This is a genomic window from Archangium sp., assembly GCF_036277355.1.
Taxonomy (GTDB): Bacteria; Myxococcota; Myxococcia; order Myxococcales; family Myxococcaceae; genus Archangium.
In genome coordinates, this window is record NZ_DASUNC010000017.1 from 1 (window position 1) to 230,686 (window position 230,686).

Genomic DNA, 230,686 nt, shown 5'->3' on the forward strand with positions numbered 1-230,686 from the left:
GCTCCTCTCCTCCTTCAACCTCCTGCTCTCTCGCTACTCCGGCCAGTCCGACATCACCGTCGGCTCTCCCATCGCTGGCCGCTCCCGCTCCGAGCTCGAAGGCCTCATCGGCTTCTTCGTCAACACCCTCGTCCTCCGCTCTTCTGTCGCTCCGTCTTCCTCCTTCCTCCAGCTCCTCGCCCACGTCCGCTCCCTCACCCTGGCGGCCTACTCCCACCAGGACGTGCCCTTCGAGAAGCTCGTCGAGGAGCTCCAGCCCTCCCGCGATCTCAGCCGCAATCCCCTCTTCCAGGTGGTCTTCAACCTCCAGAACACGCCGCAGCCGGAGCTCGCGGTGCCGGGTCTGAAGTTGCGGCACGTGGAGGTGGAGATCCCGATCTCCAAGTTCGATCTGAGCCTCGCGCTGGCGGAGACGGCGGAGGGGCTCGAGGGAAGCCTCGAATACAACACCGACCTCTTCGAGCCCGCGACGGCCGCCCGCATGGCCGAGCACTTCCGCGTGCTGCTCGAGGGCATCGTCGCGCACCCGGAGCAGCGCCTGAGCGAGCTGCCCCTGCTCACCGAGGCCGAACGGCACCAGTTGCTCGTGGAGTGGAACCCGCGCACGGACGTCCCGCGCGAGGACTGCATCCACCACCTCGTGGAAGCCCGGGTGAAGCAGTCACCGGACGCCCTGGCGGTCAGCTACGAGGACCAGCACCTCACCTACGGAGAGCTCAACCGGCGGGCCAACCGGCTCGCGCACCACCTGCGCGCGTTGGGGGTCGGCCCCGAGACGAAGGTGGGGCTCGCGGTGGAGCGTTCGCTGGAGATGGTCGTGGCCATCCTCGGCGTGCTCAAGGCCGGCGGCGCCTATGTCCCGTTGGATCCCGCCTACCCGAAGGAGCGCCTGGCCTTCATGCTCCAGGACAGCCGCGTCCCGGTGCTGCTCACCCAGGCCCGGTTGCGCGAGGCCTTCCCGCCGTCGGACGCCGAGGTCATCTGCCTCGACGTGCCGGATCCGGTGCTCCACTCGCGGAGCGAGGAGGATCCGCCGCCACTCGCGGCGCCGGCCAACCTCGCGTACGTCATCTACACGTCCGGCTCCACCGGCAAGCCCAAGGGCGCGCAGCTCAGCCACGCCGAGGTGGTGCGGCTGTTCCGTGCCACGGAGCACTGGTTCCACTTCGACGCGCGGGACGTCTGGACGCTGTTCCACTCGTACGCGTTCGACTTCTCCGTCTGGGAGCTCTGGGGTGCGCTGCTCTACGGTGGGCGGTTGGTGGTGGTGCCCTACGAGGTGAGCCGTTCGCCCGAGCACTTCCACGAGCTGCTGCGCCGCGAGCAGGTGACGGTGCTCAACCAGACGCCGTCCGCGTTCCGGCAGCTCATCCAGTACGAGGAGTCCTCGGGCCGCTCCGAGGGGCTGGCGCTGCGCTACGTGGTGTTCGGCGGTGAGGCGCTGGAGTTCGGCGCCCTGCGGCCCTGGTTCGAGCGTCACGGCGATGCACGGCCGCGACTGGTCAACATGTACGGCATCACCGAGACGACGGTGCACGTCACCTACCGGCCGCTGAGCACCGCGGATGCGGAGGGCGCACCGGGCAGCAACGTCGGCGTGCCCATCCCGGACCTCCAGACGTACGTGCTCGACAGCCACCTGCACCCCGTGCCCATCGGCGTGACGGGCGAGCTGTTCGTGGGAGGCGCGGGCCTGGCGCGCGGCTATCTGGACCGGCCGGAGCTGACGGCCGAGCGCTTCATCCCCAACCCGTTCGCCACGACGCCGGGCGAGCGGCTCTACCGCAGCGGCGATCTGGCCCGGTACCGGCCGGACGGGACGCTCGAGTACCTGGGCCGGATCGATCACCAGGTGAAGGTGCGCGGCTTCCGGGTGGAGCTGGGGGAGATCGAGGCGGCGCTGCTCGAGCACCCGGATCTGCGCGAGGCGGTGGTGCTGGCGCGGGAGGACGTGCCAGGAGACAAGCGGCTGGTGGCCTACATCGTGGCGGCCAGCAACCGCCACGCGCCGGGGGCCGCCGAGCTGCGGGACCGGCTCAAGGCGCGGCTGCCCGAGTACATGGTGCCCTCGGCCTTCGTGCCGCTGCCGGTGTTGCCGCTCACGTCGCACGGCAAGGTGGATCGCCGCGCCCTGCCCGTGCCCGGTACGGTGCGCACGGAGGCCTCGCGGGCGCTCGTCGCGCCCCGGAGCCCGCTGGAGCTGCAGCTCGTCCGCATCTGGGAGGACGTGCTGGGGGTGTCGCCCCTGGGCATCCGCGACGACTTCTTCGAGCTGGGCGGGCACTCCATGCTCGCGGTGCAGCTCGTGGAGCGGATCCGCGAGGAGACGGGCCGCGACTTCCCGCTGGTGTCGCTCTTCAAGGGCGCCACGGTGGAGAAGATGGCCACGCTGCTCGAGCAACAGGACGCCCGGCCGTGGTCCCCGTTGGTGCCGCTCAAGCCCCACGGCACGCGGGCGCCGCTGTTCTGCATCCACCCCATGGGTGGCAACGTGTTGTGCTACGTGGAGCTGGCGCGCCTGCTGGACGCGGAGCAGCCCTGCTACGGCATCCAGGCGCGCGGCGTGGAGGGGGGCGAGCCCTGCTCGAGCATCGAGGAGATGGCGGCGCTCTACATCGAGGCGCTGCGCTCGGTACAGCCCTCGGGCCCCTACCACCTCGCGGGCTGGTCGCTGGGCGGCATCGTCGTGCTGGAGATGGCCCGGCAGCTCACCGCGCGGGGCGAGCAGGTGGGGCTGGCGGCCATCATCGACGCCTACCCGCTGAGCACGATGCGCGAGGGCGTGGCGAGCGACGCGGAGCTGCTGGAGGACATGCTGACGCAGGAGCTGGCGTCGATGCTGCTGCCGCTGACGGGAGAGGAGCCGGCGGCGCTGAAGGAGCGCCTCGCGCGGATGCCGCGGGAGGAGCGGCTGCGGCACTTCTACGAGGAGCACCAGAAGGCCAACAGCCCGCTGGCGCAGGTGGGCTTCGAGCGGGTGAGCAACCTCTACCGCGTGTTCGAGTACACCGCGCGGGCGTGGGTGGGTTACCGGCCACAGCCGTACACGGGCCGGCTCACCCTGCTCCGGGCCACCGAGGACATGGCGGGCAAGCCCGTCCAGGCCGGGCACGGCTGGGAGCCGCTCGCCGCGGGAGGCCTGGACATCCGCGAGGTGTCCGGCAACCACATGTCCATCATGCGCCGGCCCCGCCTCGGCGAGCTGGTGCGCCTGCTGGAGGAGTTGATGGGCGCGGGGCGGTAGCGCGGGCTACGGCTGCTTGCCCTGCTCGCGCTCCTTGCGCCGGAGCTCCCGGATGGCCTTCACCTCGGTGGACTCGCGCTCCAACCCGCACCCCTGCTCCAGCCAGTCGCGCAGGGGCTCCACCTGGGTGCGGGCGTAGAAGGGCTTCGGCGTCCCCGTGGGCGGAGGGGCCTCGGTGCAGGTGAAGGCGGCGTTCAGGGGCTGCCCCTGGCGCAGGCACGCGAAGACGGCGCTGGCGCGGGTGTCGGCCTCGCGCCACGTCTCCTCGTCGAGGATGCCGGAGCGGTAGAGCTGGAGCAGCACCCGGTGCTGCACGCCCTCGGCCCGCTCCAGGTTGGAGCCCGTCAGCGGGTGCCGGGGCGCCGCCGTCAGCGCGGAGAGGAACGTGGCCTCGAAGGCATCCAGCTCCGCCGGGGACTTGCCGAAGTAGTGTTTCGCGGCGGGCCCGGCGCCCCACGTTCCATCGCCCCACTCGATGACGTTCAGATACAGCTCGAGGATGCGGCGCTTGGACAGCGTCCGCTCCAGCTCCTTCGCGATGAACAGCTCGCGGAGCTTCCGCCCCAGCGACTGCTCCGGCCCCAGGAAGACATTGCGCGCGAGCTGCTGGGTGATGGTGCTCGCGCCCGACAAGGTGAAGCGCGTGAAGATCTGGGACAGGAGCTGGCCCCAGTTGAAGCCTCCGTGGCGGAAGAAGACGAGGTCCTCCGACTTGACGATCGCGCAGGCCAGCACCGGGTTGGGGGGAAGCACCTCGGCGGGCTCGAGCCGGAACGTGTCCTCCGCCTTGTTCAGCTCCCCGGCCCTCACCCGCATGTAGCTCGTCCGCTCCGGCGTCTGCGCCACCAGGGGCGAGACGTCCGGGACCGTCCGCGAGAGGATGAAGACGTAGACGGCGAAGCCCCCCAGGACGCAGAGGCTCGCGGTGGAGAAGGGACGGCGGATTCGAGCGGACATGGGCACCCAGGATAGCGCGGCCCTGGTGTCTCGTGGCCCGGCGATTGGGGCCGGCCCGGGCTCAGCGGTAGCGCGAGGCCTGGAGCTCGTACATCGTCGCGTAGCGCCCCCCGCGCGCGAGGAGCGCCTCGTGAGCCCCCTCCTCGACGATCTTCCCGCCCGTCAGCACAAGGATGCGATCCGCCATCCTCACCGTCGAGAAACGATGGGAGATGAGGACGGCCATCTTGCCCGTGGCCAGCTCCCCGAAGCGCTCGAACACCTCGAGCTCGGCCTGGGCGTCGAGCGCCGCGGTCGGCTCGTCCAGGATGAGCAGCTGCGCATCCCGCATGTAGGCGCGCGCCAGGGCGATCTTCTGCCACTCCCCACCCGACAGCTCCACGCCCCCGTCGAAGCGCCGGCCGAGCACCTGGTCATACCCTCGCGGCAGACGATCAATCACCGGATGGGCGAGGCTCTTGCGCGCCGCCTCCGTGATGAGCGCCCGATCCTCGAGCTGTTCAATCTGGCCGATGGCGATGTTGGTCGACGCCGACATGTCGTAGCGGCCGAAGTCCTGGAAGACGACGCCCATCTGACGGGCCAGGTCCTCGATGTCGTACTCCCGCAGGTCCACGCCATCGAGCAGGATCTGCCCGGACGTCGGATCATAGAGCCGCATCATCAGCTTCACGATGGTGGTCTTGCCCTGCCCGTTCTCGCCGATGAGGGCGAGCCGCTCGCCCGGGGCCAGCCGGAAGCTCACCCCCTGGAGCACGGGCTCGGAGCGCCCCGGGTAGCAGAAGGTGACGTCGCGGAACTCGAAGCCCTGGCGGATCGGACGGGGGACCTCGAGGGCCTTCGTGCCCGAGCGGACGGTGGGCTCCATGGCGAAGAAGGCGAGCACATCGCTGATGTAGAGCGACTGCTCGGCCACGCTCACCGCGGTCCCGAGGAGATCCTGGAACGTGCGGTTCGCGCTGGCGATCGCGCCGGCCAGGAACGTGAGCCCGCCCACGCTCACCTCGCCGCGCGTGGCCTTGTACACGACGAACGCGTACGCGCCGTAGTAGCCGAGCGCGCCCACCACCGACAGCAGCGACAGGCCGGGGAACGAGCGGCGCCACAGCCGCACCACGTCGTCGAGGATCTCCCCGGAGACCAGCTCGTAGCGGCGCATGAGGAAGGGGCTCAGGCCGAACATCTTGAGCTCCTTCGCGCTCTCCTTGCTGGCCCCCAGTTGGCGCAGGTAGTCCAGCTCGCGCCGCCTGGGCGTGTTGCGGAAGTTCAAGGCATACAGCCTGGCGCCGAAGCGCGCCTGGGCCACCGCCGCCGGCACCAGGCAGAGGATGATGTTCAGGAGGATCCACGGGGAGAACACGAGGATTCCAGCGCACAGGCCCAGCGCCGTGACGAGCTGCTGCAGGAAGCGGGCAATGCCCTCGATCATGGCGAGCCGATCGGTGGCCTGCACGCGCGCCCGCTCCAGGCGATCATGGAAGGCGGGATCCTCGTACGTTCCGAGGTCGAGCCGCGAGGCATGCTTCATCAGCCGGAGGCTGATGTGGCGGGTGTACTTCTCGGCGAGCACGGCGTTGAAGTACTGGAGGGCGCGGGTGAGGATGCCGCCCGCCGCGGCGAGCGAGAACTCCAGCCCGACGAGCATCCAGAGCCGCCGGGACATGCCCTGCTGGATCGCCGATTCGGTCACCACGCAGTCGATGATCCGGCCCGCGACGCCCAGCAGGAGCACGGGGATCAGCGCCGCGATGATCCGCAGCGTGAGATTGGCCAGCACCGCCGAGGGCGAGGCCTCCCAGACGATGCGCAGCAGGGGCGGGATGTTCTTGAGTGCCGCGCTCCTGCGTTGCGGCTTCGGCTTGTTGTCGGACGCTTCCATCACGCTCCCTCGCGCCATGAGTATCAGATCAGCCCGCGGCCTCCCATCCCGGTCATGGCGCCAGCATGACGCGCCGCGGCCGGCCGGGCGCCAGAAGCGCGACGGGCCCTCTCGCCAGATGGCGCGGGCTCTGGCACATTTCCCGCCTCCCTGTTGCAACAGCAACCCCGATTCCGCGAGCCGAACCCATGACGTCACAGCCCCTGTACCGACTGGCCGACCCGGCCTTCGCCGAACCCCTCGTGAATGGCTGGGCGGCGTGGTGGCTGAACGTGGCCCCCGTTCCCGCCTGCCTCCATGTCCACGGGTACCAGATTCCCCTCCTCCGGGCGTATCTGCAGAGCCCCGACTTCCACTTCAAGGCGGCGAGGGATCGCGCCCTGAGCGGCAGCTCCTTCGTGGACGTGCCGCCCGCTCGCGCCGGTGAGGTGAAGGCGCTGCTGCAGAAGATGCAGGCGGATCAGGCGGACTGCATCAAGCTGGCCGAGGCCCATGAGGAGTTCCAGGGCTGGTTGCTGACGGAGGCCCGGGGCCAGTCGCTGGAGCCGTTGTACGAAAAGCTGCCCGAGCCGCTCAAGGGACGGGTGGAGCTGCTCTACGACTACAACAACCGGCCCTTCGTGCGCTTCATGGAGGGGATGTTCTACCGGAGCCGCTACTACAAGCGGGAGCTCCAATCGCTGCGCCTGGGCCTGCTGCCCTCGGACTCGGCGCGCTCCACCTTCCTCACCACGCCGCGGCTGCCGGAGCCGGGGCAGCTCGACTGGCAGGTGCCCTTCGACGACGAGCGTCTGGACAAGCTCTTCCAGATGGACCTGGAGCCCCGGCCGCTGGGCTACGTGCGCGATCTGCTCGGCCCCGCGGCGAAGAGCGACGAGGAGGTGCTGCCATTGCTCTCCGGCGCGCCGCTTCCGCCTCCCGCCGCCCCGTGGGAGGGCCCCAAGCCCCGCGTGCGCTACCTGGGCCATGCCAGCGTGCTCATCGAGTGGAAGGGCGTCTCCATCCTGGTGGATCCGGTGATCAGCTCCCGCCCCATCGCCGAGGGCCCGCCGCGCGTCACCTTCCAGCAGTTGCCGCCGCGCATCGACTACGTGCTCATCACCCACAACCACCCGGATCACCTGGACTTCGAGACGCTGCTGCGGTTGCGGCACCGGATCGGCCATCTGGTGATGCCGCGCGCCAGCGGCCTGCTGGTGGGCGACTTCAACCCCCGCTTCCTGGGCCTCGCGCTCGGCATCCGGAGCGTGCACGCGCTCGACACCTATGAGTCGCTGCCCCTGCCGGACGGGGAGATCCTCGCCACGCCCTTCCTCGGCGAGCACGGAGACCTGGGCCACTCCAAGTCCAGCTGGCTCATCCGGGCGGGCCAGGAGAAGCTCCTCCTCGTCGCCGACTCCATGTGCGTGGATGACACCCTCTACCGTCACCTGCGCCAGGACCTTGGAGACATCCAGACGGTCTTCATGAACACGGAGATCGAGGGGGCTCCGCACACCTGGACGATGGAGGCGCTCTTCCCGAAGAAGCGGGACCGCAAGATGGAGAAGAACCGGCGCTGCCGTGGCAGTACGCGCGCCGAGGGGCTGCGGTTGCTGGAGCTGGTGGGCGCCCGGAGGCTCTACAACTACGCCATGGGCCTGGAGCCCTGGATGGAGCGCATCATCGGCCCCGCCGCCACGGCGGAGACGCCCCGCATGAAGGAGTCCGACCTGTTGCTGGCCGAGTTCCGCTCACGCGGGGGGACCGCCGAGCGGCTGTACGGTGCCACCGAGCTCCAGCTCGGCGGCTGAGTCAGACCATCCTTCCCCGGTAACGCCGGGCCGCTCCCCGGGATGCCTCGGGCTCCAGGGAGCGGTCACCAGGCAGCCGTCCGAGCCCTGGCCACTGCCCGTGTGTCTGGCATCCACTCCAGGGTCGTACGTAGGGCCCCAGGCGCGTTCCGGCCAGGTGGGGACTACTTTGCCATTCCGCTGATGTCTCAGTGGAACGGGGCTTGTGGCCCAGGCCCGGGGGAGGAAATACGGAGTGAACCTCGAGACACATCGGTCCACGAGCCCACCTGCCTCCCTGGCGGACCTGTTGGATTCCCGGCGGGAGGAGATCACCCGCCAGTGGCTCGAGCGGCTGCACGCCGGCCCGTCCCCCGGGCTCCCGAGCCGGGCCGCCCTGGAGGACCACATCGGGGACTACCTCCGGCAGTTGGCCACGGTGTTGCGCCGCACCGGAGGCAGTGAAGCCGCCGCCGTACCGGACCAGAGCGCCGAGGCCCGGGTCCACGGTGGCCAGCGCCTGAGTCAGGGGTTCGAGCTCCCCGCGGTGGTGCGGGAGTATGGCGTCCTGCAGGACTGCATCCTCGAGCAGGCGAGACAGGCGGGCGTCCCCTTCTCCTTCACCGAAGTGCAGCACCTGGTCTCCTTCATCGTCACCGGCATCGCCGAGGCGGTGGACGCGTACACCGTCCAGCGCGACGAGCTGCAGCGGCAGAACGAGCGCACCGCGCAAAAGGAGGAGGAGGCCACGCGCGCCCGGCTGCTGAGGGAGTCCGAGGCGCAGCGCGAGCGCCTGGCGGCCCTCTTCCAGGAAGCGCCCGCGCTCATCTTCGTGCTGGAGGGCCCCGAGCACATCCTCACCCTGGCCAATCCGCGCCTCCAGCAGGCCATCGGCGTGCGGGAGATATTGGGCAAGCCCCTGCGCGAGGCCCTGCCGGAGCTGGAGGATCAGGGCTTCCGCGTGCTGCTCGACAACGTCTACCGCACGGGCGAGCCGGCCGTGGGCCACGAGGTGCGTGTCTGGGTCTACCGCAACGGCGGCCCCCCGGTGGAGTGCTTCTTCAACTTCGTCTACGCGCCCAACCGGGGCGCGGATGGGCGGGTGGAAGGCGTCTTCGTGCACGCGGTGGAGGTGACGGAGCTGGTGCGCGAGCGCCAGAAGACGGAGGAGGCCCTGGCGCTGCTGGACACCCTGCTCACCACCGCGCCGGTGGGGCTGTCCTTCATGGATCGCGATCTGCGCTACGTGCGCGTCAACCAGATGCTGGCGGACATCATCGGCGCTCCCATCGAGAACGTCCTGGGCCACGGGGTGAAGGAGGTCGTCCCCGGACTGGCCACCCAGCTCGGGCCCATGCGCCGCCAGGTGCTGGAGACGGGACAGGCGGTGCTCGGCCAGGAGGTGACGGGCACCACCCCCGCGACGGGCGGGGAGATCCACCACTGGCTCATCAACCACGCCCCGGTGCGCAACCGCGCCGGCGAGGTCTTCCTCGTGGCCAGCGCGGTGCTGGACATCACCGAGCGCAAGCGCGCCGAGAGCGCCACCGAGGAGCGCTTCCGCCTGCTGGTGGAGGGCGTGGAGGACTACGCCATCTTCATGTTGGATCCCGAGGGCCGGGTGGCCAGCTGGAATCCGGGCGCCGAGCGCATCAAGGGCTGGAAGGCGGAGGAGGTGATCGGCCATCCCATCTCCCTCTTCTACCTGCCCGGGGACGTCATGGCCGGGGTGCCCGAGGAGTCGCTGCGCATCGCCGCCTCCGAGGGGCAGTACCGCACGGAGGCCGTGCTCGTGCGCAAGGACGGCACCCGCTTCTGGGCGGACGTGCTCATCAGCGCCCTGCGGGACGAGCGCGGCGGCCTGCGCGGGTTCGCGAAGATCACCCGCGACATCTCGCCGCGGCGGCAGGCCGAGGAGGTGCTGCGCGCGACGACGCGGCGGCTCGAGGCGATCCTCGAGACGGCGGTGGACGGCATCCTCACCATCGACGAGCAGGGCGCCATCCAGAGCGTCAACCCGGCCACGGTGCGCATCTTCGGCTACGCGCCCGAGGAGCTGATCGGCCGGGACATGCGCCACCTGGTGCCCGAGCCCCAGCAGCGCAGGAACCTCGGCACGGGGGTGCGCAAGCTCATCGGCATCGGGCGCGAGGTGTACGGCCGGCGCAAGGACGGGCTCGTCTTCCCGCTGGAGCTCTCCGTCAGCGAGACGCTGCTGCCCCAGGGGCGCTTCTTCACCTGCATCGTGCGCGACATCACCGCCCGCAAGCGCGCCGAGGAGGCCCAGGCCCTGTTCGTCGAGATGGGCACCCTGCTGTCCCAGTCCCTCGACGTGCACACCACCCTGAAGAGCCTCGCCTCGCTGGTGGTGTCACACCTGGCGGACTACTGCATGGTGGATCTGCTGAGCGAGGACGGACAGCTGCTCCGGTTGGAGCTGACGGCCCGGGACGCGGATCGTCAGGCCCTGCTGCACCACACGATGATGTACCCGCCCCACCTGGGACATGGGGGCGTCATGCAGCAGCTGCTCAACACCGGCGTGCCCCTGGCCGAGCCGGACGTCACCCCCGAGTGGTTGGACTCCGTCGCCCGCAGCGAGGAGCACCGGGCCCTGCTGGAGGCGCTCTCGCTCAAGTCGGTGATCCTCGTGCCCCTGGTGGCGAGGGACCGGAAGCTCGGCATCATCTCCTTCGCGTGGAACCGGTTCCGCCCCACGTGCACCTCGACGGACCTGGAGGTGGCCCGGGGCGTGGCCGATCGCGCGGCCATGGCGCTCGACAACGCGCGGCTCTACCAGCAGGCGCAGGCGGCCATCCAGGAGCGCGAGGATCTGGTGGCCATCGTCAGTCACGATCTGCGCACGCCGCTCAACGCCATCGCCCTGTCCGCCACCACGCTGCTCAAACGCGAGGACGTGGACGAGCGCACCTCGAAGGCGGCGCAGCGCATCCACAGCTCGGCGGACCGGGCCAGCCGGATGATCCGGGATCTGCTCGACTTCAACCAGGCGCGGATGCGGGGCATCCCCGTGCACCGCGAGCCGCTGAACCTCCACGAGCACGTCCGGCGGGTGGTGACGGAGGTGCGGCTGGCCTGGCCCAACCGGCGCATCTCCTTCCAGGCCAGTGGAGACGGCTGGGGTGAGTGGGATGGGGATCGGCTGGCCCAGGTGGTCACCAACCTGGTGGGCAACGCGCTCCAGCACAGCCCCCGGGACACGCCCGTGCGGGTGTCCACCCGGAGCGAGGGCGAGGACGTGCTGCTCGAGGTCCACAACGAGGGGAATCCGATCTCCCCCGAGGTGCTCCCGGGACTCTTCGAGCCCTACCAGCGGGGACCGGAGGCGGGGGCGCGCCAGGGGAGCCTGGGACTGGGCCTCTTCATCACCCGGCAGATCGTCCTGGGCCACGGAGGCACCATCGACGTGAGCTCCACGGACGAGGAAGGCACCACCTTCACCGTGCGCCTGCCGAGGCGCCTGGCGGTTCAGGACCAGTTGATGTCGTAGTCCACGTCGAGCGGGGAGATGCGGTGGCCGCGCACCTGGACACCGGAGACGCCGGAGCGCTCCACGACGGCGGTGAGGGTGCCCTCGATGTAGTTCATGGGCAGGAAGTCACGGCGCGCGAGCATGCGCGCCTGCTTGTCGCCGAGCCGCTCGACGGTGCGCTCGCCATAGCTCAGCGCGGCGCGGCAGGCGTTGGGGAAGGCGGAGAGGAGCCGGTGCGGATCATTGCCGGCGAGGGCCACCATGGTCTTGCCCACGGTGGAGTTGAGGAAGTCCTCGGTGGCGCGGCGGCCGAGCCGGCGGAGGACGGCATCCCTGCCGCCCAGCCTGGGGCCGAGCACGTCCGCGGCGGTGTAGATGGCCTTGAGCAGATCGCCGACCGGGTAGCTGCGGAAGTCGACGTACTTCTTCTCGCCGGCGGCCGTGATGCACTTCGCGCGGGCCTCCTCGCCGCCCAGAGCGCGCGCCGCATCGAACAGGCCGTTGAAGAACATGCCGCGGGCGGTATCCGCGGGGGTGGCCAGCGAGAGCAGATGTTCCAGTCCGGGGGCGGGAATGGAGGTAGTAGGCAGGGGCACGGTGGGGGGACTCCAGGAACTTGTCCGGCGGCGCCCATTAGAGCGCAAAACGCGGCGCTGACCACCTATCGCGTCGTCAGACCCGCTCAGGACCCATCACTCCACCTTCACGCCGCCTGAATTCCGGGATTTCGCGGCGGCGCTACAGCGCTGTAGCGCGCCCACCGGGCCGATGGGGGCACCGGTGGGCGCGGATCAGGCGCGAGTGGGAGGAGCGCTTACGGCAGTTCCTCGGCCAGCAGGAGGTTCTGCCCGCGGTTCCAGCCGAAGTAGTTCGAGCCGCAGGTGCTTCCGTCCCCATGCAGTGTGGTCGACCAGATGGAGAACGTGTGGAAGCCGGGCGTCAGATTCGGAATGATGCACGTCAGGTTCGCCGGATGGTGATGGTCCTGCACGGCACCCGCATTCCACACGTACTGGCCGTTGATGCACCCGGTGGGCTGGTAATCGACGTACAGCTGGAATTGGCCCATGCGCCCATTACAGCCGGCGACCGCGCGGAACGTGTCCGAGTACGTGACCTTCACCGTCTTTCCGGGAGCGCTGACGTAATGAACGATCTGTCGCGCACCGACGCCGGCCCATACACCAGAGATTTCGCCACTGGCGAAGCCCATGTTCGAGTAGGTGAGCCCCGTGTTCGGGAGTTCCTCGACGAGGAGGAGCGGACTGCTCCGCTCCCAGCCAAGGGACGCTTGACCGCCCGAGTTCGCTGAAAGGGCAACATCCAACGTGTGCTGAGCAGCGGAGACGTTCGGCAGGATGCAGGTCATCACGAATGGATTGTGAAGATCACCGCCTGTTCCTTGGGCGTCATACTTACCCGTGTAGCAGTTGGTGTTGACCCCATCGAGCCGCACCATCACCGTGCCGTGCCCGCCGTTCTGGTTGTAGCCCACACGTAGAGTATCCGCGAGCGTCACCTTGAGCAGCGTGGACGCGGACTGCTTGAGGAACGTGACTTCACGCCCGCTCATCTTTGAGTATGACGGGACGGCCGTACCGCTCCACCCCCCCGCCTTGGAAAAGGCGTAGGGCTTTGAGCCATCGAGTTCTTCGGCGAGAAGCAACGCACTGCCGGACGTTACATGACCGATGTAGCTGGTTCCTCCGCTCGCCATCGTCCACACGTCGAATTCGTACAGCCCCTTCGGGAGCTGATCGGTGAGGCAGACGTTGGCGAAAGGCAGGTGATAGTTCTGGTTCCAGCCAGCCGTGTTCGCGTTGTACTGCCGGGCGTCGCAGTTGATCGAACTGCCGTTCATGCGCACCGAGTAATAACCACTCCCTCCGTTGAGGTTGAAACCAACCCGGAAATTGTCGGAGACAGTGAGCTTGATACGCGACGTATCGCTGCTCTTGTAGATCCAGACCCGGCGCGACACGGGGACCCACAGGTTGGTGATCTCACCGGATTCGTAGCTTCCCGGCTGGTTGTTCGCCCACTTCGTCCGGAAGAAATTGGCCGCGCTGCACACGAGCTGGGTCGTCGTGACCTCGGAATCGCTCAGCGTTCCGTCGCCATTCGAGTCGAAACCCGTCTTCACGGCCGTGCCGCCGTACGCGCAGTTGGCGCCCGCGGGCTCGGAATCGAGCCGTACGAGGGCCTCGCCCCGGTTCGGGTCCAGCGTCGCGGTGAGCCCGTTGCACACGAACGTGGTGTTCGTCACCTCACCGGTGCCGAGCGTTCCGTCACCATTCGCATCGAAGCCGCTCTTCACGGCAGTGCCACCCTGGCCGCAGTTCGCACTGGCCGGCGCGGCATCGAGCCTGACGAGCGCCTCGGTACCACTCACGCCCGCCGATCCGGTGCAGACGTACTGCGTCGTCGTCACCTCGGTGCTCTCGAGCTGCCCGTTGACGTTCACGTCGATACCACCGAGGACGGCCGTTCCGCCCTGGGGGCAGTTCGAGCCGGCGGCCTCGGACAGCATCTTCATCAGGTACGCATTGCCCTTCTTCTCGCCCTGCCCATTGCAGAGGAACTGCGTGTGGGTGACCTCGGAGTCCCCCTGCAGCCCGTCGGCGTTCGTGTCGCGCCCGGACAGGACGGCGGTGCCACCGGAGGCACACCGCGCACCCGGCGCCTCGGGCATCAGCTTCACGAGCGACATGCCGCCAGCCTGGGGGCCGCTGCCGTTGCACACGTACGAGGTCTGCTCCACCTCGTCGTCGCTCAGCGAGCCATCCCCGTTGTGATCGAGGCCCGTCTGGAGCGCGGTGCCACCCTGGGGGCAGCGGGCGCCCGGTGCCTCCGGAATCAGCCGGACGGCCGCGTTCTTGCCGTTGCTGCTGGAAGTACCGCCCTGCCCGTCCGCGCCCGGAACCTCCGAGGGCGAAGAACACGCGGTGATCGCGAAGACGAAACCGGCCACGACAGACGGACGCCAACTCCACTGCTGGGACATTCAACCTCTCCTGGATTGCAGAAGCGTGGGACACGCCGCATCGCGGTCCGTTCACGCATCAGTGCGCGGAAGAGAACTGTGTTTGCCCTATCACCGTCAAGACACCGGACCCGCACCAGCGAGGCGCCAGGAATAACGGCCGATCAGCAGGCAAACATGCTTGATTCATATCATGTAAGAAATTGGTTCAAGCTCGCCATGGGCAGGCTGCTCGGACAGTGCGGCATGCGGCAGACCCGTCTGAGGAGCAGGCAGGCCCGAGTCCTCCCATTTCCCACTTTGTTGATTTGAGGACAAAATTTTCTTCACCCATGCTCATCAGTCCCGCTCCCGCCCCGCGCACAGAGCCCCTCCTCTCCTCGCCCGCGCTGGAACAACTGCTGACCTGTTACCCGAGGACCCCCGAGGCGGAGGAGCGGCTGCGCGAGCTGCATGCGCTGCTGACATCGGCCCGGCCCCAGGAGCCGCTCGCGGCCCGCCTGACGTGGCTGGAGGAGCTGGTCCGCTGGCTCCAGGCTCGTGGTGCCACGCCCTCGCGGCGCGGACGGCTGGCGCCGGTGGAGTCCCCGGGCTCGGCGCGCCTGCGGCTGCTGGTGGAGGTCCTCGGCGAGGCACCCGCGTGGTGCGAGTCCCTGCGCGATGTCCTCGCGTCGGTGCTCGCCGAGACGTCCGCGCTGAGGTTGTTCACCGAGCCGGGCCTGTCCGCCGCACGAGGCCTCCTGGGGGATGCCGTGGCGCGGCTCGGACAGCGGCTGGTGCCCCCGGCGCCGGACGAACGGGACCTCTCTCCATTCGTATGGCGCCTGTTCCCCGGGAAGGAGGGACAGGCCTGGCTGGATGAGTTGTCCGAGGAGCTGGTGGTGGCCTTCTGTGCCCTGCTGCGAGCGCCCTCCTTCGCCCCGTTGACGGAGGCGGTGGAGGACGCGGTGCTCGTACTCGCCGCGCGCGCGAGTGCCCTCGGTCTGGCGAGTGACGTGCTGGCGCGGCTGCCTCCGGGGCCACTCGAGCACTCCCCGTTCGTCCGCCTGCCGCGCGCGTGCGAGGCATTGCGATGGGAGGTGCGAACGGGCGCGCAGGGCTCCACCGTGGAGCGGCGGCGAAAGGTCTGCGCCGAGGCCATCGCCGGTTGCCGCGCCGCCACGCAGCGCGTGCTGCGCCACATGGATGCACACGCCGTGGGGACGGATCTCGTCTACCGGCTCGAGCAGCTCGGCCACGCCCTGGATCGGCTGGAGTCACTGCTGTGGTTGCTCGCCCCGGACCGCGTCCACGCCACCCCTGGCGCCGCCCTCCGGCTGTTGTCCTCGCTGGTGGATGCGCACGCGCGGGAGCGCAGCGTGGCCGCGCTCTTCCGCAGCAGCGTGCGGTGCATCTCGCGGCGCATCTTCGAGCACACCGGCGAGGTGGGCCGCCACTACATCGCCACCACCCAGGACGAGTACCACCGGATGGTGAGCGCGGCGGCCGGCGGCGGGCTGCTCACCGCGGGCACCGCGGCGCTCAAGCTGGCCATCACCTTCGCGGCGCTCCCCCTCTTCTTCGAGGGGCTCGCGGCCGCCACCAACTATGCCCTCGGCTTCCTGCTCATCCAGCTGCTCGGCTTCACCCTTGCCACCAAGCAGCCCTCCATGACGGGCGCGGCCCTGGCGGCCTCGATGGACGTGAAGGCCGGTGACAAGGGGATGCACAGCCTGGTGCGACAACTGGCCTGCATCACCCGCTCGCAGCTGGCCTCGGTCTTCGGCAACCTCGGAGCGGTGGTGGCCACCGTCACCGTCGTGGGACTCGTCCTCCAGGCGCTCCGGGGCCAGCCACTGCTGGAGCCGAGCGAGGCGGAGTACGTGGTGCGCTCGCTCCACCCACTGAAGAGCGGCACCCTGCTCTTCGCAGCCCTCACCGGCGTGCTGCTGTGGTGCTCGAGCGTCTTCGGCGGCTGGCTGGAGAACTGGGTGCACTACCAGCGCCTGCCCGAGGCGCTCGCGCGTCACCCCGGCCTGCGCTGTCTGCTCGGTGAGGCCCGGGCGAAGTGGCTGGGCGAGGCCCTCGCGCGTCATGCGTGCGGCCTGGGCGCCAATGTCAGCCTCGGATTGCTGCTGGGCATGACGCCCGCGGTGTGCCGCTTCTTCGGTCTGCCCATGGACGTGCGGCACGTCACCCTCAGTGCCGGCACCCTCGCCTTCGCCGGCACGGCGCTGGGGCCCGAGCGGCTCGTGGAGCCGGCCTTCCTCTGGGCCGTGGTGGGTATCCTCTGCGTGGGGGTGATCAACCTGGCCGTGAGCTTCTCGCTGGGGCTCTCCGCGGCGGTGCGGGCCCGGGGCCTGGAGCCGGTGGGCTTCCTGCGCCTGGCGGGCGCGGTGCTCGCGGGCGGCCTGCGCTCCCTGTCCGAGTTCGTCCTTCCCCCCGTGACCCTGCTGCCAGCGCCCCCACCCTCGTCGCGCTACGGCGTGCGATCGGCGGCGCGCCCGCGCGCTTCCACCCGAGGTGGAGAGGGCTTCCACGGAATGCCTCTCGCTCCGAGTAGAACCCCTCCCAGTACTCCACATCAGAGCAGGTGAAGCGCCCGGGCTCGGCCCGGTAGACTGCGTCTCCGTCGCCACTCCCTCCCGAGCACGACCATGACCGCCGCCCAGACCGCCAAGACCCTCCTCACCCGCCTCCACGAGGCCCACCCGGGTGCCCGCTACGAGCTCAACTGGAGCACCCCCTTCGAGCTGCTCGTCGCCACCATCCTGGCCGCGCAGTGCACGGACGAGCGCGTCAACCGCGTGACCGCCACCCTCTTCAAGAAGTACCCCGGCCCCCAGGCCTTCGCCGAGGCCGACACCGCCGCGCTCGAGGAGGACCTCAAGCCCACCGGCTTCTTCAAGCAGAAGACGAAGTCCGTGCAGGCCATGAGCCGCGAGCTGCTCGCGAGCTTCGGCGGCACGGTGCCCCAGACGATCGACGAGCTCATCACCCTGCCCGGCGTGGCCCGCAAGACGGCCAACGTCGTGCTCAACACCGCCTTCAACCTCCCCTCGGGCGTCATCGTCGACACCCACGTGGCCCGCGTCAGCCAGCGAATGGGCCTCTCCAAGAAGGAGAAGCCCGAGGAGATCGAGAAGGATCTGATGAAGCTCGTCCCCCAGGACCAGTGGACCTTCTTCGGGCCCGCGACCGTGCTGCACGGCCGCTACACCTGCACGGCTCGCAAGCCCAGGTGCGAGGCCTGCCCCATGAGCGACATCTGCCCGAAGATCGGCATCGAGGAGTAGGACGCCCCGCCCCACCCGGTGCTCACCGGGCGGCGCGAGCCACCCGCGCGAAGTGGTGGGCGAGCCGCTCGAGCAGCTCCCGGTTCTCGGCCTCGGCCGTGCGGAGCTTGGGGAGCTGGGAGCGCAGCTCGTCCACGTCCTTCTCGTACAGCTCGACGAGCTCCTCGGCACCCTGGGTGAACCAGCGGTCGAGCTCGTCCGCGGTGAGCTCCAGGTGGAACTGGAAGCCATACGAGTCGCCGAGCCGGAAGGCCTGCTGGGTGTAGCGATCCGTGGAGGCCAGGAGCGTGGCGCCGGGCACGGCCTTGAAGGTGTCCTGGTGCCAGTGGGCCACCGGGGTGCGCGGGCGCACGCCGGCAATGACGGGATCGGCGAGTGCCTCCTTCGTCCAGCGCACGGGGGCCACGCCCACCTCGAGGCCGTTCTTCCCGACGAAGACCTCGGAGCCGGCCGCGGCCGCCAGCAGCTGCGCGCCCAGGCACAGGCCCAGCACCGGGAGCCCCAGGGCGAGCCGCTCGGTCACCAGGGCCAGCTCCTCGCCGAGGAAGGGATGGCGATCCGCCTCGTAGACGCCCATGGGGCCGCCGAGCACCACCACCAGCTCCGCGTTCAGGTCCTCGCGCTTGACGGTGCGGAAGCGCTTCACCAGCGTGAAGCCCGCCGCCTCCAGCGCCGGACCGAGCAACCCTGGCCCCTCGTGCTCCTCGTGCTGCATCACCACCGCGCGCATGGCGCCTCCTGGATGGGAGTCCGGGCACCGTAACGGCAAAGGCCCCACCCGGGAAGCCCGGATGAGGCCTTCATCGCCGCGGAGCCGGAGCTCCGAGCCCTTACGGGCAGGGAGAGGTGCAGACCAGCTCGCCCGTGATCGGGTGCTTGTAGCAATACGGCGCGCAGGTATCGGCCGCCTGCACGGGGGCGGAAGCGAGGCCCAGGCCCAGGGCGATGGCGGCGACGGCGACGAAGAGAACGCGCTTCATGGGGTGCTCCTTGGGGGGTTTGAAGTGCAGCGCGGTGACGATAGGGGATTGCCTCAGAGCCGGATAGCTTTTCCTGTTCTCCCGGATATTTCCCGTTTCGGCGCACGAGGGCTCCTGGGGAGTGTGCGCGCCATGCGCCGCACCGCCTCGGCGAGCTCGGACTCATCGGCAATGCGAGCGAAGCCCAGCCGCACCGCGGGTACGGGGCGGCCATCCCCGAGGCCGATAAATCTCCCCACCGAGGAAGGATATAAACCCACACGATCGGCTTGATTCGGGAATATTCGCCGAATATCCATCTCGATCATGGGAAGGATATCGGGAGCCCGGAACCGCAATCATGACGAGACGCGCTCGCGGCTCCTGGCGAGCGTAGCGCAGCAGATGCTGATGTCGGGCGGCTCGCACCCGAGCATGCGCGTGCTCGCGGAGGGCGCCGGGGTGGATCCCGGGACGCTGAGGCACTACTTCGGTGATCGCCACGGCGTGGTGCAGGCCGCCTTCGATTACCTGTTGAAGTTCGGACAGGAGCGCCAGGCCTGGGCGAAGTCCCTGGCGGAGCTGCCCGCGAGAGAGGCCTTCACCCAGCTGCTGGGGCAGATCGCCGCCGCGTGGTCGGGAGCCCTGGGCGGCATGCACGCCGCGGGCTTCGCCGAGGGCATGGCGGACTCGGAGCTCGGGCAGATCTACGTCTCGTCGATCCTCGAGCCCACGCTGGTTTCCGTCGAGGAGCTGCTGATTGTCTTCCACACGCGAGGAGAGCTGTCCGTGCCGGATGCGCGGGTGGCCGCGCTCGCGTTGATGTCACCGCTGCTGCTGGGGCTCTTCCACCAGCATCAGTTGCAGGGCCGCCGTTGCCGTCCGCTCGTCCTGGAGCGCTTCATCGAGCAGCACCTGGACGGCTTCTTGAAGGGTTACGCGAAGAGCTAGTTCCACGCTTCATTCCAACAGGGGAGTTGTCCATGCTTTCACCGCGTCTATCGACGGTGCTGGTCGTGTTGTTGCTCGTGGCGGGCTGTCAGTGTGGCGGAGGGGGTGAAGTCCCCACCGTCCCGGAGAAGGTGGTGGGCCACTGCGTCTACACGAACCGGTTCAGCAGCATGGAGGAGTGCCGCGACTACGTCGGTGAGTGGACCGACGAGGCCGCGGTGGAGGACTGCAAGGATCAGGGCTCGACGGCGGTGCTGGGCTCGGCGTGCAACCTGCCGGAGCGGCTGGGCTACTGCTTCCTGGGGGGCGAGAACGAGCGGTGGACGCGCATCAGCTTCCCCGGAGTGGACGCGCAGCAGTGTGGCTCCATGCAGCGCGGGTGCGAGCTGTTCGGCGGTGGCGTGTTCGACCCGGCGCCCGTGTGCGGCGGGCAGGTGGAGGACAGCGGTGGAGGGACGGGGCTGCCCACGTTCCAGCAGCCGGTGCTCAACTGTGTGGATCCCAAGCCGGGCGAGCCCGCCGGGATGTCGCCGGGCGGAAAGGTCTGCACGTGGGAGATGATCTCCGGAGCCACCGAGCCGGGCCGCAGCTTCATGGACTACGCGAGCTGCGATCGCGTGCGCACGCAGCGTCCGTACTACCCGGTGCCGCCGGCGGAGAACGCGGAGCGCGAGGACGCGCGCATGCAGGATCCGGCGTACGTGGCGGAGGCCAACTGGGTGAGGTCGCAGATCGAGTCGACGGCGTGTGTCTGCTGCCACTCGACGCGTGCGCCGAAGGGCCCGTCGAACTGGTACGTCGAGTCGCCGGGCAACTTCCTCAACTCCTTCCATCCGCGAGGCCTGGCCATGGGCGCCGGGTGGATCAACACGGTGGGCTTCGGCGCGTACCCGCGTGAGCAGAACAACGGCTTCTCGCGAGCGGGCCCCGAGAACCCGCACGACTCCATCTTCGTGACGACGGATCCGGTGCGGATGATGAGCTTCTTCGAGGCCGAGCTCTTCCACCGGGGCTACAAGCGCGAGGACTTCGCGGGCCAGACGTACGGCGCGGGTCCGCTGGACGATCAGCGCTTCTTCCGGCCCTCGCTCTGTGAGAACGGAGAGGGTGTCGCCGCGGACGGGACGCTCACCTGGAGGGGCGGCAAGGCGCGGTATGTGTACGTGCTCGAGGCCAGCGCCACGTCGCCGACGGTGCCGCCGAACCTGGATCTGCCCACGGGCACGCTCTGGCGCATCGACGTGCCGGTGGATGGAACCCCCGTGTCGAGCGGGACGGTGCGGTACGGCGTGGTCCCCACGGGCCTGTCGCAGCGCTTCCCGGCGTCCGGCCAGCCCGACGCGCTGGTGAGTGGCAGGACGTACTACCTGTACGTGCTGGCGGACATCATCATCCCCGTCACCCGCTGCCTGTTCACCATGCCGTAGTCCTCCACGATTTCTGCACGAACATTCCTCGGGGGGTGCACGGGGCGTCCATTCCCGTTGCACCCCCCTGTCCCACTCTGGGCCCATGAGCCCAGACACCCTTCCTCCCACGCCCTCACCGCGTCCACCGGACTCGCCGGTCCGGCGCGCGTTCAGGTGGCTCGTCCGCCACCACGTCTTCGGCAGCCTCCTCATCGTCGTCTTCGCCACGGCGGTCATCGCCGGCCAGGTGGCGGATCGGACGGACTTCGCCAGCTCGGAGCTGGCCCGGGACGTGGAGGAGCGCTGGGGCGCCCCCGTCGTCCAGCCCGCGCCCTCGCTGCGCTACGTGCAGAGCGGCACCATCTTCACCGAGCTCAAGCCCCTGCCCTTCGACAAGCAGCACGTGCAGGTGCAGTCCCGGATGAACTACCGCAAGCGGGGCCTGCGCTACTTCTCCGGCTTCGACTTCACGATCTCCGCCGACTACGCCGTCCTCAACCGCGAGGGCCACGACATCGACGTGGCCTTCATCTTCCCCATCGAGGTGGACAAGTCCCAGGTGCTCCTCTCGGAGCTGCAGTTCCTCGTCAACGGCGCCGAGTCGGACCTGGACCTCGGCGAGTCCGGCAACCGGCTCGTCTGGACGGGCCGCATCTCCCAGGGCGCCACCAACACCTTCTCCATCCGCTACCGCGCCCGGGGGCTCGACTCGTTCATCTACAAGCTGGATCCCGCCCTGCCGGCCCGTGACGTGCGGCTGCACATGGCCGTCGAGGGGGGCGAGAACTTCGACTATCCGCCCCAGGTGCTCTCGGCCAGCCGGGTGGAGACCGGGCGCGGCACGGTGGCGCTCGACTGGGCCTTCCAGTCGCTCGAGTCGGGCGTGAGCCTCGGTGTCATCCTCCCCTCGGTGGAGGCGTATGATCTCGTCATCTCCACCATGGCGGGCCGCGCCTGGGTGCCCTTCCTCGCCCTGCTGGCCCTGATGGCCGCCTTCAGCATCCGCCACCGCCGGCCGCTCGCCTTCTACGAGTCCTACCTGCTGGCCTCCGCGTACGGCTTCTTCTTCGTGCTGCTGGCCTACCTCGCGGCCTTCATGAACTTCTACGTGGCCTATGCGGTGGCCACGCTCGGCCTCGGCGCGGCGGTGGTCGTCTACGCGAAGCGCCTCTATCCCCAGGAGAAGAGCGCGCACCTGGCGGGCGTCTGGGCGGCCACGCTCGTGGTGCCCACCACCGCCGTCATCCTCCAGGGCTACACCGGCCTCATCTACACGCTGGAGATCCTCGCGGCGCTGCTCGGCCTGATGGCCCTCTCCACCCGCGCGAGTGTGCGGGCCCTGCTCTCGGATCTCCCCCCCGGCGGTGAACCGCCGCACGCCCCCATCGCCCAGGAAGCGAGGTGAACCATGTGGACTTCTTCTCTCGTACTCGGATTGCTGCTGACCGCTTCGGCCAGCTCCCCTTTTGCCCCGGCCACCGTCTCGGGCTCCGCGACCATTCCCCTCGAGGAGCTGCTCCCGTTGTACGCGAAGCGCCCGGAGCAGGCCCCGCCCGCCCCGCCCACGGATGCGCTGGTGGTGAAGAGCCAGCTCGAGGGACGCCTCACCGCGGACGCCCTGCTGGTGGACGCGCACTTCGAGGTGGAGGTGCTCGCCAGCGAGCGCTGGACCCAGGTGCGGCTGCTGCGGCTCGACGCGGACACGTACCTGACGGCGCTCCCCACGTTGGACAAGGCCACCGTGGGCGCGCTGGAGGACCAGCTCACCCTGGTGACGCGCGAGCCCGGCCGCTACAGCTTCGACGTCAGCCTCGTGCTGCGGCCCACGGGCAGCGGCTCCGATCGCCAGGTGCAGCTGCGCTTCGGCTCCCACGTCACGCCGGTGCCGCTGCGGCTGAAGGCGGATGCCACGGCCTTCACCGTGACCGAGCCCGCCACCTCCTGGGGTGAGGACTCCGAGGTGTACCCGCGACAGGGGGTGCTGCGGCTCGGCTGGCGCACGGCGGTGGCGCCGAAGGTGGCCCGCCAGGTGGTGCGTCCGCCGCTGGAGCCGAGCATCCCCGAGGCCCACGCCTCCTGGGTGTCCACGCTGGAGGGCAAGGCCGCGGTGCGCGTGCGTTACGCGCTGCGGTTGGATCGCGAGCAGGAACTGGAGCTGGAGCTGCCCGAGGGCCACCGGCTCGAGCGGGTGCTGCTCGACTCGGTGCCGCTGGTGCCCGCCGAGAAGGACGGCAAGCTGAAGCTGAAGGTGGCTCCGGCGCGGTTCGGGGAGACGGAGGCCTCGCTGGAGGTGGTGCTGGCGAGGGACCTGGGCGTCTTCCACCTGTCCGGCCGGCTGAAGCTGGCGCTGCCCCGGGTGTCCTGGCCGGTGGCCACGGTGCGGGCCCGGGCGCACTTCCCGGCCGTCTTCAACTACCGGCGCGACGGCGGCAGCATGGAGCAGTACGAGGAGACGGAGGCGAGCAACGGACTGGAGACGCAGACGCCGCTGCCCGGCAAGGTGCTCCACTTCCGCCAGTACCTCGTGGCGGCCTCCGCGCCCACGCTGGAGCTGGGCTACTCGGTGGACATCTCCCAGAGCTACTTCCGGTGAGGTGCTGACTCAGCGCCGTGAGAAGCGCACGAGGAGGCCATCGCGCGGGAGCGGGATGGGGAAGGGAATGGGGCTCAGATCCTGGCCGGGGACGAGCTCCCACTGGTAGCCGCGCACCAGCAGGGCGGCGACCACGGCCATCTCCACCATGGCGAAGTGCTGCCCGACGCACACCCGCGGGCCACCGCCGAAGGGAATGTAGGTCCCCGGTGGCTTCTGCTCGTTGCGCTCGGGGCCCATGCGATCCGGATCGAACCGCTCGGGGGAGGTCCACGTGGCGCCGTGGTGCGTGCCGCGGATGCCCAGCGAGACCTGCCACCCCTTGGGGATGCGATAGCCACCGTAGGCCACGTCCTGCGTCGTCACCCGGAAGGCGCCCGCGACGGGCGGGATGAGGCGCATCACCTCCTGGATGACCTGGTGCAGGTAGGGCATGGCCCGGAGCGACTCCAGCGTCAGCGGCCCCTTCTCCGCCACCTGCTGCTGCTCCTGGCGGCACCGCTCCAGTACCTCCGGGTGCCGGCCCAGCAGCATCATCAGGTTGGAGGTGGCCGTCACCGTGGTGTCATGACCGGCGAAGAGCAGGAGCTGGAGCTCGTCGAGCACGGTCTCGCGAGGCAGCGGCCGGCCCTGCTCGTCCCGCGCCGAGAGCAGGGAGCCGAGGGTGTCGGGGGGCTGCTCGGCCAGCTTCTCGCGCTCGGCCACCAGCGGGGTGAGGTACGCGCGCATCTCCTTCTCGGCGGCGACTCCCCGGCCGAAGGTGGTGAAGGGGATGTCCAGCGACACGGCGGCGAAGAGCCCCGCCGCCCATCGCTTGAACAAGCGGCTCATGTAGGCCGCGTCCACCCGGCTCTCGCCCACCAGGAGAACGATGGCCACCTCGAACACGAGCGCGCGCACGGCGTCCACGGCCCTGAAGGGCTGCGGCGCCGAGAGCCACTGCTCGCAGTGCTGGTGGACGAGCGCCTCGATGCGCGGCACGAAGTGGCGCATGGCGGCGTAGGTGAAGTGGGGAGCGAGCAGGCGGCGGCGCTCCAGGTGGGCGCCGCCGTTGATCATGGCGACGGACTGCTGGCCCAGCAGCTTCCGGGCGCTCAGGTGCCAGCGGTTGCGCAGGTACTTGTTCTCCCCGGCGAAGATCCACCGGTTGGCCTCGGGGCCGAGCATGAAGACGATGGGATCTCCCAGCACATGGGAGCGGAAGACATCCCCGTGGAGGCGGCGGCGCTCCTCGAGGAACTTCCCACCGTCCCGCACGAAGGCGAGCGTCTCGCCCAGGAGGGGAAGCCCCGAGCTGCCAGGCGGCAACGGCAGGCGGGAGACATCCACGGAGGAGCCAGGCGAGTTCTCGGGAGAGGCCAGTGTTTCCATGGTCAGTCCGTATGCCATGGGCGCCGCGCTGTGTTAAAGTCCCGACGCTTCTGGAGCCCCGACATCCACCCACACACTCCCATGGGAGAGGCGGCTCCACAGGGGGGTAGACATGACCGAGACGTACGATGCCCTGGTCATTGGAACCGGCTTCGGTGGCGCGGTGGCGGCCTGCCGGCTGGCGCAGGCGGGCCTGTCCGTGCGTGTGCTGGAGCGTGGCCGGCGCTACCCCAAGGGGGGCTTCCCCCGGGACTGGGACAATCCGCTCAACGGCTGGCTGTGGAAGTACAACCAGGGCCTGCTCGACGTGAAGCTGCTGTCGGGCATGAGCGTGGTGCAGTCGGCCGGCTACGGGGGTGGCTCGCTCATCTACGCCAACGTGCACCTGCGCCCGCCCGAGGAGACCTTCGCCAACGGCTGGCCCGCGGGCTACGGCCGGGCGATGTTGGATCCGTACTACGACCTGGTCGCGTACATGCTGGACGTGCAGCCCATCACCACGTCCGCGCGGGGGCTGCCCACCAAGACGAAGCGCATGCGCGAGGTGGCGCGGAAGCTCGGGCGCGAGGCGCAGTTCTTCCACCCGGATCTGGCCGTGCGCTTCACCCCCGCCGGCGAGGCGCTGCCCAACAAGTTCGGCGTGCCGCAGGAGGGCTGCAACTACTGCGGCGAGTGCGACATCGGCTGCAACGTCCGGGCGAAGAACACGCTGGATCTCAACTACCTGGCCGTCGCCGAGCAGCGCGGCGCGCAGGTGACCACCCAGGCCGAGGCCATCAACATCGAGCCGCTCTCGCCGGGCTACCGCGTCACCTACAAGGATCACGCGGCGGACGGAGTGGAGCGCAAGGTGGACGCGCGGCGCGTCTTCCTGTGCGCGGGCGCGGTGAACACCACGGAGCTGCTGCTGCGCTGCCGGGACGACTCGGGCACGCTGCACGAGCTCAGTGACACGCTCGGCTACCGCTACTCGGCGAACGGGGATCTGCTCGCCTTCGCCTTCGACACGCGCGAGCCGTGGGATCCGGCGGTGGGCCCCACCATCACCACCAGCATCGTGGTGGACGAGGGCCAGGGTCCGGACAAGCGGTGGTTCCTCTTCCAGGAGGGCGGTCACCCGGCCCAGGTGGCGGCGGCCCTCCAGGTGCTCAACCCGGCCCAGAGCCTGGCGCGGATCCCCACGGACCTGATGCAGCGCGAGCTGGTGAAGGTGTTCCGCCAGCGTGCGAAGGAGATGTCCTCCATCGACGGCGAGCGCGGGCGCTTCCAGTCGGTGTTCCTGGCCATGGGCCGGGACAAGGCGAACGGGAAGCTGGCGCTGGTGCCCCTCACGCGCGAGCTGCAGGCGAAGTGGGACGTGCCCTCGAACCTGCCGCTGTACCGCACGCAGGAGCAGCTCTGTCAGGACATCGCGAAGGCGCTGGGCGCGCAGGTGGCCTACAACCCGCTGTGGGAGCGGCTCCACGTGCCGGTGTCCGTGCACAACCTCGGCGGCTGCGTCATGGCCGAGGACGAGGCCTACGGCGTCACCGACCCCAACGGGGAGGTGCACGGCTACCCCGGGCTGTACGTGCTGGACGGCGCCGCCCTGCCCTCCAGCACCGGCGTCAACCCCGCGTCCACCATCGCCGCCGTGGCCGAGCGCAACGTGGAGAAGGCCATCCGCGGCATCCTCGGCCACCCGGACTGGAAGGCGCCGGAGCGGGCCCTGGCGACGCCCCGCGAGGACCTGGTGGGCAAGGTGACCATCCCCGTGGGCGGCACGGTGGCCTCGACCCAGCCGGTGGTGGGCATGCGCTTCACCGAGCGGATGACGGGCTTCCACTCGCCGGGCCACACGCCCGCCGAGGACTACGCGGGCGCGGAGAAGGCGGGACAGAACGCGAACCGCGTGGCGGAGTTCACCGTCACCATCACCCTGGCCAACCTGGATCGCTTCCTGGCCGAGCCGGCCCACGGCGGCATCGCCCAGGGCGTGGTCCACGTCGCCGGCCTCACCCCGCCCGAGGGCGCCCGGGTGGAGAACGGCGTCTTCAACCTCTTCGTGGACACCGACAGCTTCTACGAGCGGCGGATGATCTACCTGCTGCCCTTCATCGGCCAGGACGGCCAGCCCTACCTGCTCGACGGGTACAAGGAAGTGAAGGACCAGGGCGACTTCGACGTGTGGGGGGCGACCGCTACGCTCTACACGGTGATCCGCCAGGGCAAGGACAAGAACGGGCCGGTGGTGTCCAGCGGCATCATCCGTCTGAACAAGAAGGACTTCGCCGAGCAACTCACCACCTTCGAGGTGCTCGGCACCACTTCGACGCAGGCGAAGGCGGACGCGTACTGGCGCTTCGGCTCGATGTTCCTGGGCACGCTGTGGGACGTGTTCGTCCGCCCGCGACTGGAAAAATAGGAGAGACACATGGCTGCGATGGCGAACCGGTATGACGTGGTGGTGGTGGGCTCCGGCTTTGGAGGCTCCATCTCCGCCTTGAGGCTGGCGCAGGCCGGCAAGTCGGTGGCGGTGCTCGAGCGCGGCCGGCGCTACACCCCCGGGCAGTTCCCCCGGGACGTGACGCGCACGAACGAGCTGCTCTGGCGCCACGCCTCCCGCGAGCAGGCCCAGGGTCTGTACGATCTGCGTTTCCTCTCCGGCATCGGCACGGCGGTGGCCAGCGGTGTGGGAGGTGGCTCGCTCGTCTACGCCAACATCCACGTGCGGCCGGACGCCGTCGTCTTCGAGGATCCGCGCTGGCCCAGGAGCTACACGCGCGCCGCGCTGGAGCCCTACTACGACAAGGTGGCCAGCGAGCTGAAGCTGACGCCGATGCCCGAGTCGATCAACCTGCGCAAGCGCAACGTGCTGCGCGCCGCCGCCCAGCGCATGGGCCGGGAGGTGTTCGATCCGCCCGAGGCCGTGGCGTGGACGGAGTCTCCCGGTCCGGGCCGCAAGCCGTGCCAGCTGTGCGCCGAGTGCGAGTTCGGCTGTCAGTACGGCGCCAAGCAGACGATGGATCAGACGTACCTGGCCCGGGCCGAGGCGCTCGGGGCCACGGTGTGGCCGCGCATGCAGGTGTCCCACGTGGAGCCGGCGCCGGGCGGCGGCTACCGGGTGCACTTCCAGGACCTGGCCACCGGGGAGAAGCGCTTCGTGGAGGGCGCCCGCGTGGTGCTCTCCGCCGGAACGCTGGGCACGGTGGAGATCCTCCTGCGCAGCCGCGACCAGACGCGCACCCTGCCCAGGCTCAGCGCGCGGCTGGGCCATGGCTACTCGGGCAACGGTGACTTCCTCGGCTCGGTGTTCAACAGCCGGGAGGACCTGGAGCCCTGGAAGGGCCCGGACGTCTCCACGGTGATGCGCTTCTTCGACGCCGAGCCCTCCTTCACCATGGCGGCCCCCACCTTCAACAAGCCCGTCATGGAGGTGCTGACGGGCCTGGGGCAGCCGAACATCGGCGCTCCCTTCCAGGGCCTCGGCGCGCCGCTGTGGCCCCTGCTGGGTCCGGCGCTCGACCTGGCCTTCCGCAAGGGGCTGCTCAGCAAGCCGGCCCGCACCTCGGCGGACCCGGCGCGGACGACGAACCTCTTCGGCATCGGACGGGACAACGCCAACGGGCGCATGCTGATGAAGGGCGGCAAGCTGGACATCGAATGGGACTTCGCCGGGGAGAACAAGGCGCTCATCGATCGGATGGGGAAGGCCATGCAGGAGCTGGCCTCCCAGTACGGCGGCACCTACGCGCCGCTCGTCACCTGGCAGCTCTTCAAGAAGGTGATCACCGTACACTCCCTGGGCGGGGCGCACCTGTCCGAGTCCCCCGAGCGCGGCGTGGTGTCCACCGAGGGCGAGGTGTTCAACTACCCCGGCCTCTACGTGGCGGACGGCTCGGTGATTCCCACCTCCATCGGCTTCCACCCGGTGATGACGATCAGCGCGGTGTCCGAGCGCATCGCCGAGGCCGCGGCGCGCGGCTTCTGACAACCCGGGCGGCCCGCGCGGGGCCGCCCCCCGTGAACGAGGAGGACTCCATGAGGCTCATGGACACGCTACCGGCCGCCGAGCGGCACGAGGTGATCGCGGGAGACGGCGTCCCGCTGCGGCTCACCCGCTACCCGGGCGGCACGAAGGGCCCGGTGTTGCTGGTGCACGGGGCCGGGGTGTGGAGCGGCATGTTCAAGCTGCCCACCATCTCGGAGAACTTCGTGCAGTACCTGGTGCGCCACGGCTACGACACGTGGCTGCTGGACTGGCGCGCCAGCACGCAGCTGCCGCTGCGTCAGTTCTCCCTGGACGAGGCCGCCGAGTACGACATGCCCGCCGCCGTGCGCAAGGTGCGCGAGGTGACGAAGGCGGACAGCGTGCAGGCGGTGGTGCACTGCGCCGGCTCGGTGACGTTCTTCATGTCGCTGGCGGCGGGGTACCTGCCGGACGTGCGCGGCGTGGTGGCCTCGCAGGTGGCGCTGCACCACCGCGTGCCGCGCTCCACGCTGCTCAAGTCCCGCATGCGGCTGCCGGACATCCTGGACGTGGCCGTCAACTACATGTCCCCGGGCGAGGGCACGCAGAACCCGAGGCTCCAGGCCGCCTTCGGCAAGATGGTGGACCTGGTGTACCGGGAGTGCGACAGCACGGTGTGCCACCGGCTCTCCTTCCTGTACGGGCGGCTGTACCGGCACGCGCGGCTCAACACGCAGACGCACGAGCGGCTGCACGAGCAGTTCGGCCGCTGCAACATGCAGACGTTCCGCCACCTGGCGCAGATGGCCCGGGCGGGACACGCGGTGCGCTACGACTACGGCAAGGAGGAGAACCTCCGGCGCTACGGCACCGTGAAGCCGCCCGACTACCTGGACCCCAAGCACCTCGAGCTCCCCATCACCTTCGTGGTGGGCGATCACAACCAGACGTACCTGCCCGCCTCCTCGGAGCAGACGTACGAGTGGTTGCGGGAGGCTCACGGCGCCGCGCTCTACGAGCGCAAGGTGCTCCCGGGGTACGGGCACCTGGACACCTTCATGGGCAGCACCGCCTCGCGCGACACCTACCCGGTGATCCTCCAGGCGCTGGACGCCCGGGCCTGACTCACCCGGGGACTCAACCGGTGAGGGTGATGCGGCGGCGGCCCAGCACCCCGCCGTCCATCTCCACCACGTCCCCGGCCTTCAGGATGCGCGGGTTGGAGGCGTGGGTGCGCAGCGCGGCGGACAGCCTCGTGGTGGAACCCGGCAGCAGCGCCGCCAGCTTGCGCTTCCACGCGGGCACCGTGAAGGCCACACCCGAGGGCGTCCCGGTGAGCACGGCGTCGCCCTTCTCCAGCAGCCCCGAGGGCACCGCGCGCGCCGCCAGCCGCAGCAGCTCGCGCGGCGAGGCGATGAGCTCCATCGTCCGGCCCCGCTGCCGCACCTCCCCATTCACCGTGAGGGTGAGCGTCACGTCGAGGCACACGTCGGCCCGGGGCGCGTCCGGCACCCACAGGACGGGCCCGGGCACGAGGAAGCCCGGGAAGCTCTTGGCGGCGCCCCAGAAGGCCATCCGGTCCGGCCGGCCCTCGCCGAGCACCTGCACCGTGCGCGCCGTCACGTCATTGGCGAGGAAGTAGCCCACCGGCGGCGCGAAGTCCGGGCGCTCCAGCGCGTCCGCGCGCACGTCCTCCAGCAGCACCAGGCCCAGCTCCACCTCGTAGTCCAGCAGGGGCGGCAGCTCCGGGAAGCGCGAGGCCACCCGCGAGGACAGCGCCGCGTCCAGCTTCGCCACCGCCGCCAGCATCGCGTCGCGCGAGGGGCTCGTCACCGCGTCCCCCTGCCCCAACAGCGACGCGGCGTCCTTGGCGAAGACGGCCGGGCCGCCCGCGTCGCTGCCCGTCTCGTTGATGTGGGCCGCGTAGGTGAGGCCGAGCGCGTGCACCCGCTTCGGCGACAGCACCAGCGGCTGCGTACGCCCGGGGGTCCGGTCCGGATCCAACGCGGTCATCGAGGCCGGGACGGCGCGCGTCACGTGCCCTCCGCCGCCTTGAGGGGCGCCTCCGGGTCCGGCAGCACGGTGTCGTCCCACCCGACGTAGCGCACGCCGGGGATCCGCTCGTGCCCGTGGAACTCCAGGGCGCCCACGGCGGAGGTGAGCTTCCTCCCGTCCGGCTTCCAGGCCGCGTACGGGTGGGAGCGCGTGAAGAACTCCAGCTCGCAGTTGGCCACGTCGCTCTGGGCCACGTGCACGTCCCAGCCCTGCGGATCCCTGTACGCGTAGCCCACCAGCGTCCGCGGATCGCACCAGGCGCGCCCCTTCACGGACACGGTGGCCGAGGTCGCCTGGAAGAGCAGCTCGCCGTGGCGCGGCGTCTCCATCTTCGTGAACAGCAGGCCGGGCACCTCGTGGAAGGCGTGCTTCTCCTTCGAGGTGCGCAGGTAGATGGGCGTGAGGCGCGGGCCCCGATCACGCCGTTGGCGGACGGTGAGGGCCTCCAGGCGGGCCTCCGGATCCTCGCGGAAGGTCGGGCAGTACAGCCACGTCAGCTCCTCGATGCGCCGGTGCCCCCACAGGTGCTTCTGCATCCCCGGAGCCCCGCGCACCTCGAACTGCTTGCCATCCACCGTGACGGTGCCGCTGAAGGTGATCTCGTCGTGCGCGTGGTTGACGTGCGTGACCAGCGGCAGCATCCCCACGCCCCGCGGCGTCCGCCGGACGGCCTCGCCGGACTCGGGGGTGTAGCGCAGATCCCACGCGATGGAATGCCCGCCCGAGGCGACACGGCCATGGCACTTGCCCGGCGCCAGCTCCGCGTCCCCGATGCGGATGCCGAAACGGCCCGGCGTCCCTGGATCGAAGGCGGAGATGGGATGGATGGCCTTCACCGCCACCGCGGGCGCGTCGGGCGACGCGCAGTCGAAGGCCGCGGCCCACAGCGTGGCCCGGGGCTCACCTGGAGCGCCCGGAGCCGGGGTGAAGAGCGTGTACCGCAACCACCAGGCGCGCTCGCCACCCGGGTCGAGCACACACAGGAACCAGATCTCGAAGAACCCCGCCTGCTTCTTCCAGCGTGGCAGGTTGGCTTGCTCGCTCGTCGGCATACCGGCACCCCCCTATAACCTGAACCCTCGCAGAGGCGGCGTGGCCCGGCAAGAACCGGTCGCGTCACGCGGCGTCAGGGCTTTGTTTCCGTCCAGGTGATGCGGAAGGTTACGCCCTCATCGTCAAAGTGGCGCAGCACCGCCCGCATGTTCAGATCGCCCGCGCCGCGCGCCGAGCCCTGGACGATTCCATGCTTGAAGTGGCGCAGCAGACCGCGCTCGTTCAACCACAGGTCCACCTCGGTGGGCCCCAGATCCGTGATGAGGGCCTCCTGGTAGTTGTTGCCCGCGCGGAAGTTCTGCCGCACGCGCGACAGTCTGCGCTTGGGATTCATCAGCCGCAGCACGCCGAAGATGGCGCGGCCCAGCATCGTCTCGCTGTACCCCTCGATGTGCCGCTCGCCGAGCAGCCGGAAGCCCTCGGCTTCCGACTTCTCCGGGTGCAACGTCTTCGCCGCCAGGCCCACGCACCGCTCCCACACCTCGACCGGGTAGGCCGGCAACAGCCGCTTGTCCAGGTCCAGCCCCGCCTGCTTCAACTGCTGCCGGAGGTTGGGCGAGATCTTCGGGCCGATTCCCCGGACGAAAAGCCCCTCGACGGTCTGATCGAAAACGAGTCTCTCGTTCTTCAACATGGCGTTACTTCCTTGCTGTGCCCAGACCCATGGGTCAGGCCCCCTTGGCACGCAGGCACCCCACTTATGGCGTCGTGACCGCAGCCTACCATGGGACTACCTCGCGCGGGGTGGGTCTAGCCCGAGGCAGGGCCCGTCCACAAGCGGGGAGCCGCCTCCACCACCGCGAAGGCCGCCCCCCGTTGCTGTTGTAGCTCCGGTGGCAACAACTCCAGGCTGGCCCCGAAGGCCCGCAGCATGGACTGGGCGATCGTCAGGCCGAGCCCCGTGCCTCCCCGCTCGCGGGCCGTGGTGAAGAAGGCGTCGAAGACGCGGGCCCGGTTGGACTCGGAGATGCCCCTGCCATCGTCGCGCACCACCACCCGGGCCCTCCCCTCCCCGGCCACGTCCGCCTCCAGCCGCACGTGCACCCCCTCGCCCCCATGCTGGGCGGCGTTGGTGATGAGCTGCCAGACGATGTCCTCCAGCACCTCGGCGGGCAGGCCCAGGACGAGCCCCGCGGGCACCGCCCCCACCTCCACGGCCAGCCCCCGCGCCCGGCCCCGCTCGGCCAGCGCCGCCAGCAGCGGGCCCACCTCCGTCCGCGCGGGCCGGGCCACCAGCGAGTCCGCCCGGGCCAGCTCCAGCAGCCGCTGCACCAGCCGGGTGAGCCGCCGGGCATCCGCGTCGATGTTGGCGAGGAAGCGCTCGCGCTGCTCGGGGGACATGGCGCCGGCGCTGTCGCGCAGCAGCTCCACCGCGCCCTGGATGGAGGCCAGCGGCGTCTTGAACTCGTGCGACACGTTGGCCGCGAAGGAGCGGATGTACTGGTTGCGATCCCTCAGCGCCGTGGCCATGCCGGCCAGGGACTCGGAGAGCTCGGCGAGCTCCTCCACCACCGGGCGCGCCACCGGCTCGAAGCCCTCGGGCGCGCTGGCGGCGATGGCGCGCGTCTGCCGCACCAGGGCCCTCACCGGGCGGACCACCAGCGCCGCCGCGGCCAGTGACATCAACGCCACCACGCCCAGCAGCACCAGCCCGGTGGCCGTGAGGTTCCACCGGTCCGCGTAGAGGGCCTTGGCGAACGTCATGGGCGTGCGGGAGAGCAGCACCGCGCCCCACACCCGCTCGCCCTCGAGCACCGGCAGCACCACCGTGACGCGCACCCCGGTGTCGCGGCTCAGCGAGGCGAGCGGTGCGTCCTCGGGATCGGCGAGGCGCCGGCGCAGGACGCTGCGAGGCTCGCCGCGCAGGGCACGCTGGACCTCCTGCCGGGCCACCAACGTGGTCCCCAGCCCCATGGAGCTGCTGGCCACCACCACGCCCTGGGCATCCATCACGCGGATGCCCGCCAGGGTGGAGCGCCGCACCTGGGCGAGCAGCGGAGAGAGCTGCTTGCCGGCCTCGCGGGCACGAGGCTCCGCGGGGATGGCGGAGACGGGGGGATCCTCCATCGCGGGCAACGCCTCGTCCGAGGCCCGGAGCGAGGGAAGGATGGGCCGCAGCTCCGAGTCCGAGGGCGACGCGAAGGGCCAGGACGCGAGCCGGGTCACGCCATAGTCCTCCGTCCCGACCTTCTCGCGCAGCAGCTCGCCGTAGAGCGAGGCGACCACGACGCCCTGGGCGATGAGCTCGGACTCCGTCTGGCGGATGAGCTGGTTGTCGTAGACGCGGACGAACGCCAGGCCGAGCAGCGCGATGATCAGCGCTCCCAGCCCCACCGCGGCGAAGACCATCCACAGGCGCGGGCGGGCGCGCTGGCGGTCAGGGGATCGCGAGCCGGTAGCCAAGGCCATGCACCGTCTGGATGACTTCGCCTCCCGCCGAGGCGAACTTCTGCCGGATGTGCCGCACGTGACTGTCGATGGTGCGATCACTCACCACCACGTCCTCGTAGACGCGCGTCATCAATTCGTCGCGGGTGAAGGCCTTGCCGGGTGCGCGCAGGAGCGCGGTGAGCAGGTGGAACTCGGTGACGGTGAGCACCACCTCCTGACCGTTCCAGTACGCGCGCCACAGGTCCAGGTCCATCCGCAGGGGCCCGCGCAGCAGCACCTGGGCGGGCGAGGGAGCGGGCGCGGAGGGCGCGGGGCTCGCGGTGGCACGGGCCCGCCGCAGCACGGCCTTGACGCGCGCCACCAGCTCGCGCGGGCTGAAGGGCTTGGCGATGTAGTCATCTCCGCCCAGCTCCAGTCCGAGGATCCGGTCCACCTCGTCATCGCGCGAGGAGAGGAACACGATGGGGACCTCGTGGGCGCGGCGGACCTCGCGGCACATCTCCAGCCCATCCATCTCGGGCATCATGATGTCCAGGACGATGAGCGCGGGCACGGAGCGGCGCACCTGCTCCAGGCCGGCACGTCCGTTGGAGGACTGCTCGACGTGGAAGCCCGCCTGCGAGAGGGCGAAGCCCACCACCTCGCGCAGGTGCGGATCATCATCGACCACCAGGATGGAAGGACGTTCGGTCACGGCGTCCCGGACGCTAGGCCACCCCCTCCGTTCCCGGCAACAGTCTGATTAGATGCGCGCGAAGCCTCCGGTATGGCGTGCCGATGATCGGCGCCCCTCCGGAGCATGGGGGCACCGATGTCGATGAACCACGAGCCGGTGAGGAACGAGTACCTGGATCAGGTCCGCGAGCAGCAGCAGCGCCTCGAGGTGGACCTGAAGGCACGCAAGGCCGTGATGCCCATGGCCCAGGCTCAGATGGCGCCGAGAGCCGCCCGGAACTTCGTCGCGCCCCCTCGCGAGATTCCAGGCAACGCCGTGGACGTGCGCATCACCGGCTTCTGGAGGTGGAAGACGGTCGTGGTTCCGCCCAACGCCTATGTCGTGCACACCCGCCGGGGCCATGCCCAGCCGCTGCACATCGGCCTGGGCGTGTCCTTCCGCTTCAACCCGGCGACGGACTCGTTCCTCGTCGTACCGGGGGCCATGCAGACCATCCTCATCAACGCGCACTGCATCTGCCGCGAGCTGCAGGGGCTGCTGGTGCAGGGCTACGTGCAGTGGATCATCGAGGACTTCGCCACCGCGTACAAGAAGCTCGACTTCACGGACGCCGAGGACCCGATGCGGGTGGTGAACGTGCAGCTGCGCGAGCAGGCCGAGGCCGCCATCAAGGACAAGGTGGCCACCATGAGCATCGACGCGGTGCTCTCGGACAAGCAGCCGATCATCGAGGAGCTCACGGCGCGCCTGCGCCATGTGGCCGAGGGCGGCGGCGGCGGCGACAAGGGCCTGGGGCTGCGCATCGTCACGGTGCAGATCAAGGAGGCGGTGGTGAGCTCGGGGAGGCTCTGGGAGAGCCTGCAGAAGCCCTTCCGGGCCGAGCGCGAGCGCGTGGCGCGGCTGGCGACGCTGGAAACGGAGGAGGCCATCAACCACCGGGAGCTGGAGGTGGAGCAGCAGCGCGAGCGGACACGGCTGGAGACCGACGGAGAGCTGGCGATCCTTCGTGCGCGCAAGGAGGCGGAGGCGTACGACCGCGATCAGGCCGAGCGGCTGCGGCGCCAGCAGCGCGAGGAGGAGGACGCCCGGAAGCTGGCCGTCGAGCGGCAGCAATCCGCGCTCCAGACGGCCGAGTTGGAGAAGGCGCGCCTGGTGGTGGAGGCGGAGCTGACGAAGCAGAAGCAGGAGGCCGAGGCCGCCCAGCGCAAGCGCGAGGCCCTGGCGGCCATCGAGCTGCTGGACACGCAGCGGGCGGCGGCCAACCGGCAGAAGCGGGTGGAGCTGGAGCTGCTGGAACAGCGCCAGCGCATCCTCAACGGTCTCAGCTCGGCCAACCTCCAGGCGAGGATGGTGGAGCTGCTGCCGTCCATCGCCGAGAAGATGCCTCGGCCCCAGGAGCTGCGCTCCGTCACCATCGGCGGAGGCGCGGGCGCCCAGGAGGGCCAGGCACTCACCACGCTGGTGGCGCAGATGATGGCGCTGGTGGGGGCGATGCGGCCCGAGGGCGAACCAGCCACCCCCGAGCAAACAGCCACCGCGTCCATTTCCCCTCGCCCTCCGGGAGAGGGACGGGGTGAGGGTATCGGGTGAACCCGGGTTGAATCCCTGGCAGGCGTTACCGTGTCGCGTGCGCGAACACCTGCCGGGAGAGGTCCGCGATGAGCGAGCGGGCCACCTTCTCGTCCGGGATGCCGCTGGTGAGCACCACGAGGACGTAGGGAGGCTTGCCGGACGGATAGACGGTGGCGGCGTCGTGGAGGACGCCGGAGATCTGCCCCGTCTTGTGCGCCACGGGCGTGCCCGGCGGCAGGCCCGCGGGGATCTCCAGGTTCAGCTCCTGGGCCAGGAGGATGGTGCGCATGGCCTGCGTGGAGGCAGGTGACGCCGCCCTCCCCTGCTCGATGGCGGTCATCAGGGTGGCGAGGTCCCGCGCCGTCGCGGTGTTGTTGAGGCCCTTCTGGAACGCCTTCCCATCCTCCACGCCGCGCAGCACGGTCATCTGGCGGGCCCCGAGCGAGCGCAGCGTCTTGGTGACGCGCCTGGCGTCCACCAGGGCGATGACGGTGTTGGTGGCCAGGTTGCTCGAGCGGGTGATCATCCGCTCGACGAGCTCACGCGCCGGCACCGGCTTGCCGAGCCGCTCATAGAGGGACGCATCCTCGTCGTCCTTGGAGTCCAGGGCATACGGCGAACCGTCCACGATGGAGGCGAACTGGTTGGAGAGGGTCAACTCCTGGCCCACGGACAGCTTGCCGGCATCCACCTGGCGGAAGAACTCGATCATCACCGGCACCTTCATGGTGCTGGCCGCATGGAAGGAGCGATCGGCCTCCAGGAAGAGCGAGTCCCTGGGATTGCCGAGGTGCTGGTAGGCGACGGCCACGGTGGCCCCCTTCACCTGGGCGATGCGCGCCTGGAGGGAGGCGCGGAGGGTGTCGGTACCAGAGGGCGTCGCGGCGAGGAGGACGAGGAGCGCGGTGGAGAGCATGGGTGCAGGGGGAGAATATTTGCCAGAGAAGTATCTGCCCCTTGCGCTACAGCCAACCAACACGCGCTTCCCCGCCGCGTGCCGCTCCGACTCGTCCCGCGGACTTCAGGGGAGACAGGGGCGCTCCGGCCGTCAAAGGCCTATCACCGACACCGGCGTGCTGCGGTTGGTGGTCGTCCCATCCCCCAGCTGGCCGTAGGCATTGTGGCCGCAGGTCTTGAGGGTGCCGTCCCCCGCCATCGCCAGGAGGTGGCCGGCCACCTCGATGAGCGCGATGCCCGTGAGGCCCGGCACCAGGTAGGGGGCCAGCCGGTTGGTGGTCGTCCCGTCACACACCTGACCAAAGGCGTTGTAGCCCCAGGTCCGCACGGTGCCATCGCTCTTCAGTGCCGCCGAGTGATTGAACGCCGCGATGCGGGTGATGCCGCTGAGGCCCGGCACCGTCACCGGCGTCAACCGGTGGGTGGTGGTTCCGTCTCCGATGGCACCGTAGCCGTTGTAGCCCCAGGCCCGCACGGTGCCGTCACTCATCACCGCCATCGAGTGGTCGCTCCCCGCGGTGGCCTGGGTGACCCCCACGAGGCCCGGGACCGTCACCGGCGTCAGGCGGTTGGTGGTGGTTCCATCCCCGATCTGGCCGAAGTTGTTGGCGCCCCAGGTCCGCACGGTGCCGTCCGTCTTCAGCGCCACCGCGTGGTAGAAGCCCCCGGAGAGGGTGCTCACCCCGGTGAGGCCCGACACCTTCACCGGCGTCAGGCGGTTGGTGGTGGTTCCGTCCCCCAACTGGCCCGAGCTGTTCAGGCCCCAGGCCCACACGGTGCCGTCGTTCTGCAACGCCAGGGAGAAATAGAGGCCCGCGGAGATGGCGGTGATGCCGGAGAGGCCCGGCACCCTCACGGGCGTCAGACGGTTGGTGGTGGTGCCGTCCCCCAGCTGGCCCGAGCCGTTCAAGCCCCAGGTCCACACGGTGCCGTCCGTCTTCAGCGCCATCGAGTGCCCACCATTGGCCGAGAGCGCCATGACGCCGCTCAGGCCCGACACCGACACCGGCGTCGAGCGATGGGTGGTGGTGCCATCTCCCACCGCGCCGTTGGTGTTGTAACCCCAGCCCTTGACGGTGCCGTCGCTCTTGAGCGCCAGGGAGTGCGAGCCGCCTCCGGCGACGGCTCGACAGGTCTGCGTCACCGATTGGGTGAGGACCTTCGACGTGGCGTAGCAGGTGGTGCGGTTGCCCGCGCTGTCGATGACCATGGGCCAGGCCTTCACCTGGAAGGTCTGCGTCCCACAGCCCATCTCCCCGCTGAAGTACCAGGTGCCCGAGCTCCCCACCCGCTCCTCCACGGCCTGCAGCACCCCTCCCAGCGTGTACTCCAGCCGCACCGCGTTGGCCCCGGTGGACACCCCGAAGGAGCCGCTCCCCGCCACCACGAACTCGTAGGAGCTGATCCCGGAGATCGTCAGGGTGGAGACGCTCAGCCCCGCGCACAGCTCCGACTCCCGGGTGCCCAGGGGCTCCTCCGGGAGCGCCCCCATCTCCTCTGGATTGCCACAGGCCACCACCAGCCCCACACACAACAAGAACCATGAGCGGAAACGGATGGCCGGTCGCGACACGGGGACTCCTCTTCGAAAATCCATGCACGGAGGGCGGAAAACAACACCCACAGTGTATTCCTGATTTAAAAAGAGAACAAGTTGCTCCGGGAGATGCGGCACAGGCGGAGTTGCTCCCCGTTGGGGCACCGGCGTTCTGCTGACGCCTTGCATCGGTGCTCGCCCTCGCCGAGCATCGGTTCGTGCCTCCACGCCCCTCCGAATCGAGCGCGGACACGGGTTCTCCACCGCCTCGCGTCCTGGCAGACGTCTTCGCACGCTCGCGCGTCCATGATGGGGCGCTCGTGCTTGGCGCCGCGCTGTTCACCGCGTTGCTCGCGCAGGTGGCCATCGCGGTGCCGGGCTCCCCGGTGCCCATCACGGGCCAGACGCTCGCGGTCGTCCTCACGGCCGCCGCGCTCGGTCCCATGCGAGGCATGGCCGGACAGCTCGCCTACGTCCTGCTCGGGGCGGTGGGACTGCCATTCTATTCCAAGGGAGCCAGCGGCTGGGCACAGGTGCTCGGGCCGACCGGCGGCTACCTGGTGGGCTTCATCCCAGCCGCTTTCCTCATGGGCCTCGCGGCGCGGCGCGGCTTGGACAGGGTGGCGTGGAAGGCCGTCCCACTCTTCCTCGCGGGCCAGCTCGTCATCCTGGCCATCGGCGTGCCTTGGCTCTGCGTGGCGGCCCCGCTCGACCTCGCCACGGCCCTGCACAAGGGCTTTTTGCCCTTCCTCCCCGGTGGGTTGCTCAAGGCAACCCTTGCCGGCCTGTGGATGCCTCTCGCCTGGGGGCTCATACGACGAAGTCGCTCCAAGTGAGTGAAGACCCTCACACCTGGGTGCCGCGCTCGATCCGCTGCCGCTGAATGGCGGCTTCACCGCTTCAGTCTCCAAGCACCGTCGCGACGGCCCGGTACTCCGGCCGCAGGATCCGCTCGGCCTCCGTGCCGGCCACGACCACCGGGAGCATCGCGCCCTCCAGCCCCGCCTCGGCCGAGAGCTTCACCGCGATGGGCGCCATCACCTTCGCCTCGATGAGCCGCTTCAAGGGCCGGGCGCCCAGCTTCGGGTCGTACCCGTGACGGGCCAGCCAGGCCCGCGCGTCCGGCTCCACCACCAGCCGCAGTCTGCGCCGCAACAGCCCCGCCCGGGAGGCCGCCTTCTCCAGCTCCAGGTCGACGATCCGCAGCACATCCGCCTCCGACAGCCGGCGGAACGGAATGACGTGATCGATGCGGTTGAACAGCTCCGGCCGGAAGGTCTGCCGGATGGCGCGCATGAAGTCCTCCGAGCCGCGCTCGGCCCCGAAGCCCGTGGGCTCCGACTGCTCGACGCCGAGGTTGCTCGTCATGCACACCACCGTCATCCGGAAGTCCACCAGCCTCCCGAGGCTGTCCGTCAGCCTCCCCTCCCCCAGGATGCCGAGCAGCAGATCGAACACCTCGGGGTGCGCCTTCTCGATCTCATCGAAGAGCACGAGCGACATCGGCTGTTGCCGCACCCGCTCGGCGAGGCTGGTGATTCCCGGGCCCACCTCCATCAACCGCTGGGCCGAGCCGGGCTGCATGTACTCGGACATGTCGAGCCGGATCATCCGGTCCTCGTTGCCGAAGAGCGTGCGCGCGAGCTGCTTGGACAGCTCCGTCTTCCCCACGCCCGTGGGCCCGGCGAAGAGCAGCGTGCCCACCGGCTTCTCCGGATCGTTGAGCCCCGCCTTGAAGCGCGCCAGCACGCCCGCCGCCAGCTCGCAGGCGCGATCCTGCCCGATGACCCCCTGCCGCAACTGTCCCGCCAGCGAGGCCTGCTCTGCGGGCACCTCGTCACTGATGAGCTGGAGCGGCAGCCCCGTGTAGCGCGCGTAGGCCTCGGAGACATCGCGCGGATAGAGCGTCCGGGCCTTGCCCGGCTCGCCCTGCTGCTCCAGCCAGTCGAGGAAGCGGAAGGCCTTGCCCGGAAACAGGCTGTCGCGCTGGAACGTCTCCAGGTGCCCGACGAGCTGTCTCAACCCCAGGGCATGGATGCTCACCCGGCTGCGCTTCGCCGCCTGGTAGCGCAGCATCAGCTCCGGCACCTGCGAGGCCGGCGGAGGCTCGATGCGGATGATGCGGAAGGGCCGCAGCGACTCCGGGAAGCGCCGCTGGCAGCGCTCCAGCTCGGCCTCGGTGCACTCGGCGATCAGGGAGATCTCCCCGCTCATCGCCGCGGGCAGCAGCAGATCTCCAATGGACGAGCCGTCCGGCTGGGGCGCGAGGATCGACGTGAGCCGGTCCACGTAGAGGTAGTCGTTCTCGTTCGAGAGCGCGTCGACGATCTTCAGGCAGCGCTCCTGCCACATGCCCAGGTACACCATGCCGGCGACGATGCGCTCGGCGCTGGTGCGCCAGATCCTCGGCAGGCTCACCTTCTTGTCCTCACGCCGCTGCTCGGCGATCAGCCGCGCGAGCTTCAGCACCTGGCTCGTCTTGCCGGAGCCCGGGCCCCCCACGAGCAGCAGGGACTGCGGTGGCTGGCGCTGCGCGTGGGCGAGCCAGGAGCGCATCGACTCGGCGTCGTACACCAGTGCCGGCTGCCTGCCTCCCAGGGCGCGCGAGGTCAGCTCCTCGCTGATCTGCTCGAGGACTTCAGGAGGCCGCTCCTCGCCCGGGCCGCGCCGGTTGTCCCGCAGCAGCCAGCCGAGGTCCCAGCTGCTCACGTACTCCGCGCCCTCGTGGCGGAAGTCGTACAGCCCCTTGGGCTTCTCCCCGAGCAGCACGGTGGTGAGCGCGTTCTGCAACACCTCGCGCGCGATGGAGAGCTCCTCGAGCACGAACGACCAGCCGAAGCGCGGCACCCGCACGCGCCAGGCACCGCTCTCCAGCTTCCCGTAGACGTACGTCAGCTTGAGCGGGATCAGCGCCTTGGCGATCACCGGCCGCTTCTTGTGCACGGTCTGCGGGTGGATCTCCACGGTGATGGTCCGCGCCTCCAGGCTCTCCTCCCAGAGGAACCGACCGAGCCCGGCTGGGTTCTCGAGCATCATCAACCGGATGCGCGTCTCGAGCAGCGCGTAGATCTCCGCCTCGCTGTTGCCGTAGGCCGAGGGCGGAGGATCATCGAAGAAGCTGTCCCAGACCGGCAGGAGCTGCCCGGTGAGCCGGCCATCGTGGTGGGTGGTGAAGTAGACGCGAAGGCTCTTGTCGCTCATGGGGTCACCCGCTCGCTCATCCGCAGCCGCCACAGGGCCGGCAGGGCCTCGGCGGGATTCCTCACCCGATGGCTGCCGCTGTGGGTCAGCAGGTAGTCATCCAGCTCCAGCACCGACACCGCTCCCGGACGTGCGGGCGGCTCGAAGCGGTAGGCGCGCACGACGGGAGCCGCCGCCTCCGGATCCTCCGGGAGCGGGCTCACGCCCTCCTGGCGTGCCTTGTGGAAGGCCTGGAGCTTCACGGCATGCAGCGCGAGCAGCTCCGCGGGCGATGGCGCATTCGCCTCGTGAACGCGGACCTTGACGATCTCCGGGAGCCGGCCCGAGGACTGCCACACGTGCAGCCCGGCCTCGCCCTCGAAGAAGGGCCGCACGCCCGGGCCCACCAGCTTGATCGCGGCATGCACGGGCTCCTGCATGGACAGGTGCAGGAACTCCCGGAGCTGCCGGGGCCCACCGGACACCAGGGCCCCACCGGGCAGGTGCGCGGCGAAGGACTCGATCTCCCCACGCGAGTGCGCATAGGCCGAGCAGAGCCACCGGGCGAGCAGCGACCCGGAGGACGCGCCCTGACGCCACTGGCCGAGCGGGAGCAGCTCCAACATGACCACGTGCTGATCCGGGCTGGAAATCCCCCGGAGGATGCGTTGCAGGAAGTAGACCTCCGACAGCGCATCGAGCATCTGCTCGCGGGAGACGGCCTTCACCGGCTCGAACGCGCGCCGGGCGAAGAGCCGGATGCGTGTCCCCTGGGACCAGCGATCGGCGCCAATCCGCTCCACGCCGAAACGCTCGGCCTCGATCATCTCCCGCTCCGTCTCCTCGGGAGCGCGGGCGAGAGACTCGAGTTGCGCCGCGAAGGCCTCCAGGTACATCCGCATCGCATCGAGCGTGAAGAGCGACTCGGCGTGATCGTGCTCGCCCGCCCGCAGACGCTCCAGGTGGAAGCGGACCTGCTCGGACAGGGCACCGAGCGCCTCGCTCTCGCGCAGCTCCTGCACCACCTCACGCAGCTCGAGCATCTTCTCGCGCAGCCGTGCGATGGGGAGCGACAGGAGTGGCTCCAGCGCGAAGCCCTGGGCCAGCGGCTCCCGGGGAATGAGCGCATCGGCCTGCGCCTCGAAGCGGCCCTCCCGGGTGTAGAGCTGGAACAGCCGCATGAGCGCCTGGGGTCCCCGGATGATGGCATCGGAGAGGACCTGCCCGACCTTCTCCTCCAGGTAGCGCTTCAGCGGCCGCGCGCCCAGGTGGGGATCGAAGGCCTCCTCGACGATGCGCCGCTTCACCGCCTCGTCGGCGGCCACGAAGATGTTGCGGGACACGAGCCCGTGCCGCGACAACAGTCGCGCCAGCTCCTTCTCCACCACCTTCTCGCCCACGTCCCGCGAGAGCGGCGAGAAGTGCACGATGCGATCGATGCGGTTGAAGAGCTCGGGCGGGAAGAACTCGCGCACGGCCCGGTCCGCATCCAGCTCCAGGGCGCGCGCGTCCGGCGCACCGAGCCCCACCGCCGGCTTGCGCCGCGCCCCGAGGTTGCTCGTCATCACGATGACGGTATGGGTGAAATCCGCCGTCTCGCCCGAGGCATCCGTCAACCGGCCCTCGTCGAACGTCTGCAGCAGCAGGTTGAGCAGCGAGGGATGTGCCTTCTCGATCTCATCGAGCAGCACGAGCGAGAAGGGCTGCTCGCGGATGAGGCGCGTCAACCGGCCCTCGGGCTGCCAGGCGTCGCCCGTGAGCCGCGCGACGGCATCCGGCGTCTGGAACTCGCCCATGTCGAGCCGCACCAGCCGCGACGCATCGCCATACAGGTAGCCGGCCAGCGCGCGGGCGAGCTCCGTCTTTCCCGTGCCCGTGGGGCCGGTGAACAGATAGACGCCGTAGGGCCGCCGGGGATCCGTGAGTCCGGCATGGATGCGCGCGACGAGATCGCACGCCACGCGCACCGCCTCCGGCTGTCCCATCACCTTGCGCGACAGGGCCTCGTGGACCTCCTCGGGCACCAGCCGCTCCTGGGGGCGCAGGAGGAAGTCCGGCAGGCCCGTCCTGCGCGACAGGTGCGCGAAGAGCTCGCCGACGCCGAGCTCCCGGCCCGGGGCTCCCTGGTCCGTGGCCAGCTCGCGCAGCAGATCGAGCGCCTTGCCCGGAAGCGCGGACCCGGAGAAGAGCGTCCCCGCCTGCTCCAGCAGCACCGGGAAGAGCGGAGGGGACCAGGCGATGTGGTGCTTGGACTCCAGCTCGCGCGCCTCGTGCAGCAGCATGCGCAGTGTCTCGTCGGTGCGGGTGGAGCGCACGTGCACCTGGGTGAAGAGCGCGGCGAAGGACGGGGCGTCCGTCTCCAGCCGCTGGAGCTGCTCGGGCGTCACCGTGCCGGCGAGCGTGAGCTCTCCACGTGCCAGGGCTCCCTGGAAGAAGAGCGCGAGATTGGTGTCACTCTCCCGCGAGCGGCCGATGCGGCCGAAGGCATGCAGGTCCTCGATGAAGAGGATGCGCCGCCCTCCCCTCGTGTCCTCGAGCACCTTGAGGCAGCGCTGCTCCCAGTCGCCCACGTAGCTCATGCCGGCGATGATCCGCTTGCCGGCGATCGACCAGACCTCGGTCACCTTGTCCAGGTTGCGGTGGGTCTGGAAACCATCGGCCTCGAGCTGCTCGGCCACGAAGCGCTTGAGCAGGGTCCGCTTGCCGCAGCCGGGAGGACCCACGAGCAGCACCGGCGTGCGCCGCTCGCCTCCGAGCAGGAGCTGGAGTTGCTCCCGGTAGGGGCCGCGCGGCATGCCGGTATCGAGCGTGCCCTCCGCGGCCTGGAGGGTGAGGTTCGTCCCCAGCTTGTGCAGCACCTGGGTGCCGCCACCGGACTTCTTCTGCTTCTTCTTGCCGCCGGCCCGTTCCCGCCGGTCCTCGGCCTCCAGGTCGTCCCAGGGCCCCTTCTTCTTGCCGAGCTCGTCGAGCAGCGACTTCGGCTGGGCCATGAACGCGAGCGCCTTGAGGGTGTCCTTGCGGTTGGAGCGCAGGTCATCGTGCTCGTACGGCTCCAGCTGGGCCCAGGCACGGGTGAAGAAGACCTTCGCCTGCTCCTCGAGACTGGCGCCGGTATCGACCGGGAACCACTCGTGCTGGCGCGCGGGGTGGTAGGCGATGGTCATGAGCTCGTCGCGCGTGCGCCAGCGCGGCTCGAGGATGAGCGGGAAGAGACCGGACAGCCGCGGCGTCTCGGTTCCGGTGCGCACGCGCTTGAAATCCAGCTCGAGCTGTACCCGCTCCAGGCGGATGCCTCGGGGGAGCTGGAAGTACGACAGCTCCCGGACGGGCAGCTCGCCGATGATGCTCCGGAGATCCTCCACGAGCTTCTGCTGGAGCTTGACGGTGCTCCGTCCCTCTCGGCTGCGGGTATGGGGGCCGAGCGCGAGCGTGGTCCACCGGTAGCCACTGGAGGCATCGCGGCTCTGGTACACGCCAAGAGTGAGGTTCATCGCGAGGCCCCCCGGATCACGTCGAGCGCGAAGGAGAATCCACTCTCGGCATCGAAGTTCCCGGAGCTTTCGAGCAGCAGGATGTGTTCGAGCAGGATCCGTTCGAGCGCCTGGAAGTGCTCCCAGGAATCCAGCTGAAGCTTGCGTGCGCCATCGCACAGCAGGAGCTCGCCGCCGGGAACGTACTCACGGATGGCTGGCATCAACCGCAGCTCCCGGAGATCCTTGCCGGCCCGTTGTGCCGGAGGGGCGATGGCGGGCAGCTCGAGCTCCTTCTGGAACAGCTGGGTGGACATGGCAACGGGCCTGACCTCGACCTGGACCAGCTCGTCCTTCTCGGTGGGGGGATAACGATGAACCCCGGCCTCGAGCGCCAGGAAGGCCCCCGCGTTCGTGCCGTTGACCAGGAGCAGTACCTCCCGGAAGGCCCGCGAGGGCGCGGCCAGCTCCTTCCGAAGCTGCTCCGCACCCAGCAGCTTGTCATCCCACTTGCGCTTGCGCTCGCTGCTCTTGTGGGTGACCGAGACGCGGCCCTCGACCGTCCAGCCGCGCCGGGGCGCATCCTCGATCAGCGGCAGGATCCAGCGCTCGAGGCCGCGTGTCTCCCCCGCCTCCTGGAGGATGAGCGTGATCTGATCCCTCCGGGGCTGGAGCGCGAGCAGCACGGACGGCATCAGCTGGCGGATGGCCTTCATCTGCGCGTGGGCCTCGTCCACGAAGGGGGCGGCATCCTGCTGCTCGAAGAGCGCCATCAGCGCCAGCTCCTCGGCGGCCAGGAGCGATGCGCGCAACCGCCGGGCCTCGCTCCAGAGCGCCTCGAGCCGGCTGTGCTCGTACTGGAGTTGTCCCAGCGAGGACGCCTCGGGCCCTCGCATCTTCTTCTGATCTCCCTGGGCGAGCTGGGCCACCAGGAAGTGGATCCGCTCCCCCACGTTCTCCACGGCATCCATCCGGAAGAGCCTGTCGATGACCCGCCGCTGCTCCTGCAGGTCGCGCACGAGCTCGAGCTGGTTGCGCGCCGTCTTCGGGCTGCCCTTGGTCAGCTCCACGGCAATGCCCCCGGGACGGGAGGCGATCACCACACGGCCGCCCTGGGCCTCGGGCCCGGCCTCGGAGAGCATGCGGGCGATGGGGACGACGAGCTGCTGGTCCAGGTGCCTGCGCATGGCCCGGGCGCCATAGGCCTCCTGGTAGCCGGAGGTGGCGAGCGCGGTGGTGATCTCCGGAGGCACCTCGAGCGAGACCCCGCGCTGCATCAACCCGCGCCGCTGCCGCAGCTTGTCCACGCCGAGCCGGGCCACCTCCGCCGCCTGCTCGGGGGTGAGCGGGTGGAAGGGAATGAGCTGGTCGATGCGGTTGACGAACTCGGGGCGGAAGTGACGGTGCACCTCGCGCAGGTAGTACGAGGCGTCATCCACCGAGGTAGCGCCGATGCCCAGCGGGGAGCGGCGGTGCGCCACGCCGAGGTTGCTCGTCATGATGATGATGGCGTTGTGGAACCACGCCGTCTGCCCCCGGGCATCGGTGAGCCGCCCTTCCCCGCACACCTGCAGGAGCAGATCGAAGACGGCCGGGTGGGCCTTCTCGATCTCGTCGAGCAGGAGCACGCAGAAGGGCTGCTGGCGGACGCGGCGCGTGAGCAGCCCCTCGCCCTGGGTGTTGCCCCGGATGAGCCGTTCGGCGGCCCAGCCGTCCATGAACTCGCTCATGTCGAAGCGGAACATCCGCTCCGGCGAGCCGAAGAGGAACGTGGCGAGCAGCCGCGCGAGCTCGGTCTTCCCGACGCCGGTGGGGCCCACGAAGAGGAAGGTGGCCAGCGGCTTGCCCTGGGGCTGGAGGCCCGCCTTCACCATGCACAGCGTCTCCACGACGCGGCGCACCGCCGTCTCCTGGCCCACGAGCTGGCGGCGGAAGTGCGCCTCGACCTCCCCGGCGAGCAGCGCGCGGTCCTCGCGCAACAGGAACTCGGGGACGCCCGTCTTGAGGCTGAAGAGCGAGTACACGCGCTCGCGGGTGAGCAGGGGCACCTCGCCCGTGCCCGTGCGCTCCTGTTGCAGTCCCGCGCGCATCTCCTCGTACAACCGGATCGCCTTGCCGGGCAGCGCGCGGCTCGGCAGGTAGCGCTCGGCCAGGTCCACGAGCGGATCCACCGCGTCGTCGGCCAGCGAGTACCGCGAGGGCTCGGCCTTGCGTTGCCAGACCGTCCGGCTCCGGAGCGCCTCACGGGTCTGCCGCGTCCCCAGGGGCTCCAGGCGCACGCGGCCGAGCACCGCGAAGAGGCCCGGGTGCCGGTTCTCGAGCAGATCCAACGACTCGGGGGTGAGCTCTCCGAGGAACCGCACCCGGCCCTCCTCCAGGAAGGGCTTCATCGCGCCGGGGATGTCCACGTGCTCCGAGGACTGCTGCGCGAGCAGCTCCCCGAGGTTCTCGAAGTACAGGACGGCGTCGAGCTCCTGTGCCGCACGCATGACCCGCAGCACGCGCTCCTGCCACTGGCCGAAGCCGGACATGCCGGCGATCAACCGCGAGCCGCTCGTGGCGTACACGCGCCGCTCGCGGCCGGCCTTGCGCTCGGCGCGGAGCCACGCGAGGAGCAGCTCCGTCTTGCCCACGAGCTCCGGGCCCACGAGCAGCACGCCCTGCCGCTTCTCGCCGCCGAGCAGGCCGGACAGCAGCGCGAGCTCGGTGTCCCGGGCGATGAGGGGCGGTCCGTGCCGGGCCTCGTCGCGATCATGCAGCACCGTGGAGACGGAGAGGAGCACCTGGTGCGCCTGCTCCCGCTTGAGCTTCTCCTCCAGCTTCTTCTTCGCCTGCCGGGCCTTGTCGCTCGCGTCCTGACGCCGGAGCGCGAGCTGGACGGTCTCGAGCGTCACGAACTTCGGAGGCAGCAGCCGCAGGTACTCATGGGCGGCCGGCTCGCGCGCGGCGAGCAACCGCTCCACGTCCGCGCGCACCGTCTCGCGCACGTCCTGGTTCCTGCCCACGTAGACCGTGTGATCGATCGCCGGCACGAAGACCCACGTCTCCTCCGCGAGCGGCACGACGATGGTGGCCAGCTCGACGGTGACGGGCTTGACGAGCTTCTTGGGGAGATCGGCGCGGGGGGCGAGGATCTCCAGCATCTCGAGCCGCACCTGCTCGGGGAAGGAGAAGCGGGCCAGCTCCTCGGGCTCCACCCTGGACAGGTGCTCCTCGAGGAACAGGCGCTGCTCGCCCAGACAGGCCTCGAGCGTGGGCGCGTGGCTCGTCAGGGTGGGCGCGGCCACGGGGAACACCTGGTGGTCCCCGTTCCACAGCTGCTGGCAGACGAGCGGCGTGGAGAACTCGAGCGTCCCGGGGACGGCATTGGAAGAAGCCATGGGCCCGCCATCCTATCCTGATGAGGTACGCTGGCGGCAGGAGGCATTCCCCACGATGGCGCATGTGAATCCAAGCATCTTCCAGTCCGCGCTCGAGCGGCGGTTGCGCGACGAGCTCCTCGCGGGCGAGGACACCCAGCGGGCGCTGCGGCATGTGGACGCGGTGCCGGGCAGGTTCGGCGGCGTCGCGAGGCAGAGGCAGCTGCTCTCGAACGCCTTCAAGCTGACGCGCCCGGTGGCCCCGCGGGTCCTGGATGCGCTGGCCGCCTGCAAGGAGGTCCTGGGCCACGAGGGACCCGTGGATGTGTTCGTCAACCCGGAGCCCATGATCCGGGCCGCGGCGGTGCAGGCCCCGCCGGACACTCCCGCCATCGTTCTGTCCTCCCGGCTCCTGGAGGTGTTCCAGGAGGCCGAGCTGCGCTTCATCCTCGGGCACGAGCTCGGGCACCTCGCCTTCGAGCACTTCACCCTGCCCCTGCCGGCCACGGCCCTGGCCTGGGACGGAGAGGATGGACGATTCGTCTCCCCCGCCACGGCGCTCGGGCTGTACCGGTGGAACCGGGCGGCCGAGGCCAGCGCCGACCGGGCGGGACTGCTGTGCTCCCGGGAGCTGGAGGCCTCCGCGGGCGTCCTGCTCGCACGGGTGAGCGGATGGACCGCAGGCTCGGTGAAGTCCGAGCTGCAGGCGGCGGCGCGCCATGTGGACGCGCTCCTGTCCGATCCATCGGCCCGTGAGCGGCCCAGTGAGGACGATGAGGTACTCGGCGGTTTCCGCGCCCATGCCTTCAGCCCATGGCGGGTGCGTGCCCTCGCGGCGTTCTCCAAGACGAGGACCTTCCTGAAGAGCGCGGGCCGCTATGCGAGCGAGGAGGGACTGTCGGACGAGGAGGCCGACACCCTGCTGGCGTGGGAGCTGCGGGAGCTGGATCCCTCCTACCTGGAGAAGTCCGAGCATCCCGAGCTGCTGAACCTGGCCCTGACGACGGGGAAGCTCCTGCCCGTGCTGGAGCAGCTGTACCAGGAGCGGGCGACCCTGTCCGAGCGGGCCCGGCTGGCGCAGCACTTCGCCTTGATGAAGGCCCCGGACGGCGTCGTGGACAACCTGGGTTACCTGGAGCTGAGGAAGGTGGCCGGAGCGCTGGCGGTGCCCACGTGGCTCGTGGACGAGGCCCTGCGCGGCGCCAGCAATCCCTTGGATTGAATCCTCTCAATCCCGTGGTGGGGACACGAGGATGTGGAGGTCGGGCCACCGCTCGCGCAGGAGCCGCTCCAGCAGCCCGAGTCCCCACCGCTCCGAGCGCCAGCCCCATGCGGCACACGGGCTGTTCTCGCGCGACGACGATCCGGGTGCGCTCACCCGTCTCGGCGGAAGCACCCAGCAACTGGTCGATGTGCCCAGCGATCTCGTCAAGCCTCATGGTTGCAAGGATATCCACCCAATCCCTACCAATCCAGCAAAACGAATGTCTGTCTTTATCTAAATACATAAAAAACACATCAAATTATAGTTTGTATTTACTTAAAAAAGAAAAACATATCGTCACAATCACAAAAGACAAACATAGACAAAAACAAATACAGACTTCCACTCCACAATCCCTGACAGGAAATCAAGACTATGGAATTAATTTCTGTATTTGATTGCTCCATTCTGACACACAAAAGACGCCAATGTAAGTGCGACACACACCAGTTCTTGGGCATGAAGATGTCGTGAGATGTAGGCATGATGGGGCTCAACAAAGAGGTCCCCCAGGTATGCTGATGTAGGCACGATATCCGGACGGAGAGGGCCTGTCCGGGACGAGCCCATCGAGATGTAGGTTCGAGCCATGAACGGCATGGCAGCGCCCGAGAAGCTCCTCCAGCCCGGTTGCCCCTGGTGGGACATGCGGGTCGCCTGGGGCGAGCCGAACGTGAAGTGGTGCGAGGCCACGGTCTGCGCCTGGGTGAACGAGCCCGCGAACGCCTGGTCCAACCTCGCCTACCTGGCGGTGGCGTGCTGGTGTGCGTGGCGGTGGCGGCTCACGGGCAGCCGCGCCATGGGGCGCTTCGCTTGGACGACGGGGCTCGTGGGGGCGTTCTCCTTCGCCTTCCACGCGACGAACACCTTCGCCACCCAGCTCCTGGACTTCGTGGGGATGTACGTGCTCGCCTTCCTGCTGGTGGCGCTGAACCTACACCGCCTGGGTTGGCTGCCTCGCGAGCGGGTGGGCACGGTCCACGCCGGGCTGACGGTGGGGTGCACCCTGCTCGTGCCGGTGCTGAGGCTCGCCGGGTTCCCCTACCAGCTCGTGGTGCTGGGGGCGGTGCTGGTGATCGTGGGAACCGAGATCCGCCTGTCCCGGCGGAAGGACCCGCGAGAGTCGTACCGGGACTTCTGGCTCGCGGTGGGGCTGATGGCCGCGGCGGCGGCGTGCTCGGTGGCGGACGTGACGCGGGCGTGGTGCGACCCGGACAATCACTGGGTGCAGGGACATGCGGCCTGGCATGTCCTGAGTGCGCTCGCGCTGCTGTTCACCGCGCGGCACCACGCCGGGCTGGAGCTCAGGCGTCAGCGCCCTCGTAGCTGATGCGCAGCCCCTGGTGGGTCACCGTGAGGAGGGGGCGGCCAAACCAGCCGCAGTGCTTGCAGACGCCGTGGGTACCGGCTGCCGAGACGCGCACCGGCAGATCCGCGCCGCACGAGGGGCAACCCTCGGGCAGCGTGTAATCGCGCGTCGGCACCTGGACATGGGAGACGTCGGTCATTGATCAGGAGTAACGCAGGCACCGGGCCATGCAAGCCGCGCCCCGGTGCCCCCCCGCGTGCCTGAGCCGGCGCGTCGGCCTGACCGTCAGACAGGCAGGCAGACAGCCATTCGAGCGCCGTGTGGCCTCACTCCTCGGTGGAGCGGGTGAAATGAATTGAATCGACACACATCCAGCGAGCAGCCAGGCGTCGAGACACATACGGCCAGGAGAGTTGATTTCACTCCCCGGGGACAAGCCTCTTGGAAACTTTCGTCAGGGCAGGACTTTCTCGTATTTCCGCGAAAACTTCTATCAGCATTGCAATCACTCTCATCCAATACATGAAGAAGAGGGATTGATGGTGGCCGCCGCGTTGGATCGCGAGTCTGGTTTTATGTCAAAGAATTGGACCCGAAGTCGCGAGGTACCTCATGTCCTCCAGCGCGCGTTGGTTGTTGCTCCTGGTCCCCGGGATGTTGTTCTTCTACACCCTCAGCGGAGCACCCCGTGAAGCCGAGGCCGCCCCACGCGGTGGAGGGGTGTGCAAGAAGTGTCCGCCAGACGCGGGCACGGGCGGCTCCGATGCGGGCACTCCGGACGCGGGCACGGGTGGCTCGGACGCGGGCACGGGCTCGGATGCGGGTACTCCGGACGCGGGCACGGGCGGCTCGGACGGTGGCACGGTTCCGCCCACGGACTGCCTCGGCCAGCCGCTGCTCGATTCACTCGGGAAGGATCACGTGCTCGTCGGAGGACAGACGGACAGCTCCGTGGCCGGGCTGGCTCCGTTCGACATCCGATACATCTACCTCGCGGGTGGCCTGTTCGACAGCGCGGAGCCGTGCAACTCGTGCAGCACGAGCTGCTCCTCCGCCGGACAGTCCTGCTCCAACTGGAATCCCAATGGCTGCGGCTGGTGGGGGTGCTGGCAGTGGGACCAGATTCCTCCGGGGCAGTACCTGCGTGACTACTTCCAGCAGACGATCAATCTGGGACAGGTCCCGATGATCACCTATTACCAGATGCTCCACGCCAGCCGTGTCTCCGAGGGCTCGCCGGAGGTGGCCGCGGCGCAGACCGTCTCCTTGATGCAACGTTATTACAATGACTGGCGTTTCGTGTTGCAGCAGATTGGTACTTCCACCGCATTGCTTCACATCGAGCCGGACTTCTGGGCGTACGCGCAGCAGGTGAACACCAATCCTCACATGATTCCGGCGGCGGTCGCCTCGGCCAATCCCACGGATTGCGCGAACGTGGAGAACACCATCGCCGGCATGGGCCGCTGCATGATCGCCATGGTCCGCAAGTACGCCCCCAACGCCAAGGTGGGCCTGCATGCCTCGGCGTGGGCCACGAAGATCGACGCCATGATGAACACCAACCCCGCGCTCGACGTGGAGGGCGAGGCCCGCAAGGTGGCGGACTTCCTCAGGGAGTGCGGTGGCGCCAACGGGGACTTCGTCGTGGTGGAGACGAGCGACCGCGACGCCCAGTACTACCAGGTGCGTCTGGGCCGGAACAGCTGGTGGGATACGGCCAACACCACGCTCCCACACTTCCGTCAGGCCTTCCGGTTCGCCAAGGCGCTCTCGGAGCGGATGGGCCGGCCCAACATCTGGTGGCAGATCCCCGTGGGCAACATGTCCATGCCCGGTTACGACCAGCACTGGAAGGACAACCGTCTGGACTACTTCTTCGATCACCCGCAGGAGGTGGCCGCCGCCCACGGTATCGGCATGATCTTCGGCGCGGGCGAGCAGGCCCAGACGAACCCCTCCACCGACAGCGGGCACCTGGTGCTGCGGACGAACAACTACTTCCTCACTGGTGGGCAGCCCGCCTGCCTCAACGCCAGCATGCCCTGAGCGAGGCCGCGGGCCCGGCGGGCGTCAGGGGTGCGCTCCTGACGCTCGCGCTTGACATCGGCTCGCCGTCCGGGCCTGGGTAGGGGCCGCATGGATGAGACTCCGCCCTCCCCGCTGCCCTTCCCGACGAGCCTCTGTCACCGCTGCGCGGCGCCGCCGAAGTACGTGAGGACGAAGACGTCCACGTTCATCCTCTGCCCGCTGTTGCCGCAGAAATACGCGCCCCAGCCGGTGCTCCGGTGTCCCCTCTTCCGGCCGAAGTCCCCGGAGCCGGAAGCGAAGTAGGGGCACCCGGCGTGCTCAGCCCAGGTGCTGCAGCTCGCGCGAGAGCTGGGTCTCCAGGTCCCGGATGTTGCGGTACACGAGGCAGCGGTAGGCCGCGACGTCGAACTTGAGTTCCTTGAGATCGCGGACGAGCAGGATGGTGGGCCGTCCCCTGCCCCACGCGTAGCCGACCTCCAGGTACACGTTGGGGTTGGCCATGGACAGGTCCGCGATGACGACCTTCGCGGTGTCGATGCGCTCCTTGATCCGCTGGATGATGGCGCCCTCGAACACGGCTTGATCCACGCGCTCGCACAGGAGCCCCGCGCCCTTCACGGGGCCCAGGATGCCGTAGTGGTAGACGTCCTCCATCTCGGAGGCGAAGGGCATGGCGACGAAGGCGTGGGGCTTGGCCAGCGACTGCGCCCCGGCCGTGGCCATGGGCGGCGCCTGGACGTGCTGGCTCGTGCGCTTGACGCGGAAGCCCCAGCCGCTCGTCAGGGGCTCCACCCCCGGGCTCTTCCCGAGTCCCCGCTCCAGCGCCGTGCGAAGCCGGTCCGCCCGCTTCTGCTGCAGCTCCACCACGGTGATGCGCTCCAGCCCCTGGGGCCCGGCACCCCGCATGAAGGCCTCGACGAGGCCTCCGACGAGCGCGAGCGCCGCCTCGTCCTCGTCCAGGCCGTAGTTGGGGCCGTGCACCGTGCAGGCGACGTGGCGGATGTCCGGGCGCGACTCGAGCGCCTTGAGCGCCCGGGCCGCGAACTGGCGAATCTCGTGGTAGCCGAACTTCCCCAGCTTCACGGTGCCGAGGAAGAGGGCCAGGGGCGCGCCGATGGCGCCTCGCGTCTCGATGAAGACATGCTCCCCGATGGGCACCGAGAAGCTCGCCATCGGGATGCCCGCCTGGACGAGCCGCGAGGCCACGGCCTGATCCGCGCCGTAGAAGCTCTGGGCGTGCTTGAGCAGCACCACGTCCGCGCGCGTATCGGTGATGTTTCCGGCTTCCAGAACGAGATCGAGGGCAGCGCTCATCGGGAGGGACTGTCTCACGGAGGGGGCGGGCCCGTCACCGGGGCGCGACCTCGACCGCGCCTCCCGGCTCCACCGTCACGCGCACGGGCAGGAAGCGCTCGATGAGCCACGCGTGCGTGGTGAGGTGCTCCGTCACCCGCGCCGTCGTGTAGCGCGTCGTCCCCGGAGACGAGGGGCCCAACAGGCCCGCCGCCAGCAGCGCCGCGGGCAGGAGGATCTGATCCCCGAGGTGCTCGTCCAGCGCGCCCCCGCTCTCCATGAAGCGCGCCACCTCCTCCGCCGCCTCGCGCCCCACGTCCTCCGCGGGAAGTCCCCGCTTCCCCAGGGCCGTGAAGCCGGCGAGGGTGTTCTCGAACTGCGCCAGGATGAACGTCACCGTGCCCACCGAGTGCGTCACCGGCAGCGGCCGGTTCTCCGCGTGGCTGTAGATGCCCCGCTCGCGCAGCGCCGCCACCGCCGCCTTGGACTGACGCTCCGCGATGCCAAAGGGCAACCCGCCCACGAACGAGCCCACCGCGATGTCCCGCAGCGTCCCGCGGGAGGGCAGCTCCACCCGGTTCGGTGGATCCCTCACCGGCTCCACCTCGGCGATGAACTCTCCCGCCCCCTGCGGGTAGAAGCCCGCGTGCACCAGGCGCAACGAGGCGTTCAGCCCGTAGGCCTTCGCCACCGGCAGCCACACCCCCACCACGTAGTGGTAGCTGGGGCTGTGCGGCAGGTGCGTCCCCCCGCGCAGGGTGAGCGAGCCGCCCCCCGCCAGCGCCAGCGGGTAGAAGAGGCACTGGAAGAGCAGCGGCGTGCTGCCCGCCGTCCCCACCTCCAGCACGTAGTTGCCCGGGTGCACCGGCCCCGGCTCGAAGCGCAGCTCCGAGGCGCCCACCGCCGCGCCCTCGCTCTGGCCCCCGCTGATGGCCTCCGCGCCCCGCACGCAGGCGAGGTGCTGCGGCCTCAACCCCGGCGGCTGGCGGTGGGCCCGCACGTTCTTCATGTGGAAGGGCCTCCCGGTGATGAGCGACAGCGAGAGCGCCGAGCGGAGGATCTGCCCTCCTCCCTCCCCCTCGCTTCCGTCGAGCTCCACCGGTCCGTCGTGGCGGTCCGTGCCTGCCATGCCCCTTCCCCTCCGAGAAAGTCCCGCGCAGCCTAGCAGAAGGCTTTCGGGTACTGTCCGCCCGCCGTGGCCCTCGCCATCTTCCTGTTCACCTACGTCTTCATCGCCGGTATCCGCCTCCCCTTCCCCCGGCTGGATCGCCCCGGAGGCGCGCTCGTGGGCGCCGTCCTCATGGTGGTGGCCGGTATCGTCGCCCCCTCCGAGGTCTTCAACTACAGCGCCGATCCCTCCCGGCACGCCGTGGACATGGACACGCTCGTGCTCCTGCTGGGGATGATGTTACTCGCGGACTACCTCTCGCAGGCCTCCTTCTTCCGAGCGGCCGGTGCCTGGGCGCTGCGCAAGGCCCATACGCCCCGGCTGCTGCTCGTGGCCGTGGCCTGCACCAGCGCCTTCCTGTCCGCCTTCCTCGTCAACGACACCCTCTGTCTCATGCTCACCCCGCTGGTGCTGGTGGTCGTCGAGGACGCGCGGCTGCCTCCCATCCCGTACCTGCTGGCCGTGTGCATGGCCTCCAACTCGGGCTCGGTGGCCACCTTCACCGGCAACCCCCAGAACATGCTCATCCAGGGCGCCTCCGGGCTGCCCTATGCGCAGTTCGTGGCCTACATGGCGCTGCCGGCCGTGCTCTCCACCGGCGTGGTCATCGCGGGGCTCCTCTTCGTCTTCCGCAAGCAGCTCTCCCACGAGCGCTTCGACACGCACCCGCCTCCGCCTCCCGTGGATCGGCCGCTGCTCGGGCTCACGCTCGCCACGCTCGTGGGCGTGGTCGCCGCCTTCTTCATCGGCCTGCCCATGAGCTGGAGCGCCCTGGCCGGCGCCGCGGTGGTGATGACGCTCTCCCGCCGCGCCCCGCCCCGTCAGGCCATCGAGCGCGTGGACTACGTCCTGCTGCTCTTCTTCGCCTGCCTCTTCGTGGTCGTCTACGGCGTCAACAAGGCCGGCTGGGCGGATGACATCTACCGCGTCTTCTCGCCCTTCATGTCCGGGCCGCCCTGGCGCGAGACGCTCGGCTTCGCCGGGCTGACGCTCGTGGCCTCCAACCTCTTCAGCAACGTGCCCTTCGTCATGCTGGCGCGCGCCTGGGTGCCCACGCTGCATGATCCCGTGCTGGGCTGGCACGTGCTGGCGCTCGGCTCCACCCTGGCCGGCAACCTCACCCTGGTGGGCAGCGTGGCCAACCTCATCGTCTTCGAGGCCGCGCGCGGCAAGGCCGAACTCAGCTTCCTCGGCTACCTGCGGGTGGGTTTGCCCATCACGCTCGTCAGCTTCGTGCTGGGGCTCGCGGTGCTCCTCGCGGAGCACGCGCTCTTCTGAGCACTACGGATCCGGATCCGGCAGCTCGCCCGGCCCCAGCTCGGGCTCGGCGGGCTTCGGCGGCGCCGGCAGCTCACGGCCCGTGGAGTGGACGCTGTCGCCCTCTTGCGGCGGCGGCGCGCCCGGCTTGCGATCCGGCGGACGCAGCTCCTCGGCGAACTGCGCGGCGACCACGTCCAGCATCGACGTCAGCTCCTGGCGGAACAGCGACGGATCCTTCCCCACCTTGAAGGGATCCAGGTGCTCGGCGCCCTCGGCCACGCGGTCCACCTGGAAGGGACGGCGCCAGAGCTCCGTACGCCCGTTGATCTTGAACATGCGCGCATAGCCCCGCATGTACGCCCCCGCGTGCCCCTTCACGCTGCGCATGCCGTAATCCTGGATGACGAACTCCACCACCGAGTCCGCTCCCAGCCGCGTCAGCAAGTCGTAGTCCGGGGCGTTCGCTGGCACCTCCTCCACCAGGAAGCTCTCCAGCATCGTCGCCACCCGCGCCGGATCCAACGTGTCCACCCACGGCCGCTCCTCGGGGAGCTGCCGGAACGTATTCACCCGCAGGCGCTCGGAGACCTCGAAGCGCGTCACCGCCGCGGTCAGCTTCGCCTGCAGCCGGCGATCCGCCTCCTTCGGCTCCAGCTTCTTGAGCTTGTCCTTGTAGGCGCTGTCGTCCCGGAACACGAGGCTGTGCGGGCCCGCCTCCAGCTCGATCCGGGAGATGAACGCGGGCCGCGACACGCGATCCAGATCCGCGCCCGCGAGCCGCTGCGAAGCACAACCCCCAGTGAGAAGCACCACCCATACGAGGAATGAGATTCGCCCCATTCCTCACACATACAGCATTTTTCCGCTTCTACCCAACGCACGGCGTCAAGGGACGGACACTCTCTCCCAGGGGGAGCAGGCTTCAGAACAGCACCAGCTCCTCGTGAGGCTCCAACGTCTCCCCGTGGACGTGGGGATGCCCTCCGAGGAGGGCCTCGTTGCTGCGCTGGCGGGCCTCGGAGAGCTCGGAAACGAGCTCGAGGATCTGCGGGTGGGTGAGGATGAGGGTGTCGAAGTCCTCGCGGGGCAGCCGCAGCAGCGAGGTGTTGCGGGCGGCCGTCACGGTGGCGTTGGCGGGCGTCTTCTGCAGCAGGGACATCTCGCCGAACAGCTCGCCCTCGTGCAGCCGGGCCAGGGACTGCTCGCCCTTGGTGACGGCCACCTCGCCGGAGAGCACCACGTAGAGGCCGTCCACCTGGTGGCCCTCGTGGATGATGGTGTCGCCCCGGCGCACCTCGCGGGCCCGGAAGCGCTCCACCAGCTCGCGCCGATCCTTGCGGCCGAAGGGCTGGAAGATCGCCGAGGTGTTCACCACGTCCGACAGCAGCCGCTGCCGGCAGAAGCGCCTCAGCGCCCGGGCCACCTGCGGGTAGCTGCGCGAGAGGCCCGCGAGCACCGGCGCGGAGATCTCCAGCACCTGCGTCTCCTCGGAGGCGCTCACCACCGAGGCCGAGCGCGGCGCGCCCGACAGCAGCGCCATCTCACCGAAGAAGGCGCCCTCGCCCAGCTGGGCCAGCTCGCGCTGCTCGCCGCCGGCCTGGCGCACGATGCGCACCCGGCCCGCGCAGATGACGTAGAAGGCATCGCCCTTGGTGCCCTGCTCGATGATGCGTCCGCCCTCGGGGAAGCGGCGCAGCGGGCAGCGCTCGAACAGCGCGATGAAGGCGTCGCGCGGCAGGTCCGAGAAGAGCGGAATCTTCGGCAGCGCCTCGTCCTGGGGGGCCGCCTCGGCGATGGGCTCCTCGGCCTCCGGCGTGCCCGGCTCTTCCATCGCGGGGGCGGACGCCACGGGTTCCGCGAGCTGCCCCGCGCCCGCGAGTGCCGCCAGCTCCACCGCGTGCAGCAGCGAGTCCGCCTGGACGGCCAGCTCCGTGAAGGGCGTGCTGCCCGGCACCGGAGGCTGGAAGTCCACGCCGTCCTGGGGCGTGAAACGCTCGAGGCGCGGCGAAGCGGGGCCCACCGCCGCCACCCGGAGGGGCTGGGGCGGAGGCTCGGGTGTGGCGGGCGCGGGGTTCGGCTCCATCTCCGTCACGGCCGGACGGAGGTCGCTCGAACGGCGGCGCAGACCGGGAGGCCCGGACTTCGCCACGGCGGCCTGGGCGGGCGCGGCCTCCGGGCTCCCCTCCTCCGCGCCGCTGAGATCCAGCTCCACCTCGATGTCCGCCGCGGGCGCGGCGGGAGGCTCGGCCCCCGTCTCCTCGATGTCCAGCTCCACCTCGATGCCCGACAGGGACGAGGCGGCCTTGAACCCGGGCGCGGGCGTGGGCGCGGGCTCCCGGGCGGACGCCTCCTCCGAGGCCAGGGCCTCGTCGACGTCCGGCGGCAGCTCGATGAAGAACGCGGACGGCTTCGCCACCGGAGGCGCTTCCAGGGGCTTGGGCGTCACCGCGCGAGCCGCGCCTCCCGCTCCACCCCGGCGGGCGTAGAGGTTGGCGAGCATCTGCTGCACGCCCTGGTGCGACGCATCCAGCTCCAGGATGAGCTTGCTGGCGGCGATGGCGCGCGGGAGGAACCCCTCGCGGGCGAAACCCTCGGCGGCGGCCTGGTAGGCGGAGATGGCGCGGGCGTTCTCGCCCACCTTCACCCAGGCATCTCCCAGCCGCACGCGCGCCTGGTGGTCCTTCGGGTCCAGCTGACAGTATTCCTCGAAGAGCTCGGCGGCCCGGGCAAAGCGTCCCTTGGTGAGGGCTTCGTTGGCTTTGTCCCTGAGCTGCCGTGGCTCCATGTCAGTGTGCCCCCTCGGCCGCGGTCGTCGTCTTGGCCAACGCCGTCACCGCGGCCTCTCGGACCCGACGGTAGTAGTCACTCTTGAGCGCGTCCAGTGCATCGGCCTGGGCGCCGGTGCCCATCTTCGTGAGCGCCCCCGCCGCCGCGGCCCGGATCTCCGGCAGATCATGGTACAGGTCGCGCGCCACCACCTCGGCCGCCGAGGTGTCGCCGATCTCCCCCAGGGCGGTGAGCAGCTCGCGCCGGCCAACGCCCGAGGGCTCCTCCAGCGCCTTCACCAGCGTGGGCACCGCCTCCTTCGCCTTCAGCCGGCCCAGCAGCGTGGCGGCCAGCACCACCTCGGGGCCGCCGTCGGAGACGACCTTCTGGAGCTCGCCCGCCGCGGAGGCCGGCGCGCCCGCCTTCACGAGCGCATCGAGCACCACCAGCTTCTCGCCGTGGATCTGCGGCAGCAGCTCCACCAGCGCGGATCGTCCGGCCTCGCCCTGCTCGGCGAGCGCCTGGGCCAGGGCCTTCACCAGCTCGCGCTCGGCCTCGAACAGGCCGTTCTTGGCGAGCGCCACGCCCTCGGGCCCCAGCCGCGTCAGGCCCACCAGGGCGGCGGTGCGCACCGTCACGCTGGAGTCACCGGCGAAGCTCTTGAGCAGCTCCAGCGCCCCGGGCGCCTTCACGGACCCGAGCGCGCGCAGCAGCCCGGCCAGCGGCTCGAGCTTGCTCGAGTCCACGTCATCGAACAGCTCGGCGGGCGCGCGCTGCTGCACCACGGGCCGGCCCTGCTCGCGCGCCTTGGCCGCGTTGAGCGCCTTCACGCGGGCCATGAGGCTGGCGTGCTTCTCGCGCTTCGGATTGTCACCGCTCCCCGGCTGGGAGGGATCGAACCCCGGCCCGTAGCGCTCGGGCAGCTTCAGGGTGACCCAGTCCTGGCGGAGCGCCTGCGCGGCCGCGAGCTCCTGCTCGAAGGCCTTCTGCAGCACGGGCGCCGCGGAGGACTCCCCGATGGCCGCGGCCGCGTCCACGGCGAGCGCGCGCAGCGTGGCATCGCCCTGGGTGATGTAGGGCAACACCTTGGGGAGCAGATCCCTGGCCGCGGGGCCGAGGCCGATCACCACCTGCAGTCCGCCCGCGGCGGTGGAGGGACGCGCCAGGCGCTCGACGATGGGCTCCACGGGGCAGCCGCCGCGCTCGCGCATGGCCCGGGCGACGGGGATGGCCTCACTGGTCTCGGCGTCGAGCGCGATGGAGCACAGCGCGGCATCCGTCTGGGGCTGGCGCGGCATGTCGAGCAGGGCGTCGATGGCCAGGGGGCTCACGGAGCTCTTCTCCACCGCCACGGCCTGGAGCCGGGGAATGGCCTGGGGCTCCTGCAGCCGCGTGAGGGCGGTGATGGCGGACTCGCGCAGCTCGGGGAAGCTCTCGTCGAGCAGGGGCAGGATGGCCTGCACGGCGCGCTTGTCGCCCAGGTCCCCCAGGCCGCGCACCGCGGCGGCGGCGAGGACGACCTGGCTGTCGCGCACCAGGGGCACCAGCCGGTTGAAGGCATCCGGACGGCCGCTCTTGCCCAGCTCCTCGGCGGCGCCCACGCGCTCGGGCAGCGAGCCCTCGTTGAGGGTCAGCAGGTTGCGCTCCCAGATGGCCTTGGACTCGGCGGCGACGACCTCGGCCATGGCGCCCGGCACGTTGGCCTGCTTGAGGGCCTGGACGATCACCTGGCGCGTCTGACGGCCGCGGCGGCCGTACTGCAGCGTGAGGTAGGCCTTGGCCTTGTCGTTCTTCACCTGCGCCAGGGCCATGGCCGCCTGACCCTGCACGTCCACGTCGGAGTCCTCGAGCAGCTCGCCGAGCAGATCCACCACGCGGGGATCCTGGCTCTTGCCGAGGGCGGAGGCGGCCTCGCCGCGGACGATGGAGGCCATGTCCTTGGCGGCACGGGTGAAGAGGGCCAGGTCGTCGGGACGGGCGTCCTCGGCGAGCTTCTTCACGGCGAGAGCCCTCACCTCGGGGCGAGGGCTCTGCAGATCCGCGAGGAGCTGATCCCGGCTCCCACTGCACCCGGCGGTGGCGAGAAGGGACAGGACGACAAGGAAGGTGCGCGCGCCGGTTCGCATCGTTCTCCGAGGAGGGAAAGCGTGAGACGCCGGCGGTTATATCAGCGGTGCGCGCGACCGCCCACGACTCAGCGGCCCTTGCGAGGGCCCCCTCGGCCCCTGGGCGCCCCAGCGCCGCGAGGACCGCCGGCCCCCCGGGGACCACCAGCGCCTCGGGGACCACCGGCACCCCGGGGACCACCAGCGCCTCGGGGAGCCCGGGAGTTCCACTCGGAGGAGGGACCCGGCTTCTTCGCGCGCCAGTTCACGAAGGACTTCGAGCCCTCGCCAGCCTCCTCGCCTCCCGGGCGTGCCGCACCGCGGCGCTCCTCACTACCCCGAGGACCCGCGCCGAACGGCTTGCGCGCGGGACGCTCACCGCGCTCCTCGCCACCGCGAGGCGACCACTCGCGGCGCTCCGGACGGGGCCCACGCGAGGGAACCCGGCGCTCGGCGCTCGGATTCGACGCGAAGGGGCTGCTGCGTTCCGGACGGCCACCGGCATCCTCGCCGAAGGACCTGCGCGCGGGACGAGCACCCCGCTCCTCACCACCGCGAGGCGACCACTCCCGGCGCTCCGGCCGGCCACCCGCGCTCGCGCCGAACGGCTTGCGAGCAGGACGCTCACCGCGCTCCTCACCACCCCGAGGACCCGCGCCAAACGGCTTGCGAGCAGGACGCTCACCGCGCTCCTCGCCACCGCGAGGCGACCACTCCCGGCGCTCTGGACGGCCACCCGCGCCCGCGCCGAACGGCTTGCGAGCAGGACGCTCAGCGCGCTCCCCACCACCCCGAGGACCCGCGCCAAACGGCTTGCGAGCAGGACGCTCTCCGCGCTCCTCACCACCCCGAGGCGACCACTCCCGGCGCTCCGGCCGGCCACCCGCGCCCGCGCCGAAGGACTTCCGGGCAGGACGCTCTCCGCGCTCCTCACCACCCCGAGGACCCGCGCCAAACGGCTTGCGAGCAGGACGCTCACCCCGCTCCTCACCACCCCGAGGACCCGCGCCGAACGGCTTGCGCGCAGGACGCTCACTCCGCTCCCCACCACCCCGAGGCGACCACTCCCGGCGCTCCGGACGGGCACCCGCCCCCGCACCGAACGACTTACGGGCAGGACGCTCACTCCGCTCGCCACGCTCCTCCCGCTCGGGACGGCTGCTCGGAGTCTCCTCGCTCTCGACCTCGTCCTCGCCGGGCGTCCACGTCCCACGGCGCTCGGCTCCACGGCCCGCCGCGCCACGGAACGCCGGACGGGAACCGCCCTCGCCACGCGGGGCGAACGTCTTGCGCGCGGGAGCACCCGCCGCGGCTCGCGCCGGACGCTCCGACTTCACACCCTTGCGCTCGGGACGCTCCGTCCGGGCGGCCTCACGGGGCGCGGGCTTCGCCGCCGCACGCGACCGGGCCGGCGCGGGAGGCGCCTCGTCACCGAAATCATCGTCATCCAGGTCCGCCTCCGCGAAGCCCGGGGCCGAGCGCCCATGGCGCCGCGGCGGCAACCGCAGCTCGCGCTCCGGCGGCGAGGCCTTCCCGTCCGCCACCTCCTGCAGCATGCGCACCTGGCTCTCCGACAGCGGCCGCAGCTCGCCCGGGCGCAGGCCCTCGACGGTGATGCCCGCGTAGGAGGGCCGGAACAGCCGCACCACCGGGGCCCCCACCGCGGCGCACAGCCGCTTGATGAGGTGCGGGCGGCCCTCGGCCACCACCAGCTTCAGCCACGTGTTGCGCTCGGCCTGCTCGAAGACGTCCACGGACAGCGGCGTGGCCATGCCGTCCTCCAGCCGCACGCCGCCGCGCAGCTTCTCCAGCGTGGCCGCGTCCGGCGAGCCCTTCACCTTCGCCAGGTACGTGCGCGGCACCTGGAAGCTCGGGTGCGTCAGCTTGTGCGCCAGCGCCCCGTCGTCCGTGACGAGCAGCGCCCCCTCGGCGTCGTAGTCCAGCCGGCCCACCGGGAAGAGCCGCTTGCCGGTCTCCTCGATGTAGTTGGCCACCGTGGGCCGCCCCTGGGGATCCGAGAGCGTCGTCACGACGCCCACCGGCTTGTAGAGCACGTAGTAGGTGGACTCCTCCGGCGGCGAGACGAGCTTGCCGTCCACCGTCACCAGGTCTCCCGGGGACACCTTGGAGCCCAGCTCGGTCACCTTCTCGTTGTTCACCGTGACGCGGCCCTCGGTGATGAGTTCTTCCGCGTGCCGCCGGGAGGCCACGCCCGCGCGGGCCAGGTACTTCTGCAATCGTTCAGACGCCATTTCCGCCACCTTCCACTTCTTCGTCGACCCGTCAAGCGGGCTCTACTGGCCCCTTATCACCTTCGGCGGGTGGCGGGGTCGGGTTCAGGATGCTGGAGGCGGCCTTCTGCGTCTTCTCCGCGGCGTCCATGGCCTGCTCCAGCTCCTCGAGCGCGGCCTCCGACGCCGCCACGCTCTTGTCCATGCGCTTCTGGAAGTCCGGATCCGCCAGCAGCTCCACGGTGCCGGCGGCACTCGGGGCCGAGGACCGCTCCTTCTCGACAATCTCCTGGTGCTCCTGCGTCAGCTCGTGGAACTCGCGCAGCGTGGGCAGGGCGGACAGGTCCTTCAGGGCGAAGAACTCGAGGAACTCGCGGGTCGTCCCGTACAGCATGGGCCGGCCCACCTCCTCCTTCTTGCCCAGGATCTTGATCAGCTTGCGATCCAACAGCGCCTTGATGACGGCGCCGCAGTCCACGCCGCGGATGTCCTCGATCTCCGGGCGGGTGACGGGCTGGCGGTAGGCGATGATGGCCAGCGTCTCCACGGCGGCGCGGGTGAGGCGCTGGGGCTTCACGCGCAGGTAGCGCCGCACGTACTCGCCCGAGTGCGGATCCGTGCGGAACTGCCAGCCGCCGGACACCTCGTACAGGACGATGCCGCTGATGCCGTCGCGGTGGATGCCGGAGATGAGGTTGAGCGCCTCCTGGATCTTCTCGCGCTCGATGCCGGTGGCCTCGTAGAGCTGATCCAGATCCAACGGCTTCTCGGCCACGAAGAGCACGCTCTCCACGACGGTGCGGATGCGCTCCGGGGAGAGGTTGCGGCTCTTGGCGACGAGCTTCTCGAAGGACGACTGGAGGTCGGGGACCTCGTCGGCCTCGATGGTGGCGGCCTCGGAGTCCTCCAGCTCGTCCTCGTCACCGGGGCCGGTGACGGCGGCGATCTCCTCCTCGGTGAAGGGGCTGGGGCCGCCGGAGGAGCGCGGGGGCTTGCCTCCGGTGTCCTCGGGGCCGTTGTTACCGGTACTCACTCTCATCCACCTCCGTGGGGACCAGCCGTTCCAGGGCATCCCCGTTGGGCGTGAGCATGATGTCCGCCAGGGGGGCTTCCTGGCTCACCTTGAGCAGCCGCCGCTTCACCATCTCCAGGATGGCCAGGAAGGTGATCACCAGCTCCTGACGCGTACGATGCTCATCGAACAGACTCTCGAAGGTACACGCTCCCTGGGCCTTCAGGCGCTCGGCGATGCGCAGGATGGCCTCGGAGATGCTCACCTTCTCGCGCACCACCTCGTGCTGCAGCTTGGGCGTCAGCCGCTCCAGCACCCGGTCGAGCGACTCAATCAGCTTGAGGACGGAGAACTCCTGCAGGCCCACCTCCTCCTCGGGGATGGGCACGGCCTCCACGGGCACGCGGCGCGGGAACACGTCGCGATCCAGGAGGTCCTGCTTCGCCAGCTGCTCGGCGGCGTCCTTGTACTTCTGGTACTCGAGCAGGCGGCGCACCAGCTCGGCGCGAGGGTCGGCGGCCTCCTCCTGCTGCAGCTCCGTCACCGCGTCCGTCGCCTGCTCGGCGGTGTCCTGGCGCGGCAGGAGCATGCGGCTCTTGAGGTGGGCCAGCGTGGCGGCCATCACCAGGAACTCGCCGGCGATGTCGAGGTTGATCTCCCGCATCTTCTCCAGGTGCTCGAGGTACTTCTCGGTGATGAGCGCCAGGGGGATGTCGAAGATGTCGAGCCGGTGCTCCTTGATGAGGTGGAGCAGCAGGTCGAGCGGTCCCTCGAAATTGGGCAAGGCAACGCGGAACGCGTCACCCGGACTGCGGGGCACGTCTGCCTCGAGGGTCTCCTCGGTGGGAGGGGCGCTGCGACGGCCTGCGCTCACCAGACGTCCTTCATGCGCTCAGGGAACGCCCACGGCGCGGCGGACCCGCTGCATGAGCTGGGAGGCCTCGGCACGGGCGCGCTCGGCGCCATCCTGCAGGATACGCTCGAGCTCGGCCGGATCGCGCTTGAGCTCGTCATAGCGCTTGCGGGCCGGGCCGAAGTTCTCGTGGAAGGCCTCGAGGAGCAGCTTCTTGTACTCGCCGTAGCCCTTGCCGCCCGCGCGCCAGGACGCATCCACCTCCTGGAAGCGCTGCTCGGGGAGCATCAGCTTGAGCAGATCGTACAAGGGGGCGTTCTCGGTGGGCTTGGGCGCCTCGACGGCCGTGGAGTCCGTCTTGATGCCCATGATGCGCTTCTTGATCTCCTTCTCTTCTCCGAAGAGCTCGATGGTGTTGCCGTAGGACTTGGACATCTTCTGTCCGTCCACGCCCGGCACCGTGGCGGTGCTCTCCTGGACGCGGGCCTCGGGCAGCTTGAGGATGCCGGGGGCATGGCCCTTCTCCTTGCCCTCGGGATCCTGGGGGTCGTAGCCCGGCACGTAGGTGAGGTTGAACTTCACGGCCCAGTCGCGGGCGAACTCGATGTGCTGGATCTGATCCTTGCCCACCGGCACGTAGTCCGGGCTGTAGAGCAGGATGTCGGCGGCCATCAGCACCGGGTAGGCGAAGAGGCCGAAGTCCGGGCTGATGCCCTTGGCGATCTTGTCCTTGTAGCTGTGAGCGCGCTCGAGGTGGGCGTGGGGCACCACGGTGCCGAGGATCCAGTACAGCTCGAGCACCTCGCGCACGTCGCTCTGCCGGAAGAGGACGGCCTTCTTCGGATCCAGGCCGAGCGACACGTAGGCCATGGCGGCGTCACGCGTCAGCTCCTCGGCGAGCTTGGGCTCGCGCACGGTGGTGAGCGCGTGCAGGTTGGCGATGAAGAAGTAGGCCTGGCCCTCGTCCTGGAGCTGCACGAACTGACGGATGGCGCCGTAGTAGTTGCCGATGTGCAACCGGCCCGACGACTGGACTCCCGAGAGGATCCGCATGACTCCCACGCCTATACACGAAAGGGGTGACAGCCCTGGTTCGCACACCCAGGGCGACCCTGCAACTTTCCTGCAAGCCCGTTGCACGGAATGAACTGGCCCGCCCGCTCCCCGAGCAGACCGACTCCTGGAAACTTCTCGGGAGGCGAGACAAAAGGCCGTGAAATCAAAGGGTTGCCGGGGCTGGCCACCTTCGTTACCCTGCCGTTCCCCCAGCAGGAAGGAAGTCGTCGACATGGAGCGTTTCAAGGGGAATCTGGCCAGCTACCGGCTGCAGCTGTTGATGCCCGCGTTCTTCGAGGCACCCGCGGTGGACGGGATGCTGCGCGTGGAGCGGGGTGCCGTGCGGCGGCACTTCTTCTTCCAACGCGGCGACCTGGTGGGCGAGAGCTCCAGCGAGGCGACGGAGCACCTGGGACAGATGCTGGCGCGGCTGCGGATTCTCGACGCGGAGCGGGCGGCGGTGGCGTTCGAGGCGGCGGAGGTGGCGGGGGTGCCGTTTGGCACCTACGTGGTGGAGCGGGGCCTGGTGGCGAGGGCGCGGCTGCTGGAGGCGATGGGGCACAAGGCGCGCGAGGCGCTCTTCGACTGCTACGGGTGGGAGTCCGGCGAGGTGGAGTTCCGCCCGGGGCTGCCGCCGCTGGGGCGGGCGGTGGAGCTGCAGCTGGGCCTGAAGGAGCTGCACCGGGACGCGCTGGCGCGGCTGCTCGAGTGGAAGGTGTTCTGGAATCTGTTCCCGGGGCCGGCGACGACGTTCGGGGTGTACCGGGAGTTCGCGGTGGAGACGGTGTCGGCGGCGGAGGAGCAGTTGCTGCAGCTGGCCGAGCACGGGGCGACGCTGAGCGAGCTGCTGGCGGCCTCGGCGGAGGGTCCGCTGCACGGGGCGCGCTGGGTGCTGCGCCTGTACCGGCGAGGGGCGCTGACGCCGCGCAAGCCGAGGGGCCCGAAGGTGGGCGAGCAGGCGGAGCTGGCGGATCTGCTGACGCTGGCGCGAGGCCTGGTGGACGGAGGCCGGTACGAGGAAGCGGTGGCGGTGGCGGCGCAGGTGTTGGAGCGGGCGCCGGTGCCGGAGGCGCACACGCTGTACCGGGAGGCGGAGGTGCGGTTGACGGTGGCGCTGGCGGAGGAGGTGCTGGCGCTGGACGGGCGGCTGTACTTCGAGCCGTTGCCGCGCCCTGCCCCGCCGTCGCTGACGGCGGACGACCTGTACCTGTACACGAAGCTGAGGGGCACCCGGACGGTGCGCGAGGCACTGCGGAACACGGCCATGGGCGAGCTGGCGGCATACCGCTCGCTGAAGCGGCTGATGGAAGCGGGCGTCGCGAAGCTGATGCCGGACACCGGGACTCCGAGGCGGCGTGCGAAGACGGAGCCCTTCGGAATCCCGATCGTCGTGCGCTGAGCCCGTGCGATGTCCCCTCTCCCCCTGGGAGAGGGCTAGGGTGAGGGTATAGAAGCCCGTGTGGCACCGGCCCGTGGCCACCACAGCGAGCCCAGCGTCAACGAGAGCCCGTCAAACGGCTCGGCGATGACCGCTCCGTCTCCGCTGTGCAGACCCACGCGCAACCAATCCCTGTCCTGCCGGCGGTAGATCTCCAGGCTGCGAGCCGATGGATCGATGAGCCAGACATGGCTCACGCCCTCGCGGTGGTAGAGCGGCAGTTTGCGTTTCCTGTCGACCCGCTCGGTGGAGGGCGAGAGCACCTCGCACAGCCAATCCGGAGCCACCGTGGAGAAGGGCGCGTCCATGAAGGGCGGGACAGGCATCCGGTCGCGACGCCACCCCGCGAGGTCCGGCACCAGGACGTCCCTGCCGAGGTGGAGCTCCGGCTCGTTGAGGATCCACCACCCACCGCCGGGCCCATGCTGTCCCAGGTCGGAAGCCGGGCCCAGCAGCACTCCAAGTGCCCAGGCCACCCGCAGATGCGGCATGGCCGGTCGCGGAGAAGCCACCAGCTCGTCCCCCAACAACTCCCCCACCCACCCGACCGGCAGCGCCTCGATGTCCTCGTACGTGGCCGGCTTCTTCCCCTTCCCCATCTCCGCACCCCCTACCTCTGTGGTCAGAACCCGCGAGGCAGCACGTCGCTTCCTCGTCTCGGCCCATCATACACCGGACTCTGACTTCTCCGGTAGGGTCCTCGCACTGCGGGGGCCGAGGCGTTCCTCCAGGAGTCCACGTTCCCGGACGCTTGCGAGTGCTCAGGACATTCCCCTATGACCCGCCCGCCTCCCCACCCGACAGGAAAGTGCTCCCCATGATCAAGAAAATCATCTTCGGCGCCATCAGCGTCATCGTGCTGGCGCTGCTCGGCCTCATCGCCCTGCAGCCGTCCACCTTCAGCGTGCAGCGCAGCGCGACGTTCAAGGCGGCGCCGGACATCGCCTTCGCGCTGGTGAACGACTTCCACCGCTGGGAGGGGTGGTCGCCCTGGCAGAAGCTGGACCCGAACCAGAAGATGACCTTCGAGGGCGCGGCCGCGGGCGTGGGCGCGAAGTACGGCTGGTCTGGCAACGATGATGTGGGCGAGGGCCGGATGACGATCGAGGAGAGCAAGGCCAACGAGCTCATCCGCATCAAGCTGGAGTTCATCCGGCCGTTCGCGTCCACCAGCCCAACCACCTTCACCTTCAGCCCGGCGGCCGAGGGCGTGAAGGTGACGTGGAGGATGGACGGCACCAACACCTTCATGGGCAAGGCCGCATCGCTGTTCATGGACATGGACGCGATGCTCGGGAAGGACTTCGACGCCGGCCTGGCGGCGATGGGCAAGCTCGCAGAGGCCGAGACGCAGAAGCGCGCCGAGGCGGAGGCCGCGAAGCTGGCGGCCGAGAAGGCAGCGGCAGAGGCCGCGGCTGCGGCTCCGGTCGAGGGCCAGCCGGCGCCCGCGGGCGGCCAGACTATGGCGGCGCCCACGCCGTGATGAGGTGAAGGCGGGTGGAGGGCCTACGTCCCCCCTGCCCTCTTCCTGGCCACGCGGCCGCCCAGGGCGCCTCCCCGCCCGCGCACGTCGTCTCCGCGCGGGTGGGCGTTGTCGTAGACGGCCCGCAGCCGCGCGCTGTTGACGTGCGTGTAGATCTGCGTGGTGGCCAGGTCCGCGTGGCCGAGCATGGCCTGCACGGCGCGCAGATCCGCCCCGCGCTCCACCAGGTGGGTGGCGAACGAGTGCCGCAGCTTGTGCGGCGACAACGGCTTGCGGATGCCCGCCTTGAGCGCGTAGCGCTTGAGCAGCTTCCAGAAGCCCTGCCGGGTGAAGCCGTCCCCGCGCGGAGTCACGAAGAGCGCCTTGGACTCGCGCTCGCCCAGCAGCAGCTGCCGGGGGCCCGCGAGGTACGTCCGCACCTTCTCCGCCGCGATGGTGCCCACCGGGACGATGCGCTCCTTGGCACCCTTGCCCTTGGCCACCAGGTAGCCGGCGCCCAGCTGGATGTCGTTGATGCCCAGGCCCACCAGCTCGCTCACGCGCAGGCCGGTGGCGTAGAGCACCTCGAGCATGGCCTTGTCCCGCATGCCCGCGGGCGAGCTCTCCTCGGGCGCGGCGAGCAACTGCTCCACCTCCTCGAGCGTGAGGAAGACGGGCAGCTTGCGCGCCGAGCGCGGGGTGTCGATGTCCTCGGAGGCATCCTTCTCCACGTACTTCTCGGCCACGAGGAAGCGGTGGAAGCTGCGGATGGCCGCCAGGTGCCGTGCCTGGCTGCGGCGGGAGAGCCGGCGTGTGTTGAGCGTCGTCAGGTGGCCGGTGATGTCGTCCTGCTGCACGCGCACCACGTCGGTGATGCCCTTGCGCTTCAAGTCCGCGAAGTACACCGCCAGGTCCGCGGCGTAGGCATCCACCGTCTTGCCGGACAGGCCGCGCTCGGCGCGGATGAAGGCGATGAACGCGTCGAGGTACCCTTCCATGGTGCGTGCAGGCTACCCCAGTGGGGGACACGGGCAATCTTCCGGGCAACCTGGGTGGAAGGTGGAACAGGATGAACCTCCAAGATCGACTGAAAGCGCTCACCGGCCTGCTCGGGCCCTGGTCCGAGCTCTGGTCACGTTCCATCCTCCAGAACTGGCCGGAATCGAGAGCCGCCTATCCCGAATCCTGGCTGTCCTACGCTGAATCACTCGACGAAGCGGGCGAACGGATGCTGGATGATGGGGAGCTTCCAGGTGAGCCACCCCGTTCGCTGCATTCGCTCGTGCTCGAGCTGCGTGAACTGACAGCGCTGCCCTGGCATGAAGGCGCTCAACGCCTGACGACCGCGGACGCGCAGGGACTCAATGCCAAGAAAGCCCATGAGATCGAGCGGGTCCTCTCCCTGCTCGGGCCGAGAACCCGGATGATCCGCCAGGCGGTCGACATCGGTGGCGGCATGGGACATCTCGCTCGTCTCTGTGTCAGGACTTTCGATTGGACCTTCCACAGCATCGATCGGGATGCGGCTTTGCAGGAGAAAGGCCGGGACTGGCTACGACGGGCCCGGACCCTGCCGCGGGAAAAGCTGTGTTTCATCCACGCCTCCGTCGAAGACAGGCCGCAGAGCGAGATTGATCCACTCTTTTCCGGTCAGGACCGGGTCTCGATTGGGTTACACACCTGCGGGCCGCTCGCGCTGACGCAGATTCGCAAGAGCCAGACGGCAGGGCTGCTGCTGAACTTTGGCTGTTGCTACGACCAGATGGATGCCGCACGGGACTACCCTGTCTCCCGCTTCGGGAAGGCCCATGCGCTTCCCATCACCCGGCGTGCCCTGTTCCTGGCGACGCGTGGACGGCACCACAAGACCGGGGCGGAGTTCGCGCTGATGAAACGCGTCAACGAGCAACGGTTCGCGCTCGATCTCCTGCTGAGGCAAAAGTTTCCCGCGCTCGGCTTCGTGCGGGCGGGGGATGCACCCAAGACGCTCTATGCCGGGAGTTTCGCTGTCTATGCGCGTGATCGCCTGGAGCGCCTGCGACTCGATGCCGGCATGACGGACGCCGAGCTGAATTCCTTTGAAGTGTCCGCTCGCCCCGAGACGAGGCGCATCTTCCTCTGTCATCTGATGAGGGATCGCTTCGCGCGGGCGCTGGAGATCGTGATTCTGCTCGATCGCGCGCTACTCCTCGAGGAGATGGGCTTTCAGGTCGAACTCCTGCAGGTCTTCGAGCCGCGCCTCTCTCCCCGCAACATCGCCCTCATCGCGTCAAGGGCGGACTGACCGGCTGAACGGCCGCTGCACCGGCCTGGCGCACAGCCCGCGTGTCACCCATCTCCACCGCCAACTCGAGCTTCTTCTCCGCCTCCACCCCAGCACCTCCGAACTCTACCTACCACCCGCCTTAGAAATACGTCACACCGTTCAAAAGCAATCACAACAGATGAAATCAATTTCCCCCAACCCCAGCACCCATATCATCATGGAAAAATCAGGAACCGAAAAGACAAGGAGATCAAGATGCATGGACTGAGGATGTGGGGACTCGCGCTGTCTCTGCTTGTTGGGATTGCACATGCGGAGCCTGTCATTCCGCAAGAAAATACCCGACAAGGCATTCTTCTGAACGAAGTTCCGACCCGGGTCGAGGCCTTCACGAGCTGGCTCACCAATGCCGCGGATTTCACATCCTCCTCATCATCGTCACATCTGAAATTAAAATACACGAATGTCCGGCAGAACTCCGCTCTTGATGTCTTCGAGCTACAAACCGATGGAAGCCTGAGAATCCTGAAGGCTGGAGTCGTGTCTCTCTCCGCGAGCTATGATGCGATTCCCACAAGCGGAGCAAGGTATGTGGAGATGATGATTCTCATCAATGGCGCCATCGTCGCTCAATCGGTTGGCGCGAACACAGGCGACTGGACGCAGGTTGCCACTCATATCAACTGGAAGGTCGAACCCAACGACACACTCACGTTGCTTGCGAGGCCTTCTGGGATCGCAAGCATGGACAACGGCTCCTGGAGCGTGCTGACCGTGAAGTGGACATCACGGTGATTCAGACCGAGCCCGTCTCGTACTTCGTACTGTCAATCCAGCTGGCCCTTGCCCTGCCGGAGCACCTCGATCTGGTCGTCGATCAACGACACCACCGTCGAGGGCTCCATCAGCCGTACCCCGCCATCGAGGATGAGATCCAACCCGTGCCCCAGCGCGTCCTTGATGTCCTTGGCGTCGATGAGGGGCTCGCCCTCGGCGTCCGTGGCCGAGGTGGTGACGATGGGCCTGCCCAGCGCCGCCGCCAGCGCTCGCGCGAGCTCCGAGTCCGGCACCCGGATGCCCACCTGCTTCTGCTTGGACATCATCGCCTCGGGCACCAGCCGCGTGGCCTCGAGGACGAACGTGAAGGCCCCGGGCGTCAGGCTCTTCATCGTCCGGTACGCGAAGTTGCTCACGTGCGCGTACTTCGCCACGTCCGACAGGTCCGGGCACAGGAACGACAGCGGCTTCTTCCTGTCCCGCCCCTTCAGCTGGTACAGCTTCTCAATCCCCTTCTTCGAGCCCAGGTCGCACCCCAGGCCGTAGTAGGTGTCCGTCGGATAGGCGATCACCCCGCCGCTGGAGAGGATCTCCACCGCGCGCTGGATGTGCCTCGGCTGCGGGAACTCCGCGTTCACCTCGATGATCGCCGCTGACGCCATGACCGTGTCTCCTCAGGCCGGCCCTTGTAGCGGCTAGGAGTGTACCTCGCCACTGCGCTGCAGGGCCCGCCGGGTGAGCACCGGGCCGATCAGCTCATGCGCGGTGATCATCGCCACGATGAGCACCTCCACTTGGGGCCCGAAGTCCGGGAAGGTCCGCGAGATGAGCGCCGCCAGCCCGAACGTCACGCCCGCCTGCGAGATGAGCCCCATCCACAGATAGCGGCCCAGCCGGGGATCCTCCGCCGGAGCGAAACGCCGGCACGAGCCGTAGATGGCCACGCCGCGCAACGCCACCAGCAGCAGGGCCGCCGGGCCCACCGTGAGCAGCGCGTCCAGCTTGAGCCCCGCCCCGGCCGCGGCGAAGAAGAGCGCGAAGATGGGCAGGCCCGCCACCTGGATGGCGTGGTGGATGCGCTCGCCCTCTCGCTCGTCCAGGTTGGCGATCAGCGCCCCGGCCGCCAGCGACACCAGCAGCGGCGACAGGTGCAGGCGCGCGCCGCCCTCGGCCGACACGAAGCACAGCCCCACCAGGAAGAGCGGCAGCTCGCGCTTCACCCGCCGCATGTACACCAGCATCACCACCGCCAGCAGGCACCCCACCACCACCGAGCCGAACAGCTCCCACCCCACCCCGCTCAGCAGCCCCGCCACGTCCAGCCCGCCACCGAAGCTCGCCCGCGTCAGGCCCGCCGCCACGGCGAAGGCCACCATGACCACCAGATCCCCGATGATGACGAGGGCCATGAGGAACTCGGTGAAGCTGCCGCGCGCGCTCGTCTCCTGCACGATGGCGATCGTCACCGTGGGCGAGAAGGACACCACCACCGTGGACACGAGCGCGCTGACGGCCAGCGCCTGCCCCACCGTCATGGGCGTCAGGAAGGGCAACACCGGCTTGAGGGCGAAGAGCGCCGCGAAGACGGCCAGGAACGTCGCCCCGCAGACGGCGACGCACAGCGCCGCCACCTTGGCCCCCACCCGGCGGATGAGCCCCCACTGCAATTCCGTGCCCGCCACCAGCGCGATGAGGCTCACCGCCAGCCCCTTCACCAGCTCCAGCCCCTTCACGCCCGCGCTGGGGATGAAGCCCAGCGCGTAGGGCCCCACCGCCACGCCCACCAGCAGGTAGCCCGTGAGCCGGGGCAGTCCCAGCCCCTTCGCCACCTTGCCGGCGAACAGCCCGCACAGCAGCAGCGCGCCCGCGGCGAGCGTCACCGGCGTGCCCGTGTCCACGCGCCACACCTGCGCCCGGCCAATGGCCGCCAGCACCAGCACCAGGAACAGCAGCCGCAGGAGCGCCCCCTTCATGACGGGCCTCCTCTCGCCGGGGTGGACTCCAACACGGAGCGGAAGGCCTGGTTGCCGAGCAGCTCGTTGATGACGGCCCCCGCCACCACCACGTCGAAGACGCGCTGGGACAGCGGCCCCGGCACCAGCACCAGGTACTCCACCACCAGGCACAGCGCGAGCCCACCCTGGGCGATGAGCGCGTAGCCCAGCCGCGGCGGCAGCGCCAACGTGCCCCCGGCGATGCGTTGCGCGAGCGCCCCTCCCAGCACCTTGCCCAGGAAGCGCAGGCCCAGGTACCCCGGCAGCAGCGCCCACGCCATCAGATCCCTCGCCTGCACGTGGGCGCCCACCAGGAAGATCAGCAGCAGGTACGCGGGCCGCTCGAAGCGCCCCAGCCCCCGCGCGGCCTGCTCCACGGCCCGGCCCCCCACCAGCGCCAGGGTGGCCCCGCAGGCCACTCCCGCCAGCAGCGCCGACACCCGGAGGTACGCCGCCGCCCCGGACACCAGCGCCACCCCGCCCAGCAGCACCGCCATCAGCTCGCCCTGATCCTTCAGCCCGTGCATGAGGAAGGCGAGCAGTCCTCCACACGCCATGCCCAGCAGCAACGCGAGCGCCACCAGCCCCAGCCCCTCCAGCGGATGGCCCGCCGCGCCGAAGGCCAGCGCCAGCACGAGCACCCCCAGCCCCACCAGATCATCCAGCATGGTGAGCAGCGCCACCGCCAGGCCGCTGCGCCGCTCCAGGCGCCCGGTGCGGTAGCCCAGCACCGCGAAGTGGCCCGAGGACAGACTCGCCGCCGCCCCCAGCAGCGCCGCCGCCCCCACCGCCGCCCCGGGCTCCAGGCCCATGGTGAAGAGCAAGGGACCGGCCAGGGGCAGGGCCACCCACAAGAAGGCCGTCCCGGCATGAGCGAGCGCCGCCGCGTACACCTCCCGGGGCAGCAGCCTCAGCAGCCGGGGCTCCAGGTTCAGGCCGATGATGATGCCCGCCACCCCGAGCCCCAGGGCCAGCACCGGCCGCAGGGCCGTCAGATCGCCCCAGGAGAGCACCCCCAGGGTGCCCGGCCCCATCACCGCCCCACAGGCCAGGAAGAGCAGCCCGCTGGCCGCCAGGTGCGCCAGGGACGGAAAGCGGCCAGGGTCCAGCACCGTCCGGCTCGAGGCGAGCAGGGAGAGCGCCGCGATGGCGAGGAAGACGAGCAGCGCCTGCACGGAGACGGTGCTTACACCGCCCGTCGCGGTTCGTCACTCCCGGCGATGCATGGGGGCGGCGATCACCGGCAGGGCCACCAGCCGTCCCATCGGCGGGTCGTCCGCGTCCATCTCCAGCTGGACGCGTTGTACGAGCCGCTCCACCTCCTCGGCGGACTGGGCCGGCAGGAGGCTCACCAGCACGAGCCGATCCTCGTCCGCCCCGAGCGCGAGGCTGCGCAGGCCGGCGAAGATGGGCACTTCGGCCGACAGCGTGGCCGCGGCGCTTCGGGCCCGCACGACCAACGGCTCCGGGATACCGAAGTCCCGGAGCCGTCGGATGGCCCGCTCAGGTTGGTCCGCGTGGTCGAGGAACGCGAGGAAGAGGTACACGACCCGTGTCTATCCGGTCCGCGGCCCTTGCGTCACGCGCTACTCGGTGCGGCCTGGGCCCGGCTCGCCGGACGGAGGCGAGGCAGATGCTGTCGGCTCCTCGGCCGCTGGGGCTGGGCTTCCGCCGGCCGCCGCCTCCTGCGCCGCCCGGGCCGCCCGCTTGCCCTCCTCGATCAGCTTCTTCACCTTCTGGCCGCCCTTGCGGCCGATCTCCTCGTAGAAGTTCGGCCCCCGCGTGGCCTTCACGCGGTCTCCGCCCTTCTTGCCGATCTCCTCGTAGAACTTCGCCCCGCGCTCGGCCTTCACGGTCTCGCCGCCCTTGCGGCCGATCTCCTCGTAGAAGGAGCGGCCCCTCTCGGCCTTCACCGTCGCTCCGCCCTTGCGGCCGATCGTCTCGTAGAACTCCCGGCCCCGCTCGTTGCGGACGGTCTCTCCGCCTTTCCGTCCCGCCTCGGCCACCGTCATGCTGCCCTTGTTGTCTTTGTCCTGCTGCATGTCGTCTCTCCTCCTACGTTCTCCCCATCCCCGCCAGGGTGCCCCTTGCCCCAAAACTTGGGACGGAAGCGCCCCGATGCAAGCAAGCTCCGTACACCGCCAGCCGTTCACACCGGACAGAGCACTGAAGATCCCCAGGAATTATGCGGAGTTGGGGGCCTACGCTGTCCCGGCGGGCGTGACTACGGCCTGCCCGCCCGGACGCTTCAGTGTCAACAACACACCAGTGCGCGTTGCAGATTCCCGTTCGCTGTCCCACCTTTCCCGCCAATCGAGAGTGGGAGGACGGCGTGAACGGTGGAGGCGGAGGAGGAATGGGTCTCAAGGCCTGGCTGAAGCTCCTGGCGCCGGTGCTGGCCTCCATCGGGGGGCTCACGATGCTGCGGCTGCTGGGCCCGGACTTCATCAACCAGGAGCAGCTGCACGGCTTGCTGGCGCCCATGGGGAAGTGGGCGCCGGTGGCCTTCGTGTTCTTCCTGGCGGTGCGGCCGGTGACGCTGCTGCCCGGCCAGGTGTTCACCGCGGTGGGGGGGATGATCTTCGGCACCCTGGCGGCGACCATCTATTCACTGATGGGCAGCTTCCTGGCCACGCTGCTCATCTTCGGACTGTCGCGCTGGCTGGGGACGCGGTTGATGAAGCGCATGGCGGGCAGCCGCTATCCGGCGATCACACGGGCGGCGAAGCGGCACGGCTTCAAGTTCGCGCTGCTCATGTGCATCAACCCGCTGATGCCCACGGACGTGATGATCGCGGCGGCCACGGCGGCCCGGGCGCGCTTCTGGCCGCTGGCGATGGGGGTGCTGCTGGGCACCGTCCCGGGCACCTTCCTCACGGCGCAGTTCGGCAGTGGACTGGCGCAGGGGCGGACGGTGATGACGGTGGTGTCCGGCGTGGGGATGGTGGTGTCGCTGGGGCTGGGAGCGCTGCTCGGCCGCCGCATCTTCCGGGAGATCAGCGAGGACGCCCCGGCCGACGAGCCGGAGGAGAAGGCCGAGCCCCGGCGGCCTCGTGAACCACCGCTGAGGACGAAGGGCCAGTCAGGCATGCGACCGTCGCTGTCGACCTTCCAGGAACTGCCGCCCGCGGGCCCGTGAGCCCCCTCAGCTCCGGACCTCCGCGCCCTCCCGCTCCAGGGCGTCCAGGGCGGAGGTGATCGCCTCCACCAGCGCCGCCTCGTCACCGGGGCCCTCGATCCGGGCGCCCTGGCGGGTGACGTAGAAGGAGTCCATGGCGCGGTGGGCCTCGGTGGCCACCTTGGCGAGGGCAATCCCAGCGCCCGCGCGGGTGAGGGCCGAGGAGATGGCGTGCAGGAGGCCCACGCGATCCTGGGCCACCACGTCCACCACGGTGAAGTCGCGGGAGGCGCGGTTGTCCACGGTGACCTTGGGAGGAACGGGAGGCAGGTGCCGTTGCAGGACGGAGCCGGAGCGGCGCCGGCGCAGCACGTCCTCGATGGTGGTTCCGCCGGAGAGCACGCGCAGGAGATCCGTCCGGGCCATGCGCCAGCGGGAGCGTTCGAGCAACAACCCATGCGGGGGCCGCACATCGAAGACGTCCAGCGCGAGCCCATCCGACGTGGAGATGATGCGCGCCGAGAGGATGTCGATGCGGTGGGCGGAGAGCACGCCCGCGAGCAGCGCGAGCAGACCGGGCCTGTCCTGGACGGCGAAGGACAGCTCGCTGTAACCGGCGTCGGGGTGGTGGCGCAGGGCGGCGGCGAGGGGGCGCTTCCGGGCGCACGCGAGCAGCCGCCCATGGAGCGTGGCGCGCGAGGGATCCGTCCCGAGGAAGTACCGCTCGGGGAGCACCTGACCCAGCTCGCGCGCCCGGGGCTCGCCGAGGACGCGGGCCCAACGCGCGTGGAAGCGCTCGCGCAGGTGCTCGGCGGAACCCTCCCCTCGCGGAGCCACCGAGCCCACGAGGTGGGCCCGGGCCTTGTCATACAGCTCGCGCAGCAGCTGTGCCTTCCAGCCCGTCCACATGCGCGGCCCCACCGAGCAGATGTCCGCCCAGGTGAGGAGGTAGAGACAGGTGAGCTTCTCCACGTCGCCCACCCTGCGGGCGAAGTCGGCGATGAGGGCGGGATCACTCAGGTCGCGGCGCTGGGCGGTGTGGCTCATCGCCAGGTGTTCCTTCACGAGGAACTCGGCCACCTCGCGCTGACGGGGCGTCAGGCCCAGCCGCTCGCCGAGGGCCACCATGAGCAGGCGGCCCTTCTCCGAATGATCTCCACCCATCCCCTTCCCCGCGTCGTGCAGGAGCATGCCGAGGTAGAGCGGGAGGGGATCCTTCAGGTCGCGCATCTCGCGGGAGAGCTCGGGCTCCTGCGTGACGAGATCTCCGGCGCGCAGGCACTGGAGGCGGCGCACGGCGAAGAGGGTGTGAACGTCGACGGTGTACACATGGTACAGGTCGTGCTGGTGGTGGGCGGTGACGCGGCCGAACTCGGGCACGACGGCGCCGAGCACGCCGGCATCGTGCAGGGCGAAGAGGAGCTCGCCGCGAGTGCCGGGCCGGGCGAAGAGGGCCTTGAAGGCGGAGGTGACGGCGGGGGTGGCGCGGGCGGCCTCGAGCGCGGGCAGGGCCTGCACGGCCTGCTCGCGGGCCCACGAGTAGAGGGGCAGCCCCTGCTCCTCGGCGGTGCGGAAGAAGTCGAGGACGGTGGCGGGCTCGCGGGTGAAGAGGCCCGGGTCCGACACGGTGAGCTTGCCGCGGAACACCTTGAAGGCGCCGATCCGGCGCTCGGGGAAGAGGGAGATCTTCCGGGCGGTGCTGAGCTCCTCGCAGCGAGCGATGAGCGCGTCGGCGGCCTGACGCAGGGCATGGGCGGACAGGTAGTAGTCGCGCATGAAGGCCTCGACGGGCAGCACGGGGCCCTGCTGGTAGCCGAGGAAGCGCGCCACCTCCTCCTGGAGATCGAAGGTGAGCCGGTCCTCCTTGCGTCCGCGCAGGAAGTGGAGCTGGTGGCGGATGCGCAGGAGGAAGTCGCGGGCGGCCTTGAGGCGCGCCACCTGTGAGCCAGGAAGAATGGACTGCTGGAGCAGACCGGTGAGGCCGCGCGTGCGGAAGCGGACGCGGGCGATCCACAGGGCGGTCTCCAGATCTCTCAGCCCGCCATTGCCCTGCTTGAGGTTGGGCTCGAGGAGGAAGACGGAGTCGCCGAAGCGCTCGCGGCGGGCGCGGAGCTCCTGGACCTTGTCCTGGATGTAGGCGTCGGCGCGGTGGGTGAGGAGCTCGGGGAGGACGTCCTCGGCGAGGTGGCGGAAGACGGCGGCATCGCCGGTGACGAAGCGCGAGTCGAGCAGCGCGGTGCGGATGGTGTGGTCGGACTCGGCGGCGCGGGCGCACTCGTCGGGGCCGCGAGCGCTCCAGCCGACGGCGCGCTTGAGATCCCACAGGAGCGTGGGGAACGCGCGGGCCAGGGGGGCGGTGGCCTCCTCGGAGACGCCGGGGCCGCGCAGGAGGAGCAGATCCAGGTCCGAGTGGGGAGACAGCTCGCGGCGCCCGTAGGAGCCGAGCGCGACGAGGGCGAGGCCCGGAGGGGCATGGAGCTCGGCGGAAAGCTCGGAGAAGAGCCCCTGGACGAGCCGGTCCGTGGCGGCGGAGAGGAGGCGGCAGGTGGAGAGTCCGGCGGCCCCCTCGCGGTGGAAGGCCTCGACGCGGGCGTGGGCGTCGCGGAGGTATTCACGGGCGCGGGCCAGCCGGTCCTGGGGATCACCGGGGCGGAGCTCCGGAAGCGAGCCGAGGGCCTCGCGATGAGAGGGCGCGGGTGGCTGCGGGATGGGCGGAACGCTCATGGAGGAGGTTCTAGCGCTTCGGCCAGAGCCGTACCCAATCATCTTGGATGAGCTTGCCGCTCATCTGGTCGGTACTGCCGCTCGCCATGAAGTCGCGGGGACCGCGCAGGGCGAGCGTCCCGGCCTCGAGCCACAGCAGCAGCAGGGCGCACGAGGCGAGCACCGGAAGTCTCCCGGCCAGGGAGGGGCGGCTGTCGGCGAACACCTTCAGGGGCAGCAGGAGCAGCGGCACCAGCACGGGAAAGAGGACCAGCATGCCGCGCGTGTACCCGAAGAAGGCCAGGGTGATGAGCGCGCGGTGCAACAGCACCAGGGTGAACAGGCTGAAGGCCCGGTGCGGCGCGCGCAACGAGAGCCCCGCCCCCAGCAGCAACAGCAGCGCGAGCGGCCACTTCAACCAGGTGCTCTCCGGGACGAAGACATCCACCGGCGCGCGGGCCCCCTCGAGCCCTCCGGGCAGGTTGGAGGCGCCATACCCCAGGCTCAAGCCGTCCAGCCAACGTCCCAGCTTGGCGGCCAGCAGGCGGACCGCGCCGGCGGGGTGCTCGCCCATCCACCGCAGCCCTTCCGCATAGCCGTGCAGCAGCAGGTGGCGCTGGGAGGGATTGGCCGCGTCCAGCCGGCCGTCCTGGCCGAGCCGGTTGACCAGGTCCGGCGTGAAACCGCCCGTGGCTCCGGCGTGGTTGGCCATGGCGAAGTTGATGGGGCCATAGACGGTGACGGGGGCCACCACCGGCAACGGCTCGAGCTCCGGCGTGCGCGCGTTGAGCTCTTGGAGCACGCGCGCGTTGTGCAGCGCCCAGGGCGCGAGCACCACCAGGGACACCCCCACCGCCCCCGCCCACCGCACGAGCTGCGCGCGCACCGGGGCGCCCCGCTCCCGGTGGAGCCAGGCGTAGACGAGCAGGAAGGGCCACAGGTGCAGGTGCTCGGCCCGGGTGAGCGCGCCCAGCCCCATCACCGCGCCCAGGAGCACCGCGCCCTTCCACGACGGCCCGCTCCGGTGCTCGAGCATCAGCCAGCACGTGGCCGACAGGAAGAGCACGTACAGCACCTCGTTGCTGTACGTCGTCGAGAGCACCAGCCACCCGAAGCTGGCCGAGAAGAGCCCCGCGGCCAGCAGGCTCCACCCCACCCCGAGCACCCGGCGCCACCACCACCCGGTGAAGGCCACCGTGGCCGAGTTCAACAGCGCCAGGCTCAGCTTGTAGGGCCAGGCACTACCTCGCGGCTCACCCAGGAGCTGGTACAGCAGCCCGAGCGTCCAGGGAAACAACGGCGGGTGGTACGGGAGCGATGCCTGCGCGGGCCGCCCGCGTGCCCAATCGAGCGCATAGGCATGGAAGAAGCGCGAGTCCCCGTAGAAGAAGATGGAGAACGGCCAGTTCCGATCCATCGACGCCTCGAGGAACAGCAGCCGCAGCACGAGGCTCAGCAGGAACGTCCCGAGCACGCCCACGGCCACCGCGTGCCGCGTCAGGAATCCAGGAGCGTTGAAGCTTGGCGATCTCATGAAACCTCGTTGAGCCTTCCATCGTTATTTCTCATGACCCTCTAGAAAAGACACTCCTGGATAGAGCAGGATTCACGGGCCGTCCGGGTCTCTCAGTACGACGAGAGGGACGAGCGAATCCAGATACCCCCCGGCAGATCAATCCACGAGGTGTGACATGAAGCGATTCCTGGGCGTCGCGACGCTCGCCACCGTCCTGAGCTCTGGCGCGAGCTGGGCCATCCATCCCGAGCACGGAGCGTCGCGCAGCGCCGTGGCCCGTCAGGCCTTCTTCAACTCCGAGCTCTCCATCAGCTCGAACAACGTCGAGCTGCGCGAGGCCCGGGCGAAGGGGAAGCTGAACCCCGCGAGGGAGCGGGCGTTGAGCGACTTCATGCAGCGCTACGGGAAGGACATCAACGTCTACCTCGAGCCGCGCTCGGGAGCGGTCTCCGGCATCCATGCGCGCATCCCGATGATCCCGGGCAACGGGATGGACAACCGGGTGACGCTGAGCGGCGTGGGCCAGAACCTCGGCCGCGCGGTGTCCACGGTGGACGAGTCCGTGGTGGGCGAGCTCGTCGTCCGGTTCGCCCGTGACCACGCGGAGGTGCTGGGCATCGATCCGTCGCAGCTCGGCGAGCCGCGCGTCACGCAGGTCACCGAGCACCTCTGGCAGGTCCACATCCCGCAGCAGATCCAGGGCATCCCCGTGCGCGAGGGCCGGCTGGCGGCCACCCTCAGCCATGGCAACCTGGTGCTCATCGGCACCGAGGGCTGGGCGGACGTGAAGATCCGCACCCTGCCGCTCGTGGCCGCGGATCAGGCGCTGGAGCGGGGCCTGGCCCGCGCCGGTCTGGCCCACAGCCCCAAGGCCATCTGGAAGGACGCGAGCCTCGAGGTGGTGCCCACCTCCGAGGGAGAGGGATACGGCCACAAGCTCGTCTGGGCGTTCGGCTTCCAGGACGAGGGGGACGACGCCACCTGGGAGGTGCTCGTCGACGCCCACAAAGGTGAGGTGATCGCCCTTGAGGACAAGAACCAGTACCTCGACGCGTCCATCACCGGCGGCGTCTACCCGCTGACCAACACGGAGATCTGCCCGACCGACGGGACGTGCGGCTCGATGCAGGCCAACTACCCCATGCCGTGGGCCAACACCGGCCTGGTGAGCCCCAACAACTTCACCAACGGCGCCGGTGTCTTCAGCTACACCTCCGGAACCGTCACCACCACGCTGAGCGGCAAGTACATCGGCATCAGCGATCGGTGCGGCACCGTCAGCAACGCCTCCACCACGGGCGACATCAACCTGGGCGGCACCAACGGCCAGCACGACTGCACCACGGGAGGCGGCTCCGCGGGCAACACCCCGGCGGCCCGCGCCGCGTTCTACGAGCTGAACAAGCTGGCGGAGCAGGCGCGCGGCTGGCTCCCTAGCAACACCTGGGTCAACGCGAAGCTCACCGCCAACGTCAACATCGCCAGCACCTGCAACGCCTACTGGAGCGCGGGGACGGTCAACTTCTACCGGAGCGGCGGCGGCTGCCGGAACACCGGGGAGATCGGCGCGGTGTTCGATCACGAGTGGGGCCATGGCATGGATGACAACGATGCCAACGGCACGCTGAGCGCCTCCAGCGAGGGGTACGCGGACATCGCGGCCATCTACCGGCTGCAGACGTCCTGCGTGGGCCACGGCTTCTTCGCCACCAGCAACAGGGGCTGCGGCCTGACGGCGGATGGGACGGGCTACAACCAGAACGAGGCGCAGTCGGGCGCGGCGCACTGCGATCTCAACTGCTCGGGCGTGCGCGACGCGGACTGGGCCCAGCACTCGGACAACACCCCGGACACGCCGCAGAACCACGTCTGCGTCCGGTGCACCACCTCGACGGGCCTGTGCGGCCGCCAAACGCACTGCGCCGCCGCGCCCACCCGCCAGGCCGCGTGGGACCTGGTGGCCCGCGACTTGCGCGCCGCGCCGTTCAACTACGACGCGAACACGGCGTTCATCGTCGGCAACAAGCTCTTCTACCAGGGCAGCGGCAACGTCGGCTCGTGGCACGCCTGTGACTGCACCGCGAAGACCTCCAGCGGCTGCGGCTCCACCAACGGCTACATGCAGTGGCTCGCCGCCGACGACGACAACGGCAACCTCGCCGATGGCACGCCGCACATGACGGCCATCTACAACGCCTTCAACCGGCACAACATCGCCTGCGCCACGCCGGCGCCGCAGAACGGTGGCTGCTCGGCCGGCCCCACCGCGACGCCCTCCGTCACGCTCACCCCCGGCACCCGCCAGGTGGCGCTCTCCTGGACGGGCGTCACCAACGCCGCGAAGTACTGGGTGCTGAAGACCGAGGGCCACGCCGGCTGCAACTTCGGCAAGGCGCTCAAGGCCACCGTCACCGGCACCACCTGGACGGATACCGAGGTCCTCCCGGGCCGGCCGTACTGCTACTCCGTGGTGGCCGCCGGCTCGAGCAACGCCTGCTACACCCAGGCCAGCACCTGCTCCTGCGTGACGCCCAACTGACCGGGCAGCCCGTCGGCGCCATCGTGCTCGACGGGCACCACGGCTACGACTCCTGAGCCAGGCCGTCAGTTGCACCCGACGCACCCGCCGGGCTCGCCCCGGTAGGTGCCCGTCGTGAGGAACCACTGCTTCTGGCCCAGCGTCCCGCTGCTCGTGCTGGTCTGCTCGTGGACGTGGTAGTGGTAGACGGGCGTCTCCGGGCTGTCCGCGGTGAGGCCGGTGTGGCCGCCCACCGAGTCCAGCACCGGGGCGCTGCCGTCCGCGTCCTTCCTCCCGTAGATGGGGTAGCCGTCGCGCATGACGCCGATGAAACGCGCGTCGTCGTAGGAGAGCGCGTAGGGCTCCGAGTGGTAGTGGTAGACGCCCGTGTTCTGCGGATGGGCGCCGCACCGGTCGAACGTCTTCGCCTCCGTGAAGATGTCATCGCCGGGCGCCGCGAAGTTGCCGAAGATGGGCACACCGTTGAGCGCGAGCCCGACGATGGCACCCCGCATGGCCTGGGACAGCATGCTCTGCACGACGGGGAAGTCGATGGTGTAGCGCTGCGCCACAATCGAGTTGGGGTTGCGGATGGCGCCCGAGTACGTCTCGTAGCAGGCGTTCGTCGTGGAGAAGTAGAAGCTCTTGTAGTCCGGCTGGCCGTCCGCCTGCGCCCGCACCATCTTCAGGCCGTTCGTCGTCGTGGACGAGAGCGAGACGCGGCAGGAGAACTGGAGCCAGTAGCCCGAGAGCCCCTGGGCCTTGCGCTCGGCCTCGCACGCGCTGGTGTCGCGCGTGAGGAGAGGGCACCCCGAGGGGCTGACCGTGGACGTCTCCGCGGTGTTCGCCGTCAGCGTGCAGGCGCCCGCGTTCGAGGTCCCCGCGTCGGGGCTCGTCCCCGGGTTCTCCGGGTCCGCCCCACACGCCGCCAGGCCCAGACACATCCCCACTGCGACAATCCGATTCCAGGTGCGATTCATCGTACGGTTCTCCCCTGCTCCATTCACGAGCACATTCCCTGAGACCCGTGGAGATGAATTCCGGGCAACCCGGTGGGATTTCTGGGCTTCCGAGACGGGTCAACACCCCGAAAGGGTTCCTGGAAAAACGGTGCGGCAACGCCCGGGAATCTGGCGTAAGGAGCGGGCGCATGGCGCGGATCATTGACGGAACTGAAATCAGCCGGGTGATGCGGGAGGAGTTGGCGAAGCAGGTGGCGGAGCTCCGGGCCTCCGGGGTGACGCCAGGGCTCTCCGTGGTGCTGGTGGGCAACAACCCCGCGAGCCAGGCCTACGTGGCGAGCAAGACGCGGGCGTGCGAGGCCCTCGGCATGAAGGGCCAGACGCTCAACCTGCCGGAGGACGTGTCCGAGGAGGAGCTGTTCGCGGTCATCGACCGGCTGAACGCCGACCCGGCGGTGCACGGCATCCTCGTGCAGCTCCCGCTCCCGGCCCATCTGCCCTACAAGGCCGTGCTGGAGCACATCCACCCGGACAAGGACGTGGACGGCTTCCACCCGATGAACGCCGGGCTGGCCTTCGTGGGCGACCCCCGGGCCTTCGTGCCCTGTACCCCGGCCGGCATCATGGAGATGCTCCGCCGGGAGGGCATCCCCACCCGGGGCAAGCACGTCGTCATCGTGGGGCGCAGCCTCATCGTCAGCAAGCCGCTGGCCTCGCTGCTGATGGCCCCCGGGCCCGATGCCACGGTGACGCTCACGCACCGGCACACGCCGGACCTCGCCTCGTACACGAGGCAGGCGGACATCCTCATCGTCGCGGTGGGCAAGCAGAACCTCATCACCGCCGACATGGTGAAGCCCGGCGTCGTCGTCATCGACGTGGGGCAGAACCGCGTCCCCGACGAATCCTCCCCTCGCGGTTACCGGATGGTGGGAGACGTGGACTTCGACGCCATCCATCCGAAGGCCGAGGCCATCACGCCCGTGCCCGGCGGCGTGGGCCCGATGACCATCACGATGCTGCTCGCGAACACCCTTCAGGCCGCGCGACAGGCACGGCAGGCGCGCGAGCTGCCGGGAAGCCCGCGTTGAGGGTCAGGTGCCGAGAATCAGCGGTGTTCCAGACCCGGCACCCGGCGGGCTGGGCCTACGGCGGCGGCTCGCGCGGCAGCGACGTGGGCATCGTGCGCGACGGCGGCATCTTCAACTACCGGCAGTTCAGCGGCATGTCCGTCTACGGCAACAACTGCGAAGTGACCGCTCGGCGGTCATTCCGTTCTTCCAGAGACCGAGTCGTACCATGAGCTGCCCGCTGCGCTGGCGCTCGCCCTGGCCCGAGCTGCGGCTGCTGCACCCCAGCCCCCTGTCATGAGCTTGGCGCGCTCGTTCGTGGCTGCCGGGGCGCGCTTTCATGCTCCGACCGGCCCCACCAGGACCCGCCAGGTCCTAGCTCCAATGGAGGACCCGGCCATGTGTCTCCGAGCGTGCTTCGCACTTCTGCTCTTTCTCTCAGCCTGTACGACGACCCCCCCAAGCCCAAGAGAGCCAGCGGCCCAAGACCCAAGGCTCGCCAATCTCCAGCGAGCGGCGAAGCTGCCCTGGACGGACGGAGGGCAGTGTGCCGTCCGCGAAGCTTCTGAGCCCTGGCCCGTGCTGGCGGAGCGGTGCTTTCATGCCCTCGACCATGACCGGGTTCGGTTTCGGGACATCACGGGCAGATGCGCCGTCGCCTCCGCAGGTGCGGCAGTGGGCGTCGGACTCTGTGTCTTGGCGGCGCCGGAGATCATCGTGGGAGCAGTGATCGTCGCAGGCGTGGTGGTGGTGGGATTCGCCATCAAAGAGGCCCTGGATGCGTATGAGCTGAGCTGGGGCGATCCCAAGAAAGGGAGGCCCGCGCCAGAAACGAGGCCCGCGCCAGAAACGAGGCCCGTGCCTGACACAAAGCCCGCCCCGCCGAAGCCCTCGCCGAAGAAAAGGCCCAAGCCGGAGCCCAAAGGACCGGATTTTCCTCCCGTGGGGCCAACCGAAGTCACGGAGCGAGAGCGCCGCCCGGAGTGCAAGCCCCAACGGGTGCCGCCCAAGGGTGGAAATAGGCTGCACAATCAGTGTGCTGACGGGATTCCGTTCAACGCCTACCGTGGGGCCAACGCGCTGGTGAACGGCAAGGCTTTCGACGCGTTGCAGGTTGTCGCGGGCGTGCTTTGGGAGGTGAAGACTGACAACTTCGGTTCGTACCCGCTAGAACTTCAAAACATTGTGATCAAAAAAAATGTGCATGATTTCTTGATCGAGCGTGAGCTTGCGAGGGCATGTGGATTTGACTTCCGGGTCGGTGTGCGAAGCGCAACGCACAAGGCCATGCTGGAAATCGAGGAACCGCAACTCCAGGGCATTATCGTCCTCATGGATTGGTGCTGAAATGTCCGCCACACGAAAAGACCAGATGACCATGATCGTCTACGCGCCTGCGCTTACGGTCGATGATGGCCGTCCTTTGGCTGTTGTTCATGGAATGGAAAGCGCAGTTCCTGGCTTGTGCATCGGGCTCATGATTTCTGACGAGGGACAACTTGTCCCGTTACAGGATCGTGATGCACTTGTTGCCCGTGAGAGTAAGCGCGGGGAATTTCCGACTCTGCGCAGCATCGATGACAACCTCCGAGTGAGCGTCATGGGATGGGGGAAACCGGCGGCGATTTCCCCTGGCGGTCGGGCACAGTTTGAATTCCATGTGTCAGTGCCTCTGTCCGCGGAGGGCATCGCGGCCGCGGCGGCTTTGCTAGAGGCTGTGGCGGAGGAAGCACGCGCGTTCTGGGGGCACGCGACGCCGTTCAGCGCGGGGGTGGACATTGCACGCCAGACGAAGAATCGGCCAGACGACCTGGAGCCGCCTCCCCGTGGCCTGCCGGTGATCAGATCTCCTGGTGCCATGCGCTTGCCAGAGATTCCGCATCGCCTTGGGTGGCTGAACTACTGGTCAGACGCCGCTGCACGGATCATCGGCTTCCCGGACCCGCTCCGCGACGCCGAGCTGCTCTCACGGGCGCGGCGTACCGCAACGGGCGGGTGGGTCGTGCAGCTCACCGATGCGCCGCTCGACCTGGACAACCCCGCCCACCTGGACGCGCTTAAAAGGGCCTACGAGCGCTTCCCGGAGATTGGCGGGCGCGCTACCCCTTGAGGCTCGGCACGGCTCGCGCTGGCCGTGCTCACGGAGATGATGGCAGGAATCGAACCCGCCACCGGAGGCTTCCGGCGAGAGCGCTCCCGCCGGGAGACCGCTTGCCGTTGTGATAGGAAGTGCCTCCGTCCCAGGAGGTGAGCCCTGTCTTCGGAGCCCCGCAGCCGTTTCCTCGAGAAGATGCTCGATCGCCTGTACGCCTCGCTCGCGTCGGGCCCGAGCATCAACTGCCGTCCCCACAACAGCCGCCAGCGCGTGGACCTCACGCTGCTGAGCCGGCTGGATGGCACCTCGCCCCACTCCGTCCTCGCCGGGCTCCTCGGGGACAAGGCCACGGTGAAGCTCTCCGTGCGCACCCCGAGCGCCTCCAAGGACGCCACGGACTCCCCCTCCAAGCGCGAGGACGACGAGCGGCAGACCCTGCTGCGCAAGCTGAACACCATCGCCGAGGATGCCCGCACCTTCGAGCAGGACACCGGCGCCCAGGTGCTCCACGTGGGCTTCCCCCTGCTCCACCTGCCCCCGAACACCCAGGACTCGCGCGGCTTCAACAGCACCAAGCGCGTCCTGGCGCCCATCGCCTTCATCCCCGTGCGCCTCACCCTCAAGAAGGGCCGCACACCGGGCCTCGAGCTCGAGTCCGCCGCCGATGGCGCGGATCGCGTCATGCCCAACACCGCCCTCATCGCCTGGGTCGAGCGGCAGACCGGCAAGCGCCTCGGGGAGCTGTTCGCCGACGAGTCGGGCCAGGATCCCTGGCGTGAGCTCAACGAGCTCTCCGCCGCCGTGGCCAGCGCCCTCGAGCTGCCCGCCCCCGCGCCCTTCTCCGCGGAGACGCCCCTCTCCCCCACCCCACGCTCCGAGGACGAGACCACGGCGGGGACCGCCATCCTCCCGTGCGCCGTGCTCGGCCTCTATCCCCTGTCCAACCAGAGCCTCGTGGATGACATGCGGGCCCTCGTGGACGGCGAGCCCGTCCGGGGCCCCATCGAGAGCTTCCTGCGCGTGGGCGTCTCCCTCGGCGCCCAGGGCTCGCCCAGGAAGGACGCCACGGCCCAGGGCACCTGGCGCGCGGGCGAGGACCGGCTCGTCTCTCATGCGGACCCCTGCCAGTCACGCGCGGTGCGGCTCGCGCGCAGCAGCCGGGGCCTCGTCGTCCACGGGCCTCCCGGCACCGGCAAGTCGCAGACCATCGCCAACGCCATCGGAGACCACCTCGCGCGCGGAGAGCGCGTCCTGCTCGTCTGCGACAAGCGCACCGCGCTCGATGTGGTGAAGCATCGGCTGGAGTACCTGGGCCTCGGCTCCCTGTGCGCCGTGGTGCACGACGCGCAGCGGGATCAGCGCGAGCTGTACCTCGGCATCCGCGAGCAGCTCGACAACCTCACCGAGTCCAAGGTCAACCCCGCCGCCAAGGCCGAGCTGGCCCGCGTGGACACCGAGATGCAGGCGCTCCACGACGAGCTGTCCTCCGCCGAGCGCGCCCTCTCCGAGCGCCCCGCTGGAGGCACCGAGCCCTCCTTCCACGAGCTGGTGGGCCAGTGGTTCGGCCAGGAGGCCCCGGAGTCGCTGGCCCGTGCGACCGAGTCCCTTGGTGCCTTCCGTCTGGCCGAGTCCCGTCCCCACGAGCGCGAGGTTCGCGAGGTGCTGGAGCGCGCTGGCAAGGAGGGCTACCCGGACAACCCCTGGCGCACCTCGCTCGGGGCCGAGCTGAAGGACTACCTGTCCACGCCGCTCGCCACGTACCGCGAGCGCATGGCGTCCGCCCTGGAGGCCGCGCGTGAAGCGGATGCCCAGGCCTCGCCCGATGTCCCCGCCTTCTCACCCACGGGAGACGTGGCCGCCGAGGGCCGGGCGCGAGCCGAGCTCGCCGACAAGCTGGAGCGCGTGCTGAGCGAGGCGCGTCCCGAGTGGCTGGCGCGCTGGGCCTCCTCCATGTCCGAGGCCGTGCAGGCGACGAAGACGCAGCTCGAGGGCCTGGCGCCGCAGGTACAGGTGTTGAACGAGGGCCCGCTGGACACGGAGCTGGCCCTGGTGCACCGCTCGGAGCCGCAGGGGTTGAGTGCCCTGGGGCAGTCCCTGGCGTTCCTGGCGTCCTGGCTGCTGGTGGCTCGCAAGTGGTACCGCTTCCTCTTCTTCTTCACCCGCCGGGCGAAGGCCGCCGAGGTGCTCCGGCGCTTCGGGCTCGCCGTGGGGGCCGAGACCGCCGAGCGCGTCTCCCGCTTCCTCACGGGTGTGCGCGCGCGGCTCCTGCTCACCGAGTTCCATCACTCGGTCCTCGCCCCCGGTCCCACCGGGCCCCTCGCGGATGAGGCGCTCGCCCGCGGACTGAGGACCCATGCCGCGCTCTTCGAGGTGTTGTTGCAGCTGGAGCGGCCGGTGTTCGCCTCGTGCCGGCAGGCGGTCCGGGAGGCCTTGAAGTCCGACGACGCGGCGCGGGCGCGCCTGCTCGCGGGCCTGCGCCAGTCCGCCGCCCGGAGCGAGGCCGTGGTCCGGCTGGAGTCCCGGCTGGCCGAGGTGGGCCTCTTCTCCTCCGAGTGGCGCGTGGCCCGGAGCCGGGCCCTGCGCTCGGGCGAGCAGATGCAGCCGCTCGTCTCGGCCCTCGCGGCGCGGCTGTCGAGCGTGGAGGGGCTGCTGCGAATCCAGACCCTGGTGACGGGGCTGCCTCCGGCGCTCGGCATGGCGGCCGAGAAGCTGGCCCTGGCCGTAGCGGACGCGGAGAACGGCTGGCGCGCGGTGCGCAAGGCGGTGCTGGCCGCCGAGGTGTCCGCCCGGGTGAAGGAGAGCCCGGTGCTCCAGCACATCGACGCGGACCGCCTGCACGCGAGCCAGACGCGCTACCGGGCCCTGGAGGCACGCAAGCGAGAGCTCGTGCGAGACGTCATCCTCCACCGCTGGACGGAGTGCCAGCGCGAGCGGCTGCTGGCCGCCACGGGAGGACGGCTCAACGGAATGGGCGCGGAGCTGCGCCGCCGTCTGCTGCTGCGGGGCGAGCGAGCACTTCGGGTGCGACAGGTCATCGCCGCGGGTGCGAGCGTCGAGGGAGGCGATCCCCTCTTCGACATGCGGCCGGTGTGGATGGCGAGCCCCCAGACGGTGGCGCAGATCTTCCCCCGCCGGGAGCTCTTCGACGTGGTCATCTTCGACGAGTCCTCGCAGTGCCGGCTGGAGGAGGCACTGCCGGTGCTGACGCGGGCGAAGCGGGTGGTCATCGCGGGAGATCCCAAGCAGTTGCCGCCCACGCGCTTCTTCGAGTCCGCCGTGGTGCAGAGCCAGGAGGAGCTGGACGCCGAGGACGAGCAGGGTCTCTTCGAGGATCAGCAGGCCGAGGTGGAGGATCTGCTCGGCGCGGCGCTGAACCTGGAGATCGATCAGTGCTACCTGGACGTGCACTACCGCTCACAGAACGCGGATCTCATCGGGTTCAGCAACGAGCACTTCTATGACTCGCGGCTGCAAGCCATTCCGGGGCACCCGTCCAACCGGGTGGAGCACGCGCCGCTGCGGCTCCTCCACGCGAGAGGCCTGTACGAGAAGCGGGTGAACGTGGTGGAGGCGCGAGCGGTGGGAGCGCTGGTGAAGGAGCTGCTCTCGCAGCCGGAGCCGCCGTCCATCGGCGTGGCGTGCTTCAACCTGACGCAGCGCGATGCCATCACCGAGGTGCTGGAGGAACTGGCGGCGGCGGACGCGGACTTCGCGGCGAAGCTGGCGGCGGCCCGGGTGCGGCGTGGCGAGGGCTCGTTCGAGGGGCTCTTCGTGAAGAACCTGGAGAACGTCCAGGGTGACGAGCGGGATCACATCATCATCAGCACCACGTACGGTCCCGACGCGAAGGGCCGTTTCTACCGGCGCTTCGGACCGCTGGGGAGCGCGGGCGGAGGGCGGCGGTTGAACGTGCTGGTGACGCGGGCGCGGCAGCAGGTGCACCTGGTGACGTCCATCCCGCGCGAGGTGTACTCGGCGCTGCCTCCAGTGGAGCAGGGCCGCAAGCCGAACGGAGGCTGGCTGCTCTTCGCCTATCTCCAATACGCCGAGCGGCTCACGGAGCAGTACGCGAGCGAGTCCGGACAGCCTGAGGAGACACGGGAGCGGCCGGAGCCGGTGGTGCACGAGCGCGAGACGGAAGCGGGCTCGGCCTTCGCGAGGGCCCTGGCGACGGATCTGGCGCGGACGCACGGCGTGTCCTCGGACGTACACTGGGGCAACGACGGCTTCTGCGTGGACGTGGCCCTGCACCATCCCCGCCGCGCCGGGGACGTCACGGTGGGCGTGCTGTGCGATGGCACGCGCTACCCGAAGGCGGCGGACCCCGTGGAGTGGGATCTGTTCCGCACGGCCATCCTGGAGGGCCAGGGCTGGAAGCTGGTGCGGCTGTGGACGCCGCACTTCTTCCGGGATCCCGAGAGCGCGCGGGAGAAGGTGCTCCAGGCCGCCAGCGAGCAGATCGCCCGCCAGCCTCCCGTCCCGGACACCCAGGACCGGGGCGAGACCCGCCGCGTGCTCAATTGAGCGCGCTCGGCCCTTCTTGACGATCTCAGTCCACCTGCACCTTGGCCAGCTGACGGCGGCCGAGGAAGTCCTCCACGCCCAGGGCGATGGCCTGGGCCACGTCCTCCTGGTACTTGTCCGAGGCCAGACGGCTCTCCTCCTCGGCGTGGGACAGGAAGGACGTCTCCACGAGGATGGCCGGCATCTTCGCGCCCAGTAGCACGTAGAAGAGCGCCTCCTTCGTGCCCAGATCCCTCACGCCCTTGTAGCCGCTGGACAGGTGGCTCACGAGGTTCTTCTGCACCCGGGTGGCCAGCCGCGTGGACTCCTCGGTGTTGGCCTTGGTGGCCAGGTCCGCGAGGATGAACTGCAGATCGCTGATGCCCTTCTCCGAGGACGCGTTCTCACGCGCCGCCAGGCGGATGGAGTAACGGTCCGCCGACGTGTTGAGCGTGTACGTCTCGATGCCGCGCAGCTTCGAGGTGGGCGCCGAGTTGCAGTGGATGGAGATGAAGAGATCGCCCCGCATCTCGTTGGCCATGCGCGCGCGCTCCTCCAGCTTGAGGTAGCGGTCGCCCTCGCGGGTGAGCATCACCTCCAGGCCCCGATCGCGCAGCTCGCGCGCCAGCTTCTGCGCGATGGCCAGCGTCACTTCCTTCTCCTGCGTCCCCTTGCGGCCGATCGCCCCCGTGTCATGCCCGCCGTGTCCCGCGTCGATCACTACCCGGCGCACCTTCAGCCCGAGCTGCTCCGCCAGCGTCAGCTCGGCTTTGCCGGACACCTTGGCCACCGCCTTGAGCCGGGCCTGCGCCACATGCTCGTCCACCGGGGCGGTGATGGGCTTGTTCGACGCGAGCACCTCGGTCTTCGAGGGCTCCACGGCCGGCTTCACCGGCTCCACCGCCGGCTTCACGGGCTGCTCCTCTGCCACCTTCACCGGCTCCACCACCGCCGCCTTCGCCGGCTCCACCACCGCCGGCTTCACGGGCTGCTGCTCGGCCGCCTTCGCCGGCTCCACCACCGCCGGCTTCACGGGCTGCTGCTCGGCCACCTTCACCGGCTCCACCACCGCCGGCTTCGGCTCCGGAGCGGGCCCCGGCTGCGGCGCCTGCTGCGTGGAAGCGGGCTCCCTCGACGTCCGGCCAATGGCATCGATCAGCGGCGAGCCACCCGTCCGCTCCCCCGCCGTCGCGGAGGCCACGGTCTGCTGCGCGGGCGCGGGCTGCGGCTCGGCCGACTTGGACAGCTCGACACGGATCACCGGGAGCGGCTCGGAGGCCGGCTTGGACGACGGAGTGGAGGCCACGGCGGGCGGGGCCTTCTCGCGCGGAGGGGCCGGCGTCTTGGGCGCGGGAGGCGGCGGCAGCGAGGCCAGCAGCGCCTTCAGGTCCCGGACGCGATCACCTTTGGGGTTGGCCTTGAGGCTGCCGGTGATGACGCGGCGCGCGGCCTCGGGCTGATCCAACCGCTCGAAGTACATGCGCGCGAGCGTCAGCGCCGCGTCGTCCGCCAGCCGGTGCCTCGGGTGGGACTCCACCACGCGGGTGTAGTCGGCGATGGCCGCCTGCTGATCCTCGGGGACGAAGGAGATGCGGCTCAGCTCGCTGAGCAGCTCCGCGGCCGTGTAGAGCGCGTCCGGGGCCCGAGGGCTCTTCGGATGGTTGCTCGCCACGGCCTCGAACCGGGCCGCCACGTTGAGCCAGTTGTGGCGCAGCTTGCGCCGCGCGGCATCATCCTTAAGGGCGTAGTAGGACCGACGCGCCTCCTGGTAGGCGGTCTCGGCCGGATCCCGTTTCGCCTGGGTGGCGATCGGCGACAGCACAGCCAGGAGCAGGACGAGGCGCGGGAGCATGGTCGGTCCTCCAAGGACGAAGAGGGCTACAGGTGTGTGTCACGGCCCCCCTGCCCCCGCAAATTTTCGCCCCCCTCAGCGGATCCACCCCAAGGAGCGTGCCAACTGCTCGTCGATGACCCGGGCCTCGCCGGGCAACGAGGACAGCACCGCGGCCAGCACCTTGTCTCCATTGCGCACCGGCGCCCGGCCCGAGCGCAGGCGCGCGCGCACCGTGTGCTTCTGATCCTCCTTCCGGAAGCTGGCCGGGAAGAGCACCTCCCGGCGCGACTCCGGCAGCGGGCCCTCCGGGGTCAGCCACACCAGCATCCCCTTGCGCAGCGGCTCCAGCTCCGCGCGCAGCGTCCGCCGCAGCTCCCGCACGAAGAGCCCCACGCCCACGAGCGCTCCAAGTCCCAGGCCCCAGGGCACCAGCCCCAGCGTCTTCGCGCGCGCGCGCACATACCCCGCCTCCCGGGGCTTGTCCGGCACGAGCGGATCCACCAGCAGCAGGACGCGCGCCCCCGGTCCCAGGCCCTCGGCGTACTCGGCATGCGTGCGAACTCCACTGGCCGAGTACCGCACCTCACCCACGGCGTAGAGCACCTCCAGCGTGGCCTCGGCGCCCTCGCGCTCGCCCCGGGGGGGCAGCGTCGACGCCGCCAGCTGGCCCTCCAGCTCCTGGGCGCGCGAGAGGAAGTCCTGCTCCTCCACCACGAAGCGGCCCAGGGCCCTCGCGCCCGCGCCGAGCACCGCCATCAGCCCCAGCCCCAGGAGCGCCACACGCACCAGCCGGGCCATGGCACCGGGGACCTTCGAGAGGGGAACGCGTCGGGGAGCCTGGGGGATACCGAGTTGCATGCCCCCATCCTACCTGCTCCTCCCGGCTCACCCCCAGGACAACACGTACTCGCAGGAGAGCGGCCCCAGCACCCGGCTCCACACCCGCGGCTCGCGCGTGCCCACCACCTCGAGCGCCGCCACCAGCGCCCCCTCCACGTACGCGCGGGGGAGGAAGTCCCGATCCAACTGCACCAGGGCGCTGCCCGACTGCGCCCACGCCACCACGCACTGGCCCCCATTGGCCGCGCCCGCCGCGTAGGCCATGGGCAGGCTGTCCAGCAGCTTCTTCGGATGACCCGCCAGCAGCGCCTGCAACGGCCTGCCCGTGGCCGAGGCGAAGAAGTCCGTGGCGGCCCGGCGCCCCAGCGCCCGCATCGCCCCCGGGAAGTCTCCGTACCCGTTGCCCAGCAACCGCGCCGCCGTCCACAACAGCCGCAGGAAGTCGCTCGCCGGGTAGCACGTGAAGTCCGCGAACTTCCGCCGCCCACACACCTCGACGCAGTGCTCCACGCAAGCCTCGTCCCCCAGCGCCCACATCACCTCCAGCACGCTGCGGAAGAACATCCCGCGCACACTGTCGGCTGGTGTCACCAGTCCGAGTCTCCGCTCCAGTTCCAGTTCGGCCCCGACCTCTCCCGGATCGGCGCCGTTCTCACGCCTCATGTGCAACGCCCCTCCCGGGCTACCTCCCCCCATCACCGCCCTAATATCGAGCAGGCGAGCGCATCTCGCACGGAAGACCTGCCCCGGAGGTTTGGATGCGGAACAGATCGCCTCGGGGAGCAGACTCCCCGGATGCGCTCCAGGCAGGCACGCCCCCATGGGGTATCCGCAACGGAGTGGCGAAGTCCTTCACGCTGGCGGTGTATGGTTGTGGACAGGCCGCTCGCGGAGCGCGGGCGTGGGGGACGTACCTTCGTCATGTCGAGCACTTCCACCATCCAGGCGGGACAAACGATCGCGGAGTCCGCGAGGCCCCATGGACAGGGGCGTTGGAATCAGCGGCTGGGGGGGTGGATCCTCTCGCGGCTGGACGTCTTCCTGTCGAAGCCGCTGCGCCGGGCCGCCCCGGAGGATCTGATCCGCTGCCGCCTGCTGGTCTGCATCGCCCTGGGGTTGATGCTGCTGGATCTGGTGGTGCTGCTCGCGCTGCCCGTCAGCCCCCAGCCGCTGATGCACGCGTCCATCGGGCTCTTCTCCCTGTCCATGAACACGGCCGCGCTGGTGCTGCTGCGGCGGCGCTCCTCCCACGAGCTCTCCGCGCTGATCATCTGCTCGGCCATCGCCACCGCATTCGTGTTCACCTGCATCACCAGCACCCGGCCCTTCTCGGCCTCGCATGCCGCGAGCATGCTCCTGCCCGCGATGTCGGTGTACCTGATGGGGGCGCGGCTGGGGTTCATCCTCACCGTGCCGGTGGCCCTGTTCGTGGGCCTCATCCACCCCATCCACTTCCTCGCCCGCACGTCCGAGCCCCTCCACGCGGGCAACCTGTGGATCGTGGACATCTGCGCCGCCCTCTGCATGATGAGCATCTGGGCGATGAGCTGGCTGCACACGTCCGCGCGCAACCAGGCCCACGCGGCGCGCGAGCAGGCGCTGCGCACCCTGCGCGAGAGCGAGCGCAAGCTGCAGAGCCTCATCGAGAACACCGAGGACCATGTGTGCTCGGTGGACGTGGAGGGGCGGCTCATCCTCGCCAACTCGGCGCTGCGGCGCGCCTACCGTGAGCGCTACGGGCTGGAGCCGGTGCCGGGCGAGCCCTTCCTCCTCCACGCCCCCCCGGAGCACCAGGAGGGCTTCCGGCAGGTCCTCGAGAAGGCGCTCCGCGGGCAGCGAGTGAGGCACGAGGACTCCTATGTGCGAGGGGACCGGACGCAGCAGGTGCTCGACATCTCCTACAACCCCGTCTTCGGCGAGGATGGCCGGCCGCTGGGGGTGAACCTCTTCGGGCGGGACATCACCGAGCGCAAGGAGTCCGAGCTCAAGCTCAGCGAGATGCACCGCAGCCTGTTGGATGTCTCGCGCCACGCGGGCATGGCCGAGGTGGCCACCGGCCTGCTGCACAACGTGGGCAACACGCTCAACAGCGTCAACGTCTCGGCCAACCTCGTCACCGAGCGGCTGCGCAACCTCCGGGTGAGCGGGCTCGTGCGCTCCGCGGAGCTGCTGCGCGAGCACTCCGCGGACCTGTGCACCTTCCTCGCCACGGATCCACGCGGCCGGCAGCTCCCGGCCTACCTCATCGCCCTGGCGGACCAGCTCACCGAGGAGCAGCAGGCCCTGCTGGACGAGCAGCGGACGCTCACCGAGGGGCTCGAGCACGTCAAATCCATCGTCAGCATGCAGCAGGAGCACGCGCGCTTCGCCGGCATGGTGGAGCTGATGTCGGTGACGCGGCTCATCGACGACGCCCTGCGCCTGCAGTCCGTCTCCTTCTCCCGCCATGGGATTGAAGTGCACCGCGAGTACGCGGACGTGCCGCCCATCCTCCTGGACCGGCACAAGCTGCTGCAGATCATCCTCAACCTGCTGAGCAACGCGCGGCACGCGCTGATCGACAGCGGCAGGCCGGACAAGCGCATCACCATCCGCGTGGCGCCCGCGCCCGACGACCGGCTGCGCATCCAGGTGGCCGACAATGGCCTGGGCATCCCCGCGGAGAACCTGGGACGCCTCTTCTCCCAAGGCTTCACCACCCGGAAGAACGGCCACGGCTTCGGGCTGCACATCAGCGCGCTGTCCGCCATCGAGATGGCCGGCAGCCTCACCTGTGAGAGCGACGGCGAGGGCAAGGGCGCCACCTTCACCGTCGAGTTGCCCATGCAGTGCGAGGATCCCCGCCTCTGAGGGCGGGGCTCCCCGGCCCACGTCCTACTTGGACTTCAGGTCGCGCTCACCCAGGTTCGTGGCGCCGATCCACCGCAGGCGGTTGAAGCCGTCGAGGTTCTTGTTGGCGACGACCTGGAAGCAGGTGGACGCGCCCTGGGCGGCGATCTCCACGGACCAGCCGAGGAACATCTGCCAGAGGCGGAACCACCACTCGCCGTAGGTCTTCACGACGTCGGCGCGGTTGGCCATCCAGTTGTCGTACCAGCGCGAGATGGTGAGCGAGTAGTGGATGCCCACGTTCTCCACGCTGTGGATCTCGAAGCCCGCGGTCTCCAGGTTGCTCACCACGAAGGAGAGCGGCATGGAGGCATCGGCGCCCGGGAAGATGTACTTGTTCATGAAGAGGCCCCAGACCAGGTCCTCGAAGTGGAAACCCAGGGTCCCCTTCTTGGCGCGCAGCCCGGCGATCTGCAGGTAGAAGAGCCCGTCGTCGGCGAGCATCCCGTACACCTGCTTCATGAAGTCCTGGAACTTGCGCACGCCCACGTGCTCGGCCATCTCCAGGCAGGAGATCTTGTCGTACGGGCCGGCGGGGATGTCACGGTAGTCCAGCGTGAGGATGCGGGCGCGCTCGCTCACCCCCATGCGCTGGATCTGCTCCGTGCCGTACGCGGCGCCCTTCTCCGCGATGGTGATGCCCGTCGCGTCCACGCCGTAGTCCTTGGCGGCCGTCGCCACGAGCGTGCCCCAGCCACAGCCGATGTCGAGGTAGCGCTCGCCCTTCTGCAGCTGCAGCTTGTCGCAGACCAGCTTCATCTTCTGATCCTGCGCCTGCTCCAGCGTCTGGTTGGGCGAGGTGAAGAAGCCCGACGTGTAGATCATCCGCGGCCCGAGGAACCAGCCGAAGAAGTCGTTGCCCCGATCGTAGTGCTCGCGGCCGATGCGGATGTCCTGCTCCTGCGAGTGGATGAGCACCTCGGGCAGGAAGTTGGTGAGCAGGAACTTGAAGTGATCCGCGACGAACTTGTAGTCGGCCACCGAGTGCCGCTCGCGGATGAAGGCGCGGAAGTCCCCCTCGATGTCGAGTCGCTCGTGGATGTAGTCCTCGATGAGCGTGGTCATCGGGACCTTGCCAGCGGCATAGCGTGCGGCGGCTGGACCCTTCGGGTTGAGACGGAACGACACTGGAGCGTCCATGCGTTTTCTCCTGAGATGATGTACCTGGTGGAGGAAAGCGGGCCCGCACGAGGGCCCTGTCCCCCCCTGGTGCGGGGTGGCCGGCCACACTACGTGAGTACGCGCGGTCACGTGTGAATTCCTTCACAGCCCGCCCCGGGTGCCGTCGTGTTAAGAGCGTCCGGCATTCAACGACGACGTCACGAGGGGGGGAACATGCGGACATCATTCATCCTGGTTGCCACGGCGAGCGCGCTCATCGCGTGCAAGGGCGGAGGCACGGCGGGTACGGCGGACTGCTCCACGTCTGCGGCGTCACCGGGCGGCTCGGCGGGGCTCACGTCCTTCGAGCAGGGCCTGGTGGGGCCGTTGCTGTCGGACGTGCGCGAGGGCGTGCAGCCGTACAACGAACAGAGCATCGGTATCTGCAAGGGCCAGGGCCGCGACTGCGAGGAGTTCCTCGGCACCAGCGTCGACGAGCTGCCGCCGGGCGAGTACATGATGCGCGCCGAGCTCAAGGTGCCGCGCGTGGGAGAGAAGGGCACCTGGCGGGTGAAGTTCGAGGCCCAGTGCACCACGACGCGCAAGACCGAGCGCGGAGAAACCACCAGCACGAGCACCACCAGCAAGGAGTACGACGTGCAGTACGCCGGTGCCGAGCGCGGCTCGCGCCTCTCTCCGCTCTACACCATCCGGAGCCCGGACCCGAGCGGCGAGAAGCACTGCAACTACAAGGTCACCTCGCTGCACCCGGACAAGCCCACCGAGTGGACGGGGAGCTGGTCCGTGCCGCAGGGCTGAGCCCTCGGAACTGTGGGAATCGCGTGCGATAGTCGAAAGTCCGGGCGCCCCCAAGGGGGGCCCGAGAACGAGGACGATTCATGCACGCTTTTCCCCTGAAGAAGTCGTTGTACGCGATCATGCTGTTGAGCCTGGGCGGCGCCGGCTGCGACTGGTTCCCGGGTCATGACGGTCCGGATCCGCAGCCGTCCAACATCGCCCCCATCATCACCCAGGTGCTCGCCACGCCGGCCTCCATCAACGAGGGCTCGAACACCGGCCTCTCGGTGACCGCCAGCGACCCGGATGGGGATGCGCTCACCTATACCTGGACGCAGCTGAACCCCGCGACTCCGGCGGGGACGTTCGGCGGCGAGACCGGCTCGACCCGCACCTGGACGGCGCCCGCCATCGCCACCAACACCACGTTCACCCTGCAGGTGACGGTCTCGGATGGAAAGGGAGGCTCGGCCCAGGCCTCGGTGGATGTGCCGGTGGCCAACGTGGCCGCCCCCAACCGCGCGCCCACCGTGGACGCGGCCATCACCGTCGCCACCCCGGCCATCGCGGGTGACGTGACCCTCTCCATCGGCGCGACCGATCCGGATGGGGACACGCTCACCTACGCCTGGAGCACGAGCGTGGCGGGCCAGGGCACCTTCACGGCGCCGACGGCCGCCGGGACGCAGTGGCTCTCGCCCGAGCTCACCACGGCCACGACCTACACCTTCCAGGTCACCGTCTCCGATGGGACCGAGTCCGTGACGCGCACGCTGGCCGTGGAGGTCGGCGTCCCCCAGTACGCCCGGGACATCCAGCCCATCTGGGACGCGCAGTGCACGAACTGCCATAGCAGCCCCCGAGGCCTGGACCTGCGAGCGAGCAACTCCTACGCCTCCCTCGTCAACGCCGCTGGCACCGGCAGCTACCCCGCCGGCTGCGGTGGAACCACGCGCGTGGTGCCGAACGATCCCAACGACTCGTTGTTGGTGAAGAAGATCAGCGGTACCGCCTGCGGCGGAAGGATGCCTCAGGGCAACACGGACTACTTCGACAACAACCCCGGCCAGCTCACCCGCATCCGCTCGTGGATCCTCGCGGGCGCTCGCAACGACTGACGGCGGCCACAACGGCCTCCACTTCCGGAGTGGGAGCGCGCTACTGTCGCCCCCCTCCGGAGGGTAGAGAGGCATGCGGCGTTTCGAGTTCGTCGAGGGCTCTTCGAAGAAGTTCTGGAAAGCGGCACCGGTGCCTTCCAACACCGACGCACCCATCGCCTGGAGCGAGTCGCTCATGCGGCGTGTGCACCCGCGGCGAGGCGGGCTGGCGGTTCCGGTCCGTCCCCTCGTCTCCGTGAAGAAGGCCTGGGCTTCGGCCCGCGAGACGTTCTCGAACCGCGGGGGGCCCGGGCACGACAAGGGCAGGTTCGGCGCGCAGACGAGGGCCCTCGCGGCGCGGTTGCACGGGACGGAGCCCGCCATCGGCACTCCCGAGGAGGACGCCATCCTCCTGGCCTTCATGCAGCACAAGGCGAACTACAACGACAAGACGCCCCACATCGATGCCACCGTCGACCTGCTGTTCTCACTGGGAGGGCCCGCCCATGCGACGCGGGCCGTACTCCTGTCGCTGGCGATGCACCTCGACGGCTCGGGCTCGAATTCCGAGGTGAAACAGGGCCCGGGGACGGACTGGTTCAACAGCCTGCTCCGGGGGGAGCTGTGCGGGCTGCCCCGGCTGCGCGCCCTGCTCGCCACCCAGACCGATGACGCGGGCTACGCGGCCGCCCGTGACGCCGCCGCGGCCCTCCAGGAGCAGGCCACCGCCGAGCAGCGTGCCGGCGCCGCCTTCCTCTTCCCCACGGAGAAGGCCTGGGTCCGCGCCGAGGCCGAGGCCTACAACCCACAGCCGGACATGCAGAGCGATCTCTTCCTCTGCTCGATCTCGGACCGCGCCACCCTCGAGCTCGTGGCGCCCCACCTCCAGGGGCTGTACCTGCTCGGCGGCTACTACACCCGGGACTACCTGCCCTCGCTGCTGGACGGCGTGGGCGTGGACGCGTTGGTGCTCCTGCGGAACATGGACACCCTGCAGTACTCCAACGCCGAGAGCCGGCGGGGTTGGGCGGAGCTCGTCTCCGTTCTCAACACCGACGAGGCGATGACGCTCCTGCTCGATCACCTCGACAAGGAGGTGACGCCCTTCGCGCTCGAGGCGGCGCTGCGTTGGCCCGGCCGCGCGCTGCGCCTGCTGGTGCCCAGGGCCGCCCAGCGCGGCAAGGAAGCGGAGGCGCAGCGCACGGTGCTCACCACCCTCGTGCGCCGCGCCCCCGAGGCCGTGCGGGCCGAGCTGCCCGCGCTGTCCGAGGAGGCGCGCAAGCTCGTCACCAGCCTCCAGGCGGGGTCCGCCGGCCCCGACGTGCCCGAGGCGAGTCCCAGCCAGCTCCCGCCCGTGCTCGCCCATCCGCCCTGGAAGACGGGCAAGCCCGCCACCCTCCCCGTCCTCGCGGACGTGACGCCGCCCGCGCTTCCCGATGCCATGGTGTGGCGCGAGGGAGAGCGCGAGGCGTGGTCCCAGGAGACGGGGCCATATGAATACGGCGAGCAGTACTCGAAATACACCCCGGCGCAGTGGGAGGGGGTACGCAAGACCCTGCCCCCGGAGACGGCGAAGCCCCGGGCGAGCTTCTTCGCGTACGCCCCCGAGGAGCTCGCCCACCACTACCTCGCGCACTTCGTGCCCACCCAATGGGGAGACGAGGGCTGGCTGCCCGCCATCGCCGCGCACCTCGGGCTCGCGGTGCTCCCCTCCCTGCGCCTGAACGTCAACGCGAAGGGAGGAGAGTCGTTCCGCCTGCTGTTGCCCTTCGGCGCCTCGCGGCTCGCTTTGCAGGTGGCCGAGGCCCTCGTGGGCTCGAAGAAGGCCCGTTACCACGCCCGCGCCTGGCTGCTCCGCCACCCCGAGCACGCCACCGCCGGGCTGCTCCCCGTCGCACTCGGCAAACAGGGCAAGGCCAGGGACGCCGCCTGCGCCGCGCTGCGCCTGCTGGCCAGCAACGGACACGAGGCCACCGTGCTCGACGTGGCCGGCCGTGTCTCGCCCCAGGTGCGCGAGGCGGCCGCGCAGGTGCTCGCGTTCGATCCGCTGCAACTCTTCCCCCAGAAGCTGCCGAGGCTGCCCGGCTTCTTCACCCCGGGAGGCCTGCCCCGGCCGCTGCTCGCCGATCGCTCGGCGAAGCTGCCCGTCGCGGCCGTGGAGACGCTCGGGATGTGCCTGGCCATCTCCTCCCTCGAGGAGCCCTATGCCGGCCTGGCGCAGGTGAAGGCCGCGTGTGAGCCGGCGAGTCTCGCCCGCTTCGCCTGGGGCCTCTTCGAGGCGTGGATGGTGGCGGGGGCGCCGAGCAAGGAGGCCTGGGCCTTCCAGGCGCTCGGCCATCTGGGTGACGACGAGTCCGCGCGGAAGCTCGCGCCGCTCATCCGCCAGTGGCCCGGGGAGGCGGCCCACGCGCGCGCCGTCACGGGACTGGACGTGCTCGCCACCATCGGCACCGACGTCACGCTCATCTACCTCAACGGCATCGCCGAGAAGGTGAAGTTCAAGGGGCTCCAGGAGAAGGCGCGGGAGAAGATCGAACAGATCGCCGAGGCCCGGGGCCTCACCCGGGACGAGCTCGCCGACCGGCTCGTGCCGGACCTGGGGCTGGACGAGAACGGCTCGCTGCCGCTGGACTTCGGCGAGCGCACCTTCACGGTGGGCTTCGACGAGCAGCTCAAACCGTTCGTGAAGGACGCCACGGGGGCGCGGCTCAAGGATCTGCCCAAGCCCACGAAGAAGGATGACGCCGGGAAGGCCCAGGCGGCCGAGGAGCGGTGGAAGGCGCTCAAGAAGGACGCGAAGGCGGCCGCGGGCCTCCAGGTGCTGCGCATGGAGCTGGCCATGTGCGCCCGGCGCCGCTGGAGCGCGGAGACGTTCCGTCAGTTCTTCGTCGAGCACCCGCTGCTCATCCACGTGGTGCGCCGCCTGGTGTGGGGCAGCTACACGGCGGACGGAAAGCTGGCGGCCACCTTCCGCGTCGCCGAGGACCGGACCTTCGCGGACGTGAACGAGGACACGTGGGCGCTCGCCGATGACGCGAGCGTGGGGATTCCGCATGCGCTGGAGCTGGATGCTCAAGCGGGGGCGTGGGGGCAGATCTTCGCGGACTACCAGTTGCTGCAACCGTTCGCGCAGCTGGGCCGCCCCATCTACACGCCAACGGCGGAAGAGCGCACGGGCACGGAGCTGGTGCGCGTGAAGGGGCTGAAGGTGAACACCGGCAAGGTGCTGGGGCTCGAGACGCGCGGCTGGCGCCGGGGTCCTCCGCAGGACGGGGGCGTGGTGGGCTGGATGGAGAAGCACCTCGGTCCGGATCGCATGATCGAGCTGGACCTCGACCCCGGCCTCTACACGGGCATGCTCTCCGAGTCGCCCGAGCAGACACTGGGCACCGTCACGGTGCGCAAGCCCAACACCTGGGGGAAGGAAGGCACGTACCCGCTCGGGACGCTCGACCCCATCCTCTTCTCCGAGCTGGTGAGGGATCTCGAGGGGCTGCGGCCCTCTTGATTCGAGGCAGATGGACGACCGGCGGGTTCGAGTCCCGCCGCGTCCAATAGAGGTTGCCCGCCGCCTTGAGTCGAACTCACTCCTAACGAGGAGACGCGGATCGCCTTGGGGGACCAAATCGGTGCTTGTCGGACCAAATTTGGACCAAATCCGGAGGCGAGCGGTACGCCAACACACTCCGCCGGTCTCCACATCTCACGCAGGCGAACACGTCGAAGTCGAACGTCTTCCTCAGAAGTTGCGCCCAGTCCACTCGCGACGTCCACTCCTTCTGCAGCTCCTTGCCGGCCGCTGCCTCGAGCGCCACGCTCGCCTCCTCCGTTCCTGCTTGGAGGAGCAGCCCCCCTGTCGCGGGGAGCACGCCGCTCGCACTCCCGCTGTCCGTCAGCAGCGATACTTCGGCACTTCGCGCGAGAGCCTGACGAGCTGCTCGCGGATCTGCTGGAGGGTTGAATCTTCGAGCGAAGCCGGAGACTCCTTCAGGAGCCAGCGGAGATACTGGTCGAGGACCTGCTGAGCCTGCTCGGTCTTGTCCTGAAGATTCAAGGCGACGAAGAGGCCCCACGCCATGAAGACCGTGTCGGGGGCCCGTCGCCCAATGGCCTTCTCGAGGGCTCGAACGCCTTCCTCATGGAGTTCCTGCTGGGCCTTGAAGTCCCGCTGCTCCCGCAGAAACGAGGAGAAATCGGCCCATGCGTCGCGTGTCTGGGGGTGGTGCTCACCCAACCTCTGACGGCGGAGGCTCAGGATCCGCTCGTGAAGTTCGCGAGTGCCCTTCTGGTCTTTCTGCACCTCGAGTGTATGGACGAGATCCGTCATCAACGAGAGGGTGGAGGGATGCTCCGCACCGAGTACCTGACTGGAGAGCACCAGCGCCTCCTCCTGGAGTTCGCGCGCCCTCGCGAGGTCCGATTGGAAGTACGCGGTGGTCGCGAGGTTCTTCATCGCGACCAGCGTCTCGGGGTGCGTCTTTCCCATGACGCGGAGATAGGCCTCGAGTAGGGCTTCCTGCATGGCCCGCGCGGTGCCGAGATCACCCTGCTTCCGAATCGTGGTAGCGAGGGCAGTCTTCGACAACAAGGTGAGAGGATGCGTCTCTCCGAGCGTACGCTGCCGGATGGACAGGACACGCTCATGCCAGGCTCTAGAGCCCTGCACATCATCCAGGTCCCAGAGGATGGTGGCGAGGTTGTTCATCGCATGGAGGGTGTCCTGGTGCTCCTCTCCCAAAAGCCGTAGGCGCGCCTCGAGCACGTGCTCCGCGAGGGGCCGGGCACCCGGGTCATGCAAATCCGCCAGCGCCAGGGAAAGATTGTTCATCAAGATGAGCGTGCCGGGATGGTCCTCCCCCAGGAGCCGCAGATGCGCTTGGAGCGTTTTCTCCAGCAACTCCCGCGCTTCCCGGGGGCGCCCTTGTTGACGCAAGGACTCCGCGCGATCGCAATCCGCACTCAGGGTGGCGAGGTGCTCCTCGCCCAGGGACTCGCGGGCTCGCTCCGCGACGGCTTGACGGAGCTCCGCCGCCAGCCTCACCCACCCCCGTATCGCCCGGAAGGTCCCCAGCCTGGAACCCAGGTCCACACCGATCGCTGGCATCAAGGAAGCCTTCAATCGCTCGAAGAGCCACTCCGCATGGGGAGCGAAGGCTTCCAGCAAGGGCCACGCTTCCGGATTCTCGGAATGAGCAGGAGACATGAACCGCGCGAGCACCGTCCCCGCTGCCTCCATCATGAGCATAGAGTTCTGCGAGCGGCTGCGGATGAAGTCCGCGAGCACCCGATGCATGGCTCCGAACATGGGCACCCGGCCCCCCGTCGCTCCGGTGACGAAGGAGCGCACCGTTATCATGCTCCGGACCGGCGGGGTGAAGAGCGGCTTCATGAGGTCGAGCAACGCAATGGGAATAGGGGCGGGTGAGAGGTGCGCGAGGAACTCGGCTGCCCGCTGTGCCTCTGGGGTGAGGCGTTCGAAAGAGATGGAGAGCGCTTCGGTGACGCCCCGTAGCTGTCCTTCCGGAATGTGCGGGCGCAGGGCCTCCATCTGCTGGTCCAATTCCAACGTGGGGCCCACGTGCCGCGACTTCTCGAACAACTCGGCCGGAGTGATGGCGCTGGCATGCATCGCTCGGTTCAGCAGTTCCAAGGCCAGCGGGAGGTGCCCGACCCAGTCCGCGATGAAGTGCCAGTCCTGGGCGCCCAGGCTGGAGCGATCCACCCCTTGTGTGAGCAAGGCCACGGACGCGTCCGGCGCGAGCGTGGGCACGGGGAGCGACTGAAGACCCTCGTTGCCCAGGGAGCGCCGGACGCGAGAGGTGACAAGTAACGCAACCCGGCCCTGCGCCGGGCACCAGGTCTTGAGCGGTCTCGGACTCTGGCCCGGGGGCGTTTCCGGAACGTTGTCCACGACGAAGAGCACGCGCTCCTTCGCGGAGACCGTGTGAAGCGCCTGCGCCAGCTCGCGTGCGGCATTGCGCTGCTGTTTGCGGAACTCGGGCAGGGGCTCGACGCCCGGATTCAGGGTGCGGAGGATGTCGTGGTGCTGCTCCTCGAGCCGCTCATCACTGACATCCGCGTCCACCCAGAAGAGCCCTCCTGGGAAGCACAGGGGCCCCAGGCGGTGCAGGTACTCCAGGGCGAGCCGCGTCTTGCCGAAACCTCCCGCCGCCTCCAACGCCCCCGAGAGCGCCGCGCCCGCCCCCTCTCCCACGTGCGAAGAGGTGAGCGCGAAGTCGATCCTCCACAGCTCATCCTCGCGACCCACGAAGGACGCGCCGATGGACGGGGGCGGGTCCAGGGGATGGAGCCGCAGGCCCGCGAGGCTCCTCGGAGGCGGGAGGGCGGACGACTGGAGAAGGCTCTCACGGGTCTCCTCCAAGCGCCCCAGCTTCTCCAGGCGCGACTCCAGGGACGGCGGCTCACCGGCCAGACACGCGCGAATCCACTGCACCAGCGCTTCGGTCTGCTCGGCCCTCGGCCACTGCATGGCCCGGAGTGGGGGCGGGAGCCGCTCCAACGTACCGGGTGACGGGTCCCAGGCGGGGAGCGCCAGTACGAGGGACGAGAGCGCCAGGGATTTGTCGACCTCGGGAGCGTTGGGCGAGAGCGCAAGGAACGGAGTCAGCGCGGCACGCAGTTCCCACAAGCAGTACCACCGCGTGAAGTACAGCTCGTCGGCGAAGGCGACGATGACGCGCGAGCCCAGCAGCGCATCCGCCAGAGCCGAGGGGAAGCGCTCACCCACCTCGATGCTCGACGTGTCGAGGAACGCGACGTCCGCGCCCAACGCCTGCTGCAGCGCCTTCGCATGCTCGAGGGACGACCCACGCGCATAGGAGATGAAGACCTGGGGACTCATGTGGCGGCGAGCCTGACGCCTTCAGCCACGGGAGTGAAGCCCGCGGAGCACGCCCGCGTCACCCCGTGTGGGCGCCAAAACGGTTGTGGCGCTGGGTGTCGCACATGAGGCCGTACACGAGCAGCAAGCACAGGATGCAGCCGGACACGTCACACTCCAGGTACCGGGCGTGCGTCCCGCTCCACGTACCGGGGCAGGCTCAGAGCGAGAGTTCCTTATGGTTTCGTCGGATTCAGTTCCAAGGTACGCATGAGCGCACCTGCTGGCTGCTCATTGCCGAGCACCAATGCCTGGGTCGCCCTGACCAGATTTTGAAGCACTTCCGCTGAGGAGAGCGCGCTGAGTGGGAGTTCAAACCAACGGAGCTCATCCGCTCCCGACCACCGGCTTTGCCCCTTGCCAGTGGGTCTGGCGATTCGAATGCCGGGTTCTGTGCTCATCAAGCGTTCGAACGTGCCCTGGTCACCCATCGCGTGGAACAGGAACCAATGGTCCAAATGAGCGTCCACCGTCGACCAACTCACTCGACCGCCAAAGCACTGAGGTCCCTGGCGCACGCCGTCGTGGAAGAAAAAGCCAAACACCGCGGCGACTCCAGTGTCAGCGTTCTCGGACACACCCGGCGGCGTTACACAGAACGCCTTGAAGTATGTGAACGGCCATTGATCCAATGAGAGCCCCATCGCCGCGCCCCCCCATCCGCTCCCGCTCCGGACCGTCCAGCCGTCTTCAGCGAAGGTGGACTGCGCATCGTCCCAGACTGCCCGCGTCTGTGCGTACACTTTCGCGATCCAGTCGAACGCCCGTCGGCCATCCTCCTGCCAGCGCATCTGTTCCTGCGTCATCTGCTCTCCTTGTAGAACTCGGCGGTGCCAACGAGTTGCGGCGCCATAGGCCACTCGTAAAAACCGCCAGGGTACCCGGGTGAGGACAGGACCTCGTCGGGATTCTGCCACCGATCAGCCCGAGCCGGGTCACGGAAGGGCTCGGTATAAAAGTCCGGGCTGCCGAGGCTCCCAAGCTGCTCGTCGAGTCGAATCGACCGGAAGCGAAACATCCGTACGCGTTCGAGGAGCTGGCAAACATCAGCCAGATGGCGGGACGACGAGCGCTTATTGACGATCACTTCATGAACATCCCGCCATGACAACCAAAAGAGTCGCTTCAACTCCTCTCCTTGACTGTGCTGCGCTAGCACACTCGCGGATTCGCGAAGCGACTCCCGTGGCATCGCTCCATGATGGGTGAGGTAGAGCAGCGCGCAGGGCAGCTCAGCATTGGTGCGGACGGCTTCAAGGAGATAATAAGCGAGCTGATCGCCGCTCCGCGCGTCACGATCAATAACCCCTAAGCCAGACTTTTCCGCGCCAAGTTTGGCCTCGACAATCACCCGACAAACGGTCCTGCCTCCTGCGCGCAAGTCAAGCCACGCGTCCGGCTCCCTTCCGCCGAGGTTCGGCCATAGCTCCACTTCGAAATCATCGAAGGCCGGCAACGCATAGCTACCCTCGAACAGCTTCGCGTGTGACAGAATGTGTCCGAGCAGCTCCGCATCCCGGCTGTACCGAAATGCGTCGAAGAACGCAGCAGTGAGCGCATCCTCGGACTCCGGGATCTTACCGTTCAGAACGAGCGAAATCACGGATACCTCCCTCCCTTGTGAGGACCGCATACTACAGTAGCCCACGAAGGTCATCTCGCACAGCGTGTGTGTGCTTCGAACTCGCGCCCGCGACCCTCCGCGTCTACGCGCCCAAGTCTACCCACCAGCACTGAGCCTGAATTCGGGCGGCCCTGCGGCCCTCCGTGGAGCACGCCTCGAGCCGAGTTGCAAGTGCAACCAAAATGGCAAGAACATGGATGTCCATTACATGCCAGAAGAGTACAGAGACGAGGCTCGAACCAAAGTCTTGTCAGACCCCTGATCCAAAATCCAAAAGACATTCTCCCGGCATGCGCGCACACCCGACCGAGGAGGATGGGGGGACAATCCATGCCGAAGGCACATGAACTCATTGACGACTTCAATGACAACCTGACGGACACGTCCAAGTGGACGGCCACTGCCAGAGGGGTGCAGGAGGTGAATCAGCGTCTCGAGTGCCGGCCTGAAACCACCTCCCCCAGATACGCGGGGTACTCCTCCAGTGCCAGGTACGACCTGACCGACTCCTTCATCCAGGTCGAGGTCATTCAGGCTCTGCTGTTCACGACGCCCACTGTCGAAACCATGCTCGCCGCCAGGGTGGATGGCAACAACATCGTCTACCTCAATGCCGCCAACAAGAGCCTGTCCTGCTACCAAGGTGTGGCGGGAAGCTACACGCTGCTCGCACGCGTCCCCTACGATCCGGAGCTCCACCGCTGGTGGCGCCTGCGCGAACGCACGGGCGTACTCCATTGGGAAGTCTCGGCCAACGGACAGGATTGGACCAGCCTGTTCAACAAGCCCGCGCCCCTGTCCCTCACCTCCGTCACCCTCGAACTCATGGCAGGCAGCATCGATGTGGCCCCCCTCCCCGGTGTGGCCATCTTCGATTCGCTCAACACCTCGGGCACCCGCCAGTCCAGACGCGTGGAAGAGCGACGCCTAGCCTCCCTGGGCACCCGCGAGAAGGCCGCCCAGCTCGCCGCCGAGCGCCCCCACCCTGAGCACTTCAACAACAACGACGAGGTCAACTACCCGGACCGGCCCTTTGTCGGCAACTACTCCAAGGGCCTCCGGCACGACTCCGTCGGCGACCCCGAGCCCATCTCCTATGGCACGCTGCTCCGGGCCCTGGAGAGCCGTGCGCCCAGTGACTTCGAGCGAATCCTCCAGCCCTCGGGCGCCGTGAAACTCACCAATCCCCAGGCCGGCTTCGCCTTCGACCTGGAGGGCCCGGACGCCCAGGCCGTCACCCAGCCTCCCGCGCCCCGCTTCGACAGCCGGGGGACGGCGGCCGAGATGGGTGAGCTGTACTGGATGGCACTCGCCCGCGACGTGCCCTTCATCAATTATGCCTCCGAGGCAGCCATCGCCAACAGCATTGTCGAGCGCGCCATCCGTTCGCTGAGCACCGAACTCCCCGCGTTCGGCGGAACCACGCCCGTCACGGCGCAGAACCTCTTCCGCGGCATCTTCCCCGGTGACCAGGTGGGCCCCTACGTTTCCCAATTCCTCTGGAAGGGTAACAGCGACCCGCGTAAGCCGGACGGCCAGGGGCGCGATGCCGACGAAGGCTTCATCACCTACGGCACGCAGGTCATCGATCAGCGCCAATGGACCGTGAAGGGCTTCCCCGATCTCGGCGCCGCCGCCGACTACCTCACTCGCCGTACAGAATGGCCGGGACGATCGGGGCAAGGACCAGTTCGACACCACCCGCCGACGCTTCATCCGCAACCTGCGCGACGGGGCCAACTTCGTTCACTTCGATCAGGTGGTGAACGCGTTCTGGAACGCCGCCTTCCTGCTGCTCTCCGAGCCCCTGGGCAACCAGCTCACAGGCATGGGCGCCAGCCGGCCCCAGGTGGATAAGGAATTCGCCTGCGATCAGGGCAACCCCTATGACCCACCGGGCACCGTCGACGACTCGCGCACCCAGGTGGGCTTCGCCACCTTCGGGCCCATCCACCTGCTGCAACTGCTCATCGAGGTGTCCGGGCGCGCCGCGCGAGCGGTGTGGTGGCAGAAGTGGGGCGTGCACCGGCGGTTGCGCCCCGAGGAGTTCGGCGGGCGCGTCGACAACCACCTGTCCAGCCCCAGCCGACGCACCTATCCAATCGACGCGTCTCTCCGCAACTCGCTGTCGACGGGGTTGCTCAGCACATACTTCCCCAGCCGCTGGGGCTCCTTCCTGCTCCCACAGGCCTACCCCGAGGGATGCCCCACCCACCCGGCCTACGGCGCGGGTCACGCCACCGTATCCGGCGCCTGCGCAACCCTTCTCAAGGCGTACTTCGATGAAAGCGCGCCCATCGAAAACCCACTCATCGCCAGTGCGGATGGGACCACTCTGGTGTCCTACACTGGGGCGGACGCCGGGCAGATGACCATCGGTGGAGAGCTCAACAAACTGGCCAGCAACATCTCCCTCTTCCGCAACGCCGCAGGCGTCCACTGGCGCTCCGACTACACCGAGTCCGTTCTGCTCGGCGAGCGCGTAGCCATCGGGTTGCTGCGCGAAATGAGCCTCACCTTCAACGAGGACGACGCCTTGTTCCTGATCACCCGCTTCGACGGCACTCCCATCCGCATCATCGACGGACGCGTGGAACCGAGTTGAGCGCATGGTGGGCCCCCGGCGCCAGACCAGGAAATTCCATTCAAGGAAGTACCTTGATGCTCCTTGCCTTACCTGAAAGGGATTGACTCGATCGTCCTCGTGCGTCTGGAACAACCCCCATCAAGCATGGGGGAGCTTGCGCAGGACCTCGGCGGCTTCTTCGTACACTCTGCCAAGCACTTCGTCCTGGGGCTTGTGTTCCTCCAGCAGGTCGGCGTCCTCCCGCTGTCCCACATACTCGAGGAGAGTTGCGGCTTTGATGCTGCGAACTGTCTCCGAGGCCGCAATCATTCTCCGGGAGACCTCGCGTAACACCGTGCGCGCCTTGGGTGGGAGCGTGGAGATGAGGCGCTCACGGTGTAAGAGCAGCAGGTTGAACAGGCGCTCACAGAAACGCCTTTCCTGCCCCTTACGTGTAGATGCCATGTTGAGCATGGACGCGGCCAGGAAGATGAACGAGGGCAGAACAGGAACCAGTTCCTCTGGCACCTCCTCATCCAACACGGTCAGGACCTTGGTCTTCTGCTCAAGGGGTACCGACTCGTCTTCAATCCACACCCGCAACTCTTGCGAAGAGCCCTCCAGCAGGCGAAGCAGGGCCCGCAGACCCTCGGAAGCAGGCGGGGCGATTCGCTGCAGTCCCGCGCGAACAGCGGGGAGCAACTCTGGATGCCGCTTGCGCCAGAGGGCGTAGACCACGTCATCCACGTCGGAACTATCTGGCGTTCCAGCGGCCAATCGGTTCAGCCTGCGTACGAGGGTCGACCTCGAACGGGTGCTCTCGAGGTGCCCAAGTGCCTCGGTGATGACCTGCACGACGGATGAGGCGTCGGAGTCCCCTCGCGATTCCTCCACGAGAAGCTGTTTCTCCAAGCGTCTGGCGCTCGTGGAACCACCCAGTTCCCCCAAGGCGAAGGCAGCCGCCTGGCGCACCTTCCCCTCGGTAGACTGGAGCATCTGCTCCAGAACGCCGTGGACCCTTCTGGGCTGCGCCTCGCGCAATGTCGCCACCAGGGCACGTGCCCTCTCCTGCTCTCCCCAGTGGAAGGCATCCACCAGCTCCGACCGCCACTGCTCCACATCGATTTCCCGTGCCATGGGGCGCTCCAGAATCCAGGCTACCTCACTGGTATGGGCGCTCGAAGCACCACGCCCCTTTCCTCTCCAGCGTCCTGCCGCCAACAGGACACGCGCGGCTCGCGACCACCACCCCTGCCTCCCTGCTATACGGCCAGCGCCGCCAGCGCCATCTCCCCAACGCCCCCGGGAGTCCCCGGAGGCGGGCGCTGTTACGTGGTGCAGATGGCCCGCTTCTCCTCTTCAGCCCTGGAGCTCCCCAGGCGCCCTGCTCGTCCACCTCCTCGCCAGGGGCCTCGATGAGCCATTCCATCAAAGCCCCCTGGGATGACGAGAGTCAGCTCGTCCACCTGCTCGCCAGCCACACGGTCGAGGCGTTCTTCATGATGGACGCCCAGGGGCTCGTCACCTACGCCAACCCCGCCGCCGAGCGGATGTTCGGCTGGGGCCGACAGGAACTGCTCGGGCAGGTCCTCCACGATCTCGTCCACCACCACCACCCCGATGGCTCCCCCTTCCCCATGGACACCTGCCCCCTTGGCCAGGTGATGCGCGAGGGACAGCCCGTCCGGGACCACGAGGACCTCTTCATCCACCGGGATGGCTCGTTCATCCCCGTCTACTGCTCCAATGCCCCCATCCTCGCCGAGGGGCACATCCTGGGCGCCGCCCTGGTCGTCCACGACATCTCCGCGCGCAAGCGCGCCGAGCAGGCCCGGGCCGAGCAGGTGCGGCAGTTCCAACTCCTCGCCGACACCCTCCCCCACCTCGCCTGGATGTCCCGGCCCGATGGCACCTGCGAGTACGTCAACCGGCCCTGGTGCGAGTACACCGGCCTCTCCATGGAGGAGTCGCTCGGGTACGGCTGGACGCGCGCGATCCACCCGGAAGACCTGGCTCGCGTCCTGTCGCACTGGCAGCGGACGCGGGACACCCTCGACGGCCAGGAGGCCGAGCTCCGGCTGCGCCGGGCCAGGGATGGCGCCTGGCGGTGGTTCATCGCCCGGGCCCAGCCCGCGCGGGCCGCGGACGGAACCCTCCTGCAGTGGATCGGCTCCTGCACCGACATCGACGAGCAACGGCGCGCCGGCCAGGAACGGATGGAATTGCTGCGGCGTGTGCAGGCGGCCCATGCGGCGGCCGAGGAAGCCAACCGGCTCAAGGATGACTTCCTCGCCACCGTGTCCCATGAGCTGCGCACGCCCCTGACGGCGATGCTCGGCTGGCTCCAACTCCTGCGCTCCGGACGCCTGTCCGAGGAGAAGCGCGCCCGCGCCCTCGACACGGTGGAGCGCAACGCCCGCGCCCAGGCTCAGGTCATCGAGGACCTGCTCGACATCTCGCGCATCATCACCGGCAAGCTCCGCCTGGAGCCCGGGCCCCTGGACATGCGCAACGTGGTGGAGGCCGCGCTCGAGTCCACGCGGCCGCTCGCCGACACCAAGGGCGTGAGGCTCGAGCTGGACACGCGCGAGGAGCCCCTGCCCATGTGGGGCGACGCCGGGCGGCTCCAGCAGGTGGTGTGGAACCTGCTGAGCAACGCCATCAAGTTCACCCCCCAGGGCGGCCGCGTCACCGTCCAACTGCGCCCGCTGGACGGCTCGGTGGAGCTGCGGGTGACGGACACCGGCGTGGGCATCTCCCCCGCCTTCCTGCCCCATCTCTTCGAGCGCTTCCGCCAGCAGGACAGCAGCAGCCGCCGGTCGCATGGCGGGCTCGGGATCGGCCTGGCCATCGTGCACCACCTCGTCGAGCTGCACGGCGGCCAGGTCTCAGCGCACAGCCCGGGCGTGGGCCTCGGCTCGAGCTTCGTCCTGCTCCTGCCCCGCGAGCCCCGCCCCGCTCCTCCGGCTCCCACTCCAGCCGCTCCGCCTCCCGTCCCCGCGCACATGGAGGAGGAAGTGCCGCCGGCCCGCTCCGTGCTCGCCGGCCTGCGCCTGCTGCTCGTGGAGGACCAGGAGGACACGCGGGAGATGCTCCGCATCGTGCTGGAAGACCACGGCGCCCGGGTCCGTGCGGTGGCCTCCGCGGCCGAGGCCTTCCACTGCCTCCGGGAGTGGCGGCCGGACCTGCTCCTCTCGGACATCGGGCTGCCCGGGGAGAACGGCTACGAGCTCCTCCAGCGCATCCGCGCCCTGCCCGCCGCGGAGGGCGGGCTCACCCCGGCCATCGCGCTCACCGCCTACGCGCGCGCCGAGGACCGGGCGCGGGCCCTGAGCGCGGGCTTCGACATGCACGTGCCCAAGCCCATCAAGGAGGCGGAGTTGCTCGCCGTCCTCGCCGCCGCGACCGAGCGGCTCGCGGCCGGGGAGACGTCACGCACCCGGGACGCGCCGTAGCGACGACGCGCCCGCCGCTCAGGCGCCGCAGAGATCGTCGTGGAAATCGACGTTCGACTCCATGCCGCTGTCGTCCACGACCTTGAAGTCGATCTCCAGCCTGTTGAAGTTGTCCCGGGTGGACGTCTGCGCGCAGGAGTAGCTCTTGGTCCAGCTCCCCGAGGCCCAGGAGCCAATGGACGAGGTGCCATTGCTGTACCGGATGGTCCGCCTCCACATGGGCGTGTAGATGCCCGTGCCGCCACTGGCGCCGCCGGTGCAGCTGAGGCTGGTCGTCGACACGCGCGAGCAGGAGAGCGTGGCCGTGGGGCAGGCCTGGACAACCGTCTGGGAGCTCGTCTGGGGCGTGTTGCCCGTGCAGATCTCCGTCTGCCCCGCGCTGTCGCGGTTCATGGGGTAGGCCTTCACCTGGAAGGTGTGTGAGCCGCAGGTGATTCCCGAGACGCTGAAGGACCAGTTTCCCCGGTAGACGCCCGCAACGGAGTCATAGGTGCCGTAGGACTCCTGCCTGCTGCGCTCGACACCATCGACGTAGAACAGCAGGTACGCCCCGTTGGCGAAGGTGGAGGTCGTCCAGGTTCCCGCCCCGGCCAGCACGCCGCCGTAGGAGCTGACCCCGTTCAGGCCCAGCTGGCTCACGCTCATGACCGAGCACATCGCCGATTCCCGGGTGCCCGTCGGCTCCTCGGCAACGCCGGCTCCCTCCTCGGGGGCACCCCCACAGGCGGTCAGCAACAGCCCGGAGAGCATGGCACTCAGGAAAGAACGCTTCTGGACTCGTCGCATCGTCGGGCTCCTCTCAGCTCAATGACAGGCACGGGGGCCGACGTCGAATATGACACGAATCGCCTTCCGGTAAAACAATAAAAAACCGCCCAAGCTGTCCAAGTGGAGCAACGGGAGATCGTGGTCTCCCGCGGCGCTCAAGAGGCTGGCGTGTCCCACCCCACTTGGGTACGAGGTGCTCCCGATGGCGACGACCCGGAAGAAGAACACCGCCCCCACCCCGGCCGACAGCGGCCCGGCGAAGGACGTCCAGCGGCCTCCCGCGGAGACCCTCCACGCGGAGGAGCTGGAGAAGCTGCGGGCCCACGATGACGCGCCGAAGCCCCCGGGCTGGAGCATGTCCCTGCACGCGGTGCGCCGCTTCATCCTCGGAGACGAGTCGCTGGGCGTGCAGCGCAAGTTCGTGGGCAACCCGAGCCTCGTGGACCGGGCCATGGTGACGCTGGCCACCAACCGCGGATTGATGCTCGTGGGCGAGCCCGGCACGGCCAAGAGCCTCCTGTCCGAGCTGCTCGCCGCCGCCATCTCCGGCACCTCCACGCTGACCATCCAGGGCGGCGCGTCCGTCACGGAGGATCAGATCAAATACTCGTGGAACTACGCGCTCCTCGTGTCCGAGGGCCCCACGCCCCGCGCGCTCGTGCCCGCCCCGCTCTACACGGGCATGAAGGAGGGCAAGGTGGTGCGCTTCGAGGAGATCACCCGCTGCCCCCTCGAGGTGCAGGACTCGCTGCTGTCCATGCTGTCGGACCGGGTGCTGGCGGTGCCGGAGCTGAAGGACGAGGACGCCATGGTGTTCGCGCGGGACGGCTTCAACGTCATCGCCACCGCGAACACGCGCGACCGCGGCGTCAACGAGATGAGCGCGGCGCTCAAGCGGCGCTTCAACTTCGAGACGGTGTTCCCCATCGGCGACTTCAACACCGAGCTGTCCCTGGTGCGCAACGAGACGAAGCGGCTGCTGGAGCGCTCGGGCGTGCCAGTGACGCCCTCGGAGGACCTGCTGGAGGTGCTGGTCACCACGTTCCGCGAGCTGCGGGCCGGCGAGACGAGCGACGGCCAGGCGATGGAGCGGCTGTCGGCGGTGCTCTCCACGGCGGAGGCCGTGTCGGTGGCCCACGCGGTGGGCGTGCGCGGCTACTACCTGCGCGGGGATGGAGGCTCGGCGGCGGACCTGGTGGAGACGCTGGCCGGCACCGCGGCGAAGGACAGCCCCGAGGATCTCAAGCGTCTGCGCGCGTACCTGGAGCAGCGGGTGGCGCGCCGCAACGGACCCCAATGGCGCGCCCTGTACGAGGCCCGCCACCTCCTGCCGGGCTGACACCGTGGGCATGCAGGGGACTCCGGGCCTCCATGTCGTCGGCGTGCGCCACCACAGCCCGGCGTGTGCCCGCGTCGTGGCCCACACGCTGCGCGAGGTGAAGCCCCGCCACGTGCTCATCGAGGGCCCGGCGGACATGAACGCCCGCCTGGACGAGCTGCTCCTCCCGCACGAGCTGCCGCTGGCCATCTTCAGCAGCTACCGCGACGAGTCGCGCACCCATGCCTCGTGGACGCCCTTCTGTGCCTACTCGCCCGAGTGGGTGGCCCTGACGGAGGGCAAGGCGGCCGGCGCGCAGGTGCGCTTCATGGACCTGCCCGCCTGGGACAAGTCCTTCCACGGCGTGCGCAACCGCTACTCGGACGGCGAGCGCCGCACCGCCCGGCTCATCGAGACGCTCTGCCGCAAGCTGGGCCTGGAGGGGATGGATGCCCTGTGGGATCACCTCTTCGAGCAACCGTGCGAGCTGGACACCCTGGCGGAGCGGCTGCGCGTCTACTTCGACTCGTTCCGCGGCGAGGAGGAGGCCACCGAGAGCGACCACCGGCGCGAGGCCTTCATGCTCGCGCACGTGGAGGCCGCGCTGGCCCTGGGAGACGGGCCCGTGCTGGTGGTGTGCGGCGGCTTCCACGCGCCCGTGCTCGCGCGGGCCACGGTGAAGCCGGGCACCCCCTTCCCCGAGACGCCGAGCCACCCGTCCGCGCGCAGCTACCTCGTGCCGTACAGCTTCCGCCGCCTGGACTCCTTCACCGGCTACGAGTCCGGCATGCCCTCCCCCGCCTTCTACCAGGCGGTGTGGGAGCTCGGTCCCGAGAAGGCCCCGGAGCACATGCTCCGCGCCGCCGTCACCCGGTTGCGCGGCCGCGGACAGCACATCTCCTCGGCGGACCTGATCGCCACCTCCGTCATGGCCGAGGGACTCGGACGTCTGCGCGCCCACTCGGCCCTGGCGCGCTCGGACCTGCTCGACGGCATGGCGGCCGCCCTGGTGAAGGACGCGCTCGACGTGGCGCTGCCGTGGACGATGCGCGGCGTCCTCTCCCCGGACACGGATCCGCTCCTCGCCGAGGTGCTGCGCGCCTTCTCGGGCGAGCGCACGGGCCGCATCAGCGACCTCACCCCGAGGCCCCCGCTGCTCGCCGACGTGGAGCGCGCCCTGACCACCCACGAGCTCCGGCCGCAGGGGCGCGCCCGGAAGGTGAACGTGGAGCTGCGCGAGCCGGCGCACCTGGAGCGCAGCCGCACGTTGCACCGGCTGCGGGTGCTCGGCATCCCCGGCTTCACGCGGGACGCGGGCCCCACCTTCCCCACCGAGCCCGTGCTCCAGGAGTCCTGGACGGTCTCGCCCTCGGAGGACTTCATCTCCTGGGTCATCGAGGCCTCGGGCTGGGGTCCCACGCTGGAGGGAGCGGCCACCGGACGGCTCGAGGAGGCACTCGGCACGGCGGGCCCGGACCTGGGCAAGCTCGCGCTGCTGCTCGCCGAGAGCCTCTTCATCGGCGCGAAGGGCCTGGCGCAGCGTGTGCTCGAGAGCGTGGCCGCGCAGGCCCTGCACGAGCCGGATCTCACCCGCCTGGGCACCGCCCTGGAGCGGCTGCTCTCCGTGTGGCGCCATGACGTGCTGTTCGGCGCCCAGGGCTCGGCCGAGGTGGGCACCGTCATCGCGGCGGCCTTCGATCGGGGACTCTGGCTGCTCGAGCAGCTCGACGGGCCCGCGCTTCCCGCGGACGAGGGACACCTGCGCGCCATGGCCGCGCTGCGCGACACGCTCCGCTTCGCGGGCCGGGCCCTCTCGCTCGACGAGACGCACGCCGCCGCAGTGTTCGAGCGCCGCATGGCCGATCTCCGCGCCCCGCCCGCCGTGCGAGGTGCCGCGCTCGGGGCGCTCTGGTCCCTGTCCCGCTTCTCCGACGAGGCCAGCGCCGAGGCCGCCGCCATCCGCGCGACCCGGTCCGCCGCACGTCCCGCCATCCTGGGCGACTTCCTGGCCGGCCTGTTCCGGCTCGCCCGCGAGCAGGTGGTGCGCGCGCCGCCCGTCACCGCCGTGCTGGACGAGGTGCTCCGCGAGCTGCCCCAGGAGGACTTCCTCGTCGCCGTCCCGGCCCTGCGCCTGGCCTTCGGCTTCTTCCCGCCCCAGGAGAAGGAGGACATCGCCCGGTCGATCCTCACGCTCCACGGCAAGGATCCCTCCGGCGCCCGGTCACTGCTCCGCCTCGAGGTGGCTCCGGCGATCGTCGCCGCGGGCGCGGCGCTGGACGAGGAGGTGGAGCAGGTGCTGGCCCGCCATGGGCTGCTGCGGCCCCCCGAGGGAGGTGCACGATGACGCTGGATCCCCTGGCGCGCTGGCGCCTCGTGCTCGGCGAGGCTGCCGAGGGAGCACTCGGCGGCAGCCTGGACGCGCAGGGCCGCGCCATGAACGCGGCGCTCGAGTGGCTGTACGGGCGCGAGGGAGACCTCGCCGAGCGCGACGTGCGGGGGCGTCAGGGCGGCCTGGGCCCGTCCTCGCTCAGCGTCCCGGACTGGATCAACGAGGTCCACACCCTCTTCCCCCAGGAGACCATCGAGCGCCTCGAGCGTGATGCCGTCGAGCGCTACAAGATCGACGAGGTGGTGACGCGGGCCGATGTGCTCTCGCGCGTGGAGCCCAACGAGACGCTGCTGCGCGCCGTGCTGCGCACCAAGCACCTCATGAATCCCGAGGTGCTCGCGGTGGCCCGCCGCATCGTCGAGAAGGTGGTGCGCGACCTGATGGAGAAGCTCAGCAAGGAGGTCCGCCAGACCTTCTCGGGCGTGCTCGACCGGCGCCGCCGCTCGCCGCTGAAGGTGGCGCGCAACTTCGACTTCCGGCGCACGCTGCGCGAGAACCTGGACCGCTACTCCCCCACCGAGCGCAGGGTCTCCATCGAGCACGCCGCGTTCTTCTCGCGCACCCGGAAGTACACCGAGCGCTGGCAGGTCATCCTCCTGGTGGATCAATCCGGGAGCATGACGTCATCGGTCATCCACTCGGCCGTCACCGCGGCCTGTCTGTGGGGGCTGCCGGGCATCCAGACGCACCTGGTCGCCTTCGACACCGCCGTGGTGGATCTCACCCGCGAGGTGACCGATCCCGTGGAGCTGCTGATGAAGGTGCAGCTCGGAGGCGGCACGGACATCCAGAAGGCGGTGGCCTACGGCGCGGGGCTCATCGAGTCCCCTCGTCGGAGCATCGTCGTCCTCATCACCGACTTCTACGAGGGCGGCGGCCCCGAGCTGCTCGTGCGCCGCGTGAAGGAGCTGTGTGCCCAGGGGACGAAGGTGCTGGGGCTCGCGGCGCTCGAACCGGATGCGACCCCCAACTACGACCGGGACCTCGCCCGGCGGCTGGTGGACGTGGGCGCCCACGTGGGAGCGATGACGCCCGGCCAGCTCGCGGCGTGGATCGCCGAGAAGGTGCGCGCATGAGCCGCCCGGATCTCCTCGCCCTCACCCCGCAGGCCGTCGCGAGCGTGTCCAACCTGGGCCTGGTGAAGCGCGCCCAGAAGGAGCTCGAGCAGGGCAAGGGTCCCCGGCTGGAGGAGCTGGCCGATGGCACGGTGGTGGGCACCTTCGAGGAGGGCATCACGGCCCGGCTCCTCCCGGGCAAGAGCCTGAAGGACAGCCCCTGCTCGTGCAACTCCACCACCGTGTGCCGGCATCGCGTGGCCGTGGCACTCGCCTACCCGGCGTTCGCCCACGCCTCGAGCGCGGCTGCGGCACCGGAGAAGGCCGCGGAGGCCACGCCGGAGCCACCCTGGTCCCCGGGCTCGGTGGAGGACAAGACCCTGGAGGAGGTGGTTCCCCGCCGCTCGCTGGAGCGGGCCGAGTCCCTCCGCGAGCGCGGCTACCTCGCGCAGGTGCGCCGGGGGACGTTCGTGGGCGAGGACATTCCCACCGTGTCGCTCGCCACGTGCACGGTGCGCTTCCTCGTGCCGCGGAACCTGGGCTACGCGCGCTGCGACTGCTCGGTGGGCACGGGCTGCGAGCACCTGCCGCTCGCCATCTGGGCCTTCCGCGCCGCCGACGCGAAGGACCCCACGAGCCGCGAGCTCTCCGTCGAGGTGGCGCGAGGACACGTCGCGTCGCACGAGGGCGGGCCCGCGATGGACGCGGCGAGCGATCTGGCCAGCTTCCTCCTGTTGGAGGGCGCCCAGCACGCCAGCACCGGCCTCGCGGGGCGCTTCGCGGTGGCACGCGCGAGCCTCGCGGACGTGAAGATGGCCTGGCCGCTCGCGGCGCTGGAGGAGCTGGAGGATCTGCTCGGCGCCTACGTGAGCCGAGGTGCCCGCTACACCCCGGCGAAGCTCTCGGCCACCCTGGCGGAGCTCCTCGCCCGGCTGCGCGCCGCCCGCACCTCGGGCGCCGTCCCGCCCCGCGCGGTGCTGGGCATGGACGAGGCCCCCGAGACGAAGCTCGACTACGTCCGGCTGGTGTCGCTCGGAGCGCGGCTGTTCGCCGATGGCCGGGAGCGCCGCGCGGAGCTGGTGCTCGCGGATCCGGCCAGCGCGAGCCTCCTCGTCGTGCGCCGCGCCTTCACCTACGCGGAGGATCAAACCCCCGAGGACGGCGCCGAGCTCGGACGCCGCCAGGGGGCTCCCGGTGCGACCCTCGAGGCCCTCGCGCGGGGACAGGTGGTGACCTCGGGGGCCACGCGCCTGCCGGATCGCCTCGTGGTGTTCTCCACGCGTGGGCTGCAGCGCACCTCGGTGACGCCGCAGTCCGGGGACTGGAGCCAGCTGCCGGCGCCATTGCTCGTGAAGGATGTCTCCGCGCTGGAGGCCTCCCTGCGGGCCCGGCCTCCGCGCTTCCTGCGGCCCCGGCAGCTCGCCGAGAACGTGCACGCCTTCGAGGTCTCCCGCGTCGTGGACGTGTCCTATTCTCCGGGCGCCCAGCTGGTGCGCGCGGAGCTGGAGGACGCGAGCGGGCACGGCTTCCTCGTGGAGCTGTCCCACCGCGCCGTGGCCCCTGGGGCGCTGGATGCGCTCGCCGAGGGACTGGCCGGAAAGCGCGGGGCGCCGCGCTACGTCTCGGGTGAGGTGCGGAGGACCGCCCGGGGCCTCGTCGTCGAGCCGCTGGCGCTCTCCTGCGAGGGCTCGGGGGTGGTGGTGCTCGACGTGCAACCCGCCACCTCGACGGGGCCGCTGCGAACCTCTGGGGACAGGCCAGCCCTGGAGCCCCTCCCGGCGGCCCTGGCCGAGCTGGAAGGCTGTCTCGCGGACGCGGTGCACCAGGGCCTGCGCCACGTCGTCCCGGCCTGGGGCACCCGGCTCTCCACCGTGGCCGCGCGGGTCCAGGAGCTGGGGATGAAGCGCTTGGCGCAAGACCTGGGCGCGCTCGCCACGAAGCTGGACGCGGCCCGCGCCTCCGGACTCCCTGGCGACGAGGCGGCGCTCGCGGCCGCCTGGGCCGATGCCGCCCTCCGCGTCACCGTGGGGCTCGAGCAGCTCGGGGCGTAGGCCCCCTCCCTACTTGTCAGGAATCAAACACTCTGATGAGTCTGGAAAGTTTCAGTTGAAAACCTCAAATTTAGAGGTACCTTGTATCCCACGAAAGCATCGGCAAACCCACACGGGGCCGTGCGCGTGGGGCCGTTGGCATTCGGGAGGGTAACCACGGGCAGATTTTTCTTCTTCATGTCGTTGCAGGGCTCAACCTGTTGCATCCCGCGGAGGTGTTCCGATGAACGACGAGCACAAGCCGGAGTCCACATACGGGGATGAGTGGTTCGCGCTCGAGGACGGGCTCACGGGCTCGCGCCGGAACGTGCTGGGGGCCCCCTACGTCCCCCTCCGCGCCTCCTCCGTGGCATCCGCCGCCCCCGCCAGGAAGCAGGCAGCACCCGCGGCCGCCCTGGCGCGGTTGCCGGAACAGTCGGAGCTGCTGCTGGAAGCCCGGCGGCTCTTCGATGCCATGGGCGTTCACCTGCCCCAGCGCATCAGCGCCGAGGAGCTGGGTGATGCGCTGGAAGCCCTCCAGCGGATGGTGAGGGCGGGAGAGTCGACGTGGAGGATCCAGATGAGGATCCTCTCCACCCTCTTCTGGGTCAGCGCCCACACGGTGCAGGACGGCGTCCACGCGCTCCTCGGGGCGGAGACGGCGGCCACCGGCAACAACGGCCAGGGCCACGAGTAGCAGGAGCACCCGGGCGGGGCCGCGATGGCCCTGCCCGTCTTCGACACCCCCTCTGGCTCACAAGGCGTAGCGCTCGGCGTCCCGCCGTTTGAGATCCAGGCCCATTCCCGGCCTGGACAGGTCCGGTGTCAGCGCCCCCTTCACCGGGCTGCGCGCGCCATCGAAGAGCATCTGCTCGATTCGCACGTGATCATGGAAGTACTCCAGGTGCACCAGGTTGCGCGCCGCGCAGGCCACGTGCAGGTGGAGGCTCGGCGCGCAGTGCCCCGACAGCGGCACCTGGAAGCCCTCGCAGAGCGCGTCCACCTGCAGGAAGCCCGTCACCCCCAGGCACCGCGTCGCGTCCGCCTGCAGCACGTCCACCGCCTGGGCGCCCAACATCCTCCGGAAGTAGATGGCATCCCAGCCGTACTCCCCCGCCGCCACGTTCATCCCGCTCGGAAGCCGCTGCCGGAGCAGGTGCAGCCCCTCCAGGTTGTCGCTCGACACGGGCTCCTCGAACCAGACGACGCCCGCCTCCGCGAAGCGGTCCGCCATCGCCAGCGCCTGCTTCGCCGTGTAGGCGCCGTTGGCGTCCACGAAGAGCCGGGCCTCGGGCCCAATGGCCCGCCGCGCCTCCGCCACCCGTTTTGCGTCCTCGTCCGGGTGGCTGCCCACCTTCATCTTCACCCGCGGAATCCCCTGCTCCACCCACCCCGAGAGCTGCTCCCCCAATCGCTCGAGGGAGTACGAGGTGAAGCCGCCACTGCCGTAGACGGGCACCCAATCCCTCGCGGCCCCCAGCAGCCGGACCAGCGGCACGTCCAGGAGCCGCGCCTTCGTGTCCCACAAGGCCGCGTCCACCGCGGAGAGCGCCATGGCCACCAGGCCCGGCCGCCCCTTGTTGCGCACCCGCATCAGCAGCGACACCATCCGCGCGGGCACGTCCATCACGTCGTGGCCCTTCAACTCCTCGGCGAGCGTGCCGTGGATGAGGCTCGCCGCCGAGGCATCCGCGTACGTGTAGCCGAGCCCCCGCGTGCCCCCCGCCGTCAGCTCCACCACCACCAGGGTGGTGCTGTCCCACTCCGCGGTGCCGTCCGCCTCGGGCGCGTCCGTGGGTATCTCGTAGGCCCGGGCCTCGATGCGTTCAATGGGGACGACGTCGCCGCGCTTCCGGACCATGGCCGCTCCAGCGTCAGTCCTTCTTGTGGGGCTTGAACTGCTCCACCATGCCCTTGAGGGACTGCTTGATGAGCCCGGCCGCCTTCTCGTCTCCCCTGAAGATCGCCTCGGAGAAGTGCTTCGCCTGCTCCAGGGTGATGTGCGGCGGCAGCGGCGGCACGTCCGGGTCCACGTACGCCTCGAGCAGCACCGGGCGATCCGCGCTCAGCGCCTGGTCCCACGCGCGGGCGATCTGATCCGGCTTGTCCACGCGGATGCCGCGCAGACCGAGCGACTCGGCGTACCGGGCATAGGGGAAGTCCGGCAGATCCTGCGAGGCCGGGTAGCGCGGGTCTCCCGCCAGCACGCGCTGCTCCCATGTCACCTGGTTGAGGTCGCGGTTGTTGAGCACCAGCACGATGAAGCGCGGGTCCTTCCACTCCTTCCAGTACTTGGCCACGGTGACGAGCTCGGCGTTGCCGTTCATCTGCATGGCGCCGTCACCCACCAGGGCGATGACGGGCCGGTCCGGGTAGGCGAACTTGGCGCCAATGGCATACGGCACGCCGCAGCCCATGGTGGCCAGGTTGCCCGACAGCGACGCCATCATCCCCTTGCGAATCTTCAAGTCGCGCGCGAACCAGTTGGCCGCCGAGCCCGAGTCCGACGAGAGGATGACCCCGTCCGGCAGCTTGGGCGACAGCTCGTGGAAGACGCGCTGCGGGTTGATGGGGTTGGCGTCGTTCATCGCCCGCCCCTCCACCACCTTCCACCACTGGCGGATGCCCTTCTCCAGCCCGTCACGCCAGCTCCGGTCCTCCTTGCGATTGAGCAGCGGAATGAGCGCGCGCAGCGTCTCCTGGGAGTCGCCCGTGAGCGGCACCTCCATGGGGTAGCGGATGGCGAGCATGCGGCTGTCCAGATCGATCTGCACTCCGCGCGCCTGGCCCTCGGGCGGGAGGAACTCCGAGTAGGGGAAGCTGGTGCCCACCATGAGGAGGGTGTCGCACTCCATCATCATGTCCCAGCTGGGCTTGGTGCCCAGCAGGCCGATGGCGCCGGTGACGAAGGGCAGCGCGTCCGGCAGCACCGCCTTGCCCAGCAGCGCCTTGGCCACGCCCGCGCCCAGCAGGTCCGCCACCTCGATGAGCTCGTCCGCCGCGCGCAGGGCGCCGGCCCCCACCAGCATCGCCACCTTCTTGCCGGCGTTGAGCACCTCGGCGGCGCGCTTGAGGTCCTTCTCCTGGGGAATCACGCGCGGCTCGCTGTAGCCCACGCTCGAGTGGATGGAGCCGTGCACGCGCGGAGGCGGCTGGTACGTCTCCTCCTGCACGTCGTTGGGGATGATGACGCACGTCACCGTGCGCTCGGCCCGGGCGATGCGCACGGCCCGGTCCACCGCGTGGCGGATGGCCGAGGGGTTGGAGACCATGACGATGTACTCGCTCGCCACGTCCTTGAAGAGCACGGGCAGATCCACCTCCTGCTGGTAGTGGCCGCCCAGGCCCATGCTCTTCTGCTGGCCCACGATGGCCACCACGGGCTGGTGGTCCAGCTTGGCGTCATAGAGGCCGTTGAGCAGGTGGATGGCGCCGGGGCCCGAGGTGGCCACGCACACGCCCACCTCGCCGGTGAACTTGGCGTGGGCGCACGCCATGAAGGCGGCCATCTCCTCGTGGCGTGTCTGGATGAACTGGAACTCGGAGTTGCGGCCGAGCGCACCGAGGATGCCGTTGATGCCGTCTCCCGGGTAGCCGTAGAGGCGGCGGATACCCCACTGCGAGAGGCGATAGAGCAGGTAGTCGCTGACGGTGGCACTCATCTGGGCTCCCCATCTTCCAGGCGGTGAAATCGCACTGGCTGAAATTGGGGTTGGCCCGGGAACGATGGGAACCCACGGGGAGCGGACGAGGGAGCCCACGCGGGCCCCTCTGAATCACCATCTTTCCCCTGCAGAGGGGTGCCTAGCTTCACACGGGGAGAAATCACCCATGCGTCCCATGGCCACCATCCAACGCGCGCTGTCGAGGGTGTCACGCAAGCGGCCGCTCTCTCACTCGCTCCCGGGCTCGCAAGGAGGCGATCTCCTGGTGGACGTACGCGGGTTGGAGGCCGACCTGCACCGCGCCGTGAAAGGCGAGGTCCGCTTCGATGACGGCACGCGCGCGCTCTACGCCGTGGACGCGTCCAACTACCGCCAGGTGCCCCTGGGTGTCGTCATTCCGCGCAGCATCGAGGACGTCATCCAGACGGTGCGCATCTGCCGCGACCACGGCGCGCCGCTGCTGTCGCGCGGTGGCGGCACCAGCCTCTGCGGCCAGACCTGCAACGTGGCCGTGGTCATCGACTGGATGAAGTACCTCCACCAGGTGCTGGAGGTGGACCCCGGCACCAAGACGGCCCGCGTGCGGCCCGGCGCCGTGCTCGACGATCTGCGCGAGCAGGCCGAGCGCTACCACCTCACCTTCGGCCCGGATCCGGCCACGCACTCCCACTGCACGCTGGGCGGCATGATTGGCAACAACTCGTGCGGCTCGCACGCGCAGATGTCCGGGCCCGTCGCCCACAACGTGCTGGAGCTGGACGTGCTCACCTACGATGGCCTGCGCCTGAAGGTGGGCCCCACCTCGACGAAGGAGGAGACGCACACCACGCGCGGCCGGGCGCACCTGCTCTTCGAGATGCTGCAGGGCCAGGTGATCCGAAAGGGCTGGCGCGACGAGAACGTGAAGCGGTCGCTGGACCTGTGCCTGGCGTGCAAGGGCTGCAAGGGCGACTGCCCGGTGAACGTGGACCTGGCCACGCTCAAGGCGGAGTTCCTCTCGCACTATTACCAGGGGCACCTGCGCCCGAGGCCCGCCTACGCCATGGGCCTCATCATGTTCTGGGCCCGCGCGGCCAGGGTCGCGCCGGGGGCGGTGAACTTCCTCACGCAGCACTCGCCGAGCAAGGAATGGCTGCAGAAGCTCGGAGGCATGGCGACGGAGCGGAAGATGCCCCGCTTCGCCCCCGAGTCCTTCCAACACTGGGCGGCACGCCGGCCGGTGTCCCAGGGCAAGGGACGGCGGCGGGTGATGCTGTGGCCGGACACCTTCAACAACCACTTCTTCCCGGAGACGGGGGCCTCGGCGCTGGAGGTGCTGGAGGACGCGGGCTTCGAGGTGGTGGTGCCCCAGGGCTTCCTGTGCTGCGGCCGGCCCTTGTACGACTTCGGCATGCTGCCCACGGCGAAGTGGCTGCTGAGGCGCACGCTCCACCGGTTGCAGCCGTACATCGAAGCGGGCGTTCCACTCGTGGGGCTGGAGCCGAGCTGCGTGTCCGTGTTCCGCGACGAGCTGCGCAACCTCTTCCCGGACGCGGGCCTGGCCGAGCAGCTGCGGCGGCAGACGTTCCTCTTCAGCGAGTTCCTCGACACGTACGCGAAGGACGCGCGGTTGCCGCGCCTGGAGAAGAAGGCGGTGGTGCACGGGCACTGCCACCACAAGTCGCTCTTCCAGCTCACCGACGAGAAGTCCCTGCTGGACAGGCTGGGCCTGGACTACGAGGTGCCGGAGACGGGCTGCTGCGGCATGGCGGGCTCGTTCGGCTTCGAGGCCGGAGAGAAGTACGAAGTCTCCCAGAAGGTGGGCGAGCGCGTGCTGCTGCCCAAGGTGCGGGAGACGCCCAGGGACACGCTCCTCATCGCCGATGGCTTCAGCTGCCGGGAGCAGATTTCCCAGAACACGGATCGCCAGGCGCTGCACGTGGCGCAGGTGGTGCGGATGGCGAAGGCCTACGGGGCGGCGGGCCCCTCGGGCGAGTACCCCGAGCGTGGCTGGGTGACGAATGGGTTGGGCAAGCCTCCGCCCCGCTGGGGACTGCGCGCGGCGGTGGTGGGCGTCGTGGGCCTGCTGCTTGGGGGTTCGTGGCTGCTGCGCAACGGCGCCTCTTCAACTGGTCACTGGCGGGCATACCCGTGACGTGGGGTTGTAATCCTCGAAGTCCGAGGTAGTCTCCGCGGCCCATGGACACTCCCCTCTCGACCCGGACCGCGATCCTGACCGTGCTGGTGCAGGACAGGAGTTTCGGACTGGAGCTGATCGAGAAGGTCCGTGCGCGGACCGGGGGGAAGATCGTCCTGGACGAGGGCTCGGTGTACCCCGCCCTCAAGGCGCTCGAGCGCGAGGGCCTGGTGCGCAGCTTCGAGGGAGAGCCCCTGGCGGAGCGCGGGGGCCGGCCGAGGCGCTACTACGAGCTGACAGGCAAGGGCCGGCGTGCCGCGCTCGAACAGAAGCGGTCCGTGCCCGGAGGACTGCTGAGACCCGCGGGAGCCTTCTGAGTCGCCACCGCGTGCTCGGTTATGCGGTATAGGGGTCCAAGGCTCACGCCCCCCCATATGCTCTGGCTCCTGTTCGCAGACACCGTCCCGGAGTTCATTGCCTGCCTGTTCGCGGTGGGCACCCGTGCGCCGCTCAGCTCCCGGAATTTTCCCCTCGAGGGGGCACCATGACGGCGGAGCGGAACACGTCGGAGGCCCGGCTCGCGGGCATCATCTCCCTGGCCGCGGACGCCATCATCTCCGTGGATGGCCAGGGACGCATCACCCTCTTCAACTCCGGGGCGGAGCAGATCTTCGGCTACAGCGCCCAGGAGATCCTCGGTCAGCCGCTGGAGCTGCTCCTCCCCGAGCGCTTCCGGGGCGGCCATCCCGGGCACCTCGACGCCTTCGGACGGGGGCCGGTGGCCTCCCGGAGGATGGCCGAGCGCCAGCCCATCTTCGGCCGGAGGAAGAACGGAGAGGAGTTCCCCGCCGAGGCCGCCATCTCCCGGATGGAGGTGGAGGGCGAGCGGGTGCTGACGGCCATCCTGCGGGACGTCTCGCTGCAGAAGCAGGTGGAGGCGGAGCACCGTTTCCTGGCGCGGGCCGGGGAGACGCTCTCCAGTTCCCTGGACGCCGAGCGCACGCTGGCCGAAGTGGCGAGGCTCACGGTGGAGTCGCTGGCGGACTGGTGCATGGTGTACGTCTCGGAGGGCGAGCACGTGCGCCGGCTGGAGGTGGCCCACCACCTGCCCGGACAGCGGGAGCTGGCCACGGCCCTGCGCGAGTCCCGCATCGACATGAGCCGGCCCTTCCTCGGGCGCGACGTGCTGATGCGGCGCGAGCCCCTGCTCATTCCCGTCATCACCCCCGAGGCGCTGGAGTCCATGGCCCAGGGCGGCGAGCACCTGTCCCTGCTGCGGCGGCTCGAGCCGCGCTCGCTCATGGGCGTGCCGCTCGTGAGCGGTGAGAAGCTGCTGGGGGCGTTGCTCTTCATCTCGACCCGCCCGGGGCGCGGCTATGGCGCGGCGGACGTGGAGTTCGCCCAGGGGCTGGCACGGCTGGCGAGCCTGGCCCTGGAGAACGCCCGGCTCTACCAGTCCGCCCAGCGCGCGACGAAGGTGCGCGACGAGGTGCTGGGCATCGTGGCCCATGACTTGCGCAGCCCGCTCAACTCCATCTCCCTTTGGACCCAGGTGGTCGAGCGGCAGATCCAGAAGCTGGGCCCGGCGGACCTCCAGACGCGGAGCCAGGAGGCCCTGGGCTCCATCGCCTCCGCGTGCCGGCGCATGAGCCGGCTCCTCCAGGATCTCCTGGACGTGGCGCGGCTGGAGGCGGGCCGGCTGTCGTTGAGCGTGAGCCCCCAGACCCCCGCCAGCCTGCTCCGGGAAGCCGTCGACTCGGCCCGTCCCGAGGCCACGGGGCTCCAGCTGCACCTGGAGGCACCCCAGGAGGCGCCCCCGGTCCTGGCCGATCGCGATCGGCTGCTCCAGGTCTTCTCCAACCTGCTGGGCAACGCGGTGAAGTTCACGCCTTCGGGAGGGGAGATCCGGGCGGGCGCGAACGTGGAGGGCGAGGAGGTCCGCTTCTATGTGCGCGATACCGGTCCGGGGATTCCCGCCGAGTCGCTCGTGCACATCTTCGATCGCTTCTGGCAGGCGAACCGGGCGGACCGCCGCGGAGCGGGCCTCGGGTTGTCCATCGCCAAGGGCATCGTCGAGGCGCACGGGGGAAGGCTCCAGGTGGAGAGCGAGCCGGGCCGTGGCAGCACCTTCTCCTTCACCGTGCCTGCCGTGCCTCGAGCGAAGCCGCGCTGAAACGCCATGACCTCCCCTCTCCTGCTGACGATCCTCGTGACCACGCTCACCTCCAACACGCCCCCGTCCCCGGAGTTCGGCGCCGACGCCGCGACGCGCTTCGCGCAGCTGGCGCTCGCCTGCGTCCACAAGGAGTACCCGAACAAGATCGCGCACGTGATGACGGGCGACGCGGATGTGCGCCCGCCTCGCGAGCTGACCCCGGCCTTCTACGGCTGCTACGACTGGCACTCGGCCGTGCACGGGCACTGGCTGCTGGTGCGGCTGGCGCGGACCTTTCCGGAGGCGCCCTTCGCCGCGCGCGCCCGGGAGGCGGTGGCGAAGAGCCTGACGCCCGCGAACATCGAGGCGGAGGTGCGCTACCTGAGCGCCCCGGGCCGGGTGTCCTTCGAGCGCCCCTATGGGCTGGCGTGGCTGCTCCAGCTCGCGGCGGAGCTGCGGGAGTGGGACGATCCCCAGGCACGCGAGTGGTCGGCCACGCTGAAGCCGTTGGAAGCGCGCGCGGCCGATCGGATCCGGGAGTGGCTGCCCAAGCTCTCGCGGCCCATCCGCGAGGGCGAGCATGATCAGACGGCCTTCTCCTTCGGGCTCATCCTCGACTGGGCGCGGCGGGCGGAGGATCGCGCGATGGAGCAGTTGCTGACGTCGCGGGTGGAGACCTTCTACGGGAAGGACGTCCGGGGCCCGCTCGCGTACGAGCCCTCGGGGCAGGACTTCCTCTCGCCGTGCCTGGCGGAGGCCGACCTGATGCGGCGGCTCCTCTCTCCGGCGCGCTTCGCCACGTGGCTGCGCGGCTTCCTGCCGGAGATTCCCACGGATGGCTCCACGGCCTGGCTCGCCCCGGCGGTGGTGACGGACCCGAGCGATCCGAAGCTGGCGCACCTGGATGGCCTGAACCTGAGCCGGGCGTGGATGCTGGACGGCATCGTGTCCGGACTGCCGCCCGCGGACAAACGGCTGCGCTCGCTGCGGGCGACGGCGAAGCTCCACCGCGAGGCGGGGCTCCAGGCGGTGACGGGAGCCCACTACGAAGGCGGACACTGGCTGGGCAGCTTCGCCGTGTACCTCGTCACGAACAGGGGCCTGCGCAAGCCCTGACGGAGCGGCTCACCCCCCGCTGCCGGGCTGGCGAGGCTCCGCTGGCGAGGGGATGAGGATGAGCGCCTCCTGCGGCGGGATGAGGTACTCCGCGCCCTTCTCCGTCACCACGGCCATCTCCTCGACGGAGAGCGTCTTCGTCTCGCCGGGAGTCGCGAGCTTCCAGGCGAAGAAGCCGTCGAAGCCGAAGACCTGACCAGGACGCAGGGGCCGGAGCGCCCAGCCCTCGGGCGGCTTGCCCTTCTGCGCACCCGAGAGCGCCGGGCCCACGTCGTGCGCCCAGTAGCCCACGGGGTGGCCCGTGCCCCACATCACCGGCTCCGAGCCCGCCTCGCGCATCCAGTCCCGCTGGGCCTTGTCCACGTCATAGCCGCGCACCCCGGGCTTCATGGCCGCGAGCGCCACGCGGCTGCCCTTCTTCGACTTCTCCCACTTCTCCAGTGCCTCGGCGGGAGGCCGCGTCTCGCCCGGGGCGAGCACATAGGCGAAGCGCTGGATGTCGGTGCTCCACATCCCCTCCACCTTGATGCCGAAGTCCATCTGGATGAAGTCACCCGGCTGGATGACCCGGTCGGTCGCGTGCGAGTGGCCCCGGTCCGGGCCGGAGTTCACGTTGGGGTTCTGGTCGGGCTGCCAGCCGTCCTCCACGCCCAGCTCGGCCATGCGCTTCTTGAGGAAGCGCGCCACGTCCGAGTCACGCGTCCTGCCCGGAACGACGGTGCGGTAGGCCTCCTCCTGGAGCGAGGCCGTCAGCGCCGCGGCGCGCCGCATGATCTCCACCTCCTCGGGGAGCTTCACGGACAGCCACTCGAAGACGAGCTCCTCGGCGGAGACGATGCGGCGGCGCAGCGCGGGAGAGAGCGCCGCCTCGAGCCGCTGACGCTGGGTGGCCGACAGCCCGTCCGCCACGGTGAGGTGGCTCGAGGAGTTCACCGCGATGCGCTGGGGCTTCGCCTCGGCGAGCGCCGTGGCCACGCGGGCGAACAGGTCCGTGCCGCGCTCCAGGGAGACCACCTCGTCGAAGGGGCCCACGTCCTGGAGGGCCTTGGCCTCACCCGCCGGAGACAGCGCGAGCGAGCGCACCCCGCCCTTCTGCTTCAGGAACAGGAAGGCCGCCTGGGCCCCGGTGTTCTCACAGCCCACGTGCATGGCCAGGGGATCGTTGTCGTTCTCGCGGCAGATCACGACCCAGGCATCCACCTGCGCCAGCTCCATGGCGCGCGGGAGCAGTTGCTGGATGCGGGCCTTGCGGATGCGGGGCCAGGAGCTCTGGGCGTGGGAGTCGGCGGCGCTGGCGGGCAGCGCCGTCAGGAGCAGCAAGGCGGAAATCAGGGCACGGCGCATCGAGGTGGGGCCTCCGGACGAGCGACAGGGCCCACCATTCTCACACGTCCCGCTGGACCGCGACCAAACGGATGGCCTTTTCCGGGCACGCGACGACGCACAGGCCACACGCCTGGCACTGGTCCGCCTGGGGCGTATAGGCCGTCTTCCGCCCGTGCACGATGCTCTTGAGCTTCCCGAGCACGGAGAGCCCGGCGAAGTCGGAATCCTCCATGCGGCGGACCTCGAAGACGCCGTAGGGGCAGACCTCCACGCAATCGCGCTTGCCCTCGCACCTGCTCCGGTCGACCACGGGGACGAAGCTCCCGGCCTCGGCCCGGCACTGCTCGCCAGGACGATCCGGGTGCGCGGCCGCGCGCCGGGCCTTCTCTCGATTCAGCGACTCTGGCATCAGACGCTCCTCCTCGGCACTGTACCGCTTCGAGGGGTGAGCCGCGAAGGTTGGCGGGCGAGCAGAGGAGCGCCGGGAGGGCATCCGGCCCTTCAACATCTCCTGGGGACCGGGCTGGCGGGTGCTAAGGTGCGCGGCCGATGAAGCGCATTCTTCTCGTCCTGGTTGGGATGTTCGTCCTCGCGGTGGGCGGTGTTGCCGGCACGTTCTTCTGGGCGGAGCGCGAGGTCCAACGCGCCGTGGCCCCGCCGGGCGCCCCCTCCGTGGAATTCACCGTGCCCAAGGGCACCACGGGCCGCGGTCTGGGCACCCAGCTCGCCGCCCAGGGGCTGATCCGCGACGTCCGCATCTGGCGCTGGCACCTCTACCGCCGCGGCCACTTCGCCCCCAAGGCGGGCCGCCACAGGGTGAGCCCGTCCATGACGATGGCGGAGTTGTCCACCGCGCTCGAGGGCAGCCCCATCCCCGAGGACGTCCCCTTCGTCGTCATCGAGGGCTGGCGCCTGCGTGACACCGACGAGGCGCTCGCCGCCGCGGGCCTCATCAAGCCCGGCGCCTACATCGCCGCCGCCAGCGAGCCGAGCCGCTACACCGCGGCCTTCCCGCTCCCGCGCGCCACGCTCGAGGGCTACCTCTACCCGGAGACGTACCGGGTGGTGCCCGGGGCCTTCAACGTCCAGGAGCTCATCCAGCGCCAGCTGGACACCTTCGCCGAGCGCTTCTACACGCCAAACCGCGAGGCCCTCGAGCGCAGCGGCCGCAGCCTGCACGAGGTGGTGGTGATGGCCTCGATGCTGGAGCGCGAGGAGCCGGTGCCGGCGCAGCGTCCGCTGGTGGCGGGCATCCTGTGGAAGCGCGTGGACAAGGGCTTCCCGCTGGGCGTGGACGCGACGTCGCGCTACGAGCTGGCCGAGTGGAATGACCGGGTGGCCTTCCTCAAGCGCCTGCGCGACCAGGAGGATCCGTGGAACACGCGGCACCGCAAGGGGCTGCCGCCGGGGCCCATTGGCGCGCCCACGGTGGAGTCGCTCCAGGCCTCGCTCAAGCCCAAGCCGAGCGAGTTCTGGTACTACCTCCACGACGCCGAGCGGCGCCTGCACCCCTCGCGCAACGCCGACGAGCACGAGGCGCTGCGCCGCAAGTACAACGTCTACTGACGGTGGCTCACGCCGAGGCGGCCAGCGGAGCCGGCTCGGCGCCAGCGGGCTCGTCCAGGACGCGATCCGGCACCTGGGCGAGCGCATCCCGGAGGACCTCCATCCCCGCTCCGGCCCGGCAGGCGCGCTCGCTCAGCACGCGCCGCCAGCCCCGCGCCCCCGGCTGCCCCGCGAAGAGCCCCAGGATGTGGCGGGTGACGCGCGACAGGTGCACACCGCGCGACAGCAACTCCTCCACGTACGGCATCAACGCCTCGACCACCTGACGCCGGGTGGGCGCGGGGCGCTCGTCGCCGAACAGCAGCCCATCCGCGAGCGCCAGCATGTACGGGTTCTGGTACGCCTCGCGGCCGATCATCACGCCATCGGCCCACTGCAGGTGCTCGCGCGCGGCCTCCAGCGACTTCACGCCGCCGTTGAGCACGAGGGTCAGCTGGGGGAAGTCCGTCTTGAGCTGGCGGACGACCTCGTAGCGCAGCGGGGGAATCTCGCGGTTCTCCTTGGGGCTGAGGCCCTGGAGCCAGGCCTTGCGCGCATGCACGATGAAGGTGTCACAACCGGCCCCGTGGATGGTCCGGACGAAGTGCGTCAGGAGCTCGTACGAGTCGAGATCGTCGATGCCGAGCCGGTGCTTGACGGTGACGGGCAGGCGGGTGGCGCCGCGCATGGCCTCGACGCAGCGGGCCACGAGGTCGGGCTTCGCCATGAGGCACGCGCCGAACATGCCGTTCTGCACGCGGTCCGAGGGGCAACCCACGTTGAGGTTCACCTCGTCATAGCCCCACTGTTCGGCGATGCGGGCGCACTCGGCGAGCTGCTCCGGATCACTGCCTCCGAGCTGGAGGGCGATGGGGTGCTCTTCCCGGGAGAAGTCGAGGTGCCGCGCCTTGTCGCCATGGAGGATGGCGCCGATGGTGACCATCTCGGTGTACAGCCGCGCGCGCTTGGAGATGAGGCGCAGGAAGTAGCGGTCGTGACGGTCCGTCCAGTCCATCATGGGCGCGACGGAGAGGCGGTGGATCGAGCGGTCGGTCATCGGGGCATCCATGCCGGGGTTCGGGCCTCCATGCAAGCCAGTCCGATGAACACACGGTGAAGAACGAGCCCACCTGATGGGGCGCGATGGGCTCTCTTCGAGGCATGCAATCGGAGGCCCGGTTGCTCGTATACCCTCCGGAGATCCCACCGTCATGGCCCGTGCCTACCCTTTGTCCGCAGCCCGTGTGTGGGGAGCGCCCCATGCGGCGGCGGACCGTGAGGGCCTGGGCACATGAGGCACCCATCCCGTGTCTTGAAATTCGCCCTGGCCCTCAGTCTCGCGCTGCACCTGGTGCTGCTGTGGTGGTGGCAGCGCATCCCGCTTCCCCCGTCTCAACCCTCCGTCTCCTCGCATTCCACCCGGAGTCCAGTGGAGGTGCTCGTCGTCGACGTCCCCCCTCCCCGGCCCGCTCCCGCTCCGCCTCCTGCCCCGACGCGCCGGGGTCCGGAGACGCGCCAGCCCCAGGCGGGACGCCAGGGCGACAGGCCCCGCACGGCCGCACCCGACGCGGGCCCACCGTCAGCCCCCGCGCCCCTCGCCAGTGACGTGCCCCGGGCCGAGCCGGGTCCGGAGAAGCCCTCGCTCCTGCCGGACGCCGACACGTTAGCGCTCCAGTCCGGTGGAGACTTTCCCGTGCCGCCATCCGAGCCGGGGCCTCCGGGCACCCGCCTTCATGCCCCCGCGCGCCCCGCCTCTCCCCAGGAGCTCGCCACCGAGACGGCCCGCGACACCATCGCCCGGCGGCGCGCCGAGAGCGGCCTGACGCACTCGTACTTCGGAGACATGGGCCGGGTGCTCGCGCGGCACTTCCAACAGAGCCATGCGGAAGTCGAGCGCGGACAGACGACACGCGAGAAGGTGGCCCAGAAGGCGCGCGACGTGGGCAGCGTGCTCTCCCGCTCCGGCGAGATGGAGGATCCGCTCGAGCACCCCCGCCGCGTCGATCCGCTCGCGAACGGACCGGCCTCCCACCCCATGCTGGAGGATGCCCAGAAGCGGCTGGCCTACTCGCTGCCCAGCAAATGGACGCACAGCGAGGGCGTGGCGAGGGTGCGCCTCACCCAGGGCGCCGACGGGAAGGTCCTCTCCGTGGAGTTGCTCACGCCCTCGGGCAATGGGGGACTGGATCAGGCCGCCGTCACGGCCGTGAAGACGCTCGGCGAGGAGCTGCCCTCCCTTCCGCCGGAGGTCCTCCGGGGCCGCGACTCGGTGGTGAGCGAGTGGAAGTTCGAGCTGCTGCGCACCGTGGGAGGCCCGGGCGCCAACGGCGTGGGCATCGTCGGAACGTTCGATCCCGTCACCGGTGTCGAGGACGCCCTGCCCACCTTCGCGGCCCGGAGCCACGTGCGTGTCACACTCGTGGCGTATTACTGAGACGCTGCTGCACCGCGCTCCACTCCAAGTGGTTTCAGGGCGATCTCGGCGCTTGGGCTCGCCCCCCATTCGTGAGACACACGCGGGCGGATGCGGGGGGTTGTGAGGGCCTTGCACGTGCGTCTGGATTTCAACAGAGGAATGGAGCGCTTCACCCGGCTGTCGTACCGGCGGCCCGGGCTCGTGCTCGCATGTGTGGTGGCGGCGGCGCTGCTGTCGGGCGTGCTGGCCTCGCGGCTCGTCTTCCGGGGCTCCTTCGTGGAGCTGCTCCCGGCCCACACCCAGGAGGTGCGCGAGCTGGAGGCCGTGTCCCAGAAGGCCGGCGGTGACGGCTACCTGGTGCTGCGGGCCCGCGGTGGGACTCCGGAGACGCTGCGCCGTTTCGCCCATGCGCTGGCGCCGAAGCTGGAGGCCCTGGACGAGGTCCGCTACGTCGAGTTCCACTACGACACGCGCTTCTTCGAGGAGCGCGCCCTGCTGCTGCTTCCCGCGGAGCAGCTGCGCTCCCTGCGCGCGGACCTCGAGGCCATTCTCCGGGCGGAGAAACGCGCCGCCCTGCCGCTGCTCGTGGAGCCCGAGGAGACGCCACCGCCCTCGCTCGAGGAGCTCGCCCGCCGCTACGCGCCCCGCGCCGCCGCCGTGCGCGAGTACCTGAGCCCCGCGGACGGCAGCGAGCTGTACCTCTTCGTGAAGCCCTCGGGCGTCGCCGCGGATCTCCCCTTCGCCCAGCGTCTGGTGACGCGGGTGCGGGAGACGAGCGCCGAGGTGGCGCGCCACTTCCCCGGGGTGGAGACGGACGCCACGGGCGCGCACGTGCTGCGGCTCGAGGAGGACAAGCGGATGCGCGCGGATCTCACGCGTGCGTCCATGCTCTCGTGCGCCATCGCGGCGCTCATCGTCGTGCTGTCCTGCCGGCGGCTGTCCTCGCTCCTGGTGGTGGGCGCGCCCGTGGGCGTGGGGTTGCTCGTCACCTTCGCGCTGGCGCAGCAGACCATCGGCTACCTCAACATCATCACCGGCTTCCTCGTGGCCATCCTCATCGGGCTGGGCATCGAGTACGGCCTGCACCTGGCCATGCGCTATGGCGAGGAGCGCCGCCAGCACCCCGCCGCGGAGGCGCTCGTCGAGGCCGTGCTGGGCACGTGGAAGGGCGCGCTGACGTCGGCCTGCACCAACGCCGCGGCCTTCGCCGCGCTCACGCTCGCGCAGTTCCAGGCCTTCGCCCAGTTCGGGTGGATCGCCGCCGCCGGGGTGATGTTCACCGTGCTGGCCACGTACCTGGGAGGCCCCGCGCTCATCGCCCTGACGGAGCGGCTGCGGCCCGGACGCGCGGAGCGGCCGCTGCCGGCCCGTCCCCGCCGCGAGGCCCCGCACCTGTCCCGTGCCGTGCTGGTGAGCATCGTCGTGGGCGTGTGCGCGCTGGCCGCCTGGTCCGCCACGGTGGTGGGCTCCATCGGCTTCGAGCCCGACATGCGCAAGCTGCGCGGGGAGTTCGCCGCCACCCGCCTGGACGATCACATCATCGCCCAGCTGGGACGGCGCCACTCGCCCACCATCTTCCTCGCCGAGGACGTGTCGCGCGCGGGCCAGCTCGCGGCCGCCCTGCGGGAGCTCGAGACCCGCCATGGCGCCGAGCGCACCTTCACGGAGGTGGTGTCGCTCAGTGACTTCCTGCCGCGCACGGGCGAGGACGTGGAGGTGGAGCGGGCCGCGCTGCGCGCCTTCCTCGAGCGCATCCCCGCGAGCGCCTGGGACTCGGAGCGGGTGGGCCCCGCGCTGCGCCGCCTGGAGTCCCTGCTGAATGCCCGGCCCTACGGCGTGGAGGAGCTGCCCGCCGAGGTGCGCCGCCGCTTCACCGCGCTGGATGGACAGGGCACCTTCGTGCTCGCCTTCAAGCGCGAGTCGCTCGCCGACACGGACGCGCTGCACCGCTTCGGCGTGCAGATGGACGAGCTGCGCGAGGTGGCCCGGGCCCGGGGCCTGGCGGTGCAGGTGCTCGACCCCAACCTCATCGCCTACCGCATCTTCGAGCTGGTGAGGATGGATGGCCCCTGGCTGCTGCTGGCCGCCGCGCTCGCGGTGTTCGCGATGATGGGGCTGAGCCTGCGCAGCCTGCGCCGGGCGGCGCTGGTGGCCGGGCCGCTGTACCTCGGGCTCGCGTGCCTGCCGGCGGCGATGCACCTGTACGGGCTCAAGCTCAACTTCATCAACGCGGTGGTGCTGCCCAACCTGCTGGCCATCGCCGTGGACAACGCGGTGCATCTCTACCACCGCTACCGCGAGGAGGGGCCGGGCTCGCTGCCCCACGTGGTGCGCACCACGGGCGTCGCGGCGGTGGTGGCCACGCTGTCCAATGCTGCGGGCTACGGCGCGCTGCTCACGGCGCGTCACCCGGGTTTGCGCTCCATCGGGGAGATCGCCCTGCTGGGTGTCGTCTGCGCCTCGCTGGGCACGACGGTGCTGTTCCCCGCCGTGCTCGCGTTGCTCGAGCGCCGCGCGCCCGCGGGCCTCCCGGAGCAGGAGGAGCCCCTGTCCCTTCCGCTCCAGACGGAATCGGAAGAGGAGCCCCGTCACTCGGCGTGACGTGAAGAGACCCGGTACGTGCGCACCCGGGTCATCCCGCTCCCCGCCCGGGTCTCAGAAGACACAGGATCTGTCAAGCCATCTCTGGAATCCCTGACTTGACGGCATACGGCCTCGTGTTGGAAAGGATTCTTCCAGTCCTTCTGTAGGGAGCCGTCATGCAAGCCAACCGTCTGGCATCACGCTGGAATCGTCTGAGAGCAGCCCTCGTCGCGGTGCTGCTCGTGGGGGGAGCGGTTGCGGGTCACGAGGCGTCGGCGTCCTCGTTCACCCTCTTCGAGAGCGGACAGGTGCGGCCGCTCGCGCTGTCCCCCAGTGGCAGGTTCCTCTACGCCGTCAACACGCCGGACAACCGCCTGGAGATCTTCCAGGTGGTGGCGGGCACGCTCTCGCACGTCTCCTCGGTGCCCGTGGGGCTCGAGCCCGTGGCGGTGGCGGCGCGGAGCGACGACGAGGTCTGGGTCGTCAACCATCTGTCCGACAGCGTGAGCGTCGTGCGCCACAACGTGTACGGGCGCGCGGGCGCCGTGGTGCGGACGCTGCTCGTCGGTGACGAGCCGCGCGACATCGTCTTCGCCGGACCGATGAAGAGCCGCGCCTTCATCACGGCCGCCCACCGCGGGCAGAACGTCCCCTTCGATCCGCAGTTCACCACGCCGGGCGTGGGCCGCGCGGACGTCTGGGTCTTCGACTCCAACAACCTGGGCAGCTCGCTGGCCGGCAACCCCCTGAAGATCATCACGCTCTTCAGTGACACCCCGCGCGCACTCGCGGTGACGCCGGATGGCTCGCGTGTGTACGCCGCCGCGTTCCACTCCGGCAACCGCTCCACCGTGGTGCATGAGATCCTCGTGCCCAACGGAGGCGAGGCGGCCGGTGGCGTCCCGGGACCCAACGTCAACGCCGAGGGCAAGCCGGCGCCCGAGTCCTCGGTGATCGTCCACTTCAACGGCACGGACTGGGTGGACAGCCTGGGCCGCCCGTGGACGGACAAGGTGAAGTTCTCCCTGCCGGACAAGGACGTGTTCGTCATCGACGCCAACGCCAACCCGCCGGCGCAGCTCTCCGGCACGGCCGGCTACTACACCGGCGTGGGCACCATCCTGTTCAACATGGCCGTCAACCCGGTGAACGGGAAGGTGTACGTCAGCAACACCGAGGCCCGGAATGACTTGCGCTTCGAGGGCCCGGGCACCTTCGCGGGCGAGACGCTCCGCGGCCACCTGCACGAGAGCCGCATCTCCGTGCTGAGCTCCACGGGTGTGGCCCGGCGGCACCTCAACAAGCACATCAACTACGCGGCCTGCTGCGCGCCCATTCCCAACGCGGAGAACGAGAAGAGCCTCGCGCAGCCGCTCGGCATGGCGGTGAACTCCAATGGCACCACGCTGTACGTGGCCGCGTTCGGCTCCTCGAAGATCGGCGTCTACTCCACCGCGGCGCTCGAGGCGGACACCTTCGTGCCGAGCACCACGAACCAGATTCCGCTGAGCGGTGGCGGGCCCACCGGCATGGTGCTGGATGAGAGCTGCGGGCGCATGTACGTGCTGACGCGCTTCGACAACGGCATCTCCGTGGTCAACACCGTCACGCGCCAGGAGGTGGCCCACCTGAAGATGCACAACCCCGAGCCGGCGAACGTGGTGGCGGGACGTCCCTTCCTCTACGACGCGAAGAAGAGCTCGAGCCACGGCGACTCGTCCTGCGCGAGCTGCCACATCTTCGGTGACTTCGACAGCCTGGTGTGGAACCTGGGCAACCCGGATGGCACCTACAAGGTGAACCCGAACCCGATCGTCCCGGTGCCGCCCGAGTTCGGCGATGATCCGACCTTCGGCCAGGATCCCAACTTCCATCCCATCAAGGGGCCGTTCTCCACCCAGAGCCTGCGCGGGATGGCGAACCACGGACCCATGCACTGGCGGGGGGACCGCACCGGCGGCTACACCGCGCCGAGCGCCCAGCCGGACAGCGGCGCCTTCAACGAGGCCGAGGCCTTCAAGCAGTTCAACCCGGCCTTCATGGATCTGCTCGGGAGGAACGCGCAGCTGTCCGCCGCGGAGATGCAGCAGTTCACCGACTTCATGCTCCAGGTGAGGTACCCGCCCAACCCGGTGCGCAACCTGGACAACTCGCTCACTCCGGCGCAGCAGCGCGGGCGGGACTTCTACTTCAACACCACGAGCTTCTTCCACGGCTCGTGCAACTCCTGCCACACGTTGGATCCCAACGCCAACCCGGGCGAGGGCCCGGTGGGCAAGGGCTTCTTCGGAACGGACGGCCGCCCGTCCTTCGTCGCCACGGCGCTCTTCCCCAAGACGCCGCAGCTGCGGAACATGTACCAGAAGATCGGCATGTTCGGCGTGGGCTACGACTTCGGCTTCACCCCGGCGGATGGCTTCATGGGAGATCAGATCCGCGGCTTCGGCTTCAACAGCGACGGCTCCATCGACACGCTGTTCCGCTTCAACAGCGGCTTCGACTTCCACCCGATCTTCAACTCGGTGGGCATCCCGGAGGGGCCCGAGGGCTACCAGGCCAAGCTGGACATGGAGCAGTTCCTGCTGGCCTTCGACACCAACCTGGCGCCGATCGTCGGCCAGCAGGTGACCCTCACGCCTGGCAACGCGTCCGTGGTGGGCCCGCGGCTCAACCTGCTGGTGGCGCGCGCGAACGCCGGGGAGTGTGACCTGGTGGCCCAGGGCCGGATCGGCCTGAGCGAGGTGGGCTTCTTCTACCAGGGTGGCTACTTCAAGCCCGACCGGCAGTCCAGGCCGCAGCTGACGGACGCGGCCCTGCGTCTGCAGGTGTCCACGGGGGGTGGGGCGCTGACCTATACGTGCACGCCTCCGGGCTCGGGCCAGCGCATCGGCATCGATCGCGATCTGGACGGCTTCCTCGACGGCGACGAACGGGCCGTGGGAAGCAACCCGGCCGATCCCCTCAGCACCCCCTGAGCAGGCCGAGCACCCCCATGGCCAGACAGCACGAGTCTTCCCTCCCCGCCCGGTCGTCTCTGGCTCGCTCGACGCTCATCAACATGGGGGTGCGCATCGCGGTGATCATCGCGCTGACCACCTTCTTCAGCTACCTCCACATCTTCTACTCCCTGCGCGACGAGGCCCTCGTGCAGTTGAAGCGCAACGTCACGGAGCGCAGCCAACGGGAGCAGCTCCTCTTCGTGCTGGCGGAGGACGACCACGCCGCCATGAAGAAGGCCCTGGAGGAGCGGCTCCAAACGTTGAGCCAGGAGGACGTGGACGCCCGGTTCGACGAGCTGTTCGCCCCGCGTGCGGATGGGACGATCCGCAACCGCCGCGAGAGCTTCGATGGCACGCGGATGCCGGGCGTCTTCGTTCCCCCGGGCGTGACGGCGGATGCCGACTTCCGCCGCCGGCTCGTGGCCGCTTATGACGTGACGGCGCAGTACGCGCCCGCCTTCCACGTCCGCTTCGAAACCACCGGCATCATCCTGCCGGAAGGCGCCATCGCGGGGTACTGGCCGGAGGGGGCCAACTACTTCCAGGATCTCGAGCCCACGTTCTCGCTCGAGGACTTCGAGTACTACACGCTGGGGTTGCCCGCGAACAACCCGCGGCGGGTGTCCGCCTGGACGAGCATCTACGAGGATCCGCCCACCCAGACGTGGATGGTCACCGTCGCCACCCCGGTGGACGTGGAGGGCCGCCACGTGGGGACCATCACCCATGACGTGCTCCTCAACGATCTGATGGCCCGGACCATCAACAACCACATGCCCGGGGCCTACAACATCCTCGTCCGCGAGGATGGGCAGCTCATCGCCCACCCCGAGATGAGGATGAAGAGCGGAGAGGGCGTCTACGACATCCTGAAGAACACCGGGAAGCCGGAGGATGCCGCCGCGTACGTGGGCACCGCAGCGCAGCGGGCCCACCTGCACGCCATCTTCGAGCGGGTGAAGAACCAGTCCCCAGAGCAGACCGTGCTGGAGCTCCCGGAGTACGACGAGCTGCTCGGCGTGGCCCGGCTGAAGGGCCCGGGGTGGTACGTCGTCACGGTGCTGTCCGAGCAGGTGGTGTCCGCGGGCGCGTTCCGGGCGGCGCGCTACGTCCTGGGATTCGGCGTGGCGTCGCTGCTGCTGGAACTGGCCATCATGTACTGGGTGCTGAAGCAGCAGATTACCCGCCCGCTGATGGGCTTCACCCAGGCCACCGCCCGGCTGGAGGCCGGCGACTTCGACGTCCAGTTGGAGACCTCGCGCGGCGACGAGCTGGGGCAGTTGGCGAACGCCTTCCAACGGATGGCCGGGGAGATCCACCGGCGCGAGGAGGCACTGCGGCAGGCCAACGAGGGCCTGGAACAGCGGGTGGAGGAGCGCACCCGGGAGCTCCAGGACGTCCACCGGCAGCTGGTGGAGACGGCGCGGCAGGTGGGCCGGGCGGAGATCGCCACCAACGTGCTGCACAACGTGGGCAACGTGCTCAACAGCGTCCTCACCTCGACGCTGCTGGCCCGGGAGCGGCTGGGCGCGTTGAAGCTCGAGAGCCTGGAGAAGCTGGCGGAGCTGCTCGAGGCGCACCGGGCCGATCTCCCCACCTTCCTCACCCGGGACGAGCGCGGGAAGAACACGCTGCCCTTCCTCACCCGGCTGGGCCAGTACATGTCGGAGGAGCGGCAGGAGCTCCAGACGCTGCTCGGCGACATCAGCCGGCACACCGAGCACATTGGCGCCATCGTCAAGCTGCAGCAGCGCTACGCCCGGACGCCCCAGCACATGTTCGAGCCGGTGCAGCTGGGGGAGCTGGTGGAGGACGCCCTGCGCATCAACCAGGCCGCGCTCGGCCGCCACGCCGTCCAGGTGGAGCGCGACCTGGCCACCGTGCCTCCCGTGGAGACCGAGAAGCACAAGGTGTTGATGATCCTGGTGAACCTGATCAGCAACGCCAAGTACGCCATGGATCCGGTGCCCGCGGGACAACGGCGCCTGACGGTGAGCCTGGCGAATCTCACGCCCGGGTGGATCCACATCGAGGTGCGGGACAATGGCGTGGGCATCCCGCCGGAGATGCTCACACGCATCTTCCAATATGGCTTCACCACCCGCAGCGAGGGGCACGGCTTCGGCCTGCACTCCAGTGCCCTGGCGGCCCAGGAGCTGGGAGGCTCCCTGAAGGCGCACAGCCCGGGACCGGGCCAGGGGGCCACGTTCACACTGGAGCTGCCCCTCACTCCCGAGCAGCGCGGTGAGCGGGCGAGCGCGTAGCGGAGGCCCCATGGACACCACCCTTCCACCCGCGGTCCGTGTGCGCTGGCTCGTCGCCGGGGCCTTCCTCCCCTCCCCTTCGGGCCACCGGTTCCTCCTCACCGAGGCCGCCTTCGCCGAGCAGCTCGGGCGCGCCGGGAGCGGGCTGAACGTCACCCTCCGGGATCGCATCGGCTCCGGCGACGCGAGTTCCCATACCCTCTCCTTCGAGGGGCTGGAGTCCTTCCAGCTCTCCGCGGTCATCGACGCCCTGCCGGATCTGCGCACCCTGCGCGCCGTCCGTGACGCGCTCTCCGGCGCGAGAGGCCTCGGTCCCCAGGACGCCGCCCGCCTCCTGGAGGGCCTGGGCCCGGGCCTGCTGTCCTCGGCGCTGGCCGAAGCCCTGCGCCAGACGCACTCGCCCCAGGAGGCCCGCGACGCCGCGCTCGCGCTCGTCGAGGAGGCCCTCTTCGGCACCGCGCGGGACATCCTCCTGCACCCCCGGGTGGCGCGGCTGGAGTCCGCCTGGCGCGGGCTGCACTGGCTGTGGACGCACTGCCCCACCGCCGCGGGCATGGACATCGAGGTGCTCGACGTGGAGCCCCACCAGCTGGTGGACGCGCTCACGCGGAGCCTCGACGTGCCCGCCCTTCAGCGGCCCGATGCGTGCTTCCTCGTGGATCCCCTCGACGACGTGGACACCCTGCGCCGGCTCGCGGCACTGGGTGAGCAGGCCTGTCTGCCCCTGGTGGTGGCCGTCCGGGAGGCGCCCGAGTCGGAGGCGTGGAACCGGCTGCGAGCGGAAGAGGACTCCCGCTGGCTGTGTGCCGCGCGGAATCCCGTGGTGATGATGGCCGAGCAGCACGGGGAGGTGCACCGCGAGTGCTTCACCAGCCCCGCGTTGGCCATGGCGGCCCTGTTGGCGGCGAGCTTCCGTGACACGCGCACCTTCGGCCGGTTGGTGGGGCCGGGCAGCGGGACGCGGGCACCGGCCGTGTGGAGGCCCGGCGGACGCTCGCCGGTGTCGACCGAGGTGGGCCTCTCCCTGAGAGAACAGGAGCGGCTGGCCGCGCGGGGCGTGGTGGGCGTGGGAGGCTGGTGGGACTCGAACGCGGTGCTGCTGGCGGCGGCGCCCATGGTGTACGGCGGCGGGGATGCCACGCCGCTGCCCGCGCAGCTGCTCACCGGCCGCATCGTCCGCCTCGCCGAGGAGATCGCCGAGCGGCTCCCCGGGGGCGCCAGCCAGGACGCGGTGTCCGCCGTCTTCACCCGGGCCGCCGAGGCATTCCTCCCCACGGGGAATGCCGGGCGGGCCTGTCAGCTGCAGGGCAAGGTGGTGTCCACGGGGAACGGCGAGCGCGGCGTCCAGGTGTTCGCCGCGCTGAAGCCCGAACTCGCGGGCACGCACGTGCAGCTCGAGTTCATGCTGCCGCTGCACGGCTGAGAGGCGGGCCCGGGGCTCAGCCGGCCCAGGGCAGGCCCTGAGAAGTGCGAGGGGCTACGACAGCCAGTGGAGGTCGCCGGGGACGAATCCAGGGGCGATGTGCGATGATGCGCCCAGGCACCCTGCTCGAGGGGAGGACACCACCCGGTGAGGACGGCATTCCAGGAGGAGCTCAAGCCCGAGTTGACGCTCACCATCGGCGGCCAGTCCTTCTCCATCCCCGGTGGGCAGGTGAAGCACCTGGCCGTGCGCCTGGGCAGCCACGGCTTCAACGCCTCGGTCACCTTCTGGACCTCGTTGGAGAAGAAGGACTCGCCGCTCTTCACCGCCTTCCAGAAGCCGGACCTCGTCCAGGTGCGGCTGGCCGTGGCCTCGGTGAACCCCGCGCTCGACTCGCCGCCCGCGCCGCTCGTGGTGCAGGGCATCGCCCGTAGCCGCCGGGTCATCGCCGAGCCCCACGGCAAGGACAAGAAGGCCGAGCGCGTCTTCCGCCGCTACACCTTCGAGTTCGCCGACGCCGCGCAGGTGCTCTGGCGCCAGCACCGCCCCATCGAGCTGCACACGGACATGTCCATGCAGGAGGTGCTCGAGGCCCACAAGGCCACCCTCCAGCTGTCCTACGACTGGGCCTCGCTGCGGCAGAAGCAGGAGATGCTGTGCCTCGCGCTGGGCGCGGATGCCCCCGAGGTGAGCTTCTACGACTTCGTCCTCTGGTACGTGGACGCGAACAACGGCGTCTTCAGCTACGACTGCCAGAAGAACGAGTACCTGCTGGCCGACAGCAAGCCCTCGGGCACGGCCGAGCCGCTGGATCGCCTCCAGGTACAGCACGTGGACGTGCGGCTGCCGCAGCCCATCCGCCACGGCACGCGCGTGCTCAACGCCCTGGCCAACGGGCCCACCACCACGCCCATCGAGCAGCCGCAGGCCGTGGCGGGCGTGTCCCATGACGTGCTGCTGCGCACGCCCATCACCACCCAGGCCGAGCAGCGCGAGAAGCTGGAGAAGGCCCGCCTGCAGGTGCGCCAGCGGCAGTTGCAGCTGTCCTTCAAGCACTTCCCCACGGTGCCCGTGCATCCCGGCGCGCTGGTGCGCCTGGAGGGCCCGCTGTGGCCCAAGGCGTTGACGGGGCTGGACGAGGACCAGCGGGTGCTGGAGCTGGAGCTGGAGGCCCATGCCGAGCGCGATGGCCAGCACGACAACCAGCAGACGCCCCAGGCCAACTACCAGGTGATGATGTCGGCGCGGCTGGAGTCCGCCTCGGAGCCGCTGGTCACCCTGCCCCCCTTCCGCGCGCCGCGCTACCCCATCCACGTCGAGGCCCTGGTGCACAGCCCCGGCGGCGAGCCCCAGGACAGGCGCTACCTCATCGTCGAGGACGAGAAGACGTCACTGACCTGGTTCCGGATGACGGTGCCGCTGTGGAACCAGACGGTGAGCGTGCCGGCCGAGCCCATCCACTTCCCGGGCCAGTTCTTCTTCCCGCCGTACAAGAACACGCGGGTGCTGGTGGCGCTCCACTTCGCGCATGCCGAGTTCGACCGCTTCCTCGACTGGAAGGAAGGCGTGCGCACGCCGCAGGACGGACAGGGCGATCAGATCCTCCTGGGCTGGAACAAGACGAGCCAGACGGCCTTCACGCACGACTTCCAGGAAGACAAGCCGGTGTGGAACATGCTCCGCACCAACGGGGGTGACACCCAGGTCATCCGCATGAAGGAGGGCAACCTCTTCATCCAGGTGAAGGAGTCGGAGGCCAGCGGGCCCCCTACCCCCACGTACGATGTCACCCCCCAGGTCGAGGCCGCCAAGGGAGACCTCACGGCGGCGGTGGGAGGCGCTGTCGGGGAGACGTCCGCCGCCTACCAGGCCGCGATGGGCTCGGTGCGTGCGAAGATGAAGAGCGCCCAGGCGGAGGCCAAGGCGGCGCTCAGCGGGGCCCGCGCGGAGGTGGGCGCCAAGGTGGCCGAGGCCAAGAGCGGGCTGAAGGGGGCGACCTCGCGGCTGTCCCAGGGAATGGGGCAGTTGTCGGGCGCGGCGGAAGCGGCCAAGGCGGCCCTGAAGAAGCTGCTGTGAGAAGGAACCGGGGGACGGAGCGCACCCATGAAGCAACTGAGCGGCAAGGTAGCGGAGCTTCGCGGAGAGCTGGAGTCCTTCAGCACGGGCGTGGTGGCCCGCCTGAAGCCGATCCGCACGGAGGTCGAGGCCCTCACGGGCAAGCTCGAGGCGGCCGTGGGCGCCCTGCGCCCCGAGGTGGACGCGTTCGGTGGCGAGCTCTCGAAACAGATTGATGCACTGGACGCCGAGCTGGCGGAGATGGAGCCCTGAGTGAAGGCCCTGTGGTCCAGGTTCGACAAGGCCGCGGACGACGTGCTCGCCCTGCGCGAGAAGCTCACGTCCTCCGGGGGCCGGATCCAGAAATCCGTGAAGGCCATCGAGCCGGCGGTCTCCTCGCGTTTCGACGCCCTGGAGAACACGGTGAAGGACAAGGAGAAGTCCTTCGTGACGCAGCTCGACTCGCTGGGGCAGGAGGTGGTGAAGCGCTGCCAGTCCCTCTCCTCCGAGCTGCTCGCCGCGCTGAAGAAGCGCAAGGACGCCCTGAAGGCGAAGCTCGACGAGCGCGTGAAGCAGCTCGAGGCCGAGTACAAGAAGCTGCGTGATCAGGCCGAGCAGGAGCTGAAGAAGCTCACCTCCGAGCTGGAGGCCCGGCAGAAGCAGCTCGAGGGGGAGTACAAGAAGCTGCGCGCCCTGGCCGAGCAGGAGGCGAAGAAGCTCACCACGGCGCTCGAGGCCCAGGAGAAGAAGCTCCAGGACGAGCTCGAGAAGCTGCGGGCCCAGGTGAAGAAGAAGGAGCCGGGGGCGGCCGCCCAGCTGGAGACCCGCGAGAAGCAGATCAAGGAGGAGCTCCAGAAGCTGCGCGCGCAGGTGGATGAGCAGGTGAAGAAGGCGGCCGCGCAGGCGGATGCGCGCGAGAAGCAGATCAAGGACGAGATCCAGAAGCTGCGCGATCAGGTGGAGCAGCAGAAGAAGAAGTTCGAGGAGCGCGAGAAGCAGCTCGAGGAGGACTTCCAGAAGCTGCGCGCCGACGCGGAGAAGGAGCTGGAGAAGGCCTTCGCGGAGATCGAGGCCCGCGAGAAGCAGGTGCGGGAGGAGCTCGAGAAGGTCCGCACCCGCGCGAGCCAGGAGCTGGAGGGGGCGGCCACGAAGCTGGAGAACGTGACCACCCTGGTGCTGGCCCCGGCGGTGCAGATCCGCGAGACGGTGGGCCAGGAAGCCGAGCGGCTGAACACCGCGCTCGACGCCGTGATCGCCGAGCCCACCAACGCCCTGCAGCGGCTGCACGATACCGTGCAGTCGACGAGCGAGTCCTCGAAGGCCGAGGCACGACGGTTGATCGGCCAGGTGCGCGCGGGGCTGGAGCCGGTCCGCTCCACGGTGAAGAGCGCCACCGAGACGGCCGATCAGCTCCTCCAGACGCTGGAGACCACGGTCGCCAACACGCTCGGGGCCGGGCGCGATCAGCTCAACCAGGTGCTGGACACCCTCGAGCAGACCCTGGCCGGGCAGGTGGAGAACCTGGCCAGCCAGATCAAGGCCGTGGAGCAGCTGATCGAGCAGATCCAGCAGCAGATCGACGCGCTCATCACCCAGGGCAGCGAGGCCATCGACACCGTGATGAGCACGGCGATGGCCACCTTCGAGTCCATCCAGCGGCCCGTGCAGCAGACGATCGACACCGCCTTCTCGGTGATGGATCAGCTGATGGAGACGGTGGCCCAGCTCGAGAAGCAGCTGCAGGCGCTCTTCGCCCTGCTGCCCGAGAAGCTCGAGCAGTTGCAGACACTCTACAAGACGCTGGTGGGCACGCTGGAGTCCGTGCTGGCCAAGGCCGTGCAGATGCTGGAGGCCATTCCCGCCTCGGACCTGCCCAAGGCGCTGGTGGATCCGGCCATGCAGGCCATCAGCAAGGTGGTGACGCAGATCTCCACCCAATTGACGGCGATCTCCAACCAGGTGGGGCAGCAGATCACCTCCCTGTCGGATCAGCTCATCACCCAGGTGGAGCAGCTCCAGACGCAGGCCGTGCAGCAGGTGCAGACGCTGCAGGATCAGCTCGTGCAGCAGATCGGCACCCTGCTGGAGTCGGTGCAGAGCACCATCGATCAGGCCGTCACGCAGGTGGAGCAGCTCGTGGCGCAGGTGACGGCGCAGATCGCGAACGCGCGGGATCAGGTGGTGAAGCAGGTGGAGGCCATGGTGGAGCAGGTCTCCGCGCGCGTGGACGCGCTCAAGACGCAGGTGAAGGAGCAGCTGGACATGCTCCAGCAGCGCCTGGCGGACGGGGTGAAGACCGCGACGGACCAGATGGCGAAGGTGGGCGAGACGGTCGAGACCCAGGTGAACGCGGCGCGCGATCAGCTCAAGTCCAGCATCGACACGGCGCGCACGTCGGTGGAACAGGGGCTGGAGGAGGTCCGCAAGGCGCGGGAGCGCATCGAGACCGAGCTGACCCAGCGGGTGGATCAGCTGCTCACGCCCATCGCGACACAGGCCGGCTCACTGATGGATGCGGCGGCGAAGCAGATCGACGCGATGGCGGGCCGCGTGGACGAGGCCCGGGAGCAGCTGCTCGCGCCAATGGACAAGATCGAGCAGTCCATCAAGGAGACCACCCTCTTCGAGGAGCCGGTGAAGCAGGCCCGCACGTGGGTGGAGAAGATGATGGACGGGCTGGACGCCCAGGTGCGCGCGCTGGCGGCCTGAGCTACTTCCCGCCGGGGAGGCCGGGCAGCTTGGGCATCTCCTTGGGCAGCTCCGGCATCTTGGGCGCCTCGGGAGGCTTGGCCTCGGGCGCGGCCATCTGATCCTGGGGCAGCGCGGGAGGCGTCGAGTCGCTCAGGATGCGGCTCACGGTGAGCTCGATGTCCACCGCGCTCGACACGGGTGGGCTGAGCAGCAGCTGCCAGTTGCCGTCCGGGGCGGTGAAGAGGAACGAGACGGCCAGGGCCCCCTCCGACGGGGCCTTCACCTGGAAGCGCTGGATGGTGCCCGGGTAGATGACGGACGTCTGGAGCACGGTGTTGTCCGGGGCGCCCACCTTGGCGGCCACCTCGGAGTACGCCTCGTTGGCGTACTGCTTGGGGTCCACCTGCCGGACGAGCATGTACATGGGCCGGCCCAGGTTCGTCCCGGGAGGCGACTTGACGTTGAGGTTGATCTGACTGGCGCCACAGCCACTGAGCAGTGCCAACGCCGCCAGGGCCGAGAACCGATACATGCGTGCGCTCATCGTGGCACCTCCCGGAAGGGCACCCAGGGGTCTCCCTTGAGGCCGAAGCTGATCTCCAATCCGCGCTTGCCCACGCCGTTGCCCTGCAGGGCGAGGCTCCACTGGCGGCGCTGATCGCTGGTGAGGGTGGCCTCCTCGAAGAGACGGAAGCAGCTCCAGGCCGAGCGGTTCCACGGCAGCGACAGGTACTGGGGCGCGTCGCGCGCGGGCGAGCGCATCTCCAGCACGATGGAGGACACCTGCTGATCCCACCAGCTCAGGGGGAACTCCTGCCAGGTGGGGCTCTGGTTGAAGCCGTAGGCGGTCGTCTTCCCGCACTTGAGGGAGGACATGGTGACGAAGACGCCGGTGATGGGCGGCGCGGGCAGGGGCTGGGGCTGCACCTTGAGCATGAGCGGCCGGGGCCTGCCCTCGTCATCCCACAGCAGCTTGGACAGGCGGGACAGGCGGCTGAGGCTCAGCAGCAGCTCGTCCGGCATGGTGAGCTTCTCGCGCAGGGGCCCGCGCAGGGACCACTGGGTGCCGCGCTCCACGGCGACGCGGGAGAACATCTGGTCCACGAAGTGCCAGAAGGCACCGTCCTTGCGGCGCAGCACCTCCAGCTCGCCCGGATCCACGTCCTCCTTGGAGTCGGGGTTGAAGGGGTAGCGCTCCAGCATGGGCCGCAGCATGCGCCCGGCGGCCTCTTCCCACTGGCGTGACAGGGTGCTCTCCAGCTCCTGCTTGCCCAGCTTCTGCACCTGGAGGAAGGGCTCGAGGAAGGGCTGGCGCAGCTCGCCGGTGATGCCCTGCGAGTCCAGCCACTCCTGGGCCTTGCGCAGGTACGAGCCTTCCTCCTCGAGCAGCATGGACAGGGCCACCTTCTCCAGCGGGGTGATCATGTCCGAGAGCTCCGCGGTGCCATCCTGCGGCGCCTCTTCGCCCTCCCCTTCCTCGGCCGGGGCCTTCTTGTCCTTCTTGGCGGGGGCCGCGGCGGCGGCCTTGTCGTTGCCCGCGGCGGCCTTGTCCTGGCCGGGCCTGGACACTGCGTCCAGCTCGTCGTGCATCTGCGCCACCAGCGCCTGGTACGGAGCGAGCGCGGCATAGAAGCCGCTCTTGTCCGCCGTCATGAGCTGGACGATGGGCCGGAAGGGCGCCACGGCGTTGCGCAGCGGCTCGTAGTAGGGGCCCTCCAGCGGCTCGAGGTTGGCGCGGGTGGCCACGTCGCGCAGCATGTCCACCTGCTCCGAGGACGGCTGGGTGAGCCGGGCCAGCGAGTCGAGCAGCTGCCGGCGCGGCGCGGTGAAGCGGTAGCCGCGGATGGTGTGGAAGAGCCCATCGCGGTAGCCCTGGGAGAAGAGGTTCACCCGCTTCTGCACGTACGCCTCGCGCTTGGCGGCCTCCTCCAGCGGCAGCTGGGCGTTCTTGAGGCGCTGGGTGAAGTCATCCACCAGCGGCTTGAGGTCCGCCTCGAAGGGCGTCCGGGTCAGCACCATCTGCCCATCGCGCACGGAGGCGTGGGCGGCGACCGACAGCCGTCCGCTCTTCTCATAGGTGTCGAGCAGGGCCTGGAGCAGATCCCGCGACAGCTGGGGCGGGCGGAACTCGAAGGACTGCTGGAGCAGCTCGATGCGGTAGGGGCCCTTGTTCTCGCCCGTCAGCCAGAGGCCATCGCGGGTGAGCAACTCGGAGGGGGTCATCTTCTCCACGGCCTGGTAGCCCGCGTAGGCCTCCTCCTCCATGCGCAGCACGGCGGCGAGCGTGTCCCGGTTCGCCCTCAGCCAGTCGAGCACCTGCACGGTGGTCTCGATGCCCTCGAAGTGGCGCGTGTTGACCTGCACCGCCGAGGCGTCGAACAGGTTGAGCACGGTGGGCAGCGAGGCGTAGACGTCCAGGTCCGCCAGCTGCGCCTGCAGACGCTCGCGCTCCTCGCGTCGCAGATCCAGCTCGGCGAGCCCCTTGGGCCCGGCCTCCAGGGTCTGCCGCAGGAAGAGGAAGTGATCCACCCAGGGCTTGAGCTGGCTCTCGAACGTCAGCCGCTGCGCGTAGGGCCAGCAGGACCAATCCTCGTCCGCGTTGTTGGAGATCTGCACGGCGCCGCGGCGGCAGGGCGGTGAGCGCTCCCAGGGCTCGTCACTGGCGAGCACGTAGGTGGCCACCAGGGGCTCGCGCAGCTCCAGCGCGGAGATCCACGTGCGGCTCTTCTCGATGGTGGAGGCGGTCTCGTTCGCGTCCTCGCCGCCGCGGAACCGGCTCAGGAGCCGCGTGTGCTGGGGCTGGATGCTGGAGCTCACGAAGGTGCCCAGGCTGTCCCCGTTGGAGGCGTGCAGGGTGGCCAGCAGGTAGAGCACCTGCTCGGGGCGGCAGTCCCTGGGCTGCTTGCGGCAGTGCGTGAGGGCGGGCCGCAGGTGGCTCTCGCGGATCCCCCGGGCCAGGCGCTGCCGCAGATCCGCCATCTCATCGGGGAAGCTGGAGCTGAGCGGCGGCCACCAGCGCGTGGCGCGGTTGAGATGCAGCAGCGCCTCCGCGGCCTCGTTCACCTCCTGCTCGACGACCTCTCCCCTGCCCTCCAGGCCCTGCTCGCGCAGCTCGGCGATGGTGTCCTCGAAGCCCTTCAGCTCGTCCTGGGCCTCGCCCAGCAGCGAGTAGAAGTGGGCGTACGCGGCGATCACCGGCAGACAGCCCACCACGGCGATCGTCACGGCGCGCCGCAGGTGGGTGCGCAGGTAGTGCTGGCGCAGCGACTGGGTGGAGCTCTCCTCGGCCAGCACGGACAGGGTGTCGCTGGCGCGCGCCTCGGGCGTACGGGAGGAGAAGAACACCCGGGTGATCCGCGGCTTGAAGGAGAGCGTGTCGCCCTCCAGCAGCGCGGAGACGAAGCGGCCCAATGCCGAGAACGAGCGGCCGCCCTGGGAGTAGAAGTGCTCCAGGCGCTCGAAGTCGTCCACCGGCAGCGAGGTGAGGCCCAGGGCCAGGTACTGCTCCTGCCCTTCCAGCAACGAGGCCAGCCGGCCTTCCTCACCCGCCTTGGGGATCTCGAAGGACAGCGGCACGTTGTGCTTCTTCAGCAGCCGGGCGAAGTCCTCGAAGCCCTCGAGCCCGTCCATGTGCGTCAGGCACAGGCGGGTCTCCATGGGACCGCCGCGGGCCTCGGACATGATGTTGAGCTTGCCGCGCAGCAGCTGGGCCATGCGGCGCTGCTCGTCGGGCGGGGTGTCCGCCAGCCAGCGCACGTCCAGGGCGATGACGGCCAGGCCCTTCTGCCGGTGGTTGAAGCACTTGCTCCACATCCGGCGCAGGGCGCGGCGCGCCCCGAGCGACTCATCCTCCAGCAGCGGCGCGGACACCTCCTGCACCACGCAGTCGGGGCCCAGGTAGATCTGCAGCAGCGCGTCCGCGGTGTAGCTGGGGAGGAACTGGCGGGCCTGGCGCTGCCAGTCCACGTCCAGGCCGATCAGCTCCGTCTTGCCGCTGCCGGCGGGCCCGAGCACCACCACGTTGGGCAGGTCCACCACGGCGGCGCGGTTGGCCCAGGGCAGTCCGGAGAGGAACGCCTGGCGCACCCGCAGCAGGCGGTTGGAGTCCATCGGCGGAGGGCCGCTGGCGGCCGGATCTCCGGCACGGCGGCGGCGCCACCACGGCAGGATCCACTTCACCGTGGCGAACACGAGGAACGCCACGACGGAGATCACGAGGATCCAGATGAGGTACGGGCTCACCAGGGCCCAGAGCTTGCCGAGCGTCGTCGCGCTCGACTTGACGGACTGGGCCCCCGAGTTGAGGGAGTTGACCCCCGCGCTGAGCGCCTTCGTCGGATCTCCGCCCCCGGCGGGAGCTTGCGCCAACACCACATTCAGCAGCTGCGACCCCACGGATCATCTCCCCCCGCGGGCCGCGCTCGCCTTGGAGCGGCCAGAGCGCGCGGCCAGTTGGAGTGCCTCCAACACGTCTTCCAGCTCGTCCAGGGTCTGCAAGAGCTTGTCGTGCCGGGCCTCGTGCTCCTTGGGCGCCAGCCGCGTGCCACCGGCCTCCGGGAAGAGCGCGGCCACTCCCGCGCGCACCTCGGCCAGCAGGGGCTCCACACCCGCGCTCAGTCCCCCCAGATCGGACTGGATGATCTTCTCCAGGCGGACCAGTTGCGTCCGGGCTCCCTGGAGCTCCTTGGTGATCTGCGCTTCGGCCCTCATCGCGATAGCCACCACAGTAGCACCGGGACGGTCACCACCACGAATCCGGACACCGCGTAATAGCGCCACGGGAAGGCGTGGACGAGCGGCTGCTGCGCCGCGGCGGGCGGCGGAGCGGGCACGGCCTCGGGCGTGGGGATGCGAGCGGCCAGGCGCTCCTTGTACTCGCGCAGCCGGGCGGTGTTGCCCGCGTAGCGGCCCTCGAAGCCGGCGGTGAGGCAGAAGTGCAGCAGCTCGAAGACGAGCGGCGAGGCCCCGCGCTGCACGAGCTTCTCGTCGGCCACCTCGTAGAAGCGATCGCCGCCCGAGTCGATGCCGTACAGTTTGTACTGCAACAGGGGCCAGTCGGCCTGTTCCAGGTCCGCGAGCCGGCGCAGCACCAGCTCGTCGACGAGATAGACGAAGGGACGCACCGCCTCGTCGATCTCCTCTTCGCGGTAGGTACCGCCCAGGGCGCGCTGGAGGAAGCCGACCTCGGCCAGGAGCAGTTGCTGGAGCTGGGCCAGTCCCTGGAGGCCCACGCGGACCTGGGTGCGCTCACCGCCCGCGGCGGGCTCGGGAGGCAGGGATTGATCCAACAACGAGCGCACCTGGCGGTGCGTCCGCAGGATGCTCTGCCAATGCTCGAGTTTCATGAGGATACCTTGAACTGGAAGGGCCCTGCCCCCGCCACGGTGGGCCGCAGCACGACCGAGGCCTCAGCATTCCACGCTTCCAGCAGTTGCTGCACCTGCTCGAGGAAGCAGGCGACCAGGGGCTCGGCGCTGGCGTCGAAGGGCTCGAGCAGCAGCTCGTAGACGTGCAACAGGCCTGATCCACGCAGGGCGCCATCCGGGGCCACGGTGGCCTTGAGCTCGCGGAGCCAGGGGATGACGCGGCGGAAGGGCTCCTCGGCGGGAGTGCCGAGGTAGTTCAGCAACGCGGCCAGCTCGTTGCGCTCGAGCGTGGATTTGACCTTCCAGGCGAGCAGCCGGGTCAACCCCGCCACGTCATTGCGCAGGGAGCTCTCGCGGTGCGCCTCGAGCCGGCCCACCAGCTGCCAGCCGAGGCCCTCCACGTGGCGGCCCGGGGTGGAGACGGAGACCTTGCCCACGGCCTCGGAGACGAACTGGGGCTGGTACCAGAGCGCCTCCACCAGGAGCTTGCGCGGCTCGAGGAAGGCCTCGGGCATGCGCACCAGCAGGCTGTGGCGCGCGCGCAGATCCTCGTCGAGCGACTCGTCCAGCTCGTAGCTGGGCCCCTCGCCGGGGAGGAAGGCCGGGCGCATGGGCGTGCGTCCCGTCTTGTCCAGCACGTACACGCCGGTGATGGAGTGCAGCTGCAGATCGCGCCCGGCGGTCATGCCGCGGACGGGGTACTCGGAGCGGGTGCCGTCGGTGACGATGGGCTGGGCGGGCTCGGCCTTGAGGTTCTCCACCGGGACGACGAAAGGGTGGAGGAAGTCCGGGTAGCTGGAGCGGCCCACCGACCAGGACTTGTCCAGGTCCAGGCACAGGCTGAAGCGAGTCCACTCCTTGCGGTGCGAGGGCACCGACACGTGGAGGAAGAGCCCCTGCTCGGGCATCTGGAAGAAGGCCCGGACGCGCTGCAGCGGGTGCTCATAGGCGCCCGCGTCATCCAGCTCGCCGGGGGCGTTGCCCAGGGAGAACTCGCACGGCAGCGGCTGGGAGGACTCGTTGGCGGGCGCGTCGTACACCACGCCCACCTGGGTGAGGTGCTGGCGCAGCGCGTGGAAGACGGCCAGCGAGGGGCGGTACTCGTCCAGGTGGCGCACGTGCAGGCTGAAGAGGCCCACGGGATCCCGGCGCGGGAAGCTGGACGCGTAGCGGAGGATGAGCCGCCAGCGCCCGTCGGGCAGACGCACCACCTCGGTGCCCGCGGAGGAGATGGGGAGGATGCGCAGGTGGCGGCGGGTGCGGAAGGTACCGGCCACGCCGTGGGCGGGAGACAGGCGCAGCTCGGTGCCCCGGGTGAGCACCACCGTCTCGGTCATCTTCTCCGCCGGCAGCGCCTGCACCAGGCCCACGGCGGGCAGCGGCTGCAGGAGGAAGTCGAAGAAGGAGGAGAACAACCGCAGCCAGGTGGAGCGCAGGTTGTGCTGCGTGGCCAGGCGCGTCTGCACCGAGAAGAAGGCCATGGACTCGATGAGGCGCCGCACGTGCGGGTCCTCCCGGTCCATGGGCACGGTGGGGTACGAGCCCAGGAAACGCTGCCGGAAGCGCTCGAGCGCATCCAGCTCGTTCAGGTAGTCCAGGTAGATCCGCTCCGACGAATCGCTCACCGCACCCTCATCATCCCAGCTTCACGAGCGAGCCGCCGACGGTGGTCATCGAGCCCTTGAGATCGGCCATGCCGGAGGACTCGAGGCCGAGCTTGGCCTGGGCGGCGACCTTGATCATGGGGGCGGCCAGCTCCGCCTGGGCCTGCCCGGACATCTTCAGGTTGACGCCCTCGATCTTGTTGTCCCCGCCCGAGGCCGTGAAGCTGGTCTGCATGCCCTTGAGATCGAGGTTGGTGGCGGCCTCGATGGCCACCTTGGCGTTGGAGGACAGCGCGGCGTCCTGCGTGGCGCTCTGGGTGAGCTTGGCGCTGGAGGTGAAGGTCATGTCCTTGGTGCTCTCCACCGTGAGCGTGTCCTGGCTCGCCCAGCTGGAGGCCTTGGCGGACTTGAGGGTGAGCGTGCCGGTGGCGTCCACGGTGAAATCCTTGCACGTGATGGTGACGCTGTCCTGCTTCTGGACGTAGGTGCTCGTCTCCTCGGAGCCCTTCACCGTGATGGTGATGCTGGTGCCATCCATCACCACCGTCTGGGTGATCTGGTCGTCGGCGTTCTCCACCTTGACGGTGACGCCTTTCTCCTTGTCCAGTTCAACGGTGCAGACGAGCTTGCCCATGGTTCCTCGCCCTCTTGGTGGGGATCCGAAGCGCCCCGCGCATCACGACTGCTCTTCCTTCACTTCGATGAGCAGCGTGCCCTCGTCCAGTTGGATCTTCTGCGTGTCCTTGGCACTCGTGCGCTGCATGAGGAACACGGGCTTGTCGTCCGTGTAGAAGTGCTTGAGCGCGGTGCCATTCTCGGGAGTCTTCCCCACCAGCAGCTGCACGCCCTGCCCGTCCTGGGGCATGCGCGCGCCAGTGCGCCAGTCCAGGAAGCGCTTGATCCACGCGTTCTGGAAGCCGAGCGCCACCAGCACCCGCTCGCCCTTGTAGGCCGGGAAGTAGAAGTGGCCGGGCAGCAGGTTGGGGTTGAAGGGAGCGGGGATGATCTGATCGGCGAAGAGAGGGATCTTCACCTTGTACCCGTCCTGGGACGTCTTCGAGTCGGTATAGGCCTGCCAGGTCTCGTCCTTCTCGGCGCCCTGCTCGCTGACGATGAGGCCCTCCACGTAACGGGGGTAGGCCGGGGGCTGCCAGGCGGGCAGGTCCACGTGGGGATCGTCCTTGCGCTCCAGCCGCGTGCTCATGCGGAAGGAGAAGAGCGCGCTGGGATCGTTGTAGACCTCTTCCTGGCCCTGCTCTTCCGACACCTCACCGGACACGTGCAGGCTGCGGACGCGGAGAGGCTCGCCCGCCGCGAGGCCCGCGGCGTTCCAGGCGGCGTTGTCCGGCAGCTTCACCAGGGCGCCCGGGGTGAACGTCTTCTCGGGGAAGGAGCGCCAGACGAGCTCCATCTCCGGGCCGCGCCACTTGAGCCGCGCCGTCTCCAGGTCCACCCGGGCCTGCACCTCGTCCGAGATGGGGGTGACCAGCAGCACGTCCTGGCGGATGCCGGCGACGGCCTGCGTCTGGGTCACGGGCTGCGTCTGGGGGCTCTCGGCCGTGGCGTTGAGCACCGTCACGTCGTGGCGGATGACCTCGGGCAGCAGCACCTCCAGGCCCTGGAGGTTGTCCTCCTGCAGCTTCAGCGGCGTGCCCGAGGCGTCCTTGGCGGCCGCGAACTTGTAGCCGTGGGCGGCGTAGTCGTACGTCCACACGCCCATGTGGCCGTGCACGTACCAGAGCACCCAGTCGTAGAAGCTGGCGCCGCGCTGGGGATCCAACCCCACGAAGATCAGGGAGTGCGAGGTGCCCAGGCCCGCGTCCCAGTCATAGGCGAGGCTGATCTTGTCGCCCTTGTGCTCGTCCAGCACATCCTTGAGCGTCTTGGAGGTGTAGAGGGCACAGGGGAAGTGCTGCCGCCACAGCACGCGCGCGGCGTCGAGGAAGCGGATGCCATAGCGCCGGTGGAGGATGACGGTGGCGCCGCTGGTGGTGGGGACGACCTCCTCGACGAGCGTCTTCTCGGTGACGAGCCCCTTCACCGTCAACGCGGTGTGGGACGGCCGGGCGGACGCCTCGGCGAGCACGGCCTTCACCTCGAGCGACACCTCGACCAGGTCGGGCTTGATGAAGTCCGCCAGCAGCGCGTCCTTCTCCTTGCCACCCTGGGCCGAGTTGTCCGTCAGGAGGAACTCCACCTCCCCTTCCAGCCCCCAGCTCCACAGCTCCAGGGCGAAGCGCTTGATGCTGCCGGCGATGATTTCATGCGCCTTGCCGGCGATGGTGAGGGTGAGCGAGACGGTCAGCCGTTCGTCGAAGGTGCGCTCCATCACCCCTCCTCGTCCTCTTCCACCCGGACGCGGCCGCTCACGGTATGGAAGAGGAGCCGCAGTGTGCAGGGCGCTCCGTTGAGCCGGGCGGTCAGCACGAAGTGCAGCCACAGGCCCGAGTCCCGGCCGCGCAGCTCCAGCTCCGGCTCCTCCAGGCGAGGCTCGAACTGCCGCACCGAGTGCAGCAGCTCCTCGGAGAGCGTGGTCATCAGATCGCGCGTGCCGAACTTCTCCGTGTAGCGGCCCACGCCGAAGCCCTGGACGAAGTAGCCGAAGCCCTCCTTGGTGTTGAGCACGGACTCCAGGTTCTGCCGCACCAGGGGCAGCTCACCCTGTTGGGAGCCGGAGCGCTGCCAGGGGCTGGTGAACTTGTCGAGGAAGGAGGGGCGTGCCATCTCAAGCCCTGCGCCAGAAGAGGAAGACCTGCGTGCCCTGGAGCGACGGGGTGGCATAGAAGGCCATGCCGTTGTCGCGCTGGGCGTACTGCCACTCCTCGCCCATGGACAGCTTGTACCAGGAGATCTCCGGGCCGAAGGCGTGGGGGAAGGCGGGGTGCGGCACGTGCTGGAAGGGAATGCCCCGGAGCGCCAGCCGGCGCACCGCGGGCAGCCGGGCGGGGCTGGCGATCTTCACGCCCTCCATGGAGGGCGGCTGGCTGGGATCCTCGCTGCGCACCAGCAGGTACAGCTCGCTCGGCACGCCCTCGTCCAGCGTGGGCAGCGGCGCGAGGACGAACTGGCCCTCCTTGTGATCGAAGGGCTTGTAGGTGAGCCGCGTGTCCTCGGGGCGGAAGGCCCGGTTGAGCAGCGTCATCCACCCCCACAGCCCCTCGGCGGGATTCTCGTGGAGGTAGGTGGGCATGTCGCTGGTGGGCTCCAGTTCCAGGTAGCAGCACACCTCGAAGTAGAACTGCCGCAGGGCGGCGAAGAAGAAGTACGGGTGCGGGCTGATGCCGTTGCGCATGTCGGTGCGCAGGGCCTGCAGGCGGTGCACCTCGAGCAGCGTGCGGCGGGCACTCGCGAGCCGCTCGCCCCGCTGGTAGCTGTCCAGCAGGAGGGTGCGGAGCTGGCCGTGCGCCTTCTCCAGCAACGAGTCCAGCTCGGCGAGCAGCCCGTTGAGGAAGGGGTTGGGCCCCACCAACAAGAGCGGCGGCACCTTCCGGGATGCGGGGCGCCAGGAGCCATCGAGGTTCTTGGAGAAGGACACCAGCTCCAACGAGGAGAGGGCCCTGTCCACGGCCTGCTCGCTGGAGAGCTGCAGCTTGCGCAGCACGCGCTGCACGTTGGGCGGCTCGTCCGCGTAGAGCGGCACGCCCTCGGTGCCGCGCGTGTCCTCCAGCAGGTGCAGGAAGACGGTGACCTCCGCGCGCCCGGTGGCCTCCAGCGAGAAGGACGGCAGGGCGGCGTTGCCGGGCACGTCCACCAGGAAGCCCCCGGGCAGGACGGCGGTCAGTGAGGAGATGGAGAGACTGCCTTCGGCCAGGAGTGCTTCACTCCACGCGAGCGAGGCGATGCCCACCTGGGGCAGCCCGGACAGCCCGGCGTGTACCCGCGCCTCCGCGGAGAGGGACTCATCCTGGGCGCGAAAGTGCTCGGGAAGGAGCGTCTGGCCAACCTGCCAGCGGACCCGCGCGAGCTTGTGGTGCTGCATAGTGTTGCTTCCTGGGGTGAAGGGTCAAAGAGGCCGTCTCGCTGGAGGCTCTCCAGCCCCTCCCAGGCGGGACTCGAACGCGCCTTCCCATCACCCTGGCAGGAGGAAGCCTCCTCCCGCCAGGGGTCCGACGGGCTAGCGGCGCGCGGTGACTACTCCGCGGTGATGCCCCACTGCTTGGACAGGTTCTTGTTCAGACCCGTGGCCATGTGCACCACCTGCTCCAGGGTCTGCGGCTTGATGCCGATCTGGAGGGTGAAGTTCTCGGGCGACTGCACCTCGCGCGACGCATCATCCGCCACGGAGAGGTTCAGGTCGTTGCCGTTCTTCTCCAGGATGCCCTTGAGCTCGGCGTCCAGGTGGTTGGACTTGAAGTACTTCTTCTCCTTCGGGTCGTACTCGTAGACCACGTAGTTGAAGGTGACTTCCATGTTGGTCCAGTCCGTGAGCAGCTTGGCCTGGAGGGCCTGCTTGTTGGACGTGGAGATCTGCGCGGACAGGTACATGGCGTCCGTGGTGCCCGTCTCCCACAGGTAGTGGCTGAGCACGCCCACGACCTTGGAGCCGAAGTCGGAACCCGGCTGCTCCGGATCCTTGATGGTGGCCTGATCGGCGACCAGCTCCACATCACCCACCACCAGCTTGGTGATGTAGCCCACCGGCGTCTGCTTGTCCTTCTTGAAGTTGAAACCCTGGTACACGTCCAGGGACTTGGCGTACTGAGGCATTTCGCCCTCCTGCGCTTGATTGAATGGGGACTACGACGGGGGCCTGGTCATCCCAGGCGGGACTCCAACATCAGCTCCACGTTGAGGCCTTCGAACTGGATGTGCGGAAGCACGGCCACCTTGCAATCATACCAGCCAATCTCACCCGGGCGGGCCTCAACCTGCACGGCCACGGACTTGAACGGGAAGCGCCGCAGCGTCAGGTCGTCCGGGTTGGTCACCGTGGTGACGTAGCCCGACAGCCAGGACTCGATCTGCCGCTGCACGTAGCCGGCGTCCGCCGTGCTCCCGATGTTGTCGCGCTGGATGCTCTTGATGTAGTGCGCCAGGCGCGTGATGGAGAAGGTGTAGGCCAGGTTGGTGACGAGCTGCGAGTTCTCGGAGTCCTTCGGGTCCTTGAACTTCTTGGCCTGCTTGATGGACTGGGTGCTGAAGAAGGCGGCCTCGCCCGTGGACTTGCGGTACACCAGCGGGATGAAGCCGTTGCGGGCGAACTCGTACTCGCGGTAGTCCGGGATGGCGATCTCCACCGGCGCCTGGATCATCTTCTGACCGCGCAGGGTGAAGGAGTCCACGGGCAGGCCCGTGACGAGACCGCCGCTCTTGGGGCCGCGGATGGACTGGCACCAGCCGGACATCTCGAAGGCCTTCACCAGGTTGCGGCCCATGAGGAAGGCCGTGTTGCCCCACAGGTACTTCTTGGAGTCACCCTGGGCGTCCTCCTTGAAGTTGAGCACCTCGCAGGGGTTGCTCTCGGGATCCCACGGCAGGCGCACCACGTAGCGCGGCAGCGTCAGGCCGATGTAGGCGGCCTCTTCCTTGTCGCGCAGCTCGTGCCACTTGCTGTAGCGCGGGTGGCTGAGCACGCCGTCCAGGTTCTTGAGCGACTCGAGCTGCTCGACGCTGTCGCAGTCGAAGAACCTGGGGCTGGCGGCGGCGATGAACGGACAGTGCGCCGCGTTGGCCACCGTGCCCATGCGCTCCAGCCACGTCAGGTCCGCGCGCGAGGCGCTGAAGTCGTACAGGCCCAGCATGACGCCGTAGGGACGGCCGCCGAACTGGTCGTACTCCTTGATGTAGACCTTGTCGAAGAGGGCGCTGGAGAAGAGGCTGCTCGAGTTCTTCTCGAAGTCCTCGGCCAGCTCCTCCTTGGCCACATCCAGGATGTCGAGGGTGATGTCGGCCTGGAAGTTGGTGTTGTTGACGAGGTCCTCGAGACCGCGCCACACCGACTCCACCTGCTGGAACTTCTCGTGGTGGAGGATCTCGTTGATCTGCCCCTCGATGAGCTCATCGATGCGGGCAACGGCCTTGAGCACCTCGCCCTTGTCGAAGCGGATCTGCCCCGCCTCGTCCTGGACGGGCTCGACGTTGTAGAGCAGCGCGGCGAGCGAGGACATGAAGCGCTCGTCGCCCGGCACCTGCACCTCGTTGTGGGTGGCGGGCACCAGGCCGGTGCCGATCATCGGCGAGGCGCTGGTGGGCATGTCGAGCCCGCGGACCTTGAACAGCTCATTCAGGTAGTTCTTTTCGACGGCCATGGGAAGAAGGTTCCTCGGCGTGAAGAAGGGTGCGTGGGGTGATCAGGCCTTGGCGGCCGAGGTACCGGCGGCGAGCGCGGGCTGGTCGGACTTCGCCTTGGCCGGCGTGGGCAGGCGCATGGACTCGTAGCTCTTGAGCGCGTCGCTCTCCAGGAGCTTCTGCAGCTGCTCCTTGTTGGAGAACAGCTCGTAGAGGGTGCGGCGCAGCTCCTTGCGGTTGTCGATGTCCGACTGCATCTCCATGAGGAGCTTGCGCAGGAGCATCAGCGCCTTGAGCTTGGGCACGTGGTGGACGATCTCGTCCGGGTGGAAGGACTTCATGCGGTCGATGGGAAGCTGGACCTGCATCTTCCCCTCGCCATCCGCGCTGACCTTGTCGTCCACCTCGAACGAGATGGACATCCCCATGTCCTTCATCAGCTCGTTGATGTTGGAGCCGGTGACCGAGCGCATGGCGCGCTCGTCCAGGTCCAGCTGCCGGTCCTTGGAGCTCCCCTGCGAGAAATCACCAAGCACCACGACGCGGAAGGGCAGCTTCACATCTTCCGGCTGGCCGTTGATCTTGGTGCGGTAGACGAGCGTAATACGAGACTTGGGCAGCTTGTCCTGGATGGGCACGGCTTCTCCTTACACCGAGCGGTCTGCGTCCCCTGCTTGCCCCCGCGCCGACCCCCACCACCGCAGGACACAGCCCGCTGTGTTCTGGATCGGGAGTTTAGGGAGAAGCGATTACAGGGGTCAAGGGAGGCTCTCCCGCCTCAGGAGCCACCAGGCGAGGAAGAACGCGACGTGTCACCCGAAAACAGGAGGACCTGCCGGGTCTGCACCTCGGCGCCGTGAAGCGGATCATAACCGAGGTGGCTCTGGCGCTCGATGCGCAGGAAGCCCTCTTGTTCTCGCAGCACGAGAATCACGGTGAGCATCAGCACCGTCTCGGAGAGCAGCGGCAGCAGCTGCGCCTCGAGGCGGCGCTGGGCCTCGATGGCCCAGGGAACCCCGCTGCTGCAGATGGGCTCGTCGGCGAAGAGCCGCACCTCCATGCCACCGGTGGGGATGGAGGCGAAGCCGCCCATGGCGCCGCCCTCACCGAGCGCGCTGGCGCCCAGCCGCATCTCGGGCGCGGCGACCTTCTGCGGGCGGACGTCGCGGCGCACCGACAGCTCCGTCTCGGGGAAGACCTTGCGGAAGAGCCAGTGCAGGGTGCTCTGACAGGTGGGGCGCATCAGGCGCAACCGGTCCTTGGCCGCCTCCGGCCACCCGGGCAACAGGGCCCCTTCGCGCTCCGGGTACAGCCCGGCGAAGCACTCGCGCAGCAGCTGGTGATCGAAGAAGCCGATGAAGCGCTCGAGCCGATCATGGTCGAGCTGGTCCATCGTCTGCATCATGAAGGACGGGAGCGGGGACTGGGCGCTGAGCAGGCCCACGTTCACCGTGATGATGATGCGCTTGCGCGGCTGGTGGATGAACTGGATGTCGTGCACCAGGTGGGACTGGTGCAGGGTGGTGCGGTGGCTGCGGTACTCGATCTCCGCGTCGCCGTAGCCGGACGTGTTCAGCACGTCCAGCAGCGCCGGGACATCGAAGCCGCGGATGCGCTCGCGGATGCGCCGCTCGAGCGCCTCGTCCATGGCCTACTCCCCTTCCCCCGAGCCCTGCGCGAGGAAGGCCTCCAGATCCACGCGGTAGAGCTGATCCAGCGCGCGGAAGGACAGCGTCTCGGTGCTCTGCAGCAGGGATTCCACCTGCTCCGCGTTGGTGCTCAGCGCGGCGAAGAAGCGGGAGAAGAGCGCGGGCAGGTACACGCGCGGATCGAAGTGCTCCACCACGTTGAGCACATCGGCCGCCACCACGCTGGCGCGCTGGAAGTCCTGGCGCGCGACGAGGGTGTCGAACGCGGCCAGCTTGAGCATCAGCTGGGCCAGGGCCGGAGAGACGGGCATGGTGGGCACGGCCGGGGTGGGAGCGGAGCGCGCGGACGCGGCGGGACGCACCGGGGCCTGGGACTCCTCCTCCGCGGCGGGCTCCTCCGTGGGCTCCGGCCCGGGCTCTTCCTCCGGGGCTGGGGAAGGCAGCGACTGCAGATGGCCCTCCAGCCACTGGGTGAGGCGGCGGAACGGAGCCTCACAGCCGTTGCGAGGCATCGCCCCGGCGAACGCGGAGAAGATCTCCTCGCTGAGCGTGAGCGCCTGCTCCAGGGGCTCGCGGTTGGTGGGGGCGTTCCAGCGCTGCCACGTCTCGTCCTTGAGTCGCTCGTGGTGCTCGAGGTGCTTGTTGAGCACCTTGAGCATCCAGCGCAGACCGCCATCGGCGAAGACGTCCTTGCGCTCGCGGGGCCCGAAGTACTGCCAGTTGATCAGCAGCGTGCGGGAGAGCCCCTGGAAGACGAGGGGCATGGCCTCCAGACCGCCCTCGATGAAGAGACCGAGGAGGTAGGGGCCCACCAGCCGCACGTCGTAGAGGCCCTCGCGCAGCAGCGCCTCGGCGGCCCGAGCCGCATCGAGGTAGGCGCTCTTGGACACCAGACCGTTGACCTTCTCCAGCCGGTCATCCGAGCTCTCGAGGTCCGGGGCCTCGGCATCCAGGAGTTTTTCCAGCAGGTTGCGCTGGAGCGGAGAAGGAGGAAGGGACTTCGCGGACTCAGCCATCTTGCACCGTGAACTGACCAGGGGAGACGACCTGGATGACGCCGCCCCAGTTGCACATGAGTTTGCAGTTGCTGTCCAAGGCCGGCATGTTGCCGATCAGCAGCTTGGGGCAACCGGGCGCCCAGGGAGCCGCAGTGGCGGGCACGCACGGCATGGGCGTGAGCACTCCCATGGCCGCCGCGGTCGCCGCGGCCACCGTGGGGTTGGCCATGGACATGCACATGCCGAAGGGCATGATGTTCAGCATCGGCTTGTTGTCCATGATGTTGGCCGCCGGCGTGGTGGCCAGGATCTTGTTGGTGGGCAGCACCACCATCGAGGAAGGGGCCGCACCGAAACTGCACTGCAGCATGGCCCCCATGACGACCTGGACTCCCATGGCGCACTCCGTGGCGAAGGTTCGCGCGGCGCGCCATCGTCACACACCCTGCCCTCCTTTTTCCAGCAGGTGGCCACGCAGCACGGTGAGGGACTGGAAGAGCGGATCCGAGCTCTTCCGGTGCAGCGCTCCCGTGAGGTACTGGGTGTGGCACCAGGCCTCGTCCACCTGCCCGTCCACCTTGCGAGGATAGAGGGGGATGAACTCGGTCCGGTCCGGCAGGTGCTCCGCCCCGAGCTGGAGCTCGAGCCAGCGGCGGAGCTCCTGCAGCCAGAGGTTGCTCTGCTGCGCCTGGGCACCGGTGAAGACGAGCAGCACATAGCGGTAGTGACCGGCCACACCTCCCGTGGGGGCAGGCACCACGGCGGCGCCCCGTACGAAGGCCAACTCCTGCACGGCCTCGGCCACCTCGACGGCCGGGTAGACACGCCCTTCCCTCCTCGCCGTCCGGGGTCCCCCGTAGTGGTACAGGCCGTAGGAGCGAGTAAGGACCAGGTAGGCGGGCGGCCGATCCTTGTCTGGGAGCAGGGTGAAGACGCCCAGATCTCCCGGTGCCTCCTGGCCGCTCATGTTGACGTCGTGCAGCGCCCAGCGGCGTCCGGGAGCGGGAGGCGTCTCCGTGTGCACGTCCCTCACCCGCCGCGGGGAGACGAGCACCGCACCACCAGCGGAGGGATCCACGAGCACGTTGGAGGATGGGGTCGTGGACAGCCCGCACTGCTTGACCCAGGCGCGCCAGGACTGCCAGTCGATGGGCTCCTCGGGGTTGCGGAACCAGTGGGCCACGTTCTTGAGCTGCGTGCGGGCACGCAACAGCACGTCCCGCAGTGCTGGCGTGACGCCGAGCGCCCGAACGGGATGCTCGGTGAGCAGCGCGGGATTGGCCTCGATGTCCGGCAGCTCGAGGTGGAGGTACGTGGCCCCGCGCAGCAGGGTGGCGAAGAGAAAAGCCGGCAGGTGCTGCAGTGGGTGGAAGCCGGGAGCGGCCAGATGCTCTCCGGGACCGACACCGAAGGTGAGCAGCCCATCCACCAGCGCCCCACGCCAGGCGTCCTCCGCGAGGAGCGGAGCCGGCGTACCAGCGGGCTCCACCAGGGGTGAGAAGAGCAGACCCACCGGATCGGCCGGCTTGTAGGTGTGCGAGGTGAAGGCGGGAGAAGCCTGCCCCTGGTTGTTGAGCAACTTCTTCTCGAAACCCTCCAGCAGGAGCACCTGGTGCGGCTCGGCGGCGACGTGGTCCGGCGCGAGCGCGGCCAGGCGGCGCGCGATGAAGCGCCGGCCCTGGGGTGGCAGGAAGCTGATGCAGGCCCCCAGGCCCAGGGCGGCCACGAGTGAGACGAGCAGCTCGCTCCCGACGGAATAGACCAGACACACCTTGGCGCCAGCCTTGACGCCCTGCCGTGCCCACTCCGTGGCCCGCCGTGAGGCCTGCTCGTGCAACTGACGGTAGGTCAGCACCTGCCAGCCGCTCCTGCGGTCGTAGTTGCGCAGGGCCACGCGATCCGTGTTGCCGTGACGGACGACGAGGTCGTGGAAGAAGTCGTAGTGCTGACCCGCGCGGCTCTTGAGGGGAGCGCCGCGGCCCACATGGGCCACGGCCAGGGCGGCGGCGAACCCGTCCGGATCCTCCCAGCTCTGCTGCTGCCAGACGGGCACCCCTACATCCGCCGGGGTACCCGTCTCGAGCTGTTCGAGGATCTTCCTGACGTCGAAGATCATCCGGCTACTCGCGCCTGCGCCGCCGCGAGCCCAGGCCCACGAGCGCCAGCAGCATCAGCATCCCCGCGCTGCCCGCCTCGGTGCTGCCGCAGGCGCAACCACCGCCCGAGCCCGTCAGGATGCGACCAATCCCCTTCACGGGGATCTGAACCTCGGGCTCTGCGATGTCCTGCAATCGCACCTGCACCTCGTCCTCGACCTCACCTGCCTTATCGGGATCAAACGTCACCGTGAAGGTAGCGCTCCCCTCTGGCGGAATGCTTCCTGTCAGGCCGCTCGTCCCCAGGCCGAAAGGAGACGCATCGAGCGCTTTCATCGTCACCACTACATTCTGCGGCTGGGGCGACTTGTTGGTGATGGTGACTGTTTTGGTCTGTGCTGGCGCCGTGGCATCCACCCGGCCGAAATCCAGACTGGCCACGTCGGTACTGAGAACGCGTCTCGTTGCCTTGCCCTGCATCTTGAACACCACTGCCCTGGGCTTCAGCGGAGAACTCGTCCCGAAGTACAGTTCGGTCTCGGACGTGGACTCCACCACAGGCTGGTATTTCACCTTCTTGATGACGGGCTCGCCGGGATTGAGCACCAGGCCCTCCAGAGAGGCCCAATCGAAGAGGAAGGGCTCGCCGTTGCTGTAGATCACCTCTGGCTTGAGAAGGGTGATTGGATCACTGCTCAAGTTCATGAGGGTGATCGGCTCTTCTCGCATGCCGGTCCCAGCACGCACTCCACCGAAGTCCAGTGGTGAGGGGTTGATGGAGAGCACCGTGGGAATGCCCTTGCCACGCAAAGGAACTTCTATCGGCGAAGGCAGTTGGGCGAAGAAGAGTTTCAGCACACCATTCGCATCGGCCTGGGCCCGTGGCCTGAAGGTCACATTCAGGGGAAACGGCGTGCCGCGAACCAGCTCAACCGACGTTGGCAACGTCGCTGGTATGAACTGCGCGGAATCCGTCCCCACGACCAGGGCCCCCGTGAGGTTGATGCGGCTGTCCGTGTTGTTGGAGATGTGGAGCGTGCGCGGAAGCGAAGTATTGTCCACGAGTTGCTGCCCGAAATCCAACTCCGACTCCACCGAGACGGGATCACGAACTCCCACACCCACGATTGACACCAATACACGCGGTACGCTCGTACTGCTCGGCACCGCGAGCAACTGGGCCGAAGCCAACGGTTGCGCGTCGGTCGGCGAGAATGTCACGAACAACGTCTCGCTCGCCTTTGGCGCGAGGGGAATGGGCAAATCGGAATGCGTCAACTTGAACGTTTCGCCCGTTTGGCTCAGCGTTATACTGTTGATGGAGACCGAACCGTTGCCCTCATTGGAGATCTTGATCTGGGCCGTGGAGGAGGAACCCAGCAGGACTCCCTCAATCTTCAGGCTGGGTGGATCCACGACCAGGACAGGCGACGTCCCCTCACCCGAGACATCGAACCTGACGGTCTTGGCATTCGAAGTAATGACTGCCCTCGCCTCCCGGAGACCTACCGCCGTCGGGGAGAACTTCAGTTCGACAGGGACGACGTCCCCGGCATCCACCGACAAGGTGAAGAGGGTGCCCCCATCGGCACTGCGGCCGACACTGAAATCCGACGCCATGTCATCGGTGCCCGCTGTGCCCCCATCCAGGACGGTCTTCTTGTCGAAAGAGATGTCATAGATTTGCAGGGTCCTCACGCCTTTGTTCCTGATGGACAACGTCTGTGAGTTGACCCCGCCCACATTGGTCTTGTTGAAAGTGACGCTCGGGCGGAGCAACTCGACCTCCGCGCCCTCGCCCGTGCCCGTCACCGTCAGATTATGCTTGGGATTGAGCGCGGAATCAGTCTGGATGACGAGGTTCGCGCTCTGATAACCGTTCACGAGGGGCCTGAACGCGACGAAGAACTCGTGCACGTCCACAGCTCCGGGCCTCAGCGTCATCCCAGTGTTGAACCCCGTGATGATGAAGGGATTCTCCTCCGTCGAGTTCTGGATCGTCGCACTCACGAGCGTCAGTGGGGCATCTCCCCCGTTTCTCACCCGCACCGCCACCTTCGCGGAAGAAGACCCCACCTCCGCTCCCCCGAAGTTGATATCGGTGGGAGACACACTGCTGAGCCCATCGATGCCTGTTCCGCTCAACGCCAGAGGCGGGACCGTATCAATGGCATTGCTGAGAATCGTCACACTGCCCTCCACCAGGCTTCGCACCGAGGGCGTGAAGATCACGTCGAGCGCACGCGTTCCTCCCTCCTTGGGCACCACCAGCGGGGCCTCTGGAGAAGGGAGTGACATGGACGGAGAGATGGCAAAGTCACGAGTGAAGACAAGTCCCTGGATCTTGAGATCGGCCTTGCCATCATTCGTGATGAACACCCGCTGGGGCAGGCTGGGGCTCCCCACGCGCTGATTACCGAAAGCAAGGAGAGACGAGGACAGCCTGAGCCGGGCGGCAACGCCATTGCCAATCAGGGGGAGCTCTACCGGATTGTTGACGGCGTTCGAGTTGATGACGAGAGTCGCGGAGGATTCGGCATTCTGCGTAGGCGTGAAAGCCACCGGGAACTGCACGTACCCGCCATCAGGCGAAATGTCCACGAGTGTGCTCGGGCCGCGATATTCGAAAGGAGCACTGGAGACAGCGGTACCGCCGTCTGCCAGCTTGGTGATGACCCTGGCACTGGTCAGATCGAGCGGAGCGCCTCCGATGTTCGTGAGCCGCACCAGTTCCTGTTTCGTACTGTTGACCTCCACGTTTCCGAAATCGAGCGCGGTCTGGCCAGGCTGGCTGGGAAGAGAAATCTGCACCTTCGCCTCAGTGCCCCTGCCCGAGAGCGTCAACGTATGGGAGTTGTGGGTGGCGGAGCTCTCGATGATGATGATTCCATTCGCATCCCCCGTTCTGCTGGGAGTAAACCTCACCTTGAGGGGATAACCTGGACTGCCAGGATTGAGCACCACCGGCGAGGAGAGCCCTTCCACGCTGAACTGACCATCCGAGTTGAATGAGACCCGCGTGAGCGTGATGGCGACCGGGGTTTCGTTCTTGAAGGTGACCTGCTGCTCGCCAGGCGTTCCTCCTACGCGAACGTTACCGAAGTCGATGGTGGTGGGGGACACCCCGAGCGAAGTCTCGCCATTGCCAGACAGGTTGACGGTGACCCTGGGATTGACCGGATCATTGGTATCCAAGGTGATGCTCCCGCTGACCGGGCCCTGTGCGGTGGGGCGGAACGTGACCGCAAGCGTTCTGTCCCTGTCGTCATCCGTCAGGTTGAACGGATCCGTCGAGTCGAGCGAAAAGGGTCCACTCACGCGAACGGAAGTGATGCGAAGAGTACCACTCCCCGTGTTGCTCACCTTCACTGGCGTGGGCGCGCTGACACTCCCCACAGGCAGCAAACCAAAGGCGTATGACGTGGGCTCCACCTTGACAGCGGGCTTCACCCCCCTGCCACTGACCTGGAACTGGCTCTCGAGGAAGTCCGGGTCCGCACTGGTGAGTTTGATGGTGGCCGAAACAGCAGCTGGCATCTCGGAGAGAGGCTTGAACTTCACCGTCAGCGGCAGGTCTCCCGGAGACAGCGTGTACGGGGTTGCCGGAGGAGAAACGAGCGTAAAGGCCGAGTCCCCCTCAATGGAGATCTTGGAGAAGGTGATGGAGCCGGTACCGGTATTGCGCACCGTCACCGTGCCCGTGGTGACGTCGGAACCCACATAGGTTTCGCCAATGTCGAGTCCGCCAACCGGGGCAAACGCGATGTTTGGCTTTACTCCCCTGCCCTTGAGGGTATAGGGGGTGCTGGCGAATGCCGTGTCCGCACTGTTGAAACTCAGGGTGCCGATAACGGATGCGGACATCAAGGCGACAGGCTTGAACTTCACCAGCACCTGCTCCTGTCCACCGTTGGCCGCCAACGTGAAGGCCCCGCTCGGCCTGGTCACGATCGTGAAGGACGAATCACCCGACAGCGTGACGGAATCGATGGTGATGTCGCTGGAACCATCATTGCGGATCGTCACCAACTGCGTGGGCTCGTTGTTCACTCGTACGTTGCCAAAGTCGTACCCGCCAGCCGGATCAAACACGAGGTTGGGATTCACCCCCCTGCCGCTCAGGGTGTAGGGGGTGCTGGGGAATTCCGTGTCCCCGCTGGCGAACGTCAGGGTAGCCGTGACGGATGCGGACATCACGGCCGTGGGCTTGAACTTCACCGTCACCTGCTCCTGCCCTCCATTGGCCGCCAGCGTGAAGGCGCCGCTCGGCTTGGTCACGATCGAGAAGGCCGAGTTGCCCGTCAGCGCCACCGAATTGATGGTGATGGCCATGCCGCCGGTATTGCGGATGGTCACGACCTGCGTGGGTTCGGTGTTCACTCGCACGTTGCCGAAGTCGTACCCACCGGCCGGCTCCAACACGAGATTGGGCCTGACGCCCTTACCGCTGAGGGCATAGGAGGTGCTGGAGAATTCCGAGTCCCCACTGGCGAACGTCAGGATGCTCGTGGCGGCAGTGGTCATCGGGGCGGTAGGCTTGAACTTCACCGTCACCTGCTCCTGCCCTCCGTTGGCCGCCAGCGTGAAGGCACCGCTCGGCCTGGTCACGATCGTGAAGGACGAGTCTCCCGCCAGCGCCACGGAGTCAATGGTGATGGGAAGACCACCGTTGTTGCGGATGGTCACCACCTGTGTGGGCTCGGAATTCACACGCACATTGCCGAAGTCGTACCCACCGGTCGGTGACAGTACGAGGTCGGGCTTCGCCCCCCTGCCGCTCAGGGTGTAGGGGGTGCTGGGGAATTCAGTGTCCCCGCTGGCGAACGTCAGGGTGCCCGTGACGGATGCGGACATCACGGTGGTGGGCTTGAACTTCACCGTCACCTGCTCCTGCCCTCCGTTGGCCGCCAGCGTGAAAGCGCCACTCGGCCTGGTCACGATCGTGAAGGACGAGTCTCCCGCCAGCGCCACGGAGTCGATGGTGATGGGGATGCCTCCGGTATTGCGGATGGTCACGACCTGCGTGGGTTCGGCATTCACCCGTACGTTGCCGAAGTCATACGGACCGGTCGGCTCCAACACGAGGTTGGGCTTCGCCCCCCTGCCACTCAGGGTGTAGGGGGTGCTGGGGAATTCCGTGTCTCCGCTGGCGAAGGTCAGGGTGCCCGTGACGGATGCGGACATCACGGTCGTGGGCTTGAACTTCACCGTCACCTGCTCCTGCCCTCCGTTGGCCGCCAGCGTGAAGGCGCCACTCGGCTTGGTCACGATCGTGAAGGCCGAGTCACCCGTCAGCGCCACGGAGTTGATGGTGATGGGGAAACCACCGGTATTGCGGATGGTCACGATCTGCGTGGGTTCGGCATTCACCCGTACGTTGCCGAAGTCATACGGACCGGCCGGCTCAAACACGAGGTTGGGTTTGACGCCCCTGCCGCTGAGGTTGACCGTGGCGCTGGTCTTGAACGCATCTCCAGCGATGTTGAAACCAAGCGTCCCCGTGACGGAAGATGCCATCGGGGCAAGGGGCTTGAATTTCACCGTCAACGTCGTCTGTCCACCCCCTCCTGGCAGGGTGACTGAACCACCCGGCGGAGACACGAGCGAAAAGGACGAATCACCTGCCACGGCAATACCACTGAGGGTGACGTCGGTAAGGCCGGTATTGCGAACCGTCACCGTCTGCGTGGGTTCAGTGCCCACACGCACGTCATCAAAAGCGAGTGATTCAGGACTCACATCGGTGGCGAAGCTCACCCCCGTTCCGGAGAGAGGGACCTCCGTCGTGGCATTGGCGGCATTGCTGGCGATGATGAGGTTACCAGAGAAAAATGCCAGGGCATCGGGCGTGAACTGTACCTTGATGACCTGGGTTCCACCGTTTGCATTGACGACAAGCCCCCCAGCGGGGATGGTGGGACTGACAATCGAGAAGACAGGGTTGTCAGTGGAAAGCCCGGAGACCGTCAGGGGCGCGCCGCCGTTATTGGTGATCGTCACATCCTGGGCAGCACTGAGAACGCCCCTCTTCTGATTGCCAAAGTCGATCCCCTCAGGCGAAACCTCGATGCTCCGCTCCGCGACAGTCAATGTGATATCAACATGGGAAGCACAATAATCCCCGTCATTCGGAGCGATCGTGAGTTGGTTCTTGGTCGTACCCGTGAGCCAACCAATGCCGGCGGGGTTCGCTTTGTTGAAAGGCTTCGCTGAATCACAAGCGGAAGGTGGCCCACAGGTGCGATCCGAGACGGAGAAGGTGGTGCCACCACCAGCACCAGTGTAGTTGAGAGAAGCACCATTCAGTTTGACGCCAACAGTCGTAGTGCCTTTACCATCACTGTCCACGCTCGCGCCGTACACTTCCGCCTTGAATCCCACGACCAGCAGGCCGGCGGGAATAGTGACGTCAATGTCCTTCGTCCACTCAGGAGAGGTCGCACTACCTGGGCAGCGGTACCCACCGGATCCACACGAGAGGCAAGTGGTACTCGTGCCCGGACCGTTCCCCGTCCACTTGAGGGTATGAAGAATGGGGTCGGTGGAGACCGCCGCAGACCTTCGCTGGAGCGAGACGGGTGGAACCGCAGGAGCCGCTGGACCCGTTCCCTCTGGTTCACTGGACCTACACGACGCCAGCACTCCAAGAAACAGCAGGGCCAACACCTTGAGTCGGAGCACTTGTCTCTCCCCACGTAAAGCGAGGTAGGATTCTACCCGATCATGAGCATACCTTCCTTCACCCGGGGCGCAATGGCCGCCATGTTGCTGGGCTGCTCTCTGGCCTCGGCGCAGTCCACCGACCAGTTGCCCGGCTTCGACCTGGAGCGGCTGGACGCGAACACGGGACGCGGCACGGCACTGGTCGGCAATGGCGAGCTGATGGTGCCCGGAGGAATGAGCCTGAGCCTGCTGGGGCACTACCAGCGCCTGCCCCTCGTCCTGAATGACGGTGAGCAGGATCTGGCAGTGGTGCGAGACAGGGCGACCGCGCTGCTCTCGGCCAGCTACGGAGTATTGCCGTGGCTCGAGCTGGGGGCCCAGGTCCCGTTCGTGCTCTGGCAACAGGGGGATGATCCGAATACGGTGGGCCTGTCCGCACTGGCCGCCCAGGGCATGGGAACCCCCGTGCTCCAGGCTCGGCTGGGTCTGCTGTCACGGCGCCAGCGGCAACCCGTGGACCTGTCGGCGGACCTGGGAGTGGGTCTGCCGGTTGGCACCGGGCTGGCGCTGGCGGGCGATGAGGGGCCTCGTTTCCACGCGCGCCTGGTGGTGGGCACGCTCCTGGGTTCGCTACAACCCTCCCTCGAGGCGGGCGTCCTGTTCCGCCCCACCATCCTCCTGGGAACCGCCGAAGAGAACGCGGTCAGGCAGGGCGCGACCTCGGAGGTTCGCCTCGGAGCGGCGCTGTCCACGACGGGAAACGGGTTGAGAGGTGAGCTGGGGCTACGGGCCACGCTCGTGCCCCAATCAGCCCAGGTTTCCATGGATCTGCTCGGAGGCGTGCGGTTTCCGCTCCTGGTCGGGTTGGACGCTTTCGTCATGGGAGGACCCGGCCTTGGCGGAGCACTCGGAACGCCGCGCTTCCGCATGCTCCTCGGCGTCTCGTTCCGAAGCGAGCCGCCACCCAGGATCTCCTTCATCGACGAGCATGTGGATCGCGAGTTCCAGCTCTCACTCGCCACACCGAAGCCCCCGGAACGAGACGATCGGATCCGTCCGGCCGGCACCTGGGAGCTCATGTCCGTCACCCGTGACGACCCTCAGGGGACGTCGGACGTCAGAACGCAGCGGGAACCTCCGCGGCCCTATCAGCCCGGTCCCCAGGAACGGCTCGTGATGAGGGGTGAGCTCCACTTCACGCAAGGTAGCTCCGAGTTGCAGGGCGTGGTGCCCCTGCTGGATCAGGCCGTCCTGCGGCTGTCGGAGCTCCCCAAAGGGGGCACCCTCATCATCGAGGGGCATGCGGACACCGAGGGTACCGACTCGTCCAACATGATCATGTCGCTGCGACGTGCCCAGGCGGTACGGCGCTATCTGCTCGATCAGGGCGTTCCCGCGACCCAGGTGCGGATTCGCGGCTTCGGCTCGGATTGGCCGGTGAGCGCCAGACCCGCCACCGAGCAGGAGCGGCAGCTCAACCGCCGCGCAGAGGTACTTCTCATCACCGAGGCACCGGCGCCACTCACCACCCAGGCTCCGGCCCCGTAACGCCCCCTCTCCTGTTTCTCGGCTGGTAACGTGGGTGACAGCCCACCCACCGGCCAGGCATTGCCCGACACGACTCCCTCCTTCGACTGGAGTGAGGTGAAGCCCTTGCGTGTACGGCGGGCAGTCGAGCGCGCCATGCGAGGCGTGCACCGCCGGGGCCTCCACCAACGCCCCCCCCTCGCGACCGATTCGTCCTATCATCGCGGCCCTCTAGTCGTGAAAAGGAGTTCAAAATCCATGAGACTCAACAAGGCGCTCCCATGGTTTCCCGCGCTGCTGGTGCTCGGAGGGTGTCCCGGCGGAAATACCAAGGAGCCAGCCCATCTGAACGAGATCACGGTGACCTGTGATCCCAACCCCGTGGTTGCCGGGCAGACCACGAAGTGCACCGCTGAAGCCAGGGACCAGTACGGCGAAAAGTTCACCAGCGTTTCCGGTTACGACTGGAAGTCCAGCAACGAGTCCGTGGCGAAGGTGGTGGATAAGGCTGGGAATGCCACCACGTCCGCCGCCGGAACAGTGACCATCAGCGCCAGTGCCACCTCAGGCAACGAGACCCGGCAGGGAGAGGTCACCCTCACGGTGAACCAACGCCCTCCCACCCTCCACACCACCAACATCACGACTTCCGAGACCTGGCGAGCGGCCGAGAACCCGCACGTGGTGAGAGGGCAGCTCGTGGTGAACGGCACTGGCGGAGCCCCCACGCTGACCCTCGAGCAGGGCGTGGAAGTCCGTTTCGACCAGGACGCCGAGCTGCGCATCTCCAACGGAGCCTTCAGGGCCTTGGGGAGCCAGGGGGCGCCGATCCGAATGGTGGCCAACCAGAGCGCCCCCCCCAAGGGCTACTGGCGGGGCGTGGTGTTCTCCACGGAGGGGAGCGGTTCGGAGCTGAGCTTCGTCACGCTGAGCGACTGTGGGAACGCCGCGGGAGCGGGCGCATGCCTTGCCGTGGAGAACAAAGCAGCCCCCGTGCTTCGTGACGTGACGGTGCAGAACAGCGGCACCGTGGGAGTGAAGGTGGCGGATGACGGCAGTGCCTTTGGAACTGGCTCGACCAGGCTCCATGTGTCTGGGAGCACGGGCTACGCGGTGCACATGGCCGCCAACCAGGCCGGCACGCTCCCGACCGGAGGCTCCTTCACGGGCAATGCCCCCAACGCTGTCGAGCTCAGCGGCAATGTCTCGCTCTCGCAGACCTGGCCCAACCCCGGCATCCCCTACGTCATCAATAGCCTGGTCCTCATCGAGAACCCCCCGGACGACAGCACCCCGGAGAATGCTCCGGGCCCCACGCTCACGCTCTCCGCTGGCACGGTATTCCGCTTCGGAGCCACCGGTGAGATGGTCGCCGGTTACCACCTCACGGGGGATTTGATCGTCAATGGAACCGAGTCCTCGCCCATCCTTTTCACGGCCGACTCGGACAACCCCAAGCCCGGCCAGTGGAGGGGAGTGCACCTGGCGGACCATGCCACCGCCGCCAGCCGCATCTCCTACACCACCATCGAGTACGCAGGTGCTGCGAGCAGCCTCCTCGGGACGACGGGCAATCTGAATGTGCACGGGTCTCTTCGTCCGTGTGAGGTTGATGGCCCCTGTCCCATCATCCAGAACGTCGTCGTGCAGAAGGGCAGTGGATACGGCGTCTACATGTCGAATGGTGCGAAGTTCGGTCCGGGTTCGACAGCACTGAGCCTTCGCGACAATGGCAACTATCCCCTTTCGCTACCAGCCCATGTCGTCGGGACGATTCCCACGGGAATCACCTTCAGCGGCAACACGCCCAATGCCGTGGAGATCAGCGGGAGCGGCGTGGACACCACCCAGACATGGCGGAACCTGGGCATCCCCTACGTGATCCAGGGAAACGTGAACGTGGGCTATACGACCAATCCAACGCTGACCGTGGAAGCTGGAACGCAATTGCGGTTCGCCCAGAACACCGAGCTCACCATCGGAAGTTACGCCAGCCATCCCGGTGCGCTGATCGCGGTGGGAACCGCAGAAGCACCCATCCACTTCATCCCGAATACCTCGACCCCGACGAAGGGGTACTGGCGCGGGCTGCACTTCTTCCAGGGAGAGGGAAGCCGGCTTGACCACGTCCTGATCTCCCATTCCGGAGCCGCTGGCCGTTTCTTTGGGGGCAACCTGAACGTCTACAAGGAATTGGGCGCGTTCGTGACCAACAGCACGTTCAGTTCCTCGGCCAGTTGCGGCGTCACCGTGAGTGATGGCTCCTATCCGGGCACCACCGCCGTGACGACGGACTTCTCCCTGGCCACGTACAACAACACCTTCGTCAACAACGGCGTCAACAAGCAGTGCGCGGACGCATGGATTCCATGACGTCCACGACACACTGTTGCTGGAAGAGGTAGGTTGGAATTCCAGCAGAGCCCCACGATTCCGCTCGGCGGCCGGAGCGCGCCGCCGAGCGGAAGGTAGCAGGTGAGACTCAGCTCCGAGGAGCAACGGCGCCAATCCGGACGAGGAACCGGGCCTTTCGCTCCAGATCCCGCTGCAACTCATGCAAATGGCGGGTCGAGTCGCGCACCACCGGCACGCTGGCGGGCGGGCTCGCTGGCGGCGCGGGCACGAGCGACGGGGGGCTCACGGGCCGCCGCTGTTCCAGCACGACCTTCGATGCCTCGCGCTCGACCGGAACGCTCCGGGCCTTGCCGATCAGCGCCTGGCGGACTGGAAGCGGAGGCACACGCTCATCGACCGCACGGCCATAGAGCCACGCACCGCATCGCCAGAGCACGTCGTAGCGCTGATGCAACAGCGTCCAAAAGCGATCGCGGAGCTCGACAGCCTTGACGAGGGACGGCGCTCCCCCTTCGCTCTCGACGCCCTGCTGTCCGAGCATCACACGCAGCTTCCCAGCGAGTTGCTCCGCCTCGGAGATGTCGGACGCAACCACCGGCGATCGGCCGGAGATCCTCGCCTCGTTCCTTCGCAACAACGCGACGAGCGCCAGGCAATCGTCCAGGACATCGTGCTGACCGCGAAGCCAGACCTCATCGACATCGGCATCGGGAAGCAGCCGAGCCTCGGCGAGAGCGTCAGCGGCCTTGCGCAGCTTGCGGCGCAGCTGTTGCACCCGCTCGAACATCTTTCCGAACGAGGACGCCTCGAGCTCGCGGTCTACCTGCAGCGCGGCGAAGGCCAGACCCTGAGCAAGCCGAGGGAGCATCGAAAGCTCCACGACGTTGATGTTGGGCAGCCTGCCGATGACCACCGTCCCACTGCCCAGCACATTCTCCACACCGCGCATCACGGTTTGGTACGTGAGCACGATGTCGGCACAGCACTCCTCGACGAAGCCAGGCTCGACGGCCTTCGCCTCGACGAGGAACGCGTCGTAGGCGGCCTGCGAGCTGATGCTTTCGAGTTCGGTGGCGTCCGCCGAGCCATTCTCCGATGTCTCCGGCTTACCGCCGTCATCCTCTGCCATGTGGGCAGATTATCGAGGGCGCTCCGGTGCTGCAACGCGCCCCCTCCCCGCCTGGGCACGGGAAACCCGAGACGCTCGGCCACAGGTCATCACCCCATGAGCAGACAGCCAGGCACGTGGGCCGAGGCCTCGAGGAGCATGACGCGCAGTCGCTCCTCCGGCTCACTGCGTGCCGAGCAGCAGCCAGGTCCGCATGGGCCCCTTCCCCTTCACGGGGACGATGCCCTGATCCTGGAAACGGAAGCGGCCCCGGAGCCGCTCGTAGACCGCTTCCGACAGGTGGATACCATCCACCACGCCGTGCGACTCCATCCGGCTCGCCGTATTCACCGTGTCGCCCCACAGGTCGTACGCGAACTTCTTGCCGCTGATCACCCCCGCCGTCACCGGGCCCGAGTGCAGGCCAATCCGCAGGTGCAGCGGTATCTGCAGCTGATCCCCCAGCTTCAACACCTCCGCGCGCATGGCCAACGCCAGGTTCGCCATGGCCTCGGCGTGGTCGCTCCTCGGCAGCGACAGCCCGCCCACCGCCATGTACGCGTCCCCGATCGTCTTCACCTTCTCCACCCCGAGCTCGTCCGTGAGCTGATCGAAGATGGAGAACACCATGTTCAGCACCTGCAGCACGTCCGGCGGCGAGTGCTGCGCGGCGAAGCGGGTGAAGTCCACCAGATCGGCGAACAGCACCGTCACGTCCGGGAAGTTCTCCACGATGATCCGCTGGCCGCTCTTCAACCGGTCCGCCACCGGTTTCGGCAGGATGTTCAGCAGCAGCTGATCCGCCCGCTCGCGCTCGCTCTGGATGGTGCGCAGGTGCGCCAGTTCCTGCTCGTGCATCCGGCGCAGCTGGGTGAGGTCGTGGTAGATGGCGATGAAGCCCACCCGCTCCCCCTCCACCGTCACCGGCAACGCCACCAGCTCGACGTCCACCGGCGTCCCATCCTTGCGCAGGCGTTGGGTGACAATCTGCACCCGGCCGCGCTCGAGCGCCTCGCGCGCGGTGGCCTCGGCCTCCTCCTGGATGGGCCCCTCCCCCGCCAACAACCGCAGGATGTTCCGGCCCTTGGCCTCCTTCGCCGTGTAGCCGAACAGCCGCTCGGCCGCCGGGTTCCAGGACACCACGTTGAACCGGAGGTTCACCGTCACCATCGCCACCGGACTGTGGAGCACCAGCGACTCGTAATACTCCTTCTGGTGGCGCAGCGAGGCCTCGACCTCCGCGTGCGCCGTCAGATCCCTCAGCACCAGCATCCGCCCTTCCGGCAGGGGCACGCAGCTCACGCGCAACACGTGCGCATGGCGCGGAGACTTCTCCGTCCCGTGCCAGACCCACTCCCCTTCCCTCGGCGGCTCCCCCGAAGGCAGCGGTTCCGGCGGAGTCCACTGAGGCAGCAGCTCCGAGAGGGGTCTGCCCCTCAGCGCCTCCCCGGACTCCCCGAACAGCCGCTGCGCGGCGGCGTTGGCCTCCATGAGCCGGTCCTGAAGGTCCAGCACCAGCACGCCGTCGGACGTGTGCTCGAAGAGGGCGGTATGGGCGCGGCGCACCAGGTCGGACATGGAGGATTCCATGAGCAGTGTAGGCCACCCTGCTGACGTGGGCACCCCCTCCCTTTCCTACTTCAGCTCCCGCTGCAGCTTCGCCAGCAGGGTGAGCGCCTCCATGGGCGTCGTCTCGTCCACCTTCACACCTCGTAGGGCCTCCAACACCTTCTGGTGCGAGGGCTCCAGCTTCGGCCCGGGCTCGGCCACTCCGCCGAACAGCCCCAGCTGCCCCGGCGACGGCGCCCGCGACGACGTCCGCCGCGCCAGCCTCGGCCGCCCGCTGTCGTCGAACTCACCGGACTCGAGGTTCTGCAGGATGTCCCTCGCCCGCGTCACCACCTCCGGCGGCAGGCCCGCGAGCCTCGCCACCTCGATGCCGTAGGAGCGGTTGGCCCCTCCCGGCACCAGCTTGCGCAGGAACAGCACCTTGCCCCCCTGCTCCCGCACCGCGATGCACATGTTCTTCACCCGGGGCTTCTCCCGGGAGAGATCCACCAGCTCGTGGTAGTGCGTGGCGAAGAGCGTCCGCGCCCCCACCTTGTCGTGCAGGTGCTCGGCCACCGCCCAGGCGATGGACAGGCCGTCGTAGGTGGACGTCCCCCGGCCAATCTCGTCCAGCACCACCAGGCTGCGCCGCGTGGCGTGGTGAAGGATGTGGCTCGTCTCCGTCATCTCCACCATGAAGGTGGACTGCCCGCGCGCCAGGTTGTCCGCCGCTCCCACGCGCGTGAAGATCCGATCCGACAGCCCGATATGCGCCGCGCCCGCCGGCACGAAGCTGCCCGCCTGCGCCATCAGCACCGTGAGCGCCACCTGCCGCATCACCGTGCTCTTGCCCGCCATGTTGGGTCCGGTAATCACCAGGATCTGCGCGTCCTCCGAGTCCATCTTCACGTCGTTGGGGACGAACGCCTCGCCCGCCCCCAGCATCCGCTCCACCACCGGATGCCGCCCGCCGGTGATGGACAGCACCTCGGACTCGTCCACCACCGGCCGCACGTACCCGTACTCGGCCGCGCACCGCGCGAAGGACAACAGCGCATCCGCCGTGGCCACCGCCTCCGCCGCCGAGCGCAGCCGCGGCGCTTCCTTCGTCACCTGGGCCCGCAGCTGCTCGAAGAGCTCCAGCTCCAGCGCGCTCCGGCGCTCCTCCGCCGTGAGCACCTTCTCCTCGTACTCCTTCAGCTCCGGGGTGATGAAGCGCTCGGCCCCCACCATCGTCTGCTTGCGGATGTAGTCCGAGGGCACCAGGTGCAGGTTCGCCTTCGTCACCTCCAGGTAGTACCCGAACACCCTGTTGTAGCGGATCTTCAGCGAGTTGATGCCCGTCCGCTCCCGCTCCCGCGTCTCGATCTTCAGCAGGAAGTCCTTGCCGGAGGTGGACAGCTCCACCAGCTTGTCCAGCTCGGCGTGGAAGCCCGGGCGGATGAAGCCGCCCTCCTTGAGGCCCGTGGGCGGCTCGTCCACCACCGCCCCCAGCAGCAGCTCCGTCAGCTCCGGCAACGCCCCCAGCGGCCCCGCCAGCGACTTGAGCAGCGGGGACTCGCAGCGCGCCAGCACCGCCCCCAGCCGGGGCAGCTGCGCCAGCGACAAGCCCAGTGCCCGCAGATCCCTCGCGTTGCCCGCCCCCAGCGACAGCCGGCCGCACAGCCGCTCGATGTCGCCCACCTCCTTGAGGAGGCTCGTCATCTCCTCGCGCCACACGCTGCGCTGGGACAGCTCCTCCACCGCGTCCAGCCGGGCGTTGATCTCCGGCAGCGAGCACAGGGGCGCGGCCAGCCACCGGGCCAGCTTGCGCGCCCCCAGTCCCGTGGCCGTCCTGTCCAGCACCCCCAGCAGCGAGCCCTTGCGGCCCCCGTCCCTCAGGGTGCGCAGCACCTCCAGGTTGGACCGGGAGGCCTCGTCCATGAGGAGGTGCACGCCCCGCTGGTGGCGGCTGAGCCTGTCCACGTGGGCGGCGGCCGTCTTCTGCGTGTCCTTCAGGTAGCGCAGCGCAGCGCCGGCGGCCCCGGTGGCCAGCGGCGCGTCCTGCAGCCCGAAGGCCTCCAGCGACTGCACCGCGAAGTGACCCCGAAGGTAGACCGTGGCCCGCCCGGGCTCGAAGGCCGCCTTCTCCAGTTCCGCCACCGCCGGAGGCCTCGGCAGCCGTGACACGAGGGTGGCCGTGTCCGGGGAGTCCCTCTCCCCCTCGGGCACCAGCAGCTCCCGCGGCTCCACCCGGGCCAGTGCCTCCACCAGCTCCTGCGTGGTCTCCGCCTCCAGGCAGAAGAACTCGCCCGTGGAGGCCTCCAGCAGCGCCGCCCCGAAGCCGTGCGCTCCCGGGTACACCGCGGCCAGGAAGTTGCTCGCCCGCGGCTCGAGCGCCTCCTCGTCCAGCACCATGCCGGGGGTGATGACGCGCGTCACCTCGCGCCGGACGATCCCCGGCCCGCTGCCCGCCTCCTCCACCTGCTCGCAGATGGCCACCTTCAGCCCGTGCTCCACCAGCTTCGCGATGTAGCGGCGCGCCGAGTGGTACGGCACCCCGGCCATCGGCACCTTCTCCGCGTTCTTCGCCCGCGCGGTGAGGGTGATCTGCAAGAGCTCCGAGGCACGCACCGCGTCCTCGAAGAACATCTCGTAGAAGTCCCCCAGCCGGAAGAAGAGGATGGCGTCCGGGTTGAGCGCCTTCACCTCGAGGTACTGCCGCATCATCGGGGTGAGCGCGCCAATCTCCCGCGCCCCGGCCTGCTCGGCCGCCGCTTCCACCGGCGCCTCGGCCTCGTCCCCGTGTCCCTTGCCTGCCTTCGCTTGCGTCGCGCCCATCGCCGCCTCTTGTGTCATGCGTCCGGTCCCGGATCAACAGAACACATGACTTCTGCCGTCCCCCCGTCCGTGCCTACTCCGCCGATGGCTCGCACGTCCTCCTGACGGCCAGCCGTCCCGGTCCGGAAAAATCGTGAGCTGCTCCTCCGAAAACGGTTGGCCTGCACCACCCCCGGAGGGCACCCTTCCGCCCGCCATGGAGACCCGCACCGATACCGTCCAGCCCGTCCCCGTCCCCCGGCTCTTCAAGGCCGCCGTGGCGCCCGTCCAGGCCTTCTTCAAGCTCGAAGCCAGCGGCGGCATCCTCCTGGCGCTCTGCGCCCTGGCGGCCATGATCTGGGCCAACTCGCCCTGGGCCGACACCTACACCGGCCTCTTCGACGCCCCCCTGGCCGTCGGCTCGGGCAGCGCCCCCTTCCATTTCACCTTCCGTGAATTCATCAACGACGGGTTGATGACGATCTTCTTCTTCCTGGTGGGGATGGAGATCAAGCGGGAGCTGGCCGCCGGAGAGCTGCGCTCCCTGTCCAAGGCCCTGCTGCCGCTCATCGCGGCGGTGGGCGGCATGGTGGTGCCCGCCGCCATCTACGCGGCGATCAACGCCGGGACGCCGGCACTCAAGGGGTGGGCCATCCCCATGGCCACGGACATCGCCTTCGCCATCGGGTGCCTCACGCTGCTCAAGGGGCGGGTGAGCCACGGCCTGGTGGTGTTCCTCACGGCGCTGGCCATCTTCGACGACATCGGCGGCATCCTCGTCATCGCCATGTTCTACGGCACGGGGCTGCACGTGGAGTGGCTGCTGGCGGCCCTCGGCGTCACCGCGGTGCTGGCGGCGTGCAACAAGTTCTACGTGCGCAACGGGCTGGTGTACGCGGTGCTGCTGGGAGCGCTCTGGTACACCATGCACCACGGCGGCGTGCACGCCACCATCGCGGGCGTGGTGGTGGGAATGATGATCCCCGCCCGGCCCGTGCGCCGGGGCCGCCTGGTCCTCGAGGAGCTGCACGGCTTCATCGGCCAGCTGCTGCGCGAGCCCGAGGACGAGGCCGTGCGCACCAACCAGCTGCTGCACATCGAGGAGCAGCTCGAGGACATCGAGCCGCCGCTCACCCGCTTCGTGCACATCTGGCACGGGTGGTCCGCGTACGCCATCGTCCCGCTGTTCGCGCTGGCCAACTCGGGCATCTCCCTGGCGGGGATGAGCCTGGCGGACGTGCTCCAGCCCCTGCCCCTGGGCGTGGTGCTCGGCCTCTTCGTGGGCAAGCAGGTGGGCATCTTCCTCTTCACCTGGGTGGCGGTGAAGACGAAGCTGGCGGACATGCCGGGGCGGGCACGGGTGCCGCAACTGCATGGCGTCTCGGTGGTGGCCGGCATCGGCTTCACGGTGGCCCTGTTCGTGGCCGGACTGGCCTTCGCCCACGAGCCGCACCTGCTGACGGAGGCGAAACTGGGCATCCTGCTCGGCTCGCTCCTGTCCGCGGTGGTGGGCTACCTGTTGTTGCGTTTCGGACCCACGCCCCGGCCCCAGGGGGAGCCGGCCTCCGAGCCCGCCTCCGGGACGGCTTGAGCGGACGACAGCGGGGCTTCTTGGGGTTTGCCGGCGGCGCGGGCCCGTGGAAAGGTGCCGGCCACCGTGCTTCTCCAGGATTTGAACCGCGTCCGGCAGATTGGGGTCATCGCAGCGCGCCACGGCTTCGGCGAGTGGCTGGAGCGCGCGGGCGTGTGGCGCCAGCTCGGGCGGCGCGAGAAGGTGGAGGTGTCCCCCGAGGCCCAGCGCGCCTCCACCGCGCGCCGCTTCCGGATGCTGCTCAATGATCTCGGCCCCACCTTCGTGAAGCTGGGGCAGATCCTCTCCACGCGCGCGGACCTGCTGCCGGCCGAGTACATCGAGGAACTGGCCACGCTGCAGGATCATGTGGAGCCCGTCCCCGTGGAGGACGTGTACGCGCAGATCCGCGAGTCGCTGGGCCGCGAGGCGGACGAGCTCTTCAAGCAGATCGAGCCCCAGCCGCTGGCGGCGGCCTCCATCGCCCAGGTGCACCGGGCGGTGACGCTGGAGGGCGACGAGGTCGTGGTGAAGGTGCAGCGGCCGGGGATCGCCGAGCGGATCGACTCGGATCTGGTGGTGCTGCGCTCGCTGGCGAGGCTGCTGGAAGCGGTGGTGGAGGAGACGGGCATCTACTCACCCACGGGGATCATCGACGAGTTCGACCGGGCCATCCACGAGGAGCTGGACTTCGTGCACGAGGCGTCGAACATCCGGGCCTTCCTGGAGAACAACCGCAACCGGCCGTACATGAAGATTCCGCGGGTGTACGACGGGCTCAGCAGCCGGACGGTGCTGACGATGGAGTTCGTCCGCGGGGTGAAGATCAGCCAGGCGGAGCTGTCGCCGGAGGATCGTCGGGAGGTGGCGGGCCACATCCTGGACGCGAGCTTCCGGCAGCTCTTCGAGGACGGGCTGTTCCACGGAGATCCGCACCCGGGCAACCTGCTGGTGCTGGAGGGCAACCGGCTGGCGCTGCTGGACTTCGGGGTGGTGGGCCGGCTGTCGCGCGCCATGCAGGAGACGCTGGTGATGCTGGCGCTGGCGGTGGCGCTGAAGGACAGCGACTCGGTGGCGCGCATCCTCTACCGGGTGGGCGTGCCGGACGCGCGGGCCAACCTGGTGGGCTTCCGCAACGACATCGAAGGACTGCTCGGCAGGCACCTGCCCATGACGCTGGGCCAGGTGGACGCGCGCAGCCTCATGCGGGAGCTGTTGGATCTGGCGGTGAAGTACCGGATCCGGATCCCCAAGGAGTACGCGCTGCTGAGCCGGGCCTCGGTGTCCACCGAGGGCATGTTGCGCAGCCTGTACCCGGACCTGAACATCCTCGAGGTGGCGATGCCGTACGCCAAGGAGCTGCTGGCGGACCGGTATGATCCGAGCCAGCTCCAGGGCGGGCTGATGCGCACGCTCTTGCGCTTCCAGTCGCTGGCGCAGGACCTGCCCACGCAGCTGTCGCAGATATTGCTGGACCTGGAGTCGGGGAAGTTCAGCGTGACGGTGCGGGCGGAGCAGTTCGACAAGCTGAACGACAACCTGCGCAGCGCGGCGATCGTGATGTTCATGGGCCTGTGCGCCTGCGGGCTCATCGTGGGAACGTTCATCTCGTTCGCGCAGACGCCGTGGCAGTACCACGGCCTGCCGGTGCTGGGCCTGCTGGGCATCATCCTGTCGGCGGCCATCTTCGGCGCGGTCTTCACCTGGTACCTGTTCGGCAGACGCTTCGGGAAGGTCCGGGTGAGCCGCTGGCTGGCGAAGAAGCGCCGGAAGTGAGCCCGCCCACCTTGAAGGGTGGCCTCGGGCAGTGACTCCCCAGGTGGTCCTTCAACGGGGTGACGCCTTCTGATTGAAGCAGGGGCGTGCTCATCCTCCCACGCTTCTACTCGACCTCCACCACGGCCCGGCTCGAAACCCGGGCGCGGCAGCTCGGTCTGCGCCTGGGCATCTCCTACGGCGAGGGCGACCGCTGCGATCGCTACTTCATCGTCTCGGTGAACGGAAAGAAACTGGAACGCATGGTACCGCTCGGATGGACCGGACCGGAGGCCGAGCAGGCCCTCGTGCAGTACGCCAAGGAGATGCACGCGTCGAAGTGAACCCACCGGGTTCCTTCCCTCGCCCGCGCGCCATGCCAACCCGTCACGTCCGGGGCTGCGGGCAACCGCTCTGGTAGCCTCCGGCGCTTTTCGGAGGTAGGCTGGATGTTCGACGGAAGCGGTGGACGGGGCGATATCCCCTCGCTGGGATTGGCTCCCGGCATGGTGGTGGCGGGTTTCACGATCGAGGGGCTGCTGGCCAGCGGCAGCTTCGGCACCGTGTACCGGGCCAGGCGGGACGGCCGCCTCTTCGCCATCAAGCTGGTGCCCCTGGCTCCGCGCGGAGACCGTGAGGTGGACGCGCTGCGCCGGATGCGGCACCCGAATGTCGTGGGCTTCCATGGGTATGGCCTCTGGCCAGAGGAGCAGCCGCACTCCCTGGTGCTCGCCCTGGAGCTCGTCGAGGGCCTCCCGCTGGACCAGTGGGCGCAGGAGGAGAACCCGACCGCGCTCGACCTGGTGGGCCGCGTGCTGCTCCCGTTGGCGCTCACCCTCGCGGATGTGCATGCCATGGGCGTGGTCCATCGGGACGTGAAGGAGGCCAACATCATCGTGCGGCAATCCGATGGGATGCCCGTGCTGGTGGACTTCGGCGCGGCGAGCCTCGAGGGGGCCCAGCGCCTGACGCAGTGGATGCCACCGGGCACCCCCGAATACCGCAGCCCCGAGACGCTGCGCTTCGGCCGGCAATGGGAAGGCGAGCCCTACCCGGTCAGCCCGGCGGAGGACCTGTGGGCCATGGGCGTCGTCACCTACATCCTGCTGACGCGCAGCCTTCCCTTCGGGGACCGGCACGACCCCGGGATGGTGCGCGCCATCCTCGAGAAGACCCCCCGGGCTCCGGATGAGCTCAACCCGCGTGTCCCTCCCGCCTTGAGCGAGCTGTGCATGCAGATGCTGGAGAAGGCACCCGAGGACCGGTACGCGGATGCCCGGGCGCTCGCGGAGGCGCTCTCGACGGCGTGGAGCGAGGCGGACCGCTCCTGGCGCGTGCGCCTGTTCCCCGAAGTCAAACGCGAGGAGGCACCCGCCCCGCCCCCGCCTCCCGCCCCCGAGGCGCCCATCGAGCGGCAGGCACCTGGCCGATGGCGGATGGCCAGGCTCGTTCTCGGCGCCGCCCTCCTGGGAGGCGTCTTGATTCCTTCCTCCCAACGTTCCGAGTCCCCCCCCCCTCCCCAAACGCAACACGCCAGTGCTCGCCAGGAATTGGCTCCTCCCCAGGTGATGGGAGAAGTTGGGCACGTCGCGGGACCGCAGAAGTCACTGCCCCCCGCGCCCGTCGCCAGCGCGACGCCAACCCAGGAGCCCAAGATGATCAAACCCAAGAAGGCCCGTTCCCTTGCCGCCGCCACCCTCTTGACCGGCGCCGCCTGCATGGGGGCCGGATGCGCGAGCACTCCGAAGCACGAGCCCCTTCCAACCTCGCCGTGCCCGCCCGGTGCGAAGGAGGCCCTGACGCAAATCGGCCTCATCCCGGGAGACGCCAGGCGCATCTACATCCCCCCCAATGAGCCGAGGGGGCACACCATCGAGATTTCGGAGGGCGAGGTCACGGCTCGAGTGGTCGGTGCCTGGGGGAATCTGCCGAATGATGCCTTCTTGTACGGTGAGTTCATCTTCCGGAAGAACCATGTCTATGGCCACTTCACTCGTGCCCAATTGAAGAACGGGGAGATCGTGCCGGTCTGCATGGAGGTGACTACGTCACGGGGCATTGGTATCGCGAAGGAGCCCGGCAGCACCTCCAAGAAGGCCATCGTCAAGAACTTCCTGTACGCCTCGGTGACGTCGAGATTCGACTAGGCCGCGCAGAAAGACCCTCACCGTGCTCCCCACCCTCCCCTTTCTCCTGTCCCTGGTTGTCCTTCAAGGTACTCCTGACCTGGAACCGGCCGTCGCGTGTGAGGACTCACAGCGAATTGATTTGACGTTGACGCCCTCAGCGGAGGCTCGCGAGATATGCGTCAGCCCGGGAATGATGACGGGCTTCCTCTTCGACACCATCCCCGGGTCACTGGAGTTACAGGAGGAAGTGCGTTTCGTGGAGGTGCTCCGCGGCCAACGTGGCATCAGCTTCGTGCCACCCAAGGACATGATGCCTGGAGAGCGCCTGCGGCTGACGGTTCGCTTCGGAGCCGCAGCCGCTCAAGAGATCATCACCTTCATCCTGGTGGCCCACCGGGGACAAGCCACCCGGCAGGTCGAGGTGTACCGCGACAAGCGCCCTCAGGAGTCCTACCAACAGGAGGCACTGGAGGAGCGCGCGAAGAATCAACAACTCCGCAACGCGAACCAGCAGTTGCAGGTTCAGCTGGAACGGGCACGGGGACTCCGGAGCCTCATTGCCAATGGCATCGTAGGGCATTCCGGAGTCCAGACCCTGGATTTGGCAGTGGACAAGACCAACATCCCGGCCGGAGTCGTATTCTTCGACACCGTCGTCAGCTACCGCGCAGGCAAAACCGTGGTGGCGGAGACGTGGTTGAGTAATTTCAGCGCAGCGCCGTGGAACACAATCCGGGCATCCCTGCTCACCGCCGACAATGAGGAGGTACCTGGGGTACAGTTCCTGCAGCTGAATGTCATTGCGCCCACCATGCGCGAATCAGTCATCCTGGAAGTCAATGCGGAAAGCAAGGATTTCCACGGTGAGTTCAAGCTGATGCTCTGGGATGAGACATCGCGAGTCATCACCTTTCCAGGGTTGAGGTTTCCGTAGGCCTCGTTCCCTGAGCCACCGTGCCATGGCCTGGGCGAGGCCGCCCCGGCACCCGTCATTCATCACGGAACCACTCCGCTGGAATATCCAATGCCGCGAGAATCCGCTCGGGCGAGCGCTCGCCCTTGATGTTGCCCACCGCCGGCACGAATGAATCCTCACGAGGCGGCAGCGAGAAATGGCCGATGCACGCTCCTCCCCGAAGGACGGTAACGAAGAACACATCCAGGCTCGGAGAGGCGGCTACTCCATAGCCCGTCACATGGGGAAGCCACTCGGAGAGAGTGATGTCGGCGAACCCGATGTCACCCGTTTCGCTGGACACGCGGAGCCCTCGCGGTGTGTCCTCGAAGCGATAGTGGCCCGGAGGAAATGGGTCACCCGCCTCCTCCAGCACCCGGGATGCCTCTTGCGCCCGGACGCCCTCCATCAGGGCGGCTTTGCGCAGGGGCTTGTTGGCCGCGGCTCCAGATGGCTGCTCTGCGCCAGGCAGCGGACAGCCGAGAGACTGTGCCAATGCATCTGGGTCTGCCTCCTCGACCTCCAGCGTGCCATGTCGCCAGGACGTGACGGCCCACGGATCGTTGCCGCGGTCAATCGAGTACACGGGCTCATCCACTTCGAGTGACAGCTCTTTGGCGATTTGAAACCCGGCGCCGACATCGCTGGGATCCGTCCCCACGATGGCATGGTAAAGACCACTGCCTGGAATGACCTCGAAGGATGGCTCTTTTTCGTCCTCCAACATCAGCGCGGAGCGGACGCGGCGCTCGAGTTGTACGGGATCTCCTGGAGTCAGGACGGCCCAGAGCGGCCACTGGCTCATGGTGCGCCTCCTGACAAATTCTCTGGAAGGCTCAGCGCCGCACGCAGTTGCCTGGTCTTGTCCAGTATTTGAGCCTCCTCCAACTGGATGACTTTCGTGCCCGGTGAGTATTTGAGCAGGAAGCCCAATAATTTGGCTCTGGTCGGTCCGCTCAAGTTGTCCGTGCTGACGAGAAACGGTTGTCCGTGAGGTGCCTTGGCCGCATCAGCCAGTTGATCGATCAGGTGCTGGAGTTGCTTGACGAGCGCCTCCTGCTGCTCGTCAAGCTTCCTGCCTGCATCTCTGGTCAGCCAGGAGTCGAGCGCTCTGCGCCATCGCTTGTCGTTCCAGCCTTTGACTTCTACTCCATGCTGAAGTTTCGATCCGGCCGTCGCCGTCAGTACGTTGTCGATGATGTGCCCGGCTCTCATTTTCACCTGTCGGCCGGTCAACCGGAATCCCTTGAAGAGTTTTTGTGCGTTGTCTTCGGTCAGCATCTCCGCTGCGACGCCTCGGAGTTGCTCGCGCACACGCCGTTGAAGTCTCGAGTTCCATGGCTCTGCCGCCGCCTGCTGGAAATCCTTCCACGACGTCATCCTGTTTCTACCCATGAAGTCGAGGTCCTTCATGGACAGCCCTGTTGAGCGGAGCCAGCCCAGGTCCACGCTGCCCTTGCAAGCCTTCCTGGCCAGTTCAACGACTGCTTCGGCGTCCAGTTCCGGGTGGCTGACGAGCCACTGGGCCTGCTTCAGGAGGGCAAGCGGATCCTTCAGGCTTGGAGCTCCCGAGCGTCTCAGAAGCCGCGCAAGTGCCGGCTTCGCCGCACTGGGCGTGGAGGAGCGCAACAATTCCACGGCGGAGAGGTACGCCTGAGCCTTGTCGGCCGGCAGGGCGGCCGCGCGCCGTGCCACCGCACCGTAGGCGAGCGCCATCTCCTGGCTCTCCGCTGCCAGCAGCTTCAACGCATGCAGTGTCTTCTCGGCCTTCTCGGCCGCGAGCCCCGCGCTGCGAATGCCGCCAATGGCCCGTGCGGCGGCCATCTCCCCGCGGATGGCGAAGAAAGCCTGCTTGAAAGCCTCGGCGCCGCCTGGAAGAGAAAACCGCAGCCCGTCCGGTGTCGCAACGGCCTCGCCCTCGGCGAGCATCCGCTCCAGCGTTTTCACCAGCGCATGAACGGACTCCACCGACTCGCGCAGTCCGGACGAGGCGCGGGCCCCCGCCGCGCTCAACGCCAGCCTGCCCCGGTTCACCAACTCGCGTCCAATGCCCGAGGAGGCCAGCTTGGAGATGTCCCTGCCGGCCAGCGCCACCATGGCCAGGTCGTGCACCGCGAGGAAGGCCCGTCCCGCTGACGTCCGCGACAGCTCGTCCCGGTATGTGTCCACCGCCGCCAGAGTCGCCACCAGCGACATGCGGCCCACGAACAGGCGCACCGCGGATCCGCGCGCCTCCAGCACATCATGGTCGAGGGCGAGCAGAGGCCGAGGCTCCTGCGGTGTCGCCGTGGCGAGGGCTGTCTGGAGGAGCTCCCGCCGCAAGGCCGCCAACTCGCCCGTACCGGCCCCCAGCCCGGGCCGCCAGTCTCCCGGCCGAATGAGGAGCGTGTCCGGGTAGTACCAGTAGGCATTGCCATCGAGCTCTTCGAGCGGCTGGGGAGCGCCGGCAACGGTGTTGAATTCAGCGCTGTAGCCCCGCCAGCGCCCATCCTTCCCGGGAAGGATGACGCGCGGGCTTCCACGGAAGGCGTTGCGCACGCGCAGTTCCGCCCGCTCCAGGGAGGTCTCCTCGGTGAGCAGCAGCAGGGTGCGCACCTGGACGCTGGAGCCGCCCGCGAAATAGAAGCGGCCCACCACACTGCCCGGAGCCAGGACGGGCGAGCCATCCGTGACGCTGTAGCTCACCTTGAAGCGTTTGGAGCGCAGAGCGATGGCCTTCCGCAGGGGCTCGGCGGCTCCCGCGAGGAGGTGTACACGCTGCGACTCGTCCCACCAGGGCTCGAGCGCCTGGAGGTAACGGTCGAAATAGCTCTGCCCGGCCCCGTCCAGAATGTTGGAGCGTTGAGCCCAGCGCAGGCCGCGCTCCACCAGCGCGGCGGCCCCGGGCCCGTCCGGAGGGGCCGCCGAGAGCTGGGAGCGGCTCCACGCGACATCCGCTTCCAGCTGCGCCTCCAGGGCCCGGCGCATGGCGGTGAGCAACTGTGGCACGAGCGCTGGCGGGTGGCGCACGCGCACGCAGACCTGGAGGCCCTCCTCAGCACTGGAAGGTGGCGCACGGGGCTCGATGTCGAAAGCGCCCACCGCCGCGGCATCCCCGAAGAGCCGCGAGGCGATGTCCTCACGCGAGGCGTACCCGGGAACCCAGAGCAGCTCGGACCGAGCCGGATCCTCCTGAACGGGGAAGGAAGCGTCCTGTGCCGAGAGCAGGGCGAGTGCGCCCTCCTCCTCGTTCTCGGCTGTATCCTCCCGTTCCAGCGCGACCCGTTCGTCCTCCAGCCACTCTGGCGGGATGTCCTCCATGGGCGGGAGGCGCCAGGTGCGCTCCAGGGCGGGCGTGTCCTGGTGGTGCCAGGCCCACTCATAGGAGAGGGTGAGCATGGCACCGGCGCCAGTCCCCTCCGGAACGTCTACCTCCACCTCCTCCCGGCCTCGCTCGCTGCTCACCACTCGGGGGAGCGGTGCCGGTGGGTAGCCCTCGAGCGGGTCCACCCGCAGCCGCTCGTCCTCCCCCCAGTTCAGCTCGCCCGCGGCGATGATTTCATCTCCTGCCTCCACCATGAGGCGGCCGGGGTCCATCACCCGGAGGGAGAGCACGCCTTCCTTCCAGTCTTCCAGGGGAGGGTTGGGGGCTCTGGCTCGCGCATGCGCTTCGGCCGAGAGCGTTACCCGCTCTCGTCTCAGCTCTTCGCCGGCCACGCTCATGCTGGCGACGAGGCAGCTTGTGAGCAGGAGGGCCTGAAGTCCTTTGACCCAATGGGACCGGCACATGCTCCCTCCCCTTCCCGCCTTCGGCTCCCGCCAGGACAATCACTACTCGGAAAGGCGGGTGAGACACCTTTCATGGCGGGGTGCTGTCCTGTCAACTCCGCCGGACGATGAGAGCTCTCCAACCAAGCCAACGCGGTGAACGGCCATATGTCCACCAGTCAACATCGCCCGTCTTTCCGTTGGTTCCGGGTCTGACGGCTCTTCATGCTGCTCCCCCTCGGCGGCACGCCGCCGCCTCAGGGGGAATCACTGAATGCGTACCCGGATGCTCGCTGCCTGCCTGTCGCTCGCGCTCACCGCTTGTGACACCGAGTCCTTGGATCCTTCCGCCGATACCGCCTCCACCGAGGATGTCCAGGCGGCCCTCGCCGCCCTGCCCTCGGCCCAGGTGCTCGGGGCCCACGAGGACGGCGTGCCGTACATGATTCGCGGCCGGCTCGGCACCTCGACGAGCTCCCTCCGGGGTGTCTCCGCCTCCGAGGCCCACGCGAACGTCAGCGCCGCCCTGTCCCGCATCACCCCCGTCTTCCGGCTCCAGGCCTCCGACCTCGTCGTGCGCAAGCTCTCCCAGGACGAGCAGGGCCACACGCACATCCGCTATGCGCAGACGAAGAACGGGCTGCCCGTCGTGGGCCACGAGCTCATCCTCCACGTGGATGAGAACGGCCTCGTCCATGCCGCCAACGGCTCGGCCCGGGATGGCGAGTCCGTCCCCTTCCGCGCCCGCATCGCTCCCGAGGCCGCCCGCGCAGCGGCGCTCGAGAGCACCCCGGGCACCGTCCACGCCGAGGAGGCCCCGCGGCTCGTCTACGTCCGCTCCAGCGAGGATGGACGGCTGAAGCTTGTCTTCGAGGTGCTCGTGACGGGCGAGAACGGGGATCAGCCCATCCGGGAGCACGTCTTCGTCAACGCCCTGGATGGATCCATCACGGAGCGCACCTCGGACATCCACGAGGCACGCAACCGTCTGGTGTACTCGGCCAACAACACCACCACCCTGCCGGGAACCCTGAAGATCAGCGAGGGAGGCATCACCACGGGCGATCCCGTCGTGGACAAGGCCTATGCCCACCTCGGCACCTTCTATGATTGCTTCAAGGCCAACTTCAACCGCGACTCGGTCAACAACGCCGGGGCGCCGCTGACGGCCACGGTGCACTACAGCAACAACTACGTGGGCGCCTTCTGGAACGGCACCACCATGGTCTGTGGTGATGGGGACGGCGTCACCTCGGGCCCGCTGTGCAACGACATGGACGTCATCAACCACGAGTACTCGCACGCGATCATCAGCGCCGAGTCCAACCTCACGTACGCGCTCGAGCCCGGTGCGCTCAACGAGGGCTTCGCCGACATCTTCACCGCCTACTGCGAGAGCTGGAGCAACGCCTGGTCCACGAACGCGGACGTCTTCAAGATCGCCGAGGACGTGTGGACTCCGGCCACCGCGGGTGACGCGCTCCGCTACATGTGCGATCCGGCCCTGGATGGCTCGTCCAGGGACTACTACCCGGACCGCTACATCGGGTCGGCCGACAGCGGCGGCGTGCACGCGAACTCGGGAATCGCCAACCTGGCCTTCTGCCTGCTGAGCAAGGGTGGCACGCACCCGCGTGGCAAGAGCACCACCGTCGTGCCGTCCACCGGCGCGCAGAAGGCCGGCGCCATCTTCTACAAGGCCAACTCGGACCTGATGACGGCCAGCACCACCTTCGCCCAGGTGAAGACGTACACGGAGCAGGCGGCCGCGATGCTCTACGGCTCGGGCTCGGCGGAGCAGACCGCGGTCACCCGGGCCTGGGAGGCCGTGGGTGTGGGCCTGGCGTCTCCCCCCACCCCGCTGACCAACGGTGTCGCCCTCCTCAACCAGTCGGGCGCCGCGAGCTCGCAGAAGTTCTACTACCTGGATGTGCCGGCCAGCCGCCCGGTGACCTTCACCATCAGCGGCGGCACGGGCGACGCGGACATGTACGTGAAGTTCGGCTCGCAGCCGACCACCAGCTCGTACGGCTGCCGCCCGTACCTGGGCGGCAACAACGAGACGTGCAACATGGCCGCGCAGGCCACCGCCGGCCGCTACCACGTCATGCTGTACGGCTACAGCGCCTACTCGGGCGTCTCGCTCACGGGCACGTACTGAGCCACGCACGGCCCCCGGGAGCACACCTCCCGGGGGCCGCTTCGTCTCGAGCGGACGTGCTCAGTTGCGGCGGCGGCGCAGGCTCCACGCGCCGAGCACCAGCGTCAACAGCGCCGCCGAGCCCGCGTCCGTGGCACCGCAGCCACACGACTGCGTGGCGAGCCCTCCCCCCATCTCCTGGATGATCCCCAGGATGGCGGGGCCATTGTCCTGGATGAGCATGGGCGCGCCCACGTCGCTGTACTGCTCCACGCGCTCCGCGTTCGGCCCCCGGGTGACGGGCTGGTTGAACTTCGTGAAGAAGAAGCGCCCGTCCGGCAGCTCGATGCGCACCGTGCGCTGGGAGAAGTCCTGCTGGCAGCTCTCATAGTGCGCCTTGGCGGTGAAGACGTTGGAGATGTCCGGCGCGTCCGGGTTGAAGTCGAAGTCCGGATCCACCGTCATCTCCTCGGCGGACATGGTGGTGTAGAGGCGCGTGAGGTACGGGTGGGCGTCGAGCAGGGCGATGGCTCCCTTCAGCGGTCCCACCACCTGCGTCTCCAGCGCCTGCGCGAAGCCCTGCGCATCGAAGGCCGGCCGCCCCGGATCCGCGTCGATGGCGGACCGGTAGTTCCACATGAAGTTGTAGAACTGGGACTCCGGCACGCCCTGCGACACGAGCGAGGCCGGCATGGGGATGTACTTGCGCAGCAGGCCCTGCACCGTGCTGTCACCCAGGAAGCCCTGGTTGAGCATCTGCTGGGTGAAGTCCACCGGGTGTGAAATGGACGAGAGCGCCGCGGTGTCGTAGTTGCGGCCGAAGTTCTGCTTGAAGCCCCGCGCGAAGGACGTGGAGCTCCCGGCGAACTCGGTGAGGAACGCGCGGCCTCCCGCCTCGTCCACGGCCGCCGTGGCCACCATCGGGTAGTTGCGGCCGCCCCCCAGCCAGTCCACGCGCGTGGGGTTGATGAGGACGTGCCGGTAGTTCGTCGGGATGGCGCGCTTCTGCGCCAGCACGTAGGCGATGATGGGCATGTCCGGACGCGCGGCGATGGCCGTGAGCCGGATGGGCACGCAGGGCCGGTTGCTCTCGGACTTCAGCACGATGGGCCGCAGATCCCCCACGTCCTTGTCCTGTTGCAGCTTGAGCGCCACGAAGTAGTAGCCGTTGCCCACGTACGGCGTGAGCGCCTCGCCAGCCGCCTCGGGGATGTCGTAGCCGTTGGTGGTGAGCCATTCGCGCAACGCCACCGCGTCGTCCGCGGTGAGGGTGGCCGCGTCATAGGGCCCCACGTCCTCGCGCGACACCACCACGACGCCGCCGTCCCCGGCCCCTCCCGGCGCGGCATCCTCCATGGGCGGCGACCCGAAGACGCTACCCGGAGGGAAGAGCGGCTGGCACGACTGATCCCACTGGAGCTGGAAGCGCGGCTGCGTCACCTGGTCCAGGTACGTGAAGAGCTGCGCAGAGCCCACGCTCAGCGTGGGCTTCGCCTGCACCGGCACCACCCAGGCGAACTTCTTCGCCTCGCCCTGGTACTGGATCTGGACGTGGGCCTCGATCGAGCTGCCGTTGACGCCGAAGACGATGCGCTCTCCGGCCTGATCGATGGGCGTCTGGGAACAGAAGAAACCGCCGCACGCCTCGGCCCTGGGCGCGGACAGCAACCCAACGGCCACCAGCGCGCCGAACACCACCGCGTGACGCATGCAAACCCCCTTCGAGGGAAACCCGGAGGGCATTGCAAGCCCCCGGCCGGACGTCAACCCCGCGACATCCGGGGCCTCGAAGGGGTGGGCCCCTCGGAAATCCACGAGGGGCCCACGAATCCCCGGCGGGGTCAGCTCCCCGCGAGCCGGGCCTTGTCCTCATCCACCCCGGGCGCGGGCTCGCCACCGGAGCCCGGGCCGTGCTCGCCGGAGTCTCCGGAGCCACCGCGGAGCCGCTCCAGCCGCGCCTTCATCCGATCCGCCACCACGTAGAAGGCGGGCACCACCAGCAGGCTGAGCACGGTGGAGACGGAGAGTCCGCCCAGCACGGCCACGGACATGGGGGCGCGCGTCTCGCTGCCCGCGCCCAGCGCCAGCACCGCGGGCACCGCCGCCATCATCGTCGCCAGCGACGTCATGAGGATGGGCCGCAGGCGCACCGGCCCCGCCCGCTGCATGGCCTCCACCGCGTTGGCGCCCAGCTCGCGCTGCTGCAGCGCGTAGTCCACGAGGATGATGGAGTTCTTCTTCACAATGCCCATCAGCAGCAGCAGGCCGATCATGCTGAAGATGTTGAGCGTCGTGTTGGTGCCCCACATGGCGAAGGCCGCCCCCGCCACCGACAGCGGGAGGATGGTGAGCACCGTGACGGGGTGGAGGAACGAGTTGAACTGCGAGGCCAGCACCATGTAGGCCACCCCGATGCCCAGGAAGAGGGCGAAGAGGAGGCTGTCCATCGACTCCTGGAAGGCCACGCTGGAGCCGCCGAACACCACGCGCGTGCCGCCGGGCAGCTCCTTCGCCAGCCGCTGCACCGTCTCCATCGCCTCCTGCTGCGTGGCTCCGGGGGCCACGTTGGCGTAGATGCTGATGGCGCGCTCACGGTCCTTGCGGGTGATGGCCTGCAGTGCCGGGCGCTCCTCCTGCGACACCAGCGAGGAGAGCGGCACCAACTCACCGGTGCCGGTGCGCACCTTGAGGATCGACAGGTCCTCCGGCCGGGAGCGCTGATCCTTGAGCAGACGCAACCGCACGTCGATGCGGCGCCCGCCGGTGCTGTACTTGCCCACGCGCACGCCGCCCACCAGGGCGTTGAGGGTGGAGCCCACGTCCTGCATGGACACGCCCAGATCCGCGGCGCGCGCACGGTCCGGGGTGATGCGCAGCTCCGGCATGCCCACCTGGTAGTCCGTGTCCACGTCCACCACCTTGCCGCTCGCCTGGAGCTGCTCGCGCATGTCCGTGCTGGATTCGATCAGCCGCTCCCAGTCCGAGCCGCGCACGCTGAACTCCACCGGAAAGCCGCGCGAGCCGGTGAAGCCGCTCTGCGACAGGTCCATCACCACCGCGCGCAGGCCCGGGTACGAGTTGAGCTCCTTGCGCAGCACCTGGTTGAACTCGGACATGGGCATGCGCTGCTCCGGAGGCACCAGGGTGATGAAGAGCATGCCGCCATTCACAGAGCTGCCGCCGCCCCCCACCACCGCGAACAGGCGCGTCACCTCGGGCCGGTGGCGCAGGAAGTCCTCGGCCCGCAGGAAGAGCCGGTTCGTCTCGTCCACCGTGCTGCCCACCGCCGTCTGCAGGCGCACCATGACGCGGCCCTGATCCTGGGAGGGGACGAACTCGCTCGACAGGCCCTTGAAGGCGAAGCCGGACAGCGCCAGCAGCGCCAGCGCGCCGCCCAGCACCCACCAGGGCCGCTGCAGCCCCCGGGCCAGCACCCTGCCGTAGTGGTGCTCCAGCCAGGTGAAGGCCTTGTCCACGGCCAGGCCCACCCGGCTGCGGCCCTCGCGGCCCGTCTTCAGCAGCTGCGCGCACCGGGCCGGCGCCAGGGTGATGGCCTCCACGTAGGACAGCATCACCGCCACGCACAGCGTCACGCCGAACTGGAGGAAGAACTTGCCGATGACCCCCTTCATGAAGATGACGGGGATGAAGATGGCCACCACCGCCAGCGTGGCCGCCAGGGCCGCGAAGGTGATCTCCCGCGTGCCCTCGCTCGCCGCCTTCACCCGGCTCTTCCCCTCCTCCGCGTGCCGGAAGATGTTCTCCATCACCATGATGGCGTCATCCACCACGATGCCCACCGCCAGGGACAGGCCCAGCAGCGTGAAGGTGTTGAGGGTGAAGCCCAGGAAGTAGATGACCGCCACCGTGCCCAAGAGCGACATGGGGATGGCGAGGATCACGTTCATCGTGCTGGAGAGCGAGCCGAGGAACGCCCAGCACACCAGCGCCGTCAGCAGGCAGGCCAGCAGCAGCTCGAACTCGATCTCGTGGACGCTCTCCTCGATGAACTGGGTGGAGTCGAAGTTGATCCCCAGGTCCATGCCCTCGGGCGCGTCCTTCTGCAGCTCGGCCAGGCGGGCGCGCACCTCCTGGGCCACCGCCACCGCGTTGGCCCCGCGCTGCTTGCGGATGCCGAGCCCCTGCGCGGGCTGCCCATCCACGCGGGCGATGCGGCGCTCGTCCTCGAAGCCGTCCTCCACCAGCGCCACGTCGGACAGGTAGATGGGAGCGCCGTTGCCCTCGCGCACCACCAGGTGGCGCAGCGTCTCGAGATCCAACGCCTCGCCCATGACGCGGACGTTGACCTCGCGGCCCGCCGTCTCGATGCGGCCCGCGGGCAGCTCCACGTGCTCGCGCTGCAGCGCGGTGACGATGTCCGCCACGGTGAGCCCGCGCGCGTCCAGCTTCTGCGCGTCCACCCAGATGCGCACGTTGCGATCCAGCGAGCCGCCCAGCGACACCTCGCCCACGCCCGGCACCGTCTGGAGCACCTCCTTCACCCGGTAGCGCGCGAAGTCGGAGATGAACTGCCGGGAGAAGGGCCCGGACACGCCCAGCCACATGATGGGGTTGTCCTCGGGGTTGCTCTTGGAGATGACCGGCGGATCCACGTCCCGAGGCAGCCGGTTCTGCGCCTGGCTCACCTTGGCCGTCACGTCCTGCAGCGCCTTGTCCACGTCGCGCGAGAGATCCAACTCCACGGAGATGCCGCCACCGCCCTGGCTCGCCCGGGAGGTGATGGCCTTCACGCCCTCCACCTGCATCACCGCTTCCTCGAGCGGCTCGATGATGTCCGTCTCCACCGCCTCCGGCGAGGCCCCTTCCCAGCTCACGTTGACGCTGATGACGGGGTAGTCCACGTCCGGGAACTGGCTGATGCCGATGCGCTCGGCCGCCACCAGTCCGAAGACGATGGTCGCCGCCATCAGCATCCAGGCGAAGACGGGCTTCTTGATGCAGACGTCCGTGATGCTCATCGGGCTCCGCCTCCCGTGTTCGCTTCCACTTCCTGGCGCGGCTCACCCGTGACGGCCGGCTTGGGGCCCTCGGCGATCCGCACCCCGGCGCCGTCCTTCAGCGCCTCTCCCCCCCGCACCACCAGCTGCTCGCCGGGCTTCAGGCCCTCGCGCACCTCCACGAGCCCGTCCGCCGTGCGCAGGCCCAGCTCCACCACGCGCTCGCGCGCCTTGCCGTCCTGCACCACGAACGTCAGGAAGCCGCGCTCGCTGGGGCGCACCGCCGTCTGGGGAATCACCGGAGCCCCCTTGGCCGTGTCCACCGGCACCGTCACCGTGGCGAAGGCCCCCGGCCGCAGCGCCTTGGCGTCCTCGCCGCGCACCTCCGCCGTCACCTTCACCATGCGGCTGGCTGGATCCGCCGCGTCCGCCACGTAGCTGATCTTCCCCGTGTACGTGCGCGAGTCCGAGCGCACCGTGAAGCGCGCCGGCATGCCCGGCTTCAGCCGCGCCACGTCCGCCTCGGGCACCGTGAAGCGCAACAGCAGTGGATCCCTCCGCAGCAGCGTGGCCAGCACCGTGCCCGGCTGCACGTACTGCCCCGTCTGCACCGTGCGCGTCTGCAGCACCCCTTCCATGGGCGCCTTCACGTACGCGTCCCGCAGGTTGAGCTCGGCCTGATCCACCGCCGCCTTCGCCGCGCTCGCGTCCGCCGCGGCGGTGCGCGCCCGGGCCTCGGCCGTGTCGATCTGCTCGGCCGGCAGCAGCCCCGGCTTCACCTCGTTGGCCGCCGCGCGCCGGCTCGCCGCCGAGTCCGCCTCGGCCTTCGCCGCCAGCGCCTTCTCCAGCGACGCCTGCGCCGAGCGCACCGCGATGCTGTAGCGCGTGGGCTCGATCTCCGCGAGCACCTCGCCCTTCTTCACCGACTGGCCCTCCATGAAGCGCACCTGCTCCACCACGCCCGCCACGCGCGCGGTGATCTGCACCTGCTCGAAGGCCTCCACCGAGCCCACCGCCGAGACGACGTACTCCACGTCGCGCGACTCCACGGGCCGCACCTCCACGGGGAACTGGAGTGGACCGCGGCCACCGGGGCCTCCCCCCTTCCCGCCGCCCTTGCCACCGCCCTGGGCCGCTGGAGCGCCTCCCGCCGGCTTGCCCCCACACCCCGTCCCCAGGGCGAGCGCGGCGCCCAGTACCCAAGTCACCACACGCGTCTTCACTTACGGCTCCTTCCCCAGCGGATCGAGTCCGACGGCGGCCCGCAGCTCCAGGAGCGCGGACCCCAATGCATAGCGAGCCCGGGCAAGCGCCACCTCGGCCTCGAACTGCCTCACCTGCGCATCACTCAACGCCAGCGACGACGCAATCCCCTGACGGTAGAGGATGCTCGTCTCCTCGGCGTTCTGCCGGGCGGCCTCGAAGGCCACCTGGCTCCGGTTCAGCGCGGCCTGCGCCGTGCGCAGCGCCACGTTCGCCCGGTCCACCGAGACGTCCACCCGGCGCGTCCGAGCCGCCACATCCAACTCCTGCACACGCACCAGGGCGAGCCGCTCCCGGCGATCCGCGTAGCGCTCGCCTCCGTCGAAGAGCGACCAGCCGAGGTTCACCGACAGGAAGGCGTTCCAGTTGCGGCCGGCGAGGCCCGCCTCGTTGGTGAGGGTGTACACCCCGGAGGCCGACAGCGTGGGGAAGAGCCGGGCCAGCGGCTCCCGCGCGAGCGCCTCCTGCTGCTGAATCCGGAGCTTCGCGGAGAGGATGTCCGGGCGGCGCTCCAGGGCGCCCTCGGTCAGCGGCGCGAAGGACTCCGCGGGCCGCGAGGCCTCGCCCAGCAGCGTCTCGGGCGCCGCCAGCGGGCCCTCCACGGGCGTCACCAGGAGATAGCCGAGCTCCAACCGGCTCGTCTCGGCCTGACCCACCGCGTCAGCGAGCTCCGCCTCCGCGGTGGCCACGTCCAGCTGCGCGCGCGTCACGTCGTTGGTGCTGGCCAGGCCGGCCTGGGCGCGGGCCTTGGCCTCCTCGAGCGACTGGCGGGCGAAGGCGAGCCGGCGCTCGGCGGCCTGCGCCACCTGTTGCTGGCCCAGCGTGGTCAGGAAGGCCGTGGCGGCCTGGAAGGACACCTGCCGGCGCGCCTCCACCGCGTCCAGTGCCGTCGCCTCGCGATCCCGGTTCGCCGCCTGGAGGAGCGGAAAGCCGCGCGCGTCGAAGAGGGGCACGCTGGCCGTGGCGTTTCCGGACAGGGCGTTGAGCGTCTGGATGACCACGTCCTCGCCGCCCACCTGGCGCACCACCTCCTGCAGGCGGCGGGTATAGGTGGCGCTGACGTCGAGCCTCGGGAAGAAGAAGGCGCGCGCCCGGGCCACACGCGCCTCGGCGGCCTCGGAGCGGGCCTGGGCCGTCAGCGCGGACTCATTGCGCTCGGCCGCCAACGACACCGCGCGCTCCAGCGTCAGCGGCTCCCGCGTGGGCTCGGACTGCCCGGCGGCCGGGGTCTCTGCTCCAGGCCCGGGAGCGGGCCGCGAGTCCTGCGCGCGCGCTTCCGGCACACATAGGGCGAGCCAAGCGCACACGGGGAGGGCAACAGCGGAGCGAATCAAGTGCATGGTCGGGCGAGGAGGGGGAGCTCCGGGGGGGAGAACGACGGGCCCATATATAGGACCCGAGCGAGCAGGACCACGGGAACCCACCTCGCTGGACGCTGCATCGCACATCGGGCTAATGGGGAGGAGGACGAAGACCTTACGAGTGGGGCGCGGCGCGCCCGGGAATGCCCGAACGATGCGTTTATTCCTGCTGGCCTTGGGAATGTTGGCGCTGTGCGGCTGTCGCGGGGAGCAGCCCGGGGCGGGCGCCGTGCGTGTGGAAATCTTCTACGCCACGTTCCGCCCGGGATGCCTGACTGTGACGGCACTGGACGAAGCGGATGTGAGCCACACCGAGACGCAGCAGCTGACGGTGGAGGAGCGCAACAGCGACGCCAAGACGGTGGCGGTGTTCCGCAAGGCGGACTGGAGCCGGAGCCTGCAGGTGATCGCGAACGCGCACGAGCGCTCGTGCTCGGGGCCGGTGGTGGCCACGAGCTCGCGGCAGGTGGAAGTCCCCACGAGCGGCGCCACGGCGGTGTACCTGGATCTGCGCGCGGAGGATCTGGACGGAGACGGCTTCGTCTCGGCGAGCGCGACCGGAGGCAAGGGCACGGACTGCGATGACACGGACGCCACCGTGAACCCGAGCGCCTCGGAGATTTGCGACGGCAAGGACAACAACTGCTCCGGCAACGAGGAGGACGTCCCCAGCAAGAATGGCTACTACGTGGACGCGGATGGCGACGGGTACGGCGACCTCTCCCGGGTGGTGAGGGCGTGCGTGCGGCCCGCGGGCACGGTGATGGAGGCCGGGGACTGCGACGACAGCGACCCCGGCGTGCACCCGGGCATGGCCGAGTCGCGCTGCGACGGGCGGGACGAGGACTGCGACGGCACGGCGGACGATGACTTCCGCGTGGGCGCCACGTGCAGGACGGAGCTCGGCTGCACGGGCGCCTGGGCGTGCACGGCGGCGAAGTCCGGAGCGGAGTGCAAGAGCTCGCAGGTGCCGGTGACGTGGTACGCGGACGGAGACGGAGACGGGCTCGCCGGCACGTGGACGGCCCTCGCCTGCGAGGCTGCCGCGGGCGCGAAGTCCACGGTGGAGGATTGCGATGACACCTCGCGCTTCCGCGGCGGCACCGAGGTGTGCGACCGGCTGGACAACGACTGTGACGGCCTCACGGACGAGGGCGGCGTCTGCGCGACGAGCAGCTGGACGACGCGCACGCTGTGGACCACGGCGTGGGAGGCGGTGACGACCTACGCGCTGGGGAAGGCGTGGCTCGCGGGCCCGGGCGGCTGGCTCGCGCACGTGAATGGCCCTTCGGTGACGGACTTCTCGACGGCGTGCGGCACCACGAGCTCCTGGAAGGTGGCGTGGGCCCGGCCGAGCGACGGGCGCGTCTTCGCCGGCACGGCGGAGGGCACCTTCGCCAGCGTCCACCCCTCCACCTCGGGGTGCGTCATGCAGACGGTGAGCGGGGTGCCGGGCACCGTCACCGGCATGGTGGGTTACGAGCGGAGCGGCACCACCACGGTGTACGCGGTGACGAGCACCGGCCATGTGCTGCGCTGGGAGTGGCGGGATCCGGTGAGCACGCCTCCGCCGGTGGTGGTGGCGACGCAGCTGGCGGCGAACCTGCGGAGCATCCACGGCCTGGGCCCGGACACGCTGCTCGCCGTGGGCGCCGAGGACTTCCAACCCGGCGTCGCTCCCCTGCCCCGCGTCTACCGTCTCGACATGGCCTCGGGGCAGTGGATGCGCGAGGAGCTGCCGGCGGACGTGGGCACGGGCTACCTGCACGGCGTGTCCGTGGTGGACGGAGCGCTGGCCTACGCGGTGGGCGAGCACGGCCTGGTGCTCGAGCGCCAGTCGGGGACGTGGCGCAAGCTACCGCCCCCCGGAGGCACGGCGGCGCCGGATCTGCTGGACGTGGCCGCCTTCCACCCCACCGCCGTCTACGTGCTCTCCAACAAGAGCGGCACGTTCCTCCACCGCTTCGACGGCACGGCCTGGAGCGAGCCCTACCCCCAGAGCCAGGTGCTCCAGTCGCTCGACGCCATCAGCCCCCGGGAGCAGTGGGCCGCGGGACAGAACGGCACGCTGGTGCGCTGGGGCGCGCCCTGAGCCCGGGGTGACATGGAGCTGCGCGCGGACAGGCTCTCGGTTCGGCAGGGGGGACGGTCGCTCCTCGAGGAGGTGACCTGCACCCTTCCACCCGGCAGCCGGGTGCTCGTCCTGGGGCACTCGGGCGCGGGCAAGACGACGCTGCTCAAGGCGCTCGCGGGGCTGGTGACGCCCGCCAGCGGACGGGTGCTCTGGAATGGCGAGGACGTGGCCCGCCTGCCGCCCGCCGGCAAGCGCGCGCGCCAGGCGGCGTTCGGCATGGTGTTCCAGACGGATGCCCTCTTCGACTCGCTGACGGTGCGCCGCAACGTGCTGCTGCCCCTGGAGCGGCGGCGGGTGCCTCGCGAGGAGGCGGAGGCACGCGCGGACGAGGTGCTGCGCGCGGTGGGGCTCGCGGAGGCCGCGGACGCCCTGCCCGAGCGGCTCTCCGGAGGCATGCGCAAGCGGGCTGGCATCGCCCGGGCGCTGGCGGCGAGTCCCACGGTGCTGCTGGCGGACGATCCCTTCGCGGGGTTGGATCCGGGCACGGCGCGGCAGGTGGCGCGGGTGCTGCTGGAGGTGGCCGGGAGCGGCTCGCTGGTGGTCGCCGCGCCCGAGGCCCCACCGGAGCTTCCCCTGTCCCGCTGGCTGTACCTGCGGGACGGACGGCTCGTCCACGACGGCCCGCCCGCCCCCGAGCTGGAGACGCAGCCGGACGAGGCGCTCACGTGACGGCGACGCTGACGTGGCTCGGCCAGGAGGCGCTGGGCGCGGTGCGCGGCGTGGGCTCGGTGGCGCTGGTGCTGGCGCGCACGGTGCTGGGGCTGGCGCGGATGGACCGCCACGAGCTGCTGCGCGGGCTGGAGGAGTTCGGCTGGGGCTCGCTGCCACTGGCGCTGGCGACGGCGGCGCTGACGGGGGCGACGGTGGTGGTGCAGACGTCGCTGTACGTGGAGCGCTTCGGGGCGAGGGCCATCCTCGGGTGGGCGGCGGGGTACGCGGTGCTGTGGGAGTTCGGCCCGCTGCTGCTGGGGCTGGTGATGGCGGCGCGGCTGGGAGCGCGCAACGCGGCGGAGCTGGCGACGATGCAGGTGGGCGGGCAGCTCGAGGGCCTGCGCGGGATTGGATTGGATCCCTTCGCGGTGCTGGTGGCGCCGCGCGTGGTGGCGATGACGCTGAGCGTGTCGGCCCTGTCCGCCCTCACCTTCCTGGTGGCGGTGCTCTTCGAGGCGGTGGCGGCCTTCTTCACGCTGAAGCTGCCGGTGCGGGCCTTCTTCGGCAGCTTCGAGCAGATGCTGCACGCGACGGACGTGGTGGGCGGCATGGTGAAGGCGAGTGCCTTCGGACTGGCGATTGCCCTGGTGTCGACGGCGGTGGGACTGAGGGCGCGGGGAGGCGCGCGGGCGGTGGGCCGTGCGGCGGCGGGTGCGGTGGTGCACGGATGTGGCGCCATCTTCCTGCTGGACTTCCTGCTCACCACCACGCTGGCCATGTGGCTGAGCTGAATCCGGCCGGGGCCTGAGCTCAGTGGGCCGGGGTGAGCTTCAGGCGCGAGCCCGTGGCCGCCTCGAAGAACGCCGCCAGTGACCGGGCGATGGCCTCCGCGCGCTGCACGGCGGCCGCATCGGGCGACTTCCCTCGGTGCAGCAGGTAGATGGACAGCGTGAATTCACGCTGGGCCTCGGAGGCCGAGGGGCGGCGAGGCCCCATGGCGGCCACGATCCGCTCCATCGTCACCGGCACCTTCCGGGCCGCCAGCCGCCCCTCACCGAGCTCCTCGATGTCGGTGAGGAGGAAGGTGTCGGGCACCTCCTCGGGTCGGGCCAGTCCCATCGCGTACAAGTCCAACCAGGAGAACCCCGCTGGCGTCAGGTAGGGCTTCTCCTCCCTCATGAAGGTGCCGTCGGCCTCCTCGCGCAAGGAGTGGCCCCCCATCAGGGAGCTCTCCGGATACGGCTGGGAACTGAAGAGAGAGGCCACGGAGTACGCCGCCGGAAGGTGGAGCCCCTCGGGCCAGTGACATTGGCAGTCGTCGCCGAAGAGAGGCCGACGCTCACCGCTCGCCGGCTCCAGCTGCTCGAGCCCCACTCCCCAGCGGTGTGTCAGCTCGTGGGCCAACAACCCCACGGCGAAGGCATGCCCCCCGTATTCCCTCCGCCCGTCCGCCACCACCTCGTCGAAGCGGGACACGCCCACCCAGACGGGCCGCACGGCCACCTGCAGCGCCGAGGAGCCGAAGAACACCCCGGGGCGCGGAGACTTCACCAGGGGCCCCAGGCCCTCCAACGGGTGGTTGATGGCCCCGGTGGACGCCGCCGCCGCGTAGAGGCCGTCGAACCGGAAGTCGGTCATCAGGATGACGAAGTCATCCCGGGCCGGGTGCTGGGAGTAGATGTCCGGGAGGTACGTCGTGGCCTCTCGCGACAGCACGGGATGGTGGAAGACCTCGTAGAGGGTTCCTCCCGCGGCGTCCCCCGCCGAGAGGTCACTCTCCCCGCTGACGCCGTCCCAGGGAGCGGCGCCCGCGAAGAGACCCACGATTCCGTCGAGCTCGGGGACGCTCTGGTACCGGAACTCGATGGTCCCATCCGCGAAGAGCTTCGCCTGGAAGATGCACGCTCCGCGCGGCCCGTAGGAGACGGATCCCTCGGGACGCATGGCCTTCCAGGTCACCTCGAGGCTGTCCGCCTCGTGCTTCACCGCGACCATGCGGGCCCCATATTCGGCCCAGAGGGGGACGATCCACTTCGCCCGACCTTCGCGGACGCGGGCCAGGAGCAGATCGGCGGCGGTCCGCATGCCGCCCTCGGGCCAGAGGGCGCTGGCCGAGATCGCCTCCGCATCCGGGGCCCCGAACGAGAGGCTTCCACTCGGGTTGACGAACAGGCTCTTCCAGGTGGTGCCGCCAAACGGAAAGGCAAAGGGCAGTTCCACCAACCAGGTGCCGAACAACGGCTTGGAGCCAGCGAGGTCCAGCTCGATGGGACCCTCCAGGACGTGGAGGGTGTAGCCTTCGGGTGAGGGCGTGAAGCGCAGTGTGCGCTGCTCCAGGTCGAACGGCCGGGTGTCCTGGAGGATCCACCCGTCCGCGGGAACGGCATGGACCCACCGCGGCTCGTCACCGCAGGCACTGAGCACCGCGAGAAAAAGGGCGCAGACGATTCTTCGCATGAGGCGGACAGGCTACCGCACCGTCGCACCTGTCACGCGGCGGCCGCGGCCAGGACGCGCTCCGCGGGACGGGCGGAGCGGGCCTGTTCTACTGCTTCGCGGCGGATCAGGGCGCGCGTACGGGCCGGGTGACAGGCATCACCCGTGGCCTCGGGCGGGCCTCAGCACCTCGGTCCGGGGCCGTTCCCGCGCGGAAGCGGGCGCTCGCACCTCGGACAGGCGAGCCAGCGTGAAGGCGCCCACCGCCATGACCAGGTCCCTCACCGCGATGTCGAAGTACTTCCCCGTGGTGAGCAGGTTCAGGGCAATGCCCACCAACCACGCCGAGACGATGTAGGCCCCCTCGCGCGTCAGCTTCGACAACACCAGGAGCCCCGCGGCGATCTCGATGATGCCCACCGCGTGCATGAAGGTGCTGGCGGGAATGACCCGGGCAACGAGGGGACTGAGGTACTGCTCCCAGTTCGTCAGCAGGTTGAAGAACTTGTCGAGCCCCGCGACGATTGGCACCACACCCAACGCGAGCTTCAGGGCCCACCAGGACTGATTCAGACGGCTATCCATGTCGATGACCTCTCCTCCGCGAGCAGCACCGTTGCTGCCATGGGATGGGAGTCGCGAGCACGGCGAGAGGTGACACGCCGGGGGGCTGTCACGTCCGGGCCGCCCGCCGCATCTCATGCGTATGGAGACGACGACAGGACAGGCAACCAGACAGGCGGCCATGGGCTCGCCCTCCGATGAGGAGATCGTCCACCGCGTGTGTGCGGGAGAGACAGCACTGTTCGAGGTGCTGATGCGCCGGCACAACGCACGGGTGTACCGGGCCGTGCGCGCGCTGCTGCGGGACGAGGCCGAGGCCGAGGACGTGATGCAGCAGGCCTACGTGCTCGCGTTCACGCACCTGGACCAGTTCAAGGGCAGCGCGAGGTTCTCGACGTGGCTCCTCCGCATCGCGGTGAACGAGGCGCTGCTGCACCTGCGCAAGCGCAGTCGGCTGGTCGCCCTCGATGGAGGTGCGGACGATGCACTGGAGGCTGGCATGAAGCGGTTGGACCGACCCACGCTGGACCCCGAACGGCGGACCGCGGAGCGCGAGCTCGTCCGGCTCCTGGAGACCAGCATCGACGCGCTGCCGGCCTCCTCGCGGATGGTGCTCATGCTGCGGGAGGTGGACGGGCTGTCGACGGCGGAGACCGCCGAGGTGCTCTCGGTGAGCGAGGACGTGGTGAAGACACGGCTGCACCGGGCCCGGGCGCTCCTCCGGGAAGAGTGGGAGAACCGGCTCGGTGGCCAGCTCGAGGAGGTGTTCTCCTTCCTGGCTCCGCGCTGCGACCGCGTGGTGGCCGCGGTGATGTCCCGCCTCGGGGCGCACTGACGGCGGCAGGCGAGATCTTCACCCGGCCTGGAGGCCCGATCACTCCCGATACAGGCCGGGGCGGACAGTTTGCGCGACACCGCCCCCTGCCTGAGAACCGGAGGGGGCGGTGAAGAACGCGAAGTCACAACGCTGGGACAGGGACGCTCAGTAGACCTGCACCTTGCGGAGGGTGGAGGCGTTGAGGCTGCGGCCGTGGGAGTCGCTCAGGGCCGTGGACTGGACGCCCAGGGTGCCCGTCGTCGTCCAGGCCTTGGCGCGCGTCGTGGTGGTGCTGGGCGCGGCGCTGTAGGAGGTGGTGGTGCCGTCACCCCAGCTGAACCGGGAGGAGACGGTGTCGCCGTACGGCCAGCAGGGACGCATGCGCGAGCTGTAGTTCGTGAAGGTGTTGACCGGGGTGCTGGCGGGGCCGAGCAGCGTGGGCCGGAGGGCGGTGGAGCCGCCGCTGATCAGATCCCAGAACTTGATGTGGCGGCGCGAGGTGTTCCACAGGTTCCAGTTGTTCGAGGAACCAAAGGCCGAGGCACGGGCGGTGATGTACAGCTGCCAATCCAGATCGAAGGTGAGCGCGCTGACGGTCTCGTTGATGAAGTCGCCGTCGGCGTCACCGCAGGTATTGCCGTAGTAGCCCCAGAGGTCGCCGTACAGGTAGGGGCGCAGACCCACCTGCGCATAGGCGATGCGCTCGCTGTAGAGGTAGGCGCGCACGGCGACCTGGGCCCACAGCGTGGGGTAGATGCGGCCGGACACGCTGGCCGTCACGGGTTGGGGCGTGGGCGCGCTGCCCAGGTTGTAGTTGGCGTAGCCGCTGCAGCCGCCGGTGTTGCAGGTGTAGTCGAAGCTGCCCGTGGCCGTCTGCTGGCCGTTGTAGGCGAGGGTGCCCGTGACGGTCGCGTTGATGCTCACGCCCAGCTCGATGGGCAGGTTGAAGCCGATGTGCACCGGCAGGGGGCCAATCATGAAGTTGAGCGAGCCCAGGTGCGGCTTGGTGATCTGCCGCTGCCAGTTGAAGGCATAGCTGAGCGAGCCGTTGATGGACGAGTCGTTGCTCACCGAGGCATTGCCCCAGGCGCGCGCATGGCCGAACCGGACCGCGTAGGGGACGCAGACCCAGAAGACCTTGCTGCGCTTGATCTTGATGACCACCTCGCCCGTGGCGCTGCCCGACATGTTGCCCGTGGTGTAGAACGAGCCGGAGAAGCCGCCCCCGAAGTTCGCCGAGGTGTTGATGGGGGTGTTGATGCTGAAGCTCTTGCTGCGGCTGTGGACCTTGTCCGAGCACGAGCCGAAGGGCCCCATGCCCTGGACCTGGCCCTCGTCGACGGGCTCGGCGATCTCCTTGAGGTACGGGGTCAACTCCCCCTTCTCCTCGGCGATGAGGAGCTCGTCGACGATGCGCTTGTCGATCGAGAACACCTTGTCCTCTTCCGTCTTGGCCTCTTCGAACGCGATCCTCACATCCTCCTGGATCGCGATGGGCAGCTTCAGCTTCTCGAAGGCCGCGAGGGACGTCAGGGTGTAGAACTCGCGCGAGTAGGGCTCGGCCTTCTCGTCGTCCACGGGGATGCCGGAGATGAGCTTGAGCTGATAGCCCTCGCCCTCCTCGAGCACCGTCTCCGAGTAGATCTTCGGATCCTCACCGGGATCTTCCTGCTCCTGCGCGAGCGCCTCGGCCCCCGTCAGCAGCGACAGGCCCGCGGCCAGGCACCAGGCAAGGGACTTCCATCCACGGCGCGCGGCCGTGGTGACACGGTAGGAGTGAGTCATGGCATCCATCCTTGAAACGAGACAGGAAACCCGGGGCCGCTCCTGGGAGTTGGGAGCGAAAGCAACTGCGTCCGGCGGGTGGAAAGCCGTGTCTCATGATTGACTTTGGATTTCAAGCCTCACAGACAATCCCTGTTTTGTTGCCTCGGAGGCAACGCAGCCCCCGAAGCAACACGTTGCCTCGGGAGCAACAGCGCGTCTCAAATGACAAGAATATGTGTCTTGGATTGATAGCTGGAGAGACTCAGCTCACCGGCACACCGCACGAACGCCATCCGGGGTGCTGGAAAGGTCCAGATAGGCCCGGCACTCCGCGTCGTTCTCACACCCGGAAAAGGTGCATCGTCCCGCGTGGCACACCTCGAAGGCTGTAGCGTTGCACTCGTTGTCCTTCGTGCAGCCCACGAAGCACGCGCCATTCTCACAACGGCCGCGTGGATCACCGAGCACGAAGCTGCACTCACGATCCGAAGTACAACCAGAAGGCACGCAGGCTCCCGCTTCACAAGCATGGAGTCGCGGACAGTTCTCATTGGTCTTGCACAAAGTCTTGCAAGCTCCCGCGACACAGCGCTCTCCCTCGCCGAGACAGTCCCCCTGGTCCCGGCACTCCACGCACTGGCTCGCCACACAATACGGCGAAGACGTTGACGGACATTCCGAGTCCCTGGCGCAGGCCGGTTCCTTGTCCACGCAGAGCTCACTCACGCATGCGCGATTGCACTGGCAGAGCCTGCGATAGGCATCACAATCATTCGGGTCGGCTTTGCACGCCGCTTCGTAGATGTCGCAGCCCGAAGCGGGAACGAAATCGGCACAACATCCGGCATCATTCTCACACTCGACCCGGTAACACCCCTTGCCTGTCACGCTCAGGTAGGGGCGATCGGGAACACATGTCTCGTTGATGCAGGCGAGACCGAGCTTACAGTCGTTGCGAGCCCGGCAGCTCTCGCCTGCCGTACCGCGTTGAAACGAGGTTTCGCTCGAGCAGCCCGCCAGCAGACCGCCGCTCAGCAAGACCCCGAGAATGAAGATGGACGACACGGTAGGACCCAGGCGCATGATTTCCTCCATTGACAGTATCGATACATATTTGAAATCAAAGCTCTTCACATTGTCACCCCTGCTGGAGAGCCGTGATGCCTACTCACCGAGGTGGATTTTTCACCCCGCTCAAAATTTCCGCGGCTGCGGTGATGTTCCTGGTGACCTCCCTGTCCTGCCAGGGCACGGAGGAGTCCCCCACGGGCGAGACAGGTGAAATCGCCGCGCAGCGGCTCACGCCACGCGCGCTGGAGGCCAGCACGGACCCTGGCGCCTGGGCGCTCTTCGATCGCGACACCGCCATTGGATGGAGACCCTCCGCCAACAGGGGTCATACGGATGTCACGGCCCAGCTGGACGCACGCGCGGAAGTGGCCGCGCTCAAGGTGTTCGGCCCGAGCCCGTACCGTCTCTCGTTGCTCGACGCCCTGGGCCAGCGCATCTCGGGCCCTCATGACCTGACGGCCCTGCCACACGGCTGGTCGGTGCTCCCCCTGCAGGCGCCACAGCGAATGGCGCGCCTCATCCTGAGGTTCGAGCCTTCGCACGAGAACGAAGCGGTGGTCCCCGAAGTGGAGCTCTGGGGCACCTCGGAGGCCCTGCCGCTCGCCTGGGAGCCATCCACTACCTCTGGCGAAGTACCCCCCGCTGCGCTCGCCGACGTGCTCCCCGTCACCCCGGAGAGCGAGAGCCTCAGCCGAGAGCCCACCAGCGGTCTCTCTGGCTGCACCACGCTCTCGTTCCAGCTCGCACGCCACCCCGGCACATACCGGCGCGCCTGGCTGAGCTATCACGCCGAGGGCGTGTTCCGGCCACTGGTCTTGACGCGCGGCATCAACGGCGGACCGCGGATGCTCGGATTCTGGGTGCCGCCCACCGCCGAGGCCTCCGGTGAGGAGGCAAGGACATTCGTTCATCCCATTGACACCGAGCAGCTGCGCTTCGGGCACAACGAGGTCGAGTTCTGCCTGCCCAGCGAAGCCCGCGGCACCATCAAGCTCGGCGCGGTCAAGCTCATGGCCGAGCTGGATCATGGCAGCAATGCCATCGAATCCGCCTCCATCGCACCGTTCGATGCCATTCCCACGCAAGGTGCGATGGCCCTGCTCCGCGAGGGGGGTGAGGCAGTCACGGTCGCGGCGGGCCAGGAGCTGGTCGTCGCCTTCGAGCGGTGGATCTCTCCGGACGTGGTGCGCATCGCCGCTGGGTCGGAGGTAACCTGGTCCCTGCGCTGCGTGGATGCCGACGCGGTGGCGCATGACCTGCCAGCCTCTCGCCTCGAAGTCACCCCGGGCATGACGGAGTATGCCATTGGCGATGCGGGGAGCGTGCGCTGCGCTGGCCTCCGCCTGCGCCCTTCCGCGGATGTCTCGGTCACGCGCCTGCGCGTGTTTGGCTCGGGCGCTGCTCGCCGCATCGACTTTCCACGCATCGTCCTCGCGTCGGCCCGCGAGCACTTCGGGCATGAGGCGTGGGTGGAGGGTTGGGCACGTGCACCCAGTCATGTGAGTGGCGGCGTGCGCGTGAGCATCGACAGCCGGGAGACCGATGGCACCGCGGGAGTGTTCGCCTCCATGCTTCGGCGGACCACGAAGCCCGATGAGGCCTGGCCGGTGACCGTCACCGCCCGCTTCGCCGATGGAAGCACCTTCACGCGTCAGTTCGTGCTCGACCGCGACGCGGGCCTCATGCCTGGGGCCGCAACCCGAGACCCCGTGCTCAATGACGGCCTCACCCAGGAGGAGCGCCGCGCCCGCTATGGCGACGTGGGGCAACTGGCCGAGGCCGAGGTCGCGCCTGGTCAGGCGAAGCGCATCGAGCTCGGCACCCGTGTGTCGGTCGACGTCCCGGCCACCGCCATGAAGGGCCGCAAGCGTGTCTCGCTCAAGCAGCTCGATGCCTCCCAGCTTCCTCCGCTGGATCCAGGTCTCGTCAATGTCACCGCCCCCTTCCGGCGCGCTTACGAGTTCCAGCCGCACGGCGAGACCTTCGACGATGCCCTGAAGGTTTCGTTGCCCTACCAGCCCTCGCTGGTGCCGCCGGGCTATGTGCCCGAGGACATCCAGACCTTCTACTATGACGAAACCCTGAAGCGCTGGGAGCCGCTCGCCCGCGCCGGGGTCGCGCGCGACCGGGAAGTCGTCGAGAGCCTCACCGATCATTTCACCACCATGATCAACGCCATCGTGGTGGCACCCGAGCATCCGCAGATCGCCTCGTTCGATCCCAATCGCCTCAAGGGAATCAAGGCGGCCACGCCCTCGGCGGGCATCCAGCTCATCCAGCCACCGCAGGTGAGCTCCAATGGCGATGCGGCGCTGAACTACCCCCTGGAGCTTCCCCCGGGCCGGCTCGGCGTACAGCCCTCGTTCGCGCTGGGTTATAGCTCCGCGCGCGGCAACGGCTGGATGGGGCTTGGCTGGGACATCGGCCTCTCCGCCATCGAGGCCGAGACCCGCTGGGGTGTTCCCCGCTACGACGCGTCCCTGGAGACCGAGACCTACCTCTTCGATGGGGCCCAACTCTCCCCCACCGCGCACCGAAGCCTGCCGAGCCCGCGCTCCACGGGCGACAAGGTGTTCCACCCCCGCATCGAGGGCTCGTTCCAGCGCATCGTGCGCCATGGCACGGGCCCCAGCCGGTACTGGTGGGAGGTCACCGACCGCAAGGGCACGCGCTACTTCTACGGCGGTACGCCCGAGACAGGCAGAGTCTCCTCGGCATGTCTGACGGACGATGAGGGCAACGTCTTCCGCTGGGCCCTGCGTGAGATTCGCGACACCCACGGGAACCGCGTGCGCTTCGACTACGACACGGTCACCTGGAGCGCACCGGAACAGGTCCCTGGCCGTGACCTGTACCTGTCTTCGGCTCACTACACCCTGCGCGTGGGAGAGACCACGGCGCCCTATCGCGTGGTCTTCCTGCGCGAGCCCGCCTGCACGCCAGAACGCCAGACGGGCTGCCGCCGGGACCTCATCGTGAGCGGCCGCGGTGGTTTCAAGCAGGTCACCAGTGAGCGCCTGAGCCGCGTCGAGGTCCACTACCGCCAGACACTCGTGCGCGCCTGGGATCTCGACTACGACCAGGGGCCTTTCGGCAAGAGCCGGCTGAAGAAGCTCACCCAGTTCGGCGTGAACAACCGGCCCTTCCTGGGCAACGTCCACACCTTCGAGTACTTCGACGAGGTGACCAGGACGAGCACCGTCTATGACGGCTTCGCGCCGGAGCAGGCCTGGAACGCGGGACCGGAGAAGCCCGATACGGGACTCGCTCTGCCGGACGGATTCTACGATGCCATCGGAGAGGCCGATGCCAGCGCCCTGGGTGGGTCGCGGACGCGGTCGTTCGGAGGCCACCTGTACGTCGGCGTCGGCTTCGGCATGACCAAGGGGCTCTCGGTGGGAGCCAAGGTCGGCCGGCGGTCGGACGATACCAAGGGCCGGGTCGTGCTCGCGGACATCAACGGTGACGGACTGGCCGACCGCGTGTTCCGTGGCGCGGGCGGTGGTTATTTCTTCAACCGCAACCAATCCGGCCCCGCGGGCAGCGCCAGCTTCGCGACCTCGGCCGTCCCTGTCGAGGGTCTTCCGGCGCTGTCGCATGAGCGCTCGCTCATGAGCTTGTCCGTCGGCCCCGAGGCGTACTTCACCCCAGGACAGTTCCACGCGAACCTGGCCTTCTCGTCCTCGGAGCAGGACACCTATCTGTCCGACGTCAATGCGGACGGACTGGTGGACCTGGTGCAAGGCTCCGCCGTCTACTTCAACTGGCGGCGCGCGGACGGCCTGCCCCGATTCGTTCCCGGAGACAGCAGTGGCACTCCGGTGCACATCGGCGCGAGTGCAGTGGCCCCTGGTGCGCTGCCCGCATCGCTCGAGGACCCCGAGTTCGAAGCCGAGCTCGACCGCCATGCCCCGCCCGTGGATGTCGTCCGGAGTTGGCAAGCCCCCTACCCGGGGCGTGTACGCATCTCGGGAGAGGTGAGGTTGAGCCGGGCCCAGCGCTCCGGCGGAGATGGTTTCAGAGCCACCATCGAGCATGCCATCGAACCTGAAGGCAACCAGCTCTGGGCGCACGTCTTCGGCCCCGCTGAGACCCGGCCACAGAATCCCAGCGTGGAGGTCGATGTCGCCGCTGGCGAGCGCATCCTGTTCCGGGTCCACGCGCTGGAGAACGAGTGGGATGACCGGGTGAACTGGAGCCCGGTGGTCGAATACATGGGGCTCGCTCCGGACAAGGACGAGAACCGCCTCGACGTCCATCGCTTCGACGCCACAGCCGAGTTCGCGCTCGCTGGACGCGCCAACACCGGCATGAACGTCCCCTATTCCGGCACCATGCGGGTCTCGGGCCGGCTCACCAAGCTGCGCGAGACGTCCGATGACATCACCGTCATGCTCATGGTCGACGGCAAACCGGCGTTCGCCCAGGTACTCCCCCACTCGTCCCGGAGTACCGTCAATCTTGATCAGGCGATCTCGGTCAACGCCCGGAACTTCGTCTCGCTGCGCATCCACTCGGACTCGCCTGTCGATCTGACCGCACTCGCCTTCGAGCCCATCAGCGGCACGGACGGTAAGCCCAGACACGGCCCGTGGATCCGCTACACGAGCGCACGGAACGAGGATGGCCGGGCCGTGCCCGTCGTGGATCACCAAGGGAAGCCCATCTTCGACATCCCGCTGGTCTACGACATGACCACGTATTCGCTGCGCACACCGGTGAGCCCGGCTCCCGCCTTCGTGCCAACGGTCAGCGGAAACTTCCCCCTCGTGGCGACAGTCGACGCGGGCAGCACGCTTCACACGGGCACGGTGACGTTCACGGCGAAGAGCCAGGGGCGCCTGCTTGGAAAGAGGCAGGTCACCATCGACAAGGGCGGCATCCATACGATGAACCTGGATGTGCAGGTGACCGCCAACGAGCCGGTCTTCTTCTCCTTCTCCGTGAGCACCCCGGAACTGTTCGACGCCGTCCGTACCACGGTCTCGAAGGGAATCATCCCGCTCCCGTCCATCCGCTACGGCGTGGAGCGGCCGGGCCGACTCTCTCATGGCTATCGTGGCTGGGCCTACGGTGGCTACAACGGCGGTGAGGCGCGGGGCGAAAAGCCCATTCCGCCAACCGAGCTTGACAAGCCGCCGCCCTTCGACGGCACCGAGACCATCAATGAGGACACGGCCGCCGACATGGCCCGCCGGTTCTCCGAGGAGGGCATGCGAGCGTTCTCGTTGCTGCCCATGGCCGACACATTGCCCTGCCGCTACACCGAGGAGGATCCCTTCGAGTGCAGCCCGGTGCGAGGCGGCCACTGGCAGGGGCCTCATGAGCTCATCTATGTGACCGCGACCGAGATGTCGACCACGCGGCTCGGGGGTCCCCTGCCGCGGCTCCCGAAGCCAGCCCAGCTCGCCGGAACTCCGGCAGTGCCCCGCATCTCCCGCTCGCGCAACACGGCCGTGGGTGGCGGCGCCGGTCCTGCCTCCTTCTCCATGTCCGACGGGAAGTCGCGAGGCCTGCTCGATTACCTCGACATGAACGGTGACGGCTTCCCCGACGTGGTGTCGCCGGAGCGCGTCCAGTACACGTCGCCCCTGGGAGTCCTCGCGGAGCTGCGTGAGGTGCCGAGCCGCGAGCTGCGAATCAACAGCTCCGAAAGCTCGACCTTTGGCATTGGCGGCAACATCTCCAGTGCGATCGCCACCGCGCGCGGTCTGATCGGTGGCGGTGCCGAGAAGACCGGAGGTGGTTCCGCCAGCACCCAGCAGATGCAGCCGGTTGGATTCTCGCTGAGCCTGGGCGCCAGTAAGGGAGACGCCACGTCCGAGGCAGACCTCATGGACGTCAACGGTGACGGGCTGCCTGACCGGGTTTGGAAGGGCGCGGGGACGCTGGATGTGTCGCTGAACCTGGGCTACCGGTTCGCGGCTCGCGAGCCCTGGGGGCAGGCCGTCATCCACGAGGGCGTCACCGAGGAAAAGAACGCGGGCGCCTCCCTGGGCTTCAACGATGGCGTCTACGGGTTCGGCGGAGGCATCAACGGAAGCAACAGCCAATCCGGAGTCAAACCAGGCGGTGGCTCCCTGCTCGATGTCAACGGCGACGGTCTGCTCGATTACGCCACGCAGGATGCCGCTGGGCTGCGGGTGTGGTTCAACCAGGGCCATCGAATCGCCGCGAACCCGGTGATTTGGAGCGGAGGTACCGGCAGCAAGGAGATCTCCGAGAACCAGTCGACCACCCTTGGAGGTGGCGCGTACTTCACCATCAGCATCCCTGTCTTCGTTGGAATCAGCCTCATCATCAACCCGGGCGCGGACTTCGGCGAATCGGTCGGTCGGCCCACGGTCTCCATCCAGGACATCAACGGCGACGGGCATCCTGATCATCTCGTCTCGAGCAACCCGCATGAGATCAAGGTGGCTCGCAATCGCACGGGCCGCACCGACCTCCTGCGCCACGTGAAGCGTCCGCTGGGCGCGGAGTTCTGGCTCGACTACGTGCGCACCGGCAACACGCAGGACATGCCACAGAGCCGCTGGGCCTTGAGCGAGGTCAAGGTCTACGACGGCCAGGCCGACTCCGCCGAGCTTGGCAAGGTCACGGACTACTCGCTTCAGCGTATGCGCTACGAAGGAGGCCGCTACGACCGTTACGAGCGCGAGTTCTACGGCTTCGCCCGGGTCGAGGTCGACACGCTGGATACCCGCGGGTGGAATGGTGTCTCGGATTCGAGCACGCTGCCGGTCTACCGCCGCCAGAAGCTCGAGTTCCGCAACAACGGCTATCACGAGCGCGGTCTCATGGCCGCGTCGCAACTCCTGGGCGGCGACGGCTCCGTCTTCGAACGCGCCACCTACCAGTACGAGCTCCGCGACATCGAGAACGGTCTCGTGCTGACAGCCGAGCAGGCGGCGCGCACCGAGGCGGTGTTCCCGGCGCAGGTGGAGGAGCACCACTACCAGCACGAGGGCGATGCCAAGGCGTTCATCCACACCTTCACCACCCAGGACTACGACAGCTACGGCAACGTCATCTCGCTCCATGACGCGGGAGGGCCTGGAACGAGTGACGACTATCGGGCGGAGATCAAATACACGGGCCGGCTGTCCACCTGCCGTGCGCACCACATCGTGGGAGTGGCCGATAGCATCATCGTGCGAGATGCGGCTGGTACGCTCCTGCGCAAGCGGGAAGCCGATGTCGACTGTGCCAGTGGCACGGGCAACGTGAGACAGATTCGCGTGTCCCTCGACAGTGACACGGCCGCCCACACGGATCTCAGCTACGACACCGATGGCAACCTGAAGAGCGTCACCTCACCGCCCAACCACAACGGCCAGCGCTATCAGCTCCGCTATACCCATGATGATGAGGTGCGGACCCACGTGGTTCGCATCGACGACAGCTTTGGCTACTACTCCACGGCCGGGTATGACCTGCGCTTCGGTGCGCCCACGAGCGAGATCGACATCAATGGCAATCCGGTGCTCACCGAGTATGACGACTTCGGGCGCATCTCGCGTGTTCGTGGGCCTTATGAGATAGAGCGAGGGCTCGATTACACCATCCGTTTCGCGTACCGGCCCGATGCCGTGGTGCCCTATGCCACCAGCGCGAACATGGATGTGTTCCGCAATGTGACCGATCCGATCGAGACGGTGACCTTCGTGGATGGCCTCGGCCGGGCCATCCAGACGAAGAAGGATGGCACTCTGCACCGCGGGGTCGATGCCGCTGCGCAGGATGCCATGATCGTGTCGGGCCGCACGCACCTCGATCCCTGGGGCCGGGTCATCGCGCGGTGGTATCCCACCGAGGAGCCCAAGAGCACGGCGCGAAATCTGTCATTCACCCGGCCGGTGGATACCAGCGCACCGCCTACGCGCATCACCCATGACCTGCTCGACCGCGAACTCCTGGTCGTGATGCCCGATGACGCACGGACGCAGAGGACTTATTCGCTGGGGTCGGCGCTCTCGGGTGGCGGCCTGTGGGCATTGACCACCACGATCGATGCCGAGAACAACCGCCGCGATGCCTGGCGTGACGCGCGCGACAACATCCGCGCAGTGGTCGAGTACCTGGACGGACGGGGGATCACCACGCGCTACGAGTACGATCCGCTCAAGCAAATCCGGCGCGTGCTCGACGCGGCTGGCAATCTCACGCGGTCGGATTACGACCTGGCCGGCCGGAGAACCGACGTAGTCCATCCCGACAGCGGCCACACCGAGATGGCCTATGACGAAGCGGGCAACATCATCCGGCGAATCACAGCCAACCTGCGCCGTGAAGGCGGGGCAATCGAATACCGGTACGACTTCACGCACCTGACCGAGATCCGATACCCGCGCTACCACGACAACGACGTGACCTATGCCTGGGGCGGAGCCTCACTTCGGGATCAGGGTGGCAATCGTGTGGGCCGTATCGTGCGCGTGGACGACAACAGCGGATTCGAGGAGCGGCGCTACGGCGCGCTTGGCGAGACTGTCTACGAGCGGCGCAGCATTGACAGCCGCACCATGGGCAACAGTTCCAACAGCCCAGAGATCTACGTGACGCGGTACATCTACGATACCTGGGGACGGCTGCAGCAGATGGTCTACCCGGATACCGAGGTGCTCACGTACTCATACGACTCAGGCGGGCAGGTTCGCGCGGTCGAAGGCGTGAAGCTGGGAGTCCGGTTCCCCTATGTGACTCGGTTGGAGTACGACCGGTTCGATCAGCGTGAGTTCCTGCAGACAGGTAACGGCATCCGCACGCACTATGGCCATGATGCGCGCAGCCGACGGCTCGCCACCCTCGCAGCCGGGGAGTTCCAACGATTTACGTATAAGTTTGATAAAGTTGGCAACGTCACCAACCTGGTTAACGACGTGCCGCATGCGCGACCAAACGAGTACGGCGGGCGGGTCGAGCAAATCTTCTCCTACGATGACCTGTACCGGCTGACCAGTGCGACCGGTACGTGGTTCCAACCACCGGGCAAGAGCAACGAATACTCGTACGTGCTGCAGTACGACGAAATCCACAAAATCAAGCTAAAGAACCAGCAGCATTGGATCCGCAATCGCAGTGACAGCAAGCCCATTCCGCAGCACAAGACCACCTACGCATGGAATTACGATTACGGCTCCGCCAAGCCGCACGCGGCGACACACATTGGAGACCGGACGTTCTTCTACGATGACAACGGCAACCAGACGGGGTGGGACGATGACCGCAATGGTCAACGCCGGACGATCGTGTGGGACGAGGAGAACCGCGTCCACTCGATCTCCGACAATGGGCGGACCACGCGCTTCGTGTATGATGATGGAGGGGACCGGATCATCAAGACGGGCGCACAAGGCGAAACCGTCTATGTGAATGACAAATGGACCGTGCGGAACCGGTCTGTGGGAACCAAGCACGTCCATGTCGGCACGATGCGCATTGCGTCCAAACTGTCTCCAGGCGATGCACACGTGCGACCGGATGACCATGACCTGGTCTCCATGATGCTCGGCAAGTGGTGGGAGCATCGCTCGGTGAACGGCCATCAGAGTGGCCGCAATGTGGAGAAGAATCCGCATTACGAAGTGCCCAGCGAGATGCCAGATGATGGAATGCCGGATACGAACTTCCTGTACTTCTATCATTCGGATTACATCGGCAGTACGAGTTACGTGACGGATGTGGACGGGGAACTGTATGAGCACATGCAGTACTTTCCGTCTGGCGAGCCCTGGGTGGACCAGCGGTCCAATACCGAGCGATTGCCTCACTTGTTCACCAGCAAGGAACTGGATCAGGAGACCGGGCTTCATTACTTCGGGGCGCGGTATTACGATCCACGAGTGGGGTTGTGGACGAGCACGGATCCGGCATCCTCCGATTACCTTGATGGACAAGCCGGTTTTGGCGGCGTGTACCAACCAGTCAATCTGTCAACGTACGCATACGCTGGTCACAACCCACAGACCTACATCGATCCGGACGGCCGAATCGTCTGGCTGCCCGTACTCGCAGCAGCCTGGGCGATTACGGAAGTGGGACTGGCCGCTTACGATGCCTACAATGCATATCAAACAATCAATGACCCGAACGCCACCACGTTCGACAAGGGAATTGCCGTCGGCGGCGTCCTGCTCTCGGCCCCGCTTCCAGGCGGCGGTTACGGTGCAATTGGCAAACTGGGAAAAGAGGTTGTTGAGGAGACCTTCGAGCAAGGATTCAAGCAAGGCAGCCGCGAGGTCGCCGAGAAGGTTGCAAGCGAAACCAGCCAGTTCATCGACGATGCCGCAAAGAAGGCTGGAAATCGCCGGGGGCCGAAAACGGACCCCAATGCTCCTCACAACGCCAAGATACGAGAAGAGGCCGACCGGCTTGAAACGGAAGGAAATACCATCATTGCCGGGGGGGGCAGAGCAAAGGAGCGACTCATTCCAACGCCGGGAGGCTCCAAGAGCGGCCGGCGGCCGGATATTTTGTATGAGACCCCGGATGGAAAGATCCAAGGTAGAAATATCGGGAAAACCAAGGCGGACGGATCGCCTGTACCGCGAGAAGTGGATGCCCTCAACGACCTTAATGGCCCCGGTGGGGTTCCAACCGACTTCGTTCCTTACGATAGGTAACAAATGACTGATATTTCTATTCAGCTCCATGCGCTACCGGAAGAACTCCTGCCCATCATGAGTGAATGCGCACGAGATTTCAGCCTGCATGTCACGGCATTGAGATTCAAGCCATTCACGGCCACCGCGATCGATGCAGACGTTCTTCATGAGCCCATGCTTGATGGAGGTGTGCGACGAATCGCATTCACGATTACGAAACCATCCCTTCCGGCGGAAACTCTCAATGGGTTTCTCGATCGGAACCCCGATGCCTTGTTGTTGGATCTGGGCCGTCTCAAGGAAAACGGTCTCGGGGAATCATGGCTGACGGCACGCACGTCCAACACGGTGGCGCTCGAAATATGGAAACGGGTAGCGCAGAAGTTCCGAAGCGCAACAAAGGCAGGCGCTATTGCAATCGACCCCAGAACCGGAGCCACATCGAAACTCAAGGCGCATCGCTACTCCGAAGGAGCCAGAGCACTCCAGTCAAAAGGAGTGGTGATGCTTCCGGTAGCGGGAAGCTCCATTATTAAATTACCTGATTGAAAACAGCCCAAGCTCGCCGAAAAGCCGTATAATGCGGCTCCGCGCTTGGGCACTTTTCACTTCAGCAGCCACTCCGCCCTATTCATTCCAGGGTTTGTGCCTGACTGGTAGCATCGGGGCCGTCATGAACCCCCTGGCCTTCATCGGAGCCCCGGCCTTGATGCTCGCGCGCACGGTGCGGGCGAGCGTGCGCCATGGCCTGTCCTGGCGCGAGTGCCTGCACCAGTTGCACGAGACGGGCTCGCGCAGCGCGTGGCTGGTGATGTCGGGGATGGCCTTCTTCGGGGCGGTGCTGGTGACGTTCGCGGACAGCCAGGCGCGCAAGGTGACGGGGAACCTGCCGGTGGTGGGTCCGCCCTACTTCGAACTGCTGGTGCGGGAGTTCGGCCCGGTGGTGTCGGCGCTGCTGGCGGCGGCGCGCGGCGGGGCGAGCCACAGCGCGGAGCTGTCCACCATGAGCGTCAACGAGCAGGTGGAGGCGCTGGAGATGTCGGCGGGAGACCCGTACGCGGACCTGGTGGCGCCGAGGGTGGTGGCGGGGCTGGTGGGGGTGCCGCTGCTGTGCATCGTGGGGACGATGGCGGCGACGCTGTCGGCGGTGGCCACGGCGAGCTGGGCCTTCGGGGTGGACGGGACGGCCTTCATGGACGCGCGGTTCGTGGATGGGTGGGACGTGCTTGCGGGGCTGACGAAGGGAGCGGGCTGCGGCCTCTACATTCCGCTGGCGGCGGCGGTGGCGGGCCTGTCCGCGCGCGGAGGCGCCGAGGCGGTGGGCGAGGCCACCACGCGCGGGGTGGTGGCGGCGTGCTTCGGCTGCCTGCTGATCGCCTTCGTGGTGGCGCTCGGCTTCCAGGCGCTGGGAGTGTGAGCGGGAATGCTGCGCTTCTCCGACGTGGAGGTGACGTTCGAGTCCGGCCGGCGGGTGCTGACGGGGCTGAGCGCGGAGCTGTCCACGCGGGAGCTGACCTTCGTGGCCGGCGCGAGCGGCGCGGGCAAGAGCGTACTGTGCCGGCTGGCGGTGGGGCTGCTGAAGCCAGAGTCGGGCCGGGTGGAGCTGCTCGGCGAGCGGGTGGACACGATGCCCGAGCGCGCCCTGCGGGCCCTGCGCCAGCGGGCGCCGTACCTGGTGCAGGGCCCGGCACTGTTGGACTGGCGGACGCTGCGGGAGAACGTGGCCCTGGCGGCTCCGGGCCTGTCACCGGAGGCGGTGCACGAGGCCCTGGCCCAGGTGGGGCTGGAAGCGGCGGCGGATCGGCTGCCCACCGAGCTGGGGCCCGGGGCGAAGAAGCGGGCGGCCATCGCCCGGGCGCTGGCGCTGCGGCCGGAGTACCTGCTGCTGGACGAGCCCACCACCGGGCTGGACCGGAGGGCGGCGGCGCAAGTGGAGGAGGTGCTCGCCTCGGTGAAGGCCCGGGGGCTGGGCGCGTTGGTGGTGTCCCATGACTACCGGCTGCTGCGGACGTTGGCGGACCGGGTGCTGGTGGTGGGTGGGGGGCGATGCGCCTTCCTGGGCACACCGGAGGCATTCCTGGCATCCTCGGAACCGGAGCTACGGGCCCTGACGGCGCCCTTCCTGGAGAGCGCATCGGATGGATGAGCGTCGCTTGGAGATGAAGGTGGGCGCGCTGGTGCTGGCGGCGCTGGTGGGCGTGCTCGGGCTGCTGTGGTTGATGGGCGAGCTGACGCTGGGCCGCGACACGGTGCTCTCGGTGGACTTCAGCCACACGGGCAACGTGGTGAAGGGCGCGCCGGTGAAGCTGGGCGGCGTGGTGGTGGGCCGGGTGGAGGAGATCCACCTGGAGCCGGACCGGAGGGACGCGCAGGGCCGGCCGCTGCCCGTGCGGATGGGGCTCTCGGTGAAGCCCGAGGCCATGGTGGCCCTGCGGGAGGACACGCGGGTGACGGTGGCCACGGTGGGGCCGCTGGGCGAGCCGTACCTGGAGCTCAACCCGGGCTCCGCGTCCTCCCCTCCCCTGCCCGCCTCTGGAGGCTCGCTGCGGGGCACGGACGCGCCGCGGTTGGATCTGGTGGCCCAGCAGCTCTCGGCCTTCCTGGATGTGGCGAGCGGCGCGCTCGCGGAGGATCCGGAGGGCATGCGCAACCTGGCCACCAACCTGTCCCGGCTGACGGGCACGTTGGCCGGCGTGCTGAGCGACAACCGGGGCGACCTGAAGAGCCTGACGGGCGATCTGACCGCGGCGGCGAAGGACCTGCGGATGCTGGCCAAGGTGACTCGGGAGGCCATGCAGCCCGGAGGCACCGGGGCCCGGCTGCTGGGCGACGCGGCGGAGACGGCGGCGCTGATGAAGCGCGAGCTGCCCGGCCTCTCCGGCTCGGCGGCGAAGACGCTCAACGGGCTGTCGATGGTGACGGGCGGGCTCGACGCGAAGGATGGCGAGCGGCTGAAGCTGGCGCTGGAGCGCTACACGGCCGCGGGCGAGAAGCTCGATCAGATGGCCGCGAAGGCGGACCGGCTGCTCGCGCGCATCGAGGCCGGCGAAGGCACGGTAGGTGCGTTGCAGAAGGACAAGCAGGTGTACGACGACCTGAAGACCCTGCTGTCGGACCTGCGCAAGCACCCGTGGAAGATGCTCTGGAAGGAGTGAGGGAGCCGAGCCTCTCCCGGCGCGATGGACGGGTTGACTACTCAACCACGAGAAGTCAGGGGCTCATGGAGATGCCCGAGCCCGGAGGCTGATCGCGCACGAGCCACGGGTTGACAGGTAGACGCGCCCCCGGGGGAACGAGTCCGCGGCCCGACACAGCTCCATCCCCTGGCCCAGGGTGCAATCCCCCACCCGGGCAGGACGGCGCACCTTGTCCCTCACATCCGCAAGAGGCCGCCGAGCATCACGCCAAAGGCCGCGTGCGACACCAGCGCCATCAAGGGTGTCCGCGTCCCGTAGTGCAACCCCAGGAAGCCTGGCGGCTCCAATTGCTTCACTTCCGTGGGGCCCTGGGACTCGCTCGCCATCCTCGGGTGTACGGCGGGCATGGCCGGCAGCACCACCAGCAGCACGAAGCCCGCGTGCAGCACCCCCATCAGCCCCCCCAGCCACCAGCTCGCCCGCCCCCAGGCGGCGAAGGCCACCACGTACACCCCGGAGAACAACAGTCCGAGCAACAGGTGCAGCCCCAGCCCATACACCTTCGCCCTGTCCCGGTCCGCCGTCACCATCGAGCCCAGCAGGTAGGGCAGGTTCATCCGCGTCAGCCTCAGTTGCTGGCTCCCCGCCAGCAGCCCCGTCAGCACCAGGGTGCTCACGAAGCCCCACACCCCCCAGCGCAACAGCCAGCTCATGCCCGCGCCTCCTCGCCGGTTTCCTCCCGCCCCGGGCGCCACACCGGCTCGCGCCAGGGCCTCGCCTCCTCCAGCTCCAGCGCCGCCGAGATGAGG

General features: G+C 68.9%; 158 protein-coding genes, 1 tRNA gene and 1 pseudogene (1 of these 160 cut by a window edge). 73 read left to right on the top strand and 87 right to left on the bottom strand.

Annotated elements, in window-relative coordinates:
- Positions 1 to 3,244 (top strand): amino acid adenylation domain-containing protein (locus tag VFZ09_RS03590; RefSeq protein WP_329726045.1); only part of this gene is annotated, 3,244 nt, incomplete at its 5' end.
- Positions 3,245 to 3,250: 6 nt separating this feature from the next.
- On the opposite strand, the gene VFZ09_RS03595 is transcribed toward VFZ09_RS03590, so the two are convergent.
- Positions 3,251 to 4,201 (bottom strand): biosynthetic peptidoglycan transglycosylase, encoded by a 951-nt coding sequence (locus VFZ09_RS03595; protein ID WP_329726046.1) that lies wholly within the window; start codon positions 4,199 to 4,201, stop codon positions 3,251 to 3,253.
- A 61-nt stretch (positions 4,202 to 4,262) separates the two neighbouring features.
- On the bottom strand, positions 4,263 to 6,080 hold the full coding sequence (locus VFZ09_RS03600; RefSeq protein ID WP_329726293.1) for an ABC transporter ATP-binding protein: 1,818 nt from the start codon (positions 6,078 to 6,080) through the stop codon (positions 4,263 to 4,265).
- Between the two features lie 188 nt (positions 6,081 to 6,268).
- On the opposite strand from VFZ09_RS03600, the gene VFZ09_RS03605 reads away from it, so the two are divergent.
- Positions 6,269 to 7,873: an MBL fold metallo-hydrolase gene (locus VFZ09_RS03605; RefSeq protein ID WP_329726047.1), complete on the top strand. Its 1,605-nt coding sequence runs from the start codon at positions 6,269 to 6,271 to the stop codon at positions 7,871 to 7,873.
- Positions 7,874 to 8,108: 235 nt separating this feature from the next.
- On the top strand, positions 8,109 to 11,363 hold the full coding sequence (locus VFZ09_RS03610; protein WP_329726048.1) for a PAS domain S-box protein: 3,255 nt from the start codon (positions 8,109 to 8,111) through the stop codon (positions 11,361 to 11,363).
- Here the strand turns inward: VFZ09_RS03610 and VFZ09_RS03615 are convergent.
- Together VFZ09_RS03615 and VFZ09_RS03620 are read right to left on the bottom strand one after the other, a co-directional pair.
- A complete protein-coding gene (locus VFZ09_RS03615; protein ID WP_329726049.1) occupies positions 11,342 to 11,941 on the bottom strand; it encodes a DUF2378 family protein in 600 nt (199 codons plus the stop codon). The two genes, VFZ09_RS03610 and VFZ09_RS03615, sit on opposite strands and share 22 nt — an antisense overlap.
- A 218-nt stretch (positions 11,942 to 12,159) precedes the next feature.
- Positions 12,160 to 14,349, bottom strand: coding sequence for a DUF7151 family protein (locus VFZ09_RS03620; RefSeq protein WP_329726050.1), 2,190 nt, complete (start codon positions 14,347 to 14,349; stop codon positions 12,160 to 12,162).
- A gap of 311 nt (positions 14,350 to 14,660) precedes the next feature.
- On the opposite strand from VFZ09_RS03620, the gene VFZ09_RS03625 reads away from it, so the two are divergent.
- Both VFZ09_RS03625 and nth read left to right on the top strand, forming a co-directional pair.
- Positions 14,661 to 16,904 carry a gliding motility protein gene (locus VFZ09_RS03625; RefSeq protein ID WP_329726051.1) on the top strand — a complete coding sequence of 748 codons (2,244 nt, stop codon included), beginning with the start codon at positions 14,661 to 14,663 and terminating at the stop codon, positions 16,902 to 16,904.
- A 60-nt stretch (positions 16,905 to 16,964) separates the two neighbouring features.
- Positions 16,965 to 17,603, top strand: a complete 639-nt coding sequence (gene nth / locus VFZ09_RS03630) for an endonuclease III (RefSeq protein ID WP_329726052.1) — start codon at positions 16,965 to 16,967, stop codon at positions 17,601 to 17,603.
- Between the two features lie 22 nt (positions 17,604 to 17,625).
- Here nth and VFZ09_RS03635 read toward each other — a convergent pair whose 3' ends face one another.
- On the bottom strand, positions 17,626 to 18,333 hold the full coding sequence (locus VFZ09_RS03635; protein ID WP_329726053.1) for a glutamine amidotransferase-related protein: 708 nt from the start codon (positions 18,331 to 18,333) through the stop codon (positions 17,626 to 17,628).
- Positions 18,334 to 18,433: 100 nt separating this feature from the next.
- Positions 18,434 to 18,583 carry a hypothetical protein gene (locus VFZ09_RS03640; protein ID WP_329726054.1) on the bottom strand — a complete coding sequence of 50 codons (150 nt, stop codon included), beginning with the start codon at positions 18,581 to 18,583 and terminating at the stop codon, positions 18,434 to 18,436.
- A gap of 306 nt (positions 18,584 to 18,889) precedes the next feature.
- Between VFZ09_RS03640 and VFZ09_RS03645 the strand changes: the two genes are divergently transcribed.
- From VFZ09_RS03645 to VFZ09_RS03660, 4 genes are all read left to right on the top strand, one after another.
- Positions 18,890 to 19,513 (top strand): TetR/AcrR family transcriptional regulator, encoded by a 624-nt coding sequence (locus VFZ09_RS03645; RefSeq protein ID WP_329726055.1) that lies wholly within the window; start codon positions 18,890 to 18,892, stop codon positions 19,511 to 19,513.
- A 32-nt stretch (positions 19,514 to 19,545) separates the two neighbouring features.
- Positions 19,546 to 20,940 carry a hypothetical protein gene (locus tag VFZ09_RS03650; protein WP_329726056.1) on the top strand — a complete coding sequence of 465 codons (1,395 nt, stop codon included), beginning with the start codon at positions 19,546 to 19,548 and terminating at the stop codon, positions 20,938 to 20,940.
- An 85-nt stretch (positions 20,941 to 21,025) separates the two neighbouring features.
- A complete protein-coding gene (locus tag VFZ09_RS03655; RefSeq protein ID WP_329726057.1) occupies positions 21,026 to 22,327 on the top strand; it encodes a hypothetical protein in 1,302 nt (433 codons plus the stop codon).
- Positions 22,328 to 22,330: 3 nt separating this feature from the next.
- A complete protein-coding gene (locus VFZ09_RS03660; protein ID WP_329726058.1) occupies positions 22,331 to 23,515 on the top strand; it encodes a hypothetical protein in 1,185 nt (394 codons plus the stop codon).
- A 9-nt stretch (positions 23,516 to 23,524) separates the two neighbouring features.
- Here the strand turns inward: VFZ09_RS03660 and VFZ09_RS03665 are convergent, their stop codons facing one another.
- Positions 23,525 to 24,886: a cytochrome P450 gene (locus tag VFZ09_RS03665; RefSeq protein ID WP_329726059.1), complete on the bottom strand. Its 1,362-nt coding sequence runs from the start codon at positions 24,884 to 24,886 to the stop codon at positions 23,525 to 23,527.
- Positions 24,887 to 24,998: 112 nt separating this feature from the next.
- Between VFZ09_RS03665 and VFZ09_RS03670 the strand changes: the two genes are divergently transcribed.
- Genes VFZ09_RS03670 through VFZ09_RS03680 form a run of 3 tightly spaced genes read left to right on the top strand, consistent with a single transcriptional unit; the run spans position 24,999 to position 29,959 of the window.
- Positions 24,999 to 27,290: a GMC family oxidoreductase gene (locus VFZ09_RS03670; protein WP_329726060.1), complete on the top strand. Its 2,292-nt coding sequence runs from the start codon at positions 24,999 to 25,001 to the stop codon at positions 27,288 to 27,290.
- A 9-nt stretch (positions 27,291 to 27,299) separates the two neighbouring features.
- Complete coding sequence (locus VFZ09_RS03675) at positions 27,300 to 28,856, top strand: GMC family oxidoreductase N-terminal domain-containing protein (RefSeq protein WP_329726061.1); 1,557 nt, start codon at positions 27,300 to 27,302, stop codon at positions 28,854 to 28,856.
- A gap of 50 nt (positions 28,857 to 28,906) precedes the next feature.
- Positions 28,907 to 29,959, top strand: a complete 1,053-nt coding sequence (locus VFZ09_RS03680; RefSeq protein WP_329726062.1) for an alpha/beta hydrolase — start codon at positions 28,907 to 28,909, stop codon at positions 29,957 to 29,959.
- 13 nt (positions 29,960 to 29,972) lie between these two features.
- On the opposite strand, the gene VFZ09_RS03685 is transcribed toward VFZ09_RS03680, so the two are convergent.
- From VFZ09_RS03685 to VFZ09_RS03705, 5 genes are all read right to left on the bottom strand, one after another.
- Positions 29,973 to 30,872, bottom strand: a complete 900-nt coding sequence (locus VFZ09_RS03685; protein WP_329726063.1) for a fumarylacetoacetate hydrolase family protein — start codon at positions 30,870 to 30,872, stop codon at positions 29,973 to 29,975.
- Entirely contained in the window at positions 30,869 to 31,942 is a 1,074-nt protein-coding gene (locus VFZ09_RS03690; RefSeq protein ID WP_329726064.1) for a hypothetical protein, read from the bottom strand. The genes VFZ09_RS03685 and VFZ09_RS03690 overlap by 4 nt, the downstream gene beginning before the upstream one ends.
- Before the next feature lie 74 nt (positions 31,943 to 32,016).
- Positions 32,017 to 32,577, bottom strand: coding sequence for a DUF2378 family protein (locus VFZ09_RS03695; RefSeq protein WP_329726065.1), 561 nt, complete (start codon positions 32,575 to 32,577; stop codon positions 32,017 to 32,019).
- 116 nt (positions 32,578 to 32,693) lie between these two features.
- Positions 32,694 to 34,352 carry a sensor histidine kinase gene (locus VFZ09_RS03700; RefSeq protein WP_329726066.1) on the bottom strand — a complete coding sequence of 553 codons (1,659 nt, stop codon included), beginning with the start codon at positions 34,350 to 34,352 and terminating at the stop codon, positions 32,694 to 32,696.
- Positions 34,321 to 35,028 carry a response regulator transcription factor gene (locus VFZ09_RS03705; RefSeq protein ID WP_329726067.1) on the bottom strand — a complete coding sequence of 236 codons (708 nt, stop codon included), beginning with the start codon at positions 35,026 to 35,028 and terminating at the stop codon, positions 34,321 to 34,323. Before VFZ09_RS03705 ends, VFZ09_RS03700 begins: the two co-directional genes overlap by 32 nt.
- 117 nt (positions 35,029 to 35,145) lie before the next feature.
- Between VFZ09_RS03705 and VFZ09_RS03710 the strand changes: the two genes are divergently transcribed.
- On the top strand, positions 35,146 to 36,600 hold the full coding sequence (locus tag VFZ09_RS03710) for an SPFH domain-containing protein (RefSeq protein ID WP_329726068.1): 1,455 nt from the start codon (positions 35,146 to 35,148) through the stop codon (positions 36,598 to 36,600).
- A gap of 25 nt (positions 36,601 to 36,625) precedes the next feature.
- Here the strand turns inward: VFZ09_RS03710 and VFZ09_RS03715 are convergent, their stop codons facing one another.
- Entirely contained in the window at positions 36,626 to 37,498 is an 873-nt protein-coding gene (locus tag VFZ09_RS03715) for a serine hydrolase (protein WP_329726069.1), read from the bottom strand.
- A 132-nt stretch (positions 37,499 to 37,630) separates the two neighbouring features.
- A complete protein-coding gene (locus tag VFZ09_RS03720) occupies positions 37,631 to 39,112 on the bottom strand; it encodes a hypothetical protein (RefSeq protein ID WP_329726070.1) in 1,482 nt (493 codons plus the stop codon).
- A gap of 284 nt (positions 39,113 to 39,396) precedes the next feature.
- On the opposite strand from VFZ09_RS03720, the gene VFZ09_RS03725 reads away from it, so the two are divergent.
- Positions 39,397 to 39,912, top strand: coding sequence for a biotin transporter BioY (locus tag VFZ09_RS03725; RefSeq protein WP_329726071.1), 516 nt, complete (start codon positions 39,397 to 39,399; stop codon positions 39,910 to 39,912).
- Between the two features lie 64 nt (positions 39,913 to 39,976).
- Here VFZ09_RS03725 and VFZ09_RS03730 read toward each other — a convergent pair whose 3' ends face one another.
- From VFZ09_RS03730 to VFZ09_RS03740, 3 genes are read right to left on the bottom strand one after another with little or no spacing between them, the layout of a single operon-like run.
- Positions 39,977 to 42,277, bottom strand: coding sequence for an AAA family ATPase (locus VFZ09_RS03730; protein WP_329726072.1), 2,301 nt, complete (start codon positions 42,275 to 42,277; stop codon positions 39,977 to 39,979).
- A complete protein-coding gene (locus VFZ09_RS03735; protein ID WP_329726073.1) occupies positions 42,274 to 45,747 on the bottom strand; it encodes an AAA family ATPase in 3,474 nt (1,157 codons plus the stop codon). Before VFZ09_RS03735 ends, VFZ09_RS03730 begins: the two co-directional genes overlap by 4 nt.
- Complete coding sequence (locus VFZ09_RS03740; protein ID WP_329726074.1) at positions 45,744 to 49,106, bottom strand: AAA family ATPase; 3,363 nt, start codon at positions 49,104 to 49,106, stop codon at positions 45,744 to 45,746. Before VFZ09_RS03740 ends, VFZ09_RS03735 begins: the two co-directional genes overlap by 4 nt.
- Positions 49,107 to 49,170: 64 nt before the next feature.
- Here VFZ09_RS03740 and VFZ09_RS03745 point away from each other — a divergent pair, with 64 nt between their 5' ends.
- Both VFZ09_RS03745 and VFZ09_RS03750 read left to right on the top strand, forming a co-directional pair.
- Positions 49,171 to 50,307, top strand: coding sequence for a M48 family metallopeptidase (locus VFZ09_RS03745; protein ID WP_329726075.1), 1,137 nt, complete (start codon positions 49,171 to 49,173; stop codon positions 50,305 to 50,307).
- A gap of 631 nt (positions 50,308 to 50,938) precedes the next feature.
- The gene (locus VFZ09_RS03750; protein ID WP_329726076.1) at positions 50,939 to 51,679 is read left to right on the top strand and encodes a ceramidase domain-containing protein; all 741 of its coding nucleotides are present in this window, start codon (positions 50,939 to 50,941) and stop codon (positions 51,677 to 51,679) included.
- Here the strand turns inward: VFZ09_RS03750 and VFZ09_RS03755 are convergent.
- Positions 51,654 to 51,833, bottom strand: coding sequence for a hypothetical protein (locus VFZ09_RS03755; protein ID WP_329726077.1), 180 nt, complete (start codon positions 51,831 to 51,833; stop codon positions 51,654 to 51,656). The genes VFZ09_RS03750 and VFZ09_RS03755 overlap by 26 nt on opposite strands.
- Before the next feature lie 437 nt (positions 51,834 to 52,270).
- On the opposite strand from VFZ09_RS03755, the gene VFZ09_RS03760 reads away from it, so the two are divergent.
- The gene (locus VFZ09_RS03760) at positions 52,271 to 53,707 is read left to right on the top strand and encodes a hypothetical protein (RefSeq protein WP_329726078.1); all 1,437 of its coding nucleotides are present in this window, start codon (positions 52,271 to 52,273) and stop codon (positions 53,705 to 53,707) included.
- 90 nt (positions 53,708 to 53,797) lie between these two features.
- Positions 53,798 to 53,992, top strand: a complete 195-nt coding sequence (locus VFZ09_RS03765) for a hypothetical protein (RefSeq protein WP_329726079.1) — start codon at positions 53,798 to 53,800, stop codon at positions 53,990 to 53,992.
- Positions 53,993 to 54,007: 15 nt separating this feature from the next.
- On the opposite strand, the gene VFZ09_RS03770 is transcribed toward VFZ09_RS03765, so the two are convergent.
- Positions 54,008 to 55,003 (bottom strand): hypothetical protein, encoded by a 996-nt coding sequence (locus tag VFZ09_RS03770; RefSeq protein ID WP_329726080.1) that lies wholly within the window; start codon positions 55,001 to 55,003, stop codon positions 54,008 to 54,010.
- A gap of 34 nt (positions 55,004 to 55,037) precedes the next feature.
- Positions 55,038 to 56,111, bottom strand: a complete 1,074-nt coding sequence (rtcA, locus tag VFZ09_RS03775) for an RNA 3'-terminal phosphate cyclase (protein WP_329726081.1) — start codon at positions 56,109 to 56,111, stop codon at positions 55,038 to 55,040.
- 66 nt (positions 56,112 to 56,177) lie between these two features.
- On the opposite strand from rtcA, the gene VFZ09_RS03780 reads away from it, so the two are divergent.
- Positions 56,178 to 57,428 carry an SLC13 family permease gene (locus tag VFZ09_RS03780; protein WP_329726082.1) on the top strand — a complete coding sequence of 417 codons (1,251 nt, stop codon included), beginning with the start codon at positions 56,178 to 56,180 and terminating at the stop codon, positions 57,426 to 57,428.
- Between the two features lie 3 nt (positions 57,429 to 57,431).
- On the opposite strand, the gene VFZ09_RS03785 is transcribed toward VFZ09_RS03780, so the two are convergent.
- From VFZ09_RS03785 to trpS, 7 genes are all read right to left on the bottom strand, one after another.
- Entirely contained in the window at positions 57,432 to 58,250 is an 819-nt protein-coding gene (locus tag VFZ09_RS03785; RefSeq protein ID WP_329726083.1) for a hypothetical protein, read from the bottom strand.
- An 82-nt stretch (positions 58,251 to 58,332) separates the two neighbouring features.
- Positions 58,333 to 60,195, bottom strand: a complete 1,863-nt coding sequence (locus VFZ09_RS03790) for a cyclic nucleotide-binding domain-containing protein (protein WP_329726084.1) — start codon at positions 60,193 to 60,195, stop codon at positions 58,333 to 58,335.
- A gap of 1 nt (position 60,196) precedes the next feature.
- Positions 60,197 to 62,302, bottom strand: a complete 2,106-nt coding sequence (locus tag VFZ09_RS03795; RefSeq protein ID WP_329726085.1) for a HEAT repeat domain-containing protein — start codon at positions 62,300 to 62,302, stop codon at positions 60,197 to 60,199.
- Between the two features lie 68 nt (positions 62,303 to 62,370).
- Positions 62,371 to 64,533 (bottom strand): pseudouridine synthase, encoded by a 2,163-nt coding sequence (locus VFZ09_RS03800; protein WP_329726086.1) that lies wholly within the window; start codon positions 64,531 to 64,533, stop codon positions 62,371 to 62,373.
- A 31-nt stretch (positions 64,534 to 64,564) separates the two neighbouring features.
- The gene (gene scpB, locus VFZ09_RS03805) at positions 64,565 to 65,545 is read right to left on the bottom strand and encodes an SMC-Scp complex subunit ScpB (protein WP_329726087.1); all 981 of its coding nucleotides are present in this window, start codon (positions 65,543 to 65,545) and stop codon (positions 64,565 to 64,567) included.
- Complete coding sequence (locus VFZ09_RS03810; protein ID WP_414640669.1) at positions 65,532 to 66,398, bottom strand: segregation and condensation protein A; 867 nt, start codon at positions 66,396 to 66,398, stop codon at positions 65,532 to 65,534. The genes scpB and VFZ09_RS03810 overlap by 14 nt, the downstream gene beginning before the upstream one ends.
- An 18-nt stretch (positions 66,399 to 66,416) precedes the next feature.
- The gene (gene trpS / locus VFZ09_RS03815) at positions 66,417 to 67,430 is read right to left on the bottom strand and encodes a tryptophan--tRNA ligase (protein WP_329726089.1); all 1,014 of its coding nucleotides are present in this window, start codon (positions 67,428 to 67,430) and stop codon (positions 66,417 to 66,419) included.
- 235 nt (positions 67,431 to 67,665) lie between these two features.
- On the opposite strand from trpS, the gene VFZ09_RS03820 reads away from it, so the two are divergent.
- Complete coding sequence (locus VFZ09_RS03820) at positions 67,666 to 68,832, top strand: DUF4388 domain-containing protein (protein WP_329726090.1); 1,167 nt, start codon at positions 67,666 to 67,668, stop codon at positions 68,830 to 68,832.
- Positions 68,833 to 68,867: 35 nt separating this feature from the next.
- Here VFZ09_RS03820 and VFZ09_RS03825 read toward each other — a convergent pair whose 3' ends face one another.
- Complete coding sequence (locus VFZ09_RS03825) at positions 68,868 to 69,470, bottom strand: Uma2 family endonuclease (protein WP_329726091.1); 603 nt, start codon at positions 69,468 to 69,470, stop codon at positions 68,868 to 68,870.
- Between the two features lie 218 nt (positions 69,471 to 69,688).
- Here VFZ09_RS03825 and VFZ09_RS03830 point away from each other — a divergent pair, with 218 nt between their 5' ends.
- Positions 69,689 to 70,354 (top strand): SRPBCC family protein, encoded by a 666-nt coding sequence (locus VFZ09_RS03830; RefSeq protein ID WP_329726092.1) that lies wholly within the window; start codon positions 69,689 to 69,691, stop codon positions 70,352 to 70,354.
- Positions 70,355 to 70,377: 23 nt separating this feature from the next.
- On the opposite strand, the gene xerD is transcribed toward VFZ09_RS03830, so the two are convergent.
- The gene (xerD, locus tag VFZ09_RS03835) at positions 70,378 to 71,331 is read right to left on the bottom strand and encodes a site-specific tyrosine recombinase XerD (protein ID WP_329726093.1); all 954 of its coding nucleotides are present in this window, start codon (positions 71,329 to 71,331) and stop codon (positions 70,378 to 70,380) included.
- Between the two features lie 71 nt (positions 71,332 to 71,402).
- Between xerD and VFZ09_RS03840 the strand changes: the two genes are divergently transcribed.
- Both VFZ09_RS03840 and VFZ09_RS03845 read left to right on the top strand, forming a co-directional pair.
- Entirely contained in the window at positions 71,403 to 72,617 is a 1,215-nt protein-coding gene (locus VFZ09_RS03840; RefSeq protein WP_329726094.1) for a methyltransferase, read from the top strand.
- 237 nt (positions 72,618 to 72,854) lie between these two features.
- Complete coding sequence (locus tag VFZ09_RS03845) at positions 72,855 to 73,394, top strand: hypothetical protein (protein ID WP_329726095.1); 540 nt, start codon at positions 72,855 to 72,857, stop codon at positions 73,392 to 73,394.
- Between the two features lie 32 nt (positions 73,395 to 73,426).
- On the opposite strand, the gene VFZ09_RS03850 is transcribed toward VFZ09_RS03845, so the two are convergent.
- Genes VFZ09_RS03850 through VFZ09_RS03870 form a run of 5 tightly spaced genes read right to left on the bottom strand, consistent with a single transcriptional unit; the run spans position 73,427 to position 77,412 of the window.
- On the bottom strand, positions 73,427 to 74,038 hold the full coding sequence (locus VFZ09_RS03850) for an L-threonylcarbamoyladenylate synthase (RefSeq protein WP_329726096.1): 612 nt from the start codon (positions 74,036 to 74,038) through the stop codon (positions 73,427 to 73,429).
- A 33-nt stretch (positions 74,039 to 74,071) separates the two neighbouring features.
- Positions 74,072 to 75,349 carry a cation:proton antiporter gene (locus VFZ09_RS03855; RefSeq protein ID WP_329726097.1) on the bottom strand — a complete coding sequence of 426 codons (1,278 nt, stop codon included), beginning with the start codon at positions 75,347 to 75,349 and terminating at the stop codon, positions 74,072 to 74,074.
- Positions 75,346 to 76,545, bottom strand: coding sequence for a sodium:proton exchanger (locus VFZ09_RS03860; RefSeq protein WP_329726098.1), 1,200 nt, complete (start codon positions 76,543 to 76,545; stop codon positions 75,346 to 75,348). Before VFZ09_RS03860 ends, VFZ09_RS03855 begins: the two co-directional genes overlap by 4 nt.
- Before the next feature lie 33 nt (positions 76,546 to 76,578).
- Positions 76,579 to 76,917: a hypothetical protein gene (locus VFZ09_RS03865; RefSeq protein WP_329726099.1), complete on the bottom strand. Its 339-nt coding sequence runs from the start codon at positions 76,915 to 76,917 to the stop codon at positions 76,579 to 76,581.
- 39 nt (positions 76,918 to 76,956) lie between these two features.
- Entirely contained in the window at positions 76,957 to 77,412 is a 456-nt protein-coding gene (locus VFZ09_RS03870) for a general stress protein (RefSeq protein ID WP_329726100.1), read from the bottom strand.
- A gap of 314 nt (positions 77,413 to 77,726) precedes the next feature.
- Between VFZ09_RS03870 and VFZ09_RS03875 the strand changes: the two genes are divergently transcribed.
- Positions 77,727 to 78,509 (top strand): TVP38/TMEM64 family protein, encoded by a 783-nt coding sequence (locus VFZ09_RS03875; RefSeq protein ID WP_329726101.1) that lies wholly within the window; start codon positions 77,727 to 77,729, stop codon positions 78,507 to 78,509.
- Positions 78,510 to 78,515: 6 nt separating this feature from the next.
- On the opposite strand, the gene glnD is transcribed toward VFZ09_RS03875, so the two are convergent.
- Both glnD and VFZ09_RS03885 read right to left on the bottom strand, forming a co-directional pair.
- Entirely contained in the window at positions 78,516 to 81,212 is a 2,697-nt protein-coding gene (glnD, locus tag VFZ09_RS03880) for a [protein-PII] uridylyltransferase (protein WP_329726102.1), read from the bottom strand.
- Positions 81,213 to 81,222: 10 nt separating this feature from the next.
- Positions 81,223 to 82,725 carry an ArnT family glycosyltransferase gene (locus VFZ09_RS03885; protein WP_329726103.1) on the bottom strand — a complete coding sequence of 501 codons (1,503 nt, stop codon included), beginning with the start codon at positions 82,723 to 82,725 and terminating at the stop codon, positions 81,223 to 81,225.
- A gap of 157 nt (positions 82,726 to 82,882) precedes the next feature.
- Here VFZ09_RS03885 and VFZ09_RS03890 point away from each other — a divergent pair, with 157 nt between their 5' ends.
- Positions 82,883 to 85,246 (top strand): hypothetical protein, encoded by a 2,364-nt coding sequence (locus tag VFZ09_RS03890; RefSeq protein ID WP_329726104.1) that lies wholly within the window; start codon positions 82,883 to 82,885, stop codon positions 85,244 to 85,246.
- Positions 85,247 to 85,311: 65 nt separating this feature from the next.
- Here VFZ09_RS03890 and VFZ09_RS03895 read toward each other — a convergent pair whose 3' ends face one another.
- Entirely contained in the window at positions 85,312 to 86,205 is an 894-nt protein-coding gene (locus tag VFZ09_RS03895) for a YHYH protein (protein ID WP_329726105.1), read from the bottom strand.
- A gap of 170 nt (positions 86,206 to 86,375) precedes the next feature.
- Between VFZ09_RS03895 and folD the strand changes: the two genes are divergently transcribed.
- From folD to VFZ09_RS03920, 5 genes are all read left to right on the top strand, one after another.
- Positions 86,376 to 87,278, top strand: a complete 903-nt coding sequence (folD, locus tag VFZ09_RS03900) for a bifunctional methylenetetrahydrofolate dehydrogenase/methenyltetrahydrofolate cyclohydrolase FolD (protein WP_329726106.1) — start codon at positions 86,376 to 86,378, stop codon at positions 87,276 to 87,278.
- A 23-nt stretch (positions 87,279 to 87,301) separates the two neighbouring features.
- Positions 87,302 to 87,490, top strand: a complete 189-nt coding sequence (locus tag VFZ09_RS03905; RefSeq protein WP_329726107.1) for a hypothetical protein — start codon at positions 87,302 to 87,304, stop codon at positions 87,488 to 87,490.
- 484 nt (positions 87,491 to 87,974) lie between these two features.
- Complete coding sequence (locus tag VFZ09_RS03910) at positions 87,975 to 88,604, top strand: DUF6310 domain-containing protein (RefSeq protein WP_329726108.1); 630 nt, start codon at positions 87,975 to 87,977, stop codon at positions 88,602 to 88,604.
- Between the two features lie 25 nt (positions 88,605 to 88,629).
- The gene (locus VFZ09_RS03915) at positions 88,630 to 89,367 is read left to right on the top strand and encodes a DUF5953 family protein (RefSeq protein WP_329726109.1); all 738 of its coding nucleotides are present in this window, start codon (positions 88,630 to 88,632) and stop codon (positions 89,365 to 89,367) included.
- Between the two features lie 144 nt (positions 89,368 to 89,511).
- Positions 89,512 to 93,876: an AAA domain-containing protein gene (locus VFZ09_RS03920; RefSeq protein ID WP_414640670.1), complete on the top strand. Its 4,365-nt coding sequence runs from the start codon at positions 89,512 to 89,514 to the stop codon at positions 93,874 to 93,876.
- Between the two features lie 25 nt (positions 93,877 to 93,901).
- On the opposite strand, the gene VFZ09_RS03925 is transcribed toward VFZ09_RS03920, so the two are convergent.
- From VFZ09_RS03925 to VFZ09_RS03935, 3 genes are all read right to left on the bottom strand, one after another.
- The gene (locus tag VFZ09_RS03925; RefSeq protein ID WP_329726111.1) at positions 93,902 to 95,707 is read right to left on the bottom strand and encodes an N-acetylmuramoyl-L-alanine amidase; all 1,806 of its coding nucleotides are present in this window, start codon (positions 95,705 to 95,707) and stop codon (positions 93,902 to 93,904) included.
- A gap of 75 nt (positions 95,708 to 95,782) precedes the next feature.
- A complete protein-coding gene (locus VFZ09_RS03930) occupies positions 95,783 to 96,547 on the bottom strand; it encodes a DUF3592 domain-containing protein (protein WP_329726112.1) in 765 nt (254 codons plus the stop codon).
- A gap of 27 nt (positions 96,548 to 96,574) precedes the next feature.
- Positions 96,575 to 97,192: a TIGR02265 family protein gene (locus VFZ09_RS03935; RefSeq protein ID WP_329726113.1), complete on the bottom strand. Its 618-nt coding sequence runs from the start codon at positions 97,190 to 97,192 to the stop codon at positions 96,575 to 96,577.
- Between the two features lie 258 nt (positions 97,193 to 97,450).
- Between VFZ09_RS03935 and VFZ09_RS03940 the strand changes: the two genes are divergently transcribed.
- Positions 97,451 to 99,379, top strand: a complete 1,929-nt coding sequence (locus VFZ09_RS03940; RefSeq protein ID WP_329726114.1) for an ATP-binding protein — start codon at positions 97,451 to 97,453, stop codon at positions 99,377 to 99,379.
- 24 nt (positions 99,380 to 99,403) lie between these two features.
- On the opposite strand, the gene VFZ09_RS03945 is transcribed toward VFZ09_RS03940, so the two are convergent.
- On the bottom strand, positions 99,404 to 100,558 hold the full coding sequence (locus VFZ09_RS03945; protein ID WP_329726115.1) for a class I SAM-dependent methyltransferase: 1,155 nt from the start codon (positions 100,556 to 100,558) through the stop codon (positions 99,404 to 99,406).
- 195 nt (positions 100,559 to 100,753) lie between these two features.
- Between VFZ09_RS03945 and VFZ09_RS03950 the strand changes: the two genes are divergently transcribed.
- A complete protein-coding gene (locus VFZ09_RS03950) occupies positions 100,754 to 101,338 on the top strand; it encodes a hypothetical protein (RefSeq protein ID WP_329726116.1) in 585 nt (194 codons plus the stop codon).
- Positions 101,339 to 101,418: 80 nt separating this feature from the next.
- Positions 101,419 to 102,435 carry a PKD domain-containing protein gene (locus tag VFZ09_RS03955; protein WP_329726117.1) on the top strand — a complete coding sequence of 339 codons (1,017 nt, stop codon included), beginning with the start codon at positions 101,419 to 101,421 and terminating at the stop codon, positions 102,433 to 102,435.
- Between the two features lie 1,059 nt (positions 102,436 to 103,494).
- Here VFZ09_RS03955 and VFZ09_RS03960 read toward each other — a convergent pair.
- The 4 genes from VFZ09_RS03960 to VFZ09_RS03975 form a co-directional block, all read right to left on the bottom strand.
- A complete protein-coding gene (locus VFZ09_RS03960; RefSeq protein WP_329726118.1) occupies positions 103,495 to 103,809 on the bottom strand; it encodes a hypothetical protein in 315 nt (104 codons plus the stop codon).
- Positions 103,810 to 104,244: 435 nt separating this feature from the next.
- The gene (locus VFZ09_RS03965; RefSeq protein ID WP_329726119.1) at positions 104,245 to 104,598 is read right to left on the bottom strand and encodes a hypothetical protein; all 354 of its coding nucleotides are present in this window, start codon (positions 104,596 to 104,598) and stop codon (positions 104,245 to 104,247) included.
- Between the two features lie 18 nt (positions 104,599 to 104,616).
- On the bottom strand, positions 104,617 to 104,880 hold the full coding sequence (locus tag VFZ09_RS03970; protein ID WP_329726120.1) for a hypothetical protein: 264 nt from the start codon (positions 104,878 to 104,880) through the stop codon (positions 104,617 to 104,619).
- Positions 104,881 to 105,243 carry a hypothetical protein gene (locus VFZ09_RS03975; protein ID WP_329726121.1) on the bottom strand — a complete coding sequence of 121 codons (363 nt, stop codon included), beginning with the start codon at positions 105,241 to 105,243 and terminating at the stop codon, positions 104,881 to 104,883.
- Between VFZ09_RS03975 and VFZ09_RS51575 the strand changes: the two are divergent.
- Positions 105,131 to 105,604, top strand: a pseudogene (locus tag VFZ09_RS51575) (DUF4132 domain-containing protein); the annotation flags it as partial. The gene VFZ09_RS03975 and the pseudogene VFZ09_RS51575 sit on opposite strands and share 113 nt — an antisense overlap.
- Here the strand turns inward: VFZ09_RS51575 and VFZ09_RS03980 are convergent.
- Positions 105,562 to 105,732: a hypothetical protein gene (locus VFZ09_RS03980; protein WP_329726122.1), complete on the bottom strand. Its 171-nt coding sequence runs from the start codon at positions 105,730 to 105,732 to the stop codon at positions 105,562 to 105,564. The pseudogene VFZ09_RS51575 and the gene VFZ09_RS03980 overlap by 43 nt on opposite strands.
- Before the next feature lie 125 nt (positions 105,733 to 105,857).
- Between VFZ09_RS03980 and VFZ09_RS03985 the strand changes: the two genes are divergently transcribed.
- A tRNA-OTHER gene (locus VFZ09_RS03985) sits at positions 105,858 to 105,968 on the top strand.
- Positions 105,969 to 106,306: 338 nt separating this feature from the next.
- Here VFZ09_RS03985 and VFZ09_RS03990 read toward each other — a convergent pair.
- The 3 genes from VFZ09_RS03990 to VFZ09_RS04000 form a co-directional block, all read right to left on the bottom strand.
- Positions 106,307 to 109,276, bottom strand: a complete 2,970-nt coding sequence (locus tag VFZ09_RS03990; protein WP_329726123.1) for a toll/interleukin-1 receptor domain-containing protein — start codon at positions 109,274 to 109,276, stop codon at positions 106,307 to 106,309.
- A gap of 215 nt (positions 109,277 to 109,491) precedes the next feature.
- A complete protein-coding gene (locus tag VFZ09_RS03995) occupies positions 109,492 to 110,121 on the bottom strand; it encodes a hypothetical protein (RefSeq protein WP_329726124.1) in 630 nt (209 codons plus the stop codon).
- Positions 110,118 to 110,918, bottom strand: coding sequence for a hypothetical protein (locus VFZ09_RS04000; RefSeq protein WP_329726125.1), 801 nt, complete (start codon positions 110,916 to 110,918; stop codon positions 110,118 to 110,120). Before VFZ09_RS04000 ends, VFZ09_RS03995 begins: the two co-directional genes overlap by 4 nt.
- A gap of 351 nt (positions 110,919 to 111,269) precedes the next feature.
- Here VFZ09_RS04000 and VFZ09_RS04005 point away from each other — a divergent pair, with 351 nt between their 5' ends.
- A complete protein-coding gene (locus VFZ09_RS04005; protein ID WP_329726126.1) occupies positions 111,270 to 112,796 on the top strand; it encodes a hypothetical protein in 1,527 nt (508 codons plus the stop codon).
- Complete coding sequence (locus VFZ09_RS04010; protein WP_329726127.1) at positions 112,702 to 113,544, top strand: vanadium-dependent haloperoxidase; 843 nt, start codon at positions 112,702 to 112,704, stop codon at positions 113,542 to 113,544. The genes VFZ09_RS04005 and VFZ09_RS04010 overlap by 95 nt, the downstream gene beginning before the upstream one ends.
- 120 nt (positions 113,545 to 113,664) lie before the next feature.
- On the opposite strand, the gene VFZ09_RS04015 is transcribed toward VFZ09_RS04010, so the two are convergent.
- Complete coding sequence (locus VFZ09_RS04015; protein WP_329726128.1) at positions 113,665 to 114,642, bottom strand: hypothetical protein; 978 nt, start codon at positions 114,640 to 114,642, stop codon at positions 113,665 to 113,667.
- 278 nt (positions 114,643 to 114,920) lie between these two features.
- Between VFZ09_RS04015 and VFZ09_RS04020 the strand changes: the two genes are divergently transcribed.
- Positions 114,921 to 116,960 (top strand): PAS domain S-box protein, encoded by a 2,040-nt coding sequence (locus VFZ09_RS04020; RefSeq protein ID WP_329726129.1) that lies wholly within the window; start codon positions 114,921 to 114,923, stop codon positions 116,958 to 116,960.
- An 18-nt stretch (positions 116,961 to 116,978) separates the two neighbouring features.
- Here the strand turns inward: VFZ09_RS04020 and VFZ09_RS04025 are convergent, their stop codons facing one another.
- Positions 116,979 to 117,746 carry a hypothetical protein gene (locus VFZ09_RS04025; protein ID WP_329726130.1) on the bottom strand — a complete coding sequence of 256 codons (768 nt, stop codon included), beginning with the start codon at positions 117,744 to 117,746 and terminating at the stop codon, positions 116,979 to 116,981.
- Positions 117,747 to 117,930: 184 nt separating this feature from the next.
- Between VFZ09_RS04025 and VFZ09_RS04030 the strand changes: the two genes are divergently transcribed.
- The 5 genes from VFZ09_RS04030 to VFZ09_RS04050 all read left to right on the top strand — a co-directional run bounded on the left by VFZ09_RS04030 (position 117,931) and on the right by VFZ09_RS04050 (position 125,217).
- On the top strand, positions 117,931 to 119,067 hold the full coding sequence (locus tag VFZ09_RS04030; RefSeq protein WP_329726131.1) for an AAA family ATPase: 1,137 nt from the start codon (positions 117,931 to 117,933) through the stop codon (positions 119,065 to 119,067).
- Positions 119,068 to 119,077: 10 nt separating this feature from the next.
- Positions 119,078 to 121,390, top strand: coding sequence for a DUF5682 family protein (locus VFZ09_RS04035; protein WP_329726132.1), 2,313 nt, complete (start codon positions 119,078 to 119,080; stop codon positions 121,388 to 121,390).
- On the top strand, positions 121,387 to 122,511 hold the full coding sequence (locus tag VFZ09_RS04040) for a VWA domain-containing protein (RefSeq protein WP_329726133.1): 1,125 nt from the start codon (positions 121,387 to 121,389) through the stop codon (positions 122,509 to 122,511). Before VFZ09_RS04035 ends, VFZ09_RS04040 begins: the two co-directional genes overlap by 4 nt.
- Complete coding sequence (locus VFZ09_RS04045; protein WP_329726134.1) at positions 122,508 to 124,541, top strand: hypothetical protein; 2,034 nt, start codon at positions 122,508 to 122,510, stop codon at positions 124,539 to 124,541. The genes VFZ09_RS04040 and VFZ09_RS04045 overlap by 4 nt, the downstream gene beginning before the upstream one ends.
- 223 nt (positions 124,542 to 124,764) lie before the next feature.
- A complete protein-coding gene (locus VFZ09_RS04050; protein ID WP_329726135.1) occupies positions 124,765 to 125,217 on the top strand; it encodes a hypothetical protein in 453 nt (150 codons plus the stop codon).
- 57 nt (positions 125,218 to 125,274) lie between these two features.
- Here the strand turns inward: VFZ09_RS04050 and VFZ09_RS04055 are convergent, their stop codons facing one another.
- Together VFZ09_RS04055 and VFZ09_RS04060 are read right to left on the bottom strand one after the other, a co-directional pair.
- Positions 125,275 to 126,381 (bottom strand): enolase C-terminal domain-like protein, encoded by a 1,107-nt coding sequence (locus VFZ09_RS04055; protein WP_329726136.1) that lies wholly within the window; start codon positions 126,379 to 126,381, stop codon positions 125,275 to 125,277.
- A gap of 13 nt (positions 126,382 to 126,394) precedes the next feature.
- Positions 126,395 to 128,182 (bottom strand): thiamine pyrophosphate-requiring protein, encoded by a 1,788-nt coding sequence (locus VFZ09_RS04060; protein WP_329726137.1) that lies wholly within the window; start codon positions 128,180 to 128,182, stop codon positions 126,395 to 126,397.
- Positions 128,183 to 128,351: 169 nt separating this feature from the next.
- On the opposite strand from VFZ09_RS04060, the gene VFZ09_RS04065 reads away from it, so the two are divergent.
- The 4 genes from VFZ09_RS04065 to VFZ09_RS04080 all read left to right on the top strand — a co-directional run bounded on the left by VFZ09_RS04065 (position 128,352) and on the right by VFZ09_RS04080 (position 133,572).
- Positions 128,352 to 130,319 (top strand): FAD-binding and (Fe-S)-binding domain-containing protein, encoded by a 1,968-nt coding sequence (locus VFZ09_RS04065; RefSeq protein ID WP_329726138.1) that lies wholly within the window; start codon positions 128,352 to 128,354, stop codon positions 130,317 to 130,319.
- A gap of 44 nt (positions 130,320 to 130,363) precedes the next feature.
- On the top strand, positions 130,364 to 130,678 hold the full coding sequence (locus VFZ09_RS04070; protein WP_329726139.1) for a PadR family transcriptional regulator: 315 nt from the start codon (positions 130,364 to 130,366) through the stop codon (positions 130,676 to 130,678).
- A gap of 167 nt (positions 130,679 to 130,845) precedes the next feature.
- Complete coding sequence (locus VFZ09_RS04075) at positions 130,846 to 132,474, top strand: ATP-binding protein (RefSeq protein WP_329726140.1); 1,629 nt, start codon at positions 130,846 to 130,848, stop codon at positions 132,472 to 132,474.
- A gap of 6 nt (positions 132,475 to 132,480) precedes the next feature.
- The gene (locus VFZ09_RS04080) at positions 132,481 to 133,572 is read left to right on the top strand and encodes a DUF2891 domain-containing protein (RefSeq protein WP_329726141.1); all 1,092 of its coding nucleotides are present in this window, start codon (positions 132,481 to 132,483) and stop codon (positions 133,570 to 133,572) included.
- A gap of 9 nt (positions 133,573 to 133,581) precedes the next feature.
- On the opposite strand, the gene VFZ09_RS04085 is transcribed toward VFZ09_RS04080, so the two are convergent.
- Positions 133,582 to 134,916, bottom strand: a complete 1,335-nt coding sequence (locus VFZ09_RS04085) for a M24 family metallopeptidase (RefSeq protein ID WP_329726142.1) — start codon at positions 134,914 to 134,916, stop codon at positions 133,582 to 133,584.
- Positions 134,917 to 134,956: 40 nt separating this feature from the next.
- Complete coding sequence (locus VFZ09_RS04090) at positions 134,957 to 135,307, bottom strand: ferredoxin family protein (protein ID WP_329726143.1); 351 nt, start codon at positions 135,305 to 135,307, stop codon at positions 134,957 to 134,959.
- 140 nt (positions 135,308 to 135,447) lie between these two features.
- Here VFZ09_RS04090 and mltG point away from each other — a divergent pair, with 140 nt between their 5' ends.
- A complete protein-coding gene (gene mltG / locus VFZ09_RS04095) occupies positions 135,448 to 136,464 on the top strand; it encodes an endolytic transglycosylase MltG (RefSeq protein WP_329726144.1) in 1,017 nt (338 codons plus the stop codon).
- Between the two features lie 7 nt (positions 136,465 to 136,471).
- Here the strand turns inward: mltG and dusA are convergent, their stop codons facing one another.
- Positions 136,472 to 137,500 (bottom strand): tRNA dihydrouridine(20/20a) synthase DusA, encoded by a 1,029-nt coding sequence (gene dusA, locus VFZ09_RS04100; protein WP_329726145.1) that lies wholly within the window; start codon positions 137,498 to 137,500, stop codon positions 136,472 to 136,474.
- Positions 137,501 to 137,755: 255 nt separating this feature from the next.
- Here dusA and VFZ09_RS04105 point away from each other — a divergent pair, with 255 nt between their 5' ends.
- The 8 genes from VFZ09_RS04105 (at position 137,756) to VFZ09_RS04140 (ending at position 152,892) form a co-directional block, all read left to right on the top strand.
- On the top strand, positions 137,756 to 138,877 hold the full coding sequence (locus VFZ09_RS04105) for a TonB family protein (RefSeq protein ID WP_329726146.1): 1,122 nt from the start codon (positions 137,756 to 137,758) through the stop codon (positions 138,875 to 138,877).
- 141 nt (positions 138,878 to 139,018) lie between these two features.
- Positions 139,019 to 141,460 carry an efflux RND transporter permease subunit gene (locus VFZ09_RS04110; protein WP_329726147.1) on the top strand — a complete coding sequence of 814 codons (2,442 nt, stop codon included), beginning with the start codon at positions 139,019 to 139,021 and terminating at the stop codon, positions 141,458 to 141,460.
- Between the two features lie 158 nt (positions 141,461 to 141,618).
- Positions 141,619 to 144,417 (top strand): hypothetical protein, encoded by a 2,799-nt coding sequence (locus tag VFZ09_RS04115; RefSeq protein WP_329726148.1) that lies wholly within the window; start codon positions 141,619 to 141,621, stop codon positions 144,415 to 144,417.
- 17 nt (positions 144,418 to 144,434) lie between these two features.
- Positions 144,435 to 146,705, top strand: coding sequence for an ATP-binding protein (locus VFZ09_RS04120; RefSeq protein ID WP_329726149.1), 2,271 nt, complete (start codon positions 144,435 to 144,437; stop codon positions 146,703 to 146,705).
- Positions 146,706 to 146,715: 10 nt separating this feature from the next.
- On the top strand, positions 146,716 to 148,128 hold the full coding sequence (locus tag VFZ09_RS04125; protein ID WP_329726150.1) for a type VI secretion system contractile sheath domain-containing protein: 1,413 nt from the start codon (positions 146,716 to 146,718) through the stop codon (positions 148,126 to 148,128).
- A gap of 147 nt (positions 148,129 to 148,275) precedes the next feature.
- Entirely contained in the window at positions 148,276 to 150,204 is a 1,929-nt protein-coding gene (locus VFZ09_RS04130) for a hypothetical protein (protein ID WP_329726151.1), read from the top strand.
- A 27-nt stretch (positions 150,205 to 150,231) separates the two neighbouring features.
- A complete protein-coding gene (locus tag VFZ09_RS04135) occupies positions 150,232 to 150,456 on the top strand; it encodes a hypothetical protein (RefSeq protein ID WP_329726152.1) in 225 nt (74 codons plus the stop codon).
- Positions 150,457 to 152,892, top strand: a complete 2,436-nt coding sequence (locus VFZ09_RS04140; RefSeq protein ID WP_329726153.1) for a hypothetical protein — start codon at positions 150,457 to 150,459, stop codon at positions 152,890 to 152,892.
- A gap of 1 nt (position 152,893) precedes the next feature.
- Here the strand turns inward: VFZ09_RS04140 and VFZ09_RS04145 are convergent, their stop codons facing one another.
- The 17 genes from VFZ09_RS04145 to VFZ09_RS04225 all read right to left on the bottom strand — a co-directional run bounded on the left by VFZ09_RS04145 (position 152,894) and on the right by VFZ09_RS04225 (position 177,196).
- The gene (locus VFZ09_RS04145) at positions 152,894 to 153,418 is read right to left on the bottom strand and encodes a hypothetical protein (RefSeq protein WP_329726154.1); all 525 of its coding nucleotides are present in this window, start codon (positions 153,416 to 153,418) and stop codon (positions 152,894 to 152,896) included.
- Positions 153,415 to 157,269: a hypothetical protein gene (locus VFZ09_RS04150; protein ID WP_329726155.1), complete on the bottom strand. Its 3,855-nt coding sequence runs from the start codon at positions 157,267 to 157,269 to the stop codon at positions 153,415 to 153,417. The genes VFZ09_RS04145 and VFZ09_RS04150 overlap by 4 nt, the downstream gene beginning before the upstream one ends.
- Positions 157,270 to 157,272: 3 nt before the next feature.
- Positions 157,273 to 157,584 carry a hypothetical protein gene (locus tag VFZ09_RS04155; RefSeq protein WP_329726156.1) on the bottom strand — a complete coding sequence of 104 codons (312 nt, stop codon included), beginning with the start codon at positions 157,582 to 157,584 and terminating at the stop codon, positions 157,273 to 157,275.
- Complete coding sequence (locus VFZ09_RS04160; protein WP_329726157.1) at positions 157,581 to 158,219, bottom strand: DotU family type IV/VI secretion system protein; 639 nt, start codon at positions 158,217 to 158,219, stop codon at positions 157,581 to 157,583. Before VFZ09_RS04160 ends, VFZ09_RS04155 begins: the two co-directional genes overlap by 4 nt.
- On the bottom strand, positions 158,216 to 159,865 hold the full coding sequence (locus VFZ09_RS04165; RefSeq protein ID WP_329726158.1) for a type VI secretion system baseplate subunit TssF: 1,650 nt from the start codon (positions 159,863 to 159,865) through the stop codon (positions 158,216 to 158,218). The genes VFZ09_RS04160 and VFZ09_RS04165 overlap by 4 nt, the downstream gene beginning before the upstream one ends.
- Before the next feature lie 10 nt (positions 159,866 to 159,875).
- Positions 159,876 to 160,478 (bottom strand): hypothetical protein, encoded by a 603-nt coding sequence (locus VFZ09_RS04170; protein WP_329726159.1) that lies wholly within the window; start codon positions 160,476 to 160,478, stop codon positions 159,876 to 159,878.
- Between the two features lie 42 nt (positions 160,479 to 160,520).
- Positions 160,521 to 162,173 (bottom strand): hypothetical protein, encoded by a 1,653-nt coding sequence (locus tag VFZ09_RS04175; protein WP_329726160.1) that lies wholly within the window; start codon positions 162,171 to 162,173, stop codon positions 160,521 to 160,523.
- Positions 162,173 to 162,568, bottom strand: coding sequence for a GPW/gp25 family protein (locus tag VFZ09_RS04180; RefSeq protein ID WP_329726161.1), 396 nt, complete (start codon positions 162,566 to 162,568; stop codon positions 162,173 to 162,175). Before VFZ09_RS04180 ends, VFZ09_RS04175 begins: the two co-directional genes overlap by 1 nt.
- A 1-nt stretch (position 162,569) precedes the next feature.
- Positions 162,570 to 163,823 carry a type VI secretion system baseplate subunit TssK gene (gene tssK / locus VFZ09_RS04185; RefSeq protein WP_329726162.1) on the bottom strand — a complete coding sequence of 418 codons (1,254 nt, stop codon included), beginning with the start codon at positions 163,821 to 163,823 and terminating at the stop codon, positions 162,570 to 162,572.
- Positions 163,824 to 163,975: 152 nt separating this feature from the next.
- The gene (locus VFZ09_RS04190; RefSeq protein ID WP_329726163.1) at positions 163,976 to 164,551 is read right to left on the bottom strand and encodes a hypothetical protein; all 576 of its coding nucleotides are present in this window, start codon (positions 164,549 to 164,551) and stop codon (positions 163,976 to 163,978) included.
- Positions 164,552 to 164,598: 47 nt separating this feature from the next.
- Positions 164,599 to 166,092, bottom strand: coding sequence for a type VI secretion system contractile sheath large subunit (gene tssC, locus VFZ09_RS04195; protein ID WP_329726164.1), 1,494 nt, complete (start codon positions 166,090 to 166,092; stop codon positions 164,599 to 164,601).
- A 42-nt stretch (positions 166,093 to 166,134) separates the two neighbouring features.
- Entirely contained in the window at positions 166,135 to 166,710 is a 576-nt protein-coding gene (gene tssB, locus VFZ09_RS04200) for a type VI secretion system contractile sheath small subunit (protein ID WP_329726165.1), read from the bottom strand.
- Positions 166,711 to 166,850: 140 nt separating this feature from the next.
- The gene (locus tag VFZ09_RS04205; RefSeq protein WP_329726166.1) at positions 166,851 to 167,720 is read right to left on the bottom strand and encodes a hypothetical protein; all 870 of its coding nucleotides are present in this window, start codon (positions 167,718 to 167,720) and stop codon (positions 166,851 to 166,853) included.
- Positions 167,721 to 167,723: 3 nt separating this feature from the next.
- The gene (locus VFZ09_RS04210; protein ID WP_329726167.1) at positions 167,724 to 168,737 is read right to left on the bottom strand and encodes a type VI secretion system protein IglI family protein; all 1,014 of its coding nucleotides are present in this window, start codon (positions 168,735 to 168,737) and stop codon (positions 167,724 to 167,726) included.
- Entirely contained in the window at positions 168,730 to 169,116 is a 387-nt protein-coding gene (locus VFZ09_RS04215; protein WP_043411168.1) for a DUF4280 domain-containing protein, read from the bottom strand. The genes VFZ09_RS04210 and VFZ09_RS04215 overlap by 8 nt, the downstream gene beginning before the upstream one ends.
- 39 nt (positions 169,117 to 169,155) lie before the next feature.
- Positions 169,156 to 170,835, bottom strand: coding sequence for a long-chain fatty acid--CoA ligase (locus tag VFZ09_RS04220; RefSeq protein WP_329726168.1), 1,680 nt, complete (start codon positions 170,833 to 170,835; stop codon positions 169,156 to 169,158).
- Between the two features lie 4 nt (positions 170,836 to 170,839).
- Positions 170,840 to 177,196 carry a choice-of-anchor D domain-containing protein gene (locus VFZ09_RS04225; RefSeq protein ID WP_329726169.1) on the bottom strand — a complete coding sequence of 2,119 codons (6,357 nt, stop codon included), beginning with the start codon at positions 177,194 to 177,196 and terminating at the stop codon, positions 170,840 to 170,842.
- 342 nt (positions 177,197 to 177,538) lie between these two features.
- Here VFZ09_RS04225 and VFZ09_RS04230 point away from each other — a divergent pair, with 342 nt between their 5' ends.
- Both VFZ09_RS04230 and VFZ09_RS04235 read left to right on the top strand, forming a co-directional pair.
- On the top strand, positions 177,539 to 179,026 hold the full coding sequence (locus tag VFZ09_RS04230; RefSeq protein ID WP_329726170.1) for an OmpA family protein: 1,488 nt from the start codon (positions 177,539 to 177,541) through the stop codon (positions 179,024 to 179,026).
- Positions 179,027 to 179,263: 237 nt separating this feature from the next.
- Positions 179,264 to 181,378 (top strand): Ig-like domain-containing protein, encoded by a 2,115-nt coding sequence (locus VFZ09_RS04235; RefSeq protein ID WP_329726171.1) that lies wholly within the window; start codon positions 179,264 to 179,266, stop codon positions 181,376 to 181,378.
- A gap of 109 nt (positions 181,379 to 181,487) precedes the next feature.
- On the opposite strand, the gene VFZ09_RS04240 is transcribed toward VFZ09_RS04235, so the two are convergent.
- The 3 genes from VFZ09_RS04240 to mutS all read right to left on the bottom strand — a co-directional run bounded on the left by VFZ09_RS04240 (position 181,488) and on the right by mutS (position 186,725).
- Positions 181,488 to 182,489, bottom strand: a complete 1,002-nt coding sequence (locus tag VFZ09_RS04240) for a hypothetical protein (RefSeq protein WP_329726172.1) — start codon at positions 182,487 to 182,489, stop codon at positions 181,488 to 181,490.
- Between the two features lie 162 nt (positions 182,490 to 182,651).
- On the bottom strand, positions 182,652 to 184,046 hold the full coding sequence (locus VFZ09_RS04245; protein ID WP_329726173.1) for an adenylate/guanylate cyclase domain-containing protein: 1,395 nt from the start codon (positions 184,044 to 184,046) through the stop codon (positions 182,652 to 182,654).
- A gap of 57 nt (positions 184,047 to 184,103) precedes the next feature.
- The gene (gene mutS, locus VFZ09_RS04250; protein WP_329726294.1) at positions 184,104 to 186,725 is read right to left on the bottom strand and encodes a DNA mismatch repair protein MutS; all 2,622 of its coding nucleotides are present in this window, start codon (positions 186,723 to 186,725) and stop codon (positions 184,104 to 184,106) included.
- 307 nt (positions 186,726 to 187,032) lie between these two features.
- On the opposite strand from mutS, the gene nhaA reads away from it, so the two are divergent.
- The 5 genes from nhaA to VFZ09_RS04275 all read left to right on the top strand — a co-directional run bounded on the left by nhaA (position 187,033) and on the right by VFZ09_RS04275 (position 193,203).
- Complete coding sequence (nhaA, locus tag VFZ09_RS04255) at positions 187,033 to 188,406, top strand: Na+/H+ antiporter NhaA (protein ID WP_329726174.1); 1,374 nt, start codon at positions 187,033 to 187,035, stop codon at positions 188,404 to 188,406.
- Between the two features lie 66 nt (positions 188,407 to 188,472).
- Positions 188,473 to 190,161, top strand: coding sequence for an AarF/ABC1/UbiB kinase family protein (locus VFZ09_RS04260; protein ID WP_329726175.1), 1,689 nt, complete (start codon positions 188,473 to 188,475; stop codon positions 190,159 to 190,161).
- Positions 190,162 to 190,247: 86 nt separating this feature from the next.
- Positions 190,248 to 190,484 (top strand): hypothetical protein, encoded by a 237-nt coding sequence (locus tag VFZ09_RS04265; protein ID WP_329726176.1) that lies wholly within the window; start codon positions 190,248 to 190,250, stop codon positions 190,482 to 190,484.
- Positions 190,485 to 190,589: 105 nt separating this feature from the next.
- Positions 190,590 to 192,287 carry a serine/threonine protein kinase gene (locus VFZ09_RS04270; RefSeq protein ID WP_329726177.1) on the top strand — a complete coding sequence of 566 codons (1,698 nt, stop codon included), beginning with the start codon at positions 190,590 to 190,592 and terminating at the stop codon, positions 192,285 to 192,287.
- A 22-nt stretch (positions 192,288 to 192,309) separates the two neighbouring features.
- Positions 192,310 to 193,203 carry a DUF2381 family protein gene (locus VFZ09_RS04275; RefSeq protein ID WP_329726178.1) on the top strand — a complete coding sequence of 298 codons (894 nt, stop codon included), beginning with the start codon at positions 192,310 to 192,312 and terminating at the stop codon, positions 193,201 to 193,203.
- A gap of 55 nt (positions 193,204 to 193,258) precedes the next feature.
- On the opposite strand, the gene VFZ09_RS04280 is transcribed toward VFZ09_RS04275, so the two are convergent.
- Positions 193,259 to 194,029 carry a hypothetical protein gene (locus VFZ09_RS04280; RefSeq protein WP_329726179.1) on the bottom strand — a complete coding sequence of 257 codons (771 nt, stop codon included), beginning with the start codon at positions 194,027 to 194,029 and terminating at the stop codon, positions 193,259 to 193,261.
- On the bottom strand, positions 194,026 to 196,818 hold the full coding sequence (locus tag VFZ09_RS04285; RefSeq protein ID WP_329726180.1) for a hypothetical protein: 2,793 nt from the start codon (positions 196,816 to 196,818) through the stop codon (positions 194,026 to 194,028). The genes VFZ09_RS04280 and VFZ09_RS04285 overlap by 4 nt, the downstream gene beginning before the upstream one ends.
- A gap of 427 nt (positions 196,819 to 197,245) precedes the next feature.
- Between VFZ09_RS04285 and VFZ09_RS04290 the strand changes: the two genes are divergently transcribed.
- Positions 197,246 to 199,132 carry a M4 family metallopeptidase gene (locus VFZ09_RS04290; protein ID WP_329726181.1) on the top strand — a complete coding sequence of 629 codons (1,887 nt, stop codon included), beginning with the start codon at positions 197,246 to 197,248 and terminating at the stop codon, positions 199,130 to 199,132.
- A gap of 60 nt (positions 199,133 to 199,192) precedes the next feature.
- On the opposite strand, the gene VFZ09_RS04295 is transcribed toward VFZ09_RS04290, so the two are convergent.
- The 4 genes from VFZ09_RS04295 to VFZ09_RS04310 all read right to left on the bottom strand — a co-directional run bounded on the left by VFZ09_RS04295 (position 199,193) and on the right by VFZ09_RS04310 (position 206,672).
- Entirely contained in the window at positions 199,193 to 200,821 is a 1,629-nt protein-coding gene (locus tag VFZ09_RS04295; RefSeq protein ID WP_329726182.1) for a DUF2330 domain-containing protein, read from the bottom strand.
- Between the two features lie 131 nt (positions 200,822 to 200,952).
- Complete coding sequence (locus tag VFZ09_RS04300) at positions 200,953 to 204,090, bottom strand: efflux RND transporter permease subunit (protein ID WP_329726183.1); 3,138 nt, start codon at positions 204,088 to 204,090, stop codon at positions 200,953 to 200,955.
- Positions 204,087 to 205,292, bottom strand: a complete 1,206-nt coding sequence (locus VFZ09_RS04305) for an efflux RND transporter periplasmic adaptor subunit (RefSeq protein WP_329726184.1) — start codon at positions 205,290 to 205,292, stop codon at positions 204,087 to 204,089. The genes VFZ09_RS04300 and VFZ09_RS04305 overlap by 4 nt, the downstream gene beginning before the upstream one ends.
- A complete protein-coding gene (locus tag VFZ09_RS04310; protein WP_329726185.1) occupies positions 205,293 to 206,672 on the bottom strand; it encodes a TolC family protein in 1,380 nt (459 codons plus the stop codon).
- Between the two features lie 250 nt (positions 206,673 to 206,922).
- Here VFZ09_RS04310 and VFZ09_RS04315 point away from each other — a divergent pair, with 250 nt between their 5' ends.
- The 3 genes from VFZ09_RS04315 to VFZ09_RS04325 all read left to right on the top strand — a co-directional run bounded on the left by VFZ09_RS04315 (position 206,923) and on the right by VFZ09_RS04325 (position 210,269).
- On the top strand, positions 206,923 to 208,785 hold the full coding sequence (locus tag VFZ09_RS04315) for a putative metal-binding motif-containing protein (protein ID WP_329726186.1): 1,863 nt from the start codon (positions 206,923 to 206,925) through the stop codon (positions 208,783 to 208,785).
- Between the two features lie 72 nt (positions 208,786 to 208,857).
- Complete coding sequence (locus VFZ09_RS04320) at positions 208,858 to 209,496, top strand: ABC transporter ATP-binding protein (RefSeq protein ID WP_329726187.1); 639 nt, start codon at positions 208,858 to 208,860, stop codon at positions 209,494 to 209,496.
- Positions 209,493 to 210,269 (top strand): ABC transporter permease, encoded by a 777-nt coding sequence (locus tag VFZ09_RS04325; RefSeq protein ID WP_329726188.1) that lies wholly within the window; start codon positions 209,493 to 209,495, stop codon positions 210,267 to 210,269. The genes VFZ09_RS04320 and VFZ09_RS04325 overlap by 4 nt, the downstream gene beginning before the upstream one ends.
- 19 nt (positions 210,270 to 210,288) lie before the next feature.
- On the opposite strand, the gene VFZ09_RS04330 is transcribed toward VFZ09_RS04325, so the two are convergent.
- Positions 210,289 to 211,935 carry a hypothetical protein gene (locus VFZ09_RS04330; protein WP_329726189.1) on the bottom strand — a complete coding sequence of 549 codons (1,647 nt, stop codon included), beginning with the start codon at positions 211,933 to 211,935 and terminating at the stop codon, positions 210,289 to 210,291.
- A 138-nt stretch (positions 211,936 to 212,073) separates the two neighbouring features.
- Positions 212,074 to 212,499, bottom strand: coding sequence for a DoxX family protein (locus tag VFZ09_RS04335; protein WP_329726190.1), 426 nt, complete (start codon positions 212,497 to 212,499; stop codon positions 212,074 to 212,076).
- Between the two features lie 121 nt (positions 212,500 to 212,620).
- Here VFZ09_RS04335 and VFZ09_RS04340 point away from each other — a divergent pair, with 121 nt between their 5' ends.
- Positions 212,621 to 213,313 carry an RNA polymerase sigma factor gene (locus tag VFZ09_RS04340; protein ID WP_329726191.1) on the top strand — a complete coding sequence of 231 codons (693 nt, stop codon included), beginning with the start codon at positions 212,621 to 212,623 and terminating at the stop codon, positions 213,311 to 213,313.
- Between the two features lie 147 nt (positions 213,314 to 213,460).
- On the opposite strand, the gene VFZ09_RS04345 is transcribed toward VFZ09_RS04340, so the two are convergent.
- Positions 213,461 to 215,080, bottom strand: coding sequence for a hypothetical protein (locus tag VFZ09_RS04345; RefSeq protein ID WP_329726192.1), 1,620 nt, complete (start codon positions 215,078 to 215,080; stop codon positions 213,461 to 213,463).
- 1,142 nt (positions 215,081 to 216,222) lie between these two features.
- Between VFZ09_RS04345 and VFZ09_RS04350 the strand changes: the two genes are divergently transcribed.
- The 5 genes from VFZ09_RS04350 to VFZ09_RS04370 all read left to right on the top strand — a co-directional run bounded on the left by VFZ09_RS04350 (position 216,223) and on the right by VFZ09_RS04370 (position 229,895).
- Positions 216,223 to 226,758, top strand: coding sequence for a SpvB/TcaC N-terminal domain-containing protein (locus VFZ09_RS04350; RefSeq protein WP_329726193.1), 10,536 nt, complete (start codon positions 216,223 to 216,225; stop codon positions 226,756 to 226,758).
- A 3-nt stretch (positions 226,759 to 226,761) separates the two neighbouring features.
- Entirely contained in the window at positions 226,762 to 227,289 is a 528-nt protein-coding gene (locus VFZ09_RS04355; RefSeq protein WP_329726194.1) for a hypothetical protein, read from the top strand.
- A 124-nt stretch (positions 227,290 to 227,413) separates the two neighbouring features.
- On the top strand, positions 227,414 to 228,157 hold the full coding sequence (locus tag VFZ09_RS04360; protein WP_329726195.1) for an ABC transporter permease: 744 nt from the start codon (positions 227,414 to 227,416) through the stop codon (positions 228,155 to 228,157).
- Between the two features lie 6 nt (positions 228,158 to 228,163).
- A complete protein-coding gene (locus VFZ09_RS04365; protein WP_329726196.1) occupies positions 228,164 to 228,886 on the top strand; it encodes an ATP-binding cassette domain-containing protein in 723 nt (240 codons plus the stop codon).
- Complete coding sequence (locus VFZ09_RS04370) at positions 228,879 to 229,895, top strand: MlaD family protein (RefSeq protein ID WP_329726197.1); 1,017 nt, start codon at positions 228,879 to 228,881, stop codon at positions 229,893 to 229,895. Before VFZ09_RS04365 ends, VFZ09_RS04370 begins: the two co-directional genes overlap by 8 nt.
- 218 nt (positions 229,896 to 230,113) lie before the next feature.
- On the opposite strand, the gene VFZ09_RS04375 is transcribed toward VFZ09_RS04370, so the two are convergent.
- Both VFZ09_RS04375 and VFZ09_RS04380 read right to left on the bottom strand, forming a co-directional pair.
- Positions 230,114 to 230,590 carry a hypothetical protein gene (locus tag VFZ09_RS04375; protein ID WP_329726198.1) on the bottom strand — a complete coding sequence of 159 codons (477 nt, stop codon included), beginning with the start codon at positions 230,588 to 230,590 and terminating at the stop codon, positions 230,114 to 230,116.
- Positions 230,587 to 230,686, bottom strand: partial view of a glycoside hydrolase family 15 protein gene (locus VFZ09_RS04380; RefSeq protein WP_329726199.1) — the 3' end only. The gene runs 1,757 nt beyond the window's last position; the window shows 100 of its 1,857 coding nt (coding positions 1,758-1,857); its start codon lies beyond the right edge, outside the window; the stop codon is at positions 230,587 to 230,589. The genes VFZ09_RS04375 and VFZ09_RS04380 overlap by 4 nt, the downstream gene beginning before the upstream one ends.

Excerpts from the sequence above, each read along its gene's own strand:
- VFZ09_RS03595 (WP_329726046.1), bottom strand. The coding sequence starts at position 4,201 with ATGTCCGCTCGAATCCGCCGTCCCTTCTCCACCGCGAGCCTCTGCGTC.
- VFZ09_RS03600 (WP_329726293.1), bottom strand. The coding sequence starts at position 6,080 with ATGGAAGCGTCCGACAACAAGCCGAAGCCGCAACGCAGGAGCGCGGCA.
- VFZ09_RS03605 (WP_329726047.1), top strand. The coding sequence starts at position 6,269 with ATGACGTCACAGCCCCTGTACCGACTGGCCGACCCGGCCTTCGCCGAA.
- VFZ09_RS03620 (WP_329726050.1), bottom strand. The coding sequence starts at position 14,349 with ATGTCCCAGCAGTGGAGTTGGCGTCCGTCTGTCGTGGCCGGTTTCGTC.
- VFZ09_RS03625 (WP_329726051.1), top strand. The coding sequence starts at position 14,661 with ATGCTCATCAGTCCCGCTCCCGCCCCGCGCACAGAGCCCCTCCTCTCC.
- nth (WP_329726052.1), top strand. The coding sequence starts at position 16,965 with ATGACCGCCGCCCAGACCGCCAAGACCCTCCTCACCCGCCTCCACGAG.
- VFZ09_RS03635 (WP_329726053.1), bottom strand. The coding sequence starts at position 18,333 with ATGCGCGCGGTGGTGATGCAGCACGAGGAGCACGAGGGGCCAGGGTTG.
- VFZ09_RS03640 (WP_329726054.1), bottom strand. The coding sequence starts at position 18,583 with ATGAAGCGCGTTCTCTTCGTCGCCGTCGCCGCCATCGCCCTGGGCCTG.
- VFZ09_RS03645 (WP_329726055.1), top strand. The coding sequence starts at position 18,890 with ATGGGAAGGATATCGGGAGCCCGGAACCGCAATCATGACGAGACGCGC.
- VFZ09_RS03650 (WP_329726056.1), top strand. The coding sequence starts at position 19,546 with ATGCTTTCACCGCGTCTATCGACGGTGCTGGTCGTGTTGTTGCTCGTG.
- VFZ09_RS03655 (WP_329726057.1), top strand. The coding sequence starts at position 21,026 with ATGAGCCCAGACACCCTTCCTCCCACGCCCTCACCGCGTCCACCGGAC.
- VFZ09_RS03660 (WP_329726058.1), top strand. The coding sequence starts at position 22,331 with ATGTGGACTTCTTCTCTCGTACTCGGATTGCTGCTGACCGCTTCGGCC.
- VFZ09_RS03665 (WP_329726059.1), bottom strand. The coding sequence starts at position 24,886 with ATGGAAACACTGGCCTCTCCCGAGAACTCGCCTGGCTCCTCCGTGGAT.
- VFZ09_RS03670 (WP_329726060.1), top strand. The coding sequence starts at position 24,999 with ATGACCGAGACGTACGATGCCCTGGTCATTGGAACCGGCTTCGGTGGC.
- VFZ09_RS03675 (WP_329726061.1), top strand. The coding sequence starts at position 27,300 with ATGGCTGCGATGGCGAACCGGTATGACGTGGTGGTGGTGGGCTCCGGC.
- VFZ09_RS03680 (WP_329726062.1), top strand. The coding sequence starts at position 28,907 with ATGAGGCTCATGGACACGCTACCGGCCGCCGAGCGGCACGAGGTGATC.
- VFZ09_RS03690 (WP_329726064.1), bottom strand. The coding sequence starts at position 31,942 with ATGCCGACGAGCGAGCAAGCCAACCTGCCACGCTGGAAGAAGCAGGCG.
- VFZ09_RS03695 (WP_329726065.1), bottom strand. The coding sequence starts at position 32,577 with ATGTTGAAGAACGAGAGACTCGTTTTCGATCAGACCGTCGAGGGGCTT.
- VFZ09_RS03700 (WP_329726066.1), bottom strand. The coding sequence starts at position 34,352 with ATGGCCTTGGCTACCGGCTCGCGATCCCCTGACCGCCAGCGCGCCCGC.
- VFZ09_RS03710 (WP_329726068.1), top strand. The coding sequence starts at position 35,146 with ATGTCGATGAACCACGAGCCGGTGAGGAACGAGTACCTGGATCAGGTC.
- VFZ09_RS03715 (WP_329726069.1), bottom strand. The coding sequence starts at position 37,498 with ATGCTCTCCACCGCGCTCCTCGTCCTCCTCGCCGCGACGCCCTCTGGT.
- VFZ09_RS03730 (WP_329726072.1), bottom strand. The coding sequence starts at position 42,277 with ATGAGCGACAAGAGCCTTCGCGTCTACTTCACCACCCACCACGATGGC.
- VFZ09_RS03735 (WP_329726073.1), bottom strand. The coding sequence starts at position 45,747 with ATGAACCTCACTCTTGGCGTGTACCAGAGCCGCGATGCCTCCAGTGGC.
- VFZ09_RS03740 (WP_329726074.1), bottom strand. The coding sequence starts at position 49,106 with ATGGCTTCTTCCAATGCCGTCCCCGGGACGCTCGAGTTCTCCACGCCG.
- VFZ09_RS03750 (WP_329726076.1), top strand. The coding sequence starts at position 50,939 with ATGAACGGCATGGCAGCGCCCGAGAAGCTCCTCCAGCCCGGTTGCCCC.
- VFZ09_RS03760 (WP_329726078.1), top strand. The coding sequence starts at position 52,271 with ATGTCCTCCAGCGCGCGTTGGTTGTTGCTCCTGGTCCCCGGGATGTTG.
- VFZ09_RS03765 (WP_329726079.1), top strand. The coding sequence starts at position 53,798 with ATGGATGAGACTCCGCCCTCCCCGCTGCCCTTCCCGACGAGCCTCTGT.
- VFZ09_RS03770 (WP_329726080.1), bottom strand. The coding sequence starts at position 55,003 with ATGAGCGCTGCCCTCGATCTCGTTCTGGAAGCCGGAAACATCACCGAT.
- rtcA (WP_329726081.1), bottom strand. The coding sequence starts at position 56,111 with ATGGCAGGCACGGACCGCCACGACGGACCGGTGGAGCTCGACGGAAGC.
- VFZ09_RS03785 (WP_329726083.1), bottom strand. The coding sequence starts at position 58,250 with ATGGGGCGAATCTCATTCCTCGTATGGGTGGTGCTTCTCACTGGGGGT.
- VFZ09_RS03790 (WP_329726084.1), bottom strand. The coding sequence starts at position 60,195 with ATGGAGCCACGGCAGCTCAGGGACAAAGCCAACGAAGCCCTCACCAAG.
- VFZ09_RS03795 (WP_329726085.1), bottom strand. The coding sequence starts at position 62,302 with ATGCGAACCGGCGCGCGCACCTTCCTTGTCGTCCTGTCCCTTCTCGCC.
- VFZ09_RS03800 (WP_329726086.1), bottom strand. The coding sequence starts at position 64,533 with ATGGCGTCTGAACGATTGCAGAAGTACCTGGCCCGCGCGGGCGTGGCC.
- trpS (WP_329726089.1), bottom strand. The coding sequence starts at position 67,430 with ATGCGGATCCTCTCGGGAGTCCAGTCGTCGGGCCGGTTGCACATCGGC.
- VFZ09_RS03820 (WP_329726090.1), top strand. The coding sequence starts at position 67,666 with ATGGAGCGTTTCAAGGGGAATCTGGCCAGCTACCGGCTGCAGCTGTTG.
- VFZ09_RS03825 (WP_329726091.1), bottom strand. The coding sequence starts at position 69,470 with ATGGGGAAGGGGAAGAAGCCGGCCACGTACGAGGACATCGAGGCGCTG.
- VFZ09_RS03830 (WP_329726092.1), top strand. The coding sequence starts at position 69,689 with ATGATCAAGAAAATCATCTTCGGCGCCATCAGCGTCATCGTGCTGGCG.
- xerD (WP_329726093.1), bottom strand. The coding sequence starts at position 71,331 with ATGGAAGGGTACCTCGACGCGTTCATCGCCTTCATCCGCGCCGAGCGC.
- VFZ09_RS03840 (WP_329726094.1), top strand. The coding sequence starts at position 71,403 with ATGAACCTCCAAGATCGACTGAAAGCGCTCACCGGCCTGCTCGGGCCC.
- VFZ09_RS03845 (WP_329726095.1), top strand. The coding sequence starts at position 72,855 with ATGCATGGACTGAGGATGTGGGGACTCGCGCTGTCTCTGCTTGTTGGG.
- VFZ09_RS03850 (WP_329726096.1), bottom strand. The coding sequence starts at position 74,038 with ATGGCGTCAGCGGCGATCATCGAGGTGAACGCGGAGTTCCCGCAGCCG.
- VFZ09_RS03855 (WP_329726097.1), bottom strand. The coding sequence starts at position 75,349 with ATGAAGGGGGCGCTCCTGCGGCTGCTGTTCCTGGTGCTGGTGCTGGCG.
- VFZ09_RS03870 (WP_329726100.1), bottom strand. The coding sequence starts at position 77,412 with ATGCAGCAGGACAAAGACAACAAGGGCAGCATGACGGTGGCCGAGGCG.
- VFZ09_RS03875 (WP_329726101.1), top strand. The coding sequence starts at position 77,727 with ATGGGTCTCAAGGCCTGGCTGAAGCTCCTGGCGCCGGTGCTGGCCTCC.
- glnD (WP_329726102.1), bottom strand. The coding sequence starts at position 81,212 with ATGAGCGTTCCGCCCATCCCGCAGCCACCCGCGCCCTCTCATCGCGAG.
- VFZ09_RS03885 (WP_329726103.1), bottom strand. The coding sequence starts at position 82,725 with ATGAGATCGCCAAGCTTCAACGCTCCTGGATTCCTGACGCGGCACGCG.
- VFZ09_RS03890 (WP_329726104.1), top strand. The coding sequence starts at position 82,883 with ATGAAGCGATTCCTGGGCGTCGCGACGCTCGCCACCGTCCTGAGCTCT.
- VFZ09_RS03895 (WP_329726105.1), bottom strand. The coding sequence starts at position 86,205 with ATGAATCGCACCTGGAATCGGATTGTCGCAGTGGGGATGTGTCTGGGC.
- folD (WP_329726106.1), top strand. The coding sequence starts at position 86,376 with ATGGCGCGGATCATTGACGGAACTGAAATCAGCCGGGTGATGCGGGAG.
- VFZ09_RS03915 (WP_329726109.1), top strand. The coding sequence starts at position 88,630 with ATGACCATGATCGTCTACGCGCCTGCGCTTACGGTCGATGATGGCCGT.
- VFZ09_RS03925 (WP_329726111.1), bottom strand. The coding sequence starts at position 95,707 with ATGCTCCCGCGCCTCGTCCTGCTCCTGGCTGTGCTGTCGCCGATCGCC.
- VFZ09_RS03930 (WP_329726112.1), bottom strand. The coding sequence starts at position 96,547 with ATGCAACTCGGTATCCCCCAGGCTCCCCGACGCGTTCCCCTCTCGAAG.
- VFZ09_RS03935 (WP_329726113.1), bottom strand. The coding sequence starts at position 97,192 with ATGAGGCGTGAGAACGGCGCCGATCCGGGAGAGGTCGGGGCCGAACTG.
- VFZ09_RS03940 (WP_329726114.1), top strand. The coding sequence starts at position 97,451 with ATGTCGAGCACTTCCACCATCCAGGCGGGACAAACGATCGCGGAGTCC.
- VFZ09_RS03945 (WP_329726115.1), bottom strand. The coding sequence starts at position 100,558 with ATGGACGCTCCAGTGTCGTTCCGTCTCAACCCGAAGGGTCCAGCCGCC.
- VFZ09_RS03950 (WP_329726116.1), top strand. The coding sequence starts at position 100,754 with ATGCGGACATCATTCATCCTGGTTGCCACGGCGAGCGCGCTCATCGCG.
- VFZ09_RS03955 (WP_329726117.1), top strand. The coding sequence starts at position 101,419 with ATGCACGCTTTTCCCCTGAAGAAGTCGTTGTACGCGATCATGCTGTTG.
- VFZ09_RS03965 (WP_329726119.1), bottom strand. The coding sequence starts at position 104,598 with ATGGCCAGGCACATCCCGAGCGTCTCCACGGCCGCGACGGGCAGCTTC.
- VFZ09_RS03970 (WP_329726120.1), bottom strand. The coding sequence starts at position 104,880 with ATGAGCGTGACGTCGGTGCCGATGGTGGCGAGCACGTCCAGTCCCGTG.
- VFZ09_RS03975 (WP_329726121.1), bottom strand. The coding sequence starts at position 105,243 with ATGCGCAGCACCTGGAGGCCCGCGGCCGCCTTCGCGTCCTTCTTGAGC.
- VFZ09_RS03980 (WP_329726122.1), bottom strand. The coding sequence starts at position 105,732 with ATGCGATCCGGACCGAGGTGCTTCTCCATCCAGCCCACCACGCCCCCG.
- VFZ09_RS03990 (WP_329726123.1), bottom strand. The coding sequence starts at position 109,276 with ATGAGTCCCCAGGTCTTCATCTCCTATGCGCGTGGGTCGTCCCTCGAG.
- VFZ09_RS03995 (WP_329726124.1), bottom strand. The coding sequence starts at position 110,121 with ATGACGCAGGAACAGATGCGCTGGCAGGAGGATGGCCGACGGGCGTTC.
- VFZ09_RS04005 (WP_329726126.1), top strand. The coding sequence starts at position 111,270 with ATGCCGAAGGCACATGAACTCATTGACGACTTCAATGACAACCTGACG.
- VFZ09_RS04015 (WP_329726128.1), bottom strand. The coding sequence starts at position 114,642 with ATGGCACGGGAAATCGATGTGGAGCAGTGGCGGTCGGAGCTGGTGGAT.
- VFZ09_RS04020 (WP_329726129.1), top strand. The coding sequence starts at position 114,921 with ATGAGCCATTCCATCAAAGCCCCCTGGGATGACGAGAGTCAGCTCGTC.
- VFZ09_RS04025 (WP_329726130.1), bottom strand. The coding sequence starts at position 117,746 with ATGCGACGAGTCCAGAAGCGTTCTTTCCTGAGTGCCATGCTCTCCGGG.
- VFZ09_RS04030 (WP_329726131.1), top strand. The coding sequence starts at position 117,931 with ATGGCGACGACCCGGAAGAAGAACACCGCCCCCACCCCGGCCGACAGC.
- VFZ09_RS04035 (WP_329726132.1), top strand. The coding sequence starts at position 119,078 with ATGCAGGGGACTCCGGGCCTCCATGTCGTCGGCGTGCGCCACCACAGC.
- VFZ09_RS04040 (WP_329726133.1), top strand. The coding sequence starts at position 121,387 with ATGACGCTGGATCCCCTGGCGCGCTGGCGCCTCGTGCTCGGCGAGGCT.
- VFZ09_RS04045 (WP_329726134.1), top strand. The coding sequence starts at position 122,508 with ATGAGCCGCCCGGATCTCCTCGCCCTCACCCCGCAGGCCGTCGCGAGC.
- VFZ09_RS04050 (WP_329726135.1), top strand. The coding sequence starts at position 124,765 with ATGAACGACGAGCACAAGCCGGAGTCCACATACGGGGATGAGTGGTTC.
- VFZ09_RS04055 (WP_329726136.1), bottom strand. The coding sequence starts at position 126,381 with ATGGTCCGGAAGCGCGGCGACGTCGTCCCCATTGAACGCATCGAGGCC.
- VFZ09_RS04060 (WP_329726137.1), bottom strand. The coding sequence starts at position 128,182 with ATGAGTGCCACCGTCAGCGACTACCTGCTCTATCGCCTCTCGCAGTGG.
- VFZ09_RS04065 (WP_329726138.1), top strand. The coding sequence starts at position 128,352 with ATGCGTCCCATGGCCACCATCCAACGCGCGCTGTCGAGGGTGTCACGC.
- VFZ09_RS04070 (WP_329726139.1), top strand. The coding sequence starts at position 130,364 with ATGGACACTCCCCTCTCGACCCGGACCGCGATCCTGACCGTGCTGGTG.
- VFZ09_RS04075 (WP_329726140.1), top strand. The coding sequence starts at position 130,846 with ATGACGGCGGAGCGGAACACGTCGGAGGCCCGGCTCGCGGGCATCATC.
- VFZ09_RS04080 (WP_329726141.1), top strand. The coding sequence starts at position 132,481 with ATGACCTCCCCTCTCCTGCTGACGATCCTCGTGACCACGCTCACCTCC.
- VFZ09_RS04085 (WP_329726142.1), bottom strand. The coding sequence starts at position 134,916 with ATGCGCCGTGCCCTGATTTCCGCCTTGCTGCTCCTGACGGCGCTGCCC.
- VFZ09_RS04090 (WP_329726143.1), bottom strand. The coding sequence starts at position 135,307 with ATGCCAGAGTCGCTGAATCGAGAGAAGGCCCGGCGCGCGGCCGCGCAC.
- mltG (WP_329726144.1), top strand. The coding sequence starts at position 135,448 with ATGAAGCGCATTCTTCTCGTCCTGGTTGGGATGTTCGTCCTCGCGGTG.
- dusA (WP_329726145.1), bottom strand. The coding sequence starts at position 137,500 with ATGACCGACCGCTCGATCCACCGCCTCTCCGTCGCGCCCATGATGGAC.
- VFZ09_RS04110 (WP_329726147.1), top strand. The coding sequence starts at position 139,019 with ATGGAGCGCTTCACCCGGCTGTCGTACCGGCGGCCCGGGCTCGTGCTC.
- VFZ09_RS04115 (WP_329726148.1), top strand. The coding sequence starts at position 141,619 with ATGCAAGCCAACCGTCTGGCATCACGCTGGAATCGTCTGAGAGCAGCC.
- VFZ09_RS04120 (WP_329726149.1), top strand. The coding sequence starts at position 144,435 with ATGGCCAGACAGCACGAGTCTTCCCTCCCCGCCCGGTCGTCTCTGGCT.
- VFZ09_RS04125 (WP_329726150.1), top strand. The coding sequence starts at position 146,716 with ATGGACACCACCCTTCCACCCGCGGTCCGTGTGCGCTGGCTCGTCGCC.
- VFZ09_RS04135 (WP_329726152.1), top strand. The coding sequence starts at position 150,232 with ATGAAGCAACTGAGCGGCAAGGTAGCGGAGCTTCGCGGAGAGCTGGAG.
- VFZ09_RS04145 (WP_329726154.1), bottom strand. The coding sequence starts at position 153,418 with ATGAGCGCACGCATGTATCGGTTCTCGGCCCTGGCGGCGTTGGCACTG.
- VFZ09_RS04155 (WP_329726156.1), bottom strand. The coding sequence starts at position 157,584 with ATGAGGGCCGAAGCGCAGATCACCAAGGAGCTCCAGGGAGCCCGGACG.
- VFZ09_RS04160 (WP_329726157.1), bottom strand. The coding sequence starts at position 158,219 with ATGAAACTCGAGCATTGGCAGAGCATCCTGCGGACGCACCGCCAGGTG.
- VFZ09_RS04170 (WP_329726159.1), bottom strand. The coding sequence starts at position 160,478 with ATGGGCAAGCTCGTCTGCACCGTTGAACTGGACAAGGAGAAAGGCGTC.
- VFZ09_RS04175 (WP_329726160.1), bottom strand. The coding sequence starts at position 162,173 with ATGGAGCGCACCTTCGACGAACGGCTGACCGTCTCGCTCACCCTCACC.
- VFZ09_RS04180 (WP_329726161.1), bottom strand. The coding sequence starts at position 162,568 with ATGGCACGCCCCTCCTTCCTCGACAAGTTCACCAGCCCCTGGCAGCGC.
- tssK (WP_329726162.1), bottom strand. The coding sequence starts at position 163,823 with ATGCAGCACCACAAGCTCGCGCGGGTCCGCTGGCAGGTTGGCCAGACG.
- VFZ09_RS04190 (WP_329726163.1), bottom strand. The coding sequence starts at position 164,551 with ATGCCTCAGTACGCCAAGTCCCTGGACGTGTACCAGGGTTTCAACTTC.
- tssC (WP_329726164.1), bottom strand. The coding sequence starts at position 166,092 with ATGGCCGTCGAAAAGAACTACCTGAATGAGCTGTTCAAGGTCCGCGGG.
- VFZ09_RS04205 (WP_329726166.1), bottom strand. The coding sequence starts at position 167,720 with ATGGACGAGGCGCTCGAGCGGCGCATCCGCGAGCGCATCCGCGGCTTC.
- VFZ09_RS04210 (WP_329726167.1), bottom strand. The coding sequence starts at position 168,737 with ATGGCTGAGTCCGCGAAGTCCCTTCCTCCTTCTCCGCTCCAGCGCAAC.
- VFZ09_RS04215 (WP_043411168.1), bottom strand. The coding sequence starts at position 169,116 with ATGGGAGTCCAGGTCGTCATGGGGGCCATGCTGCAGTGCAGTTTCGGT.
- VFZ09_RS04220 (WP_329726168.1), bottom strand. The coding sequence starts at position 170,835 with ATGATCTTCGACGTCAGGAAGATCCTCGAACAGCTCGAGACGGGTACC.
- VFZ09_RS04230 (WP_329726170.1), top strand. The coding sequence starts at position 177,539 with ATGAGCATACCTTCCTTCACCCGGGGCGCAATGGCCGCCATGTTGCTG.
- VFZ09_RS04235 (WP_329726171.1), top strand. The coding sequence starts at position 179,264 with ATGAGACTCAACAAGGCGCTCCCATGGTTTCCCGCGCTGCTGGTGCTC.
- VFZ09_RS04240 (WP_329726172.1), bottom strand. The coding sequence starts at position 182,489 with ATGGCAGAGGATGACGGCGGTAAGCCGGAGACATCGGAGAATGGCTCG.
- VFZ09_RS04245 (WP_329726173.1), bottom strand. The coding sequence starts at position 184,046 with ATGTCCGACCTGGTGCGCCGCGCCCATACCGCCCTCTTCGAGCACACG.
- mutS (WP_329726294.1), bottom strand. The coding sequence starts at position 186,725 with ATGATGCGGCAGTACCTCGAGGTGAAGGCGCTCAACCCGGACGCCATC.
- nhaA (WP_329726174.1), top strand. The coding sequence starts at position 187,033 with ATGGAGACCCGCACCGATACCGTCCAGCCCGTCCCCGTCCCCCGGCTC.
- VFZ09_RS04270 (WP_329726177.1), top strand. The coding sequence starts at position 190,590 with ATGTTCGACGGAAGCGGTGGACGGGGCGATATCCCCTCGCTGGGATTG.
- VFZ09_RS04280 (WP_329726179.1), bottom strand. The coding sequence starts at position 194,029 with ATGAGCCAGTGGCCGCTCTGGGCCGTCCTGACTCCAGGAGATCCCGTA.
- VFZ09_RS04290 (WP_329726181.1), top strand. The coding sequence starts at position 197,246 with ATGCGTACCCGGATGCTCGCTGCCTGCCTGTCGCTCGCGCTCACCGCT.
- VFZ09_RS04295 (WP_329726182.1), bottom strand. The coding sequence starts at position 200,821 with ATGCGTCACGCGGTGGTGTTCGGCGCGCTGGTGGCCGTTGGGTTGCTG.
- VFZ09_RS04300 (WP_329726183.1), bottom strand. The coding sequence starts at position 204,090 with ATGAGCATCACGGACGTCTGCATCAAGAAGCCCGTCTTCGCCTGGATG.
- VFZ09_RS04310 (WP_329726185.1), bottom strand. The coding sequence starts at position 206,672 with ATGCACTTGATTCGCTCCGCTGTTGCCCTCCCCGTGTGCGCTTGGCTC.
- VFZ09_RS04330 (WP_329726189.1), bottom strand. The coding sequence starts at position 211,935 with ATGCGAAGAATCGTCTGCGCCCTTTTTCTCGCGGTGCTCAGTGCCTGC.
- VFZ09_RS04335 (WP_329726190.1), bottom strand. The coding sequence starts at position 212,499 with ATGGATAGCCGTCTGAATCAGTCCTGGTGGGCCCTGAAGCTCGCGTTG.
- VFZ09_RS04340 (WP_329726191.1), top strand. The coding sequence starts at position 212,621 with ATGGAGACGACGACAGGACAGGCAACCAGACAGGCGGCCATGGGCTCG.
- VFZ09_RS04345 (WP_329726192.1), bottom strand. The coding sequence starts at position 215,080 with ATGACTCACTCCTACCGTGTCACCACGGCCGCGCGCCGTGGATGGAAG.
- VFZ09_RS04350 (WP_329726193.1), top strand. The coding sequence starts at position 216,223 with ATGCCTACTCACCGAGGTGGATTTTTCACCCCGCTCAAAATTTCCGCG.
- VFZ09_RS04355 (WP_329726194.1), top strand. The coding sequence starts at position 226,762 with ATGACTGATATTTCTATTCAGCTCCATGCGCTACCGGAAGAACTCCTG.
- VFZ09_RS04360 (WP_329726195.1), top strand. The coding sequence starts at position 227,414 with ATGAACCCCCTGGCCTTCATCGGAGCCCCGGCCTTGATGCTCGCGCGC.
- VFZ09_RS04365 (WP_329726196.1), top strand. The coding sequence starts at position 228,164 with ATGCTGCGCTTCTCCGACGTGGAGGTGACGTTCGAGTCCGGCCGGCGG.
- VFZ09_RS04370 (WP_329726197.1), top strand. The coding sequence starts at position 228,879 with ATGGATGAGCGTCGCTTGGAGATGAAGGTGGGCGCGCTGGTGCTGGCG.
- VFZ09_RS04375 (WP_329726198.1), bottom strand. The coding sequence starts at position 230,590 with ATGAGCTGGCTGTTGCGCTGGGGGGTGTGGGGCTTCGTGAGCACCCTG.